Consider the following 229,363-nt stretch of genomic DNA (forward strand, 5'->3'; position numbering starts at 1 on the left):
TCAATCTTCTGGACACCCTCCGCCGAGGATTGCTGGCGGGTACAGACCCCTCCAATCCAGGCTATTGGGGCGCGATCGGCAATGCCGACCAGCGCACCTGCGAAGCGGCAGACGTCGCCCGCACCCTATGGCTCCTGCGCGACCGGCTATGGCCGACGCTAAATGACAATGAGCGCAACCAGATCGCTGGCTGGCTGAACCAGACCAACGGCAAGACCGTTGCCGACAATAACTGGCATCTGTTTCCGGTCATCGTGTCTTTGGTGCTGAAAGATCTAGGCCAACCCTATGACGCCGAAGGAAGCCTGTGGCATTGGCACCAGTTCTTGCGCTTTCACCGGGGGGGTGGTTGGTATGTCGATGGCGAACGCGGCCATATCGACTATTACGCTGCCTGGGGCATCTTCTACGATTTGGACTGGATCGACCGTATTGATCCCGCCTTTGCCGCTGATGCCGCCCGCTTCTTCGCCCCCTTCATCGCGGACTGGAGTTATGTCATCGGACCAAACGGCATTCCGATCATGGGGCGCAGCCAATGTTACCGGCTGGCCGCGCCGGTACCGCTGATTGCCGCCGCCCGCCATGCGCTGATACCCGCCGGTCAATCCCGCCGCGCCCTCGACGCGACATGGCGGTATTTCGTAGCCAACGGCGCGCTGGAGCGGGGCAGCGTAACCCAAGGCTATTGCCACGAAGATCTGCGCCTGCTGGACAATTATTCCGGCTCGTCCAGTTGCCTGTGGTCGCTGCGATCGCTGATCGTCGCGTTCCTCTACCCGCCGGATTCACCGTTCTGGACCGAACCGGCTCAGCCACTGCCGATCGAGCAAAGCGACTACACCCACACCATCCCCCCGGCGGGCTGGGTGTTACATGGCGAACATGCCAACGGACGCATCGTCCTAGAGCAGATCGGCCGACCGGACATTGCTCACCCGCTGATTGACCAGAGCCTGCATCAACGCCTCTCGGAATGGATCTGGGATTATCCCCGTCGCCCCGACAACGACGCCTTTAAATATGAAAACCTGTTTTATTCCTCGACCGTCCCCTTGTGCACCCCGCCCTCTTGAACCGGAGCGCCCCCCCCTGTCAGAGTCGCCGGGTTTTCGCATCCCTCAGGCTGTGACACTCTGGGGGAAATATTTTGAGTCAGTCGGTTGGAGAGGGGCATGTTCTATCAGGCCAGAACCAACCTCGCACGCAGGCGACATAATTCTGCCTGCGAGACGATCTTGAAGACCAAGCCTCTCGTCATCCAGGAGGCTCCGCTCCGAATCGTCAGCATGGTGTCTCATGCCGATGTGCTGATGTACCTCGTCGCCGTCAAATCGTTTTATTCCGTCCTAAAGGAGGGGCGCATCGTCGTACTCGACGATGGCAGCCTGACCGACCAGGACCGCGCGGTGCTGTCGGACCATCTGAACCCGGATTTCCGCCTGGTCGCCGATGTCGATACAGGAAGCCTCCCGCGCGGAGGCTGCTGGGAGCGTCTGCTGACCGTGCTCGATCTGGCCCGCGAGTCGTATGTCATTCAGCTCGATTCCGATACGCTGACAATCGCGCCCCTGCCCGAGATCAGCGCCTGCTGGACCGCCAATCGATCGTTCACCTTGGGAACCCGCCTCGGCCAAGCCGTGGTCGGCACCGCCGAAGCCAAAGCCACCGCCCAGCGGCTGGGGGGCGATCATATCCAGGTTCTGGCGGAACAGACCTTCGCCGACCGGCCCGAAACCGCCTCGCTGCGCTATATCCGGGGCTCGGCAGGCTTTGCCGGTTTCGCCCAGGGCGATAGTCCGCACCAGCGGCTGGAAACCGTTTCGACCGCGATGAGCGCGGCCTTGGGCGCACGCTGGAGCGATTGGGGATCAGAACAGGTGGCTTCCAACATAATGGTCGCCAACAGTGCCGATCCGGCGGTCCTGCCACTTTCCCGCTACGCCTGCTATGACGCCGACATGCCCTATACCGACAAGGCTTTCCTTCATTTCATCGGCAGCCACCGCTTCCACAACGGCGTCTACACCCGGCTTACCCGGCAGATTATCGCCCAACTCGCCAGGAGATAACCATGCCGCGTCCTGTTCTGCTGGCCATCGTGACTCTGGCGTGCGCACTTGCACCGCCGCCCGCCAAAGCAGCGCGGAACTGTCCAGACGACGCCATCGCCTGCGTCGAAGTCAGCAATAGCGGGCGCGCATCGGCAATGCTGCCGGTCACATTCGGCCACCCCTTCGCCAAGGGGGCATTGCCCAAGGGCGCGGTTCTGATGGCGACCGAGCGGAACGGCACTCCATTGCCGCTCCAGATGGACCAGATCGCGACCCACCGCGACGGTTCGCTGCGCCATGCGGTGATCAGCGCCATTCTGCCGGTTGTGGCACCTCGCGAGACGGTGGTCGTGGCGCTGAAACGCGGCACGGCCGCGCCTCCGCCTGCCATTACGCCGATACCGGCGTCCGCGTCATCGGGACACGACATCGTTGTCAGTGCCACAACATACGTGCCTCAGATCAGCGTGGTGAGCTTTGGTAACCGCCAGGGCCAGACGCCCGGCACGCCCTTCGTCGAGGGAGAGAAAATTACCCTAATTCTCGGCACCGATCCCGCCGATACCTATACGGTAACCGTCGATAAAAAGACCGCTGGCGGCGGCTATGAAAGCCTGACCCGATTAAGCAAGGCGGTTGCCGATGCAATCAATACAGGCGGACGGTTCCACGCCTTCAAATGGGGCCGCGGTGACGGCTATGAGAAGGTATGGATTACCCCCAGGGATTGGCCAAGCGGCTCCTTTCCCATCCGCTACCAATATTCCGGCCAAGCCAGCATCTCCGTCGCACATGAAACCACTGTCAAGCCGAAGCGGGTTTATACCGCGTCGTCGCGCGAGGCGCTGCAAGCCCAGAAGGAAGCGCCGCCCTTGTGGCTGTCTGGCCCAGTGGCCCGCGAGGCCGTGCTGGTGGCTCCGCTGCGCGATGAAACCGGATCGCCTCACCCGCTGTTGTCTGCCCGCTTTTATTTGCGCACCTATGCCACAGGCGCGCTCCGCTGCGACGTCGTGATCGAGAATACCTGGACCTATGGCATCACCCCAGGCACCGTCTTTTACGATATTTCCATCGCGCGGGACGGTACCGAGATCTATCAACACGAAGGTATTGGTCATTATCCCAACGCCCGCTGGCATCGGGTGGTGTGGTCGGACGGAGATCCCGGCGTCACCGTGCGCCACGACCTCAGGGCACTGAGCGCCAGCAAGGCGATCCTCAACTACGATTCCACTCTGACGGCCAATCCCGGCGCACTGGAGAAAGAGTCAGAACGCCTGCGCAAAGCCGATACGACACCGCTTGGAAACGCCTTCATCATCCATTACATGCCGATGGTCGGTGCCCGCGACGATATCGGCCCCCTGCCCCGCTGGACCGCGCTCTGGCTGATCAGCCAGCGGCAAAGCCAGAAAGAGGTGATGCTGGCCAATGCCGATGCCGGCGGCAGCCCCCCCATCCATTTCCGCGATGCCAAAACGGACCTGCCGGTCAGTTTGGAAGATCACCCCGATATCTCTCTGTTCTACAATCGCGGTCACAATGCCGATATCCGTCCAGAGCCCAGCTATGCCCTGACACCGTGGACGCCCGAGACCAACCACATGCCCTCGCTCAGTTATGTGCCCTACATGGTCACGGGCGATCTGTTTTATCTGGAGGAGGTTCAGTTCTGGGCCAATTGGGCGCTGGGTCAGGCTGATCCCGACTGGCACCGGGAAAAGAGCCGTGGCCTGATGCATGCCAACGAACAGCGCGGTCAGGCATGGACGCTAAGGATGCTCGGCCAGGCCGCCTACATCACCCCCGATGCCCACCCGATGAAGCATTACTTCACCGCCCGCCTGAAGGGGAATCTGGACTGGTATCTGAACAACGTGGTGCATGACCCGGCGGCATCGCCGCTAGGGTTCTACATGGATCGCTTCCACGCCGATCAGATCGCGCCCTGGCAACTCGATTTTATGATCACCACGCTGGGCGGATTGGCCGAACAGGAGGTTCCCGGAGCCGACGAATTCCTCCGTGCGCTGGCGCGTTTCACCGTGGGGCGGTGGACCAGCGAAGCCCAAGGGTATTGCCACGCCCACGGCCCGGCATATTGGCTAAAGACACGCCATCCAGACGGAGCGCTGGTACGAACCTGGCGCGAATTATTCACTCTCAATTGGCCCCAGGTCACGTCCTGCCCACCGCCCACCGCGTTCATTTGGGGCTATCCCAATCTGGCGAGTGGTGCCGTCGCCATGGGAAGAGCAGCTTTGGCCCAAGCCGCCACGTTATCGGTGCCGGGTGCCGCCGAAGCGTTCGAACGGTTGAAAGCGGAAACGCCGAAACTCTCCGATGCCATGTCCAGTGATCCAACCTGGGCGATTGTCCCCCGCCAACCTGCGTTCTGACAAAAGTCGGGGCTGTTCTGATCACGCGTCCCCGATCCTGACCCGTTTATCTCCGCGATAAGAGACGGTCAGCGCGGGCGGCGCACATGGCGGATCAGTGTCACGATCTCGTTTCCCAGCGGATGGCGCAGCAACCAAACTCCCGCCAGCCACGGCACAATGCAGACACCGGCGACAGCGGCCAAACCGAGGATCGACATCGGTGCCTCCCATCCCAATCCCATGCCGACGCAAAGCGGAATGAGGGCGGTGGCAACGGTCACTCCCAGGCTGGGAACGAGCATACGGCAGACCTCGCCCCACCGGCACCCGACCAGAGGAAGAGTCTGGCTCAGAGACAGGGCGGCATGCAGAACCGACACGGCCAGAGCAGCCATCGCTACCTCGACCATACCAAACGATGTCGCAACGACAAGCAGCCCCACCTGAACCGGAACCACCATCGCCTGAACAAAAAGGCTTTGGCGCACCCGACCCGTCGCATTGAACACCGAAATATTAATCTGACTGAGTACCCCGAAGCCCGCCGCCAGACACAGCCAACGCGAGACCGGAACCGATGGCAGCCATTGAGCGCCAAACACCGTATCGATAATCGGATGGGCCAGCAGGGCCAGCAGGACCAACATCGGCCAGGCAATTCCGGTGAGCAGGGATAAAGCGTTCAGGTAAGGCTGGCGCAGCGATTCTCCCTGCCGGTGCAATTGCGCCAGAGCACTGACCGCCACCGGCCACACCGCCTGAATCACAGTCTGGCTGAACAGAGTAATCAGCGAATTGCCACGGCTGTAGAACCCGACGGCGCCAAAACCCAGGGTGCGGCCCAGGGCAATTTCCGGCAAACGCTGGGAAATCTCATTCAGAATCTGCGCCCCACTGGCGAACAGCCCGAACGACGTAACTCGCCGCCATTCCGTCAGAGAGGGACGAACCAGGATATCGCCTTTCAGATGCAATATCGCCATCAAGAGCGTCACGAGAATCGCGGACGTGCTGGCCCAGGCCAGACTGAGCGCCCCATACCCATTTGACGCGGCCAGGATGGAAACCCCGCAATTGACCAACGCGGCGATTAACCCCAAGCGCAGGCTGACGCCGAAATCCATCCGCCGCCGGATCAACGCGATCGCCACCGAACTGAGCGGAACCGCGAGGAAATTCAGGCTGAGGAACATAATCACGCCGCGCAATTCGGGAGCACCGAACAGAGAGGCGATCACTCCGGCTCCCCCCAGAAACAAAGCGGCGAAGCCAAAGCCGATCAAAAGGCTGATACCGATCGCGGTGGCCAACCGTGGCCGGGTCATCTCCTTTTCCTGAATGATGTAATTCGCGATTCCGAAATCACGAAAGGTCTGGGCGATATTGACGAGGCCCGATGCCACCGAGAACAGACCGGTTTCGACCGGAGACAGCAGGCGCGCCAACACCACCACGGTAACAACGTTGATCAGGAGACCGCCGTACTTCTCAATGACAGAAAACACCAGAGAGCGGCGAATGCTCACATCCGGTGTCCGGCGAGCGATGACAGATCGGGATCGGAGCGAGACTCCGCCACCCGCTCCTCCAGAAAAGCGGCAAGCTGAGTGTATTGGGTATCGCGATCCATCCCTGCGCAGACCTGCACCGGCAATTGGGGAATGCGGCCCTCGCGCTGCTTGATGTCGATCCAGTCCTCAAGGGCGCGCGTCAAAACTGCCGGATCGTTGGAGAACACTCCCGCCCGGCGTTCGCGGATCACCGCTGCGGGCATATTATCTTCCAGCCCGAGACCGATAATCGGTCGCCGTACCGCCAGATATTCGAACAATTTGGCTGGCACATGGCCGAAATCCGCTGGAGCGTTCCACTGCAATAGCAACAACAGATCGGCCCGGCGCTGCAACCAGATGGAGTCCGCATAGGGAACCGGCGCCACTACCTTGACCAGATCAGCAACGCCAGCCCGAATCGCCAGCGGCATCACATGAGATGGCTCGGTGCCGACAAACATCACAGAAACCAGATTACGCCGTGGCCCCAGCGCGTTAATCGCCGTGAATAACGGGGTGGGATCGCGGCGACCGGCATAGATCACCCCGGTGTAAAGGATCGTCAGGCGGTCATGAGACAACGGCTCGGGCGACGGATCGGCAACGGCGAAATCGCGAGGGTCGAATCCGTTGAAAGCGGCAACCACCGGCTTGCCGAACTTGCGTTGAAAGAAGGCCGCCCACGGCAGCGATACCGTCACCACCCCGGCGGCAGTGGCAACGAGGCGACGTTCTAAAACGGTCAGCAGGCGCAGACGCCACTCTGGCCAATCGGCACTGAAATAGGGGTCATCGACCCAACGGTCGCGATATTCCGCCACCCAGGGAACACCGTGCCGCCGCGCCAGACGCTGCGCGACAAGGAAAGCGGTAAAGGGGGGGCCGCTGGCGAAAATCATATCGGGGCTCCAGTCGCGGCAGATCGTCCGCGCCCCGGCCAGAGCAAACGGGGTCCACCCCCCCCAACTGTCGGGGAAGCTCACCGCATGCTTGTAAAACCACCCCAAGCTGTGCAGCACCCGATCAAGGCCCCGTCGCGGGCCAGCCTCCCGCTGGAGCTGTGCCGGATCAGTATCGGCCCTCTTCTGTCCGCCGTCTCCACCCGACAGCAGGGCTCTCAGACGACGACGCAGGCGGGCCATGGTTTTGGGCAAACCATTGACATCGACCCAGCCGGTGCGCACCACGGTATCATCGGGAACTTCGCGGGCGAGAGTGGACGGAATATCGGTCGGAGTTCCGCAGAGAACGCGGACATCGTGGCCTTGAGCGCGCAAAAAACGCGCAAACTTGCCGACGCGAACCGCACCAATGGCATTGGTGGGGGGGAAGTACCAGGAAACGATCAGAATCTTCACGCGCCAACCTTTAACCTGGAACACTCTGCTTCAATGCGGATCATCGAAACTGAGTGCAGAGCCAAACGTATGGGTACGATGCCGGTTCATGTGTCATCTTCGCCGATCCGCCTAAGCCCCATGGGATAAACGTCAAGACACCCTAGACATAAAAACCAAAAGTTGTTAGTGTTCTCGGTGAATTAATCTTATACACGAGAACGATGGCATCAGCCTGATATCGTACCTTTTGAAAGTCGTCTGTGACGGTATGGGCCTCCAAACCTGATCGGGATCGCCCTATTGTGGCAGTTGAATCAACCCCATCTGTAGGGCGCGAGCGATGGCATGAGACCGATTCGACGCCCTCAATTTTGACATTGCATTGGTCAGGTGGAACCGCACCGTCCGCCCCGAAATGCACAACTTAAAGGCGATCACATCGGTGGTCAGGCCGAGCGCGCTCCACCCCAGGCATTCGCGTTCCCGCGCCGACAGGATGTGAGTCGGAGCGGCCGGACCAGACGGAGCACGACCGCGTTCAGCCGCCTCGCGCACAAGACTGCCCAAGTATTCAGCCAATCCACCGACCGCCATCCAATCGGAATCCATCGTGAAAAAATCGCTCGCCCCATGCTTCAAGGCGAAAACCGCACGACGGGCGTCATTGGCTGGCGACAGAACGACGAACGGCACGGACCCGATCCGACTGGCGCACGCGGCGATAAGCAAGCGCTCCTCGAAAGGATCAAGCGGAGTCACCACCACCGCACCGACAACACCGTCCTGATTCGCCTTTGGCGTGTCCACATCCTCCCAAGAAACCACGGCCAAGCCCAAATACGCTAAATGCTGGTTAAGCGTGTCGATTGCCGCGGAACCGGCCCCCCCCATGACCAAAATGCGCGGCACTGCACCCTCCGCGCTGCGGAACATCAAGGGAGATCCCGCTTGGAACCGATCGTTTACCTTGGAAGCTGACGCGTACATTTTTGTCCCCCAGCACCACGCACGCCTCCTGAATAACACGATATGGTTCTTATTTAGCATCGACAAACATAGACGTAATAAAACGAAAAAATGCTCCCCCTCTGCCAAGAGAGGGAGCATTTTCGCATGAGAACCAATGTCACCCGACGAACGGCTGGGCTCGGGCGCTAGATCGCCTGACGCCGACGGGCCGCCGCCGCACCGAGACCAAGAAGACCAATCCCGAGGATCGCCAAAGCGGTCGGGGCGGGAACCTGATGGTAGGTGGCGGACGAAAGCACGAAATCGGATTCATTGGGGCCACCGCTATAGACGGCGGTGATGTTCGCCGTCAGCGTATTGAGGTATTGGCCGGCGGCATTAACGAAAGGATTGGTGACCTCAAAGCAGCCGGTATTGCCATAGGTTGTCGCACCGGCATTGCACGAAGTGACGGTCTTCGAGAACAACAAGGCTTTCGTTACGCTATCATACAGCCCCCAGAGAGCCGTATCCTCGCCGGTCAAGGCCAACAGGCCATAGTAGCCGTCGATATCGATGCGAGCCGTTTCGTTGTGGTCCAGATATTCGGCAATACCAGTCGGACTTGTTGGTGTCGGGTAGTTTGTACCGTTCCACACGGTATCGGAACCATTGAAAAGCAAAGCCAGCTTGATCGAACTGAACTGGACTTGCTTCTGGGTGAACTTAACCGACAATTCTTCGGTGTTCTCGTGCGTGATCACGCCATAATGGTCTTTGACACGCCAGTAATCGATTTCGGAACCACGATCATTGGCTGGCCCCAACACCGCAGAACCATCAACACCGACGCCAGAAACCCCGGCCTGATTGGTGAAGCTGAACTTCCCGACCGTCCGGGCCGGAACAGCCCCCTCGGCGTAAAGATTGGCGTAAGCGGTGATATTGGCATCACCGATGACGGCCTTACCCGTGTTGCCATGGGCGATGGTGTACGCCTTGATGTCCGAAGAATTGAGGACGCTGGCACTGGCGGGATTGGAAAGCACCATGCCTGCGGCCAGAACAGCATAGACTATTTTTTGAACAGTCATGAGAGCCTCCATGCCTTTGAAATTGCAGTTACCCCACTCACAAGCAAACCCCATACCAACAGATACAACCAACTGATACAAAAGGGGTTTGCAGAAAAAGACCCACTTCTCGAATGCGAAAATCGTAAGAAAATCCAGAGACCTCGCCGATACAACCGATAGAAACGCCTTACACCGTCGCCTGACGATGGAAAGTGGCTTCCCCTTTCGCCGCATTGACCAGAAAAGCCTCGAACATCAGCAACAGCCAGAGTGCCGCACTGTGATCCGATTGCCCCGACAGGTGCTGATCGACCAGCAAACGCACATTGGACATGTTGAACAGGCCGGTGGCGGCCAGCGACCCGTCATCTCCGGTCATCGTGTCCAACCGTCCGCGCCAAGGCCCACGCAACCAACGCAGCAACGGCATGGAAAAACCGCGCTTGGGACGATAGAGCAGGTCACGATCGACATAGGGCTCCACCGCCCGCTTCAGCACCAGCTTACCTTCGCGGCCCTTGAGCTTGAGCGACGGAGCAAGGCGCATGCTCCACTCCGCCAATTCATGATCGAGCAATGGCGAACGCACCTCCAACGAGGTCGCCATACTGGCGCGATCGACCTTGACCAGAATTCCACCCGGCAACCATGTCTTGATGTCGGCATATTGGATTTTGGCCAGATCATCGTCGGTATCGGCCGCCGCCATCGCGGAACGCACAACATGGCTGGCGCAATACCCCTGGAGATCGCGGCGGAATGCGTCACTGAACAGGCGCCGACGCATTGTGTTGTTCAGCACCGATACCCCTTGGAAGTAGGCATCGGCGGACTCCATCCCTAATTCCTGGAAGGTGGTTTTGGCGCGCAGAAACCGGGGTGCCCAATCGGCCTTGGGATAGACCCTGCCCAGCATGCCAAACAGCGAATGCCGCAGCCCCGTCGGCACCGTGCGCCGGACCTGTTCCGTCATATGGTGCAGGGCATAGCGACGATAGCCCCCAAACAATTCATCCCCACCATCGCCGGATAGAGCCACCGTGACCCGTTCACGGGCGAGTTGGCAGACCCGATAGGTGGGCATGGCGGAACTGTCGCCGAACGGCTCGTCATAGCGGGCGGCCAGGTTCGACAGCGGATCGGACTCGTCGGGAGTGACCGCGCGGGCGTGATGGTCGGTGGAATAACGTTCGGCCATCCGCTGGGCATAGGCCGACTCGTCGTAGGCGCGATCCCCAAAGGAAATGGAAAAGGTCTTCACCGCCGAACTCGACATCCCCGCCATCAAAGCGACCACGGCGCTGGAATCCACCCCGCCCGACAGAAAGGCACCCAGCGGTACGTCGGAAACGAGCCGCAACCGCGTTGCCGCGTTCAGGCGCTCCACCAGCTCGGCCTTGGCTTCATTGAGATCTGTCACCGGCTCGCCGTCGAAGCGCAAATCCCAATAGGACCGCAACTCCATCGCCGCGCCACGCCGCCACAGCAACCAGTGAGCGGGCGGCAATTTGCGCACGGCACGATAGATCGAGCGCGGATCGGGAACATAGCCATAGGCGAAGAATTCATCGACGGCCCACGGATCGAGCGCGGTGGAAACGCCGGGATGAACCATCACCGACTTCAGTTCCGAGCCAAACACCAAGGTGCCGTCGGGCAAAAGAGCATAATAGAGGGGCTTTTTGCCAAGGCGGTCGCGGGCGATGAACAAAGTCTGGCGGGTCTCATCCCACAAAGCAAAGGCGAACATGCCGCGAAAGTGCTCGACTGAACGCTCGCCCCACTCTTCCCAGGCATGGACAATCACTTCCGTGTCGCTGTGGGTGTGGAAGACATGACCGGCCGCTTCCAATTCAGGGATTATGTCGCGGTAATTATAAATCTCACCATTGAACACCACGACAACCGAGCCATCTTCGTTGTAGAGCGGCTGCCGCCCTCCGCCGACATCGATAATGGCCAAGCGCCGGTGCCCAAGCCCAAGCCCCGGCCCGAAATGCTCTCCGGCACCATCCGGCCCCCGATGCGCCACTCTGTCATTCATGCGCCGCAGCAGGGCGCGATCGATCTGTCGTTCCCCGCTGCTATCGAAAATGCCGACCAAGCCGCACATATCCGCACCCCTGTTCTTTAAGGCCGAGCCTCGGAGGCTTCCTGAATCATCGCGGCCGCGCCCGAGCGTGCACCAAGCAGAATAGCCAGGGTCTGAGCGGCCTCCGCCTCCTGGCCTTCACTGAATTCGGTAGCCGCCACCAGCATCGCCGCTCGCCGCGGGTGGCCCAGGACTTCCGCGCGCAGATCGGCCAGCGCAGTGGAGAGGCCCGGCTCCCGCCACGCCCCATCGACATGAAACAGCGACCACACCAACAGGGACCGCCCGCCCGAAAACAGGACATCGGCCTGAACCGGCACCATCACCCCCTCCAGACGCACCGAGGCGTGAGTCCGGGCGACGCGCCCCCAGCGCTCCGGGTCCATCGCCCGGCGTTCCATGCCGATGATCTTGCCGTGTCGCACAGGCTGACGCAGCACAACGGCAGCAAGATCGACATGACGCCCCGCGATCTCGCAGCCGGCAGCCGCATATGTGTCGATACCAGAGAAGCCCGCACCCCATTCCGCCGACGCCGCGACGGGGGCAAACTCGCCACAGGTTAGACCCGGCGCTGGCCCCGACACCGGAACGGGGACATCGGGCCAGCCTGCGCGGGCAATCGCGGCGGGCAACACCAAAGCCACGGCAAGCCCGGCCACGACCGGCCCAGCCACCGTCCACTTGACGGGCTGCTCCTCCGTGACCCCATCCTGGCGGCGCGGCAGGATCTCTTCGCGAAACATAAAGCCGACCGTCATCACGGCCAGCAGCAGAAACGAGAAAAAGCCCCAGCCATACAGGAGGTGATCGTCAACGATATCAACCTTCCAGGTGATAACAGGGGCGATCAGGATGATCAGGAAGACCCGCAAGGCATTGCCGACCACGGCCACGACGATCATCGCGGCAACGAAGGCCAGTTTCCTGGTCCAGCGACGATAGGCCAGTTCGGCAAAAGCAAGAGCGGTCGCAAGCCCGGCCAGCAGGAAATTGAGACCGGCGCATCCAGGCGCGACCGTATAAAGGCCACTCGGCACCTCGATCGTCAGTCCCTCGTGGAAAGTGGAAACGCCGCTCCACTCCAACATCAGCGAGGCCGCCTGGACGGTTATCGTCTGCAATGGTCCGATCAAAAAATCACCGGTGGGCACCATCAACCACAGATAGAGCAGCGGCAGCAGCACCCGACGACAAAGACGTGGCCCCAAGAGTCCGAGCAAAACGCCCTGCATCATGCCGACGAGGGCGATATGTACGCCTTCGGCCACCCCCGAGAGGTAGGCAAAAAACCACACGCCGCCAAACAGCCCCACGACCACGGCCCCCCAGGCCGAGGGACGAAGAGCATAGCCGCGCAAATCGTCGCGGTTGGTCCACACCAGGAAAAGGGCGATCGGAATAATCAGAAAACAATGCGTATAGGCCGCGCTGCCCTCCCACAACCGAACCGCACCACGATAGCCATCCCAATAGAGGAGAACCGAAAAAACCATCAAAGACGAAAAAATACAAATTGAATCGAAACGTGAATAAAAAGCTTCGCAAACAGACGCAGTAACATTTCGACTTAATTCGTTTATTTTTAATATCATTGAAAAGAAATTCCCTTGGATCTAAAAGACAATAGCTCATCAATGCGGGGGATTCCACCATGGATCCATTGATATTCCTATGTCAGAGAATTCCCCTCCCCCCACAAAAGGGCGACAAGATTCGCTCGTTCGCCGTACTGCGGCACCTTGCCCGCACACGGAATCTTCATGTCGGATGCTTCATTGACGACCCTGCCGACTGGGATCATGTCGAAGCGCTTCGCCATTACTGCACAGATGTCTGCTGCATTCCGCTCGACAAAACGATCGGCAAGCTGCGCTCACTCACCGGCCTCGTGCGGGGAAAATCGCTGAGCGAACCCTATTTCCACGACCTCCGGTTGGCCCAGTGGGTCGATAGCGTGCTGAAGACCCACCATCCTCGCGCCGCCTTCGTCTACTCGTCGGTGATGGCGCAATACATCCCACGCCAGGGACCGATGCGGCCCGAACGGGTGGTAATGGATTTCGTCGATGTCGATTCGGATAAATGGCGCCAATATGCCGAGGCTCAGGCTTGGCCAATGAACCAGATCTATCGACGCGAAAGCAAAAAGCTGTTCGCCTTCGACCGCGACGTCTGCGCCTGGACCGATGCCAGCGTGTTCGTTTCGCCCGCCGAGGCAACGCTGTTTCGCACGATGGTCCCGGAGCATGCCGACAAGATCCACGCCATCTCCAATGGAATCGATCTGGGACACTTCACCCCGTCCACCGATTTCCCCTCGCCGTTCGAGGCGGCAACCCACCCCATCGTCTTTACCGGATCGATGGATTACTGGCCCAACATCGACGCCGTGCGCTGGTTCGCCAACGAGATTTTCCCCACGGTAGCAACGACGGTTCCCTCGGCCCGCTTCGTCATCGTTGGTGCCAATCCCACCCGCGAGGTTCTCGACCTCGCCAAGCAACCGGGCATCACCGTCACCGGCCGTGTCGCCGATGTCCGCCCCTACCTGTCTCATGCAGCGGTGGCGGTCGCCCCCATGCGGGTTGCCCGCGGCATCCAGAACAAAGTGCTGGAGGCAATGGCGATGGGCCGGGTGGTCGTCACCACATCGCAAGGCTGGGAAGGCATCAATGCCAAACCGGGGCAGGATCTGCTGGTAGAGGATAGCGCCGCCGACTTGGCCCGAGCCACTCTCCGTGCGCTCACCGATCCAGAGATGGCGGCGATGGGCGCGGCAGCGCGAGCGTGCATGGTCGGGGCGTATGGTTGGGATGACAAACTTGCCGCCTACGAACGGCTACTGACGGCGTGACAAGCGTCTCTCATGCATGTTGCGATCGCATCGCCGGACCACCAGTGACATGGGCTATTATCACTCAACCAATATGGCGAATGACATGAGGGCCGAGTAAATTCGCCAGCGGTAACGGCAAGCGTTTCCACACCGCGATAAAGGCCCTGTATTTGGGATTGAGTGGATTGATCTCGGGCAGTGCTCCGCCATTCTTCAGGCGAAATTCATGCGTAACCGGCTTGGGCTCAAACCCCCAATTCTTCTTGAAGTTAAACGGGCCGGTGCCAAATTTTGAACGTCCGAAGTCAAAGAGGGTGTAGCCGCGCGCGACTGAACGACGCATCAGCTTCCAATACATATAGTCATTTGCGCCTAAATCGCGCGCCTCCGGCTGACAGCCGGTGTAATACGGCTGTACGCGGTCGCGGAAGTAGAAACTCAGCACACTGGACAGCGGCCGCCCTTGGTGTGTCACGGTCAGGCAATCGCAATCCGAACCGAACGTCTTCATCACTTCGACAAAGAACCGCCGCCCAAAAACCGGCGTCCCCATGTTGCGCATGCTGAAAGCGTAGAGTGGAAAGAAACTCGTGGGATCGCCCTCCAGTCGGTCGTCCAGGTTCTTCCCTTCAATCGACTTACGAACCACAGCCCGCTGCTTGCGCGGAATCTGCTTCAGGCACTCCTCTTCGCTGGCGGGAATAGGGCGGTCGAAGGTGGCGTAGATATCCGAGCACGAAACCCAGCCCTCTGCGTGGCAGGTCGGCGGCTGGCGATATTCCAAACTGCTGGCCCCCAAACGGTCCATCAGACAAAGCGCGGCATCATCAAGGGCGTGACGGGCCTCGTCATCGATTGCGGCAACGCCGCCGCCGATCGTGAAGGCGGTGGAGATCAGGCGGGTACCGAACAGGGGACTCTTGACCAAAATCAGGGGCAACACCCCAACGATCCGTCCATCGCGCTCGGCATAGAGATAATGTCCCGCCTGCCCATAGACACGCTCCACGACCTGTTTCCACCCCAGCCGGTGGAAAAAAGTTGCCTCGGGACACTCCGAAACGACGAACCGATCCCAGGCGGCGGCATTGCGGTCATCGACCGCGACAACGGTCACTCCCATGAAGACGCTCCCTCTCGCGCCGCGCCCGGCACAAAAACACGGTCAACGCGATCCCAAGCCAAATCGTGCACCAACCGGCGCAAACGGCCTTGGGTCTTGTCGAGATTGAGGTAATGGCGGAACCGAGACTTAAACGACACCCCCCGCGCGCGCGGCTGGTCGGGATCGACCTCCCAAGGATGGATGTAGAATATCCCCGCCCGCCGATCGACCCGGTTGACCCGGTTGAACCCGGCGCGGATCAGGGTATATGGGAGCAGTCGGAAAAACCCGCCGCCGCCGCAAGGCAGATTCCGCGTCCCGATCCGCGCCGTGGTAATCGGGTATTCCTCCAACGACCCGTCGGCCTGCGGATAGAAGGCGAAGCGGGGGGACGTGGGCATTCCGTAATATTTGTAGCGGATGGGACTGATGCTGGATGAATAGGAATATCCCTCATCGGCCAAAATATCGAACGCCCACATATTCTGATGATTAATCGAAAAGGTCGGAGCGCGGTATCCCGCCACGGCAACACCGCCAATATCCTCGATTAACCGTTTCGACCGCCGTACATCGTGGCGGAATTCCTCGGGGGTCTGCTCGTCGGCGCGGCGATGATCATAGCCATGGCTGGCCAATTCATGCCCAGCGGCAACGATGCGATGGACCAGTGCCTTGTGACGTTCAGCCACCCAGCCAAGAAGGAAAAAGGTGGCGTGCACCTGAGCTTCGGCAAACAGATCAAGGATCAGATCGGTATTACGTTCGACCCGGTATTGTTGGCGGTCCCAGGTGCTGCGCTCGAACGCCGCGGCCAGGGCCTGAGCCTGAAAATAATCCTCCACATCGACCGTCATGGCGTTGACGATGCGTCCGTCACGACGCAACGGTTCAAATTGCTTTTCGCGAAAGGAAGGACTGTTCGTCATCATCCATGTCTCCCGGTGGATTTCACCAGATCTCGCTGATCAGCGTGGCCTCAGGGCCAGTCGGTATCGGGTCCGCTCTGGTTGGCATGAAGTTGACTGTCAACCAGCGACAACATCACCCGTAGCGCGCGGCCATGGCGCAAAGTGGCGCGTTCCAACCGCTCCAACCGGGTGACAAAAGCGGACTCGGCCTCTGTCAGGGAAGAGGTCATGCCCCCTCCTCCCGGTTTATCGCCGTGCTCCAACACCTGATTGATCTCTCGGCGCAGATCGTCAACAACGGCGGCGACGACATCGCGGTCGATCCGGTGCAGTTCATCAAGAAAGCAGAACAGCATCAGGCGCGTGCAAAAAGCGTTGATCTTGCGCGGAACACCCCCGGTATAAGCGAAGATGTCGTCCATCGCCTCGGGCGCGAATTCGGGATCGTTGGCCCACCCCACCACCGACAGACGGTGGCGGATATAGGCACCGGTTTCCGCCGCATCCATCGGCCCAAGATGGTAGGAGGCGATAATCCGCTGACGAAACTGCTCCAGATCAGGATTGGCAAGCATGCGGCGGAATTGAGGTTGCGCCAGCAACAGGCTCTGCAACGGGACTCTGGAACCGACCTGGAAGTTCGACAGCATGCGCAATTCCTCAAGCGCCTGCACGGTGATGTTCTGCGCCTCATCCACCAGAAGCAATGTGCGCAGGTTCCTGCTGTGATTCTCGTTCAGGAATCTCTCGATACGATTCAGCAGGCTGGCCTTGGAACTTCCGTCGAACTCCAGGCGGAAAGCCCCCGCTACCGCTCTCAGCATGTCGTCGCCCTGCAAATGGGTGCTGACAATCTTCGCGGCAACGAAGGTCGTGGTATCGAGTGTATTGAGAAGATGGTCGAGAATGGTGGTCTTGCCCGCGCCGACATCGCCGGTGATCACGATGAAGCCTTCGGATTGATCAAGGCCGAACAGAAGGTGCGACATTGCCTTCTTATGCACTGAACTTTCGAAAAGGAATCGAATGTCCGGCGTAATCAGAAAAGGAAATCCGCTCAGGCCGTAATATTCAAGATACATTCTAGAACTTCTTCCTCAGGCCGATAACCACCACATTTTCAGTAACACCTGAACTGGAATTAGGCTGGACATCCATGTAATGGTATCCAACCGAACTGGCTAAGGTCGGATTCATCTGGTAGGTCAGATCAAGACTCGCGTTGAGGCGCTGACTTTTGCCGGACTCGACGGGCGCACTGATAATATCCGACTGGCTGAGTGTCGCCGTACTGGAGACAATCGGGGTTAGTTGGTGAGTCCAGGCCACGGTGGACGTCATCGCCGTCGTGCTGCCCTGTCCCATATTGGCCACAGGAAGAACGGTTGTTCCGGCGGCACCGAACGTACTAGGCGCGGTGATGCCGTCGCGCGTATTCAATGACGTCAGCAGGGTCAGCGTATCGCGCTCACGCCGATGGATCAGCACCATTTCGGTCTTGCGCTGCTTGTAAACCGCATTCGTACTGGCAAACGGGCTAGAGGCCGGGTTCGCGGCAAGGCCCGAGAACGGATCAACAAAGCGGCCCAGTTCATCGCGCTGCACATTCGAGAGCGCCCCAGCGGTCTGAAGCGCATCGGTTGAGACCCCGCTCGTATGCGATAATTTAAGCTGAGTGAACGGGCCGATCGCGTAGGCAACGCTCGCCTTGCTGCTCAAACTGCCATACCGCCGACCAAATTCGAGCCGCAGGTCGTTTTTGGCGGATGGCGCCCAATGAATGCCGCCCGCATAGAACAGACCTGAATATTTGTCGCTGTCGAGGTCGCTTCCGCTCAGGCTGTCCACACCGACTTGGCTCAGAAATCCAAATTCATGGGATATCTTGATTTCGTTGTCGAGTGTCTGGGTGGTTTGGGAGAAGGTCTTGCTTCCGTGTTCGCTACGCATCGCCTCGCTTGTTACACCCCACTGCATGCGGGTGAATTCTTCGCCACTTCTCAAGCTGGCCTTTCCGCTATCGACCACCGAATTGGCCATACCGCCGTTCCCCGTGGCACCATACAGAGCGGAGTTAGAGAGGGATGGGGTGTTATGGGAAGAGGTGGTGCTGGATGCCTCAGTTATCGTCTCGTTATGGGCATAGCTCACCACCCCCGCCGCCCAGGGGCCGAAGCGGTGCTTCACCTGCGGATTGATGCTGTAGGTCGTGACCTGATTGGTGTTGGAGCTGGCCGATGTGCGGTCCACCGCCGTGCCTGGACCGGCGGGATTGGCCTGCTGCTCGGAAATATTACCGCGCAGATCAAGGAACAAGAGGTCTTCCACGATCTGCGCATTCGCCACACCGTTGCCGCGATGGCGGACTCCGCTGAGTTCGTCATAGGTCGCGTAACGGTCATAAGAGAGGGTGTAATCGAGGCCAACGGTCAGGTCTCGCCCCTTGCCGGAAATCGCCAGACCAGGAGTCGCGGTGGTGATGAAATCGGATTTAGTCTGACGGGGTGCAGAGAAGGCGTTGTCGGTCCACTTCTCTTCCAGCGCAATCTTCGGTGTAAAGCTCCAATCATCGGCATGGACCGCCGACGCCTGAACCAAGGAGGCGAATAGAAAAAACGGCCATAGAGAGGTATATTTTTTAAGCTTGATACGCATACGAATCATACCCCTCTTTATAGAGGTCTAAATCGCATTTATTCAAAATGCAGTTCAGGTTGGAACAACCCTGAAGAAGATCTATTGTTTTTTTCAAGCTTCTATTGGTTGTTCGCCCTTTCTCGACCACGACCACCACCTGACCGACATAAGCCGCCAACACCGAGGCCTCGGTACTAACCAGAACCGGCGGAGTATCGATGATGATGATGCGATCGGGATAACGTCGGGCAAGGTCGGCCATCATCCTGGCCATCGGCTTGCTGGCCAGGATTTCCACTCGATGGGGATGCGGCCGGCCGGGGGGAATAAAGGACAGATTGGGCACGTTGGTGCGCAGCATCACATCGGGCATTTTCAAGCTGGAATCGATCAGCAGATCGGCCAGCCCCATTTCCTCGCCAACACCGATATGACCCGCCAGCGAATGATGATAGGCGTCTCCATCCACCAGTAGAACATGCAGCCCCGGCTCCGAAACCAGGCTCATCGCCAGATTCAGCGCCGTGAAGGTCTTCCCTTCCCCCGGAATCGAACTGGTCACCATGACGATATTACTGTTGCCGGAGACCGCCCCATCAGGAAAGGCATCCTTAATGATCTGGCGCTTGATCAGACGGTATTCTTCGGTCAGTCGGCTCGGGGGGGAGTTGGGCGTGATAAAGCCGGCCGTCAGCAGACGATTAAAGTTTATCTCGACCGGAGGACGAACCGGCCGGAATGCATCGTCCGGCTTGGCAATGGCCTCGGCGGGTGGAGCGGAATCGACGGCAGGACGAGGAGGCACGACAGCAAGCGACGGTGCCGATGGCAGCGGAGCAGCAGAATGCTTCGCCGAAGCTAACCGGCTGGCAACGCGCTCGACAAGGGTTCCGCGATCACCCAGAGACATAGCTGACGAGCCTCTCGACAAGGCCATAAAGATTAGTGCGCATGACAAACTTAGCGAACGTCTGGATATAGGGCGTCAAAACCATAACGATCCCATATAAAACAAACAAACTCGACAACGCCCAGATAAATTTTGAAACCTCACGGCGATGATCAATTTCTAACGATATACTTTGAACCATCGTCACACCACCAAGAACCCTAATATTAAATAAATCAAAAATACTTTCTTTAGATTTCACCGTATCTTCAAAATTACTAAGTAAGAACGCCACAGAAAAGCCAGCAGCGATTCCAACGACAAGCACCAGTGACACCAGAAGCGGACGATTCGGAAACGAGGGAATCGCGGGCACCTGTGGCGCTTCAATAATACGAAACTGAACCTTATCGCCGCTGCTTTCCACCGCCTCGCTGATACGGGCAGACTCGCGCCGACTCAGCAATTCTTCATATTTTTGCCGAAGAACTCCATACTCACGGTTGAGATCGGCAAGATCGGCTTCGATACGAGGCCCCTCTTCGGCAAGCGAAGCCAAACGATCCCGAGTCTGGGTGGCCAGACGCAGTTGACCTGCGGCAGTGGCCAGATTGGATTCGGCCTGGATCAGACGCAGCTTGACCTGCTCGTACAGGGCGTTTGGTATGCGGGTCTGAGAGGTTGATTTGGCCGCAACCGGATCGGCGGTTTCCTTCGCGGCCTGAGCCCGCAACTGATCGAGCGCACGCGAAGTGGCAATCACATCGGGATGGCGTTCGGTATAATTCAACCTCATTTTGACCAGTTCGTTTTCCAATTGCTGAATACGCCCCTCCGTACTGTTGGGCGCAGCACTGGAAATCACGACCTGAGGCGAGGCACCGCCATCCAGATACTGGGGAATGGCGGAAAGATTGGCGCGCAACATGTCTCGCGCGATCACCGCCTCATCATAATGACTCTGAGCATTCACCAACTCTTGGCGCGACTGATCGACCTTTGCTGAAAAATTTGACCCAATAGCCGAGATAGTTTCTACATTTTTTGTTTTATACTCAGATAATTTCTGCTCAGAAACTTTTAGCTTTTGCTCATATTCAGAAATGTGTTTTTCAATAAAACCGCGGGCACTTTCCATATTCGATCGGTTCTGACCGAGATTTGTCTCAACAAAGATATTGAGGATAGCCTCGACGACCTTCTTGGCCATCTCGGGATTGCTATCGCTATAGGTCAGGGAAAATAGGTTCTTACCCTCGGATTTTACCTCGACCTTACGCTGTAACCGGGCGTACAGCGCGTCGGCATCCGCATCGGTATGAACATTGAGATCGAGATCGGTCGCGCGCGCCACCTGAGCGACGTTACTGCGACTGAGCAGGGTCCGCTGCATGACTTCCAACTGCCGCTGCACATCGGGTTGAACAGCGATATTGCGTAACAGCGGGGTCAGCAGGTTATCGGTTTCGACATAGACGCGAGTAAGGGCCTTGTACTGGTCGGGTATCACCGCCACCACCAGCCAGCCCAACACCGCAACAACCCACGCCACCATCAGAACCAGCCAGCGGCGCTGCCAATAGGTATGGAGATGGTCATGAACGTTCTGTGGAATATACGAAGTCAGCGAGACCACGTCCGACCTCCTGTGCACCCCAAAACGTCCCGCTCTTGCCGATGGGCTAAGGCAGGCCTATCCTCTAGAACCAACTCTGAGGAATCATAACGACGTCGCCCGGCGCAACTTCGACATTGGCGGTCATGTCGCCATTATTGATGAGAGCATTAAGGCGGACCCGGAATGTAACGGGATTTCCCTGCACCATCCGAACGATGGTCGCCCGGTCACCATCGGCAAACGCGGTCAGACCGCCAACCGCAATCGCGACATCAAGCACGGTCATACCCTTGCGATAGGACACGGCCTGGGGCTTTGCTGCCTGACCGACCACCCGAACCTGCTGATCGAAGGTACCGACAGAGGATTGCATGATCACCGTGACCTTGGGATCTTGCACGTATTCGGCCAGTCTCGTCTCGATTTCCCGCGCCACCTGGCTTGGCTCCCGGCCAGCAACCGGAAGGTCGTCGATCAGCGGCAGCGAGACCTTGCCATCGGGACGCACCGACACCGTGATCGACAGATCTGGATTGCGCCAGACAAACACCTGAACGCTGTCGCCGGAACCGATCAGATACCCCGCACCGGCTTCTGGGGGATCAACACGCGACGGCGCTTCGGGGAGTGATGCGCAGGCCGCAACTCCCCCCAAGCCAATCAAGGCGACGACCTTCAACATGAATACGGTGTTTCTCATGTCCGAAAGACCTTTCCGTCCTTCAAACCCATCGTTGAGACCAGGACATGGCTTATAGCGAGACCATGGTAGCAGGGATAGCTGACCAATCTGACAGGGGGGCGGCGTTCGCTCCCCCAGACGCCTTTTGTAGCGGACTGTCAGCCGGGTGATTTTACCGTTACGGAGCGGTCATTTACGGTCTGCTTCCGCACGGCATGACGCTCGGTGCGCTCGACGTTTTGCTGCACGGAGATTCCGACAGCAATGAAAATGTAAAGAATTGGCTGAAACGCGATCCCAACGAAAGAGCCACCGCATAAATATATCAGGGTCGATACCGATAGCGCCCGAGAGAGATCGGATGACCATTGCAACGATTCATGGCCATCCATCTCCCGCGATAAACGGTGCAAATTCCTAAAGTGATAAATAATTAACGACAGGAATATCGCCGCCCCAACATAGCCGTGCTCACCTAATACTTCGAAATATATACTATGAAAGGCGCGGGCCGTTTGCACCATAACCTCGTCGCTGCCCTCGATCGGTACCGTGAAGCTGTTGATGCGGTACATACCGAAACCACCGCCCAACGGATGACTGGCAACGTAATCCAGCGTCCATTTCCACACGCCCAACCGCACGGCAGCCGACGATTCCTTGGCCGGGGCCGAAATCGTCCCCATCCGCGAGACCCATTGGTCGCTCATGATCACCATGGCAACGGAACCGATGCCCGCCACCAGCAGCAGGAACAACACCTTGCGCTTGGAGTGCCACCACAGGGTCAATGCCAGCACCCCCATGCAGACAAGCCCGGTGCGCGCGAATGTGCCAAGCGAAGTTAACAACGCGAAAGCCACCATGCCGTTGAAGGCCAGGGGCCGCCAGCGGGAGTTGGGCGCGATCAGTGAGTGCGTCTTAAGAAACAGGATCAAGGGGATCAGCGCCACCGCCACCATGGACAGGGTGCTGCTTTCAGCGAGGCCGACATTGCCGCTGCCCAGCCCCAGATTCATGCCGTATCCGCCACCGCTGATGACTGTTTTGATTCCGAACGCAATCATCGACCCGGCGGCCGAAAACAGCACTACCAGCAGCAAGGATTCGATCTGGATACGCGAGCGGAACAGAAAAGGGATAAACGCCCCAAAGCAGACTGTCTTGAAGGCCCAGTCCCATTTCTCCCAGGCCGGGCCGGGAACCACGGCCCAGGTGGTGGTCAGGGTGACCCACCCGGCCCACAGCAGCAGCAACTTGAGTCCCCAGGTCAAACGCGGCGGCGACACCCGATCCAGCAGCAGATAGCCGCCGATAGTGGCCACACTCATGATCATCGAAACCGGCAGATCGGTAATGATGCTGTAGCCGATATGATGAGGCTGAAACAGGTCGGTCCAGACATAGCCCAGGCCCAGCACGAATGGTGCCCGCACCCCGACCAGCAGGAACGTGGCATAGACAGCAAGCATCAGCAGGCTACGCATCGCAGGGCCTCTTCAGGAGATGCGCGACCGGGGCGGATTACCCTTCGGCTTGCCCCGGATTTGACGCCGTGAGTCCTCGCCGAACCACGGAGTCACGGCGTCGAGCTTCGCCGCGCGGACGACAACATAAACCACGCAAAAACAGCTCGCCAAAATGGCAAAGATATCGATCATGACGCCCCTATGCCTCGATTTTACCCGTTGGTCGGTACCGAGCCGCCATTACGGCGGCCAAGGGCGCGGATGCGCCCGCCCGGCGACCGACTCATTGCGGCAACGGCAGGGTCCGGCGAGCCCACCTCCGAACCAGCTTTCGGCCCGGTTTCTCGACCAGATGGTACAAAGCGATGGAAGCCAGCAGCGTAATGACAGCATAGATCCCAAAAGCCACGAGACTAGGCTGACCCGGCTTGATCAAAAGAAAATTAACCCAATCTTTTACAAGGTAATGACAAAGATAAGTAGAATAAGATATGGTTCCAATATAAACAAGAAACGGCCGCGCCAGAATCACTGACAGCGGCGCGCCCGGCACGGTCAAAGCCAGGACCACCATGGCAAAGGCCGCAGGCAGGGTAAGATAATCCGGCACCGCCGTCACTGCGGTGAGCACGAACAACACCGTCGCACCAGCCAGCGCCGCCCAATGTACCATCGGGCCAATGCCGCCGCTCAGGTTGTAGAAACGGCATAACGCCATTCCGACCAGAAACTCGAATACACAGCGTTCAAGTCCGAACCGGGCGATGCCATCACCGATCGACGGCACTCCGACACCATAAAAAAAGGCAGCCAGCGCGGCCAGCAGTCCGACCACGACCGCCACGGCATCCAACGGATACCGGATGTAGCGCACCAGCACGAACGCCGCCGCCGGAAACGCGCAATAAGCGAAAGCCTCGACGCTGATCGACCAAGACGGGATGTTCCAGGCTGGACCGGGCAAAAAGCCCCAATTGTGCATCAGCACTAAACTGAACAGGTAATAGGAAGAATCGTAGCGTTCTCCAATCACCTTCTCACTGGAGAACAGAATTATGGCGAGGGGATTGGCCAGAAACGCCACACTGATGACCAAATAGAGCGGATAAATCCGGGCCAGCCGGGCCGAGGCGAATTCTCGCAGCGAAACCGCCGAGATCCGCCGGAACAGGCTCGCATAATTCAGATGGATAACAAATCCGCTTAGAATAAAGAACAGATCGACCGCTAAATAGCCGCCGCCCCACAACGCCATCAGCCAAGGCCCGCTCAACGGCCACAAATGTTCGCGGAAATGATAGAAGACCACCCACCAGGCGGCCAGACCGCGAAGGCTCGTCAAGGCGAGAAGCTGAGGCGGGCGTTGCCCATCTTGCCGGTCCGTCCTGTTAAGCGGCACGGATCGCGGCGGATCAGACATCCTCGTCATCCGCCTCCCCTCCCCGCCTCGGACACGGAGTCCCGCGTCTCCCCTGATCGAGCCAGTGCGTAAATTTCCTCGGGTGTGGCCGGTCGGCCAGCGATCTCTCCCAGAAAGAAATCGAGATACGCCTCGATCCAACCAAGGAACAGATCACGGTCGCGCTCGGTGCGAACATATGGCGAGCCGCCGGGCAGCAACGAAGAGGAATGATAGGTCAAATGAAATAACCGCTGCCCACGCGATAGAAGCGCAAGGGTAAGGGCCTTGGCCTCCTCAAGACTGAACCCCTCGGGTGATAGCCGCACCCGATTAATCAGGCCGAACCGGGCCAGAAGACCCGGCACATGCAGATACCGAGCCAAAGCACCGCAGACCAGCGTTGAAAACGGTGATGGGTCCGCCCCGGCCCAGCGGCCGATCAGAGCGCAGGTCAGCGGCAATTCCATCAAGGTCCGGTCCCGGTCCAGCCAATACGGAGCGACGCCGAAACGGCGATAATCCGGCCCTCCCCCGGCGGCGAAACTGGTGAAGGGCACCACGCTACACTCCATCCGGTAGCCCAGATCGATCAGGCTGGTCACACTGTGCGCCCCAGTGCCATAGCGGCCCGCACGATAGAGAATCGGACGACAGCCCAGATTGGTTTCGATTTCGTCGGTCAGCCGGGCAATCTTTTGAAACTCGACTGCGGCGGGCAAATTGCCAGCGAAGGAATTGCGGGCACAGATGTCCTCGGTGAGAGGCGGAGTCACCCAGGGGTGAAGCTGGGCCCCGATGCCGCACCGACCAGATTCCAGATAGTCGCGCAAGGGCTGATACCCCTGGGGCTGAGAGGCAACAGCAAAATCAACCAGATAGGTGGGGCGGCAACCAAAGCGCTCGAACAGGCGTTGCGCTCGATATTGCTCGGCAATATTGCGTACCGAAACGCAATCCGATGAAAAATGCCGCCAGTCGAATTCCTCTTCAGCATCAACCAGGACGACCAGAAGGGGTTCTCCCTGAGGCAGGCGAACCCAAGCCCCAGGCTCGGCCGGGGGAACGCTGGCGCTGGCCGCAAAGCTGGGCCGACCACCAGACCGAGGCGAAACCGCGATCAAAAGACCCGGCGCTTCGGCTGGGTCGGCGCAAGGCGAACAGCCCCCTGGCGTCTTCGGTCCCGGCGCTCCGCGCCCCCATCAGGTTTCATCATCAAGCCCGCTCGATAGACGCCAACGAACGAAAATCTACGTTTATAAACGAAATAACGCTGAACTTTGCCGTTTGAAACGAAATAATGACTACGCAGACTAACCAGAAAGAACACACCCTGTCATTTTATTCAGCTATCGCAATCAGTTTAGACACACTATCATCTGCCCAACAAAGCGGGTCATTTATTGAAATTATTAGCGCTCACTTCACAAAGGTGACGCAATATATTTTTTTCGATGATTTATAACCATATGTTTCAATCGGCGACTAGAGCACCACAGCCAAACGAGGGCCAAAGCCATGCTTCGTGTCTTCAGGCACTACGTCAACATTCCAGCATTCTTCCTGGCTGCGGGTGAGGCGACGATCCTATTCACACTGACCTACAGCACATCTCACTTACTAAGCGCCAACGGCTTCGATATCCCGACCGATCACGCATTTGCCTCGGCAAGCGTACTGACAGCGGTGGTTCTGCTGGCGATGTCGGCGGTCGGACTCTATAACCGCGCGCATTTCGTTCACCGTCGCGATGTGTTATCGCGAACCCTGGTGGTGTTCCCTCTAATCCTGATCTTCATCAGTCAGGCTTTGCTGGGATATGGCTGGCTGACCAGTAGTCAAACTCAATCTGGCTATTATGTCCTGGCCGGGACAGGTCTGCTTTTATTCCTCCCAGTGCTACTGGGAGTCCGCGAATTGTTTCTCCTTCTGGTGGACCATTTCGATGGATTAAAGCGCCGCGTGTTGGTGGTGGGGTCCGGGCCGCGCGCGGCCAAGATCGACCGATTGAGCCGGGACATGCTGGATCGCGCCTATACCATCGTGGGGTTCGTCCGCCTCGATCACCCCCAGCAACAGCCCCCGTCGGTTCCTCTGCCACAGGGCAACCGGCGCACCTCCCATCGACGCGACGATTACCAAGTGGCTGCGGCTGATCTGGCCGATTTTTGCGCTGCCAACGCGATAGACGAACTGGTAGTTGCCTCGACCGAGCGTCGCGGCCTCCCGGTGCAGGATCTGCTGGCCTGCAAGCTGCGTGGCATCCAGGTTGTTGAATACACAACCTTCTGGGAACGAGAAAGCGGCCAAGTAGATCTCCACGATATCGCCCCAAGTTGGTTGATATTCTGCGACGGCTTCAAGATGAACACCCTGCGGGCAATGGTAAAACGCTCGTTCGACATCGTGATCAGCTCCATATTGCTGGTGCTGACCCTGCCGCTGACCATCCCCTCCGCCCTGCTGATTATCCTAGAGAGTCGCGGCCCGATTTTTTATCGGCAAGAGCGCGTCGGACTGAATGGAAAGCCGTTCTGGATTCTCAAATTCCGCAGCATGCAGACAGACGCCGAGAAAGATGGCCCCCGCTGGGCAGCGAAAAATGACAGCCGGGTGACGCGGGTCGGTGCCTTTCTCCGCAAGGTCCGCATCGATGAGATCCCTCAGGTGCTGAACGTGCTGAAGGGCGAAATGAGCTTCGTTGGTCCACGGCCCGAACGCCCCGTTTTCGTCGAAAAATTGATCAATGAAATTCCGTACTACAACAACAGACACGTCACGAAACCAGGAATTACCGGTTGGGCTCAAATAAATTATCCTTATGGAGCGACAATAGAAGACGCTAAGATGAAACTTTCATACGATCTATACTACATAAAAAATAATAGCCTGTTTCTCGATGTCCTAATAACGATACAAACGCTGAACGTGTTGCTCTGGAACAAAGGGGCACGTTGACGATGGAAACATCGACTGGGGAGCATAGATCAGCGTGAATGCCTTGGTGGCCATAACCAGCTATGCGTCCTGCCTGGTCGCCTTTTTTGGGCTAACCGCGCTTGTGGTGACCAGCCGCGTCGGTCGCCACAAGCGCGGTTTGTTGTTGGCAGCAGGACTGGCCACTCTTCTCTGGTCTGGGGTCATGGTGCTGTTCCTGCTGAACAGCTTCCCAAACAGACCATTGATATCATTTGAAATCGCACGAAACCTCTCGTGGCTTCTGCTGCTATGGTCCCTGCTGGAAGACAAGAACGGCAGATTGTTTTCACTCCGACGGCCAGTCCTGATCGTCGCCACCCTTCTCCCACTGACGGGGATTGGGCTGGCCATTCTGCTGACCCCACTTAGTCCCGCCGTCATTACGGCAACTCAGTTGGCACTGATCTTGACGCCGGTTCTTGGCCTTCTTTCGGTCGAGAATCTTCTGCGCAACGCCACCCTGTCGCAACGCTGGGAAGTGAAATTCCTCTGCCTCGGCCTCGGCATGGTTTTCGCCTACGACTTCATTCTCTATTCCGATGCCTTGCTGCTACAAAGGATGGACAAAGAATTCTTTATTGCCCGCGGCTTCGTGACCGCCTTGGCAGTGCCACCCCTTGCCATTTCCTTCATTCGGATATTGCGTCGGTCGCACAATCGGGATCTCGACATCCACGTTTCGCGTCATACCGTTTTTCATTCCCTGGCGCTGCTGGCCTGCGGGCTTTATCTGGTTTCGATGGGCACGGTTGCCGCCGGTCTGCGCCTGATGAATGAAGAATGGGGCAGCGTGCTACAGATTACCTTCATGATCGGTGGCTTGCTGTTGCTGGGCACCCTGCTAGGGTCGGGCCAAGCCAGATCGCGGGCGAGGCTGTTCATCAACAAGAACTTCTATTCCCACAAATACGATTACCGCGAGGAATGGCTGCGCTTCATCCGCATCCTGTCCTCGCACCAGAAGCTGTCGATGGGCGAACGCATCATCCGCTCGATCGCCGATATCCTCGATAGCCCGGCCGGGGCCTTGTGGGTAATGCGTGAGCAGGATGATTGTTTTGTCCCCGACACCGCCTGGAACTATCACGGAGAGCGCCCCTGTGAGCGGCGCGACGCTTCCTTGCCGACGTTCTTCGCCTCCAACGGGAACATCGTCGATCTCGACGACGTGCGGGCAGGCGGTAACCTCCCCCCCGGCCTGATCGTGCCGGACTGGATTCTCGCCAACGCCCAGGCATGGGTGATCTTGCCCCTTATTCATCGCGACGTGGTTCTGGGTATGCTGATACTCGACCGCGCGCGCGCGCCGCGCCGCCTCGATACCGAAGACCGCGACCTGATCAAGGCCGTCGCCAGCCATGCCGCCAGCGCTCTGGCCGAGGAATTAGCGTCGGAGGCGTTAAGCAATGCCCAGCGGCTGGAGGAGTTCAACCACCGCTTCGCTTTTGTCGTTCACGACATCAAAAATGTTGTCAGCCAGATTTCGCTGGTCGTCGTCAATGCCGAACGCTTCGGCGATCGCCCCGATTTCCAGCGCGACATGATGGAAACCGTGCGGAACGCGGTCCAGCGCTTGCAGACCCTGCTCGCCCAGCTCACGCAGCAGAACCTCGAAGAGCAGTCGCCGCGCGAGGATATCGACATCGCCCCGCTGCTGCGTCAGGTCGTCTCTCGCTGGCGCGGCAGCAAACCCGACCTCGCTGCCGAGATTCCCCCCGGCCCTCTGTACGCCCAGGGACAAGCCGACGCCGTGACATCGGTGCTCGACCACCTTCTCGACAACGCCATCATCGCGGCGGGAAACAACGGCACAGTCTCGCTCGAAGTTCAGGACGGCGAGACACATCTGATCATCAAGGTCGAGGATAACGGACCGGGCATGGATAGCGACTTCGTACGAAACGAACTTTTTCGCCCCCTTCATTCCACCAAGACCTTTGGATACGGCCTGGGAGCCTACCAGACCCGCCATCTGATCCGCAGGATGGGGGGAACCCTTGAGGTTGAAAGCCTGCCTGGACATGGAACCAGAATGCGGGTGTGGCTCCGGCGCGGGACGATGGCGGCATCCGCCGGTCATCCTCCTGAAGCTTCGGACCAGAAGGAAGCCCGCGCATGACGGAGGATCGGCGCAAAGTTCTGATCGTCGAGGATAATTCCAGTCTCCGCAGTCAACTGAAATGGAGCCTTGCCGATTACGAGGTGTTCGCGGTCGGCGAACGCAAGGAGGCTCTCGCGTTGATGGGACGGGAACGTCCGCCGGTTGTCGTGCTCGATCTCGGCTTGCCGCCCGATCCCAACGGTGCCAGCGAGGGATTGGAAACGCTGAACGCCATGCTGGCCTTGCAGCCTTTGACCAAGGTCATTGTCGCCAGCGGCAATGAGGAGCGGGCCAATGCCCTCAAGGCCATCAGCCTGGGAGCCTACGATTTCCACCCCAAGCCCGTTCATCCCCCAATGCTACTGCACACGGTCGAGCGCGCCTTTTATCTTTTCGATCTGGAAGACGAGAACCTTCGTCTGTCCAACCAACAGAAATCATCGCCACTGGCCGGAATCATCGCCACAACCCCGGTAATGATGCAGGTATGCCGGACGGTGGAGCGCGTGGCGACCGCCAACGTGGCGGTTCTGATAACCGGCGAGAGCGGCACCGGCAAAGAGGTGTTTGCCCGAACCACCCATGATCTCAGTCCGCGCGCGGGCAAGCCCTTTGTCGCCATCAACTGCGCCGCCATCCCGGATAATCTTTTGGAATCCGAATTGTTCGGCCATGAGAAGGGAGCCTTCACCGGCGCGGTCAAACAGACCCTGGGCAAGATCGAACAGGCGCATACCGGTACCCTGTTCCTCGACGAAATCGGCGACATGCCCTTGGCCCTTCAGGCCAAGCTGCTGCGCTTCTTGCAAAACCGCACCATCGAACGGGTTGGCGGCCGGAAGGAAATCGATGTGGACGTGCGCGTTATCTCGGCCACCAACCGGGTTCTGGCGACCATGATCGAAAACGGCACCTTCCGCGACGACCTGTTCTATCGGCTGAATGAAGTCGGCATCCACATCCCCCCCTTGCGCGAACGCCCAGGAGATGCCGCAGTGCTGGCGCGCTCTCTTCTTCTGAAATTTTCCAAGGCTTTCAAAACAGCCCCCAAGGGCTTTTCCGCCGAGGCGCTGGCGGCGATCGCCACGTATCCCTGGCCCGGCAACGTGCGTGAACTGGAAAACCGGGTCAAGCGTGCGACGCTGATGGCCAACGGGAAACAGATAACCCCCGAGGATCTCGACATCCAGATCGATGCCTCCCCCCTCGCCATGCCCTCGTTGCGCCAGATCCGCGAACAGGCCGAAACCAACGCGGTGATCCAGGCCCTGGCCATAGCCGACAACAACGTGTCGGAAGCGGCCCTGTTATTAGGGGTATCGCGCCCAACCATTTACGAACTGATGAAGAACGCCAACATCAAGAGAAAGGACCGTTCATGAACGCCCCTTATCTCAGCCGCATCCTGGCGACGATCCTGACTGTTGGTGTTGTCGGCACCGGCCTGCCGGCCTTCGCGACCACAGATTCCGCTCCAACCAGCCAGAACCAGGACGAGACTCAGGCGGCGCGGCGCGCCGAAACTCTGCGGTCCACCCTGATCCTGCTGAAAAATAAGGTCAAGGCCACCCCTCGCGACGGCACGATCCGCTTCGATCTTGGCATGGTGCACCTTCAGATGGGCGATTACGTCTCGGCCGAAAAGGAATTCCGCCTGGCCCGAGAGTACAATGTCGCGTCCGCCAAGGTTCTGCCCGTCCTCGGAATGAGCTATCTGGCACAAGGCAAGGCGCAGATGGTCATCTCCGACCTTCAGCCCTGCCCCGACGACATCGATTGCAAGGCACGCATCCTCAGCCAGCGTTCCCGTGCGCAATTGAGCCTCGGCAATCTGGCCGAAGCCGATGTCGAGTCCCGCGCCGCCCTGGCGACAAACGCCAGCATTCCTGATGGCAAGATCGCCCGCGCCCTGGTTCTGATCGCCCAAAATCAAAGAACTGAGGCCGAAGCGCTGATCGATTCGGTGTTGCGCCTCCTTCCCGACCAGCCCGAAGCCTTGGCGGCCAAGGGCGATCTGCGCGCCATGGATGGCGACGGTGACGCCGCGCAGTTGAACTATCGCCGCGCCATCCAGAACAACCCTCGCGACATCGTTTCCCGCCAGAAGCTGGCAATGCTGCTGCTCACCCTGGGCAAAGATGCCGAAGCGCGCGACGAAGTGGAGCGAAGCCTCAAGCTGGCACCAAAGGCCGTGATGGGGCTTTTCATCAAGGCTACGCTGCAAACCCGCGCCAATCAATTCGGCGCGGCGATGGATACCGTCCGCCCAGTCGAAACCGAGATTGCGCAGTTGCCGCGCGGCCGCTACCTGCTGGGCACCATCCACGCTCTCAATAACAACCTGCGTCAGGCCCAGGACCACGCCGAGAAATTCCATGCGGCTTTTCCCGCCAATCTGCCCGGCACGAAATTGGTGGCCGGGCTGTTCTTCCGCCAAGGCGCTTATGACAAGGTGATCGATCTGCTGGCACCGTTGCGCGGACAGATCGAGGAAGATCCCGCCGCATTGGAAATGCTGGGTTCGTCCTATCTTGCCGTCGGCCAAATCACCGAGGCCACCGAGATGCTGGCCAAGGCAACCCGGCTGCAACCCGACAATACCGGCGCGCAGACCAAGCTTGCGCTGTCGCATTTGCAGGAAGCGGCGACCCGCGATGTCGGCATTCACGAGCTGGAAGAGGTGGTGGACCGGAACCCCGAAAACCGACAGGCCGATCTGGCCCTGATTCTCTCCCATATTGGCAACGGCGATTACGATCGTGCCGTCACCGCCGCCGAGTCCATGGCCCAGCGCCAGCCCAATACGCCCCTGCCGCTTTCTCTTAAAGGCATGGCCCTGGCAGCCAAAGGAAACACCGCCGCCGCCCGCGTCGCGTTTAAGGCTGCTCTGGAGAAGGATGCGAATTTCCTGCCCGCGGCCATCAACCTTGCCGATCTGGATTTGAACGAAGGCAATCTGGCCCAGGCCCGCGAACCCCTCGACGCCATTCTGCGCCAGTCTCCTACCAATCTCCGAGCCTTGACGGCCCGTGCCCAGATCGAGATTCGTGGCAATGAGGTCAGTGCGGCCCTCCCCTTCCTCGAACGGGCGGCCGCAATTCGCCCGGAAGATAGCGCGACTAAGCTCCAATTACTGCGGGCGCTGATCGCCGCCGGCGAGACCGGACGTGCCGTCCTGGTCGCCACCGAGATGGCGCGTCTGGCCCCGCGCGATCCCTCGACCCTTGACGCGGCGGGAAGCGCCCTGCTGGCGGCGGGCAAGCGCGAGGACGGACTGGCCCTATTCCGCCAGATCGTCACTCAGGCTCCCTCCGATCCCCGGACGCATTTCCGCCTGGGACAGGTGCTGGCACGGATGGGGATGAATCGGGACGCCAAGGAGGCATTGGATAGAGCGATTGCCCTCGATCCCAAGTCTATCCCCGCCTGGACCGAACGCATCCGGGTCGAGCAACAAACCTCGGGCTACAACGCGGCTCTGGCCCTGGCCCGGACCGCCAGCGGAAAGATCACCGACAATCCCTTTGCTCCGCTGCTGGTGGCGGATCTGCAAGCCGCCACCGACCATTTGCCCGAAGCGGAAGCGCTCTATCAGAAGCTATGGGATCAGACGAACTCGCCCGATATCATTCTTCGGCTTTACCGCACCATCGCGGATCGGAACGATCCCGTCCGCGCGCGTCGCCTGCTGACCGACTGGTTGGACAAAAATCCTGATGACCATTACGTGCGAGTGATGCTGGCCGATGATCTGCTGACCTCGAATGCCGTGCGCGAGGCGGCAGAGCAATACTCGATCCTGATCGACAAGACGCCCCGCAACGCGATGATTATGAATAATCTGGCCTGGGCCTACAGCCGGATGAAAGATCCCCGCGCGCTCCAGATGGCCAAGCGGGCTTTCGATATTTCTTCGAACGTACCGCAGATCCTCGATACCTATGCTTTCCTGCTCTACCAAAGCGGTGAGTCCAAGACTGGTTCCGCCTTGATCCGACAGGCCTATAATATCGACCGGAACGATCCATCGATCGAATATCACATGGCCATCGTGTTGGCAGATAGCGGAGACACCGCCGCCGCCCGCAAGATCCTAGCCCCGCTGGTTACAAAGAAGGTCGTGTTTCCAGATGCCGAGGACGCCCGGAAGCTCTATCAGCGCATTGGCGAGAGCTAGAGATGGGGGCCGTCTCCGGTATCGCCGTCGCGCCCTCCGACCGCCATCGGACGGGTCGCCGCCCATTGCGCCTGCTCACCTTCACCACGTTGTTTCCCAATCCCGGCCAGCCGGTCAACGGCATTTTCGTTGAAAACCGGCTGCGCCATCTGGTCGAAAGCGGCGAGGTCGAGGCGCGGGTGGTGGCGCCGGTTCCATGGTTCCCCTCGTCTCACCCCCGGTGGGGCGAGTGGAGCAAATTCGCGCTCGCTCCTCCGACTGAAACCCGGCACGGCCTGCGCATCTGGCACCCGCGCTATCCGGTCATCGCCAAAGTGGGCATGAGCGTAGCCCCCCTCCTGCTCTATACCTGGACGCGCGCGGTGGTGGGCCGCCTGCTGGCCCAAGAGGATATCGATGCCATCGACGCTCACTATTTCTATCCCGACGGAGTTGCCGCCGCCTTGCTGGCTCGGGAATTCAAGAAGCCGCTGGTAATCACCGGACGGGGAAGCGATCTCAATCAGATCCCACAATACGTCCTGCCGGGTCGCCAGATCGCCTGGGCCGCCCGCCGGGCCAATGGCATCATTACCGTCTGCGAAGCGCTGACCGACCCCTTACGGAACCTGGGCGTCGCCGACGACAAGATCCGCGTACTGCGCAACGGCGTCGATCTCGTCGGCTTCCATCCGATCGATCGGGTGACGGCCCGCGCAGCCCTTGGACTGTCCGGCCCTACGTTGCTATCGGTTGGCCTGCTGATCGAACGCAAAGGCCATCACCTGATTATCGAAGCGATGGCGCATCTGCCCGACTTCACCCTGCTGATCGCCGGAGGTGGTCCCGACCGCGCCCAGTTGGAGGCACTGGCCCAGCGGATGGGAGTGGCCGAAAGAGTGCGGTTTTTGGGTGTCGTGCCGCATCAATCCCTGGCCACGATCTATTCCGCCGCCGACGCTCTGGTGCTCGCCTCCAGCCGCGAGGGCTGGGCCAACGTATTGCTGGAGAGCATGGCCTGTGCCACTCCGGTCGTCGCCACCAACGTGTGGGGAACCGCCGAGGCCGTCACTGCGCCGGAAGCCGGTGTACTGATAAGCGAACGCTCGGCTCAAGGAATCGTCGAGGGCGTACGCCGACTGTTCGCGGCATTGCCAGAGCGCGCCGCCACCCGTCGCCATGCCGAACGCTTTAGCTGGGACAAAACCACGCAGGGGCAAATCGAGTTGTTCCGCACGATCACCGGACAGCCGTTCTGAATCCCGACGACGATCATTCTTTTCAGTCGATCAAGGGCCACATGGCCCGCGGGGCGCTCTGGATGGTCGCCATGCGCTGGGGCCTGCGGCTGATTGGTCTGGTCAATATCCTGATCTTGGCGCGTCTGCTCCAGCCCGCTGATTTCGGCGTCTCGGTCATGGCTTGGCTGGTGGTCGAGTTTCTCATCGTCCTGTCAGACGCCAACGTCGATATCGCCCTGCTCCGCTCCCCCAAAGCCAGCCGGGCACATTACGACACCGCCTGGACCATCACGGTCGTCGCCGGTGTGCTGACCACGCTGGCGCTGGTTGCGATTGCTCCCATCGCCGCCCTCTATTACAACGATGAGCGCGTCACCGAGGTGATCTGGATCGTCTCGCTGCGCGCCTTGATCATGGGATTCGAGAATATCGGCGTGGTCCGATTCCGGGCCGAACTCGATTTCGCCCGCGAGTTCCGCTACTGGATGTGGCGCAGGCTTCTGATGTTCGGCGTCGGTCTGGCGCTGGCCGTCGCTCTTGGCGATTATCGCGCCCTGGCACTCGCCGCTCCAGCCTCCGCCATCATCACGGTCGGCGTCAGCTTCGTCATGTCGTCCTACCGGCCGCGTTTCACGCTGGTCCACTGGCGTGAATTATGGTCGTTCTCGCAATGGCAGATCCTGAATTGCTCCGCACGCTTCGTGACCCAGCGGGCCGATGAAGTCCTCATCGGCGGGATCGGATCTGCCGCCGATATCGGCACCTATTATGTCGCCTCCGACATCGCCACCATGCCGACTCGCGACGTGATCCAACCGATTGGCCGCGCCCTGACTCCGACCTATGCCCGGATCGGACACAGCGCAACCGAACTTCGCGCCGCCTTCGTCCACGTACTGGGGCTCACCGCCATTCTATGTCTTGCCACCGGAACAGGCATGGCCCTGATCGCCGAGAACGCGGTTCTGGTCCTGCTGGGATCACAATGGCGCGATGCCGCCTCGTTTTTCCGCCTCCTCGCCCTTTGCGGCATGATGGAAGGTTTTCTCCTGGCACTGGAGCCTCTGCTGTTACAGAACAAGCAGGAACGATTGCTCGGCCTCGTCACCCTGCTTCATGCGTTGGTGCTGGTGCCAGCCCTGGTCCTGGCCGGGAACGTCTGGGGGATCGAAGCGATCGCCGTGGTCCGCCTGATCGTGATCACCGCCACGGTATCGACCTTGTTCGCCGTCACTATCCATCAGGGTAAACTGAGCGGGGGCGACGTGCTGTCCTGCCTGTGGCGCCCCACCACCGCCGCCGCCGCTATGGCGGGTGCCATTATCCTGTGGCACGAACAAGCGGGCGCGGCTCTCCCCGTACTCTTGATGCTCGCCGACATGGCGATTGGTGCCGCAACATTCTTCGTCGTGCTTCTGGGCCTGTGGATGGCGGTTGGCCGTCCGAACGGGCCAGAGCAGACGTTGCTCGCCACCGTCGCGCGCCTTCGCCGCTAATACCAACCGGCCACTGAAGCAATCGGTTGTATACGAACATAATAAGAACCATAGTGACCTGATCATCGTCACAGGTGTGCCCGCATTCTTTCTGAAGTATGGACCGGAATTTCCATGTCGATCCTGCGTGTTCTCGCTGCCACCGCTGCGCTGTGGTTGCCAATCCATACCGCCTGGGCTGACGACAATCCGCCGCCGCGAACAGATTGCCCTTCGCTGAACGGCACATGGAAGGTTCGGTATGGTTTCGACAAGATGGGAGCGCCTGTTGACGTAACGCCCCTGCGTCCCTGGCCGAAACTGCTGGTCACCGCTCGTTTTGACGGAAACACGGCAGTGTTGACGTGGTTCAACGGCAAGAGCGAGAGGTTCCGGCTGACCAAGGATTATGGGAGACCAGAACGTTCGTTCGAAGGCATCAGTCCCGGTGGATACATCATTAGTGCTGGGGTAATTCCAGACCCTCCGCAACAATACCCGCAAGACAAGTGCTATCTTGGCGTCCTTGAGTTTTATTCAAAGAATCATCTTGCAAGTCACGATGAAAACGGCGATTGGCTGCTAGAAAAAATTAAATAGCCTGACGGCATTTGGGTATTTCGCCCACAGCCCGCTCCCATTGGAGCGGGCTTTTTGTTTTCAACGGAGACCAAAATGACGGAACGACGCGCGCGCAATCCTTTGCCCGCGGTCAAGCTGTCCCGACCATGGGCGTTGGTGTCGCCGCACCGAAGGCGTCGGGCGCATCGGCGCCCTTGGCCGCCATTACGATCATAGAATATCCAAAGCCGCGCCGTAGCGCTGGCACAGATATTCCACCGTGCACAGACGATTGAACGCTTCGGCATCATGCACCCTATCGACACGGAAAAGCTGACGCATGAACGGGAAAGAGGTGTCGATTACCATCGACAGATAGTCCGGCCCAAGGAAATAGGGCATCGGCCCCATTCGCCTCCATTGATGACGATAGCTCAACCGCCGCATCCAAGGGGGACGGCAGGAATTCAAGGTCATCTTGACCCGATAGCGCCACGGCACCGGGCCGGTAAAATCAAAGCCGTAATTGCTGGTGTGGCTGGCCAGGGACGGCGATAAGCGTTGGATCATGCGGCCTTCCAGCCGACCGAAATTCTTCAGATCGAGCGGAATATCCCAAGTGCCGTCGAACACCGATGGCTCCAGATAGGGATAAAGCGCGGTACCGAAGCGTTGGTTGATGGCGGTATCGCGCGCCGTCCAATAGCGGCCACGAAACAGGGGATAGATCATTTCGACAGAGGGGCGCGGCACCCGGCCCGAATTGGGCAACCCCACCGCCTGAGCGATCTCGGCGATCACGTTGTCTTCGTAGCGTCGGGGCGAGAACGCCTCGGTGCAGGCGGCCGGATCATAACGCGAATAGAACGTCCACACGACATCGCGCAGGCTGTAAGCGGTATCCCTCATGTAGTAGAAATTTCGGAAAATTTCGCCCACGCTGCCATTCATCAGAGCTTGGCCGTTAGCGCTGCGGGCGCGGCGATCGTCAAGATCGGCGCCACCATCGAACAGGCCATCGGTCTTCCACCCGTCGAATGCAATGACGTTCCGCGCCATGAGCGCCGCATAATCCGAAGGACTGACCCGAGGATGCTCCGCCTTATCGATGTGTCGGAGCGCCAATCCCTCCCCGGCAGAGACTGCCTTTGCCACCCGCACATCGCTGGATTCCTCGGCTCCATAGACAAACAGCGACGGCTCCATCCCGGCATCATGCAGCAGAGCCAGCAGCAACCGGGAATCATAGCCGCCCGAGAGAGCTGAACTAACCTGTCGGGGCCAATGGCGAGCATAGAGGCGAAACAATCCGCGCAGGCGCGCATTGTACACGTCGGCAATATCGTCGAGTTCGACCCGCTCCATCGGCTGCGGAGTATAGGCGGAGGCACGATTCCGTACCTGAACACGCCCCCCTTCCAGCGTGGTCACGGCGTTGTTGGGCAGGCTGACAATCGCGTCAAACAGAGTCTTGGTGCCAAAGGGCACGCCATTCCACACATATTCATAGCAACCCTGGCGATTGGGAGCGCCGGGACGGCCCATCTCGCACAGAGCGACGAAGGCATTGGACAGAACCGTCAGAGTCCCGTCGTGGTAAATTTTGTTGACGTTGAGGCGGTCGTTGATGACATGCACTCGCCCCCGCTTACGCAGAACAGCGCACCAGTGGCCCTGGGTGTTTTTCCACGGGTCCAGATCATCGGGATCGAATTCAGCCCAAAGAGCAGCCAGCGCCTCGGCCCCGATCAGACCGTTCTTGATCAGAGTTCCGGTGCAGCAGGCGAAATCCCCATCGCCGCACGACACAAAGGTTCCGCCCTCGCCGTTCAGCTTCCTGAACACGGACAAACGGAAATCGACGGTCTCGATCAGAGCCGCCAGCGCCAATCCCCCGGCAACCAAAGCGGCGTCTGCTCGCCGTGCGGCATCGGCCCGGCCTGGTCCGACGGCAAGAATGAAAACCCCCATCACCTCTCCCCTGATCGCAGGTGCCGCGCCTGTATCGCCTCCCTCAGTGACCGGACGCGATCACCGTATCCCCTGGGTGCCAAGCGGCGACGAGAAAACCTCATCGCGATTTGACCGGCCTTCTTGCTCGTGAAGACGGGCAACGATTCGTCGGGCATTGCCGTCCCAGGTAAAATCCCGCATTTCGATGGTATGCGCCGCTGCCGCCCCCAGGCGCGCCCGCAACACAGAATCGCCGCACAAAAGCATGATGGCACGGCAGAATTGGGCGGGATCGTCGGGATCGAACAGCAAAGCGTTTTCGCCATCGCGCAACACCTCACGAATATTGGGCTGATCCGGGGCAACGATAGCCCGCCCCAGTCCCATATACTCGAACAGCTTCAGCGGCGAGGCATACGCCACGACCTTAGGCTGGAGAGCGATATCGAAGGCCGCCACATAGGAAGCCACATGATCGCGCCCGACCACTCCCAGGGTCGTGAGCTGGTCGCGCATGCCGCGCGCTTCGGCATACTCTTCCAGGGCGGCGCGCCCCGGTCCGTCACCGATGACGAGAAAATGCAATTCTGCCCGGTTTTCCATCGCCGCCATGGCATCGATGACATGGGGCAGACCATGCCAGTCGCGGATGAAGCCGGTAAAACCCAACACGACCTTACCCTCCAGGCCATGACGGCGGCGCACGGCCGTACTATCAACCTGGGGGGAGAAGCGCTGAGGATCGATCCCGTTCGGAACAACCAGAATACGCGCCTCGGTCACGCCCGTCCGGCGCACGAACTCGGCCAGAACGTCGGTCACCGGCAGCGTTAGATCTGCACCGCGCCAGACGGTGCGCTCGCTCCATTCCGCCAGCCGCCGCAACGCCAGCCCACCGAATTCCGCCCGTTCGGAAGCAAGAGGAGAATTAATCTCAACAACATAGGGAAGACCAGTGCGCGCCTTCAGCCAATACCCCGCCAGGAAATACAGGTTATAGCGCTCGTACAGAATGTCAGGCTGAAAGCTGTCATAAGCCTGCCGCAATCGCCGGTAGGCGAACAGGGAATAGCCCATTTCCAGCGCTTCATATACCGCCTTGGGCAACATCTGTTTAATCCAGGCAGCCCAACCGCCGTCTTTCCCGAACGAGGCGGAATCCTCTCCTTGGGGAGCCACCACCCGCACGACATGACCCTGGCGTCGCAGAGCGGCGATCATTTCCTCGATATGAACATCCTGACCGTCGCGGGAAACCGTTCGGTGATGGTAGAGAATCCTCATGCCCGCTCCTTATCCCAAGCTGCGGTGATCGAGACCGCCCCTCGCGCCGTCAATGTTCGGACGAGCCACCTCCTCCATGGCCCTTCGCCCAGTTCCTCAGGCGACCGAGCAGTGCCCGCCCGGCGGTCTCGGCTCGATACGCGATATCGTCATGACGGCAGGTAAGCCAGACCAGTTCGTCGCCGCCATCGGCCAAGCTGGTTTTGTAGCGGCTGTCGCCCGCCAGAAACCGATAGAGCCTCATCCCCCGGTGACGGTAATGGTTCATCGCAAGCGCATGACAAACCAGACCGGGTTTAAGGCGGGCATCGGCCTCGTAGAGAAAACCGCTCTGATAGGCATAGACCACCCCACCGCAGATAAAATTGTAGAGATACCCAACAATTCCACTGCCAGCCTGCACCTCCAGCAGGTCAGCCCCTCCATCGGGAAAGGCGGTGGCCAGGAGCCGATCATGCAGACGGCGGAATGAGGGCTCGGCAAAAGCCCCCCCTTGCCCCCGACTGCGCCAGTAAGATGTGTGCAACTGTTCCAACCCGTCGAACATCTTCCGGGCCTCATCGATCGTGGTCGCGGGGCGGAGGGTAAGCCCGCCCCGGCTCTGGTAGAGCCGCATCGAACGACGGATCTGAGAACGGGTATTCCGCGACACCCCTTCTAGGGCATCACGGGCGGAATCGAGCCGGGCATATGGTGCCGGTTGTCGCCGATGCACGCGGTGCTTCAGGCCGAGACGTCGGCATCTGGTCTCCCACTCGACCGCAACGCCTCCCAACGTCATCGCACGCCACGACAGCGGATCACCCTGTCGCAGCCCAGCCAGAGCCCGCAGACAAGCCTCCTCGACAGAGGACGAAACCGTGCGGTCAGCCAGCACGCCATTGTATTCGATCGCAACCGAGCGAAGCCGTGGGTCGCCTGCCTCGTGCAGCCATAAAGCGGGGCGGCGAAGTGGGCCGAACCAGCGATCGGGGCTTCGATGAATCAGCGCGAGGCCGACAATCTCATCGCCCCGCCGCACCAGCACCTGCCCCGTCGGCATACCCATGGCCTCGATCCAGGCCCCAATCCAATGCCATCGCAGAAAAAACGACGCATCCGACCGGATTTCCAACTCACGCCACATCTGGCCGAGTCGTTCGAGTGGAGGACAGTCTCCAATGGAAACGGTCAGGACGCCCGCCCCTTCGTCGACTAAGTCCACTCCGAAACCAGCCCCATTGAGAAGCAACCTCTGTAACGTTTCAATACATAGCATTGACTCTATCACGGATAGTTTATTTAAATAAGTGATTATGTCCAGTCAAGAATCAAAATTTAGTCATATTTATTGGTGTTTTTGGCAATTTTCATATTTGTAACTATNTTGGACGATTTTTAACAATGAAAAAATCATCTTCTGAAGTTACAATTCTCCACATATTTCCTACGTTCGATGTCGGTGGATCCCAAGTTCGATTCGCCCAATTGGCTAATCACTTCGGCTCCCGTTACCACCATCTGATCATGGCCATGGACGGGCGCCACGGCTGCGCCCCCCGTCTGTCGCCCGATCTTCACGTCACGCTGCTGGAGCCCGACTGGCGCCGTGGCGATATGCTGTCCGAGATCGTGTCCTGCCACAGAAAGCTGGACGAAATTCGCCCTGATATCCTCGCAACCTATAATTGGGGCGCGATGGACTGGGCCATCGCCAACCAGTTGGCGCGTCGGCCCCACCTTCACATTGAGGACGGGTTCGGACCCGATGAAGCGACGAATCAGATTCCACGGCGGATCTGGACGCGACGATTGATCCTGCGTCGCAGCAAAGTGGTGCTGCCGTCGCAAACGCTGCTCGGCATCGCCACCACGCGGTGGCGGTTGCCCCCTCACCGGCTGCGGTACATCCCCAACGGCATCGATACCGCGAGATTCGCCAGCGCGCCCGACCCCGCCTTTTCCGCCCTCCTGCCTGTCGGCGATGGGCCGGTAATCGGCAGCGTTGCCACGCTCCGCCCAGAAAAGCGTCTGGATCGACTGCTGCGCGCCTTCCGCCTAACCGTCGATCTCACCCCCGCCCGTCTGGTCATCGTCGGCGACGGCAGCGAACGGACATCGCTGGAACACCTCGCCGCGGAACTAGGGATCGCCGACAAGGTTCTGTTCGCTGGCCACTGGCCCGACCCGGCACGGGTGACCGGAGCCTTCGATATCATCGCCGTATCGTCCGATACCGAGCAAATGCCCTATAGCGTGCTGGAAGGGATGGCGGCCGGAAAGCCGGTGGCAGCAACCGATGTCGGCGATATCGCCACGATGGTTGCGCGTGAGAATCGGTCATTTCTGAGCGCTAGAACCGATACCGCATTCGCCACCGTGCTGACTTGGTTGAGTTCGAACGCGCCTTTGCGGGCCTATATCGGTGCCGCCAATCGCCAACGTGCCCTCCAGCATTACGACCAGGCTGGAATGTTCGTCGCTTACGCCGACATCTTCGACAGCATGACGCCCCACGGTCGCGCCGCCATTTCCCTCCCGACCACCCGCGAGGCACCGTTATGACCAACAACGGTTGCGCTTCGGATCGGATTGATACGGAGTGGAAGGGAAGCGGCAAGAGCCTGAATATCCTCCTGACCGGAGGCACGGGCTACATCGGATCTCACGTCGCCGTCGTCTTGGCGGCGGCCCGTCACCGTACTGTGCTATTCGACAATCTGGCCAACAGCCAACGCGACGTTGTGGACAAGCTTGAGACGATCATCGGCCAGAAACAGACCTTCGTCGAAGGCGACGTCCGCGATACCGCGCTGGTGACGGCGATCCTGCGGGCGCACGCCATCGATGCGGTCATTCACTTCGCCGGAGCCAAGGCGGTCGGCGAATCGGTCGCCAAACCAATCGAGTACTATGCCAACAACGTCAAGGGTGGCATCAGTCTGCTTGAGGCCATGAATACGGCGCAGGTCAAAAACCTCGTCTTCAGCAGCAGCGCCACCGTCTATGGCGATCCCCATTATTTGCCGCTAGACGAGGAACACCCAGTCTCCGCCACCAATCCATATGGCCGAACCAAACTGCACATGGAAGAAATCCTGGCCGACGTCGTTCGCGCCGATCCGTCATGGCACATTGCCAATTTACGCTATTTCAACCCGGTGGGCGGCCATGACAGCGGTCTGATCGGCGAGACTCCGAACGGTATTCCCAACAACCTGATGCCGTACATCGCCCAAGTCGCCAGTGGGCAATTGCCGTTCCTGCGGGTGTTCGGTAATGACTACCCGACACCGGACGGCACCGGCGTGCGGGACTATATCCACGTCATGGATCTGGCCGAAGGTCACTTGGCTGCTATCGACTTCCTGATGACCCGCTCGACGGAACTCAACACATTCAACCTCGGCACGGGACGCGGATATAGTGTGCTGGAGATGGTCCACGCCTTCGAAAAAGCCTGCGGGAGTCCGATCCCCTACCACATCATGCCGCGCCGTCCCGGCGACATCGCGACCTGCTACGCCAAGGTGGACAAGGCCGCTGACCTGCTGGGATGGAATTGCCGACGCAACCTTGACGACATGTGCGCCAGTATTTGGCGGTTTCAACACCGCACCGCAGACGAAAGAAGTTTCGCTTTGGCATCCGCACCAGAAGGCTGCGATATATCGTCGAGGCGATGAGGCGGCCGACGATGCGCCTCGTCAAGGTCGTGTACCGGAATCCCCCTCGTCTTCAGGCGATTGCCCTGTTTCCATTCGTTGAAGATTGCAGTAACGTTATCACCCAAAGAAACACTAGTCTCGCGGCCCCCGTTTGCCTTTAGTAAATTGGGTTTATCGCCGAATAAGTTAGGGTGATCTATATGGAAAAGCAGCAACGCGACCGCAATAGCGTGCAAGACGCAGTGTCGCCGGAAGCGCAGCCGATGCGCTGGGTTGCGCCGCTCCAATCGATTACGATGTTTTCGATTGCCGAATTCACACAGAGTGACTCGAGTCCGGGCGACGATGGCCTCGGGGTTTTCACGCAATCGTAAGGCTAGGACGCAGACATTGCCCCTCGTCTCATGAGTGACTTTCGCGGCTATATTGCTTTTGAGACGGAAGAGCTAACCAAGGAGGATCGGGCGCGCGCAGGCGCGGCTTTTTTTGGCGCAGGCCTGGGAAATCCTCGCGTTTGGCACGATGATATTGCCGCGCTGGCGCATGCCCAACGGATCGTAACCACCGAAGATCGTGCCGAACGCCAACCGATCAAAGATCCGGCGGGGCGTGTTATTCTTTTCGATGGGTATCTCTTTGAGCCCTCCCCGATTATTGGGGATCTGGGCCTCCCACCCCACACCCCGGACTCTCAGATCGCTGCGGCGTGGCTCGACCGCTATGGATTTGAGACACTTCACAAATTAAGGGGCGATTATAGTTTTGCGCTCTGGGACCCGCGGGAGCAGCGTCTACACCTCATAGCCGCACCAATGGCCATGCGGATCGTTTATTGGCACGCACGCCCTAAGGGTTTTTGGTTTGCAACGACGCTGAGCGCGCTCCACCAATTTCCCAGCGTCCCCAAAACGCTCGATCCGCTCCAACTCGCCCTCCAGTTCACGGCGAGTGTCGCAGATCCGGCTGACACGCTGTACAAGAACATCCGCCTCGTGCCGCCGGGAACCTATCTAACCGCCGATGCCCGAGGCGTGCGGGAACGGGCCTTCTGGCGCCTCGATACCCGCCGCCGCGTGACCTTGCGAACGCCACAAGCCTATGCCGAAGCGGCGCGCGATCTTCTGGACCAAGCGGTTCAGCGGAATTTGCGCAGCGCCCAAACACCGGGAGTTCTGTTGTCGGGTGGCCTCGATAGTTCGGCGGTTGCGGCATCGGCGGCGCGCCTGCTCGCCCCCGCTCCCCTTTATACGTACACGGCCGAGCCACCACCTGGGCAGGGGGTCGCCGCGCGGGACGGGTGGTATGACCGGGAACGGCCCTATGTTGACGCGCTCGCTGCCCGCTATCCCAATCTATACCCGCATTTTTGTCATTCCACGGAACCCGCGTCGATTGAGATCGATCCCACCCCCTTTTTCGTTGCCGGGGGCCGCCCCCAATCTAACGCCAATCACTTAGGTTGGTTTGACCCGGCTTATCGCGCCGCTCAAAGAAATGGGCACGCTATGTTGCTGACGGGCGATTGCGGCAACTTTACCCTCAGCTTCAGCGGTCTACGGGGCTTAGGCGATTTTGCCAGAGGGGGCCGTCTGGACAAGCTTATTCAGCTGCTTCCAGGTGCCGCCCGGTTTCGACAACGGACGCTCTGGGGCACACTTAAAGCCCACGTTTTACTCCCCGCTTTGCCGCCAAAACTGCGCGCGGCCCTGTGGCGCTGGCGGCATCCCGATGAAGAGCCTTCGACGAAATATGCCGCGATCCGCTCGGAGTTCGCCGTAAGGGTCGGTCTGGGCGCGGCTCTCCAGGCACAGGGCGACGATGGGCTTTCTTTCTATACCACCGATAGCCGAAAGCTCATCGCGCATCATATGGAAGCGCAGCGCATGCGCACACTCGAAACCATTCGCACCGTACGGGCCTATTACGGCTTTGAAGTACGCGACCCTTTCGCCGATCCCGATCTTGCGGAATTTTGTCTTGCCATCCCACGCGAGCAATATCTTCTCGGGGGTGTGCAGCGCAGCCTTGCACGCCGGGCGCTCGCCGACCGATTGCCAGCCGCCCTACTCGCCGAGCGGGGCTATGGTCGGCAAAACCCGGAATGGTTCACCCGAATGACCGCCCAACGCGAGAGTTTCGCCGCCGAGATCGAACGCTTAACCAACGTGCCCTTGGCCGCCGAAATGCTCGATCTGCCCCGCCTGAAACAGTTGATCGACACCTGGCCCCAGGATGCCTCCGCCGCCGAAGCCCGGCGTTTTGAATTTGCGCAGATGCTGCCGCGCGCCATTCAAACCGGCCGATTCATTCGCTGGAGCGAGCGCGGCAATCAGTAATCGGCGTCGAGATAACCTAAGCGCGCCATCACCCGTCCGTGGTCGGCCTCGATCCGGGCACGCTGCGCAGGCGTAAGACGGTCGCGCCATCCTTCAACGCGCCCTTCGCCGAAAAATCTGTGCGGTCCCACCGCTTCGACAAAGCCTTTCGCGGCTTCCTGGCCCCGTAACGTCTCCAGCGCCGTCGCCGCGACGGCAGCTTTTACCGCCGCGTGGTCAACCTGAAATCCCAAGACAGGCAGAAGCCCCGATAAGGCTGCGGCGGAATCGGCGCGCATCGCCTCATAGGATACGATATGAACGGGGAAAGGCGCCGGGGCCAAGTAGCTTTCGACATTCTGGCTCCAACTGCCCCAGGATTGTAACAAACCCGGCTGTAACCGATAGCGCGACCGGTCCATAATCTTATCTTGTGTTCCCATTATTGTAATCGCCGCATCGATACTGCGGTCGGTATGGCGGGCGAGCGAGAGGGCCACATCGCGCGGGTCGCGCACCAGATAGACCACCCCCAGAGTAAAATCGAACGGCCTGCACATCGTATGAGTTTTCAGATAGGCGGGTTCGGTGCGGGCCTGCGCCCATTTCTGTAACACCGATGGCCACCAAGCCAAAATTTCGGCATCGGTCAAATCCGATGCCGCAAGGCCAATCGACTCGTCGAACTGCGTGCGACCGTTGATGCTCCAGCCATCCGGTGCCGTACCGTTAATATCGACCGCCGCCCCACCCGCCGCATAAGAACGCAGCAGCAGCCGCAACCACGTATTGCCGGATTTCGGGTAGGAAGCCAGCCAGTAAATCCCGCTCATCCGCGCGGCATCTCCCCCAGCGCGCGGACCATATCGACCAGCGCGGGAAGATCGGCAAGATCCTCGCTGCGGGCAACTTCCACTACAGGCACCGCATCGGCCAAACGCGCCATAGCTTTGAATATCAACGCTTGGCACCCAAGAGCCAAACCTAAACGCCAGCGGTGAACCAGATCATATCGCCGCAGCGCCTCCACCCCAATGAGACGGCGCAAGGGGGGCCGCTCTGGCGCGCGCTCAGTCCGTAGAAAGACGATTTGCGCGGGAGGCAGAGCATCAGGTTGGAACCGCGCCTCCACCAGAGGAACGTTATATTTCTCCAATTCCTCCCGGATGCGCTCCAAACCGTCGATCGGAACCTGGAGATGGAGCGCCGAATCGCGCCAAAGCTTGACACGCGGAAAGGCGGGAAGAACCATAAGGGGGTGCCCCTCCCGCACCTCAAGCGCACAGAGATCGTCGCTGAGCAGCCGGTAACCCCGCGCGGAAAAAGCTGCGGCCAAGGTGGATTTTCCTGCCCCCGACACTCCCGAGAGCAGAAGAACCCGTCCGTCAATATCGACCGCGCTCGCGTGCATCGGCAGGAGCCCGCGCTGAAAACAGAGGATCGCCAGCACTGTTCCCAGCAGAAACACCCGAATATCGGCCGCGTCTTCCGGCAAAATCGGCTGCACGATTACACGCCTGCCCGCCTCCACCCAATAGCTTGCAACCGCTGGCATGGCCACCCGCACCCCGGTTGGGCAAATCTGCACAGCGGGGCTAAAGCTCGGCAGGTGCGGGTCCATCGGCGGCACGGCACCAATCTCGACGACGAGATCCGGCGCGCGCGCGTCACCCCGCCAAGGTAGAAGCTCCGAGAGCGGCAGCGCGCTCTGCACACGCCAGCCGAAAAGATGGTAATCGCTCATAGAGTTCGGTCAGCTTTCTACCTGGACGGGATAAATATTAGCACCCAAACAGTTTATACGATATTTTTCGCCCATCTACTCATATATAATTGGTTCGAATGAGTGGAAAAGGATGCGAGAATCATGGTCGCGCTGGAGACAATTGTTGTTCGGAACGACGGTATTCTCGACGCCAATGTCGGCGACGAAACCGTACTGATGAGTATTGAGAATGGCCAATACTACGCGCTGACAGCCACTAGCCGCGCGATTTGGGAGCGGCTGAAAGAGCCCGTGCGCGTGCGTGATCTTTGCACGGATCTCGCCGACACCTACCAAACGCCGCTGGAAACGGTCAAAACCGATACGCTGGAGTTCCTCAGCTACCTTGAGACACAGAAGATGATCGAGAGCCGGGTGGGCTAAGAAGAATCTGACGATCTGCCAGCGCAATTGGGGCCAAGCGATGGGCGATAACGAGCATCGTCACCTAGCCATGCCCAACAACCATTAGAAGTTTTCTCGCTCAACTGCGCGCAATATGCATTCGCGCGATTACCGAAGGCGGCGCTTCGTCGTCGGCCGCCATTCCATCCGCCAAGAGGCCCCGGCATCGGCGGCTTTGCGGAACCCCAAGCGGGTGTAGAGCCGATAGGCGCGGTTCAGCTTATCCACATGCAAGCTGACGCTCCGCCCCTCCGTTGCGGCGGCCTGCTGAACCGCCGCGAGAAGGGCCGCTCCGAGGCCCTGCCCGCGCCATTCCGGTAAAAGGCTAATATCGACGACACGCAAATCGAACCGCCCATCAACGTCAGATATCCAAAGCTCAATCCGTCCGATCGGCTGATCCTGCGCGGTCACGACAATCCGCTGCCCGCCTAAGGTGTAGTGGGCAGCGAAATGGCGGCACTGAAGATCGAACTGGCTATTGAGGAAGAGCGCGGCGGTGAGGGAATCGAACCCCGCCGCCGCCACTTCCTCCGCCCGCGTCCTGCGGTAAAGATCGCGCAGGAAAGCAAAATCGTCGGACTGCCGCAGCCGGAGTCCAATTCCGCGCGCGAGCCAGTTGGCTGGTAGAGCAATCCACAGCCCTGCCAGCCCAAAATTTTCCGGCATTTAGTTCGGATTGACCGGATAGTCGCCTTCATTGCAGATGTAGTATGCCATCACCAAGTAGGGCTGAAGATTGGAATGGGAATCCGCATTCAATTGAGCATTCCCATAGGCAGGCGATACATTCACCCCCAACTGGGTCTCATTGTTCAACGGCGGAACGTCATAGGCAAAGATTGGCTTCGGAAGGCTGGTCATCCCGCGGCTGAGAAGCGATGCTCCGGCGTTGCTGGACGCTATCGTTCCTGCAACCCCCGTCATTCCCGCCGAAGACGCTCCAGAGACCTTTGTTGTAAAGGAATGAGTGTGGCTCGGGGCTTGCGGATAGGTCACCGTCACCGTCTCCTCCCCAATCGCTCTGGCAAAGACGAATTGTGTGCCCGTCGTCGGGGACACGCCCGCATCGACAGGAATACGCCCGTTCAAATTAGGAAGGTTGAAATAGGTCTGATTATCACCCCCGAATCGGCGTCCCAACAAACTGTACAATGCCTGATACCGGTTCAAAGCCATCTTCTGGCCATCGCAGAGAAACCAGCCAATCGGCGCATAACCGAAAGGAAAAATACGAATTTCGCCAATAAAACCATCTGCCATGACAGCCTCCAAAATACGGTTAATTGTTTAAGTCTGGATAGAGGCCGTTGACGGCGATCGCATAAGACAAAATCAAGCTGGTCTGGATGTTCAGATGTTTCTGATCTCCGCCGCCACTGACCGTAACCGTATCCCCCGCTGTTTTGAACAACGCGCCCGCCTGATCTTCATTGCAGTAATAAAAATTACTACCGACGTCCCCTGGGGCATTATTCGCGGCGGGGACCATCGTGGTTGCTGCGGCTTTTGTAACTGAGACGATGTGATTGTGGGGCGGAACCATCTCCGAGGTCAGTTGAACCTGCTCCGCCCCTGCCGCTTGGGCTAAGAGATAGTTCGAGCCGCCCGTCAGCTGGCCGTAATGAACTGGGCTGCGCCCGCGCAAATCGGGAATCTTAAAATCCGTCGTGCCATCGCCGCCATACAGCGTGCCAATCAGGGAAAAAAGCGCCGGATAGTCGGCAACCTTCAAAGTCCGGCCGTCGCAGGGCAGAAAATTGGCGGGCGCATATTGGTCGAAAGCAAAAAGGCGAATTTCGCCGACATAAAACTCTGCCATGGGTTCCTCCAGTCGATATGGGAGCCGAAATTAATCGCGCGACGGCCAGAGGCCCTGAGTTGCAATGCATGCTTGCAAAGCAATAACTGGTTGTCGATTTTCATGCGGCACTGCCCCGCCGGAGGATGAAATCGTCGAGCTATGCAGTTGCACCCAGTTAGAATCGGTCGAGGATGTCGGACTGGGGGCGTATAGATTAAAAGGTTGAGTCCCCGCCGGGCTTGCGGTTGCGACCCCGATATAGTTATTGGACGGTGCCTGAGCGGTCGTCGCCGTCGATTGCGAGGCGATGACCTCATGAACATGCGGCGGGATTTGCGTCGCTGTCAGCGTTACCGTTTCGGAGCCACCCGTCTTCCCACGCTGAAAAATCGTTCCTCCAGCAGCCGACTGGCCCATACCCACGGCGACACGCCCGCGCAAATCCGGGAGAGCGAAATTCACCTTACCGTCTCCGCCATAGGTATTCTGAATTAACGCAAAGAGTGCCTGATACTGCTGAATCGTCAAAATCTGACCATTGCAGGGCAGCCAACCCCTCGGGACACGCCCAAAGGAAAAGAATCTAAGCTCACCCAAAAAATTATCCGTCATTGCACCCTCCTCCGCTCGATACGCGTTCAAGGCGATTAACATCGCGCCGTGCCCTTAAAACACCATGGAGCCAAGCACGTGTCACACGGGAAGCGTTTCAATTTAAGAGAGTAATGATTAAAAATATATTGTGATTTTTGCGAGAATTTAAGCAGGTTTTGTGGATTGTCGTGGAGGTAATGGTAAAGGCGCAGAGAGTGGGGGGGACCGCCATCAAGGTCGCGCACATTCACTTAAAGGTTGAGGCTGAATGACGACCAGGTCTTGGCCCAGAGATCGACGAACATGACCTGAGTTGCCAGGCAAAGCGGCTTGTCAACGAGAGGGACGGTTTGCGCCTGATCGGCACAAGACTTTCGAGATGATCCGGCACGACCGCGAGCAGGCCGATCAGAAGCGGCTGACAAGGAAAGAGCCGCAGGACGCGGGCTAATTCCAGCCTCGCGCTAAGGGGGCAGTGTCTGCCCCACAGACGGAAAATGTCTACCCCAGGCTAGGAGCTTTCCTAGCCTGCAAGCGAACAAAACGAAATAAAAGGGGGAATGGGGCGAGTGATCGGAATCGAACCGACGACATCCAGGACCACAACCTGGCGCTCTAACCAACTGAGCTACACCCGCCACCGGGGAGGCGGAATGTGTAGCGAACCCCCCGCCCCGCGTCAAGCACGATCTTCACTGCCCCCGTTATCCGAGCGCGGTATCGAGTCCCATCATCACCGCAAAGCCGACCATAAGCCCCAATGTTGCCGGAGTCTGGTGACCGTTGCGGTGGGTTTCCGGGATGACTTCGTGCGAAACGACAAAGATCATCGCCCCCGCCGCCAGCCCCAAACCGATCGGATAGGCCAGGGCAAATCCGCTCGACAACCCCACCCCCAACAACGACCCCAACGGCTCCATCAGCCCCGAGGCCGCCGCGAGGAGTGCAGCCCGTTTGACACCAAGCCCGGCGGCACGCAGAGCGATCGCGACCGCCAATCCCTCAGGGACGTCTTGCAACGCGATCGCGGTGGTCAGGGGCAACCCCACCGACAGATCGCCCTGAGCGAAGCTGACGCCGATCGCCATACCCTCGGGCAGGTTGTGCAGCGTGATCGCCAGGACGAACAGCCACACCCGCGACACACGGGCCGAGCCGGGGCCGCACGGCCCGGTATGGGCATGTTCGTGCGGGAAGAAACGGTCAAGCCCCAACATCAGGGCCACCCCCAGCGCCAACCCGACAATCACCACCAACGCCGCCAATGGCCCGCTGCCGGTGATCTCGCGCCCCGCCGCCAGACCGGGGAGAAGCAGGGAAAACGAACTGGCTGCCAGCATCATCCCGGCGGCGAAGCCGAGCAGGCTGTCTTCGGTCCGGCTGGAGAGGTTGCGCAGCGAGACCCCCGCCGCCGCTCCAAGCGCGGTAGCGAAAAACCCGGCCAGACCACCCAACCAAGCCAGGCCAACCATTTCCGCCTTATCCGGCCGCAATGCCCCTACCCCACCCGCCGCGAGCAAAACCAGCAGCACCACCAGCGCGGCCCCCAGCCCCAAAGCAGGTCCGGGACGACGGCGCGCTTCGGCCCAGGCGGTAACAGCCCAGCTATCCGGGCGGGAAACCGGGTCGATGACGGGATCGTGCGTCATAGGCAAGCCTCCTTTTTAGAATTATTCAATTTTGACTGATTTTGAGCTGTCTCGCTAGACCCGTTCACACAGATCGGAGGATCTATTGCGAATAGCTCTTATTCGCAATATACTCGCCCTATTGGCACCAGAGCGAAAGAGTCGAGGATGCGCTTGCTGCTCAACCAGATCTACGAATACCGCAAGGGGGTTCGCTCCTTGTTCATGCTGACGGCAAGCGGCGGCGAAATTTTCCAGATTCGAACGCGGCTCGAACGCGAAGGAATTGACCACTTCCTCCACTTCGTCAGCGACACCAAGGCCAACATTTTCTTTGGTCGGGGGCCATGGGTCGAGACGGCAAGGCGGATTGTCACCTGCCCACTGAACCGCCTGTCACCCGAAGAAGATTTCATCCTGGGCACTCTGCTCGGCTATGACGGCGAGGGGCAATGTCGGCGTTATCTGACCCGGCGGCACCGCCACGACAGCCTATCCCCGGCTACTGAACGGCGGGCGGATTGGCAGGGAGCAACCGCCGGGGTATAGTTCACCCCATCATGAGCAGCGCCCCGGATTCCGCCAGCCCCACCGGCTCCTCCGCCGAGCCAAAACCACCAAGCCAGTTCGCCCTGCTGATGCGGGTGGCGCGGACGATGCCGCTACAGTTGGTCTTGGCGAAAAGTCTGTCCTTCGCCTGGAAGGCAGCAACCCGGCCGATCCGTGAATTGGTGACGGGCCGGCGCACCGCCTATCTCGACCCACGCGAGGCCGGGCCACTTGCTTCCCGCATGACCGTTGTCGATTTCAGTCCGGTCGCCGCCAATGCCGAAACGCTGCGAGGGCTGACGGCGTTATGGCTGGACCATCGCTTTGATTTGCTCGGCTCGGGCTGGGTTCGGGTCGCCCATGGCGAGACCTATCCTGGTTTCAACGGAAACCAGTATGGCCCAGGCCCGGTTCTGCCTCCCGAATGGGCCGAAGCGATTGCCGCTCAACATCGTCCCGGCAATCGCGCCCGCGCCCGCTCTCTCCTTGACCAGATCGCCGATCCCGACTGGACCCCGATCGACTGGATGGTCGATTTCCGTTCGGGTTATCGCTGGTCAACGACGGATTGGGGCCGTGCCGTCGGCGGCGGTCACCAGCCGGGAATCGACATCAAGCTGCCGTGGGAATTGGCCCGCTTCCAGCACGCCCCCGTCCTGGCCCAGGCCCATGCCCTGGCCGTCCAGGGACTTCCCGGCTTTCCCGCGCCAGAGCGAATTGTCGCCGAATTCCGCCATCAGGTCCTCGATTTCCTCGGGGCCAACCCTCCGGGATGGGGGCCTAACTGGTCCTGCCCGATGGATGTGGCTATCCGCGCCGCCAACCTGCTGGTCGGATGGGATCTGTTCCGCGCCCAGGGGGTCCGCTTTGACGCAAGTTTTGAAGCCGAACTGGCCGCTGCGGCCCTAGCCCATGGCCGCTTCGTCTTCCGTTTCCTCGAATGGCACGAAACCTATCGCGCCAATCATTACCTGGCCGATTTGTGCGGCTTGGCCTTCATTGCCGCCTATCTGCCCGAAGCGGCCGAAAGCAAAAGCTGGCTCGGCTTCGCCGCCGACGAACTAGAGGCCGAGATTCTGCGCCAGTTCGCCAATGACGGCGGTTGCTTCGAAGCCTCAACCGCCTATCATCGTCTGTCGGCGGAGATGGCCCTTTATACTGCCGCCTTGCTGGCCGGGCTGGACCGGCCGCTGTCGGTTGAAGCACAGGGACGGCTGGCCGCCGCTCTACGTTTCGCCACGGCCGCCACCCTGCCATCCGGCACGTTGATCCAGATCGGCGACACAGATTCTGGTCGTTTTTTCAAAGCCGCGCCGCTTTGCGATCCCGGCGCGGCTGGGCCGGTCGAACGAATCCTCGACCCTGCCGAGTTGTTTGCCGCCGCACGAGGCCTGTTCGAGCAGATTCCGCCCGCCACGATTCCGCCAAAAGCGGGGTTCGCCACGGCTTTGACCGCCGCTCTCGCCAACGGAATCCGCTTCACCGAGGCGGCACCGCCTTTGCCCGCACCGCCCACCGGCCCAATCTTTTCCACTCCGGCGGGACTCGTCGTAAGGATACAGCCCCCCGACCCCACCGCACTGGACGGGATGGAGCCGTTGGCCTTTCCCGATTTCGGCCTTTATCTCTGGCGCGGCCCCCGCGCTCTGGTCGCGGTGCGGTGCGGCCCAATCGGGCAGAATGGCCGTGGCGGCCACGCCCATAATGACCAGTTGGCGGTCGAGATCGAGATCGACGGAGTGCCGTGGGCCCGCGATCCCGGCAGCTATGTCTTCGGGTCCGATCTGGTAGCGCGCGACCGCTATCGCTCGGCGCTGGCCCATTTTGTCCCCCGACGCGGCACGGAAGAACCGGCCGGTCTGCTTGCTCCGTTCCGGTTAGAGGACCGCGCCCAGGCCGAAGCGATGCGCTTCGGCCTCGACTTCATCGGCTCGCATCGGGGATTTGAAGAGATGGTGACCCGCCGCGTCGCGATCGAGGGCGGCGAAATTATCGTCGAGGACAGACCGGCTGAGGCGGTAACGCACATCATCCGTTCGCCCGAGGATCTGGCGACCCTGTGGGGGCTGTCGCTGCCGTTCTCGCCCGGCTACGGCCAGCGGCTCTGACCACGCGGGCCAGGGCCGGGATTAGGAAATAATGTCGAAGGTCTCGTTAGCCTCGGTCAGTTGCAGCATCCTCAGCACGGTATCGCGCGGATGAAGCAACGAAAGAGTAGACCCGACCGCAGACAATTCTTCGTGAGCGATATAGAGCAGACCCAATCCAACCGAATCGATATGGGTTAGACTGGAGAGATCAAAAACAACTTTGCTCCCACGAATTTTCGAGATTCTCTCAACGATTGCCTGAAAGTCTTCATTGGCGGCGAAATTCAACTGACCGGTCAGCGTGACATGGGTGATGCCACCCTGTTCGGAAAAACGGTAGTCCATTACGAATGCTCCCTCTCGCTCGCTCGAACTATAACTTTGGCCTCCACCGAACGCCAGTGGCTTCAACCGACGTGGACGGCATGAAAATTCGGTGACAGCCACGGCAGCACAAGCGGTTGCCCGCCGCGCCGTGTTAAGTTGACGCCCCCTTTTCTGCTATTTCGGACTGTATGACATCCGCCCCCACACACACCGCCGGTTCCAACGGAATCGGTCACCTGTCCGCCCAGGTTCTTCTCCTCGGCGAGCGGCTGGACACTCGCCGCCTTGAAGAAGGTCAGGTGCTTGGCACCGCCCCCCTGATTATCCGTGCCGGCAAAGACGGTTTCGCCGTTCTATTCCGCTACGGCGTCGCCGTGTTGTTCGGCCTCGATCCGATGGAAGAAGCGGTTTTCCTCACCTCGCTGGCCAAGCTGGTCGCCGAGCCGATGCCGAGCCAAGGCCGCGCCTCGACCGATTTGGCAATCGTCCCCGGCGGCGAGGACCGGGTCGATCAAACCGGAATTATCTCTCTTATCGATACCTGCCCGGAACGCCTGCAACTGGTCGCCGAGATGATGGCGCGCGATCTGGTCCTCGATCATTACGAGACCCGGATCGCCCGTGTGTTTGACAGCATCGAACCACTGGCCGCCTCGCTGGGCAAACGCAGCCTGCGCCACCTGCGCACCCGCGACCTGCTGGCCCAGATCGGCGAGGTCCTGCTGGCCGAACATCGGATGGTCGGCCGCGTCGAGTTACTCGACAGCCCCGAAGTCCTCTGGGTCAAGCCGGAATTGGAACGGCTATTCGTCCGGCTGGAACGCGAATACGACCTGTCGGCCCGTAACCGGGCGCTGGACCGTAAGCTGGAAGTGATTTCCGACACCGCGGAAACCCTGCTCGACCTGATCCAGACCCGCAGCAGCATGAAGGTTGAGTGGTACATCGTCTTTCTCATCATGTTTGAGATTTTTCTGACGATCGTCCAGATGGTTCAAGGCTCCGGACCCTGGCATTAAAGGGAAGATTTGAGACTTTCCAATTCATAACAAAGAGAATAACATCTTCGAAAGTTATAGACCTTGTTGTATGGGGACGCCTACCCCCGAGGGGAGTCGAAGATGTTTTGGTTCAAAGACACGAAAAGTTTCGAGCACGAGTCAATTATAAAGGCTCTGGATAGATCGAACGCTCGGGTCGAGTTTGACATGAACGGAAATGTTCTCGCCGCAAACCAGAACTTTCTTAAGTTAATGGGGTATACTCTTCCAGAGATTTTATCTAAGAACCATAGCAACTTCGTTGACGAAGCCTATCGCGGCAGCAAAGAATATTCCGACTTCCGGGCCGGATTGCGGCGGGGCGAATATCAATCCGGCCAGTTCAAACGCATCACTAAAGACGGTCACGAAGTCTGGTTCGAAGCCGAATACAACCCGATCCTGAAACCGGATGGCACCCCTTACAAGGTCATCAAATTCGCCACCGACGTGACCGCAGAAAAAGAGCGTTACCTCGATCTTCATGGCAAATACGAAGCCATTTTGAAGTCCCAGGCGGTGATCGAGTTCACGATGGACGGAATCGTCATAACCGCCAACGATAATTTCCTGAAAGGGATGGGCTATGAGCTGTCTGAGATTGTCGGCAAGCATCACAGCCTGTTCGTCGATCCAGATTATCGCGACAGCCAGGACTACAAAAACTTCTGGATTCGTCTGCGTCAGGGCGAGTTTCTAGCGGCCCAGTTTCGCCGGATCGGCAAAGGTGGACGTGAGGTCTGGATCGAAGGGTCCTACAACCCGATCCTCAATGCCGATGGCAAACCGATAAAAGTGGTGAAGTTCGCCACCGACGTCACCAAACAAATCGCTCTTCTCAATCAGCTTAAGACGCTGATCGACGTCAATTTCACGGAAATCGACTCGGCCGTCACCCAATCGACGATCGAGACAGGGACAGCCAGTTCCGCCGCAATCCAAACCTCTGGCAATGTGCAATTGATGGCGGCCAGCGCCGAGGAAATGGCGGCCTCGATTTCCGAGATTTCTCAAAGCATGACGAAATCGCAAATGGCAACCGATGGCGCGTTCGATCAGGTGGTCGCCGCCGGACAATCGGCCAAGCATTTGTCCGAAGCGGCAACCGCGATGGGCGGAATCGTCGGATTGATCCAGACGATTGCCGGACAGATCAACCTGCTGGCTCTCAACGCCACCATCGAATCGGCCCGCGCGGGCGAGGCTGGCAAGGGGTTTGCCGTCGTCGCCAACGAAGTCAAGAATTTGGCGAATCAGGCCGCCCGTGCAACCGAACAGATCAGTCAGGAGATTGAGGGCGTTCAGTCCATCTCGAACGATGTCGTGTCGGCTCTCGACATCATCCGCCAGTCGATTGGAACCGTCCGCGATCACGTCACCTCAACCGCCGCCGCCGTCGAAGAACAAAGCGCGGTGACTCGCGACATGTCGGGGAACATGCAACGGGCGTCGGACTCGGTTGAAACCATTTCCCGGACCGTCGCGACGATCAGTTCCAGCATTCACCAGATTGAGGAATCCGTCGGCAAGACCAAGGATGCCGCCAAGATTCTGGCACGCTAGAGCGTCAAGCCCCTCTTCACCAGAGAAGAGGGGGCTTTAATCTCTGTGCGGTCGGAATTCAGGATGGGAGCGTCTTGGCCGCAACCGGATCGGGTCGGCGGCGGGCAAAGCGCTGGTCGAGACGAACCGCACCGATGGCGACGGCAAACAGCGCCAGCCACACCACCCGGTTCTGATAGCGCTCGTGCGGGTTTGAAATCGCGCCGCAAACGATGGCGTTGCCAAGAAGCGCCAGGGTAACGATCACGGCCAACCCGGTGGTCGAGCGATCACGACGCCGCCACGCAACCACCAGCACCGCCAACAGAGCCAGTTCGGCAGCATAATTAACCGGAACCTGGAAATCGTTCTGGGCGGTAAAATCAAGCGCGGGTCTCCGCTGCTGACGGGCGAAGCGGAATTCGCGGAACTCGGCGGGAAAGTGGCGTAGCTGAGTCTTGACGAAGTGCCAGGTCATCGGCACCAGATCCTCGCCACTGTCGATCGATTGCAATTGCTCGACCGTGTTGTCGAAGGCGGCGCCAAACACCTTAAGCGGAAAACGGCGGATCGCATCCTTGACGATGAATCCGGCTTCGTCATGCATCGCCCGCCAGCCGCCCATCTCGTCGAATGGACTGTCTCCCCACAAGAATTCGTCGGCGGTACGGGGCAGCTCGTCCTTGTGCTCGCACATCTTCAGCGGAGCACCCTGGGGGCAAACTTCGTCGAGATAAGCCTGCGCAACGCCATTTTGGACAAACAGGGCAAGTTGCAGCACCTGCCCGGACTCACTGAAATAGAAACGCCCGGTAACCAGTTGATGAGTCACCGGAACCGCCAGGATGCCACAGACAATCGACAAACTGGCGATGGTCAGACGGGGACGCGGCATCCGCCGGATCAGCCGCGACAGCGCCGACATCGCCCACAACACCATCAGCAATCCGGCCGCCACCGCGACATGCGACATGTGAACGCAGATTGCCAGCGCCGTCACCACCCCCAGCGCCGAGCGCCGCCACCGCGGCAATCCCTCGCCAAAAGCCAGAGTGGCAATCCCCAGGATCGAGACCCCGGCAAAAACATCGGCCAGCAATTGCGATGCGACCCAGGGCAGCCCGGTCAGCAGAGCCAGAAGCAGTCCGATGGCAAGAAACACGATATGCCGCCATCGCCCGACAAAGCCCATCACGGCTTCATGCAGCACCCAGGTGGTCAGCACCGCCTGCACCAACGGCATGATCCACAGCGTATCGAATAGCCGGGTCAGGGTGCACAGCATGCTGTAGGTCATCGTCCGCCAGACGATCGGCTGAAAGCTGAACGCCATGTCGATGTAATCTTCGCTGTCGAAATAGATCAGCGGATATCCATTCCACAGCGCGGGAGCAATCAGCAGAAGCACGACCAGCATGAAAGACAGGCAATGCCAAGCAAAAGACCAGCCGGTGAGCGGGGCTCGCGGCATCGGGGGTCAGTTCCCCCTTTTCCAGGTCGTACCCGACGCACCGTCTTCCAGCAGAATGCCAGCCTCGGCCAGTGCCTTGCGGATACGGTCGGCCTCGGCGAAATCACGCCCCTTGCGGGCAGCGGCGCGGGCCTCGATCATCGCCTCGACCTCGGCGTCGTCGGGACCGTCCCCCTTGGCCGTCGCGGTCTTGAACCACGTCTCGGGATCGTGGGACAGCAGACCGAGCAGACGACCCGACGCAAGCAGCCGCGCCTTTTTCTTCGCCTTGTCGGCGGGATCGACCGCCTTGTTGAGGCTTCCGGCCAGATCGTGCAGATGGCTGATCGCAAGCGGGGTATTGAGATCGTCTTCCAGCGCGGCCCGCACCTCGATCGGCGCGTCGGCTGTGTCATCGGCGGGAATATCGGCAACAGCGCGCAACGCGGTATAAAGCCGGTCGAGGGTGGCCCGCGACTGCCGCAACAGATCGGCGGTCCAGTCGAGCGGCTGATGGTAATGAGTGGTCAACATCGCCAACCGGATCGCCTCGCCCGGAGCAAGGTCGAGCAGATCGCGGACGGTGATGAAGTTCCCCAACGACTTCGACATCTTCTCGCCATTGACCATTAGCCAGCCGTTATGAAGCCAGTACCGGGCAAAAGGCTGACCGTTGGCGCAGACGCTCTGCGCGATCTCGTTTTCGTGGTGAGGGAAAACCAGATCCTGTCCGCCGCCATGGATATCGAAACTGGCACCCAGATGTTCAAGGCTCATCGCCGAGCATTCGATGTGCCAGCCAGGACGGCCCCGCCCCCACGGACTATCCCAGCCGGGCAGATCATCGGACGAGGGCTTCCAAAGAACGAAGTCGCCCGGATCTTTCTTGTAAGGAGCGACTTCAACCCTGGCTCCGGCAATCATCTCGTCTTGAGACCGCCGCGACAGACCACCATAGGACGGCATCGACGCAACGCTGAACAGCACATGTCCCTCGGCCACATAGGCGTGGCCACGCTCGACCAGCCGGGCGATCATCGCCACCATCTGCGGGATGTGAGCGGTGGCGCGCGGCTCGACATCGGGCGACAGGCAATTCAGCGCCTCAATATCCTCATGGAACAAGGCGGTGGTACGCGCCGTGATGGTCGAGATCGGCTCACCCGAATCCTTGGCGCGTTGGTTGATCTTATCATCGACGTCGGTGATGTTGCGGACATAGCGCACGGACGGATAGGTCTGCTTCAACAGCCGATAGAGCACGTCGAAAACGATGACGGGACGGGCATTACCGATATGAGCGCGGTCATAGACGGTTGGACCGCAGACATACATCCCGACATGATCGGGAGCCAGCGGCTCGAACGGTTCCTTGCGGCGGGACAGGGTATTGTAAAGAACCAGCGGCACCGATCGGTCTCCGGCATTCAATAATCAAAGGGAAGATCAGGCCACACGGCCTTCAAGCCGAGCCAACGCGCGGGCTCGACCGATCAGAGGTAACAGAGTCTTCAGTTCCGGTCCATTCTCGCGCCCGGTCAGAGCCAGACGCAACGGATGGAACAGAGCCTTACCCTTGCGGCCGGTGGCCTGTTTCACCGCCTCGGTCCACACCGACCAGCTCGACAGATCCCACGGTTCGGGCGGCAATAACGCGGCGGCGGCGCGGGTGAATTCGACCTCTTCCGTCGCCGGAGCCAGCTCGGCACGGCAAATCGCCCACCACTCGGCCGCATCGGCCATCCGGGTCAGATTGCCGCGCACCACCAGCCAGAACGCTTCGTCGGCTTCGGACAGGCCCAACTCGGTCAGGGACTCACGCGCCTCGGCAAAGCTCATCTCGTGCACCAGCCGGGAATCAAGCCGCTCCAGCAAGGCGAGATCGAATTTCGGGCTGCCGCGTCCGAACTTGTCCCAGCCGAATTCGGCGGCCAGTCCGGCCAGATCGTGCTGCACCGCAACCGCGTCGGACGTGCCAAGCCGGGCCAGCAGTGCGTTCAACGCCATCGGCTCGATCCCCCGCGCCCGCAGGTCGGCCAGCGAGCCGGACCCCAGCCGCTTCGACAACCCCGCACCACCGGCATCGGTCAGCAGCGGCAGATGGGCAAAGCCCGGCACCGGCCCGCCCAACGCCTCGAAAATCTGAATTTGGGCAACGGTGTTGGTGACGTGATCCTCGCCACGCACGACATGGGTGATACCGAAGTCGATATCGTCCACGACGCTGGGCAAAGTGTAGAGGAAGCTGCCGTCAGCCCGGATCAGCACCGGATCGGACAAGTGCTCGCCATGGCCGTGGCAAGCACCGCGGACCAGATCGTCCCAACGCACCTCGGCATGATCGAGCTTGAAACGCCAATGCGGACGACGGCCTTCGGCCTCGCGCGCCGCGATCTCGGCTTCGGTCAGCCGCAGGCTGGCGCGGTCATAGACCGGCGGACGCCCGCGCGACAGCGCCAGCTTGCGCCGGATTTCCAGCTCTTCCGAGGTCTCCCAGCAGGGATAGAGCCGACCCGACTGTTTCAGCCGTTCCGCCGCCGCCTGATAACGATCCAGCCGTGCGGACTGACGCTCCAGCCGGTCCCAGGACAGGCCCAGCCAACGCAGATCGGCCTCGATTGCCTCGGCATATTCGACCCGCGACCGATCCGGGTCGGTATCGTCAAGCCGCAGGACAAAGCTGCCGCCGCTCTTGCGGGCGAATAGCCAGTTGATCAGCGCCACACGGGCATTGCCGACATGCAGCAGCCCGGTCGGGCTGGGCGCGAAGCGAACGATAACGCTCATCGTGGCGTGAAGGCGTTGGTGATGGGGTAACGCCGCTCCTTGCCGAACGCACGGGCGGTGATCTTGACTCCGGGCGGAGCCTGACGCCGTTTGTATTCGGCACGGTCAAGCATCCGCCAGACCCGCCGCACTGTTTCCTCGTCATAGCCCTTGGCGCAGGTTTCGGCCACGCTCATTTCTCCTTCGATCAGACATTCCAGAATGCCGTCCAGCACCTCATAGGGTGGCAGGCTGTCCTGATCTGTCTGGTTTGGCCGCAATTCGGCGGTCGGCGGCTTGGTCAGCACCCGTTCGGGCATCACCGCGCCCTTTGGCCCCAACACTCCCGGAGGACAATGGCGATTGCGCCAGTCCGACAGGGCGAACACCGTGGTTTTATAGACATCCTTCAGCACGGCATAGCCGCCGCACATATCGCCATACAAAGTGGCATAGCCGCAGGACATTTCGCTTTTGTTGCCGGTCGATAGAACCATCGGCCCAAACTTGTTGGACAGGGCCATCAGGGTCAGCCCCCGCGCACGCGACTGCACGTTCTCTTCGGTGGTGTCGGGAACGGCATCGCCGAACAACGGGGCCAGCATCGCCGAGAATGCCTCCATCGCCGGACGGATATCAACGGTATCGAGGCGGGTTCCCAGTAAGGCCGCAACCTCCGCCGCATCCTCCAGACTGTCGATCGAGGTATAGGGCGACGGCATCATGACACAACGCACCCGCTCCGCCCCCAGCGCATCGACCGCAACGGCCGCCGCCAAGGCGCTGTCGATCCCACCGGACAGACCCAGCACAACGCCGGGAAAGCGGTTCTTCGCCACATAATCGCGCAGGCCGACGACCATCGCCTGATAGATTCCCTCCAACCGCCCGACCGGCGCGGCAAGTGGCCCGACGCAGATCCAGCGCCCCGACTCACGCCGCCACTCGGTCAAGGCGATCTCGACCTGCCACGGAGCCAGCGACGCGGCCAGAGCGCCATCGGACGCGACGACAAAACTGCCGCCATCGAACACCAGTTCGTCTTGACCGCCGACCTGATTGACGTAGATCAGCGGCAGACCCGTAGCGGCGCACCGCGCCGTCGCGTGCTCCAGCCGCCGCCCCTGCTTGTCGTCTTCATAGGGCGACCCGTTCGGCACCACCAAGATTTCGGCACCGTCGCGAGCCAGAGCCTCGGCCACGTCGGCATACCACATGTCTTCGCAGACCAGCACCCCCAGCCGAACCCCCCGAAAATCCATCGGGCGAGGCAATGGACCGGGCACGAACAGCCGCGCCTCGTCGAACACGCCGTAATTGGGCAGGTGCCGCTTAAACTGGATTTCGGCGATGCGTCCGCCATCGAGCAACAAGGCGGCATTATGCACCTGCCCGGCCTCGCGCCAGGGCGAGCCGACGAGAATTGCCGGTCCAGTGACGGTTTCCCCGGCCAAATCGCGCACCGCCGCCTCGCAAGCGTCGAGAAACGCGCCCTTTTGCACCAAATCCTCAGGGGGATAGCCGCAAACGCACAATTCGCCGAACACCACCAGATCCGCCGCTTGAGCGGCGGCGCGGGTCCGGGCATCACGGATCATCCGAATATTGCCGGCAAGATCGCCGACCACGGGATTGACCTGGGCAAGCGCAATACGAAGAGACTCGGTCATGTCAAAACAGGCCGGATAGCTGGATCAGGCTCGCAGACTATGGACGGCAGCCAAGCCTGTCAACGAAGGGGCTTCCCCGCTGCGGATTGGCTGCCCCGCGAAAAGCCCGCCCCTACCCCCGCGCCCCGCCCAGCAATCCGCGCGCGATCACCTGCGCCTGGATTTCCGCCGCCCCTTCGAAGATGTTAAGGATGCGGGCGTCGCACAGAAGGCGGCTGACCGGATATTCCTCGGCATAGCCATTGCCTCCATGGACCTGAAGGGCATTATCGGCATTGGCCCAGGCGACGCGGGCAGCCAGCAACTTGGCCATCCCCGCCTCGATATCGCAACGATGCCCCTGGTCCTTTTCCCGTGCCGAGAAGTAGGTCATCTGGCGGGCGATCATCGTTTCGACCGCCATCCAGGCGATCTTGCCGCCGACACGGGGGAAATCATAGATCGGCTTACCGAACTGAACCCGCTCGGTCGCATAGCGCAAGGCGGTCTCCATCGCCGCCTGAGCAACGCCGACAGCCCGCGCGGCAGTCTGAATCCGAGCGGACTCGAAGGTTTCCATCAATTGCTTGAAGCCCTGCCCCTCGACACCGCCCAGCAGGTTGGCCGCCGGAACGGTGAAGCCGTCGAAGCCCAGTTCGTATTCCTTCATGCCGCGATACCCCAGCACCTTGATCTCACCGCCGCTCATGCCGGGAGCCGGGAACGGTTCGGTTTCGGTGCCACGCGGCTTGGGAGCCAGCAACATCGACAGGCCACGATAATCGGTGCTGGCGGGGTCGGTACGAACCAACAAGGTCATCAGGTCCGAACGGGCAGCATGGGTGATCCAGGTCTTGGCCCCGGTAACGGTATAGGTGTCGCCCTCCTTCACTGCCCGCGTCCGCAACGCGCCCAGATCGGACCCGGTATTCGGTTCGGTGAAAACGGCGGTGGGCAGAATTTCACCCGAGGCGATGCGGGGCAACCACTCCGCTTTTTGCTCCGGGGTACCGCCGAGACGGATCAATTCACCCGCGATCTCGGATCGGGTGCCCAGTGAACCGACGCCGATATAGCCGCGCGATAATTCCTCGGTAACCACGCACATCGCCGTCTTGCCCAGCCCCAGCCCGCCATATTCCTCGGGCAGGGTCAGACCGAACACTCCCATCTCGGCAACCTGCGTTACCACTTCGATCGGGATCAGCTGGTCTTTCAGGTGCCAGTCATGCGCGAACGGCGCGACCACCTCATCGGCAAAGCGGCGGAACTGGTCCTGGATCAGAGTCAGGGTCTCGTCGCCCAGCCCGCCTTCGCCATAGGTGTGCCCGTCGCGGAGCAAAGCAGCAATCCGGCCGCGCACGGCGGCATTGCAACCACAGCTGCGCAGAACCTGCACAGCCGGTTCGGCTAGACGGTGAAGATCGGCGGACTCAAGCCCCAGATCGGAGGGGCGAACGATCTCGCCCTGACTCATCGGGATACCGCCGTGAATCTGAGCCAGATATTCGCCGAATGCCGCCTGGAGCATCAACGCTTCCAGTTCGCCCAGCTTTCCGGCAGCCTCCAGCCGCTTGCCCCAGCCCAGCATCTGCTCCAGCGCGGTGACGGTGGTCGCCAACCAAGCGTAGCCGTGAGCCGCGGTCTGATACGTTTCCAACAAAGCCGCCACGACCCGACCGTCGCGCACGACCAGAGCCGACACAGAGTCCTTGGCGGCGGCGCGCAGCCTGTCTGCGGCGGCCAGCGCCGTCTCGCAGGTGGCGATCAGATCGGGAAGCAGGGTGGTCATCGCTATATATCCTTACGACAAGGCCGACCACGCCCCGGCAGAACGGGGCGTGGAAAACCTATTTCATGAGAGAAACTTGGCTTACAGCGTCTTTCAGCCGTCGATGCAGTCCTCAATCGTCAGACGGCCGGACTGATGAGCTTGCACCAACACCGCCATGTTGCCGGGCTTGTGCTCGTTTCTCAGCATCCGCATGTGGGCAAGCGGGATGTCGTCCCAGGAATAAACCTCGGACATGCAGGGGTCGATCCGCCGCTCGATCACCAGCTGATTGGCCTGAGCCGCCTGGAGCAGGTTGGCGAAATGGCTACCCTGAATTCGCTTTTGCCGCATCCACACGAAGCGGGCGTCAAACGTGAGGTTAAAGCCGGTGGTCCCGGCGCAGAACACCACCATGCCGCCGCGCTTGACGACGTTGCACGAAACCGGGAACGTCGATTCGCCTGGATGCTCGAACACGAAATCGACGTCGTTGCCCTTGCCCGTGATATCCCAGATCGCCTTGCCGAACTCGCGGACCTTTTTCATATAGTCCGAGAACGCCTTGGGATCGCCATCGACATCGGGCAACTGGCCCCAGCAATCGAAATCCTTGCGATTGATAACGCCCTTGGCCCCCAGACTAAGCACGAAGTCGCGCTTGTCGTCTTCGGAAACGACGCCGATGGCGTTGGCTCCCGATACCGCGATCAATTGCACTGCCATCGACCCCAGACCGCCAGCGGCACCCCAGACGAGAACGTTGTGACCGGGACGCAGCACATGGGGACGATGGCCAAACAGCATCCGATAGGCGGTCGCCAGGGTCAGGGTGTAGCAGGCGCTGGCCTCCCAGGTCAGATGGCGCGGACGCGCCATCAATTGCTGGGCCTGAACGCGGGCGAACTGGGCGAACGAACCGTCAGGGGTTTCGTAGCCCCAGATGCGCTGGCTGGGCGAGTTCATCGGGTCGCCGCCATTGCATTCCTCGTCGTCGCCATCGGTCTGGTTGCAGTGAACCACCACCTCGTCGCCGACTTTCCAACGCTTGACCTTCGAGCCGACCGCCCACACCACGCCCGAAGCGTCCGAACCGGCGATATGATAGTCGGCCTTGTGGTAATCAAACGGCGAAATCGGCTTACCTAAACAGGCCCAAACCCCGTTGTAATTGACCCCGGCCGCCATCACCATGACCAGCACGTCATGGGAATCGATCACCGGCGTCTCGACCACCTCGACCTGCATCGCGGTGTCGGGTTTGCCGTGACGTTCACGCCGGATCGCCCAGGCGTACATTTGGCGAGGGACATGTCCAAGCGGCGGGATCTCTCCAAGCTCGTAAAGATCTTTAACCACTTGCCCCGGACGAATCTCGGACGAGAGTGCCGATTCGGTCATGCGCGATCTCCTTCAAGTGCCTAGCCTGTCGGCGATGCGCCCGTTCCTTGCGCCCGCCCGATGAATTTATCGTTTTGCCGCTTTCTTCGCAATGCACAAAATGATAGTTTGTTTCGTGAATACATTTCGATAGGAAACAATTAGTAACCTTTCGGACGATTCCCCCACACTGAAACAATCGAGCACGCCGATGACCGATCCCAGAGCCCCCTCCTCCTCACGGGATAAGCCGTGGCTGTTCCGCACCTATTCTGGACACAGCTCGGCCGCCGAATCGAACCGGCTGTACCGCACCAATCTGGCCAAAGGCCAAACCGGGCTGTCGATCGCCTTCGACCTGCCGACCCAGACCGGATATGACAGCGACCATCCCCTGGCGAAGGGAGAGGTGGGGAAGGTCGGCGTTCCCGTGTGTCATATTGGGGACATGATGACCTTGTTCGAGGGGATACCCCTCGAAAAGATGAACACATCAATGACGATTAACGCCCCAGCGGCGTGGCTACTTTCGCTATACATCGCGACTGCCGAGCGGCAAGGCGCGGCGCGGACCAGCCTCAACGGCACAACTCAGAACGACGTCATCAAGGAATATCTGTCGCGCGGCACCCACATCTTCGCGCCCCGTCCGTCATTGCGACTGACCGCCGATATCATCGCGTTCACTTATCGCGAGGTTCCCAAGTGGAACCCGATCAACGTCTGCTCGTACCATCTTCAGGAAGCCGGGGCGACACCGGACCAGGAACTGGCCTATGCGCTCGCCACCGCGATCGCGGTGCTCGACACGGTGCGGCCCCGCGTGCCGGAAGCGGACTTCCCCCAGGTGGTGGGGCGCATCAGCTTCTTCGTCAATGCGGGTATCCGCTTCGTCACCGAACTGTGCAAAATGCGGGCTTTCACCCGGCTATGGGACGAGATCTGCTGCGACCGCTACGGCATCGAGGATGAAAAGCTCCGCCGCTTCCGGTACGGCGTTCAGGTCAACAGCCTGGGCCTGACCGAGCAACAGCCCGAGAACAACGTCTATCGCATCTTGCTCGAAATGCTGTCGGTGGTTCTGTCAAAAGATTCGCGGGCCCGCGCTGTACAGCTTCCGGCCTGGAACGAGGCGCTGGGCTTGCCCCGGCCGTGGGATCAGCAATGGTCACTCAGGCTGCAACAGATCATGGCCTATGAAACCGATCTGCTGGATTATGGCGACATTTTCGACGGCGCCACGGCAATCGAAGCCAAGGTCGCCGAACTGGCCCAGGGAGCGCGTGAGGAGGTGGCGCGGATCGACGCGATGGGAGGCGCCGTCGCCGCAATCGAAAGCAGCTATATGAAGCGGCGGCTGGTCGAGTCCAACGCGCGGCGTATTGCCGCGATCGAATCCGGCGAACAGGTGGTGGTCGGGGTCAATCGCTGGACCGAGACCGAACCCAGCCCGCTGACGACCGGCGACGGCTCGATCCTGTCGGTCGATCCCCGCGCCGAGGGAGAGCAGATTGAACGATTGCGGGCCTTCCGCGCCGAACGTGACGAAAGCGCAGTGGCTGCGGCCCTGACCGCCTTACGCACCGCCGCCGCCGAGGATCGCAACGTCATGGATCCGTCGATCGCCTGCGCCCACGCTGGCGTCACCACCGGTGAATGGAGCCAGACCCTGCGCGACGTCTGGGGCGAATACCGCGCTCCCACCGGCGTCTCGACCTCCGGCTCTGGCATTGATGGGAAAGCACTGGCGGCGCTCCGCAACCGGGTTGAGGCGGTATCGGCCCGATTAGGGCGGCGCGTCAAAATTCTGGTCGGCAAGCCAGGGCTGGACGGCCATTCCAACGGTGCCGAGCAGATCGCGGTGCGGGCTCGCGACGTCGGGATGGAAGTGGTGTACGAGGGCATTCGCCTGACGCCAGCCCAGATCGTCAATGCCGCCCTGGAAGAAAGCGTTCACGTCGTCGGGCTGTCGATTCTTTCCGGCAGCCACCTGCCCCTGATCGCCGACATCCTGGACCGCATGCGCAGCGCCGGGCTGGGTGATATTCCTGTCGTTGCCGGCGGCATCATCCCGCCCGAGGACGAACGGACCCTACTCGCCGCTGGCTGTGCTCGCATCTACACGCCAAAGGATTACGACATCACCCGGATCATGGGTGACATCCTCGATCTGCTGGAAGGATAAGGGAAGCCCGAACTCTAATACCGGCCAACCCTGGATTTGATCCGTTGGCCGGTATTCTGCCGCCATTGCGGCGGCGGCCAAGGACCGAGATGAGCGAGGGAACGGACAAGACGCCGCTTCGACCTCAGCCAAATAGTTTGTCTATCGCGTCCTGTCCCAGGATGACATCGACATCGGTCTGCTGCATCGCCTGACCGGGTAATTGTGGCCCGTGAAGCAGCTTGCGATCGGGATCTTCTTCTTTTTTGATCTCGACCACCACTTTGGCCAGTTCCTCGCGGCCCCAGGTAACGATGATCGAATTAACCCGATCTTCGACGAATTTCAGAGAATTAACCACCTTCGAGACGCGCTGGCCGGTGATGTCCTGGAACGAGCAAGCCTCGAACACCTGATTGACCCGATCGCCGACCGCATCGAAAATTTCTTCAAGCCGGGGAGATTGGGCGCTGGCGGCCAGGACACGGGCCTCCGTCATCAAGCCATCGATATGCTCGACGCTTTCCATGATGGTGTTGGTCGCTGTTTCGGTCGCCGCAACGATCGCGTCGAGCTGTTCCGACATACTATTGAAGTGATCGGATGGACTCTGCGGATTTAGAGCTGCCAGTTCCGCACGAATCTTTTGCAGATGCCCAAACAGTCCAACCAGTTCCCGTTTCAGCCGGGCCGCATCAGCCGCGCCCTTGGCGATGGCCATTTAAATTTCCACACCCGTTAGCCTTGACGCGATAATAGACTGTTTATCCCCATCACGCCAACGCCACGTGTACCGAAGGCATTTCAAATCAGCAACAATCCAACCAGCCAGTAGGCTCCGCCGGGCAATGTCGCGAGCAGAAGGGAAGCGGATAATCGCTGCATAATGAAGACCTTCCATCGGCAAGGGGGGAGGGGTGATGTCGTTCCGCGACGGAGGATAGGGCATCGGACGCACGGGCCGATGTGATCGATCCATGAAGAGTGTACGCGCCGCCTCCTTATAAATCTACCTATATAGTAGTTTTATTAATTTAACGCAGCAGGAGCGCGACAGACAGGACCGCCCTACCCTTTCCGCCAATCCCGGCGCTCCCGCCCCGAAATCAACCCCCAGCACGATTGACTCCGCACCGTCGGCGGCTTATACACGTCCGCTCGTTTTCATGTCCTGTTCGTATCGGAGTAGCCCTCGTGAAGCGTACCTATCAGCCGAGCAAGCTCGTTCGCGCCCGCCGTCATGGCTTTCGCGCGCGCATGGCCACAGTCGGCGGCCGCCGCGTCATCAACAATCGCCGCCGCCAGGGCCGCAAGAAGCTGTCTGCTTAGGGGCGATGTCGGCGCAGCTCGATCGGCTTAAAAAACGGGCCGATTTTCTGCGTGTCGCCGGCCTCAGGCGCAAATGGGCGGCTCCCGGTCTGATTCTTCAGGCCGCGCCCTGTCCGACCAAGGATCCGCAAGCCGACTCGCTTCGAGTCGGCTTCACCGTTTCCAAGAAGGTAGGAAATTCCGTCTGCCGCAATCGCGCGCGGCGGCGTCTGCGCGCAGCGGTCGCCGAGGTTTTTCCGGTTCGGGCCGCGCCTGGACTGGATTATGTCGTGATCGGACGGCGCGAGACCCTGGACCGGCCTTATTCTCTTCTCTTGCAGGATTTGGCCACGGCGTTAAAACGTCTCGGTGCCTTGCGCGTCGAGCCCGCCGCGACACCCCCTGCGGCCCAAGGAGAGAGATGAACCCCGTCGGTCTGGTCCTGCGCGGACTGATCCGCACTTACAAATATCTGATCTCGCCCCTGCTACCGCCGAGCTGCCGGTTTCTTCCGACCTGCTCGGCCTACGCACTGGAAGCGGTAGAGACCCACGGCCCTCTGTCTGGATCGTGGTTGGCCGCCCGGCGGATCTGCCGCTGCCACCCCTGGTCCGAGGGCGGGTTCGACCCCGTACCCCCGCCGCCCCGTCAGTCGGAAAGGATGTCATGAACGACCAGCGCAATCTTTTCGCCGCCATCGCCGTTTCAGTCCTGATCCTGATCGGCTGGCAATATTTCATGCCGGCCAAGCCCCCGGAGCCGCTTTCCGCGACACCGCAGGCCACCGCGACCGCCCCATCGGCTGCGTTGACTCAGGCTCAGCCCCCGGCCGCACCGGCTGCGATGGCTCCGGCCAACGTCAACCCGATCGAAGCCCGCGCCACAGCCCTGAACAACAGCCGTCGCGTTTCGATCCAGACCCCATCTCTGCATGGATCGATCGCCCTGTTGGGCGGCCGGATCGACGATCTGACTCTGGCGAAATACCGCGAGACACCCGATCCCGACAGCGCAGAAATCATCCTGCTGTCCCCCGCTGGCTCGCCGTCTCCCTATTGGGCCGAATTCGGCTGGGTTCCGACCGATCCGACCGTTCGGGTTCCCGGTCCCGACACGCTGTGGTCGCCTCAGTCGGGTAGCGCGCTGACGCCTGAACAGCCCGTGGTGCTCAGCTGGGACAATGGCGACGGCCTGCGCTTCATCCGCACCTTCACCGTCGATGAGAACTACATGTTCTCGGTGTCGCAGCGGGTCGAGAATTACGGCACCCGCCCGGTCGCGCTGCACCCGTTCTCGCTGCTAGCACGGACCGGCACCCCGCATACCGAGGGTATGTACATCCTGCATGAAGGCCCGCTGGGCGTCTTCAACCGGACCTTGAGCGAAACCAAATACGACGACCTGAAGAAGGACGGCGTTTCGCGTCACGAGTCCGAAGGCGGCTGGGCTGGCATTACCGATAAATACTGGCTGACTGCGCTAGTTCCTCCGGCGAAGGAGCAGACCACCGCTCGGTTCGTCCATCAGCGGATCGACAATACCGACCGCTATCAGGTCGATTACATGGGTGGTGCCCGGACCGTCGCCCCCGGCGACAGCCTGGATGCCGATTTCCACCTCTTCGCGGGTGCCAAGCAAGTCGGTATGCTCGACAGCTATGGCGAGAAGTACAATATCGACCGTTTCGACCTCGCCATCGATTTCGGCTGGTTCTACTTCCTGACCAAGCCGTTCTTCTACATGCTCCAGATCCTGCATTCCGCCCTGGGGAATATGGGGCTGGCGATCCTGGCGTTGACCGTGATCCTGAAGCTGGCAATGTTCCCGCTGGCGAACAAGTCCTACGTGTCGATGAGCAAGATGAAGAAGCTTCAGCCGGCAGTGCAGGCCCTTCAGGCCCGCTTCGGCGAAGACAAGATGCGCCTTCAGCAGGAAATGATGATTCTCTACAAAAAAGAGAAGGTCAATCCGCTGTCCGGGTGCTTGCCGGTCCTGGTTCAGATTCCGGTCTTCTTCGCGCTCTACAAGGTCCTGTTTGTCACCATTGAAATGCGCCACGCGCCGTTCTATGGCTGGATTCACGATCTGTCGGCACAGGACCCGACCAACATCTTCACGCTGTTCGGCCTGCTCCCGTGGACCACGCCCAGCTTCCTCCATCTCGGCCTGTGGCCGCTGATCATGGGCGTGACGATGTACTTCCAGCAGAAGCTGAACCCGCAGCCGCCGGATCCGGTTCAGGCCAAGGTTCTGTCCTTCCTGCCGATCCTGTTCACCTTCCTGCTGGCTAACTTCTCTTCCGGCTTGGTGATCTATTGGGCCTGGAACAACGCCCTCTCGATCGCCCAGCAATGGATGATCATGCGTCGCCTGGGAGTAAAGCCCTGACGTCCGAACACGATCCCTCGACCGGAGCGGCCGATGCCGACCCGGTCGAGACCGGGCGATTGCTATTCGCCCGTGAATGCCGCTTCATGATGGGGGGGGTGTCTCTTGACACCCTTCCTCCCGCCGACCTTCCCGAACTGGCCTTTGCCGGGCGGTCCAACGTCGGAAAATCCAGCCTCCTGAACGCACTGACTGGCCGCAACAGTCTGGCGCGCACTTCGAACACCCCCGGCCGGACCCAGGAACTGAATTTCTTTGACCTGGGGGGACGCCTGATTCTGGTCGATATGCCGGGCTATGGCTTCGCCAGCGCCCCGAAGGCCCAGGTCGAACGCTGGACCCGGCTGATCGAAGGCTTCCTGCGCGGCCGCACCGTGCTGCGTCGGGTCATCGTTCTGGTCGATTCCCGTCATGGGCTGAAGGACAGTGACCGGACCATGATGAAGATGCTCGATCAGGCGGCCGTGGTCTATCAGGTGGTTCTGACCAAGGCCGATAAGATCAGCGACGCTGCCCTGGCGGCGGTCACCGAAACGGTAAGGGCGGAAATCGTCACCCGAACCGCCGCCCACCCCACTCTGATCGCCACCTCTTCAGAAACCGGACTTGGCATCGCGGAGTTGCGGGCCGAGTTGGCCACCCTCGCCCGTGGAGTGAAGATCTAGATGATCAGCGAAAATACCCCCGATATCCTGCACGACCGCAAGGCCTGGCTGGAGCGCGCCAAGACCCTGTCCGAGGCGTTGCCCTTCATGCGCCATTTCTCGGACGAGACCCTGGTCATCAAGTTCGGCGGCCATGCGATGGAGTCGGACGATCTGGCCCGGTTGTTCGCTCAGGACGTCGTTTTGCTGCGGCAAGTCGGGGTCAATCCGGTCGTCGTGCATGGGGGTGGACCGCAGATCGACCAGATGTTGAAGCGGTTGAACATCGTCACGCCGCGGATTGACGGACTGCGTTACACCGACGAGGCCACCATCGAGGTGGTCGAGATGGTTCTGGCTGGTAAGATCAACAAACAGATCGTGTCGGCGATCAACGAGGCGGGCGGCTTCGCCGTTGGCCTGTCGGGCAAGGACGGCCAGCTGATCCGCGCCCGGCGACTGCGCCACGTCCGCCACGACCCCGAGACCAATCGCGACGTGATGGTTGATCTGGGCTTCGTCGGTGAACCGGCCGAGATCACCCCGCACATCCTCGATTTCTTCCGTGAATCCGACATCATCCCGGTGGTCGCGCCGGTCGGCATGGGACCAGCGGGCGAGACCTATAACATCAATGCCGACACCGCCGCCGGCGCCATCGCCGCCGCGACCGGATCGCGCCGCCTGCTGATGCTGACCGATGTTCCCGGCGTTCTGGACAAATCAGGCAATCTGATCCCCGAAATGACCGCCGCCCAGGTCAAAGCCTTCATTGCCGATGGCACCATCTCGGGCGGGATGATCCCCAAGGTTGAAACCTGCCTCGATGCTGTCGCCAAAGGCGTTGACGCGGCCGTGATTCTCGACGGACGGATTCCCCACGCGGTTCTGCTCGAACTGTTCACGCCCCATGGCGTCGGAACCCTGATCAAGGCGGGCTGACCGCCGGATTTTTCGGAGGGCAGGCCATCCCCGGACCTGTCCTCCCCTCTTTCCGCTCCATTCCCATTTCATCGTCGGGTTGGTTTTTCAGAAACCGACAGCGACCTGCATTCGCATGGCATTCTTTCGTCATACAGTAATAGTATCAATCACTGATGAGGCAATCCCCTCAACCCTAGTAATTACAAAACAGAATTTACTTAGGAAAAACTATCCGAACGGTTGTCTTTGGATGGTTATCCACTTTAAGATAGTGTAAGCCACGCGGCATTTTTAGTTTTTCCCTTATTCCTTGCGGCCTTCCCTCTTGCGTTTCGCATACACTGAGGCAAGTATCGGCGCCGCAATTTTGTTGAGGGAAACATGCCAAGGAAAAAGGCAAATCGAGGCCGAACCCCGTCCGGCGCACCCAATCCGATCGACGTCCATGTTGGCGCACGGATGCGGTTACGACGGACTCTTCTGGGGCTAAGCCAGGAAAAGCTTGGTGAACTGATCGGCCTGACGTTTCAGCAGATCCAGAAATATGAACGTGGCGCCAACCGCGTTAGTTGTTCTCGATTGTTCGACCTGTCGCGAGCACTGGAAATTCCGATCTCGTATTTCTTTGAAGACATGACGGAAGAGGTTCAGAACCTTAGCCCGGTGCAGATGGGCCGTGAACCGCACCGAGACGACCTTCCTGCTCCGGAAACCGACCCCCGGCTCCGGCGCGAAACCCTGGAACTGGTCCGCAATTACTACAGCATCAGCGACCCCGACGTGCGGCGGCGAATCTACGATCTTGCCAAGGCGCTGAGTGAACGGGGCGACGAGTAAAACATCCGCCGTCGGGACCGGATGCCCTGTGCCAGGGCGCCTTCTCCCGGATCGTCCTGGACTGCGTGGGCATCACGGCCCTCCCCCCCGCAGCCCGCGATGATCCCGCGACCGACCTTCGAACCAGATCGCTTTCATTTTTCAGATGCAATAATCGTCGGCGGCCGGCGGCCGGGGCAAACGCGGAGCAAACCGCCCGCCCAACAGCGGTGCCAGCCTGCCGAGATCTCCCAGAACATCAAGTACGACGGTCTCGGCCCCACCGCCGAGAACCACCCCCTGCCCGCCTTCTTCGAGGAATAGTTCCAACCCCAGCCGGCCAATCTGATCGATCGCCGACTGCGCCCCCAAGGCTGGGTAGGTAATCATGTAGGGGATCGCCAGGGTCTCCAGCAGGATTGCCGCGTCGATCGCATAACCGGGTCCACGCGGATCGTCAGGCGGCGGATCGATGAAGACGAAATCCGGACGGCGCGGCATCGCCACCCGCGCGCGCAAGAAGCGAAACCAGTCATGGCTCCAGAAGCGGACCCAGCCGCCTTCGCGGTTAGCCTGGGCGCGCGAGATTTGGGCGGTATCGATGTCGTTGACATCGATTTCCACCGCAACCCCGGTCTGCTCCAGCACCCGCGCCGCCAGAACCCACGAACCGGGATGCCCTTCGCGACCGGCGGGTGATACCGCTACAGCGTCGTGAAACGCCGTTCCGGTAAAACTATCGCGGAGTTCGAGGACCGTTCCCAGCCCGCGGGGGCGGGGAATGCAGCCGCATCCGGCATGAGTGTCGGCAAAGGAAAACGACACCTCCGCCGCCGCCGGATCGAGACCGCGCGCGGCGACAGCCGACCGCGCCAGGGCCGCCGCGAGAATGAACTGTGTCCAAAGAATGCCGTGATCACCCAGATCTTCCATGCCGTATCCGTTCGCGCTTGTTGCACTTGCGAGTAAAGCACGGAACAGGCGCAGCGCCAGAGAAATGTGCTGGTGAGTGGATCAGCCCTTGGCGCGGGGGTGGGCGTCACGATAAACCTCGGTCAGCCGAGCCGAGTTGACCGCAGTGTAGCGCTGACTGGTCGAGAGCGAACTGTGGCCCAGCAAATCCTGGATCGCGCGCAGATCGCCGCCACCGGCCAACAGATGGGTGGCGAAACTGTGCCGTAGCCCGTGCGGGGTAGCGGTATCGGGCAACCCCAGCAGCGGCCGCAGACGGCGCATCTGGCGCTGAACCACGCCGGGATTCAACTGAATCGGAACGGCGGGCATGATGCGGCGTCTCTGGTTGCTGGGTCCGAATAGTATGACAGTGCCCCCGCAGCGGTGACAGCGGAAAGAAAGCCGGGTAATAATCCCGCCCCAAGAATGTCCGTCCCGCCGTCCGAGGTTTACCAATGAAATCCTTGTGGTCCGCTGCCGAAGCCGAACGTCTGGTCATCCAATTGACCGCCGAGGGAATCGACGCAGAATTGGCTCTGTCCGTTTATGCCACCCGATTGCTGGGCGGCGATCCGACGCTGGTGTTGCATGGCGGCGGCAACAGTTCGGTCAAGGCCACCCTGCCCGACTTGCTGGACCAGCCGGTTTCTGTATTGCACATCAAGGGATCGGGCCGCGATATGGCGACAATCGATCCCGATGGCTTGCCCGCGGTGCGCCTCGATCCGCTACAGGCTCTGCGGCGGCTGGATCGGCTGTCCGATGCCAGCATGGTCAATGTGCTGGAACTGAACCGGCTGCACGCCGACGCGCCCGCCCCCTCGGTCGAAACTCTGATGCATGCCTTTCTGCCGCATCGGCACGTCCTACACACCCACGCCACCGCCGTGCTGGCGCTGTCGAACCAGCCGGACGGCACGGCCGCCTGCCGCGAGGCGTTCGGCTCCCGCGTCGGCATCGTTCCCTACATGATGTCGGGCTTCGCTCTGGCCCGCGCCGTTGCTGAGACCTATGAAGCCGATCCGACGGTCGAGGGGCTGGTGCTGCTGAAGCACGGTCTGGTCACGTTCGGCGACGACGCCGCCACCGCTTACCGGCGGATGATCGACCTGGTTACTCTGGCCGAGGGCCATCTCGCCCAGGGCCGCCGCACGGTCGTCCCTGTCGCCGGTCTTGCCACTGCTCCGGTCGCGGCGGCGGCATTGGCTCCCCGTCTGCGCGGCTTGCTGGCCCGTGATAAGGGCGACGGCCTGTTCGAGCGCTGGCTGCTTGATCTGCGCGATGACGATTCGGCCCGCGCCCTGTCCGACGATGCCGCCCTAATCAAGGCGGTCGGGCGCGGCGTGGCGACCCCCGATCACGTCATCCGCACCAAACCCTGGCCACTGGTCCTGCCGCCCGCCCCCACCGCCGAAGGTCTGGATGGATGGGTCGAGGCCGCCCGCGACATCATCGCCGCCTACGAGGCGCGCTACCACGATTACTTCGTCGCCAATGATCGGGCCAAGGGCGGCGGGCGCATTGAGCTCGACCCGGTCGCCCGTGTCGCGATCGTTCCCGGCCTCGGGCTGTTCGGGATCGGTGCCGCCGCCGCCGCCGCCGCCGTCGCCGCCGACATGGCGCTGGCAACCGCCGCCTGCGCCGCTGCCGCCGAAAGCATCGGCACCTATACCCCGGCCGCCGAGGCCGACCTGTTCGACCTTGAATATTGGTCGCTGGAACAGGCCAAGTTGGGCAAGCGCAAGCACCCGGAACGTCCGCTGGCCCGGCAGGTGATGGTCGTTACCGGCGGCGGCTCGGGAATTGGGGCCGCCACCGCCCGCGCCTTTGCCCGCCAGGGGGCTGAAGTCGCGATCCTCGATCTGTCGGCCAACGCGGCCCGCACCGTCGCCGCCTCGATCGGGCCGCGCGTGCTGGGACTGGGCTGCGACGTCACCAACCCCGAAGCCGTCGCCGCCGCTTTTGACGCGGTTGCCCGTCATTTTGGCGGCGTCGATATCGTCGTCAGCAATGCGGGGGCGGCGTGGCAGGGCACCATCGGCAGCGTTGACGACGCAACATTGCGCCGCTCGTTCGAACTGAACTTCTTCGCCCATCAGGCCGTCGCCCAGAACGCGGTGCGGCTGTTCAAGGCCCAGGGCAGCGGCGGCAGCCTGCTGTTCAACGCATCGAAGCAATCGGTCAATCCGGGCAAGAATTTCGGCCCCTATGGCCTGCCCAAGGCCGCGACGCTATTCCTGATGAAGCAATACGCGCTTGATCACGGCCGTGACGGCATCCGCTCGGCGGCGGTCAATGCCGACCGCATCCGCTCGGGCCTGCTGACCGGCGATATGATCGCCAGCCGCTCGGCGGCACGCGGCCTGTCGGAAAAGGACTACATGGCGGGCAATTTGCTTGGGCGCGAGGTCGGAGCCGAGGACGTCGCCGATGCATTCGTCTGGCTGGCCCGCTCGAACAAGGTCACTGCCTGCACCATCACCGTCGATGGCGGCAATATCGAAGCCAGCCTGCGCTAGATCTAGGGCGCGATCACCCGCTCGGGCGGCAACAGGACACTGACGCGAGTGCCCTGTCCGGGGGAACTGTCGAGGCTGACCTGTCCGCTCAGGGCCTCGACGAAGCGCTTGACGATCGCCAGACCCAGCCCGGCCCCGTCGTGGGGCCGGGCGTGCTGGGCGTCGGACTGAAAAAAAGGCTGCCACACCTTGCCGTGATATTCGGCCGGGATGCCGATGCCAGTATCCTCGACATGAAACCCCATCCCCTCCGGCCCAACCGTGACCCGGATCGTTACCGATCCTCCGGCCGGAGTGAACTTGATCGCGTTGGCGACCAAATTCAGCAACACATGCCGTAATCGACGCGAGTCCGCCCGCAACCGGGGGACAGACGAAGGCAAAGCGACCGTCAGCCGGATCGAACCGCCGATGGCGTAAGGGTCGAACAGGCGCCGAATCGAATCGACCATTTCGTCTGGAGAAACCACGTCCTCAGCCAGTTCGATATGCCCCAACTCGACCCGCGACACGTCAAGAATGTCCTCGACCAGCGCGCCCAAATGCTGCCCTGCCGCAAGAATTAGCCTCAGGTAATCGCGCATCCGCTCAGGCTCCAACGGGCCAAGAGCATCCGACAGCAGCGCTTCGGAAAAGCCGATCACCGCATTGAGGGGCGTGCGTAATTCGTGGCTGACGGAGGCAAGAAAATTCGACTTGGCGCGGTTGGCTGATTCGGCCTCCAGCTTGGCGGCGATCAACTCGTCCTCGGCTCGCTTGCGCTGAGTAATATCGCGCCCTTCGGGGACCAGATAGATCACCGCGCCGTCATCTCCGGTCACCGGCTTCAACGAAAAATCGACATAAGCCAACTGCCCGTCGCGACCGCGATGACTGGTCTCGAACCGAACGAACTCGCCCTGTCGGGCGCGTTGGATCGCCTCGATCAACTGCGCACGCTCTTCGGACGAATGTGCCCACCACGGCGTATCGGCAAAGGGACGGCCGCGCAGCACATCGAGATCGTCGCAATTGATAAACGACATTGCGGTTCGATTCGCGTCGAGGAGATACCCCTCGGGCGAGAGCAGTCCAATAAATTCGTAGGCGTTTTCGATGATCGCCCGCATCTCGCGGTGCGCTCGTTCGGCGGCGCGCTGGCGGGCCTCGGGCCAGGGATCGAGATCGATCAGGGTGCCACCCCCCGGCAAGGGCACCAAGGCCAGCGAGACCTCGACCAAGCTGCCGTCGGGGCTACTCAGGACCACCCTTCCGTCACGCCAGGGGTCGATCCAGTCGGGAGAGGTGCCCACCAGCGACGCGAGATCGCGGCGGACCAAAGTGCAAAAAACGGAATTGGCATCGGAGAGCCGACCGTCTGGCCCCAATAGGGCCAGCGGCCGGCTCGACATCGTAAACGCGGCGCGGTGCAGATCGACGGGGGATTGGGCTCCCGCCGCCGTCATGAAGGCGGCCCGACGGGATGGCCCCACAGATCGTAATCCTCGGCGGCATCGATCTCGACCGCGACGATATCGCCGGGGCTTAGCTCTGTTTCGCCGTTAAGGAACACGGCACCATCGACTTCGGGGCTATCGGCAGCGCTCCGACCGATAGCGCCCTCTTCATCGACTTCATCGATGATCGCGACGATGACGCTGCCGACCTTAGCGGCGGCGCGTTCGTCGGCGATCCGCCGGGCAGCTTCGGTAAAGCGCTGGTGCCGCTCTTCCTTGATGTCCTCATCAACATGGTCGGGCAGAGCGTTGGCAGCGGCACCCTTGACGTTCTCGTATTTGAAACAGCCGACCCGATCGAGCTTCGCCTCCTCCATCCAATCGAGCAGGAACTCGAAATCCTCCTCGGTCTCGCCGGGAGAGCCGACGATGAAGGTCGAACGGATCGCCAGATCAGGACAATCACGCCGCCACCCGGCAATCCGGTCCAGCAGCTTTTCATGGTCCGCGGGACGACGCATCGACCGCAGCACACGGGGGCTGGCGTGCTGAAACGGGATGTCGAGATAGGGCAGAATCGTCCCTTCGGCCATCAGCGGGATCAGTTCATCGACATGGGGATAGGGATAAACGTAATGCATCCGTACCCAGATCCCCAACTCACCCAGCGCCTTGGCCAGATCGGTCATGTGAGTACGCCGCGATTGCCCGCGCCAGTCTTGTGCCTGATGGCGCAAATCGACGCCGTAGGCTCCGGTATCCTGCGAGATCACCAGGAGTTCGCGCACCCCGGATTCGGCCAGACGTTCGGCCTCGCCCAGCACGTCGGCGATGGGACGGCTCTCCAACCGCCCGCGAATGTCGGGAATGATGCAGAAGGAGCAGGCGTTGTTGCAGCCCTCGGAAATCTTCAGATAGGCGTAATGCGATGGCGTCAGATGCAAACCCGCCGCAGGAACCAGCGATTCCCAGGGGTCGTGCGGCGGCGCGACCGCGCCGTGCACCGCTTCGACTACTGACTGGTATTGGTGCGGGCCGCTGATCGCCAGAACCGAGGGATGGGCGGCCCGGATCGCCTCCTGATCGCCCCCCAGACAACCCGTGACGATCACGCGTCCGTTTTCAGCGATCGCCTCGCCGATTGCCTCAAGCGATTCGGCCCGTGCGCTATCGAGAAAGCCGCAGGTGTTGACGATCACCACGTCGGCTCCGTCATAAGTAGCGGAGATCTCGTACCCTTCGGCCCGCAGGCGGGTCAGGATACGTTCGGAATCGACGAGTGCCTTAGCGCAGCCAAGGCTAACGATTCCGACCTTGGGATTCGGTCTGTTCATGACGGTTCCGACTGCCGGGGGTGGAAAAGACGTCACTTAACGGATATCGGCCTCCATTCGCAAGTCTCAAGCCGCCACAGACATAGGTCATAACCGAAAGGAATAGAAGAATCAGCCCTGTCAGCGCCAGCCCGTAATGAATACGAAAAGTTGTTAAATGACGATGACACGCCCACCTAAGCAGAAGAAAGTGATGGAGCGCCCACAGATCTTCGTTTTTCTGTAATCACATTACGACACAACGAGCCCGGGCGCAACCCGGATACAAAAAGTACAGAACAAGCATTACACCTCAACAAGCACGCTCAAATCCAATAACTTAAAAATAGTCACAGAACGAATCTGGCCTTCTAAAAATCGAACTGAACAATTATTTTATGGATGAACCTTGCGATACCGATATGAAGATGCGACATTAGATTAATCAAGGCCGCTTTTGTGGCATGGGAGGGGCACTTATGCCGCAACCCGCCTTTTTCAGAAAGACCTACGACGAAACCCTCACCCTGATGGTTGAGGCACGCAACTACCTCCGCCACACCGAGCGACGTGAGCGGGAACGCGCCGCACCAGTCGTCGGCCTGCGGATGAGTTGCGAAGCGATGCGCGTCACCTCGCGCCTGACCCAGGTCATGGCGTGGCTGATGGTGCAACGGGCAGTACACACCGGTGAACTAACCCCGGAACAAGCTTTGCTCTCGGATCGTCGCCTGTCTGGGTTCGATGTCTGCCTTGACGACAGCTTCGTCGATGACGATTCCCTGCCGAACGGCCTGCGCAGCCTGATGGACCGCAGCCACCGCCTGTTTCTGCGCGTGGCGCGGTTAGAAGAGATGCTGGTCGAACGGGTTCTGCATTAAAGCGTCTCTGCTCAATGCTCGCCCACAGCACGCCGCCTCAATGGCGGATGGAGCGCCTTGCTTCAGCGCCAGACCACGTCCCACAGCGGTATTTTATCGCGGAATCCCTTGAGGGCGAAGCTACCCGCGCTATCGAAGGCTCCCCCTTTCCCCGAAGCGAGATCCTTGACCACCGTCGTGCACAGGGTGCGGTCGGACTGAGTGGCGGCACAGACCCGAGCCGCCAGTTGAACCGTCACCCCGAACAGATCGTCTTCTTCCTGGATCGGCTCGCCCGCATTCAGGCCGATTCGCAGATGCAACGGCAAATCGGGCCGTCCAGCGTTGTGGGCGGCAACCTCACGATGAATCTGGATCGAAGCCTCAACCGCATTGGCGGCAGACGCGAACGACGCCATAATGCCGTCGCCGGTATGCTTGACCTCCTTGCCGGAGAATTGGGCCAGACTGGCCCGGACGATGGCGTTGTGACAGCGGACAATTTCCTGGGCGGCGACATCGCCGCGCGCCTGGGTCATGTCGGTCGAACCAACCATGTCGGTGAACATCACCGTCATGATCGACGCCTTTTTCTCGGTGGCGGGACGGTTCCAATCTCTCAAAATCGAAATCAGTACCGAATGGACACCATTGCCACTCCCCAATTCAAGGGTCTCGATCCCGGCCCGACCGGCCTGGATCAGCCGCATATAGCGCGGCTCCATCATGTACTCACCCATCCTCTCCTCGAAGCGGGCGGCCATGTCGGGCGATGAATCGAGCCGGTCGAACGATTGCGCCAACAGGCGGCGGCGCGTTGCATCGTCAAGGCGGGACGACTCGGCCAACGCTCCAACCGCTCCCGCCATATAGAGGTTCAGGGCGAAGCGCTGGTACTGATCGAACGCCATCCCGCTTGCCTTGGCGGCGCGGATCGCCCCGTCGAGGAAACGCTCGCACAGATCGGTCGCCGCAGCAACGGCGGGAGACACGGATGGATTGGCATCGGGCGCCGGGGTAAGCGCGGGTATGGGAGCGGCCGTTTGAGCCGGAGTTTCCGGCAAAGCCGGGGCCGGTTCGGACGGCTCGACGCCAGGAGCGAAATCGAGATCAAGCGGAAGGGGCGGAACCTCCGACGAGTTTTCGTCCCAACGCTCGGGAACGGCCGGTTCGCCTTCGGCGGCGACGCGGGCGACCAGTTTGTTCAGCGATTTCTTCAGCCTGGGATCAGGACGGGACGACAGAGGGGCAACCGACCGCTTCGGCAGCAGGGCATGCGTAGGCAGGAAGCGCAACCCCAGCGGCACCGAGATCAGCAGAACCACAAGCACAAACAGCCCAGCCTGCAAATGATTGTAATCGTCTGGCGTGACACGGAAGCCATATTGATAAAGAGCAACGACCGAGGATTGCATCAGCCGCAACGATAAAAGCCCCAGCCCGACCGCGAACGTCAATATCAGAGCCAGGCGAGACATCACCGCAACGGTGCCGCCGACCGTGTTATTTTTGGATTTGGATCGACGTCGGGAGACGGTACGGCCCATGCCTTTGGGCAGTCGCGATTGTGCGGCGTCTTCCGAGCGTTTGGGAGGCAGCGGCGCATTCCCGCTGGCATAGACTTCGGCTTCGTCGAAGCTGTTGGTGTCGGTATTGTAGGTCTCGCGCAGAACCCTAACGCGCAAGCCCATACTGGCTTCCAACTCACGGGCCTCTTGCATCGCCTCGTCCCGATCAAGCCGGGGGAACCGGGCGTGCAACATCCACCCCCTGCTTTCGAGGACGTAGACCTCAAAGTGGACGATGATCATATTGCCCCAGACATCGTCAGGCTCTAGGGCCGCGTGTCGGCCGCTTACTGAACTGCTCTACCCTTATCGGCGGATGAAGTCCACAGCAAACGAATCCGGCCAGCACAAGGCTGGCCGGATGCCCGGTCGCGGATGCGACCCGAACTTACGAGCTCGACTTAATGCCGAAACCCTCGAACCGCTTCTTGAACTTGGCGAGCTGGCCGCCGGTGTCCATCAGACGATGAACGCCCGTCCAAGCCGGATGCGACTTGGGGTCGATATCAAGCCGGAGAATATCGCCGGCCTTGCCCATCGTCGAGCGGGTCTTGAATTCAGTGCCGTCCGTCATAACCACGTTGATCTCGTGGTAATCGGGATGAATATTGTCCTTCATGGCCAGGTGCTCCGCAAATCGAAGGCGCCTCTATAACCAAAATGGCGGGGCGGCGCAAGCCATCCTTGACCCATAGGGGCCGATGAGGAGTAGCATTATTCCCCCCACGCTGCCTGGAGAGCCTGTATGAGCCTGGAAGAAAGCCACTTTATCGCCCTCGCCGACCCGCTGCTCGAACGCCTTGCCGAAGCGATCGAGGATGGCCGCGACGATGCCGATGCCGAGCTTGAGGGCGGGGTGCTGACCGTTACCCTCGATAGCGGCGGAACCTATGTCATCAACAAACAGACGCCGAACCGCGAGATTTGGCTGGCATCGCCGAAAAGCGGCGCCCACCACTTTGTCTGGCGTGACGAGCGCTGGATTTCGACCCGAGACCCAGCGCTCGCTTTATTACCGCTGCTGTCGGCGGAATTGGGCGTCCCCTTGCCCTAAACCGCCCGAACCAGCACGATCCGCTTCTTGCCGGCGGCAAGCTTCAACACGCCGCCGGTCAGATCGGACAAAGTGACAGGGCGGGTTTCGTCCTCAATCGCGGCATCGTTGAGGCGAGCGCCGCCGCCTTTGATCAGCCGCTTCGCCTCGCCATTCGACGCGACCAGCCCTGTCTTCACCAGCAACGCAAAGGCAGGCAGCCCGGCGGCGAACTCGGCCGCAGGCAGATCGATCGTCGGCAAGGAGTCCGCCGCCGCGCCCTCCTCGAACGTCATACGCGCCGTCTCGGCAGCCAGAGCGGCCGCCTCAGCCCCGTGAGCCAACTTGGTAACCTCACCGGCCAGGATCTTCTTCGCCTCGTTGATTTCGGCCCCTTGAAGGGCTTCCAGTCGGGCGATCTCGTCGAGCGGCAGTTCGGTGTAGAGACGCAGGAAGCGGCCAACGTCGGCATCCTCGGTATTGCGCCAGTACTGCCAGAATTCCCACGGACTCAGCATGTCGCCATTCAGCCACACCGCGCCATTGGCGGTCTTGCCCATCTTGGCACCCGAACTGGTGGTCAAGAGCGGGCTGGTCAGACCGAACAGCTCGGCCTGATGGACCCGGCGGCCCAACTCGACGCCATTGACGATATTGCCCCACTGGTCCGACCCGCCCATCTGGAGACAACACCCCAGCCGCGTCCACAATTCGGCATAATCGTAGGCCTGAAGGATCATGTAGTTGAATTCGAAGAAGCTCATTGCCTGTTCGCGTTCAAGGCGCATCCGCACCGAATCGAACGTCAACATCCGATTGATGGTGAAGTGGCGGCCGAAATCGCGCAAGAAGCCGATATAATTCAGGGTGTCCAGCCAATCGGCGTTATTAACCATAACCGCATCGGTGGCTCCATCGCCGAAGGTCAGGTAGCGGTCGAACACCGTGCGGATTCCGGCGATATTGTCGGCGATATCATCGTCCGACAGCATCTTGCGAACATCATCGCGTCCGGTGGGGTCGCCGATGCGGGTCGTACCGCCGCCCATCAGCACGACCGGCTTATTGCCGGTCTTCTGCCACCAGCGCAGCAGCATGATCTGCATCAGCGAACCGACATGCAAACTCCGGGCGGTGGCATCGAACCCGATATACCCCGACGCACGCCCCTGTTGCAGCCGCTGATCCAGGCCGTCAAGGTCGGTACATTGATGGAGGTAACCGCGCTCGACGACGGTGCGAAGGAAATCTGATGTAGGAGTGCTCATGGCCGCTGATCCGCTTGCTGCCGAAAGCTCGCTCGTTTATCACACTCGGGCTGCGACGACAATGCGAGGAGATCACAATGCTGGCGCTCGGATTGATGAGCGGAACGTCCCTTGACGGGATTGATGCCGCCCTAATTGAAACTGATGGCGAGACCGTCACCCGCTTCGGCCCCGCCCTGACTGTCGCTTATCCCGACCCTCTCCGCGCCGCTTTGCGCGCCGCAGCGGTCGAAGGCGGCTCCGCCGACGCGGCCGAACAGGCGATGACCCGGCTGCATGCCGAGGCTGTGACACAGCTACTCGCCCAGGCCGAACTCCCGGCCGAGGCCGTCGGTGTGATCGGCTTTCACGGCCACACTCTGTCGCACCGCCCCGACCAGGGCCATACCCGCCAGATCGGAGACGGAGCCTGGCTGGCAACCGCCACCGGCATTCGTGTCGTCAACGATTTTCGCTCGGCTGACGTCGCCGCCGGAGGCCAGGGAGCGCCATTGGTGCCGGTATTTCACCGCGCTCTGGCCGCTGGTCTCGATACGCCGCTGGCCGTGCTCAATCTCGGCGGCGTTGGCAACGTCACCTGGATCGGCGCGGATGGAGCGATGTCCGCCTTCGACACCGGCCCCGGCAATGCCCTGATCGACGATTGGGCCGAGACCCACACCGGAACGCCGATTGACCGCGACGGAGCCTTGGCCACCGCTGGACGGGTCGATCTCGATCGCGTCGGCGTGTTCCTGTCCGATCCCTGGTTTGATGAGCCGCCGCCGAAATCGCTCGACCGCGACGATTTCGCCCGGCTGGCGGCCAAGCTGACCCGTGGATTGTCACCGGCGGACGGTGCCGCGACCCTGACCGCGTTTACCGCAGCAGCAGCCGCAGCAGCCGCGATTCACCTGCCGGTCCCGCCGCGCCAGTGGCTGATCACCGGCGGCGGCCGGCATAATCCGGTCCTGATGATGGCGTTGCGACAGGTCCTGGACGCCGAAGTCCGCCCGGTCGAGGCTGTCGGTTGGAACGGCGATGCGTTGGAAGCCCAGGCGTTCGGCTTTCTGGCGGTGCGGGTGCTGGCTGGATTGCCCACCACCTTCCCCTCCACCACCGGCACACCGGAACCCCTTAGCGGCGGCCGGATCTTCACCCCCTGACGGAGTGCCCCGCGATGAAACGTCTTGTTCTTTCCGCCGTTTGCCTGATCGCCCTGGCCGCCACGCCGGCCAGCGCCGACCGGGAAACCGCCCTGGCCGCCGTCCGCGCCCTGCCCGGAATGCTGGAAGCCCAGATCGATGATCGCGGCAACCTGTGGGCCGTGGTGAAGAACGATAGAGCGTCCTGGAACCAGTACGCCGCGCTGTTATGCGTCGTGGTGCGACCGCATCAGGCACGGGTGTTCTCTGCCCGCGTGGTTGACGTCACCTCGGTCGGACGGGGCCGCAAGACCTCGGAATGGACTGTGCTCGCTCAGGCGAATTGTGGGGCACTTTAATACAGCGATCGAACGCCCCCTCTCCCACGCTGCACTCTGCGGGAGAGGGGGCGTTCGGTCCGAGCCTCAGCTCATCGCGACGGCAAGTTCCGGCACAGGAGCCGGAACGGCTTTACGCTCGGGCACGACGTCGGCCAGATAAGATTCAACCATCCCGCCCAGTTGATCGAGCTGGGAGCCGAAGAAGTGGTTGGCCCCCTCGATCGTGCGATAGCCAACCCGGATATTGCGCTGGGTCGCCAGTTTGGTCGCCAGCTTGGCAACGCTGGCTTCGGGAACCAGATCGTCAGCAGTACCGTGGATGATCAGCCCCGACGACGGACAGGGCGCCAGGAACGTGAAATCGAACACGTTGGCGGGCGGTGCCACCGACACGAAGCCGTCGAGTTCAGGACGACGCATCAGCAACTGCATCGCGATCCACGCCCCGAACGAAAAGCCGCCAACCCAACAGGCCGACGCGTTAGGGTTGAAGGACTGCATCCAATCCAATGCCGACGCCGCATCGGACAATTCGCCCTGGCCGTTGTCGAATTTGCCCTGGCTGCGCCCGACTCCGCGGAAATTAAACCGCAGAGTTGAAAATCCCCGCCGCACAAAAGCGTGATACAGGGCGTAGACCACCTTGTTGTTCATCGTTCCGCCGTGCTGCGGATGGGGATGAAGCAACAGCGCCAGAGGGGCGCTCGGCGACTTCCCGTGATGATAGCGCCCCTCCAGACGTCCGTCCGGTCCGTTGAAAATTACTTCAGGCATGGTTCACCGCAATCATCTCCCAGCCCCGCCGATGCCCGATATCCGAGCATCCGAATCGGGGAAAAATAGACAAAAACCGCCAACTGGCCGGCCAAACTTGACCTGCCTTGTCGGACATAATATAGTCCGCTGCGATGAGCTGGCGCGCCGGATGGTCTGTCCCCCCGACGGCCTGACCGGCCGTCGGGGCGTAGATTAACATATTGAGAGCTATGATTTTCAAGAGGCTTCGAGAAGACATCGAATCGATCCGCACAAGAGATCCCGCCGCGCATTCCCGGCTGGAGGTTCTGCTGTGCTATCCCGGCCTTCACGCGGTGGCTTTCCACCGCATCTCTCATTGGTGTTGGAGCAGGGGCGCACGGGTGCTGGCTCGGTTCATCTCCCACCTGGGGAGGTTGTTTACCGGGATCGAGATTCACCCCGGCGCTGTCGTCGGTCCTCGACTGTTCATCGACCACGGCACCGGGGTGGTGATCGGAGAGACCGCGGTGATCGGAGCCGACGTGACTCTCTATCATGGCGTGACCCTGGGCGGCACATCGCTGCACAGCGGCAAGCGCCATCCGACACTGGAAAACGGCGTGATCGTCGGGTCGGGCGCGCAGGTTCTGGGGCCGATCACGGTCGGCACGGGAGCCAGGATCGGAGCCAATGCGGTGGTTCTGACCGACGTACCGCCTGGCGTGACGATGGTCGGCATCCCAGCGCGGATGGTGATGCGACGGACCAAGGAAAGCGAGTTCTGCGCCTATGGATTGCCGGGTGAGTCGCTGCCCGACCCGGTGATCCGCGCCATCGACAGCCTGCGCGGTCAGGTCGCCGGTCTGATCGAGCGGGTGAAGGAACTGGAAACCGAACTGCATGGACATCCGACGCTCGGCTGCGCTCGGCTGCCCCATCTGGTCGGCGGCGAGCAGACCGAGCCTCAAACCGGGCCGGATCACACGCGGCCGGTCGGCAAAAGCCCGGACCAACCGGCACTGGAGCGGGAGACTGGATCATGAAACTCAGCACCAAGGGACGCTATGCCGTCATGGCGATGGTTGATCTCGCCAGCCATTCACGCGGAAATCCGGTGGCGTTGGCGGATATCGCCGAACGCCAGGAAATCTCGCTGTCTTATCTCGAACAATTGTTCGGCAAGCTACGCAAGGGCGGACTGGTCAAAAGCGTGCGCGGCCCCGGCGGCGGCTATCTGCTGGCCCGGATCGCGCAACAGACCCGCATCTCGGATATTATCCTGGCCGTTGACGAGCCGATCCAGACCACCCGTTGTTCGCCCGGCACGCCCGCCGGCTGTCATAACAACAAGGGCCGCTGCCTGACTCACGATCTGTGGGAGGAATTGGGCAACCAGATTTATCTCTATCTGAGCTCAGTTTCGCTTCATGACATTTGCGAGCGCCGCATCCTCGGCAGTTCGGGAATGTTCCATGGCGGCGACCGCCCCGGCACCGTCGCGGCGGCTCAATAACGCCTCGGACGACGAGATCGGAAGGATGCGCGCGCCGATGAACGGCTCCGCTTATCTTGACTATAATTCCGGCGCGCCGCTGCGGCCCTTGGTCGCGGAGGCGATGGCGGCGTGCTGGACCGAGGCGGGCAACCCGTCCTCGATCCACGGGCCGGGCCGGGCGGCACGCAGACGGCTGGAGACCGCGCGCGCCCAGGTCGCCGCCCTGGTCGGAGCCGACCCGCACGGACTCGTCTTCACCTCGGGCGGGACCGAAGCGAACGCCCAGATTCTGGCCGGGAGCGGGGCCGAACGGCTGATCGTCTCCTCCATCGAACACCCCGCTATCGCCGAACCGGCCGACCGAGCCGGGGCCGCAACCATTCCAGTCGGCCGCGACGGAATAATCGATCTGGCCGCGCTGGAGCGCCTGCTCTCCGAGGACGACCGCCCGGCGCTGGTATCGGTGATGCTGGCCAACAACGAAACCGGGGTAATCCAGCCAGTGGCCGAAGCCGCACGACTGGCCCACGCCCATGGTGCCTTGCTGCATTGCGACGCCGCCCAGGCCGCCGGTCGGATCGAGATCTCGCTGGCCGCGCTGAATGCCGATTTCCTCACCCTCTCTGCCCATAAAATGGGCGGCCCGCCGGGAATCGGGGCACTGGTGCTCGCAGATCCGTCATTTCCCGTGGCACCTTTCTTGCTTGGTGGAGGACAGGAAAGCCGCCGCCGGGCTGGAACCGAAAATCTGCCCGGTATTGTCGGGTTTGGAACCTGCGCCACCTTGGTAGGGGATGATTTGAACAATCCCGCCACCACATCTCAGATCTGCACGATGCGCGACCGATTGGAACGCGCGGCGCTGACCCGCCTGCCCCAGGCGATGACGATCGGCGCCGAAGCGCCCCGGCTGGGAAACACCGCATGCCTCGCCCTGCCCGGCCTGCCCGGCCGCACTCAGGTCATGGCGCTGGATCTGGCTGGCGTCGCGGTCAGCGCCGGACCGGCCTGCGCCTCGGGACGTCAAGAAACTAGCCGGGTGCTGACGGCGATGGGTCTGGGACCGGATATTGCCGGATCAGCGATCAGAATCAGCCTGGGCTGGGCCAGCCGCGAGGGGGACATCGACCGCTTTCTTGCCGCCTGGACCGATCTGGCCCGGCGCAAGGGGTTCACGGTATCGCAGGCCGAAGCCGCCTGACGCACGATTTGAAAGAAGGATGAAACCGATGACAGCCCTCGGCCTCAAGACCAACCCGACCAGCGCCCCCCACACGGCTCGGCGGGCGGATGTGCCGGTTTATCTCGATTATCAATCCACCACGCCGTGCGATCCCCGCGTGGTCGAAGCGATGTTGCCGTGGTTCACCGAAAAATTCGGCAACCCGCATTCGCGCAACCATCAATATGGCTGGGAAGCCGAGGAAGCGGTCGAACTGGCCCGCGCCCAGGTCGCCGCGATCATCGGTGCCGACGCGAAGGAGATCATCTTCACCTCGGGCGCGACTGAATCGAACAATCTGGCGATCCGAGGCGTTGCCATGTTCCTCAAGGATCGCCGCAACCACATCGTCACCGTCTCGACCGAGCACAAATGCGTGCTCGACACCTGCCGCCATCTGGAACAGGAAGGCTTTTCGGTCACCTATCTGCCGGTCGCTCACAACGGACTGATCGATCTGGCCGAACTTGAAGCGGCGATCACCGACAAAACCGCGATCGTGTCGGTGATGGGAGTCAACAACGAGATCGGAGTGATCCAACCCCTGGCCGAAATCGGCGCGCTATGCCGGGCCAAGGGCGCGTATTTCCATTCCGATTGCGCTCAGGCGGTGGGTAAAATCCCGCTTGACGTCAATGCGATGAACATCGACCTGATGAGCATCTCTGGACACAAGATTTATGGGCCGAAGGGAATCGGCGCGCTGTACATCCGCCGCCGCCCGCGTGTGCGTCTGGTGCCGATGATCCATGGCGGTGGCCAGGAGCGCGGCATGCGCTCGGGCACCCTGGCGACGCCGCTATGCGTCGGCCTGGGACTGGCCTGCGCCCTTTCACAGGCCGAAATGGCGACGGAATCAAAACGGCTGCTGGGTCTGCGCACCCGCCTGCTGGGCGGATTGCAACAGCGCCTGCCCGAGATTTACGTCAACGGCGACATGGATCACCGCGTCCCCGGCAACCTCAACATCTCGTTCGCCTTCGTCGAGGGCGAGGGGTTGATGATGGGAGTCAAAGGTCTCGCGGTCTCGTCCGGTTCGGCCTGCACCTCGGCTTCGCTGGAGCCGTCTTATGTCCTGCGGGCGCTGGGGCTGAACGCCGAGATGGCTCACACCTCGCTGCGCTTCGGGTTCGGCCGGTTCTCGACCGACGAAGATATTTCCTACGCCATCGACCACATCGTGACGGCGGTCGAGCACCTGCGCTCGCTCAGCCCGTTGTGGGAAATGCACCAGGAAGGCATCGATGTCAGTTCGGTCCAGTGGGCCGAGCATTAATCGTCTCGCATCCCTTGCGGACGTGATATAGTTTGGAATCGTTCCGGAGTAATCCTCCGGCGGCACAAGGAGGACTCCTCATGGCGTACAGCGATAAAGTCATCGACCATTACGAACATCCGCGCAATGTCGGATCGCTCGATAAGGAAGACGGAAACGTCGGCACCGGCCTGGTCGGAGCCCCGGCCTGCGGCGACGTGATGAAGCTTCAGATCAAGGTCAGCGCCGACGGCATCATCGAGGACGCCAAGTTCAAGACGTTCGGCTGCGGCTCGGCGATCGCCTCAAGCTCGCTGGTGACCGAGTGGGTCAAGGGCAAGACCCTGGACGAGGCCGGTCAGATCAAGAATACCGACATCGCCCAGGAACTGGCCTTGCCCCCGGTCAAGATTCATTGTTCCGTGCTGGCCGAGGATGCGATCAAGGCCGCCATCGCCGATTACAAGCGCAAGGCAGGCAAGGACGACAGCGCGGCGGCCGAATAGGCCGCTCCGCTTTCACCCCCAGGCCAAGGACCACCGCTTTTCCATCGTTCGAGGATACCAACATGCCCGCTGCTCCACTGACCATCACCGACGCCGCCGCGACTCGGGTCCAAGCCCTGCTCGACAAACGCGGCAAGCCATCGGCTGGCATCCGCATCGGGGTGCGTTCGAAGGGCTGTTCCGGTATGTCCTACACCCTGGAATTCGCCGACGAACGGACCCCTTACGACGAGATCGTCGAACATAACGGCGTCACCGTCCTGATCGATCCCAAGGCAACGATGTTTATCCTTGGCACCGAGATGGATTTCGTAGAGGACAAGATGCAGTCCGGCTTCGTCTTCCGCAACCCGAACGAGAAGGGCCGCTGTGGCTGTGGGGAATCCTTCCACGTCTGAGGGGCAAGAGCCGACGATGAACCATCCCGCCACCGCGATCTCGTCCTGCTGGTCCTGCAAGGGGCCGGTCGCGTCCCGTGCCCTGTTTTGTTCGGTTTGCGGCGCGGTGCAGGGGCCGGGCGTGGTCGATCACTACACCCGGCTGGGGCTGCCCCGCTCGTTCGACATCGATCAGGAGGCGCTGGACCGTCAGTATTTCGGGTTACAACGCCGGGTTCATCCCGACCGCTTCGCCTCGAAATCGTCGCGCGAGAAGGCGCTGTCGCAGGCGCAGGCCACCGCGCTCAACGACGCCCATGACACGCTGAAAGACCCGCTGAGACGCGCCGCCTATCTGCTCGGTCTGCTGGGAAGCCCGGTCGATCTGACCGCCTGCGGCACCATCAACGACCGCGCCCTGCTGATGGAGCAGATGGAAATGCGCGAGGCTCTGGCCGAGGCCGAAACCCGTGAACGGGTTTCGCAATTGGCGATGGAGGCCGAATCGGCGATGATCGCGTGTCAGTGCGGTATTTCCGCCGCCTTCAATGCCAACGATCTCGAACAGGCCGGCCATCTGGCCATCCGGCTGAAATATCTGTCCCGTCTGGCCGAAGAGGCACGGGCCAAGAAAACCCGCATCACAAGGACGCCCTGAATGCTGTTGCAGTTGCACGAACCCGGCGAGAGCCCCGCTCCGCACGAGCAGGATCGCGGCCTTGCCGTCGGCATTGATCTCGGCACCACCAATTCCGTGGTGGCGCTGGCGCAAAGCGGCGCCGTCGAAGTTCTCCGCGATGGTGACGGTCAGGCGCTGATCCCGTCGGTGGTTCAGTACGACGAAGACGGCACGGTGACAGTTGGGCGCGAGGCGCGCCGGATGATCCTGGAAAAGCCGGAACAGGTGGTGAGTTCGATCAAACGGCTGATGGGACGTGGAATCGATGATTTAAAGTCGCTGGCGGGCACCCTGCCCTTCCGGCTCGACAGCGCCGCCGAGGGAGGCATGGTCCGGCTGCGGGTCGCCGGGCGGACCTTGACCCCGATCGAGGTCTCGGCCGATATCCTGCGCGCCTTGCGCACCCGCGCGGAAGAGGCTCAGGGTAAGACCGTCGATCGCGCCGTGATCACCGTTCCCGCCTATTTCGACGACGCGGCCCGCACCGCCACCAAGGACGCCGCCCGACTGGCCGGGCTTGAGGTGTTGCGTCTGGTCAACGAACCGACCGCCGCGGCGTTGGCCTATGGGCTCGATCACGGGGCCGAGGGACTGTATGCCGTCTACGATCTGGGCGGCGGCACCTTCGACCTGTCGATTCTGCGGATGGAAAAAGGCGTGTTCCAGGTTCGCGCCACCGGCGGCGACGCCGCGCTGGGCGGGGACGACATCGATCACGCCGTGGCCGAGCACTTCCTGGCCGAGCGCGCCCTGTCGCGGGGCGAGGTCACCCTGACCGAGGGCGAGGTAATGCAAGCCCTGGCCGCCGCCCGTGTCGCCAAGGAATGCCTGTCAACCCAGCGCGAAGGCGACTGGATGATCGAGGTCGGCGGCATCGCCACCCGCCACACCCTCAGCCGCGAGACGCTGGACGCGCTGGCCGCGCCATGGCTCGACCGCACCGTGGCGATTTGCCGCCAGGTGATCGAGGATGCCGGAATCGAGGTCGCCGATATCCAGGGTGTCGTGCTGGTCGGCGGATCGACCCGAATGCCGCTGGTCCGTCAGTCGGTCAAGGCACTGTTCGGCCGCGATCCGCTGGCCGACATCAATCCCGATGAAGTCGTCGCCGTCGGCGCGGCGTTGCAGGCCGAGGCGCTGACCGCCGGGTCCGATACTCTGTTGCTTGACGTCACGCCTTTATCTCTGGGCATCGAGACGATGGGCGGCATCGTCGAAAAAGTGATCCCGCGCAACACCCCGATCCCGGTGGCAATGGCGCAGGACTTCACGACCTATCAGGATGGCCAGACGGCGATGACGATCCACGTCGTCCAGGGCGAGCGCGAGATGGTCGATCAGAACCGCTCGCTTGCCCGCTTCGTCCTGCGCGGTATTCCGCCGATGGCCGCTGGCGCGGCGCGCATCCGTGTCACCTTCACCGTCGATGCCGATGGGTTGTTGACCGTTTCCGCCAGCGAGGGAACCACCGGCATCGAACAGCAGGTCGCGGTCAAACCATCCTACGGGCTGACCGAGGATGAAATGGCGACGATGCTGCGCGATTCGCTTGAGCACGCCCGCGAGGACATGGACAACCGGCTTCTCGCCGAGACCGTGGTCGAAGCCAAACGCTCGGTGCTGGCGGTCCAGGCAGCATTGGGGGTTGATTCCGACCTCTTGTCGGCGGACGAGCGAAAGGGTATCGATGCGGCTATCGCCGAAGTCGAGCGCACCATCGCCCTGTCCGACCGCGATGCAGTCACCGCCGCGATGGAAGCGCTGGAGACCGCCACCAAGATCTTCGCCGAACGGCGGATGGATCGCGGTATCCGTCAGGCTCTGGCCGGGGTGGCGATCGATTCGCTCGACGACGCTATCGGCAGCTAACTTTTTCGAATAAAGGCACGCGCCCCATGCCCAAACTGACGTTCATCAATCCCGATGGCTCCCGCACCGAGGTCGACGCCGCCGAAGGTCTGTCGGTGATGGAAGCCGCCCACCGCAATCATGTCGATCTGGAAGGAGCCTGCGAAGGCTCTCTGGCCTGTTCGACCTGCCATGTCGTCGTTGCCAAGGAATGGTACGACAAAATCCCGCCCGCCAGCGAGGATGAAGAGGACATGCTCGACCTTGCCTTCGGCCTGACCGCCACCTCGCGTCTGGGGTGCCAGATCATCGTGACCAAAGAGATGGACGGGTTGACCGTCACGCTTCCCGCCGCGACCCGCAACATGATGGTCGGCAAGAAGTAATCCTTTCGGGCTGTCTGCGGGGCGTCTTGCCCCGCGCCTCCCGACCAAGAGTGGCGGGGAGCGCGCCCACAGAGATTTTGGTATTGATGCCTTCCCCCGACCTCAACAGCCTCGACATCGCGAAACCACCCCACGCCACCCGAGTGGTGGTGGCGATGTCGGGTGGCGTGGATTCCTCGGCCACGGCGGCACTGCTGCTGGAACAGGGCTATGACGTCGTTGGCGTGACGTTGCGGCTGCATGACCCCGGCCCCGCCGCGATCGGCTGTTGCGGAGGGCGCGACCTTCACGATGCCCGCGCTGTCGCCGACCGCCTGGGCATCCCCCATTATGTGCACGATCTGGAAGCCGAGTTTAGACGGGACGTGATCGTTCCCTTCGCCGCGTCCTACGCGGCGGGGCGAACCCCGGTGCCGTGTATCGAGTGCAACCGCACCGTCAAGTTCCGCGATCTGCTGGCCCTGGCCCGCGACCTTGGCGGCGACGCCCTGGTCACCGGCCATTATGTCCGCCGCCGCCAGGGACCGGATGGGCCGGAAGTCTTGCGCGGTCGCGACCCTGCCCGCGACCAGAGCTATTTCCTGTTTGCCACCACCCGTGCGCAACTGGAGTTCCTGCGCTTTCCGCTGGGCGACATGGAGAGCAAGGCCGAGACCCGCGCCATCGCCGCGCGCCACGGACTGACCGTTGCCGCCAAGCCCGACAGTCAGGATATCTGCTTCGTCCCCGACGGCGATCACACCCGGATTGTCGCCGCGCTTCATCCCGAGGCGGTTCGCCCCGGAGAGATCGTTGATCGCGACGGCATCGTGCTGGGCCGCCATCCCGGCATCATCCATTATACCGTCGGCCAGCGCCGAGGACTGGGACTGGGCGGTGGGCCGCCCCTCTATGTCCTGGCGGTCGAGGCCGAGAGCGCCCGAATCGTCGTCGGTCCCCGTGCCGCGCTGAATCAAAGCCGGGTGATGCTGTCCGGCTTCAACTGGCTGGGCGGAGCCGAGATAGAACTAGAGGTTGGGGTCAGGGTGCGCTCAACCCGGCCTCCCGCCGCCGCGCGTTTGCGTCGCCTGGACGGAGATCGCGCCGAAGTAACGCTGCTTCAGCCGGAACAGGGGGTCGCCCCCGGACAAGCATGCGTTATTTATCAAGGTTCTAGAATGTTGGGCGGCGGCTGGATCGACGCTGCGACAGAGAACCTATAGCGCGATTATCATTTTTATTAATATACATGACATTTTAGATTCAAAGTCTCCGTATTATTACGGATTTCCACAGGTTGGGCAGTTTCGGGTTGCCCCCCTCAGGGATTCGGCCTATCTCAGCGGCAGGTGGTTTCAACCCGCCCTGGGTATCCCACCCCAACTATCCATCCAATCCAGCCAGCACATTGATCAACTATGTGAAGTGTGGATGAAGACGAGGCCCGAGTATATTATGAACCGTGCCAATGATATCGATCGTCACGTCGGAGCAAGAATTCGCGAGCGCCGCATCATGCTCGGGCTTTCTCAGCAGCAGATGGCCGACCTTATCGGTGTGACCTATCAACAGGCCCACAAATACGAGCGCGGCATCAACCGCATCTCTTCCGGTCGCCTGTATGAAATCGCCCAGGCTCTTTCCGTCCCGGTCAATTATTTCTTCGAAGGAATTGACACCAATCGGGCATCCGACCTGAACGCCCGCCAGAGAATGTGTCTGGAACTGGCTCGCAACTTCGCGACTATCTCCAACGAACGTCATCAGGAAGCGTTGTCACAGCTCGCCCGCGCGCTCGCTGCCGAGAACTGAGCCAGCCCACACCGCCATCTCCCGAACTTCCGCCGCCGGATCGAGCGCCAATCGCTCGACCAGCGGCAGCAATTCGGTTCGCCCGCCATTGGCGATCGCAATCAGTACTGTGGCGACAAAGCGATCTCGTCCGACCCGTTTGACCGGAGTTCCGGCGAACAGAGTACGGAATTCGGCTTCGTCCAACGCGGCGAGATCGCCCAACCGGGGCAACATCGTCTCGATCCGGGGCAGGAAATCAGGATCGGACGGCGCGGAGAACCGGGTCCACGGACAGGCTGCCTGGCAGGCATCACAGCCGTAAATCCGGTTGCCCAGCAGCGGACGCAATGCCTCTGGCATCGGGCTTTTCGCCTCGATCGTATGATAAGAGAGGCATCGGCGCGGATCGATCCGTCCGTCGCCATCCAGCGCCCCGGTCGGGCAAGCCTGAACGCAAGCCCGACAGGTGCCGCAATGGTTGGTCTCGGGCTGATCGGGCGGCAGGTCCAGATCGGTCAGCAATTCGGACAGAAACATCCAGCCGCCGTTCCGCCGTGACACCAGCAGGGTGTGCCGCCCCTGCCAGCCCAGCCCGGCTTGCTGCGCCAACGGCTTTTCCATCACCGGAGCGGTATCGACGCAGGAACGCACCTCGGCACCATGGCGCTCGACCAACCAGCGTCCCAACGCTTTCAGCCGCTTTTTGATCACGTCATGGTAATCGCGGCTGCGGGCATAAGCGCAGATTGTCCCGCGATCGGGAAGACGAGTCGCCGCCTGCGGATCGTCGGGGGGGGCATGGCTGGTTGCCAGGACGATCGCCGTCCGCGCCTCCGGCCACAACGCCCGTGAACTGGCGCGGAGGGCGGCCGTATCGGCCAACCAAATCATCTCGCCATGGCGTCGCTCGGCCAGAAAGCCGGACAGATCCTCGGACCAGTACGCCAGACCGTCCGTCGGAGCAAAGCCGACATCGCAAAAGCCGAGACTCAGCGCCCGAGCGCGGATCTCGGCCTTGATCATTGCAAGGCTAGCCTCTGCCGCGATAGGTCGGCACGCCGGGATCGGGTAGCCACAACCCCACCGGAGCCGGGCCGGTCTGCCAAAACACGTCGATCGGAATGCCGCCGCGCGGATACCAATAACCGGCGATCCGTAACCAAGTCGGAGCGGTGGCCGCAACCAACCGCTTGGCAATCCCCAGGGTGCAATCTTCATGGAACGCGCCGTGATTGCGGAAACTGCCGAGAAACAGCTTCAGCGACTTGCTTTCGACCAGCGCCACGTCGGGCGCGTAATCGATCACCAGATGGGCAAAGTCGGGCTGGCCGGTGATTGGACACAGCGAGGTGAATTCCGGTGCGGTGAAGCGCACCAGATACAGGCTGCCGGGGTGGGGATTAGGCACGACCTCCAGCACCGCTTCGGCGGGATCGGACGGCAGTGCCGTCGCCTGACCAAGCTGGGTGAGTCCGGGAGGCGCTCCACTCATGACCGTGCTCCATTCATCCGACGAATTGTATTGGTCGTGCTTTGTCCATCGACGAGATCGGCCAGGACAACCTTACCGCCCCATCCCTGCACCAGATCGGCCCCGACCACGGTCGCGACGGTGTAATCGGCTCCCTTGACCAGAACGTCGGGACGCAGCGTCTCGATCAGCGTCAGCGGCGTGTCCTCGCCAAAGATAACCACCAAATCGACCGAGGCCAGCGATGATAACACGGTGGCCCGCGCCGCCTCGGACTGCACGGGACGAGTCGGCCCCTTCAGACGCTGGACCGAGGCATCGCTGTTCAATCCCACCACCAATCGGTCGCAGGCCGCCCGTGCCTGAGCCAGGATCGAGACATGACCGGGGTGGAGCAGATCGAAACAGCCGTTGGTGAAGCCGACCTTCAACCCCTTGCGCCGCCACAGATCGGCGATTTCGGCGGCCGCTGTCGGCGCGACGATCTTCGACCCGCCCGCCGTCAGGTCGCCGTGATGCAGGGTCGCAACCAGTTCCTCGGCATAGGCAACGGCAGTGCCGACCTTGGCAACGACAATCCCGGCGGCAACATTGGCGAGCATCGCGCCTTCGAGCAGAGTGGCCCCCGAAGCCAACGCGGCGGCCAGAGTGGCCACCACGGTGTCACCCGCCCCGGACACGTCGAACACCTCGCGCGCTTCGGCGGCAAGGTGATGAACCGCCCCGTCGCCCTGGACCAGGGTCATTCCATCCTGGCTACGGGTCACCAGCACCGAACCGATGCCGCAAGTGGCAATCAGATGACGGGCGGCAGCCACCACGTCGTCGTCACTATCGACCGGCATCGCGGTCGCTTCGTGCAATTCCTTACGATTGGGGGTGACGATGGTGGCCCCGGCATAAATCGAGTAATCGGTTCCCTTGGGATCGACCACCACAATCTTGCCTGCGGCCAGAGCGATCAGACCGGCGACCATTTCGGGAGCCAGCACGCCCTTGCCGTAATCGGACAGCACCATCACCCCGGCCTTGGCCAACAAATCCCCGGCACAGGCCAGCACCTGATCGCGGATCTGGTCGCCCAGCGCCGCGCGGGTTTCGCGATCCGCCCGCAAAAGCTGCTGATTGGACGCGAAGAAACGGGTTTTTAGCGTGGTCTGACGCCCCGGCTCGACCAGGAGAGAGGGAACGATCGTGGCGTGCTCGCCGACCAGCCGGACGATCTCGCGACCCGGCACATCGTCGCCGACAACGGAAATAAAGGCGGGGTGCGCGCCGAGAGCGACCAGATTGCGGACGACATTACCGGCACCACCCAGCATCGCGCTCTCACGCTCGATCGCCAGCACCTGAATCGGTGCCTCGGGGCTGATTCGATCGACCGAGCCATAGATGAAACGGTCCAGCATCACATCCCCGACGCATAGAACGGATGTGGCGCGCAACCGCTCAACGCGGTCAGCCAAAGCGGAAAGTTCGGTCATGCTACCCCTTCGGACGGATGGATCACACCGCCCTATCCCAACCATCCTTCCGGTGCAAGACAAAAGCCCCGAGGCATCGCCAATTCCTCATTGGGGCTTTGACTTCTCTTGATTGCGGACAGGCGGACGGGCGATAAACAGAGCCATGGATACCTTCGTCATCGTCGTCTTCGTCCTCACCTATCTCGGCATGGCTTTCGGCAGCGTGCCCGGACTGAAAATTGATCGAACCGGCATTGCCTTGGTCGCAGTGGTGGCCCTGCTGCTGTCGGGCAAGGTCGGCGTGCGCGCCATGGGCAGCTCGATCGACGTGCCCACCTTGCTGCTGCTGTTCGCCCTGATGATCGTGTCGGCCCAGTTCCAACTGGCCGGGGTCTATGATTCGGTGGCGACGCGGGTGGCCAGCGGCTCCGGCTCACCTCGAAGGCTGTTGGCGTTGGTGATCATCGCGGCGGGCGGCCTGTCGGCGGTGCTGGCCAATGACGTCGTATGCTTTGCGATGACTCCGATTGTTGCCGAAGGAATCCGTCGTCGGGGACTTGATCCCCGCCCCTATCTTCTGGGACTGGTCGGTGCCGCCAATGCCGGCAGCGCCGCTACCCTGATCGGCAATCCGCAAAACATCCTGATCGGACAGGTGGGCGGACTGGATTTCTGGGACTTCCTCACCGCCTGCGCCGTGCCCGCATTGGCCTCGCTGGTGGTCGTTCACCTCGCCATAGCCTGGATCTGGCGGGCAGAACTCGACCGCACTCCGACGCCGCCGTCGCAACTTCCGGCGGGGCTGCAACTGCATCGCTGGCAGGCGATCAAGGGCGTCTGCGCCCTGTTCGTGCTGGCTTTGCTGTTCGCCGCCCCCCTGCCGCGCGAAGTCGGCGCGATGGTGATCGCTGGACTGCTGCTGGCCAGTCGGCGGATGTCCTCGCGCGAGATGATCGGATCGGTCGATTGGCACCTTCTGCTGCTGTTCGCCTGCCTGTTCGTCGTCACCGGCGCATTCGCCGACACCGATCTGGCGCGGCAATGGGTCGAGAATCTGTCCGAGCGCGGCCTGTTCCCCGAGACGTTGGGGACGATGGTGCCGCTATCGCTGCTGGCGTCGAACTCGATCGGCAACGTTCCGGCGGTGATGTTGATCTTGGCAGTCTGGCATACCCCCGATCCGGGAGCGCTGACCGGACTGGCGCTACTCTCCACTCTGGCGGGTAATTTCCTGCTGGTCGGCAGCATGGCCAATATCATCGTCGCCGAACGCGCCGCATCGGTGGGAGCACGGCTGTCGTTTGGCGATTTTGCTCGCGCCGGCATCCCGCTGACCCTGGTGACAATGGCGATCGCCGTGGCTTGGCTGTGGCTAGGCGGGTGGATGAGCTGGTAGAAAGGCGCACTCAGCCAACAAACCAGAGATGGAATCGCTTCCGCACGACAATTCAATCGAAGCGTTGTGGCGGCCGGAGAATCGGACAGGCATACTGAAGTTTGCCTCCCTTCGTCAGGGCAGCCTCGAACCCCGGAACACCATGCGGATCGTTATCCTCGTTCTTTCCTTCCTGTTCGTTATCGCTCCGGCCCAGGCCGCCGACTGCAACGCTCCTGCGGCCGCGGGGGTCGATTGGCAACGCTGTTACATGGACGGTCGCGGCTTTATCGACAGCACGTTGTCGGGATCACGGCTGCGCGAGACAAGCTTCCAGAGGTCGGATCTGTCCGGCGCCGATCTCCGTCGGGTTGATGGCTATCGCGCCCGCTTTGTTTCGACCCGGATGCGGGGAACAAAGCTGGATGACGGCCAGTTCAGCGATGCTGACTTTACCAAGGCCGATCTGGCCGGTGCATCGCTGGCGCGGGCCGATCTCCGGCGAGCCCGATTTTTCCACGCGTCCCTGCGCGGGGCCGACCTGACCGGGGCCAAAACCCAGGGCGCGGAAATGTTGGGTGCCGACCTGTCGGGAGCGCTATGGACCGACGGAGTGCGCCGTTGCGCCGAAGGGTCGATCGGGCAATGCAACTAACCGAAACCACAGACACCTTGAGGAGCATGGTTCGTCTTGGCTGACACACGGAGTACCGACCCGATTGATATTGCCCTGCATTGCGCACGAGCAGCTCTCGGCATGATGGAACGGCATCGGGTGCCGCCGCATCCCGAAAACTTTTCTATCTGGTACGCCTATGTCAGCGGTCGTAATCCCGAACTAACCGAGGCGATCAACGAGATCCTGCGGACGGACAGCCGCTTCTCCCCCGACGTCAATGATAGCCTGTACGAACGCTTTGCCGCCTTCGCGCCCGATAAGGCGGAATTGCGCGAAGTCGGCCAAAGAGTCGAGGAAGCGGTCGGGCGGATGCTCGATTACCTGAGCCACGCCGCCCAAGGCACCAACAGCTATGGTGCCGCACTTGAAACCTTCTCGGGATGTCTTAGCACCGAAGACCCCACGCCGGACCAAATCAGCGAGGCGATCTCCGCGATCCTGCTTGAAACCCGGACGATGACCGATCTCAACCACCAGCTTGAACGACGACTGGCTGCGTCAGGGCGCGAGATCCGCCAGCTTCGCGATGCCCTCGACAGCCTTCAGCGTGAGGCGTCAACCGACGCCCTGACCCAGCTTGCCAACCGCAAAACATTCGACACCGTTCTCGCCCAAGCGGTGCGTGAGGCTGAATATACCGGCCGCCCGCTGTGCCTGCTCATGGTTGACGTCGATCACTTCAAGACCTTCAACGACACCTATGGGCATCCGCTAGGCGACCAGATCCTGAAGCTGATCGGGCGTATCCTGGTCGAGACCGTTCAGCCCAAGGACACCGCCGCCCGCTATGGTGGCGAGGAATTCTCGGTCATTCTGCCCGGAACCAACCTGGATTCCGCGATTACCGTCGCCGACGACCTCCGCCTGCGAGTCGCTGGCCGCCGGGTCACTAACCGCCGTACCGGCGAAACCCTAGGACAGGTAACCTTGTCGGTAGGCGTTGCCCAGTTCATTGTCGGTGAATCGATCACCTCGCTGATCCACCGCGCCGACGAGGCGCTGTATCTGGCCAAACGCGAGGGGCGCAACCAAGTCCTGAGCCAGCGCGACCTGCCGCTGGACCGGATTTAGCGAGCCAGCGCCGCCGCCAGCCGGTCGGGAACGTCATCACTGATCGGCCCGGTAACCGCAAGCATCAGAACCGGCCACAATTCCGGCCAGCCGGGATAGAGCCGGGCGGCAGGAACAGCCTCGATCCCGGACAATCGGGGCAGGCATTGCGCCACCGTCTCGGCATCGCTCTCGTCGCCGAGGTAAAGCACGACCGAAGCGAACCTCTCGCCCGACACCACCGAAAGCCCCCTCACCCGCCGCAGCCGCGCCGCGATCCGGTCGGCCGCCGCGTCGGCCGCGCGAGCCTGGATCGCCAGTCCGTCCGGCCCCAACCGGGCCAGCGCGGTCAACACCATTTCTGCCGTCGCGCCGGGGGCGGGCGATGCCAGACCGTCGTCAGCCCATCCAGACAAAGCGGCCCGTCCATAGATCAGGCCAAGCGGAAGGCGTCCCTCCAGCCAGGGGATACAGCCATCAACCACCACCAAATCGGCGTCAGGCGGTCCATAAAGAGCAAGCATTGCGGGATCGGCCACCACGGCCACCGGCACCGTTCCATCCTCGCGACACAGACTGGCGGCCAGACCGAACGAATGCAGGCCGCCGAACGGGTCGGGAGTCTGCACCACCAGGGCGGCCAGATCCCAGCTGGTCCGCCCGGCAAGATCCTCGATCCCCAGCGGATCGGGGGCCAGACACTCGACGACGATCCCATCTGGACCCAGCGCGGCTTCGACGGTTGCGGCGATGACGGGATGCAGGCTGCCGGACAGGATAACTCGCCGACGCCCGGTCACGGCGCAGGCCCGCCGCACCGCGACGACGCAAGCCTCGGCAACGCTATTCTGGGCCGGAGCGACCGCCGCCCCCCCGATCAGCGCCGACAGCGGATCGGCAGCCGGGGCTGGACTCACCGCTTGATCCTGCGGTTCATCTCCAGTTCTTCCGGCGTGGTCTGGAAGCCAAGATAAATTTCGTACTGATCGATCAGGTCACGATTCTTCAGCGGGATATGCATCCGCACCCCGTCATCGGTGACGCGAACGGATTCGACACCTTCGGGGAAAACGACCGGGGTCGCGATCACCGCTTTGGCCTCATCGGCGGGATAGAATTTAGGGATTGCGACGAAATAGCTGAGGGTGGCGTCGCGGCTGGAGGCGGCAGGGCCGCGCCTGACATCGAGACTGACGGACAAATCGACATTCGCGCCCTTCGAATCATAGCCGCATTCGCCCTTGAAGCCGACAATCTCGGCCTCGACTTGAACATCGGTCAGATCGCGCCCGGCGCCGGGGCGGAACTTAGTGACATGCGATGCGTCCGACAGAATATAAACAGGCGGACAGGGCGGAGGTTCGTTCTTTGCCAACGAGGAACAGCCGGCCACGGCTACCGCCATCGCCAGGACAGAAACCACCGGGCCAAGGGCTCGGCCACGGGGGGCGGCAAAATCGCGCATGCCATTCTTCCTTCGACGGACCATGATCTGGTAAACCTTTGAACCGACTTTAGTGAAGGCGGCAGCCAGGCACAAGCTGGCATCAAGTCCGCGAAAGGATGCTCCAGTGACCACAAATTCCTCTGCTGCGAAAAAACCGCCCCTGACCCTGCTGCTGGCAAGCCCACGCGGCTTTTGCGCCGGGGTTGACCGCGCCATCCACATCGTCGAACGGGCACTGGAAAAATTCGGCGCCCCGGTCTATGTGCGCCATGAAATCGTCCATAACCGTTTCGTCGTCGAGGAACTCGCCCGCAAGGGAGCGGTGTTCGTCGAGGAACTGAACGAGGTTCCCGATGGCGCGGCGGTGGTGTTCTCGGCCCACGGCGTGCCGAAGACAGTTCCGCTTGAGGCAAAGCGTCGCGCTCTGACCTCGCTCGATGCCACCTGTCCTCTGGTGACCAAGGTTCACCGCGAGGCCGAGCAGCACCATGATCTGGGCCGCCAGATCATCATGATCGGCCATGCCGGGCACCCCGAGGTCATCGGCACCATCGGCCAAGTGCCCGATGGCACCGTCCTGCTGGTCGGCACGCCTGAGGAGGCGGCCAGCGTAACGCCGCGCGATCCCGATAAACTGGCTTATATCACCCAGACAACCCTGTCGGTCGATGACGCCGCCGAAGTTATCAAAGTGCTGCAATCGCGCTTTCCCAAGATCGTTTCGCCAAAGCGCGAAGACATTTGTTACGCCACGACCAACCGGCAGGCCGCGGTGCGAACCATCGCCCCGCGCTGCGATGCCTTGATGGTGATCGGGTCGCCCAATTCATCGAATTCCAGCCGTCTGGTCGAGGTCGCCACGCGGGCCGGATGCAGCCGTTCGGTCCTGGTACAACGCGCCGCCGAGGTCGATTGGACTGAACTTCAGGGCATCGAGCGGCTGGGCATCACCGCAGGGGCTTCGGCTCCCGAGATCCTGGTCGAGGAGGTCGTCTCCGCTGTGTTGGAACGCTTTGACGTCACGATTGAGGAAGTCCGGGTCACCACCGAGATGGTGACGTTCAAACTGCCGCAATCCCTGACGGAATAAACCTAAGATGGCGGTCTATACCGAAGTCCCCGACGATGCGCTTGACGCCTTCGTCGGTCAGTACGATATCGGGGATGTGGTGTCGTGCAAGGGCATTGCCGAGGGTGTCGAGAACAGCAACTATCTGCTGCAAACCGAGCGCGGAGCCTACATTCTAACCCTCTATGAAAAGAGGGTCGATCCCGGCGATCTCCCGTTCTTTCTCGGGCTGATGAACCATCTGGCGGCACGCGGACTGGCCTGTCCGACGCCGATTGCCGGACGCGACGGCGAGACTCTGCGATCGCTGTGCGATCGTCCCGCCGCCATCGTCAGCTTCCTGTCCGGGGTGTGGCACGGCCGCCCCCGGCCAGACCATTGCGCCGCTCTGGGCGAAGCGATGGCCGAGATGCATCTGAAGGGGGCGGATTTCTCGATCCGACGCCCCAACAGCCTCTCGGTGAAAGGGTGGCGGCCCCTGTTCGACTCCATCCGCGACCGCGCCAACGAGATCACCCCCGACCTCACCCCCGTGGTCGAGGCGGAGTTGGACTATCTCGACACCCATTGGCCGGTCGATCTGCCGGTCGGACTGATCCATGCCGACCTGTTTCCCGACAACGTGTTCTTTCTGGGCGGGCGAAGCGAAAGCACCCCGGAACGAGTGTCGGGACTAATCGACTTCTATTTCGCCTGCACCGACCTGTTGGCCTACGACATCGCGATCTGTCTCAACGCCTGGTGCTTCGAGGCAGATGGCGCGTTCAACGCCACCAAGGCCCGCTATTTGCTTGGCGGCTATCGTCGGCTTCGCCCTCTGTCAGACTCCGAACTGGCGGCGTTGCCGGTGCTGGCACGCGGAGCGGCGATGCGCTTCTTGCTGACCCGCAGCTACGATTGGCTGAACACCCCAGCCGGGGCCTTGGTCAAGCGCAAGGACCCGATGGAATACCTCCACAAGCTGCGCTTTCACCAGAACATCGCCGGTCCCGGCGGATACGGAATAGAATGAGCGATACCGAACGGGTCCAGATTTTCACCGATGGCGCATGCAGCGGCAATCCCGGCCCTGGCGGCTGGGGCGCGATTTTGCGTTTTCGCGGAACTGAGAAGGAACTGAAGGGTGGCGAGCCGCAAACCACCAACAACCGCATGGAAATGATGGCGGTTCTGGTGGCCTTCAACACCCTGACCCGCCCCTGTGCCGTCGATCTTTATACCGACAGCGAGTATGTCAAAAAAGGAATGACCGAGTGGCTGCGTGGCTGGAAAGCACGCGGCTGGAAAACCGCCGACAAGAAGCCGGTCAAGAACGATGATCTGTGGAAAGCGCTGGACACGGCGGCGGCGCGGCACGACATCGCCTGGCATTGGGTACGCGGCCATGCCGGTCATCCCGAGAATGAACGTGCCGATGCTCTGGCCCGCGAGGGCGTCGTAATGGCGCGGGAGGCCGGGATGACGGTTTCGGGCTGACGCCCTGTTGCGCCGAACGAGCCCGGCCCCTATGTTCCGCCTATGAATCCGACCGACACCAAACCCAATCTGATCGGCCTGTCGCGCGTGGACTTGATCGCCGCGATGGACGCTATCGGCGAGAAGCCATTCCGCGCCAAACAGCTTTGGCATTGGATGTATCATCGCGGAGAAACCGACTTCGCCGCGATGAGCTCAATTTCCAAAACAATGCAGGCTCGTCTGGCCGAACATTTCGTCGTCCGCCGCCCAACGGTCGAGCGCGAACTGATTTCATCCGACACGACCCGCAAATGGCTGCTGCGGTTCAATGACGGCAACGAGGCCGAAACCGTCTATATCCCCGATGGTGACGAGGATCGAGGCGCCGCCTGCGTCTCGACTCAGGTTGGCTGCACCCTCACCTGCCGCTTCTGCCATACCGGCACCCAAACGCTGGTACGCAACCTGTCTGCCGCCGAGATCGTCGGTCAGGTGATGGTGGCCCGCGACTCGCTGGGCGAGTGGCCGACCCCCGACGACAGCGGACGCCGCCTGTCGAACGTGGTGGTGATGGGAATGGGCGAGCCGCTCTATAATTTCGACAATGTGGCCACCGCGATGGAAATCGTGATGGATGGCGAAGGCATCGGCATCTCGCGCCGCCGCATCACCCTGTCCACCTCGGGCGTGGTGCCAATGATGAAGCTGTGCGGCGAACGGCTGGGAGTTAATCTGGCGGTCAGCCTCCACGCCGTCACCGACGAGTTGCGCGACCGGATCATGCCGATCAATAAGAAGTACCCGCTGAAAGAGCTGATCCAAGCCTGCCGCGATTATCCCGGCGCGTCGAACGCGCGGCGGATCACCTTTGAATACATCATGCTAAAGGGGGTCAACGATTCGGCGGCCGACGCCCGCGCCCTGTTGAAGTTGATCAAGGGGCTGCCCGCCAAGTTCAACCTGATCCCATTCAATCCCTGGCCCGGCTCGGAGTTCGACACCCCCGAACCACGTTCGGTCAAAGCGTTCTCGGATATCTTGCAGGATGCGGGCTATTCCGCTCCGATCCGAATGCCGCGTGGGCGCGACATCCTGGCCGCCTGTGGGCAGTTGCGATCGGACAGCTTGCGGGAAAAGGCCAGCCTGGCCAAGGCACGAGCCGCAGCCGGGATCGTCGATGACGATCACGCCCAAGGATAAAGCCGAACAAATCAGGTCAGCCTGGCGGAGTTCCGCTCCGCCAGGAATCTATTCGTCGCGGTGGGTACGTTCCTGACGCTCGTGCCGTTCCTGCGCCTCGATCGACAGCGTGGCGATCGGGCGGGCTTCCAGACGGCGGATGCTGATTGGCTCGCCGGTATCCTCGCAATAGCCATAGCTGCCATCCTCGACTCGCTGAAGAGCGGCGTCGATCTTGGCGATCAGCTTGCGCTCACGGTCGCGTGTACGCAGTTCCAAGGCGCGGTCGGTTTCAGCAGAAGCACGATCGGCGATATCCGGTTCCTGCAAGCCACCTTCTTGAAGGTGTTGCAGGGTTTCGTCCGACTCGCGCAACAGCTCTGATCGCCACCGCAAAAGTTTCAGGCGGAAGTACTCCTTCATGATATCGCTCATGAAGAGTTCATCCTCGGACGGATGATAATCCGGCGGCAGCGTGACGGTCATTCGAACCCTCGAAGTCGCGGGCAGTCCCAAATCGATGCGCAATATATGGGCCGAAGCTCACCCCCGCAAGCGCCGTCTTTCACCCAAGAAGTTTGAAGCAAGGGAAGGTCTCGCCGGAGCAGTAGCGGCGAAGGCGAGAAAACAGCCAAGATCATCACCCTCGCCGTGAAAGCTTGGCCAGTTCAACCTCGACTCTCAGCTCAACCTCGTCGAGAAGCGCGCTCAAGCGGGTGTCGGAGGAAGATTCACGACGGACACGGATTGTCTGGGCCAGAATCGTCATTTTCTCCAGCGGGATTTCGCCCATCAACAGGCCGTGGCGCAACGCCTCCAGCCCGTCGAGCAAATCTTCGCCGCGCCGGATCAGACGGTGGCGGATCTCGCGTTCCAGCCTGTCGTCGGTCTGCTGAACCAACAACAGGGCATCGACGCCGCCAATCCCGACCGGCGCCTCGACGCCGTGAGCGTCCTCTGCCTGATCCATAGAATCGACCAGAGCCCGACGAAACTCCCCGGTCTTGCTGTTCTTATCGGTCCGGCGGGGGCCGCTCGCGGCACCCTTGGACCCAACTCCGGAAATCTTCATGTCTCCCCGGTGTGGCTGCGGATGGTGGGGCCCGGCATAGGGCCGACATCGATCCTACCACAATTTACCCCGCACATATTTCGCCAGACTCACCCGCCCCGGTCAACCGGGCAGGAATTGCCGAGCAAAGGGACGGAACTGCCGGTCATGACCCCGCCACGACCGGCGGGATAGAGCGGATGTGCGCATCGGCGGCTGGCATGACTTTCGCATACATCCATATCAAGAGACTAAGCACCGCCTGTCGGGGACGAAACTACCATGACCCGCATCCTTGCCGTCCAAGCCACTTATGCCGCTCCCCTGCGCGCCCTGCTGCTGAGCACCTTGCTGTTTGCGGCGGCGCTGGGACTGGCTCCGGCCAACGCCTTCGGCGCGTCGCGCATTAAGGACATCGCCGATTTCGAGGGCGTGCGCGACAACATGCTGATCGGCTATGGCTTGGTGGTGGGGCTGAACGGCACCGGCGATAAGTTGACCAACGCTCCTTTCACCAAGGAAAGCCTGGCCGGCATGCTGGAGCGACTGGGGGTCAACATCCGCGACAAAACCGGTGCGATCACCACGCTCGATCCTAAAAACGTCGCCGCCGTGATGGTCACCGCCGTTCTGCCGCCGTTCTCGCGCCAAGGCACCCATATCGACGCCTCGATCTCGGCAATGGGCGATGCCAGGGATTTGCGCGGCGGAACATTGCTGGTCACCCCGCTGATCGGCGCGGATGGCGAAGTCTATGCTGTCGGCCAGGGACAGGTCGCCACCGGCGGCTTCACCGCCTCGGGCGCGTCGGGCAGTTCGGTGACCAAGGGCGTTCCCACCGCCGGACGCATCGCTAACGGGGCGATCGTCGAACGCGAGTTGCCGTTCGAGATGGCTCATATGGAAACGGTCAAGGTTTCCCTGCGCAATCCCGATTTCACCACCTCGCGCCGAATCGCCCAGGCGGTCAATTCCTATCTGGGGGGCGACATGGCCCGCCCGATCGATCCCGGCACGGTCCAAATCATGGTTCCGCCCGGCTATCGCGGCAATGTCGTCGGCCTGCTGACCGATATCGAACAATTGCGGGTCGAGCCTGACCAAATGGCCCGCGTCGTCATTGACGAGACCTCGGGCACCATTGTGATGGGTGAGAACGTCCGCATCAGCACCGTGGCGATTGCCCAGGGCCAGTTGACGATCCGAATTACCGAGACGCCACAGGTGTCGCAGCCCTCGCCCTTCTCCGAAGGCGGCACCACCACGACCGTTCCGCGCACCGATATCGAGGTCGATGACGGCGGCGGAAAAAAGCTGGCCGTCGTCCCCCACAAGGTGACATTGCAAGAACTGGTCGAGGGACTGAACAGCCTGGGCATCGGCCCGCGCGACTTGATCTCGATCCTTCAGGCGATCAAGGCCGCCGGGGCGTTGCAAGCCGATCTTGAGGTGCTGTGATGAGCGCAATAACCACCACACCGTCGTTTGATCCCGCTCTGGCGGCTCCCCGCGCCCCCACGGCGCAGACCACCAGCATCGAGAAAGCCGCCAAGACCGCCAAGGCATTCGAGTCGCAGTTCGTGTCGCAGATGTACCAGCACATGTTCGAAGGCGTCGAGGCAGACGGTCTGTTCGGCGGCGGCACGGGAGAGAAAATGTTCCGCTCCCTGCTGATCGACGAATACGCAAAAATGACGACCAACCGCCCCGGCGGCAGCGGCTTTGGCATCGCACCGGCGATCCAGAAGATGCTGCTGAAGCAGCAGGAGGTTTAGAGAGATGTCCCACTCCCTCGCCGAAGACGATTTCATCCCCGACGACTCGGCCGATGATTCGGCCGACGACGGCGCCATCCCCGCTTACGACGACCTGATGTTCGCCTGCACCAATCTGTGCGAGTTATTGGACGTCGAGAACGATGCCCTGCTGAACCACGATGCCGAGACGATCGCCGCCCTGGGCGACCGCAAAGTAGCTCTGACCCGCCTGTACGCCTCCTATACACGGGGACTGGCCGAGTTGCCCGATTCGGGCCGCGCCTTCAATCCTGAGCAGAAAGAGGAATTGTTGGCGATCGGCCAGCAATTGGAAGAGTTGATCGAACGCAACGCCATGCTGCTGCGTGCCGCGATCGAAGCCACCAAGACAGTGGTCGATATCATCGCCCACTCGGTGCGATCGAGCCAGGAGCCTGGGATCGTCTATTGCCGCGCGGGAACCATGTGCGCGAACGACGATAAATCGACCAGTTACAGCCTCAACAATATCCTCTGAAGGAACCGGGCCATGGCCATCACCCTTGGACTGGACACCGCGCTGTCGGGACTGCTGACCAACCAGCAGGCACTGAACACGATTTCCCAGAACATCGTCAACGTCAACACACCGGGCTATACCCGCAAGGTGTTGATGCCGGAATCGCGCGTCGTCAACGGCACCGGGGCCGGGGTGCAGATTACCGCGCTCCAGCGCAACGTTGACGAGGGGCTGCTATCCTATATTCGCTCCGATAACGCCACCCTCAGCAACCTTCAGACACTCTCCGGCACCTATCAGCAGGTCCAGAACCTGTTCGGCAAGGTCGGCGACAAGACTTCGATCAGCCACAACGTCCAGGCGGTTCTGAGCAGTCTGGTCGCGCTGGCGGCGACTCCAGACAAATCAGACGTTCAGTCGGCAGCCGTCCAGGCCGCCAAGACCATGACCGACCAGATGTCGATGGTCACCGACCAGCTCCAGTCGCTGCGGGCGACGGCGGATCAGAAGCTGTCCAGCGACTGCGATCAGATCAATTCCCTGTTGAGCAACATTCACGACCTCAACGTCAAGATCACCAGATCGCTGGCGCTGAAGATCGACGCCACCGACCTGCAAGACCAGCGCGACCAGTCGCTGACCAGCCTGTCAAAGCTGATCGACATCAACTACTACAACCTTCAGGATGGAGGCGTGACTGTCGGGACCAGAAACGGCGACGTTCTGATCAACAGCAACCAAGCCTTTTCCCTGAGCCATTCTGGTTTGTCTAGTGCCGCGCCTTGGATGACACGCGCGGGCGGCCAGTTCGGTGCCATTACCCTGAATAATGGCACTGTCCCGGCCAAGGATCTCACCAGTGTGATCGCCGATGGCAGCGTGAAGGCCAACATCGACCTGCGCGACACCATCCTTCCCAACCTGCAAAGTCAAATCGACCAGTTGGCGACCCAGGTGAAGGACACGATGAACCTCGTCAACAATCGGGGGGCCCAGCTCCCGGTTCCCGCCAGCACGATCACCGGCACCCGCACCTTCGCCGATCAGACCAACCTCAACCAATCGATCAGCCTGTCGGGCACCGAGGACACCGCTCTGGTGCTCTATGATGCCCAGGGTAACCAAAAGGCCACCACCACCCTGCGCAGCCTGATGGATGGCTCGTCCTTTACCCCGGCCAAGGAACTGCTCAACCAGCCGTGGACGCTGAGTTCGATCGCCGACCGGATGCAGACCTGGATGCGCGGCCAGACGAGCTATGCCAACGCTTCCACCGCCAAGGTCGGGTTCGATGCAACCGGCCATTTCTCGATCACCACCGGCAACACCGATATCGGGTTGGCCTTTCACGATCAGATCGACAGCAGCGCCGGAGCCAAGGCGACCGACATCAGCGTCAGCTTCCACTCCGTCACGCCGCCAGCCCTCAGCAGCAACACAGTGTCGATTCCCAAGGCGACCGCGCTGGGAACTAGCGGTGACACGTTCACCCTGACGATGGGTGGCCCCCCCTCCCATGTCTACACCGTCCCCCCCCCACCGGCCACGGCCACCGGCACCGATCTGCTGAACTGGGTCCGCTCGATCCCCGGCCTGGAAGGGTCGGAATTCGTTAATGTCGGCGGCGTGAACAAGATTCAGTTCGCCAACACCACCGGCCTGACCATCACCGCCACGGGCTCGACTGCCACGATGGCCTCGCTGGCCCCCGGAGCACCGGCGACGACGGCGACCCCGGATGAAGTGGTCCAGGGCTTCTCGAACTTCCTCGGCCTCAACGACCTGTTCGTCTCGAACCAGCCGCGCGCGCTGCTCGATTCGCAGATCATGCCGCCCGGAACCACGCTGGGGACGACGCGCGATCTGACTCTGTACGACCGCCTCGGCGGAGCCGGACCGACGATGAGCTTCAGTGCGGGAACCTCGCTCGACACCATCGCCCAGAAAATCAACAGCAACAGCACCATTCTGCAATCCGGCCTAGTGGCGCAAAGCTCGATCACCCTGAGCAAGGGCAACACCTCGATCAACATCCTGGATGCCAACGGCGGCACCGTCTCTACCTTTAGCCTGCCTGCCGGCACCACCAGCCTGCAAACGATTGCGGATTCGCTGACCGCCTCGAACACCACCCTTACCGCCCAGGTGGAAAAGGATGGCAATGGATATCGGCTGAGGATCTGGGATAACAGCGGCAATCCGCTGGCGGTCAGCTACGATGGTCCCGACACCACCGATCTGCGCAACAAACTCAGCCTGTCGAGCAGTCAGATCTTCGTCGCCAGCGTCGTCGATGAAGGGGCGGGGCAGCGCCTGCGCATCCGCCAAAGCAGCAACATGGACGTTTACGCACAATCCAGTTCGGATGCGGCCAACACCAGCATCCTGACCGATTTGGGACTCGACACCGCCGCCAGCGGCTCGGCCGCCACCATCACGGTGCGCAAGGATATCCTGTCCGCGCCGTCCAAGATGTCGCGTGCGGCGACTCAGTGGAATGCCGACACCAAGGCCTATTACATGAGCACCGGCGATGCAAATATCGCCAGCCAGATGGTCACGGTCTTCAACCAGACGCAGAACATCAACGGCGCGGGAAAGCTGGCCACCTCCAAATATTCCCTGACCGACTACGCGACCCAAGTCGTGTCTATGACGTCCCAAGACATCAGCAGCACATCCTCGGACCTCAGTTACCACGCGACACTGAATAGCAATATCAGCGTGCAAATTCAGGCGAAAAGCGGGGTCAACCTTGATGAAGAGGTTGCCAACATGATCAACTTCCAACAGGCCTATTCCGCCTCGGCCAAGGTGATCAGCACCTTGAACGACATGCTACAGGTTCTGATGGGCATCATCCGATAGGAGCGAACCATGGATCGCATTTCGACCTACGGGGCCTCCCAGCTCTACATCTCCCGGATCATGCAGACCCAGGTGCGGATGCAGAAGGAGCAGTTGCAATCGACCACCGGCTATGTCTGCGAGGATTATTCGGGCATTGCGCAAGATTCCCGCAGCGCGATCAACCTGGAGAATTCGACCGCGCTGAACGATGCCTTCATGTCCGCGAACGCCTCCATCCAGGTGCGCCAGAACACCGCCAACACCGCGTTAACCGGCGCTCAGACATCGATCAACACGCTGAAAAACCGGCTGATCGCCTTCGCATCGGGGCAGATGAAGGATCAAACGGCGATCCGCGACGTCCAAGATGTCGCCATGCGCACCCTGATCGAGTTGCAATCGTCGCTCAACACGTCAGTTGATGGCGAGTACCTGTTTTCCGGCGGACGCAAGGATACGATGCCGGTCAACTTCCCCGTCACAAAACTCGCTGATTTCCAGAAGATGTTCGACGGGCTTTCGGCAACCTTCCCGACCTTGCGCGGGGCCAATCTGCTCAACATCAACCTGACCAACCAAAACACCGGCGCCGTCAACTTCGATGCCACCAGCGGGTTGATCATCCCCACCAACGCCGGAGCCTACGCCAAGGTTCCGTCAGGTTCCTATGTCAACATCAGCGGCTCGACCCAGACCGTCAGCAGCGGCACGATCAGCAATGACGGCCCGATCACCATCACGGGACACGCCCCCAGCAATTCCGGCCGGACCCCGCTGGTCGAAACCTCGAATGCCGGTTCGGGCACCTTTTTGACCACTTCTAACGGCACAGTGATCACGAACTCTACCACCGGAGCCTTGTCCTTCTCTTACAGCAAGGACGGGCAGATGGTGGTCACCCCCACTACCAGCAACTCGCTGACCACAATGGTTCCCGGCACCCGGTTCACCATCAACGGCTCGGACGCGAAGATTGGGGCCACGTCGGCCACCGACAACACCAAGCTGATCGGCACCAATTTCTACACCTACGGTAGCAACGCCACATCGGCCACCGGCATCCAGATCAATAACGGCGACGATCTGAGCCTGACGATGAACGGCACCACCTTCACCTTTAACGCCAGTTCCAGCAACACGATGGCCGATGTCGTTACTTGGGTGAACGCCCAAGTCGATACGAGTGTTGCGCCTCCAGCCATTCCACCTCATATCGCCCAGGCGACGGTCGATAATCAGGGGCGGCTGACGATCACTAATCTTGCCACCAGCGCGGCGATTACCGTCAAGGGCGCTCTGTCGGGGGTATTCGGGATCAGCGGCACCGCCACAGCATCTGGCGGCACGGTCGGGGGAATCACCCCGATCCTGACCAGTGTGGCCCCCCATCTCCTGACAAGTCTGACCGATGGCTCCGGCGCGGCGGCATTCACAGCGGGTTCTCCCCTAGCGGTGCCTCCCGTTGCCGCGGACACCCTGACGGTCAACGGCAACACCCTGACCATCGGGGCGACCACCACCCTGACCGATCTGGTTCAATACATCCAGCAATACGCCCCTGGCGCTTCGGTCGCGTTCGCCAACGGCGTGCTGACCATCGCCAACGGAACAACAGCGCCCGCCATCGCCTTGAGCGGGTCGGTCCAGACCAAGCTCGGCCTGCCCGCCTCGATCGGCACCTCCACATCCGCCAGCAGCAGCCCGACAGCCCTCCCTGCGGTCGCGGGCAATTACGACGGCTCTTTCGTGGTGACCGGCTTCGACATCCTGACCGGCAAGATGACGATTGCCAACGACACCACGCAAACCCAGCCGGAAACCCTGGATGCCAACGCGATCAAGCTGTGGTCGGGCAACCCCCCGGTTACGTCGGGGCCATCGGTGAGCACCGGCTTCCCACCGGCCACTGGCTCGGCAACCTTCACTCTGAATGGCGACACGGTCACGATGACGTTGCCGACCGGAGGAAGCAGTCTGAGCGGCACGTTCGCCGTAGGCCAGCCGATTACCATCGGCGGAACCGACAGCCATAACGGCACCTACGAAGTTACCGGCGTCACCGCCAACACGGTCAGCTATAAAATCAATACCGATATGCTGCGGGCAGCCCCGTTCCTGCCCCAAAGCGGCCGGACCGATTTGACGATGACCTTCCCCACCCAGGTCAAGCCGCTCGACGGCAAGAACACCTCGCCCAGCGTACCGGGTACGATCGCGTCGGGTAACGCCACCCTGGACCGCACGGTGTTCGGCGGACTGAGCTTTACCTCGTCGGGCACCATCGTCTCGTCGGTCAAGGACGCTCTGCGTGATGCGCAGGGCATGCCTTATCCGCCAGCGGGCACCCTGATCACGCTGAAGGGCAGTTCGGACGTTAATGCCGGTGTCTACGAAATCACCGGCAATGATGGCACGAACCTCAGCGTCCGCTGCAAAACACTGACGACCGAGACCGGGCTGACGCAAACGTCAATGACGGCGCAATCCTGGTACAAAGGCGACACCCTGACGCTGAACACCAGCATCAATCAGACCACGACCATCGACACCTCGCTAACGGCGTCGGATCCGGCGTTCGAGAAGGTCATCCGCGCCTGCGGCATTATCGCCCAGGGTGTCTATGGCACGGCGGGAGGACTGGACCAGCATCCCGAACGGGTCGACGCCGCCATCGCCTTGTTAAAGGACGCGTTGAGCCATTCATCGACTACGCCCATGCCCTACGGCAAGGAAGAGGCTAGCGACCTCGACGGACTACAGAAAAAGGTCGGACTCAACCTTGCCGCAATCAAAAACAGCAACACGGCACTGACCCAGATGAAGTCGTTCTTCGTCAACCGGATCTCGGACATCGAGCAAATCAGCTCGACCGAGGCCGTGTCCGCGTTGCTGGCCGACAGCCAGGCGCTTCAGACCTCGTATCAAGCCTTAGCCAAGATGCAGCAGATGTCGCTGATCAATTTCCTGAAATAGGAGCGGCGTTCGCCTTATTGTTCGCGTCGATTTTACGCTGAAGCGCCTCCATCAGCGGCTCGATCTTGCCGCCGGAGGCGCGCAGCACCGATCCGAAATCCTCGCGCATCGCCCGGATCAGGCTGACACCATCGGCGGTGAGATCGACAATCCCCGGACGACCATCCGGAGTGAATGCGACTTCCCAACCAACCGGAGACGGAAGCGCACCGGGAACCGAGCGGGTTACTTCGGCAGGAACCCGGACGCGATTGCCCAAATCCTCGCCCTCGCCGACGCGGAACGTGATGCCGGATTCGGCCTCGGTCAGCATGCCGACATAGCTGGACACCAGGAACTGAAGCAGGCGCTCGGAAAACGCCGCCTGTTCCTCGGGCGCAAGCTTGCCCCAGAACCGGCCAAGAACCGCCGCCGACAGCAGGGACGGCTCGGTATGATGGCGCAACAACGCCTCAAGCAACCGCGATCTCTCGTCCAGAGGATAGGTGCGTCCCGACGCGAACGTACCCACCCCCTCTTCCAGAGCTGACTGCACCAAAGTTTGCGCAGCGACGACATCGGCGGCCTTAGCACTTCCCGCACCAACGGCCATTATGACCAGAGCAAGTAGCGTTCTTACGATCTTCATCTTTAATCCCCGGACAGAATTATCCCCGTCAACGGCGGGTCTTGTTGCACAGGAGATACCCCACAAGACGGCAGGGCGGCAAGCCGTCGTCACGTCTCTGACACACTTGGGGGAGGCAATGCCGAACCTCAACTTTGCTTGAAATACGATGATCAATCCCAATCCATTCGCGTTTAGCGCGTCTCATACTGATGAACCTCTTGTGGCAAGAGATATACGCCTATAGATTGATCATCAAAATCATAACGACAAAAGTTTAAGCAGGGAGGGCGCGGACATGAAGGATCAGGACGTCCCGATCAACCTTACCGCAGACACCGGTTCAATTCGGAACAGCCACCTCGTCCTCACCCACTCCGTTGCAGAGCAACACCTGCTCGGGGAGCGGTTGCGCTGTCTTGCCCAGGGAATGGTCGATCTTCTCGACAGCACTCTGTCCTCCCGAGCGGATGACGTGCGCCGCTGGGCCGCCGAGCCGGTTCTCCTTGACTGCCTGAGCCACCCGGCCACCCCTGCCGCAGCCAGACGGCTGGAGCGGATTGTCGCCGACCGAACCGTCTATCTTGACCTGTGGATCGTCAATGCCGACGGCATCATCGTCGCGACCGGCTGCTCTGGCCGCCAGCCTGGCATAGTCGGCTCCGATGTCTCGACCCATTCCTGGTTCCGCGAGGCGATAGCCTGCCGGGCCGGTGCCTATACGGTCAGCGATATCGCCGACACCACCCGGTTCGGCGATATCACGACTCTGCCCTTTGCCGCCCCGATTTATGCCCCCGGCACCACGACGGAACCGCGAGGTGTGATCGCCCTCTTCTTCGACTGGCAGACCCAATCCGAGACCTTGTTGCACCGAGTCCGCCAGCGCTGCGGCGGAACCACGGCCCGGTGTCTTTTGCTGGACCGCACACACCGGGTGATCGCCGCTTCCGACCGACACGACCCGGCCGAGACGGTTCCCCTGCCCCATTCCCCCGCCGCCACCGGATGGTATCTGGATTCCGACGGCATCATGATCGGCTATGCCCGGAGCACAAGTCACCCAGGCTTTCCCGGACTGAACTGGTGCGGTGTGATCGCCCAACGTCCCCACGGCGACAACCGCATCCATTAAAAACCGTGCGGACTTATCCTTTGGGTTGGACCCAAAGCATATTATGCTGCGTGCTCAATCAATATTGCGGGGCCACGCCGAATGAATCGCCTTGCCACACTTCTTGTCACCAATGCCGACCGGGTTGCCCTGGCCCCGGTACTGACCAGACTGGAAGCGGCGGGATATGCCCTCGCTGACGGCGGAGACAGGCCGGTCGAACAGGCGCGAAGGGTCCGCCCCGACCTGATTCTGGTCGGTGAAGCCGATGGTGACCCGGTAACCCTGGGCGCCGCCTTCCGGGCCAACCCCGATTGCGCCGATATTCCAGTGGTAGTCCTGACCCACGCCGCGGAAACCGGACTGGCATTACGGGCACTGGCGGCGGAACTGGACGAGGTTCTGGACCCGGACGCCGACGATCCCGAGCTGTTCGCCCGTCTCAAGCCACTGATCCGACTGGCGACGATGCATGCCGAACTACGCTTGCGGGCTGCTGCTGCTGCCACGCAGGGATTGACCGCCGCCAGCCGTTTCGTCGCACCAGCCGAGCCGGAGCGCCCCACCGTGCTGGCGATCGGAGCCGATCCCGCCAGCACCGTTGCCCTGCTGTCCGAAGATGCCGAGATCACCACCATTGCCGATCTTTACGAAGCGGAACGGTTGCTGGAACAACGCAACTTCGATGCGGCTATTCTGACGGCATCGGGCGAGGCCGAGTTGGCCTTCGCCTCGCAGGTCCGCCATAATCCGCGCCTGTTCAATCTTCCCATCCTGATGATCGCGGACGATGCCACCGTGGCGTCACGCGCCTATCGCCGGGGAGCCAGCCGGGTGCTGGATCGGCCGCTCGACCCTGGTCATTTGCGTGCGGCGGTGCTGACCCTGGTCCGTCGCCAGAAAGTGCGCTGGGGTATCCGCGCTATCCTGGGCCAAAGCCTGGGCGAGGCGACCGCCGACCCACTGACCGGAGCCTATAGCCGGGCATTCCTCGAATCCTATCTGGGGGCACGGCTGGATATCGCCCGGACCCAAGCTCGTCCGCTGGCAGTGGTGTTCTTCGCCATCCCCAATATAGAAGGTGTGCGCCGCCATTTCGGCGACGAGGCCGCCTCTCACCTGACCCGCCAGCTCGGCCAGTGGATCACTGGGCTGGTGCGAGCCGAAGACACCACCGCGCTCTTCGCCGCCAATCGCTTTTGCGTGGTGCTGCCCGACACCCCCCTGGTCGAAGCCGAAGTGGTGATGCACCGCATCGCCGGCGTGCTGTCGAACACTGATTTCGCTATCCCGGACGTCTACCAGCCGGTGCGGATTTGGGTCCAGGTCGGCTGTACCGACACCCGCCCCGACGACGATTGCGCCAGCCTGTTTGCCCGCGCCGGGGCCGCACTGGACGAGGAACTCCAGGTGCCATGAGGATCGAGTACGTCTTCGATACCGTTTGCCCCTGGTGCTATGTCGGCAAACGCCGATTGGAACGCGCCCTGGCCAAACGAGTCGATAGCCGGGTGACGATCCAGTGGCGGCCATTCCTGCTTAATCCCGACCTGCCGCCCGACGGGATTGACCGTCGATCCTATCTCGACCGCAAATTCGGCGGACCGGCGCGAGCGCAACGAGTCCACACCGCCGTCATCGCGGCCGGAGAGGTCGAGGGCATTGCCTTTGCCTTCGACCGGATCGAGCGAACCCCCAACACCATCGATTCGCACCGCCTGATCCGCTACGCCGGATCGATCGGACGCGAAGCTGAAGCCGTCGAGGAAGTTTATATCGCCTATTTCAGTCAGGGACTCGATATCGGCGACATCGGGGTCTTGGCCGAAATCGGCACCCGGATCGGGCTGCACCGCAAGGCGGTGTTCGAATACCTTGCCTCGGAAGCGGATACCGCAACGGTTCTGGCCGATAACGCCCGCGCCCATCGGCTGGGGGTCAATGGGGTGCCCTGCCTGATCCTTGAGGGGCAGTATGCCCTGGCCGGAGCTCAGGAACCCGAAATCCTACTGCGACTGATCGATATCGCCCGCGAAGCCGAGGCCGAAGCCGCCTTTAGCTAGCAGGACGACTGACTCCAAGCGGCGATGAGCTTCACTCAATGCCGCTTGGTATTACTCCGCCTCATGAAGATAGGCGCGGTAACCAAGGTCTATTTCAATGATATGCTCAACCATAGCCTGAATTAAGTGGCGCAAGGACAATCCCAAGAACGACACATCACGCGACAACTCTACCGCACCACGGATATGGCGAGCCATGTGACGGAGAACACGATGCTCGATCTTATGAGCCGGGGTATGAGGATAGCTGGTCGCGGAGAAAAGACGTTCTTCGTCGATGAAATGCCGCTCAAGCAGAGCCAGAAGGTGATCGATTGCAGCCAGAACGGCACCGCCATCCCCCTGATCGACGAAACCCGCGACCATTATGATCTGATCGAAAATTTCCTCGTGTTCACGGTCGAGCTTGGCATCGCCTACTGAAATCGATCTATTCCATTTTGGATAAATATGCGCCGAAACAGATGAATCCGCCAAACCCTTCCCTTCCATCTTAATTATATTTAATTAATCACAGTATAAACGTCTCATGAATGGTCGGAATAGCCGCCTTATCCTTGTCCCAAGAGTATCACACTAGCACCCCCCGACTGCACGATTGTTTTTACCTGTCGCCCCATCCCTGGCTGAAACCGACTTCGCTGATACCAGCGGCACTTGAACCGGGGAACCGCGAAAGCTACAGTGGCAAATGCGTAAAACTCAGGAATCTACACAATCATGATGGATATTCGTGACGGGCTGGCCGGAGCCATCGGCGAGACTCCGCTGATCCGGTTGCGGCGCGCCTCCGAGGCGACGGGCTGCGACATCCTGGCCAAGGCTGAATTTCTCAACCCCGGCGGTTCGATCAAGGACCGTGCTGCCCTGGGAATCATCCGTGACGCCGAAATGCGCGGCTGGCTGAAGCCCGGCGGCACCATCGTCGAGGGGACCGCCGGAAACACCGGGATCGGTCTGGCCCTGATCGGACGGGCGTTGGGCTATCGCACCCTGATCGTGATGCCCGAGACCCAGAGTCAGGAAAAACGCGACATGCTGCGGCTGGCCGGGGCCGAGTTGAAACTGGTTCCGGCGCTGCCATTCCTCAATCCGGGGAATTACGTCCGGGTGTCGGAGCGGCTGGCCGGAGAATTAGCCGCAACCGAGCCGAACGGCGCCCTGTGGGCCAACCAGTTCGATAATGTTGCCAACCGTGAGGCGCACCGCACCACCACCGGGCAGGAAATATGGCGCCAGACCGGCGGACGAATCGACGCCTTCACCTGCGCCGTCGGCACCGGCGGCACCCTGGCCGGAGTCGCGCTGGCCCTGAAAGCGCACCGACCAGACGTGAAGATTGTGCTGGCCGACCCGATGGGATCGGCGCTGTACGAATTTTATGCCAGCGGCCATCTCCGCAGCGAGGGCAACTCGATCATCGAAGGGATCGGCCAGGGCCGGATCACCCGCAATCTCGACAATGCCCCGATCGACGATCAGATTCGCATCGGTGATGACGAGGCGCTGGACGTGCTGTTCGATCTGGCCGAGCATGAGGGATTGCTGGTCGGCGGCTCGTCTGGACTCAACGTCGCCGCAGCGATCCAGACCGCCCGCAAGCTTGGACCGGGGCACACGGTAGTGACAGTGCTGTGCGATCATGGTACCCGTTACCAGAGCAAGCTGTTCAATCCGGCCTTCCTGCGAGAACGCGGACTGCGTGTCCCCGAGTGGCTGGAACGAACCCCGATCGAGTGACAAAGGGAGACCGTGACGATGAGCATCGCCAACCCGGACGCCCTGGTCAGCACCAACTGGCTGGCCGACCACCTTTCCGCTCCCGACGTTCGGGTTGTCGATGCAAGCTGGTTCCTCCCCAAGCAGAACCGCAACGCGCGGGAGGAATACGAGGCCGAGCATATTCCCGGCGCGGTCTTCTTCGACATCGACGAAATCGCCGATACCGATTCGGGACTGCCGCACATGCTGCCTCCGCCCGAGAAGTTTTCGAGCAAAGTGCGCAAGCTCGGGCTTGGCAACGGCAACCGGATCGTCGTCTACGATTCCAATAACTACGCTGCCTCGGCCCGCGTGTGGTGGATGTTCCGCACGTTCGGCCATACCGATATCTCGGTGCTGGACGGCGGCTTGCCGAAATGGCTGCGCGAGGGCCGCCCGGTCGAGGATCTGCCGCCGGTTCCCCGCACCCGCCACTTCGTCGCCCGCTTCAACCGGCTCTTGCTGCGCGACTACGACCATGTTCTGGCCAATGTCGAAAGCCATCACGAACAATTGATCGACGCCCGCCCGGCTCCCCGCTTTCGCGGCGAGATTCCCGAGCCGCGCCCCTGTCCGCTCCAGGGGCATATCCCCGGCGCGGTCAACATCCCCTCCGCCGAACTGATCGACGAGACCACCCACACCCTGTTGCCGCCCGACGCCCTGCGCGCACGCTTCGACGCCGCTGGCATCGATCTCAAACGGCCGACCGTCGTCGGCTGCGGCTCGGGCGTTACCGCCTGTATCGTCGCCCTGGGCCTGCATCTGATCGGAGCGAATGAAGTCGCCGTCTATGACGGCTCGTGGGCGGAATGGGGCAACCGCGAGGGATCTCCGGTCGCACAGGGGTAACGGGCGGATCGCCCGCCCCCTTTCGCCGTCGCCGATGGACAGAACTGAACCCCTGATCCATGATTAGGCAATATCCTGGCACCGCATCCGGGGGGATGGCGGGCCAGGATAAAGGGGGGCCTATGGCAACAATCGTTTATGGAATCTGGGACGGCTCAGTCATCGACCATCGCAATGGCAATGGCGAGGCCAGTTCCCTTTTCCCCAGCCTTGCCGGGTTCGGAGAATTCAATCCGGGTAATCCTATCCGCGCCTTCTTCGGCGATCGTGGTTTTCTGATCTTTGACCGTACGGTCAGCCTGATCGACGCGCTACGACGCCAGCTTGCCAAAGCCGAGGAGCAATCTTGCGGCAAATGCACCCCCTGCCGGATGGGCACGGCGCTGATCGGCGTGTCTCTGACGGCGATGGCGCGGGGCGAGGCGGCGCCGCTTGACCTCGACTCGATCGTGATGTTGGGACGGCAGATGGCCGAAACCTCGCTCTGCGGACTGGGGCGGACCACACCAATTGCCCTGCTGGCGGCGCTGACCCATTTCCGCGACGAGATCGAGAGAGAAATCGCCTCCGGTGTACCCTGTCCGACCCAATACGGCATGGATTACATGACGGCTCCCTGTATCGAGGCCTGTCCGTCGAAAATCAACGTGCCGCGCTACATCGATTATATCCGTGACGGCAAGCCCGAGCATTCGCTGGGCGTGATCTTGCAGAAATATCCGATGGCCGCAACCTGCGGCCGAGTCTGCGTCCGCTTCTGTGAAATGGCCTGTCGCCGCAATCTGGTTGATGAGGCGGTGGGAATCAAAATTCTGAAGCGCTATGTCGCCGACCATCAGAAGGGACCGAATGCGCTGCGTTTCTCACGCGACCTGATCGCCTCGTTCCACCCTACCGAGATGCGGGTGGCGGTGGTCGGCGGCGGCCCGGCGGGAATTTCCTGCGCTTACCACCTGCTGCTGCACGGCTATCACGTCGATATCCTGGAAGCGATGGCCGAGCCGGGCGGCATGGCCGCGATCGGCATCCCCAGCTATCGTCTGCCCAAGGACGTATTGCGCTCGGAAACCGACATCATTCTCGCCCTGGGCGGACGGTTTCTCTTCAATCAGGCGATGGGACGCGATTTCACCATCGACAGCCTGTTCGAGCGCGGCTACTGCTCAGTATTCCTGTCGCTGGGCTGTCAACAAGGAACGCCGATGGGCGTTGCCGACGAGGATTCCTCGGCGCTGGGCTATGAGACCGGGATCGGTTTCCTGCTCAAGGTCCACGACCACATCGCCGGCACCCGCCTGACCCGCCTCTGCGGCGACGTGGTGGTGGTCGGCGGCGGCAACGTCGCCATGGATTGCGTCCGCTCTGCATTACGCATGGGGGCCGAGCGGGTCCACCTGCTCTATCGTCGCACCCGCGAGGATATGCCCGCCGACCACGAGGAGATCGAGGCCGCCGAAGCCGAGGGCGTCATCGTTCATTTCCTGACCAATCCGGCACGGATCATTCACGAAAATGGCCGTGTCGTCGGCCTTGACGTCGTGTCGATGCGCCAGACCGAAACCGACGCCCGTGGACGGCGTAACGTCGAATCGGTCCCCGGCTCGGAACGGCGGATGGAGTGCTCCGTGTTAATCTCGGCGATCGGACAGCAGGTGCGCAAGGGCGTTCTCAGTCCCTCCGACGGCATCGCAATGACCCCGTGGGGCTGTATCGAGGCGGCTCCGGTCGATCTTGCCACCTCGCGACCCGGCGTGTTCGCTGGCGGCGATTGCGTGTCCGGCCCCTCGACCCTGATCCACGCGATGGCCGCTGGACTCAAGGCGGCGCGCAGCATCGACGATTATCTTCAGTTGGGTCAAACCCGCTTCTTCCCGCGCTCGCGGATGCGGCAGATCCTCAACGAGCACAAGCTGTTGGCCGCCGATTGCGTCGAACTTCCGGTGCGTCTGGAATACCGGGTTCACCATCCCGAACTCGACCCAGAAGTCCGCCGGACCATGTTCGAGGAGGTCGAGACCACCATCTCGGACGAAGACGCCTATCGCGAAGCCAAACGCTGCATGCGCTGTTACCGCATCTATTCGGTAATCACCGAACAGCCCATCCCGGAAGGAGCGGCCTGACATGACCGACCAAACCGTCACCGCCACTCTTGACGGCCGCACCGTCACTGCCGAGGCGCAGGAAACCATCTTGGCCTGTGCCCGCCGCCACGGAGTTCCGATCCCGACCCTGTGCGAATTGAACGACATCGACCACGCCCCCGCCACCTGCCGGGTCTGCATGGTCGAGATCGAGTCCCCCGGTCGCGATTCGGCTCAATTGGTCGCCAGTTGCAACACCCCGGTACAAGAGGGAATGACGATCCGCACCCGCACCCGTCGGGTGCGCGAGGCACAGCGGCTTCAGGTTGAGCTGCTTTTAGCCGACCACAATCAGGATTGCGCCACCTGCGTCCGCCACGGCAATTGCGAGCTACAAGACATCGCTCAATATGTCGGGCTGCACACCAACCGCTTCTTCGACCGGACCCGGACGCTGGGACGCGGGATCGATACCTCGTCACCGGCAATGATCCGCGACATGACGAAATGCATCCGCTGCCAGCGTTGCGTCACCATCTGCCGCAACGGGCAGACCGTCGATGCGCTGGTGGTCACCGGCACCGGGATCGATTCGGCAGTCGGGCTGCATCACGGCCTCAGCCAGAAAGACTCAACCTGCGTCACCTGTGGCCAGTGCGTGATGGTCTGTCCGACCGGAGCGCTGGGCGAGCGCGACGAGACCGATACGGTACTCGACTTTCTGTTCGATTCCGAGATCGTCACGGTCTTTCAGTTCGCGCCAGCGGTGCGGGTCGGCTTCGGCGAGGAATTCGGCCTGCCGCCCGGAACCAATGTCGAAGGCCGGATCATCGGAGCGTTGCGCCGCCTGGGGGCAGACATCGTTCTCGACACCAACTTTGCCGCCGACGTGGTGGTGATGGAGGAAAGCGCCGAATTGCTCGGCCGTCTGGCCGGAAAACGACGACCGACCTTCACCTCGTGCTGTCCCGCCTGGATCAATTTCGCCGAGCGGCACTATCCCGATCTGCTGCCGATGCTATCCTCGACCAAATCGCCGCAGCAATGTCTGGGCAAGATCGCCAAGACCTATCTGCCCGAACGGATGGGAATCGATCCCGCCCGGATCCGGGTGATCTCGATCATGCCCTGCACCGCCAAGAAAGACGAACGTGTCCGCCCCCAACTGGCGGAAAACGGTGTGTCCGAGATCGACGTGGTTCTGACCACCCGCGAGTTCGCGCGTCTGCTGAAGCGCCAGGGCATCGACCTGCGCAGTCAGGAACCATCGGTGTTCGACAATCCGTATATGAGCGCCTATTCCGGGGCGGGGGCGATCTTCGGCACCACCGGCGGCGTGATGGAAGCGGCGGTGCGAACAATGTACCAGATCGCCAACGGACGCGAATTGCCCCAGATCGAACTCAGTCAACTGCGCGGTTTTGATGGTGCCCGCACCGCCACCATCGAAGTCGGCGGCACCATCGGCACGGTCAAGGTGGCGATGTGTCACGGCCTACGCCCGACCCGCGACCTATGCGAAGCGGTCCGGGCCGGTACCGCCGATTTCGACTTCATCGAAATCATGGCCTGCCCCGGCGGCTGTGTCGATGGCGGCGGCAATCTGCGGTCGAAGAAGGCGTATCTGCCTTATGCCTTGAAGCGGCGAGAGAGCCTGTTCGCGATCGACCGCTCCACCGCTGTACGCCAATCGCACAACAACCCGCAGGTCCAGGCGCTATACCGCGATTTCCTGGAACGGCCATACTCGGAAAAGGCTCACCACCTGCTGCACACCTACTACACTGATCGGTCTGTCGAAATGTCGCTGACCGTCAAGCAGGTCTGGGAAGACATCACCATGAGCACGATGGTGTATTAGTTCGCTCGCTGCCTAAATTTTACAAGCCGCCTCGCCAGATTGGCGAGGCGCGCAAACGTCACTTTCGGTGAGATTTCCTTCGATCGCTTGAGGATGGCCTAATTGCTGATCGGGGGAGTTGATAGCGCCTTCCGTAGAAGGTCGTTCAACTGCCGATCTTGCTCGACAAGCTTTGGTTTGGGCTGCTTCCCTGTCATGCGATGACAGGCATTCCCACGATGTAGGGCGGTAGGCCATCAAGATAGTACTGCATCATGCGCTTGCTATTGGCCTCAACGATAGGGTTGGTTTTATTGGCCTCATACCATTTGAATGCGGCCTTGCAGAGGTTTTCGCAAAACTCAACGACACCATAGACGTAGGCATCACCGAACTGACAGTTCGTGAACGACGCGCCACCAGGCGGGGCGAAGATCACCCTAGCGACGCTGTGCTGTAAGTCGCCAAACCTACCTTGGTGCAGAACCCCGCAGCGAATGGAATATAGATCTTCCGCCGTTACGAAGTCGAATCCCGCACCAGAGAGATTTTCTGTGCACCAATTTTTATATTCTTTTCCACCTGCTCTCCCATTCTCTGCAGCCAATGAAGCACAGATAGTTGGGAGAGCCGAGGCCATGCCGATCGCAATCAAATGCAACCCGTTCTTTGCCGCCGCATTGATTTGTTCAAGCAGCGGATAGAGAGGTAATGTGGTCTGTTCCTGCAAAGCCATTCTCCCGCTCAAGCCATGCCAAGAGGTCGAACACATCAATCTCTTATAGCGCCAGCCTGTTCATCTAATATTTGCACCAACCACTCTGTAGTTCAATTATTTAATTTCCGACAATTTCGACACAACCCGAAAGGACGCGGGTCTTTATGGCCCCAGGGGCGACACTCGTCGCTCGTGGACATCTAGGGCGTACACTACGGGAACCTTTCGGGAAATAGAAAGCGCCCGGTGTGACGCATCGCGTCACACCGGGCCTGCTACAGCGCATCTCGTCGAAGTTATTGCGTTCCTGTCAAATTACCCGGCGCAACCAAACCGGACGCACGGCCACCACAAGGGGGTGGCCGTCAGCGATAGCGACGGTGTGATCGATAAACCCTTTAGCGCGCAACCGCCCAACAATCGACGCGGTTCCGCCCCAGATGTCGGCCTGGTTCAATTCAATGGCGACCGCGCGAGGCGTGTCCAAGTGGTCGATAATCGCTTCGATGTCGGCATCAATGGCATCAACGCCGGTGAACCAAACCACATCGGCGCTTTCTTCGTCCCCCCGACAGGCGGATGGAGACCGGAACGCCCCTGCACATTTGCAGCCGAAACGCGCCAGACCAAGCAAATGCTCAAGCGCCCCTCGACCTATCACAACCACACGGTCACCAGAGCTAACCGATGTCGCGGCGATCAGAGCCTCGGTACGACAGAACGATGAAATACCAGTCGATAAGGGAGGTTGTTCCTGCAGGCTGCCTAACATTGGAAAGTTACCCTATTCAATCGACGATGGAGCGATTTTATCCACACCGTCGATTGGCTCGCCATGCGGTTCTGCGCTCTTCTCGCATATGTTTTCTCTGCCCGCGCAATAAAGGAAAAATAAAAACAGGGTTTATTTGACGCCGCACGTCCATACCGATCATAACCAGAGAGCGGCTGTAATCGGAAGATATTCAATTAATAGGATATCACTCTTCCGAGTCGCGACGGCCGCGCCGTGCCGCCCACGCACCGAAGATCATCAGTCCCAAGGACAGGAACGGAGCAATCTGCCATTCGACCAAGTGTCTGAACGGTAACGACACTCGATCGTCCATCAACCATAAAATATCGGCACCCAGCAGCCCAACCGCCGCAACCACCGAAATAGCGGTGATCGCGCCCGATGCCATCCTGGGATTCACAGAATCATCCGCCATGTCTTCTTCCTCCGCCAGCGATACGGTGACGAAGAGCGGACGCCATAGAAAATGGTCGCCACCAATATCGACCGGGCATCCTCTGTCGCATCGGCGATAAAAATCGATGTGGAAATTCGTTGTTCGTTCATATCGACGAACACCGCACAAACAATATGGAAATCCATATGGATAATTTACGGCCACGATCCGCAGTATAAAAACAGACGTAACCGTGATCAGAGGATATTTATGACCGTCATCGCCATGGGTTCGCTGCGGATAAGCATCCTGCTGGCATCCGTCTTTACCCTCGTCATTCCCGTCTGCGCCGCTGCGGCCCCCCGCCTGCCATTCCAGCCGGCGGCACACAATATCGCCAAGCCCGAGAGTGCGCTCCCGACTCGTCCCGCCCCGCCCGCGGGAATTCGGTCACTCTGACGGGAGATATGTCCTCATCGCACCGAATCGGCGCGGCAAGAGCGTTCCGTACAGATACGCTCGATTGAGGCAAAGATGCTTTACTTCTCGAAAGTAAAGACACTCTTGATATGGACAATATGCCTCTCAGGCATTTTGTTCAGCCTGCCGAATCTGATTGGAACCGAATTCACTCCAAGCTGGCTTCCTGCGCCACTGACTGTGATTGAGGACAGCACGGCCAATCCCGATCTCGGCACGGACAGGATTGACGCCAGCTTAATCGGCTGCGTCACCGGCTTCATTCTGGTCGTCGCTTTTATGGGGGCGACCTATGGCGTGTTCGGCATTTTCGCCAACATCGCCCTGGCGTTCAATCTGGCCCTGACCCTTGCCGCACTGTCACTGCTTGGCGCCACTGTAACTCTTCCCGGCATCGCAGGACTCTTGCTGGCGCTTGGATTGTCGATTGACGCAAACATCCTTATCAATGAACGCATTCGAGAGGAGACCCGGAACGGCGCACCGCCCGTAACCGCGATGGAAACGGGGTTCCGGCGCACAGATTCAACACGCTTCGACCGCAACATGGTCATCCTGATCACGATGCTGATTCTGTTCGCGGTCGGCACCGAAACCGTAAAAGGCTTTGCGCTCACCGTCAGCCTGGGAATCGTCACCTCGATCTTCACGTCCACACTTTTGACACGCTGGCTGATGGCAGCCTGGTTCTGGTCGCACCGGCCGAAACTTCTTCCCGGATCGCACCTTCGTCATCCGACCGCGCACCACCCCCTTCCGTTCATGAAAGGGCGCAGCATCTACTTAGCCATTTCGGCCGCTCTGAGCCTTGCATCGGCTGGGCTGTTCTTCGCACAGGGTCAGATTGGGCAATTCCAAACCGGAATGCTGACTCTGGGATTAGCCGCCATCGCGATGCCGATCTACATCTGGTTCCGCTTTGGATGGCAATTCGGGATCGGGGCTGTCGTCGCCATGTTGCTGGATGGAACCAAGACGCTGGGCTTCTTTGCCCTGACCGGAATGCCGGTCAATATGACGGCGATGGCCGGATTAGTGACGATCATGGGCTATTCGATCACCAACAAGATCATCGTCTATGACCGGATCCGCGAGAATCTGGGGCGATACCCCAAGCAACCCCGGCACGAACTGCTCGATCTCAGTCTTCATCAGACTCTGATCCAGACTGTCCGCACCTCTCTCGCACTCGTCCTGGTCATCCTCCCGCTCACCTTGTTCGGCGGCGAGGCGCTGCGTCAATTGGCGGTCACGCTCCTGTTCGGCGTCATCCTTGCGACATCCTCATCGATCTTCATTGCCGCTCCGGTCCTCCTGTTCCTGGGAGACCTGGACCTGACACGCTCCCCCACCAACAAAACAGACTTTCGCGCCGCAGCGACGGCAAAGCCGGAGGTAGTGCCTGAAAGCTGTAGCTCAGAGAGACTTTCGCCCGAGATGGCGGCATGGCATCGTAAGGCGGGACGCCAGAAAGCCAGGAGAACGCCATGCCGACCGATCCCGAAACGATCTTATTGACCGAACAGACCGATGGCATCGCGACGCTGACGCTGAACCGTCCGGCGGCACGCAATGCGCTGTCGATGGCGCTGATGGCCGAACTGGAGGCCGAACTGGCGCGGCTGGCCGCCGATGCCACGACCAAGGTCGTGGTGCTGGCGGCGAACGGCCCGGCGTTCTGCTCCGGCCATGACCTGAAGGAAATGCGCGGCCTTTCGGGACGCGATGCGGTCGCTTCGGTGTTCGACCAATGCGTCCGGGTCATGAAAGCAATCGTCCGTCAGCCCCAGCCGGTGATCGCCAAGGTTCACGCGATGGCCACCGCCGCCGGGTGCCAGTTGGTGGCATCGTGCGATCTGGCCTTCGCCGCCGCGAGCGCCCGGTTCGCGACACCGGGAGTCAATATCGGCCTGTTCTGTTCGACTCCGATGGTGGCGCTCAGTCGAGTCGTCGGACGCAAGGCGGCGATGGAGATGCTGTTGACCGGCCACCCCATCGACGCCGCCACCGCCGAGCGATGGGGGCTGATCAATCGCGCCGTTCCGGTCGAGGCACTGGATAAAATAACCGCCGAGACGGCGGCCCTGATCGCGGCGAAATCGTCCCGTACCGTCAAGACCGGCAAGGAAGCCTTTTACCGTCAGGCTGAAATGGACTTGGACGAAGCCTATGCCTATGCCGCCCGTGTGATGACCGACAATATGCTGGCCGCCGACGCAACCGAGGGAATCGACGCCTTCCTGGCCAAGCGCCCGCCGGTATGGCGAGAATAATCCATTCGTCCCGCGCCCTCGTTCAATCGACGGGCGCATTCCCCATCGGAGCCGGGGCGCTGACCGAGCGACGATATTCGCCGGGATTGGCCCCGGTCCATTTCTTGAAGGCACGGTGAAAGGCGCTGGTTTCGGCGAACCCCAGCTCGGCGGCGATATCCATCACACTGAGCCTGGTATCGGATAGAAGATTAATCGCCATGTCGCGGCGCAGATGGTCCTTGATGGCCTGATAAGACTGCCCCTCCGCCTCCATCCGCCGACGCAGCGTCGAGACAGACAGCCGCATGTCCAAGGCGATATCGTCAAAGCCGGGCCATTCGCCCGGTGGCTGCGCGCGCAGACGACGCTGGATCTGCGCCGCCAGCGATGAACTGTCCTTGTACTGAATCAGCAGGTTCTCGGGCGCAACGGCCAAAAACGTCTTCAATGATTGCGCCGTCCGCACCACTGGCAAAGCGAGATATTGAGGGTCGAACGCAACCGCCGTCTCCGGCTGCTCGAACCGCAAATCGGCGCTGAACATCAGCCGATATTCCTCGGCCTGGGGCGGTCGGGCATAGCGGAACGCCGCCCATTGCAAGGGAATGCGCCGGTTGACCAGCCAGCAGGCCAGCCGATGCACAAACATCAGCAATGTTTCTTGGGCGAAAATCCGGGCCGACGCGGCGGGATCGCGTTCGATCAGCGTCAGCACCGCCTTGCCGTCAAGACTGGACAGAGTGCCACGCAAATCGTCCAGCCCAAGATCGAAGAAGCGCAAGGCCCGCGCCAATGCCTTATCCAGGGTGCGGCAATGAATTACGCAATGGCACATCATCGCGAAGCTGCCCACCTTCACCCGCCGCGAATCGTGGCCGAAGAACTCGTCGTCCAGAACTTGGGCGATCAGGCGCAGCAGCATGGTGTAGGTATCGGACGACACCCGCGCATGGGGATGGGACAACAGAGCCGGCGACAGCCCGACCTGCTCCAGCATTTCGTCGGCATCGAATCCCCGGCGGCGAACACCGTCGAGTACGGCATCGACGAACAAAATCGAAATGGTGCCTTTTTCCATACCCCCCTTGCCGCGCGCAGGTCTTTCCGACAACGCAGACTAACCTAAGACGTAAAAACTGTCAGGGTGTCTGAACGCTCGTGACATCGCCCGCGACCGCACGCTCCGATACCCTTCGCGCCGGACTTGCGACGGGAGAGCACAGCGCGATGCGGATCAGGGACTCAGTCTTTATCGTCACCGGGGGCGGCTCGGGCTTGGGTGCGGCGGCGGCGAGAATGATCGTCGAGAATGGCGGCCGCGTTGTTCTGGCCGACATCAACGCGGCGGCAGGAACCGCCGTCGCGGCAGAATTGGGCGCGGCCGCCCGCTTCGTGACAACCGACGTCGCCGACGAAGCCAGCGCCACCGGGGCGGTCGAGACCGCTCGGGCCACCTTTGGCGGGCTTCACGGCTTGATTAATTGCGCGGGCATCTGTCCGGGCGAGAAGGTGGTGGGCCGCGACGGGCCACATGCCTTGTCCACGTTTTCCCGCGCTATCGCTGTCAATCTGATCGGCACCTTCAACATGGTGAGGCTGGCCGCCGCCGCGATGAGCACGGGAGAGCCCAATGAACAGGGCGAGCGCGGCGTGATCATCAACACGGCTTCGATCGCCGCCTACGACGGACAGATCGGACAAGCCGCCTATGCCGCCTCGAAGGGGGGCGTGATCGGGATGACCTTGCCCATCGCCCGCGAACTGGCCCGCCACGGCATCCGCGTCATGACCATCGCTCCCGGCATTTTCGCCACCCCAATGGTTCAGGCGATGCCGCAAGAAGTTCAGGACGCGCTGGGGCGGTTGGTTCCCTTCCCGCCCCGCCTGGGCGATCCGGTCGAATTCGCCGATCTATGCCGCGCCATCGTCGGCAACGTGATGCTGAACGGCGAGGTCATCCGCCTCGACGGCGCAATCCGCATGGCCGCCAAATAATCAAAACAAAAAAATCAGGGAGAACAACGTCATGACCACCACCGACCCCGTCGTCATCGTCGGCACCGCCCGCACTGCGCAGGGTGGCTTTCAAGGCGTCTTCAAAGATATTCCCGCTGCCGCGCTGGGGTCCGCCGCGATCGGGGCCGCCGTGGCACGGGCCGGCTTGCGCCCAGACCAGATCGAAGACGTCATCATGGGCTGCGTCCTGCCCGCCGGTCAGGGGCAGGCCCCGGCCCGCCAGGCCGCGCTCGGTGCCGCTTTGCCGCTGTCGGCGGGATGCACCACGATCAACAAGATGTGCGGATCGGGAATGAAGGCGGCAATGCTGGCCCACGATTCGATCTTGGCCGGAACCGCCGCGGTGATGGTGGCGGGCGGCATGGAAAGCATGACCAACGCCCCCTATCTGCTCGACCGGGCCAGAACCGGCTATCGCATCGGCCATGGCCGCGTGCTCGACCACATGTTTCTCGACGGCTTAGAGGATGCCTACGAAAAAGGCCGCCTGATGGGCACCTACGCCGAAGAATGCGCCGATGCCTATGGCTTCACCCGCGAAGCTCAGGATGCCTGGGCCACCACCTCGCTGGCCCGTGCCTGCAAAGCCATCGCCGATGGCAGCTTCCAAGACGAGATCGTTCCGGTAACGGTGCGGGACGGCAAGGCGAACCGGATCGTTAATACCGATGAACAGCCGGGAAAAGCCAATCCCGACAAAATTCCGACGCTGAAACCGGCCTTCCGCGAGGGCGGCACCGTCACCGCAGCCAATTCCAGCTCGATTTCGGACGGAGCCGCCGCGCTGACCCTGATGCGTCTGTCTCATGCCGAGAAACTGGGGCTGCGTCCCATCGCCGCGATTCGCGGCCATGCCACCCATGCCCAACAGCCCAGTCTGTTCACCACCGCACCAATCGGTGCGATTTCCAAGCTGCTGGAACGGGTGGGCTGGACCCACGATCAGGTCGATCTGTACGAGATCAACGAAGCGTTCGCCGTGGTGACGATGGCGGCAATCAAGGATCTTGGCTTGCCCGAGGAGAAGGTCAACGTCCATGGCGGCGCGTGCGCCCTGGGCCATCCCATCGGCGCTTCGGGGGCGCGGATCGTGGTGACCCTGTTGGCGGCGTTGCAAAAATACCAACTGAAGCGGGGGATCGCCTCGCTGTGCATCGGCGGCGGCGAAGCCACCGCCTTGGCCGTGGACTTGTTCTGAGATGATCCCCACCGAAGAGCAAAACCTGATCCGCGACACGGCCCGCGCCTTCGCACGGGCACGTCTCGCCCCCCATGCCGAGGAATGGGACCGCGATGCCCACTTCCCCCGCGACGCCCTGACCGAAATGGGAGAATTGGGGTTTCTCGGCATGCTGCTGCCCGAAGAGGTAGGCGGCAGCGCTACCGGCCATGTCGCCTATGCGATGGCGCTGGAGGAAATCGCCGCTGGATGCGGTGCCTTATCAACGGTGATGAGCGTCCACAACTCGGTCGCCTGCATGCCGGTGTTCAAGTTCGGCTCCGAAACGCAAAAGCGGCACTTCCTGCCCAGGATGGCCAGCGGCGAATGGCTGGGGGCTTTCGCCCTGACCGAACCGCAAGCGGGATCGGATGCCTCGGCGTTGAAGGTCCGCGCGGTGCGCGACGGCGATCATTACGTGCTGAACGGTAGCAAGCAATTCGTCACATCGGGTCAATCGGCCGACGTCCTGATCGCCTTTGCCGTTACCGACCCTGCCGCCGGGAAAAAAGGGATTACCGGCTTCATCATTCCCACCGATCTTCCGGGCTATTGCGTTGCCCGAATCGAGAAAAAAATGGGACAGCACGCCTCGGATACCTGTCAGGTGGTGTTCGAGGATTTGCGGCTGCCCGCCGACCTGCGCCTGGGCGAGGAAGGCCAGGGCTACAAGATCGCCCTGTCAAACCTGGAAGGTGGACGTATCGGTATCGCCGCGCAATGCGTCGGCATGGCTCAGGCCGCGTTGGAAGCCGCCCGCGATTACGCCCGCGACCGCGTTACCTTCGGCACGCCGCTGATCGAGCATCAGGCAATCGCCTTCAAGCTGGCCGATATGGCGACCCAGATCGCCGCCGCCCGGCTGATGGTGCACCACGCCGCCGACTTGCGCGATTCCGGCCGGCCCTGCCTGACCGAGGCGTCGATGGCGAAGCTGTTCGCCTCGGAAATGGCCGAGAAAGTGGCATCCGCCGCGATTCAGGTTCTTGGCGGCTACGGCTATCTTCGGGACTTCCCGGTCGAGCGGATTTACCGCGATGTCCGTGTTTGCCAGATCTACGAAGGGGCCAGCGAAATCCAGCGGATGCTGATTGCCCGCTCGCTCTAGATCGCCGTTCGTACCGCACTGCAAGGTGGCAAATACGCTCAACCATAATGGGCGGTTACGACATCGCAACCCAACCATTGAACCCGCTAGGCTTCACCAAACAAAACAATAAAAGGGAACGACCATGCCCGACGGTAACGAACATCAGGTCAGCGTCACCCCCGCCAACAAGATCCGCTTCGTTACCGCCACCAGTCTGTTCGACGGGCATGACGCGGCCATCAACATCATGCGGCGGCTGCTGCAACAAAGCGGCGTCGAGGTCGTCCATCTCGGCCATAACCGTTCGGTCGAGGATATCGTCACCGCCGCAATCCACGAAGACGTTCAGGGGATCGCGATCAGTTCGTATCAAGGCGGCCATATCGAATTCTTCAAATACATGATCGACCTTCTGCGGGAACGCGGGGCCGGTCACATCAAGGTGTTCGGCGGCGGCGGCGGCGTGATCGTGGCGCAAGAAATCCGCGAGTTGGAAGCCTATGGCGTCGAGCGGATCTACTCGCCGGAAGATGGCCAGCGGCTGGGACTGGAAGGCATGATCGCCGATGTGGTGAGGCGGGCCGATTTCGACGTCTCCACCGATCTGCCCGCCGACCTGAACGGGATCGACGCCCCCGGCCACCGGCTGTTGGCCCGCCTGATCTCGGGATTGGAAAATGACCGAGCCGAACCGATTCTGCGGGCCGCCATCGCCCAGGCGGCACAGGCCCGGTCGGTTCCCGTGGTGGGAATCACCGGCACCGGCGGCGCGGGCAAATCCTCGCTGACCGATGAACTGATCCGCCGTTTCCGCATTGATGCCCCCGATTTCAAAATCGCGGTGATCGCGATCGACCCATCGCGGCGACGGACCGGCGGCGCGTTGCTGGGCGACCGCATCCGGATGAACGCGGTCAACGGCCCGATCTACATGCGCTCGCTCGCCACCCGGTCATCCGGCAGCGAAGTGCCGCCCCATGCCCCGGCCATCGTCGATCTGTGCAAGGCCGCCGGTTTCGATCTGGTGATCGTCGAAACCCCCGGCATCGGTCAGGCGGATTCAGCCGTCGCCGGACTGGGCGATCTGTCGCTCTATGTGATGACACCGGAATTCGGTGCCGCCAGCCAGTTGGAAAAGATCGACATGCTCGATCACGCCGATCTGGTCGCAATCAATAAGTTCGACCGCAAGGGAGGCGAGGACGCCTTGCGCGATGTCCGCAAGCAAGTTCAGCGCAACCGAACCGCTTTTTCCGTGGCGACGGAAACGATGCCGGTGTTCGGCACCGTCGCGTCTCGCTTCAACGACGATGGCGTCACCGCGCTATATCACGGCCTGCGCGACATGCTGACCCAACACGGCTTTGCCCTGCGGCCCAGCACCCTGCCCCGCCCGGCGACGAACGCCTCGACCGCGGCAACCGCGATCGTACCGCCCAGCCGCGTCCGCTATCTGGCCGAGATCGCCGAGGCCGTGCGCGCCTATCACGCCGAGTCGGAGCGACAGAGCCTGACCGCCCGCGAGATTCAGCAACTTTCCGCCACCCGGACGATGCTGGAAACCACCTGCGGAATCTCCGTCGCCCAGATTGATGAGTTGATCGAGCAACGCCGGAGCCAACTGACCACCCCTGTCCGCGCCCTCCTGGAAGCTTGGCCGCAGGTAAAAGAAAGCTATGCCGGAGACGAGCACGTCGTGACGGTTCGGGGCAAGAACGTCCGCTCCACCCTCGTTTCTACCTCGCTGTCCGGTACGAAAATCCGCAAGGTGGCACTGCCGCCCTATCGGGATCACGGCGAATTGCTGCGCTGGCTGCTGAAGGAGAACCTGCCCGGCGCCTTTCCGTTTACCGCTGGCGTCTTCGCCTTCAAGCGCGAGAACGAGGACCCGACCCGGATGTTCGCGGGTGAAGGCGACGCCTTTCGCACCAATGCCCGTTTCAAGCTGCTGTCGAAAGACAGCCCGGCCACCCGCCTGTCCACCGCCTTCGACTCGGTGACGCTGTATGGCTGCGACCCGGATGAACGCCCCGATATCTATGGCAAGATCGGCAATTCCGGCGTCTCGATCGCGACGCTGGACGACATGAAGATCCTGTATTCCGGCTTTGACCTGTGTTCGCCTTCAACCTCGGTATCAATGACGATCAACGGCCCGGCCCCGGTCATCCTGGCCCTGTTCTTCAACACCGCGATCGACCAGCAGATGGAACGGTTCGAGGCCGAAAACGGTCGCGCACCCGATGAAGACGAAATCGCCCGGATTCGCGACCGGACGCTGGAATCGGTGCGCGGCACCGTCCAAGCCGACATTCTGAAGGAAGATCAGGGACAGAACACCTGTATCTTCTCGACCGATTTCGCGCTGAAGCTGATGGGCGACATCCAGGAATATTTCGTCCGCAAGAGCGTGCGGAATTTCTATTCCGTGTCGATCTCGGGCTATCACATCGCCGAAGCCGGCGCGAACCCGATCTCGCAACTGGCCTTCACGCTCGCCAACGGCTTCACCTATGTCGAAACCTATCTGGCGCGCGGCATGGCGATCGACGATTTCGCCCCCAACCTCTCCTTCTTCTTCTCGAACGGGATGGACCCGGAATATTCAGTGATCGGTCGGGTGGCACGACGGATCTGGGCCGTGGCGATGCGCGACCGCTATGGTGCCAACGAGCGGTCACAAAAGCTGAAATACCACATCCAGACCTCGGGGCGGTCGCTACACGCCCAGGAAGTCGATTTCAACGATATCCGGACCACTTTGCAGGCGCTGATCGCGATCTACGACAATTGTAATTCGCTGCACACCAACGCCCATGACGAAGCCTACACCACCCCGACACCGGATTCGGTCCGGCGGGCGATGGCGATCCAGATGATCATCAACCGCGAATGGGGGATGGCGCGGAACGAGAACCCGAACCAGGGATCGTTCTTCCTGGAAGAACTGACCGATCTGGTCGAGGAAGCGGTTCTGCTCGAATTCGAACGGATCGCCGAACGCGGCGGCGTTCTGGGGGCGATGGAAACCGGCTATCAGCGCGGCCGGATTCAAGACGAATCGCTCTATTACGAGCACAAGAAGCATGACGGCAGCTACCCGATCATCGGGGTCAACACCTTCCTCAACCCCAATCCCGGTGAAGAGCGCGAGATCGTCCTGCAACGCTCCAGCGATACGGAAAAGCAAAGCCAGTTGGTCCGCCTGCGCGACTTCCAAAACCGCCATGCCGAGACCGCGCCGATCTGGCTATCGCGTCTGCAACAGGCGGCGATCCGAAACGAAAATATCTTCGCCGTCCTGATCGATGCGGTGCGCCATTGCTCGCTGGGGCAGATCACCGGCGCGCTGTACGACGTCGGCGGCCAGTACCGACGGAACATGTAAGAAGAGAGCAAAAGCTCCGTCTGATATCGAATCAGTCCAGGGAGGTTCCATGTCCGAAGACCTTAACGCATTCCTGAAGGCCCGAGATTTTCTGGTCGCCCATCGCAGCGATTACGAAACCGCCTATCGCGATTTCAAGTGGCCCGTCCTGACCGACTTTAATTGGGCGCTTGATTATTTCGACGACATGGCCAAGGGCAATCACGCCACGGCGCTGTGGCTGATTGACGATGACGGCGAGACCCGACTGTCCTTCGCCCAGATGTCGGAACGCTCCAACCGCGTTGCCAACTTCCTGCGCGCTCAGGGGGTCCGGCGCGGCGAGGCGGTTCTGCTGATGTTGAACAACGTCGCTCCCTTGTGGGAAACGATGCTGGCTTGCATGAAACTGGGCGCGGTGATTATCCCGGCCACCACCTTACTGGTGGCAGATGATCTGAAGGACAGGTTCGAACGCGGCGGCGTCCGCCACGTCGTCGCCGGTTCGGCCGATACAGCGAAGTTCGAAGCGCTCGACGCCGTTTTCACCCGCATCGTGGTGGGCGAGGACCGCGACGGCTGGACCAATTACCGCGATGCCGATTCCGCCAGCGCCGATTTCGTCGCCGACGCAGCCACCCACGTCAACGATACCCTGCTGCTGTACTTCACGTCCGGCACCACGGCAAAGCCGAAGCTGGTGACCCATTCCTACCAATCCTATCCGGTCGGCCACCTATCAACGATGTACTGGATCGGGCTGCGACCGGGCGATGTCCACCTGAATATCAGTTCGGCCGGTTGGGCCAAGCATGCCTGGTCGAACGTCTTCGCGCCGTGGAACGCGGGAGCGACGGTGTTCGTCTATAATTACGGCCGGTTCAGCGCCAAGGCGATGCTGGAGGCGATCAGCCGCTGCGGCGTCACCTCGATGTGCGCGCCACCGACGGTTTGGCGAATGCTGATCCAGGAGAATCTCGCCGCCTATCCGGTCAAGCTGCGCGAACTTGTCGGAGCCGGGGAGCCGCTGAACCCCGAGGTGATCGAGCGCGTCAAGAAAGCGTGGAACATCACCATCCGCGATGGCTACGGCCAAACTGAAACCACTTGTCAGATCGGCAATCCGCCGGGACAGCCGGTTAAAGAAGGCTCGATGGGCCGCCCGTTGCCGGGCTATCGGGTCGCCCTGCTCGATCTCGAAGACAATCCGGCGCAAGAAGGCGAAATATCGCTGGCGCTGGAACCGCGTCCGCTCGGCCTGATGCTCGGCTACAAGGACGATCCGGAAAAGACCGCCAACCTGATGCGTGCCGGTCATTACCATTGCGGCGACGTCGCCTGCATCGATTCCGATGGCTACATCACCTATGTCGGCCGCACCGACGACGTGTTCAAAGCGTCGGACTACCGCATCAGCCCGTTCGAGTTGGAAAGCGTCCTGATCGAGCATGAAGCCGTGGCCGAAGCCGCCGTAGTCCCCAGCCCCGATCCGCTTCGTCTGGCGGTGCCCAAGGCGTTCATCGTGTTGCGCACCGGATACCAGCCCAGCCACGAACTGGCGCTGTCGATCTTCCGGCACATCAGCACTTCGCTGGCACCCTATAAACGCATCCGCCGTATCGAAATTTCCGACTTGCCGAAAACCATCTCGGGCAAGATTCGTCGCGTCGAACTGAAGCGGATCGAGGAACAACGCCGCCTTCAGGGCATTCGGGTCGAAGGTGAGTATTTCGAGGAAGATTTCGCCGACGCAATGGCCTGACGCCACGTCGCTCGGATCAAGCCCGCCACTCTGATCGGTGGCGGGCTTTTCTGCACTTTCGGATCATTACAGAAATATCATCCACCCGCCATCCTGCCGTAACCCCGGCTGAGGCATGATGATCACGACTCGACAGACACTACCACCGATCGAAAGGCGAGCTTGAACTCCCCGCCCCGAGATCGGACTGAAAACAGTCAAAAGCCCCGCACGCCACACCCTCGTGCGGGGCTTTTCCTTGGCCATTCGCCAACACGCAAGCCCAAGCGGCGATGAGTTTCACTCAATCCAGCTTGGCATTGGCCTGAGCGCTATTCAGTATCGCGCTGGATTTGCACGACAAACGCCTCGACCTGCCGGGTCAGGCCTTCGGCCTGATCGGCCATTTGAGCGGATTCCTCGGTACGCCGACGCGCCACGGTACCAAGATCGCGGGCAAGCTCCGTCACCTGGGCGACATCGACCCCGACCATATCGACAGTTCCAGCCGCGCGATGCGCACTTTGTGTGATCTCGGCGATAGCTTGGCTTTGGGACTGTGACGACCCAGAAAGCGTCCCGATGGCATGTTCGATATTGCCGATAATGGCGCCGATTTCGTGGATGGCGGACACCGCTCCTCCGGTGGCGTTCTGGATTTCCGCGACGTGGGAGCCGATCTCCTCGGTGGCCCTGGCGGTTTGATTGGCAAGGTGTTTGACTTCGTTCGCGACCACGGAAAAGCCTTTGCCCGCTTCACCGGCGCGCGCGGCCTCGATCGTCGCGTTCAGCGCCAGAAGATTCGTCTGACTGGCAATATCCTGGATCAAAGTCACGACATCGCCGATACGGCTGGCCGCCGAAGCCAGCGTATTGACGGTCGCCCCGGTCTTGACGACCTCATGGACCGCGTTGCCAGCCATCTTGCAGGATTCGGTAATGATACGGTTGACCTCGGTGATGCTGGCCGAAAGCTCCTCGGCGGCGGCGGCGACCGTGCTGACACTGCCCGTCACCTCCTGAGCACTTCCCGCCGCAGCGGACAGGTGGTTGGACATCTCCGTCAGGCGGCGATCGACCTCCACGGCCGAATTGCGGGAATTGGCGGCGGTTTGCGACAATTTCGATGCCACCTGCCCGATAGCCGACTGAAACTGTTCGGACAGACTCATCATCTCGTGTTTGCGCTTCGCTTGAGTCTCTATCCTGGTGCGGTCTCGCTCCACCGCCGCCGCATCGACTTCAGTCTGGGCCTCACGCACCCGATCCAGAGCCTCTGCGGAATGCTCGAACGCCTGGGTCAAACGCCACGCAACCCAACTCAATACAGAGACCTGTCCAACCACGATCACCGCATGAAGAAGGACGCGGCCAAACGCCCCCCCACCGGGGAAGACTGCGGCTGGGTAAAGGAAATTCAGCAATAGATGGTGCAGGGCGACCATAACCGCCGCCAGGATCAACGACTTCCAGTCGCAGAACGCTGTTAGCATCGCCAAAGCACAGAAGAAGTACATATGCATGTCGATTTGCCAGGGGTGGCCTTCAAACCCGAAGACCAGCAAGGCAACCATCCCCATCAGGGCAACGCTGATGGTATAGCGGGCGGCTTCCGAACCGGGAGCCGCCCGCCACGTCGCCGTCGCGGCGCCAGCCAGAACCAAAGCCCCGATCGACATCATCGCCCAATCGCCTGCCATCACAATCCCAACCGCAGCGACCAGCGGAACATGAACCCAGAGATAAGCGATCAAAGCCCGCTCTACGACCATACGGATCTGTACGATTTCGTTCATGGCAAACGCCACCCTAGTTAGAGCAGTTCGTTGACTTTGGGGCTCTCAGCACCAGCAGGGCCCCGACTCCGTAGAGGTGATCGACAAATTCCGGCGTACCGGAGCGGACGAGCACAACCGATGGCCAGCCGCCGAAGGCCAAGACCTCCTCGGCTCCGGCATTCACGGCCGCTTCAAACGCGGAAGATCCGGCGGCGGACAGGGGAAAGATCACGGCCAGAGGCTCACCCGGACGCGGCCACACGGTCAGGCCAACGGTCCAGAGAAGGCTAAAGCCCATCAAGGCCGCTGCGGGAATGAACCCGGAAAGACCTCCCCACCGTTCCCCCATGAAATCCTCCTCGGATTGGCGTTTGGATCGTTATCGGGAGATTGCGCCTTCGCGCGAACTCTCGGAAAACAGGCCCCGCCAAAACGGGCGATAGATACTTAAGGCCAAAGCCTTAAAATATATTGGTCATAGCCATAGGAAATAAAAGCCCTCTTCGCCAAGAAGGAGCTGATCCGGGGGAATATCGATTCCATTGAGGGAGGGGGAGAGGCCGACCGAACCGTCGCATCAGGCGACAGGACGAAGCTCTACTTTTAAACCATTACAAAAATATCATCCGCCCGCCATCCTGCGGTAACCCCGACACGGGCATGATCTTCTTGACCAGACAGGTAGTACCAACCGATTGACCGGCGAGCTTGAACTCCCCGCCCAGAGATCGGACCGATCTAAAGTCACAAGCCCCGCACGCAACACCCTCGTGCGGGGCTTTTAGATTCAGATCTCAGACCAACCGGCCAGCGAGTCAAATCGAGGGGTAGCCGATATCAACCTGTCTTGAACTCAATTGCGGCCATAGCGATCGACAACAGCCGCGACCTGATCAAGCGAGGCAAGAAAAGCGTCAACGCAGGCCGGATCGAAATGAGTGCCGCGATTGCTGCGAAGGAAGTCCAGCGCCTTGTCCAACGGCCATGCTTGTTTATAAGGCCGAACGCTGGTCAGGGCGTCAAACACGTCGGCAACGGCGGTAATCCGGCCAGCCAAGGGAATATCCAGCCCCGACAACCGATTGGGATAGCCGGTTCCATCCCATTTCTCATGATGACTGACGGCAATTTTCGCGGCCATCTGAAGCAGGGGGGATTGGTTATTGCACAGGATTTGCCAGCCGATAACGGCATGGGTGGTCATGATATCGCGCTCTTCCGGTGTCAGGGGGCCGGGCTTGAGCAGCACCTGATCTGGAATCCCAATTTTTCCGATATCGTGCATTGGCGCAGCTGTAAAAACGAGCTCGACCTCCTCGGGCGGCAGCTCCAAGCGCGTGGCGATGATCTGGCAATAGCTGGACATGCGCAGCAAATGCGCCCCGGTTTCGTTGTCCCGGAACTCCGCTGCGCGGGACAACACCAGAATCGCCTCGCGTTCACGCTCGATGATCGCACTGGTCGCCTTTCTGACCTCTTCGGCCAGCAGGACAGCCTGTATCTTGGTTTGCTTGTGATGACGGCTCAACGTAAGCAAATTACGAACACGGGTCAGGAACTCGATTTTATCAACCGGCTTGCGCAAAAAATCAGTAGCCCCCAACTGAAGGGCATTGTAGCGAACTTCCGTCGTGTCCGATGTCGTGACCATGATCACGGGAATATCGGCACGACTTGGATCCGATAGGAACGCTTCGATGAACTGGAGGCCGTTGATTTTTGGCATCACGTAATCAACGATGACAAGATCCACATCGTTACTAAGACACCATGCCAATCCGACCTGAGGGTCCTTGAATGGAACGGCGGCATCCGATGCAATCATACTTGAGACAAGCTGAACGAGATGGTTAAGAACGCTCTCGCTGTCGTCAATTATTGCAATCTTCACAGATCTTTCGACCATCATTAACGCCCTGCCGCCAGTCCGGAGCACCAAGATCGAATCAATCGAGGACTAGGCGCTTTTGTGAACCCACCAATCGTAGAAGCATACGTTTACATGGATAAACAATCGCAGACGATAATGGTCCTTACCAGTGCCATTCTGCAACTCGTGTATCATCGTGCATCCGACACGACATAGCGCCCCGTCTCATTTCATCTTAATTCTAATATAAGCCTAAGCCTGATCAGAAGGCTTCTTCCCAAGACCGCGATAAACGCATCGCGCAATTGATAAGCCCGACCATCGAATAGGTCTGAGGGAAATTTCCCCACAACTCGCCGCTGCGCGGGTCGATGTCCTCGGACAGCAGACCGAGCGGATTGCGGTGGGCCAGAACGGTCTCGAACAGATCGCGGGCCTCCTGGCGCCGTCCCAACGCCGCCAGGGCGTCGATGTACCAGAACACGCAGATCACGAAGGCGGTTTTGGGCCGCCCGAAATCGTCCTCGGCAACATAGCGGTAGAGAAAATCGCCGCTGCGCAACGTCCGCGACACGGCATCGACCGTCGCGGCGAAGCGGGGATCGTCAGCAGACAGGAAATCGACTTCGTGCAACAGCAACAGGGTTGCGTCCATTTCCGCCCCGTCGAACGTCGAAACAAAGCTGCCCAACTCCGCATTCCACGCCCGTTCGCGAATAATGCCGTGGAGGCGGTCAGCGGCACCGCGCCAATGGGCGGCCCGCTCCCCCAGACCGATCTGGCGGGCGATCTTGGCCAGACGATCGCATGCGGCCCAGCACATCACCGCCGAGAACGTATGCACGGCCGCCGAACCGCGCAGTTCCCATGGACCGGCATCGGGCTGATCGAAAGCGGCAACGGCACGAACCCCCAATCGTTCCAGTTGCTCGAATAGAATCGTATCGCCAGGGCGGGTCATGCGGCGGTCGAAAAAGGCATGAGTCGAGGCCAGGACGACACTGCCATAAACGTCGTTTTGCACCTGAAGATGGGCCTGGTTCCCGACCCGTACCGGGCCAATCCCCCGATATCCGGGCAAATGAGACAGAATGCTTTCGTCGATCAAAGCCTCGCGGGTAATGCCATAGACCGGACGAAGCGCCCCGTCATTGGCATCCTCAACGATATCACCGATGAAGCGGAGGTAATCCTCCATCATCCGCGTGCCCCCGAGGCGGTTCAGGGCATGAATCACGAAATAGGCGTCGCGCAGCCAGCAGAAGCGATAATCCCAGGTACGTTCGGTATCGGGCGCTTCGGGAATCGAGGTGGTCAACGCAGCAACAATCGCCCCGGTCTCCTCGAAATGGCACAGCTTCAAAGTGATCGAGGCGCCGATCACCGCATCTTGCCACTCGAATGGAATCGACAGCGACCGCACCCAATTGCACCAATGGTCGCGCGTGCGTTCGAAGAGATCGCGGGCGGTCAACTCGATCCCCGCTTCCAGGCTTTCGTCACCGCCAAGCAACAGATCAATCGGGCGGTCGAGCAGAAATGGCCGTTCCTCCAAAACATAGGAGATCGGGGCATTCGTGGTCAGGCGCAGAGTCTGAGAGGCCGAAACAAAGCGGATATGGTTGCTGCCGCGCGTGATCTCGGGATCAATCCGCCCGTTCTCGAAGCGGGGCCGCAACCGTACCCGCAATCGCGGACGTCCCTGAAGCGGCCTGATGCGCCGCACGATCAGCGGCGGACGGTAAATCCGCTCGAACAGGGCGAATCGGGGGGCGAAATCAAGAATCTCCACCGCGCCACCATGTCCATCCTTCAATACCGTGCGCAGGATCGCGGTGTTGGGCAGATAGGCCTGTTCGCTTTGGCACTGATCGACGAGATCAAGGGAAAAGCCCCCCTCCCCGCTTTCTCCGGGAACCGCTCCGTTCAGCAGCGCCTGAAACACCGCGTCGCCGTCGAGGCGAGGGAAGCAGCCCCAAACCAAAGAGGCCTTTGCATCGATCATTGCGGCGATGGTGCAATTTCCAATAATCCCGAGATCAAGGGAACTCATGGCGCGTCTCCGATCAGGCTGTCGAGGCGGGCAAGCCAGTGCCGAACCTCTTCCGGGGAATTGAGGCGATAGCGCGCGGCGGTCGCGCGTGAACCAACGTGAGCCGACAGCCCACCCAAACGATTGATGGTTTTAAAGCCGTCCTCGTCGGTCAGATCATCGCCGATGAAAACCGGGATTCGTCCGGCATAGGGTGGAACGCTCAGAAACCGTTCGATCGCTTTGCCCTTGTCGGTCCCGGCGGGCACCAACTCATAGACGTTCTTGCCCCGGACCAGCTTGAGGGCAATGGGCGACAGGGCCGCCGCCGTCATGGCCAGCGAATGAACCTCGGCTTCGATCTTCGGATTGGCGGCGAAATGCAACGCCAGGGAACAGGGTTTGCGTTCGAGCAGCAAACCCGTCAGATGCCGGGCTTCCTCCCTGATCCACTCGGTCAGTTCGTCGGGCCAGGGCGCACCGACGATATCCACCTTGCCGGATCGTCGCCATTCCACCCCGTGAGTACCGGCGACATCACGGCCACCGGGAAACAACCGATCGACATTCTCCAGACTGCGCCCACTAATCAAGGCCACCGCCCCGGACAAGCGGCGAGACAACGATTCAAGCCGTTGAGGAAGATCGGCGGGAACAACAACATCGTCCGGAGCCGGGGCCAGATCGAGCAAAGTCCCGTCAATATCGAGAAACAGCGCCCACGCCGCCCAATCGAGAAGACGCGGGCGAGCGTCGATTACGTCGAAATCCATCGTCTCTCCCCGGCTTTCGTGCCTCCGGTTCTCCCCTGCGATACCACTGCGATCCTCCGTTCGATATGGCGGCGTTTGCGCATCCGGGCCGCGTCCATCAGCATTCGTGCCGCCCAAAAATAGATGTTGTTCTCACCGACCATCTCCCGCATCAGCCGCATCCGGTCCCGCCGCTGATCGGTCGGCATCGACAACGCCTGATGAATCGCTTCTCCCATTGCGCCAATATCGTAGGGATTGACGATCAGCGCCTCCTGCAACTCCCGCGACGCGCCAGCGAACGTCGAGAGCACCAGGACTCCGTCCTCGTCGTCGCGGGCGGCAACAAACTCCTTGGCGACCAGATTCATCCCGTCGTGCAGACTGGACACCAGGCACAGATCCGCAGCACGGAACAAAGTGAACACCTCGTCGGGTTCGTGATGGTGACAGACCAATAAAATAGGAACCCAATCATCGGTTCCAAAGCGCGCGTTGATCGCCTGAGCGACGGTTTCAGCCTCGGTCTGGGTGTCTTTATAAGCGGCCAATCGGCTGCGGGTCGGCGCGGCGACTTGAAGCAGAGTGACCCGGCCGATCCACCCCGGATGAGTCTCGAACAGACTCTCCAGCGCCCGGAAGCGGTCGGCGATGCCTTTGGTGTAATCGAACCGTTCGACTCCAACGGCCAGATGAATCGTCGGCGTCAGCCCATAGGCACGCCGGACAAGATTGCGGCACTCCTCGACCGATGGCTGTCCATCCAAGGCATGGGGCGGCCATTCGATCGAGATCGGATAGGGATGGACCAAGGTGGCGGAGTGGCTGGCACGGACGGTACTGTGTTCGCGGTCGATCTGGCATTCGAGAAAACGATCGACTGATTCCAGAAAATTCAGGCAGTGGAACTGTGTGTGAAAGCCCAGGATCGAGCTGCCCAGTAACCCGGCCAAAATCTCCTCGCGCCAGGGGCAGATGCTGAATACTTCCGGGTTCGGCCAGGGAATGTGCCAGAAGGTGATGATGGTTGCTTCGGGCAGACGCTCGCGCACCATCCGTGGCACCAAGGCAAAGTGGTAATCCTGGATCAGAACAAGAGGATTGGCGGTTTTCGCCTCGGCGATCACCGCATCGGCGAATTTGCGATTAACCGCAACATAATAGCTCCAGTCCGAGGCGCGGAACGTCGGGCGGACGAACACGATATGGCACAACGGCCACATCCCCTCGTTGGCGAAGCCATAATAATAGCCGTCCTGCTCCTCGTCACTGAGCCAGACCCGACGCAAGGTATAGGCGGGCGCCTCGGGCGGAACCGCCAGATGGTCGTTGCGATCCACCATCACCGGATCGGCCGAGCCGCTGCCATGGGCGATCCAGGTTCCACCGCAGGCACGCATGATCGGCTCCAGCGCCGTCACCACACCGCTGGCCGGGCGTTGCAGAACGATCTGATCCCCGTCACGATTATGGATATAGGGTTCGCGGTTCGACACCACCAGAACCTCGGCTCCGGGCAACTCATCCCGCAGCAAACCGCGCAGACTGTCCGGACTCCACTCGATTCGGATCGCCTCGGTCAACGAACGTGGCGTGTCGATATCACGCAGCATCTTGCGCATTTCGCGAATCAGCGGCCCGACTTCCGGCGGCAGAACCTTGCCATCCTGCTCGGGTGCCGACATGCCTTGACGCACCGCACGAACCCAACCGCGCAAGGTCAGCCGGGCGACCAGGACAGTGACGATCGCCACCCCCAACCCCAGAATGGCAAGGCAGATGGCCAAATAGGTTTCGGCGCTGGAACTACGCCGTTCGATAAAACGCAGGTCGTGCAGAATCACCAGGCGGCCCAGTTCGACACCATCGGCATTGGTGAGCGAGAATATCGCCGACAGGATCGACCCGGATTCGAGATGCTCGACCGCAATGGCCTGCCCCGTGGCGGGAACCGACGGACAACCATATTGTTTCGGCCAGGACGCGGAATGGTGCGTCAGTTGTCCATCCGGCGAGCACAGCCCGAGCGCAAGAACCCGTTCGTCCTGAGTAATCCTCTTAAATAATTGGGCAATCTTGCGGTCTGCCTTGGCCTCGACCAGCCCGGTAACGCTGTCCTGGATCGAATGGAACACCAGTTGCGCCCGCATTTCGACATCGGCGCGGAACCATCGTTGGATCAAATCGCCGACGAACGGCGCGGCCCCCCAGGCCAACCCGCCCAGAAGAACCAGCAGCGGCAGAACGAAGCGGAAGGCCATTCGCATGGCTTGTATATCCTTGTCTCCCGGCAATCGCGCCGACCGAACCAAAACCGGCTGGATGCCGATGCCATTGAGCATTTCGGTGCGGAGACAACCTCCTTTCGCCGCGCCTAAGTTCAGAGATATCGATTGATCATATCTAATATCCCGATTATGGCGTCTTCGTGGCAAGCGGATGCGAAGAACACCCCCGGTGGACGATCACAGATCGGATGAATAGATATCCGCTGGAAGCCACTATCCCGAAACAGACTGGGCTTGGTTCCCCGTCATCCTATGTTCGTCTTCTTGCAGTACGATGACATGGCGGAGGATCGCCGCCACCAGCGTATCTGGAGAAATAGGCTTGATCACCCGATCGACCATTCCGGCGGTAAGACAACGAACACGTTCCTCGTCCATGGCATGGGCGGTCAGGCCGATCACCGGCAGTCTTGGCGCGAACCGTGAAATCTCCTGAGCGAGGCCGTAGCCGTCAAGTTCAGGCATCTGCACGTCGGTCAGCACCAGATCGAAGGAATCGGCACCATGCTGGAGCAGGTGGTCGAGGGCGAGTCGACCGTTTTCGAAGCAGGTAAGACTCGCCCCCTCAATCTGGAGCATATCATCGAGAACGAGACGGTTTACCTCGTTGTCCTCCGCTCCCAGCACCCGCAGACCGGACAAACGGAATACTGTTTCAACCGCTCCGCCGGGCCGTAAGGTCTCCTCGGCCAACAACTGTCGCAGATGGCGCGGACGGAACGGCCGCTCGATCACTGCGGCCCCTAGCGGGATCGCTACCACGGACCCGATCTCTCCGGGCTGGACAAGCACCGCCACCCGCTTGCCCCGGTCAATTCGCGCCCTCACCGCGCCGACCAAAGCGGGATCGCCGAGGATCGCCCGGTCGATCAGCACCAAGGCCGCAGTCTCGTCAGACGACAGGCTTCCTGCCGCGATCAGGCGGCAGCGCGGCAGGGTGCGCAAGGCTTGGTCCGCCTCAGAAGCAGAAAGACCGAGCAGAGCAACCTCGGCCAGCGGCCAGGGCGGAGCCGCCTCGGCTCCAACCAACGGCAGAATGACGGTGAAGATACTGCCTTGATCCAACGCACTGTCGAGAGTGATCGTACCGCCCATCAAGCCGACGAGATTACGTGAGATCGACAGGCCGAGTCCGGTGCCGCCGAAGCGACGGGTGGTCGATCCGTCGGCCTGTTCGAACGGTTGGAACAGACGTTCAGCCGCCTCGGGAGCGATGCCGATTCCGGTGTCGCTGACGCTCAGAACCAGCCGGTTCGGCACGCAGGCCACGCCGAGCGTCACTGTTCCCCCGGCACGGGTGAACTTGATGGCGTTACTGAGCAGATTGATCAGAACCTGACACAGCCGGTTAGGGTCGCCGAGGCAGCGAAGGGGAATGTCTGCCCCCTCGCGAACCTCAACCCGCAGCCCCTTGTCCCATGCACGCAACGCCAGCATATCGATGGCGCGATCAACGACCTCGCCAACATTCATCGGAATAGTCTCGACCTTCATCTTGCCGGATTCGATCTTGGAGAAGTCGAGAATATCGTCGATCACCTGTTGCAGACCGTGGCCTGCATCAAGGATACGGGAGAATTTCTCCCGCCCGCCCGGTTCACCGCAATCGCGCCCGCCGATCTGGGCAATGCCGAGGATCGCGCTCAGAGGAGTACGAATTTCGTGGCTCATATTGGCGAGGAATTCGCGGCGCAGGCTGGCCAGACGCTCGGCCTCGGCCAGTGCCGCCTCGCGCGCCGCATCGGCCGCCTTGCGCACGGAGATGTCATTAAAGCTGACCACCGCGCCGACGATGCGGCCGTCACGGACCATCGGATGCGTCGAGAAGCTGACGGGAATCGGCTGCCCATTGGCATCCCAAAAATATTCGTCGTCAACGCGATGCACGATCCCGGTGCGCAAGGTCTCAATCAGCGGGCAGGCATCCCTGGGGAAAGGACGCCCATCGGGATAGCTGTGATGCAGCATTTCAAGGCTGGTCCGTCCGATCAGTTGCTCGGGCCGCCAGCCGAGGATGGCGCCAACGCCTGGATTGACGAAGGTGATGCGCCCCTCGATATCGACGCCGTAAATCCCGTCGGCGGTGGATTCAAGAATCAGGCGCAAACGCGCCTCGGCACTTTCCAGGTCGGCGGTGCGTTCGGCGACCAACTGCTCCAGGCCCTTGCGATACCGTTCCAGTTCGTCTTCGATCGCCTTGCGTGCCGTGATGTCCTGACAGAAGGCGACGAAGCGGTTCGAGGCGATCCGCACTGCCGATAGCGACACCCACACCACCGCCCCCGACGCGGCGACAAGACGGTATTCGCCGCAGATCCGCCCGACCGGACCGAACAGAACGGCGAAATCGTCTTGCACGCGCTCGCGATCCTCGACCGAAACGACTTCGGCAACATGGCGAGCGCAGATCTCGGCACGGCTCCATCCCAGCATTGCCTCGGCGGCGGGGTTAACATCGACGAAGCGCCCATCGGAATCCGCGACGAGAATCTCAAGAGGGGCTTCCTCGACATAGGTGCGGAAGTGTTCCTCACTCTTACGCAGCGCGATCTCCGTTCGATAGCGCTGGGTGATATCGCGGCCGATGCCCAGTACCCCGATCACTTGCCCGTCAGGACCGTACATCGGGGTTCGGATCGTCTCCAGCAGAGCATCCCGCCCGATATCGCCCGTGGCGGTCCATGCTTCATTGACAGTCGGACCGCCAGCCTCGATCGCCATGCGATCCTGGGCACGAAAGGAATCGGCCAAATCGGCGGCGGCGAGGTCATAGTCGGAATGTCCGACGATCGCCACCTCGGAACGGCCAGTGAAGCGTTGGAAGGCGTGGTTACAACTGAGATAGATGCCGTTGACGTCCTTGAGCCAGACCAAATCGGGAATGGTGTGGATCAGGGTACGCAACAACCCTCGTTCGCTCTCCAGTTCGGCCCTGACCCGCTTCTGCTCGCTAATATCGAGATAGCTCGCGACGAACCCGGTCAGGCGGCCGGTGAGATCGTGGATTCCTGCCACGGTGACGAATACCGGGATCTCGATCCCGTTCCGAGTGATGCAAAGGCTTTCGCCCGACCATTCGCCATCGACGAGAACCGCGTCGATGATCTTGCGATGCCGGATTTGGCGTCGCTCGTCGGCTTGGTCGAAATACCGGATCGACAGGCCAATCACGTCGTTCAGCGCGTATCCGGTCATCTTCAGGAAGGCGGGATTGGCGTAGACGATGCCATCCTCGGTATCTGTCATCACCACCGCCTGCGCCGCCTGACGCAACGCTTCGGCCATGTGGTGACGCTGTTCCTCGGCGCTCTTGCGCCGCGATATGTCCTCGACAACGGAAACGAAATAGTCTGGTCCGCCCTCGGGTTTCGCCACCAGTGCCACAGTCAGGTTGATCCAGACCGTATGGCCCTGTTTGTGAATATACCGCTTCTCAATAGAATAGGATTGAATTTCTCCTGCCAAAATCCGGTGAAGAGCCTCAAGATCGGCATTGAGATCGGTGGGGTAGGTGATGTCCTGGAAATTACTCCGCATCAGCTCTTTAGCGTCGTAGCCAACAATCTCACACAGCTTTCGATTTACGCGCAGCCAGCGCCCATCCGGCGCCACCAAGGCGATCCCCATCGCCGCCTGCTCGAAGGTCGCCTCGAACCGTTTTTCTCCCGCCTCCAATTGTTCGGCACTGCGGCGGTTTTCCTGCGCTCGTAACGACACCAGATGGAGGTAGAGGGTGTTGTTCTCCATCAGCAGAACGACCAGGGCGAGACTTTCCCCCAACAGCCCAAACACGCGGCCGACATACCACCCCAGATCGAATCGGGCGTGATTGAGCACGGCAGACAACGCACTGTCGAAAATCCAGATGCAGAGCAGCACCATCAGCCACAGATCGAGATGGGTATGCGGACGGATGCGCCAAAGCAGCCCCAGGGCCAGGATGCTCATCATCCACACGACCACGGCCACGACGAACTTCGCCGGAGCATCACGATTACCCGCCATAATACTGGGCAGAAGATCGTGCCCGGCTGTTGTCAGCAGAACCAGAGCGGCCACCAGGGCCATCACGGCAGCGATCATTATCGCCAAAGCCGTTAACAGCGGCCCCCGGCAGGGACGATCACGCCACAGAGCATATCCGACGACGAACATGGCAAAACCGCCATGCCATAGAAAGTAGACCCAGGCAGTGCTTTGCTGTCCGCCCTCCAGCAGCCCGGTGGGGGAAAACAAGCCGGGGAAGCTCAGCGCGTGGACACAAGCCATCGCCGCACTGAAGAGGAACCCTCCGGCGAGAAACAGCAGCCCCCAGCTCTGCACCATCCGGTACTGAAATAGAAGAAGGGAGACGATGATCAGGCTGAGAGTGACGAAAGCCGATTCATAGATCGGCAAAAATGCCCACATCTCGGCGAGTTGAATCTGGGCAAACGGCGCTGCCAGCAAAAACGCCCCGAAAGCCAGGGCCGCAGTGCCAAGAGCGATGCGTCGTTGCCCTGCGGTCGGAGCAACTGTGGAAACAAGGGGGAGCGACGAAAGCACGACGGACCCGGTGATACGAGCCCTTCCCCTCTCGTGATCGTCGGCAGCCCCCTCCATCTTCCACCTCATGACATTGGAAGAAAATGTTCAGCCGTTGCTGTCGTCTGTGTTGAAGAAGTCGCAACCGGAGTGGGAGTTTGCCTATCGTGGCCGCGGCTCCAGACGGCATCCGGTCAAGCCTTGTGCTTTCCCGATGGCCGCCCCACACCTCATTCGACTTATGATATAGAATAGACCCTTCGAAAACCACAACCATTTAGATTATAGGGATAATCTGAAGAGTCGCGATGAATGCGGCAACGGCCATAACGAGGACAAGATGGCAATGCCAGCCGCGCCAGAAGCGGATGATAAGGAAGCAGCGGCCCGGACAACAGCATCGACAGGCCACAAAAGGTGAAGGCCACCGCGTATTACGCGATGGCCTTCATTGGCGCGCCCGGAAAGACTCGAACTTCCAACCCTCAGATTCGTAGTCTGATGCTCTATCCAATTGAGCTACGGGCGCTTTTCGATCCGAAGCGATGTGCCCCGGCGAGGAGGCGGAACTTACACAAAGCTCCGACGCCCTGCAAGCACAAAATTCATCTTTTTTCGTCACCCTCCCCACCCCCCAAACGCTATGGATACGGCGCGGCTTGAAGTACCACCAATCGAAATGCGGGCTTGTGGCAACGTGGCTGATTGCGTAAAATCCGCCCCAAAGTTTCCGGGGGGACGCGCGCCTATCACCGTCCTTAAGCCATGGCCGTGCCCCTGGCGGTCTTTGTCCGAACCGGCGAACCTAAAGGATCTGCTAATCCAATGGCCCTGAATAAGACCCACGCCGCAGCATTCTGCGCGGCTCTCCTCGCAGGCGGATGCACATTCGCCGAGGATGCGCTGTTTCCAGGAACGGCGAACTCGGGCCAGTCGGCGATCAATGCCGAACAAATGTCCAATGACGGCCCGCCGGCCCTTGGATCGTCCAGCTTCGACCCGGTCGGCGTTACCCCCGGATCGTCCAGCGGCACCTATGTCGGAGCCAAAGCGGCGACACTACGCAACGATTTGCAGGGGCTCCAGGCGACCCTGGGGCGGCAGAACCAGACCCTTCAGCAGATTCGCGCCGAGACCGTGCAGGACTCCCAGCGCTATCACGGCACCGTTGCCGCCATCAATGCTCGCCTTCAGGTCGGCACCACGCCGGGCAACCCGATCCTGAACCAGCAATGGAATGCGGCACAGAACGAGTTGGATCGGATCACTGACGACGTTCTGAAGATGAACCGTTTGACCAACGAGGTCACCGCATCCTCGACGATGGCGGGCTATCTGCTTGAATCCGTCCGTGCCGCCCGCTCGCTGTCGGGCGCGATCGATGAAGATCATCGCCAGCTCCGCATCCTTGAGGACGAGACCAACCGTACCGTCGTGATGGTCGAGCGCCTGCTGGGCGAGCTGACCGACGATGCGGTTCGTCAGCAACAATATGTCGCCTCGGAAAAGCAGAACCTCAACACCCTGGCGCTCGGCATCAAGAACGGCGCCCTGTTCGTCGGCAGCCTCAGCAACCAGCCCAACTCCAGCTTCACCGCACCGGCTCCCCGCATCGCGGCTGCGCCTAGCGAACAGCCGCTGGTCACGATCAGATTCGACAAACCCAACGTCAATTACGAACCGGCCCTGTATGCCGCGGTCAAAAGCGCACTGGACCGTCGCCCGAACGCCACCTTCGATGTCGTTGCCGTCGCTCCGGTCGGAGCGAATCCTGGCCAACAGACCGTTGCCGCCGGAAACGCCCGCCGCAACGCCGAATCGGTACTGCGTTCGCTCACCAACATGAACATGCCGGCCAGCCGGGTCCGGGTTAGCTCAAGCACCAGCCCCTCGGCCAGTGCCAGCGGCGAGGTCCAGGTCTTCGTCCGCTAGACTCGAGACGCGACAACACAAAGCCCCGATCCGTTTGCACGGACCGGGGCTTTTTCTTTGGTCGAATACGCAAATCAGGTCACAGAATGCGGAGCACGAAGACTCCGCACGCCGTCCTTACATCGCCCGACGAGGCTCGGCAGCGGCGGCAGCGGTCTGGACCGACTTTTGCAGCTTCTCGAAGGCCCGAACCTCGATCTGACGAACTCGCTCGCGTGAAATGCCATACTGGCGGGACAGATCGTCGAGAGTGGCAGGCTCCTCGCTAAGACGGCGGTGAGTCAGGATCGCCCGCTCGCGCTCGTTGAGGCTGTCCAGCGCGGAAGTAAGGAAGCCGCGACGGCGCCCCAATTCCTCACGCTCACCCAGCTCGGTTTCTTGATCCTCGCGGTCGTCAACCAGCCAGTCCTGCCACTCCCCCTCCCCTTCGGCCCGCAACGGGGCATTAAGAGAATGGTCGGGGCTGGACAAGCGCCGGTTCATATTGACGACTTCGTCCTCGCTAACATCAAGCTTGGCAGCGATTTTCCCAACGATCTCGGCGGGAAGGTCACCCTCCTCGATCGCCTGCATCTGCCCCTTGAGCTTGCGAAGGTTGAAGAACAGCTTTTTCTGCGCGGCGGTGGTCCCCATTTTCACCAGGGACCAGGAATGAAGGATGTATTCCTGGATCGCAGCACGGATCCACCACATCGCATAAGTGGCAAGACGAAAGCCGCGATCCGGGTCAAAGCGGCGCACCGCCTGCATCATCCCGATATTGCCCTCGGAGATCATCTCGCCGAGCGGCAGACCATAGCCGCGGTAGCCCATCGCGATCTTGGCGACCAAGCGCAGATGACTGGTGATCATCCGTTCGGCGGCGGCAAGATCGTCATTGTCGCGATACCGCTTGGCCAGAAGGTACTCCTCCTCGGCCGGCAGCATCGGATATTTGCGGATGTCCTGAAGATAGCGCGTCAGGTTGCCCTCGGGGGCGAGCGACAGGGTCGAAGCGATTGCCGACATGCTCACGTCTCCTCTTCCGGTGTGGAGGGTTTTCCCTCGTTCACGGGGCAATGCACCGACAAGCGCTACTGCCCTACTCTCACCGCTCACTGTGAGACGATAATGCCATAGCCAATGGGTCAAGTATAGTGTTTTCTATATCCGCTCTAAAATTTTGATCAAAGCATTGATATCCGTAGGTATGGCACTTTCAAAGGAGAGCGCATATCCTTTAGTAGGATGCTGGAACCCTAGCAAAAAGGCATGCAAAGCTTGGCGAGGGAATGCGGTCAATGCCGCGCGAGCATCATCGGGGACGGACGCCAAACGTCCTAGCCGGACTCTACCATAAGTCTTATCCCCAACCAACGAATGACCTATGCTAGTCATATGAACTCTGATCTGGTGCGTTCTCCCTGTTGCCAGACGACACTCAACCGAACTGACGCATCCGCCGAGGTAGGTCTGCAACACATGATAGCGCGTCAGCGCCCTCTTCCCGCCCCCCGAGACAATAGCCATCGTCTTTCGGTCGCGCGGATTGCGTCCGATATTCCCCTCGATCTCCCCCTTCGATGGGGACGGCACCCCCCAGACCAGAGCACGGTAGGCCCGTTCCAGACTATGGGCGGCAAACTGTTCCGACAGTCCGCGATGGGCCGCGTCGGTCTTTGCCGCCACCAATAGCCCGCTGGTGTCCTTATCCAAACGGTGAACAATTCCCGGTCGGCGGACGCCGCCGATCCCGGCCAGGGACTCGCCACAATGAGCCAGCAGCGCATTGACCAGAGTGAAATCAAGGTTGCCTGGCGCAGGATGAACCACCAGCCCCGGCGGCTTGTCGATGACGATCAGATCCTCATCCTCGTGAACCACAGTCAGGGCAATATCCTGCGCCTCTGGGATCGCGGGCGCGTCGGGGGGAACACTGACCCGGCAGGACTGGCCGGGTTTGACCCGGTGGGAGGGGTCGAGTATCGTCGGCCCATCAAGGCTGACTCGTCCGTCTTCGATCAGCCCTTTGATACGGCTTCGCGATAGATCGAGCAGCCGCATCGCCAGCCATTTGTCCAGACGTTGGCCAGCCTCGTCGGGCGAAACCGGCTCGGGGGTGTACAGTCGTGAATTCGTCTCGTTCATTTCGCTATCATCGCCGATCCCGGCGGCGGCCGCGACCGGGTAAATCAGGGAATCAAACATGAAAGCGCTGAAAGCGTTGGTGATCTTCTTGGGTGTATTGATCGTCGCTGGCGTGGGGCTGGTGATCTATGGCGTTTCATCGAAGGTGGGCCCCAAATCGACACCCCCGGTCACGACCGGCGCGACAACCGCACTTTCATCGACAAATTTCGGCTCCGTCGATGTTGCCCTACCCAAGGGCGCGACGATCGAACAGGTTTTTGCCGCCGGAAACCATATCATCGTCCGCATCGGCACCGACAAAGGGATCGCCGACCGACTGATCGTACTTGATCCGGCCCGAGGCCAAGTGACAGGTAGCTTTGTCTTTGTCGCGACACCAGAGACCAGCGCCACGCAGTGATCATTCTCGACGCCACCGATCTGGCCGGAATCGCCGCCGCCGCCGAAGCTGCTTTCCCCGCTGAGGGCTGCGGCCTTCTGATCGGCAGCGGACAGGAAATCGTGCGAGTCAGCAGAGTCATTGCCGCCAATAATCTGGAACGTGAACGACGGAACGACCGGTTCGAACTCGACCCAAGCGTCCGTTTCGCCGCAGAACGGAGCCTACGCGGCGGAGCGGAGCGAGTCGTCGGACATTGGCACTCTCACCCCAATGGCAGATCCCACCCCTCGGCCGAGGACATCGCCCGTGCATTCGAGCCGGACTTGATCTGGCTGATCATAGGCGTCATGTGCAACGACGATAAACTCCCGCACGCTCACGCCCCCCTCGCCTACCGCCTCAACGCCGAGGCGGGGACGATACGCCCGGAACAACTCCACATCCGGTCTTCCCTCTAAAATAACGCTTGCGTTCCCCCGGCGATTCCGCCATAAAACCGCACCGCGCCTCCTAACGTCCCCATCGTCTAGAGGCCTAGGACACCGCCCTCTCACGGCGGCAACCGGGGTTCGAATCCCCGTGGGGACGCCAGCGATTTCAATGACTTAAGGCCGCTCGAAAGAGCGGCCTTAGTCGTTTTACGGCAATGGTACGGCATGAGACCAACCCCGAGCCGGATTATCATCCACCCCCAACCGAACAGCCCTCTGAGCTTGGTTCCGCTCGATCCCAAGGTCGCGGACGGCCGCATTGATGCCTCCAGGTTGTTGACCTGCCTTTCTGGTCTGATGCGGCGCAAGTTGCGCCGCATCATTTTCAGACGAACCGAACCGCCTCGGCTTTCGCCTGAGCTATGCTGGAATCTGGGTGACGAGCCCGATCAGGCGGCGGTTTGAGAAACGGCCTCGGGGTTCTGGACACCGTCAATGAATTTGATGCCACTGATGAGCTTGGGCAACTGATTTTCGCCCTTGAGACGACGCCAGGTTTTGGCGGCGGCCATGACCAGCTTGAAGACCATCAGCTTGGCGGTCGTCGCCGACAAAGCCCCCTTGGTCCGGACGGTGCGGTGCCGGACGGTGGCAAAGACGCTTTCAATGGGATTGGTCGTGCGCAGATGCACCCAATGCTCGGCAGGGAAATCGTAGAAGGCCAGCAGGGGCATCCGGTCCTTTTCGAGGCATTCGACCGCCTTGGGATATTTGGCGCCGTATTTGGCGGCGAAGACATCGATGGCTTTCTCCGCCGCCGCCCGGTCGGGCGACATCCAGATCTCGGCGAGGTCCTTCTTCATGCCGGGCTGGACGGATTTGGCCGCCTTGTTCAGGATGTTGCGGGTCTTGTGCAGCCAGCAGCGCTGTGGCGGGTCGAGGGGAACACCTCGTCCATCGCTTTCCAGAAGCCGAGGGCGCCATCACCGATGGCCAGTTCCGGAGCGATGGCCAAACCGCGAGCCTTCAGATCGACCAGCAATTCCCGCCAGCTTTGGGTGCTCTCGCGAACGCCGACCTGGAACCCCATCAGCTCCTTGCGACCTTCCGGGGTGGCGCCGATTAGCACCAGCATGCATTCGGCGCTGTCTTCCATCCGGGCCTGAAGATAGACCCCATCGGCCCAGACATACACATAGCGGCGCGCTGACAGGTCACGCTTCTGCCAGCGTTCGTATTCGCCCGACCACTCCGCCGTCAGCCGGGAAATCACTGCGGGCGACAAGCCGGGGGCCTCCTTGCCGAGCAGAGCCGACAAGACCTCCTGGAAGTCGCCGGTCGAAATTCCGCGCAGATACAAGGCCGGCAACAGTGCATCCAGGCTCTTGGTCCGCCGCGCCCAAAGCGGCAGGATCGCCGAGGTGAAGCGGATCTGGTCCGCGCCGCTGGTGGCGCCCCGGTCGCGGAGCTTCACCCGCGACACCGCCACCGGTCCGATCCCGGTCTGGAGGCTCCGTTCCGGGCCATGACCGTGGCGCACCACCCGGTCACGCCCATCGGCCAGCTTGCAAGCTTTCATCTCGGCCAGGGTGATGTCGGGAGTCTGCTCTACCAGCCCCAGGATCTCTTCGGCCAACGCCTCCATCCGGTGCGAATGACGGTCGCCGCCACGCGGCCTCGACACGGCGTGTCCTTCCGATCGCCAGCGGCTCACCCATTTGATCGCCGTCGAGGCGGCAACCCCGAATCGCTTCGCGGCGGCCCGGCACGATTGCCCGCTTTCGACCGCCCAGATCACACGCTCTCGGAGATCGCGGGAAAGGGATGTCGCCATCAGGGCTGGCCTCCTTCACCAGCCCAAATCTTGAATCACATTTTGCGAGTAATTTAGGAATCCTTTAATGATTCCATATGAATGGATGATGCTCTAGTGCTTGCCGTTGGACCCTATGTTCGCCCCCTGAAACGGGTGGCGAACATAGGGTCTAGTAGGGCAAAAGTAAGGCAGGTGGATAAAGGTGCCCTACTGCGCCATCGACCAGCACACCAAATAATCGACGGAAAGAGGCCCGACAATCAGGCCTGCTAAGAGCACCCCGATGGAAACCCACTGGTGCCGCCAGCACCATGCGACGACCGTTGCCGCGAGGTTGCAAAGTCCGCTTGCCAACGCGGAGAAGAAATAGATGCGTGCAGATTTATAGTTGCATGCCCCGGCAAACGGCCCCTCCGTCGCGCCAATGGGAAATTGGGGATCCATATATGGATCTGCCGCGGTAATGAGGAGCAGCGCGGCATTTATCCCCCCCAAGAAAAAAAGAGGCCAAAACAACCAGCGGCGGATACGGTCCATGGCATTCTACTCCCGGAGGCCACCGCCCCCCGGGTCGCCTTGTTTTCCAGATTAAGTCAACGATTGTAGCGAACGCGGACCGTCACATCCTTACCCAAGTTTCGGAAATAGCCTGCGAACTCACCCATTTTTCCGGTCAAATCAACACATCCGGCCGAACCTGGCTGCCAACCACCATGAACCGAGAAGTTATCTCGACCTTTGGTGTCTGTCCCTTTGCTCGGTTCGAGCCAAACCCGTTCAGTGCCCCAAACGGGAACACTGCCCGGCCAAGCACCATGTTTTCCAGGCTTGATTACCCCAAGCACTGCGTCTCTCGGGCCGATTTTCTGGTAGTTATCCTGCCTCAAAACCCACTCACCTTCGGGAAGGGGCCCGTTATCCTTATCTCCCTGATGCTCCGCTCCCTGATATCCCGGACGGCCTAAAACCGCCGGCCAGTTCTTGATCACCTTGCCGTTTTCAACGGCCTTGAATTCCTTTCCGTCGAATTCAATGGTCACCAACGGATGAAGGTCGGGGGCCGGCTTCATCGGCCCACCCTCTCCCGACTCAGGTTTCCCGAGAACAGGCGGGGAGGTTTCTGGCGGTACCGGAGCTGGCTTGCTCTCTGGGGGCTGCGTGGCAGGCGGTGTCGGCGGAACCGGTTGCGGCGCGGGAATGACGATATCGGTTTCTCCAGGCTTGGCGGGTGGAATGGGGCCAGGGGTGACGGTTGGGGGAATGGGAGCAGACAGGACGCTGGCATCTCCAGATCCTTCCGGCTTCTTTTCCGGCTCCGCCCCGTCAGCCCCGCCTTGTCCATCTGGGTGGCAAACCTCGCCGCCAGCGCAGGATTCTTCTCACCCATGATCTCGTGCACGGCGGCAAGATAGGGCATGGACTGGGCTCGGTTGCGGCCGATCTCGCCCCGGAAATGGGTGACGGCATCGGTGTAGTCGCCCTTGCCCAACAGCGCGTCGGCCATGTTGCCCGCCGCCCAGCGGTCGGCGCCTTGGGCAGAACCGAACGGGGCTTTGGGGGCGGCGGCGATCCGCTCCTCCTCGGTCGGTTCACGGAAGCCTTCGCCCAAGGGGGCAAGGCGATAGGGTAGCATCTCGCCGGTGGCCTTGTGCAGTTCGCGGCGCAGGGTCTCGGCCTTGGCGCCGTCGATCTTTTGGAAACGCGCCAGCAGGTCGGCCACGTCGCCGCGCCCCTGGTCACCGTAATTGTCGATGGCCCGCTTCAGCATGCGCACGGTCTGGCTGGGATCGGAATCACGCAGCAGCATCTCGGCATAGCCCTGGTTGGCGTCGATGCCTTCCTGGTTGATGGTGTGGCCCTGCAACAGACGATCCCAGTCATGGGGAGACGGCAAGGTGCCGGTAATCCCGCCCTGCTCCGGCCAGTCGCCCTTGGGACCGCCCCAGAAATTCTGGGGTTGCGCGCCCGGATTGCCCGCGTGTTGTCCTTGCACCTCGCCGCCGCCCAGCAGGCTGCCGATCTTGCCGATGGTGGGGCCACCCGGCTTGAGGCCGCCGTCCACCTCCAGGCCTTTATCCTTCTGGAAACTGCGGATGGCCTGATCCAGGTTGGCATTGTGCGAGCCGCTGGGGCCGTCGCCGGTCAGCGGCTTGTAATAGCCGGCATCGCTCAGGAAGGTTTCCACCTTGGCGACGTCGGGGCGGAAATTGTCGGCGCCGCTGCACCCCACCGTGCCATGCAGGGGAACGGGCTGGGGCCAAACAGATCCTCGACCAGAGCGCCATCCTTCCACGCCTTCCGGAAGGCGGGCATGGCGGGATCGTCCTCGGCCGAGGCGCCGGCCCCCAGCGACGAGGCGGGCCGTTTCGGCCGCGTGGTGAAGAAGGATTGGATGTCCTCGAACATCGGTGGTGCTCCCTTCGCTACAGGCACGAAAAAGCCCGGTGCCGTTGCCGGCGCCGAGCGAAATTCGGGCATAGAAAGCCCGGATGGCGGGAACCGTCCGAGCGTGGCTGTGGTGGTGATGGCACTCAGGGGAGCAAGGTGGTGATCGCCCCGTTAATCACGTTTTGTTCTTGCGTAGACGTTGTGCCACAGCCCCGGCAGCCCGGTGGAAACGGGGAAGGTCCGGTAATAGGAATGGGTGCCGATCGACGGAGCGGCCGTCATGAGGCGCAAAGCCGACATCAAATTTCCATTTCAGCTCGTCAGCGTCGGGATTTGTCCAGCGGTTATTTCTAAAATATTCTAAATAATTTCAGATACATATCACCCCTCCGATAGCAACCGACGCCCTGCCTTCCTGACGAAGGCGGGGCGTTTCGCCTTTGGAGGAAACCATGATGACAGGGGAGTTTCTGTCCTCGCCCGAAATGGGCGAACTGGCCAAAACCATGGTCAAGGTGCAGCGGGCCTTGGCGCCGGTGTGCAAGGACGCTGAAAATCCGTTCGTAAAATAGCACTATGCCACGCTCAACGCGGTGATTGATGCCTGCCGGGATGCCCTGATCGCTCAGGCGGTTTGGGTGGTTCAGGTGCCGGTGGCGGTCGAGGTCGGGCATTTGGGGCTGATGACCAAGCTGGTTCATGGCGAGTCCGGGCAGTGGCAATCGTCCCTGATGGTGATGCCGCTGCCGAAAAACGATCCGCAAGGGTATGGCTCGGCTCTGACCTACGCGCGCCGCTATGGCCTCGCCACCCTGGTCGGGCTGGCGAGCGAAACCGATGACGATGGCGAAGCGTCCATGCCGACACGTAATCGCGCCAAGGCTGCCGATAAATCCACACCGCCTGCGGCGTCCCAACCGAACGCTCCGGCGGGGCTGCCGAAGATCGACGGCATCGACTACCAGACCGTCGCCGCTTCCAACGGCAAAACCTGCGTCATTGCCAGCGGCAATGCCCGCGAGAAGCGGCCTTTGCTGGAGCAGGCGGGATTTCGCTGGGACGGCAATCGCAAATTGTGGTGGCGCTACGCGGCCTGACGGAGGAAGCCATGTCCGACACTTCACGGGCGGCAGCCTTGCTCGCCCAGGTGGCGCGCGGTTTGGTGCGCCATGGCCGCGAAGAAACCGTCCGCACCCTCGGGGATTGCCGCACCGATATCGGGCTGTCCGACGTGGGGCGGGCGATCACTTGCCTGCGCGCGGCAGTGCTGAACAAGATCGGCGGCAAGCCCACCGAGACCCTGCAACGACAACTGGTTTTGCAACGAGGGCACTGGTTGGAGGCCGGATTGATTCCGGCCTTCCGGGCCAATGGGGCCACGCTGATGTCTCAGTTGGAAATCAGCATAACCCCTGGCGACGTGCCGATCCGTGCTCTCCTGGATCTTACCTTGGTGGCCGATGGTGTCGTCCGGGTGCAGGAACTGAAAAGCACGGCCCGCCTGCCGGATGTTCTCAGCCCTGGTTACGAGGTCCAGCTTTATGGGCAGATCGGCTTGCTCTATGCCTATTGGAACCAGCCGGTATTCGGTGCCGAGGGCTTGAGCCAGCGCACCTTCCCCCAACTCGTCCAGGCTCTGTTTGGAATTGTCCTGCCGGATACGCCCGAGAGGGTGGATCTGGAAGGCTGGGTTTTGTGCGTATCGATGAACGACGCCAAGGCATTCGGTCCCTATGGACCGGATGCCAATATGACGGATTTGGTGCTGAAAACCGCAGAAACCCTGTGGCACGCAATGCGGCAGGAAGATTCGAACCTTCCCATTTGCCCAGGCTTTCACCCCCTGTGCGATTGGTGCGACCAAACCAAGTTGCGGGTGGAACTGACCAATCGCCTTGGTCCCGATGACGCCGACGCGCTGCTGGAGCGAATCACCACCAACGGCAACGACTATGACCGTTTGACGGTCTCTCCCCTCAAATAAGATAGGAAAGACCATGATCGACGTGAACAACGTGGAATCGTTCCTTGATTCCCTGGCGAAGCAGGGCATCCTTATCCCTGCGGAATACCGGACCAAAATATCGGCCCGGCTCAACGACATCATCCAATACGAGCCGATGGTCGGGGTCTTCGGCAAGACCGGCGCGGGCAAGTCCAGCCTGTGCAATGCCCTGTTCGGCCGGGACATATGCCCGATCAGCGACATTGCCGCCTGCACCCGCACGGCCCAACAGGTCAGGCTCAACCTTGCGGGCAAGGGCCTGACCCTGCTCGACGTTCCCGGCGTGGGGGAAAGCGGTGATCGTGACGCCGAATATGACGCGCTCTATCGGCAATGGCTTCCCAAGCTCGATCTGGTGCTGTGGATCGTCAAGGCCGATGATCGCGCCCTGGCCGTGGACGAGGATTTCTTCAAGCGTCTGGTCAGGCCGTATCTGGATGTCGGCAAGCCCTTCTTCGTTGTCCTCAACCAAGTGGACAAGATCGAGCCGTTCCGGGAATGGGACGAAAAGGCGCGTCAGCCGGGCTCCCGCCAAACGGCCAACATCAAGGAAAAATGCCGCGTGGTGGCGGGGGTCTTCGGCCTGCCTCTCGGTCAGGTTCTGGCCGTTTCCGCCGCAGAGAAATATGGCTTGGTGGAACTGGTGGACGGCATCATTCACGTCCTGCCTGCCGAGAAGCGGATCAGCGTGCTGCGCGAGGTGCAGAGGGAATACCGCTCAGAAAAAGCAAAGAGGGATGCCGAGAAGGGGATTCTCGACGTGATCGTTGAGGTCGCCGGAAAGGCGCTTGCCAAAGCGGTAGATTGGGTTGCCGGTAAGATCGGCAGCGTCTTGAGAGGCTGGTGGTGACGCCCGTGACGCTGATCGTCAAAGTCCGCCACGAAGCGCCGGTCGAGGAATTGATCCGCAGGATCATCGGCGCTGGAGCCGCAACGATGGTGCCTCGCATTCCCACGATGTGCAGGTGGTGTTCCTCGGCAAAAGCGGCTACGGCAAGTCCTCGATCGTCAATGCCATGGCCGGTCGGAGACTGATGGAAACCAGCGACGTTGCCGCCTGCACGCGGGTTGTGCAAAGCGCGGAATACGAATTGCGGATAGGAAATTATCTCTCTGAGAAAATCGGACGTTGTGGTTTACCTTGTCCGTGCCGACAACCGGGATTTCAGCATCGACCAGGGGGTGTTCACGAGGCTTTTTCGACAAAACGGCCAGCGGGAAAATGTGATCATCGTCATCAATGGGTGCGACAAGATCGACCCCATCCACCGGCAGGCCGGGCGAGACCCGAGCCCGCTTCAGCAGGAAAACATCGGCCGAAAAATCAGCGATCTCAGGAGCGTGTTTCCGGGGATCGCACACTTCGTCCCGTGCCGCGCCGAAACCGGATGGAATCTGGAAATGCTGGCACAGACCATCATGCGCGTCCTGGCCCGCAGCAACGGCATCACGCTGTCGGCTTCTCCCCTCAGCAAAGAAACTGCCAGGGGTTGAACAAGCGAACGTTTGTCCTTTCGAAATCCGCCACATTGCGCGTTGCCACCGTCATGCCGTGAACCAGGGCGGTGGCAGCGATCATGGCATCCCGCTCGCTTCGGGGATCGGGAACGTGGAGGGAGGCGCACCGCTGGGCCACGGCCAAATCCACCGGCAGAATGCGGTCGGCGAAGGAACGCACCACCTGCGTCTCCATCCAAGCCCTCAATAAAGCCGCCTGAGAGGCGTCCCGCCTTTCAACCTGGAGGATGCCGATCTCCAGCTCCATGATGGTAATGGCCGACAAGAACAGCGTCCCGGCGTCCAGTGTGGACGCCCAGGCAACGACCCCTTTGTCGGCCCGTCCCGATTTCACCCTGCGCAACTCGGAAACAACGTTGGTGTCGAGCAGGAACATCAGGTCAGGTCCGCCGGTCGCACGACAATCTCGGCCTTGCCGGGCTCGAACGCGATGTCGGGTTCCGCGTCCATGGACAGAAGGTCGATAATGCTGACGCCCTTCCCGGTAATGCGCTGATATTCCTCAATGGTCAGCAACACATGGGCCGCCCGCCCTCGATCCGTGATGAAAACAGGACCAGCCTGCGCGGCCTTCTTGGCACGGCCAACATCCTGGTTGAAGTCCCGGCTTGAGACGGTGGTGATGGGCATGGCGGCTTCTCCCTAAGGAAACGTAGACACGTTACTACATTTGGCGGCGGCAACGCCAGTCCGCAATCCCATCGTGGAGATCGGCTACCTGTAAAAGGGTGCGGGAAAACGCCGCTTTCGCGGCCGGGCTACCGCCCGGACCCGTTCGGAGGCCAGCCTCCGAATCTCCAGTTTCCTTTTTTTCAATTGGTTGAGAAATAAAAGGGTCCGGGAAGCTGTGCTTCCCGGTTGGGGGAACGGGGGCAAACGCCCCCGAATGGGAGTTTTTCAGATCGTCGCCAGCATGTCCGTGGCGATTCCCATCGCCAAACCCGCTTCCGCCAGTCGGCGGTCGAGGGTGCAGAGAGTGGCTCCCCGCTCTCCGGCGATGGCAAGGTGCAAGGCGTCTCCTGCCCTCAGCCCTTGGCTATGGTCGTCGGCAAACCGCGCGGCAATGCGGAAATGGCTGCTCTGGACGGGCAGAGTCTGAAAGGACTCGGCCACCAAGCGATTGAACAGCGTCAAGGCGGCGGCACGGTGTTGAACCGTGAGCGCTCCGGTCCTGACCTTGATGGACAGGGCCGAGGAAAACTCCGTCACCACCCAATCGCTGATCGCCAAGTCGTCGGGATTTTGTTCGGAAAGCCAAAACTGAACCCGCTCGGTGGCGGCTTCGTTGGTCACGGCGGCCACCAGCAGCGAGGTATCCAGATACAGCATCAATAGCGGCTTTCGTCACGCATCTGACGCAGAAGCTCTCCGGCTCCGATTGTTTGCATCGGCATGGTGTCGGTCACGGCCCGCAACGCCGCCAATGCCACCGGACGGCGCTGGGCTTGAACCTTGGTCAAGTGGGCGACCGGCTTGCCCCTACGGGTGATGCAGATTTCTTCCCCGGCCTCGGCCTGGGCCACCAGTTCGCTGAGATGAGCCTTGGCATCGGCCAAGTTCACTGAGGTCATTCCAGCCTCCTATCTGACCAAGTAGTTGGTCACTTATACCGCCACCGTCCCCGGTGGCGCAACGGTCCCATGGGGCCGAGCCTTGAAATGCAGCCCCCTCAACTCAAAGGACGTCATCATGACCGATCCCATCGCGGAGATCGGCAGCCTTTCGGCTGTCGATTTCGATGCCGGAGCCTTGTTCAGCGGCCAGCCCTCGGGCCGTCAAATCAAGGGCTACGCGGCACCCTGTCGGCACACTCCCGCCATCGATCCCGACTACCTGTTCCCCGCAACCATGCGGGATCTGGTGGTGTGGTTCATGGGCGGGAGCGATCCCCTCTACCTCTTCGGTCCTACCGGCAGCGGCAAGACCAGCTTGTCCGCCAAGTGGCGGCGCGGCTGAATTACCCGGTGTTCGATGTCACCGGCCACGGACGGCTGGAGTTCTCGGACCTGGCCGGGCACCTGACCGTAGACAACGGTTCCATGCGCTTCCAGCACGGGCCGCTGGCCTTGGCGATGAAGCATGGCGGGTTTTGTTCCTGCTCAACGAGATCGACCTGCTGGACCCGGCCACGGCTGCCGGGCTCAACGGGGTGTTGGATGGTGCGCCGCTCTGCATCCCGGAAAACGGCGGCGAGGTGATCCCGCCCCATCCGATGTTCCGCTTCGTCGCCACCGCCAACACCAATGGCGGCTCCGATGGGACTGGGCTTTACCAGGGCACACTTCGCCAGAACCTCGCCTTCATGGATCGGTTCTGGCTGTGCGAGGTGGCCTACCCAGACCCCACGGCGGAAATCCAGATTCTTGAACGTCGGGCTCCGGCGCTGCCTGCCGATCTGCGCTCCACCATGGTCGAGTTCGCCAACGAGGTTCGCCGCTTGTTCATTGGCGACAGCGACGGCCAGCACCAAAGCATCGAAGTCACCTTTTCCACCCGCACCCTGATCCGGTGGGCCGATTTGACCCAGCGGTTCCAACCCTTGGCTCGTGCGGGCATCCAGCCCGTCACCTACGCCCTCGACCGGGCGCTGGGATTTCGCGCCTCCCCGCCGACCCGCGCCCTGCTCCACGAACTGGGGCAGCGGCTGTTTCCCTCCGCTTCCTAAAGGACCACTGCCATGACCAACACCATTCCCACCGACATCACCGTCTTGAAGCAACTCATCGCCCTGCGGCTGGATGTCAATATCTGGTCTGCCAGGAAGAAGCTGACCCCCGCCGATTTCGGCACCCTGGATTTGCCCCCGGAAAAGTTGGCCTCGCTGGGGAGCAAGAAGGTCTGCAATCCCGAGGATTTGCGGGTGTTCGCCACCCTCAAGGCCCGCGCCATTGCGCTGTTGGACCGTCACGGGGTGCGGTTCCTCGGTGGCTGGGCGCTTCCCGAAAACGCGGTCAAGCCGGTGAGCGAGGGACTGAACGTCATCGCGACCGACTTCGCCGCCGCCAAGGACTCCTTCCTCGCCCGCTACGATCAGGCCATCCAGGAATGGGTTAGCAACAATCCCGGTGGGAATCGCTGATTGCCCGCTCGCTGGTGGGGATCGACACCGTGCGGGCACGGCTGGGCTTCGCCTGGCAGATGTTCAAGGTCGTGCCGCCCAAGGGCCAAGCCGGGCAGACTCTGACCGAAGCGGTCAACACCCTTGGCGGTTCGCTGTTCGGGGAAGCCGCCAAAGTGGACACTTCTGGAAACTGGCGTCGTGGCTGCGACAGTAGAGCCGAGATGATACTCACAAGGGCCCCCTTGTTGAGCAGAGGCTGCGGAAGCCCAATGACATAATAAAATCCGCTCACACAAATTGTTAATAGTCATCGGCGCATTGCAACGCAGTTGCATTTGAAACAACTAATTTATATCACCCCCTCAAGAAGAGAGAAGACCGTCCAATGCGGTCTATTCTCTCTCCCGCTCGACGCGAGCGCCATATAGATTTGCTTTGTTTTATCCCCGCAATCGGCGCAGGCGGTCCAGATCGACCGAGCCGAGATCGGGATAGACCACCAGCGCACCGGTGAAATCGTCGCCTCCGGTATAGACGCTTTCGGTCACCACCACGTCCAGCCCAGCACCGCGAGCGGCCTGAACTCCGTGTGAAGAATCCTCGATCACCAGACACTTCTGCGCCGGAAGGCCCAACCGTTCCAGCACCATGACATAGACGGACGGATCGGGCTTTTTCTTCGGCGTGTCCTCGCCACAGACGATAACGTCGAACCAGTCGCACCGTCCCCCCAACAGCGCGACGATGTTGGCGCGGCTGGTGGTGGTCCCCAGAGCCAGCTTCAATCCCTCGGCCCGCGCCTGCTCGATCAACGGCTCGATCCCCGGCCGGAACGAAAGAGCCCCTTCGGTGACCAGACGAGTATAATGAGCAGTCTTGGCAGCATGCAGCGCGGCGACTTGGGCGTCGGATGTATTGGGAGCGAAGGCACGTAGACGCTCGCGCCCCCCCGCGACCTTCAACAGATCGCGATAGACCGGGCGATCCCAGTGCCAGTCGAGGCCGTTCTCGGCAAAAGCGTGATTAAAGGACTCGCGGTGAACTTCCTCGGTTTCGGCCAGGGTACCGTCAACGTCGAAAATCAGGGCAGCCAAAGTCATGGCGAGGGGCTCCAGTCCGGTGGGGCCAGTTCGAAACCGGCGAAGGAAAAAGCGGGCGAAACGGTGCAGCCAACCAAACTCCATTCGCCCAGCGGCTCGGCGGCCTGCCAGACCCCCGGTGCGACCACGCCCTGCGGAACGTGGCCGAGGCTAAGATCAGACCCCAAGATCACCGACCGTTCGTCCCGCCCGTCATCGGACAGACGCAGGTTCAACGGTGCCCCGGCATGGAAATGCCAGATCTCGGTCGCATCGATCCGATGCCAATGCGAACGCTCGCCTGCCCGCAGCAGGTACAGGATCGCGGTTCCGGCACCACGATCCTCCGGCACCTCGGGACAATGCCGCCACGTTTCGGCATAGTGGCCACCTTCGGGATGAGGACGCAGCCCCAGCCGGGCAATAATCTCGTCCGCTGTACTCATGCGACGGGTTCCGTCGCCGCGACCGACGGACGCCGCGACAAGGCGACATACCACGCTGCCAGGGCAGGATAACGGCTGCGCCACGACGTTTCAGGAAAACGAAAATCAAGATAGCCCAGGGCGGCGACGACCGCGATCTGGCCAATCTGGAACGTATCCCCCCAGGCGGAAACTTCGTCTTCCAACTGAGCCAGCCCACGGTCAGCGGCGGCTTCCTGCCGTGCGATCCAATCGGGCCAACGCTTCTCTTCGGGACGCATCGTCGTTTCGACCCGCTTCGCCAACAGCGCATCGAGGATACCGTCCGCCAACGCCTCCAGCCGCTTTTGCGTCCAACGGGCGCCGCCGGTGGCGGGCACCAGCTTCTGCCCATCATGGAGCGAATCGAGATATTCGCAGATCACCGGCGAGTCGTAGATCGCCTCGCCGCCATCGGCGATCAGGGCGGGCACCTTGCCGAGCGGATTATCGCGCACGACATCGGTGGCGGGGTCCCAGACATTGGTCGGAACCGCTTCGATCCGATCGACCAACCCGGCCTCGTGAGCGACGATCCAGACTTTGCGGGCGTAGGGAGAGGTGGCAGAGGTGCGCAGCTTCATCTTTGCCTCGTGCGGCCGAAGGGGAAACACAGGTTTGGCTGCCCAGGTCCGGGTGTCAAGAGCCGAACACGACAATTGCGCCCTAGGCACGGTGCCCGGCATGGGTCACAATCGGTACAGATTGAAGGCCCCCCTGGTGACGACGTTCTAAGGAGACCCCACCATGACCACCGCGACACCCCCCCGCGCCATTTTTCTGCGCGAGGTGGTCGGCACCTTTGCCGACCAGGCCCATTTCGAGTCGGCGGTGAACGCCCTGGTCCAGAGTGGCTTTGAACGCCATCGATTATCGGTATTGGCTTCGCACGAATCGCTGGACGTTGCGAACGGCGAAGAACGGTCCTGGCGCGACGGTCTGGTCGCCCTGGTCGGCGAGCTGAAATACGAAGGCCCGCTGGTCGCCGCCGGTCTGATCGCGATCGCCGCCGGTCCGGTCGGAGCCGCGATCGCCGGATTGATTGCCGCGGGAGTTGGTGGGGCCGCGATCAAGGAAGTCCTGGACGAGGTTTCCGCCCTGCCCGATTCCGCCGACTTCGCGCGCGCCCTCGCCGCCGGAAGCGTCATCTTGTGGGTCGGCGTAGATTCCTCCCAGGAAGAAGAAACCGCAACCGACCTGCTGCGCGCGGCGGGCGGAGCCAATGTCCACCTGTTCGAACGATCTGGCACCTTTCCGGCCTGACCTCCGACAAGTCCCCCCCAGACGGAGACGACGACGATAATGAGTACAACCTTTAACACGTCCAGTGCCAGCGAAGAGAAGTCCAAGGGATCCTCTGCCCTTGAACGAGACACATTGCTGATGCATGCCTCGGGACGCCCCGGCAAAATCGAAATCGTCCCGACCAAGCCGATGTCTACTCAGCGAGATCTGTCGCTGGCCTATTCACCCGGCGTCGCCTTTCCCTGTCTACATATCGCCCGCGACCCGTCACTGGCCTACGATTACACCGCGAAAGGCAATCTGGTCGCGGTGATCTCGAACGGCACCGCCGTTCTGGGACTTGGCGATCTGGGCGCACTGGCCAGCAAGCCGGTGATGGAAGGCAAGGCGGTTCTGTTCAAACGCTTTGCCGATGTCGATTCGATCGATCTCGAAGTCGATACCCACGATGTCGATGAGTTCATCAATTGCGTTCGCTATCTCGCCCCCAGCTTCGGCGGGATCAACCTTGAAGATATCAAGGCGCCGGAATGCTTCATCATCGAGCAGCGCCTGCGCGAGTTGATGCCGATTCCGGTATTCCACGACGATCAGCACGGCACCGCGATCATCTCGTCGGCTGGCCTGATCAACGCCCTGGACCTGACCGGCCGCGCCATGGCCGACACCAAAGTCGTCGTCAACGGCGCGGGCGCGGCGGGCATTGCCTGCCTTGAATTGATCAAAAGCCTGGGCATCCGTCATGAAAATGTGATCCTGTGTGACACCAAGGGCGTGATCTATCAGGGCCGTGCCGAGGGCATGAATCAGTGGAAATCGGCCCACGCGATCGACACGCCTGCCCGCACCCTGGCCGAGGCGCTGGAAGGCGCCGACGTGTTCTTCGGCCTGTCGGCCAAGGGCGCGGTGACCCAGGAAATGATCAAGACGATGGCGCCCCGCCCGATCATCTTCGCGATGGCCAATCCCGATCCCGAAATCACCCCGGAAGAGGTCAAGGCGGTGTGCCCCGACGCAATCGTCGCCACCGGCCGCTCGGATTATCCCAACCAGATCAACAACGTGTTGGGCTTCCCCTACATCTTCCGCGGTGCGCTCGACGTCCGCGCCTCGACCATCAACGAGGCGATGAAAGTCGCCGCCGCCAAGGCGATTGCCGCCCTGGCCCGCGAAGACGTGCCCGACGAAGTTGACGCCGCCTATTCCGGCCGCCGCCTCCGCTATGGTGCCGAATATATTATCCCGGTACCGTTCGATCCTCGCCTGATCTCCGCCATCCCGCCTGCCGTCGCCAAAGCGGCAATGGACAGCGGCGTGGCGCGTCGCCCGATCATCGATATGGTCGGTTACAGTCGTGACCTGTCGGCGCGGCTCGACCCGGTTGCCGCCGGACTTCAGGCGATCACCGAGACGGTTCGCGCCAATCCCAAGCGGGTGGTGTTCGCCGAGGGCGAAGAGGAAAAGCAGATCCGCGCCGCCGTTGCCTTCAGCAACGCCGGCTTTGGCCACCCAATCCTGATTGGACGCGAGGACCGCATCCGCGAAACGATGCGCGCGACGGGTCTTCCGGCGGCGGAATCACTCGAAATCGTCAATGCCCGCCTGTCGCCGAAGACAAAGGACTATACCGACCGTCTCTATCGCCGCCTTCAGCGCAAAGGGGCGCTGTACCGCGATGCCCAGCGACTGGTCAATCAAGAGCGCAACATCTTCGGCGCGCTGATGGTTGAATCCGGCGATGCCGACGCGATGGTCACCGGCCTGACCCGCAATTACTGGCAGGCGTTCGACGAGATCAAGCGGGTGATCGATCCGGCACCGGGCGAGCTGATGTTCGGCATGACCGTGTTCGTCGCCAAGGGGCGGGTGGTGTTCGTCGCCGACACCACGGTGTTGGAGCGCCCGACCCCAGTCCAGTTGGCCGACATCGCGGTGCAGACCGCGCACAAGGCTCGGCAGATGGGCCATGAACCGCGCGTTGCGATGATCAGCTATTCGACCTTCGGCAACCCCAGCAACAACCGCGCCGAGCGGGTCCGCGAAGCGGTCGATATCCTCGACGCCCGCAAGGTCGATTTCGTCTATGACGGCGAGATGAGCCCCGACGTCGCCCTCGATCCCGAACTGCTCAGCCACTACCCGTTCTCGCGGCTGAAGGAACCGGCTAACGTCCTGGTGATGCCCGGCCTGTACTCCGCCACCATCAGTTCGAAGCTGCTGCAAAAGTTGGGAGCGGTGCCAGTGATCGGTCCGATCCTGGTCGGCCTGTCGCATCCGATCCAGGTCACGTCGATGGACGCCAGCGCCAACGATATCGTCACCATGGCAGTGCTTGCCTGCCACGACGCCCTCAAGCGCGAGACGGTGAAATAGGACGGCGATGATCAAACGCAATCCCGCGACCGCTGGCCGGTTGCTATCGGTCGCGGTATTGCTGTCCAGCCCGACCGGAATCGTTCTTCTGGTTCTCGCCGTCCAGGGCGCGGTTCACGCATTGTGGGCCGTCCTGGTCTGGTTGGGGGTCACCGCGATTCTGGCGGTGCTGGTTCGGGCGCATCTGACCCGGCTGGCGGCCCTGGCCGAGTGGGTCCGCTCGATGGCATTGGGAGCCGAGCCGGGACCGCCGCCGGGGCGTGACGACATCACCCTGGCGGGAACCGCCATCGCCGTTGGCGGGCTGCGCCGGGTCTGGCAGCAAAAGACCGCCGAGTTGACCAGCACGGCACGCTGGAACGAAAGCCTGCTCGACAATCTGCCCGATCCGTTGCTGCTGCTTGATCCCAGCCGCCGGGTGGTCCGCGCCAACAAGGCGGCACGGCTGCTGTTCGGGCGGGAATTGGGCGGACGCGACATCACGTCGTTCCTGCGTCACCCTTCTGTACTGGAAGCGATCGAGGCGGTCCTAAGCGGCGCGTCCGGTCGGGAATGCGAGTTCACCCAGCCAGTGCCGCTCGAACGGGTGTTCCTGGCCCGAGTGGTCCGCCCCGTCGGCCTGCCCCCCGATGGGGCCGCCGCGATGCTGACCCTGCACGATATGACCGATTTAAAGCGAGTCGAGCGGATGCGGGCCGATTTCGTCGCCAATGCCAGCCACGAACTGCGTACTCCGCTGGCCGCCGTCGCCGGGTTCATCGAGACCCTGCGCGGTCCCGCCCGCGACGACGAAGAAGCACGCGACCGCTTTCTTGCCATCATGGCCGAACAGGCCCAGCGGATGAGCCGTCTGATCGCCGATCTGCTCTCGCTGTCGCGGATCGAGTTGAACGAACACACCCCGCCCAGCGAGAAGGTCGATCTCGGACGATTACTGATCACCGCCGCCGAAGTGCTGCGCCCGCTGGCCCAGGGCCGGGGAATGGAGATCGTCCTGGAGATCGCCCCCGACCTCGACATCATCGTCGGCCAGCCGGACGAGATGGCCCAATTGTTCCAAAACCTGCTCGACAACGCCCTGAAATACGGCCGCGAGAACAGCGCGGTCCGGGTCCAGGCCTGCGCCGCCGCGACAACCGATTTGCCGGTAAATGCCGGTCCGGCGCTGAAAGCAGGCCCGATCGTCAAGGTCTCGGTTCGCGATCAGGGCGAGGGCATTGCCCGCGAGCATCTGCCCCGCCTGACCGAGCGCTTTTATCGCGCCGACACCGCCCGCTCGCGTCGAATGGGCGGCACCGGCCTCGGACTAGCGATCGTCAAACACATCGTCAACCGCCATCGCGGTCTGCTGACGATCGACAGCGTTGTCGGCCAGGGATCGACCTTCACCGTCTGGCTTCCCGCCGCCGAACGGTGAGTGCCGTTCGCGTCTATGCCTCGGCGATGACCGGATTGCGCAGGATACCGATTCCCTCGATCTCGATCTCGCAGACATCGCCCGGACGCAGGAACAGCGGCGGTGTCCGCGCGATGCCAACCCCGGACGGCGTACCGGAAACGATGATATCGCCCGGCTCCAGAGTCATAACCTCGCTTAGAAAGACGATCAGAGCTTCAATGTCGAAGATCATATCGTCGGTGGTCGAGTCCTGAACCGTCTCGCCATTGAGACGCGCTTGTATCCGCAAGCCCGACCCGCCCGGCGGTAATTCGTCGGCGGTAACGAACACCGGCCCAAAGGCTCCGGTGGCGTCGAAATTCTTCCCCATCGTCCATTGCGTCGATTTGCCCTGATAATCGCGAACCGAGCCGTCGTTGAAGGCCGAATAGCCGACGACGTGATGCAACGCATCGGCTTTGGCGATGTGACGACCGCCGGTGCCGATCACCGCGACGAGTTCCGCCTCATAATCCAACTGTTCCGACGCGCGGGGGCGAACCAATGCCGCTCCGGCTCCGATCAGGGTCGAAGGAAAACGGACGAAGATCGTCGGATAGGTCGGCGCCTCCCGCCCGGTCTCGCGGGCATGGGCGGCGTAATTGAGGCCGACGCACAGAATCTTTCCCGGCTGCGACACTGGCGGAGCCAGGGTGACAGTGGCAAGATCGACCATTGGGGCCGCCAGCAGCGCCGCACCGACCTTGGCAAGATCGGCCCCCGCCTTGATCAGAGTCTCAAGGCTGCCGGGATAGCCGGTCTCGTCCTCGGTCAGGCCGTGGAACACGTCGTCCCCGGCGGCAGCGACGGCCAGTCCCGCCTGCCCGTCCTTGCGATAAACCGCGAAGCGCATCGTTTTGTCTCCAAGACATGGACCAAGATCAGGATAATGCCCGTTTTCCCCACAGCTTAAGGGAAAGAAATCCGGTGCAGCCCCGGCCAGTGACGTTTCGGCCAGTCCCGTGCCGGACGGGGATCGCCAACCAGCCGTTCGACCGTTGCCCAGAATGCCGGGCCATGATTCATCTTGACCAAATGAGCGACTTCGTGGGCAACGACAGAGGTCAGCACCAGCGCCGCTTCGGCCCGGAGAAAATCGAATACCCGGCGATATCGATCACCAGAGGCGGGTCGGCAGGCGCGTTCACTAGACCGCAACGCCGCCCGGCGTTACCTCCAGATTCAGGGCAGCGGCCATCAACGCACGGGTATAGGCGGTTGTCGGAGACGAGAACAGCCGTTCGGCCGGACCGGATTCGACAACGCGACCATCCTTCATCACCACCAGATGATCGGCCAGGGCACGGACCACCCGCAGATCGTGACTGATGAACAGATAGGCGATGTTATGGCGGGCCTGAAGATCGCGCAGCAGGGTAACGATCTGAGCCTGAACCGAGACGTCAAGCGCACTGGTCGGCTCGTCGAGCACGATGAAGGCGGGCTTGAGCACCAGAGCACGAGCGATGGCGATACGCTGGCGCTGACCGCCGGAAAATTCGTGCGGATAGCGATCGGCGGCGGTGGGATCGAGTCCTACCTCCTCCAACACCTGGGAGATCAAACGGCGGCGCTCGCGTCGATCGGCGGCCAGACGGTGCACCTCCAGCCCCTCGCCGACGATCTCCTCGACCGACAGACGGGGGGACAGCGAGCCGTAAGGGTCCTGGAACACCATCTGCATTCCCCGCCGCTTCGGGCGCAAATCGGCCGCGCTCATCCGGTCAATCGGCTCGCCGTTGAGGCGGATCGTCCCCTCCGATTTCAACAACCGCAACAGGGCAAGCCCCAGGGTCGTCTTACCCGACCCGGATTCGCCGACCACGCCGACAGTCTGGCCGCGCCGGACCTGGAGCGACACGCCGTCTACCGCCTTCAGATAGCCGATGGTCCGGCCGAACAGCCCCCCTTTACGCGGGAACCACACTTTAACGTCGTCGGCCGCCATCACTTCCGGTGCGTCGGCGGCGGGAGTCAGCGGATGGCCACCCGGCTCTGCCGCCAGCAGCTTGCGGGTATAGGCATGAGCCGGAGCGGTAAAGACCTGTTCAACCGGGCCGGTCTCGACGATCTCCCCCCCGGTCATCACGCAAACCCGGTCGGCGATCTTGCGAACGATGCCCAGATCGTGGGTGATGAACAACATCGCCATGCCGAAACGGGCCTGAAGCTCCTTCAACAGCGTCAATATCTGCGCCTGAATGGTGACATCAAGCGCGGTGGTCGGCTCGTCGGCGATCAACAGATCGGGCTGGTTGGCCAGCGCCATTGCGATCATCACCCGCTGGCGCTGGCCACCCGACAATTCATGCGGCAGCGCTCCCAGACGGCTTTGCGCATCGGGAATGCCGACCAGGGTCAGCATTTCCAGCACTCGGCGGCGCAGTTCCTCGCCGCGCAGCCCCTGATGCAGTTCCAAGACTTCGGCCACCTGCTTCTCGATCGAATGCAGTGGATTCAGCGAGGTCATCGGCTCCTGGAACACCATCGACACCCGCGCCCCCCGCACGCTCCGCAGCACCGGCTCGGATGCGCCAACCAGCTCAACGCCGTCCAGGCGGATGCTGCCGCGGGGATGGTGAGCGCGGGGATAGGGCAATAATTGCAGGATTGATAAGGCGGTAACCGACTTGCCCGACCCGGACTCGCCGACCAGAGCCAGGGTTTCGCCCTTCGCCAGAGTAAACGAGACGCCGCGCACCGCTTCGACCGCCTTGGGGCCGTCGCCAAAGGTCACCGACAGATCGTCAATGACGAGAATCGGGGGAGAAACACTCATCAGCGGGTCTTCCTCGGGTCAAAAGCATCGCGCACCGCCTCGCCCACGAACACCAGCAACGACAGCAACGCAGCCACCACCACGAATCCGGTCAAGCCAAGCCACGGTGCCTGAAGGTTCTCCTTGCCCTGGCGCAGCAGGTCACCGAGCGAGGCCGACCCTGGCGGCAATCCCAGCCCAAGGAAATCGAGCGCGGTCAACGACACAATCGACGAACTGAGGATAAAGGGCAGGAAGGTCAGGGTTGCCACCATCGCATTGGGTAGGACATGGCGGACCATGATCCGCCGATCCGACACCCCCAATGCGCGGGCGGCACGGACATAATCGAAATTGCGGGCACGCAGGAACTCAGCGCGGACAACCCCGACCAGGCTGGTCCAGGAAAACAGCACCAGCACCAGCAACAGGGTCCAGAAGCCCGGCGTGATGATCGAGGCGACGATGATCAACACCAGAAGCTCGGGCAGCCCCCCCCAGATTTCCAAAAAGCGCTGGAACAAAAGATCGGTCCAGCCACCGAAATAGCCCTGCACCGCCCCAGCGGCGACACCGATCGCGGCGCTGATCGCGGTCAGGGCCAGCCCGAACAGAATCGACAGTCGCAGGCCATAGATCAACCGGGCCAGCACATCACGGCCCTGATCGTCGGTGCCCAACCAATTGCCCTGTCCGGGCGGGGCCGGATGGGTTCCTCCCCGGTCGAAATTGATCGAGCCGTTGTTGAAGCGAATCGGCGGCCACAGCGCCCAGCCGTGAGACGCGATGTTGGCCGCGATCATCGGGTCGCGATAATCGGTAAAGGTCGAAAAATCGCCGCCGAATGTCGTCTCGGGATAGTCGCGCGCCACCGGCACATAGACCGCACCGTCATAGACCACCAGGATCGGACGGTCATTGGCGACCAGTTCGGCGGCCAGGGTCACGGCGAAGACGGCAAGAAAAATCCACAACGACCAGAAGCCGCGCCGGTTCCGACAAAAAGCGTCGAGGCGACGGCGATCAAGCGGCGACACTCTCATCGCCCTCAGCCCTCCCTTGTTTCAAAATCGATGCGGGGATCGACCCAATGCAGGGTGAGGTCGCCCGCGAGATTCAGCAGCAACCCCAGCAGACTGAAAGCGTACAGGGTGCCGAACATCACCGGATAATCACGGTTGCTGACCGCCTCGAACCCCAGCAGGCCAATCCCGTCGAGCGAGAAGATGATCTCGATCAGCAAAGAGCCGGTAAACAGGATGCCGACCAGGGCGCGGGGAAAGCCCGCGACGATCAGCAGCATCGCATTACGGAAAACATGGCCGTAGAGCACGCCGTTCTCGGTCAGCCCCTTGGCTCGTGCCGTGACGACATAGTGTTTGCCGATCTCTTCGAGAAAAGCGTTCTTGGTTAACATCGTCAGGCTGGCGAAACCGCCGACGACCAGCGCCGTCACCGGCAGCGCGAGATGGTGGAGGTAATCGAGCAGACGAGCGACGAATCCCGCCTCCTCCATCCCCGGACTGGTCAGACCGCGCAGCGGGAACCACGACAGATAACTGCCGCCCGCGAACAGCACGATCAGCAGGATCGCGAACAGGAATCCGGGCACGGCATAGCCAACGATTATCGCCGACGAAGTGGCGACATCAAAGCGCGAGCCGTCGCGAGTGGCTTTGGCGATCCCCAAAGGAATCGACACCATATAGATGATCAGCGTGCTCCACAGACCGAGCGACACCGATACCGGCATCTTCTCGATGACCAACTGGGTCACCGGCACATCGCGATAGAAGCTGTTGCCGAAATCGAAACGGACGAAGTTGCCGATCATCATCCAAAAGCGCTCGACCGGCGGTTTGTCGAAGCCGAACTGGCGCTCGATTTCCTTGATGAAGGCGGGATCAAGCCCCTGAGCGCCGCGATACGCGCTTGACCCGCCCTCCTGCCCGGCCCAGTTCTGCGACCGCATGCCACCGCTTTCCGCCCCCCCAGCGCCCGAGACTCGGGCCGCGGCATCGATCGCCGTTCCCTGGATCTTCGACAGCATCAGTTCGACCGGGCCGCCGGGAGCGAATTGCGCCACCGTGAAATTGACCAGAATGATGCCGAACAGAGTCAGCGGAATCAGCAGCAGACGCCGCAGGGTATAGGCGATCATTTCTTCTCTGCGTCCTTCGACCACCACGCCAGCGGACGCACCCCCGCCGCCGGAATAATGGCGGGACGGCCAAATTTATCCCACCACGCCACCCGATCGCTCGCCATATGCCATTGCGGAATCACGTAATGGTTCCACAACAGCACCCGGTCGAGTGCCCGGCAATATGCCACCAGGGTCTCGCGATCGGGGGCGGCAATGATCGCGGCAACCAGGGCATCGACGGCCGGGTTCTGGATTCCGGCCAGATTCTGCCCGCCGACTTCGGCGGCGGCCGTGCTCCCCCAAAAGCTCACCTGCTCGTTGCCGGGCGATTGCGACTGGCCCCAGACCTGAACAACCATGTCGTAATCGTACTGATCGACCCGGTTTTTATACTGGGCGGTATCGACGACGCGGACGTTGGCCTCGATCCCGAGGCGTTCCAGATTGCGGGCGAACGGCAGCGCGATCCGTTCCCAAATCGGCTGATTCAACAGGATTTCAAAGACGAACGGACGGCCATCCTTGACCAGCTTGCCGTTCTCAACCGTCCACCCCGCCTCTTCAAGCAGACGCATCGCCGCCCGCAGATTGGCGCGGATATTGCCGTCGCCCTCGGTCTCAGGCGGCTTGTACGTCGTGGTGAAAACCTGCGGCGGTACTTTGTCGCGCAGCGGCTCCAACACCTCCAGTTCCTTCGGCCCCGGCAAGCCGGTCGAAGCCATTTCGGAATTGGCGAAGAAGCTGGCGGTACGCTTGTACTGGCCATAGAACAGGGTCTTATTGGTCCATTCGAAATCGAACGCCAGCGCCAGCGCCTCGCGCACACGGGGGTCCTGGAACAGCGGACGGCGCAGGTTGTAGACATAGCCCTGCATCCCGGCGGGGCGCTGGTTGGGGAAGACTTCCTTGAAGCCGCGCCCATCCTTCAACCCCGACCAATCCTGATAGCCGGTGGCCCACTTTTTGGCCTCCATCTCCATCCGCCAATCATACTCACCGGCTTTGAACGCCTCCAACGCCACCGTCGTATCGCGATAGCTGTCATAGCGAATGCGGTCGAAATTGTACTGCCCCCGGCGCACCGGCAAATCAGTCCCCCAGTAATCCTTAACCCGGACCCAGGTGACGCTGCGGCCGGTCTCGAACGGCCCGGCCTTGTAGGGACCACTGCCCAGCGGCGGCTGCAAGGTGGTGGCGGCGAAATCGCGGCCCTTCCAGTAATGCTTCGGCAGCACCGGCAACTGCCCTAGAATCAGCGGCAATTCGCGATTGTCACCCGGCTTGAAGGAAAAGCGCACCTTCCGCTCGCCCACTTTCTCGACTTTATCGACGGCGGCGTAATAGAAGCGGAAGCGCGGATGCCCCTTGCTTTTCAGAATATCGAACGAAAATACAACGTCGTCGGCCGTGATCGGTTTACCGTCGTGCCAGCGCGCCTTGGACCGCAAGGTGAAGGCGACCCACGAGCGGTCGGCCGGCATCTCGATCGATTCAGCCAACAATCCGTATTCAGAGAACGGCTCGTCGGCAGATTCAATCATAAGCGTTTCAAACGGCAGTTCGGACCCGCCCGCAGCCTCGCCCTTGACGATAAAGGGGTTGAATGAATCCCATCCTCCGGTTTCAGACAACCGGATCTCCCCGCCCTTGGGAGCGTTGGGATTAACATAGTCGAAATGGCTGAATCCGGCCGGATATTTCGGGGCGCCGCGCATCGCCAGGCCATGCACAGGGGCAGGCGTCTCGGCTGCGCACAGGGTCGCGGACATGAACAGGCCAAGACTGAGGGCAAGGCAAAGGACGACAACATGGCGCATGCGATCACCGGATCGATTAGGACGGGGGCGGTCGAGTGTGGCCGGATTAATCGTCGAGGGCAAGCAGAGGTGATAGAGCAGCGTTGACGCAACGCCATTCGGCTGCGACCATATATATCGGGAGGAAGGGACGTACAGACCAATGACTATTGAAGCCGAAAGGACTCCCCCACCCGCATCCGAACCAAACGTCTTCGCAACCCTGCGCGGAGGCGGCCGGATTTGGGCGATCGGTGCCATCCGCGGCGAAGTCGCTCGCCTGCACGCACTTCACATCCGTCTGGCCGCCGAATGCAAGCCCGGAGATCAACTCGTCTATCTTGGCGATTATCTCGGCCACGGCACGCTGGTTCGCGAAACCGTCGATGAAATCCTGCTATTCCGTCGCGCCTACATCGCCCGCCCCGGCGTCGGGCTGGATGATGTCGTCTATCTGCGCGGCACCCAAGAAGAGATGTGGCAGAAGCTGCTGCAATTACAGTTTGCCCCCAATCCGGGCGACGTGCTGCGCTGGATGCTCGATCACGGTATTGGCCCGACCATCGCCGCCTATGGCGGGACTCTGGACGAGGCTTTTGTGTGCGTTCGCGACGGCACCCTGTCGCTGACCCGTTGGACCGGGCTGTTGCGCCAGACGATGCGGACCTATGATGGCCACACCGCGCTGATCAGCGTGCTCAAGCATGCCGCCTTCACCGACGATTCCACCCTTCTGTTCACCCATGCCGGACTCGATCCATCACGGCCACCGTCGGCCCAGGGGGATTCGTTCTGGTGGGGGTCCTCCGCCTTTTCAACCATGTCCGAGCCGTATTATGGCTTCAAGCTGGTGGTACGCGGCGCCGATCATCGTAGCGGCGGCGTGATGCTCGGCACCCACATCGCCACGCTCGATTCCGGTTCGGGCTACGGTGGGCCGCTGACAGCCGCCTGTTTCGGCTCAGACGGCAATATCCTTCAATTGATCGAGGCCTGACGTCCGATGCGTTATCTCTCTCTTCCGCTCTGCACCGCCGCACTTCTGCTGGCAGCCCCCGTATCCGCCCCGGCCCAGAGCTGGTCCGACCTCGGCAAGGATCTGTTGAAGCAGCAATTGGAACGGCAACGTCCCGCCGAAACCACGACTTCGACCGCCGCCCCCACCCCCATCACCACCACCGCTTCGACCGAGGAAATCGGGTCCGGTCTCAAGGCGGCACTGAAGCAAGCCGCCACCCAGGTTACCGGCCGGTTGGGCAAAACCGATGGCTTCAACGCCGACCCGCTGGTTCATATCCCCCTTCCCGGTAAGCTGGCTCCCCTGCGCTCGGGGTTGGCCCTGGCCGGTCAGTCTGGATTGCTCGACGATTTAGAGGTGCGGCTGAACCGCGCAGCCGAAGCGGCGACGCCCGAAGCCCGCGAGATCTTCCTCACCTCGCTTGACAAGATGAGCCTGGACGACGCCCGCACCATCCTGAGCGGCCCCAAGGATTCCGCGACCCAATATTTCAAACGGACGATGACGCCTGACCTGACCGCCGCGATGCGTCCGGTAATCCAGTCCGAACTGTCCAAGACCGGAGCGATGACGTCATACCAGGCTCTCAGCGCTGCCGCCGGAGCGCTGCCTCTGGTCGGACAGGCATTGTCGGGCGGGCCGGAGCTGTTGACCGATCACGTGCTTGAGCGGGCGCTGGGCGCGATCTTTACCGGCATCGGCAAAGAAGAAGCGGCGATCCGTACCGATCCGGCCAAACGCTCGACCGACCTGCTGAAAAAAGTCTTCGGCGGCTGAGGGGACAAGCGCCTCATATATCTTTGTTTTTCCCATTTTGGCCAACATGGGTAGTTGACGAGGGGGCTGCTTCGGATTATTCATTCCGGTTCAGCAAGGATTTCCGGCTGCCCCCTCTCCAACGATTGCGCCATGCGAGACACTGTAGAGCCCCCCGCCCCCGTCAAACATTCCTACACCGTACCCTGCCCCAGCGTCTTTCGTGACCGGGTTGAGGCTCTGGCGGCGCGGCGGCGTGTCAATGTCGCCGACATCGCCCGCTCGATCCTGCTGGTTCTGCCGGTCGAAGCCATCGCAACCTTTCCCGATCCCGGCGAACCGCCGATGCACGACCGCGAAACGGTGGTGCTGAAATCCGGCCCGGCCGAAGGTCGCCCGTGGCGGCGCAAGCCGCGCCTGCAAATCCGCATGGCCCCTGGTTTTGATATCGAAACGATTCGCCGCGCCCTCGGTCTCGCGCTGGCGCTGGACGATGGCGGCTTGGCATTACGGATCGACGACCCGGCCGCTGCTCCACCGCCACCACCGCCCGTCGCCGAACCAGCCGGTGAGACCTTCCCCAAAGTCGAGCGGCGGCGCGGCGTCAACGAGCAGAGCAAGGCTCTGGCCGCCGCCACCGAGGAAATCGAGCGGCTGAAGGCAATCATCAACGTTCTATCGTTCGAGGTTCTGCCCAGTGGGGTGCAGACCCGCGAGCAGGCTCTGCACATCCTGGGCTTCCCCCCCCGGTCTCAATCCCGACCGTCGGATGGTGAAGGCAAAGTTTCGGATGCTGGCGACCATCCATCATCCCGATAGCAGCCACGGCAACCATCTGCGGATGAGTCAGCTTAACGCCGCGATCGATCTGCTGCGCAACGGCTAGAACGGTCGCCTACTGGCAGGCTTTATAGGACTGCACCACCTCGTTCTTGATAATCTTGGTCTGGGCGGAGAACCCGCCATAGCCCCGCTTTGAGATCGTCGTCAGCAACTCGCCGATATTCTCGCAAAACCCGTCGGTCAGCGGAATATTCCGGGCATACGTAACGATGCTGCCGTCGGCGTGGTTCTGCTTGGCCTGCCAATCTTTGGGAAACTCGCGCTGCCACGCCTTTTTGCGGCGAGCCACGGCGGCGCGGAACTTGGCACCGTTCGCCTCTTCGAACGTATCCCAGGTCTTGACCGAATCCGGCAGGAAACGACCCTGGCAGCGCCGAGCCGCCTCTCGCAGATAGATACCGTGACGTACCTCCCGCTCGGATGTCAGTTCGGGGCCGGTGAAACATTGCTTTGGCTTGGGTGCCGCCAGAAGCGATGAAGACAGCACGGGCAGCATCAGCAGGACAAAGACGAGAACTCGGATCATGGCTGCTCCGATCCGGGGGACGAGAGAGCCACTATGCCACAGCGCAGCCTGCCCCGACACTCTCTGGGGTAGGCCGATCCGGCGTGATAGGATGCCTGATCCGGCTTCTCCAGGGAGACTTCGATGAGTTCGTTCCCCGCCTTGATGCTAAACGAGGAAGATGGCTCGGTTCATGCCTCGGTCCGTGCCCTGACCGATGACGATCTTCCCGCCGGCGAGATCACACTCCGTGTTGCCTATTCGACCCTGAACTATAAGGACGGAATGATCCTGAACGGCTTAGGGCGGCTGGTGAAATCCTATCCCCATATTCCCGGCGTTGACTTCGCGGGCACGGTGGAATCATCGGACTCCCCCGCCTTTCGCCCCGGCGACAAGGTGATCTGTGGCGGCTGGCGGGTTGGCGAGCTGTATTGGGGTGGCTATGCCGGAAAGGCACGGGTAAAAGCCGATTGGTTGGTGCCCCTGCCCGCCAAGCTGACTCCGCGACGGGCGATGGCAATCGGTACTGCCGGACTGACCGCGATGCTGGCGGTGATGGCGCTGGAGGATGCCGGTCTGACACCCGCGACCGATGGCGAAGTGCTGGTCACCGGAGCGGCCGGAGGATTAGGGAGCATCGCGGTTCTGCTCCTCTCGCGGATGGGCTACAACGTCACCGCCTCGACCGGCCGGGCCAGCCAGCGTGACTATCTGCTCTCGCTTGGCGCGACGACGATCATCGACCGCGCCGAGATCGCCACACTCCCGACCAAGCCGCTACTATCCGAGCGCTGGGCAGGGATCATCGATGGCGTTGGCGGCTCCACCCTGTCGCACGTCCTATCCTCGCTGCGGGCACGGGCGGCGGTCGCGGCTTGCGGCAATGTCGGCGGGGTTCGTTTCGAAGGCAACGTGCTGCCGTTCCTGCTGCGCGGTATCTCCCTGCTCGGCATCGATGCCGTCATGTGTCCGACACCGCGCCGAATCACGGCATGGGCACGGCTGGCCGAGGTGTTGCCACTCGACCGGCTCGATATATTGACATCCGAAGCCCATCTGGCCGACTTGCCCAGCCTCGGCGCCGGCATCCTGAAGGGGCAGGTCCGTGGGCGCGTCGTGATCGATCCCCATGCGGTCTGATCGCCTGTCGCGCCGGGCGGTTCTGGGCGGCCTGCTTGCCGGAACCATCCTCCCCGCTTCGTCCTCCTGGGCGGCGGGGAGCACCGCGGGTCTATTTCTCCACCCCAGTCCGATTCCGTTGCCACCACTTAATATGCAGGACGGTGACGGCAAATCGGTTGGGCTGGACTCCTTGCGCGGAAAGGCAGTGTTGCTGAATCTGTGGGCGAGTTGGTGCACCCCCTGTGTCGCTGAACTCCCCGCCCTCGACCGGATGAAGCCATTGCTGGCCCGCACCGGGCTGGCAGTGGTGGCACTGGCGATCGATCGCGGCGGGGTGGCGACCTGCCGCGCCACCTTCGCTCGTCTCGGCATTCAATCGTTGGAGATTCGGACCGGCGACCCTCGCATCCTGACTGAAGCGCTGGGAGCCCGCGTGCTGCCGATCACGCTTCTGATCGACCGAAAGGGGGATGAAGTCGGGCGCGTCATCGGTGCCGCCGATTGGGAGGGGGCCAGCGCGGTCCGTCTGCTCGCGGCACTGGCCGAAGGCCGCCCGCTCTCTCCCGACATGGCCCCCACTATCGGCGGAGGAAAGCGGTAAGTTTCACCGCATCGCACTCAGATCGAGTTCCGTCCCCTCACGCACGACGAACGCGCCGTCCCAGGTGGCAGCGGCAGCGGCGGCGATGTCGTCCAGAGTACGGTCATCGTGATTGGGGTCGTGGTGGGACAGAGCCAGCCGTTTGACTCCGGCGGCACGGGCCAGCCGGATCCCCTCCTGCCAGGTCGAATGACCCCAGCCCCTGCGGGCCGGAAAGATCTCGTCGGTATAGGTGCTGTCATAAACAGCCAGATCGGCCCCGGCCATCAGGTCGAGCACCACCGGATCGAGGCGGCCAGGACGATGCTCGGTATCGGTGATAATAGCGACGACCCACCCCGCCCCCTCGATCCGATAACCGCAGGCACCGCCGGGATGGTTCAGCGGCGCGGTGTGCACAGCCACTCCCGGCAGCGGCGTCAGCACCGTGCCGATTGAGAACCCGTTGATCGAATCGATACCGGACATCAGCGACAACGGCACAGGAAAACCGGGCGGCTGCATTTGCCGGTCAAGCGCCAGGGCTGGACCAGCACCGTCATCGAGGCGCGGCCCGTGGATACGCAGGCAAAAGGACGGATCGAAACCGGGGGCGAAGAACGGAACTCCACAAATATGGTCCCAATGATAATGGGTCAAAAACAGATGGGCCTCGGTCAGTCCGTCGCGGCGCATTGCGACACCCAGCCGCCGCAGGCCGGTCCCTCCATCGAAGATCAGGACCCGTCCGCCGAGAGTGAGTCCGACGCAGGTGGTATTGCCGCCATACAGACTGTTTTCCGGTGACGGGCTGGCAATACAGCCCCGCACCCCCCAGAACGTTACCCGCACGTCCATTGCGCTTTTCTCCGCCCTGGCCAGATCCCAGAGCCTAGCGCGGTTCGGTCCGGCCCCGAATGGATTGGATCACATCCATGACCACCAAAATGTAACCATTCCACGCAAATCTAACGGGAAAAACTCGTAAAAAGACAAAAGCCCCGCCATCTCCTTTAAGAGACGGCGGGGCCTTTGTTTCGAAAGATCGCTGGATTAGACCTGCGGCAGCTCACTCGATCCCATCAGATAGGCATCGACAGCACGCGCTGCCTGCCGTCCCTCGCGGATCGCCCAGACCACCAGACTCTGGCCGCGCCGCATATCACCAGCGGCAAAGACCTTGGGGTTGGAGGTCTGATAGGCCACGGTATCGGCCTTGACGTTGCCGCGCTGATCCTTGTCGAGAGCCAATCCGTCGATCAGGCCCTCGTGCACCGGATGGACAAAGCCCATCGCCAGCAGAACCAAATCGGCCTCGATATGGAACTCGGTACCGGGTACCGGCTGGAACTTCGCATCGACTTCGGTGCAATCCAGCCCGGTCAGGCGACCATCGGTTCCGGTAAAGCGAACGGTTGAAACCGACCAGCGGCGCTCGCATCCTTCGTCGTGCGAGGACGAGGTACGCAGCTTGTTCGGCCATTTCGGCCAAGTGACCGCCTTGTTCTCCTTCTCGGGCGGACGGGGCATGATCTCGATCTGGGTGACCGAGGCCGCACCCTGGCGGTTCGAGGTGCCGACGCAATCGGCACCAGTATCACCGCCGCCGATCACCACCACTTTCTTGCCGGTGGCAAGGATGTCAGGCGCGCCGACCGGCTCGCCGCCGTTACGGCGGTTTTGCTGGGTCAGGAACTCCATCGCGAAGTGAACCCCACCCAATGCACGGCCCGGCACCGGCAGATCGCGCGGGCTTTCCGAGCCACCAGTCAGAACGACGGCATCGAAGCCGTCGAGCAGATCCTGCGGCGACACGTCACGGCCGACCTGGGTGTTGGTGCGGATCTCGACACCCTCGGCCTGCATCTGGCAGACACGACGGTCGATCACCGCCTTGTCGAGCTTGAAGTCGGGAATGCCATAGCGAAGCAAGCCGCCGACCTTGGCGTTCTTCTCGAACAGCACGACGTCATGACCGGCACGGGCTAATTGCTGCGCCGCCGCCAGCCCCGAGGGACCGGCACCGACCACGGCAACTTTCTTGCCCGAGCGGCGCATCGCCACCTCGGGAACGATCCAGCCCTCGGCAAAGCCGCGCTCGACGATCGCATGCTCGATGGTCTTGATCGCCACCGGGGTATCGGTGAGGTTCAAGGTGCACGACGCCTCGCAGGGCGCGGGGCAGATCCGCCCGGTGAATTCCGGGAAGTTGTTGGTGGAGTGGAGAACCTCCAACGCTTCCTTCCAGCGGTTCCGGTAAACCAGATCGTTCCAGTCCGGAATGATATTGTTGACCGGGCAGCCCTGATGACAGAACGGCACACCGCAATCCATGCAGCGAGCCCCCTGCCGGGCCAGTTCGTCCTGATCCAGCGGCACGGTGAATTCGTGATAGTGACGGACGCGCTCGGCCACCGGCTGATAGCTGGGGGTCTTGCGGTCGAATTCCTTAAATCCCGTCGGCTTTCCCATCTTAGCGTCCCCCCGCCACGGCCAGCTTCTTTTCCTGGACCTTTTGCATTTCGAGCAGGGCGTTGCGGTAATCGACCGGCATCACCTTGACGAATTTGGGCATGAATTTCTCCCAATTCTGCAGAATGTCCTGGGCGCGGGCGCTGCCGGTAGCCTTCACATGGTTCTGCAACAAAGCCTGAATACGGGCGGCATCGTCACGGGTCATGTCGCGCATCAGCTCGACCAACCCGTGGCCTTCCAGATCGCCACACTGGCCCTCGATCCGGCAGTTGACATCTTCCTCGGCGGTGACCGGCTCCAGCTCGACCATCGCAAGGTTGCACCGCTTGGCGAAATCACCGGCCTCGTCCAGCACATAGGCGACACCGCCCGACATGCCGGCAGCGAAGTTGCGGCCGGTGGCTCCGATCACGAGGACGCACCCGCCGGTCATGTATTCGCAACCATGATCGCCGACGCCTTCGACCACCGCAATCGCACCGGAATTACGAACGGCAAAGCGTTCACCGGCGACGCCACGGAGATAAGCCTCACCCTCGATCGCACCGTACAGGACAGTGTTGCCGACGATGATGTTTTCCTCGGCGACGATGGTCGAGACCTTGGGCGGATAGATCGCGATCTTACCGCCGGACAGGCCCTTACCAACATAGTCGTTGGCCTCGCCTTCCAGATCCAGCGACACGCCCTTGGCAAGGAACGCACCAAAGCTCTGACCCGCGGTGCCGGTCAGCCGGATATCGAGCGAGGACGACGCGGGCAGACCGGCATGGCCGAACCGCTTGGCGACCGCACCCGACAACATCGCGCCGACGCTACGATTATAATTGTGCACCGCCGTCTTGATCGTGACCGGACGCTGCCCCGCCAGAGCCGGTTCGGCCTCGGCGATCAGCTTGCGATCGAGCACATCGACAATATCGTGCTCCTGGGTCTCGGTATGCCGGGTCGCGATGCCGGGACCGGCGGGAACCTGATGGAACAGCTTGGCGAAATCGAGACCCTTGGCCTTCCAGTGATCGACAGCAGCACGAGTGTCGAGCAGATCGGACCGGCCGGTCAACTCCTCCAGCTTACGAACACCCAGGCTGGCCATCAACTCGCGCACTTCCTCAGCGACGAAGAAGAAATAGTTGATGACGTGCTCGGGCTGGCCAACGAAGCGCTTGCGCAGTTCGGGGTCCTGAGTGGCAACGCCAACCGGACACGTGTTGAGATGGCACTTGCGCATCATGATGCAGCCAGCGGCGATCAGCGGCGCGGTAGCAAAGCCGAATTCGTCGGCCCCCAGCAGAGCGGCGATAACGACGTCGCGGCCGGTCCGCAAACCACCGTCGCACTGGACCGAGACGCGGCCACGAAGACGGTTGAGCACCAGGGTCTGATGGGTTTCGGCCAGACCGATTTCCCACGGGCTGCCCGCATGCTTGATCGAGGTCAGCGGCGACGCGCCGGTGCCGCCGTCAAAGCCGGAAATGGTGATGTGATCGGCCTTGGCTTTAGCAACGCCAGCGGCAACGGTGCCGACGCCGATCTCCGAAACCAGCTTGACGGAAATCCGCGCGCCGGGATTGACGTTCTTCAGGTCGAAGATCAACTGGGCCAGATCTTCGATCGAATAGATGTCATGGTGCGGCGGCGGACTGATCAGGCCGACGCCGGGAGTCGAGTGACGCACCTTGGCGATGATCTTGTTGACCTTATGGCCGGGCAACTGCCCGCCCTCGCCGGGCTTCGCGCCCTGGGCCATCTTGATCTGGATATCGTCGGCATTGGTCAGGTAATCGGCGGAAACGCCGAACCGGCCCGAAGCCACCTGCTTGATCGCCGACCGCATCGAATCGCCATTGGCGAGCGGCAGGAAGCGTTCCGGCTCCTCGCCGCCTTCGCCGGTGTTCGACTTGCCGCCGATGCGGTTCATCGCGACGGCGAGCGTGGTGTGCGCCTCGTAGGAAATCGAACCGAACGACATCGCGCCGGTCGCGAAACGCTTAACGATTTCCTTGGCGGGCTGAACCTCGTCCAGCGGCACCGGAGCACCCGCGGGCTTCATCTCGAACAGGCCGCGCAGCGACAACAGCCGACGGCTTTGATCGTTCACGATGGTGCTGAACTGGCGGAAGCTGTCGGCCGAGTTGGCCCGCACCGCATGCTGCATCGCTCCGATGGTCTCGCTGGTCCAGACATGCTCTTCACCGCGCATCCGAACCGCGTATTCGCCACCGACATCGAGGGCGTTGCGGTAGATCGGCGCGTCAGAATAAGCCTCGCGGTGACGGCGCACCGTTTCCTCGGCGACCTCGGCCAGACCGATACCGCCGATCCGGCTGGCGGTTCCGGCGAAATACTTGGCGACGAACGCATCGGACAAGCCGATCGCGTCGAAGATCTGACCGCCGCAATAGGACTGATAGGTCGAGATGCCCATCTTGGCCATCACCTTGAGGATGGCCTTGTCCAACGCCTTGATATAGCGCTTCTGCACCTCATAGGCGCTGACCGGCTCGGACAGAGTCGGGCGCATCGCCTCCAGCGTCTCAAACGCCAGATAGGGGTTGATCGCCTCGGCACCGTACCCGGCCAACACGCACATGTGATGGATTTCGCGGGCTTCGCCGGTTTCCAGCACCAGACCGGCGCGGGTGCGCAGACCCTCGCGGATCAGGAAGTGGTGCACCGCCGAGACCGACAGCAAGGACGGCATCGCCACCCGGTCGGGACCGATCGCGCGATCGGACAGCACCAGGATGTTGTAGCCTTCCTCGACCAGAGCCTTGGCCTTGGCGCACAGGGCGTCAAGTGCGGGCTCCAGCCCGGCGGCACCGGTTTCAGCCGCCCAGGTGGTATCGAGCGTCACGCTGCGGAAGCCCGAACCGGGCAACGCCTCGATCCGGCGGATCTTGTCCATGTCCTCGTTGCTGAGGATCGGCTGGCGCACCTCAAGCCGCTTGCCCTGCGCCCCGGCATCGCCGAGACCAAGCAGGTTCGGCCGGGGGCCGATCAGCGACACCAGGCTCATCACCGATTCTTCGCGAATCGAATCGATCGGCGGATTGGTGACCTGGGCGAAACATTGCTTGAAGTAGTTGAACAGCAGCTTGGACTTCGACGACAGCACCGCGATCGGCGTGTCAGTCCCCATCGAGCCGACCGCTTCCTGGCCGGTGGTGGCCATCGGCTGCAACAGGAACTTGGTATCTTCCTGGGTGTAGCCGAACGCCTGCTGACGGTCGAGCAGGGTCTCGGGCGAAGCGGGGATCGGCTCGACCGGGATGTCGAGGTCTTCCAGCACGATCTGCGAGCGCTCCAGCCACTCGGCATAGGGCTTCTCGGAAGCAAGCTGGGCCTTGATCTCGGAATCGTCGATGATCCGGCCCTGCTCCAGATCGATCAGCAGCATCTTACCGGGCTGGAGACGCCACTTGCGGCGGATGGATTCCTCGGGGATCGGCAGAACGCCCATCTCCGACGCCATCAGCAGCTTGTCGTCCTTGGTCTCGATGTAGCGGGCCGGACGCAAGCCGTTGCGATCCAACGTCGCGCCAATCTGGCGGCCGTCGGTGAAGCACACCGCCGCCGGGCCGTCCCACGGCTCCATCAGCGCGGCGTTATATTCGTAGAAAGCGCGACGCTTCTCGTCCATCAGCGGGTTGCCCGACCACGCTTCGGGAACCAGCATCATCATGGCGTGGGCCAGCGGATAGCCGCCCATCACCAGCAGTTCCAGCGCGTTGTCGAAGCAGGCGGAATCCGACTGCCCTTCGGGGATCAGCGGCCACAGCTTGGCCAGATCGTCGCCCAGGATGGTTGACGACATCGTCTGCCGCCGCGCGTTCATCCAGTTAAGGTTGCCGCGCAGGGTGTTGATTTCGCCGTTGTGGCTGATCATCCGGAACGGATGCGCCAGACGCCAGCTGGGGAAAGTGTTGGTCGAGAAGCGCTGATGGACCATCGCCAGCGCGCTGACCATCCGCTCGTCGCTCAGATCCTTGTAGAACGAGCCAACCTGATCGGCCAGCAGCATCCCCTTATAGATCAGGGTACGGGTTGACAGCGACGGGATGTAGAAGTCGCGCTCGGAGCCGGCGGGGGCGTTGTTGAACACCAGCTTGCGGATCACGAACAGCTTGCGTTCCAGCGCGTTCTGATCGGCGATTGCAGGCCCCATGCCGATGAACACCATGCGGACCACCGGAACAGTCGGCAGCACGGATTCACCAAGCAGGGACGAATCGGTCGGCACGTCGCGCCAGCCAAGCAGAACCTGCCCTTCTTCCTTGATCTTGCTCTCGAAATGAGCCTCGCAGGCATGACGCAGCGCTTCGTCCTGGGGCAGGAAGACGCAGCCGGCACCATACGCGCCCTCGGGCGGGAGGTTTATTCCGAGCGTTGCCGCCTCGGCGCGCAAAAAGGCGTCAGGCAGTTGTATCAGGATGCCGGCGCCGTCGCCGGCCTTGGGGTCGGCGCCAACCGCGCCGCGATGAGTGAGATTCACGAGAATCTCAAGCCCGTCGCGGATAATCTCGTGCGACTTGCGGTTTTTGATGTCGGCAATGAAGCCGACGCCGCAGGCGTCGTGTTCGTGGCGCGGGTCGTACAGCCCCTGGGCCTCAGGCAATCCGCTCATCTTTACTTCACTTCCTTATTCCCCACCGCACGAACCAAGGGGTGCGTCGGCGTTATCCACCACAGCGTCGATCGCGCGGGCACGACCGATCCCTGCCCGAACGCATCGTCGCGAGCGGGCAAAGTGGACTACATAAGCCATTCCGTCGAGTTCGCCAAGTGTCGGCTTCAGAGGGAATCGAGTTCCCGGTCCCAAGGCGGCATCTGAGCAAAAAAGCGGCCGGGCTTGACGCCCGGCCGTCAGTCTGGGGGGACCTCGAACGGAAAAGCTTCAGATCACTTGACGCAACTCGGTCATAAAGGTTCTGACCGCACCACCCAGTTGCTCGGATTGTCGCGATAATTGCCCGGCGGCAGTCAGCACGTTGGCTGCGGCGTGGCCGGTTTCCTCGGCACCTTGCGACAAACGGTGGACATTGGCGCTGACCTCGGAGGTACCGAGAGCGGCTCGCTCGACGTTCAGCGCGATCTCGCGGGTCGAAGCACCTTGCTGCTCGACCGCGGCAGCAATGATCGAAGCGTATTCACCGACCTTGCCGATGGTGGTGGCAATCGACTGGATCGCCTCGGCGGAATTGACCGTTGCCAACTGCACCGCCGAAATCTGCGCGCCGATATCGCTGGTGGCGCGCGAGGTTTGGGTGGCCAAAACCTTGACCTCGCCCGCGACGACGGCAAACCCCTTCCCCGCTTCGCCCGCCCGCGCCGCTTCGATCGTCGCGTTCAAGGCCAAAAGGTTGGTTTGGGCCGCGATGTCGGTGATAAGATTGATCACCTCGCCAATCCGGGTCGAAGCTTCAGACAATCCCATCACCAAATCGTTGGTCCGCCCGGCCTGAGCCACAGCCTCGGTCGAAATCGCCGAGGATTGGGTTACCTGACTGCTGATCTCGCGCACAGCGGTCGCCAGTTCATCGGCAGCGGCGGCAACGGTCTGGACGTTACAAGAAGCCTCTTCGGCCGCGGCGGCGACAGTGGCGGCGGTAGAACTCGTACTGGCGGCGGTTCGCTGCATCCCCTCGGCGGTGGCGTGCAATTCGGCGGCAGCGGCCGAGGTCAGCCGCACCACCTCGCCCACCGTTTCCTCGAACTTACGGGTGACGGTGCTGAAATTACGAACCTTCTGCTCGATTGCGGCGGTCGCGGCATTAATCATCCGCGCTCCGACCAGAAAGCTGCCGAGCATGCCGCGCTCGACGATACGGCGGTAGTAACTCCCCCGGCTTACCGCTCCCATCGACGAGGTTGCCTCGCGGACGAAGGAATCGGTTCGGTCGATCAACTCATTGATCGAATCAGATAACTCACCGACAACCCCCTTCTCATTGATGCCGACGAGACGAGCCTCGAAATCACCGCCCGCGACCGCTTTGACCGTCGCCGCAGCCCGGATCAGCACAAGACGGACATTCCGAAGCATATACAATGTCGTCACCGACAGAATAAAGGCCATGGCCGAAATCGACAGGGACAAGAGAGAAAGCTCACCCAAAAAGGCGTCCTCCGCCACAATCGCGAACGCCATCAACATCGTCCCGATTGCTGCGATACGCGCTTTATAGAGAGAAGATAAACTGGTCATAGCCGACCCCCTTTTCCTGAAGCATCTTCCGGAGATAGACGTCGGCTGCCGTAATTCCGCTCTCTGGATCGGGAGCCTGACGCTCCAGATCGTTCAGCTTTTGATAGAGCGGCAGAATGACCTCGTTCAGCGCCGCCCGATCGGGAACCCGGCGATTGGAATGAAATCCAACAATCTGCTGATCGGTATTGAAGCTAGGGGTAACATGAGCAAGAACCCAGTAATGATTGCCAAGACTCGTTCTATTAAGAACATAGGCAAACATCTCCCTGCCACGCTTCAACCGTGACCACAATTTACTGAACATGAGTCGCGGCATATCTGGATGTCTTATCATGTTATGGGGCTTCCCCATAACATCTCTTTCCCTATATTCGCTTACATCAAGAAATGTTTTGTTTGCATAAGTGATAACACCAAGCGGATTAGTCTTGGTAACAATCACTTGATCCTCATCGAAGAACTTTTCTATTCCCGTAAGACGGATCGTATTGGGCATGGGAAGATTCCTTCCTCCGCGGCTCAGTTCGGAGCACCCGCTCGCTCAGGTCGAAACCCAGCAATGCAAGACCAAAGTCACAGGTCTATAGTGCACCCTACCCAAGACGACAGGCTATAGGGTGAATACCCTATATAGGGTCTTTTTCTTCATTTTATTCATTAACATTCATTTACAAACGACAAATTGCCGCAAAGTTGACTTGCATATATTTCAAAAAATCAACAGAGAACAAATAAAAGCCTAATCAAATGAAATAAATGTGCGAGTGCGAAGGCGACTCAGCCAACCACGCGGCAAGAATCGCCCCATTCGCAGAAAACAAAGTCATTGGTGGAATAAATCTGCACGATGGCAGACCTTTTATGGGATATATCGCACCTAAAGCGGATAAGGCATACAGAATCGCCCCCATAGAGCGATAAAGTTACAAATATTATACCACCACTACTCCAGGGCCAACTCCCACCCCTGGCAGAAAAAGGGGTCGAACCAGGCCGGACGATTCAAAGCATCCGACAGAAGAGAGCGGTATTCCTCGCGGGGGATCTCAACAGCACCGAACCGGCTTAGATGCGCGGTAACGAACTGAGTATCAAGCAGGGTAAACCCGCCCGATTTAAGCCGCGCCACCAGATGCACCAGCGCCACTTTCGAAGCATCAGTCTGGCGCGAGAACATACTTTCGCCAAAGAACGCCGCCCCCAGGGCCAACCCGTAAAGGCCACCGACCAAATGCCCGTCCCGCCACGCCTCGACGGAATGGGCCAAGCCACGTTCGTGCAGTTCGACGAACAGGCGGATAATCGACTCGTTGATCCAGGTCTCCGGGCGATCGGGGGCTGGCTCGCCACAAGCGCGCATGACCGCCTCGAACGCGCTGTTGCAGCGGATCTCGAACCCGCCTTGACGGAGCGTGCGCCGCAAACGGTGCGGGACATGAAACTGGTCGAGCGGCAAGATTCCGCGCTGTTCGGGATCAACCCAATACAGCCGGGGATCGTGCCCGCTGCGCGCCATCGGAAATATCCCCGCAGCATAGGCATGAAGCAACAGATCGGCGGTCAAGGCCCGCATCACCACCACCTCCCCAAGACCCTAGCAATAATCAAGCGGTCGGGTCGCGGCGTCGAGCCATGCGGCAGCGGAACCGTCAAGCAGCGGCCCGATCTCGGCCCGCACACGGGCGTGATAGGCCTCGATCCACGCGGCCTCGGCGGGGTCGAGCAGGCCCGGCTCGATCAGGGCGCGATCGATCGGCACCAGGGTCAAGGTCTCGAACCCCAGCAACGGGCGCTCGATCTCGGGAGGAAGAGGCAGCGTCACAACCTGAAGCAGGTTCTCGATCCGAATACCGTAAGCCCCGGTCTTGTAATAGCCCGGCTCATTCGAAAGGATCATCCCCGGTTGCAAGGCGATGCTGTTGCCTGCCTTGGAAATCCGCTGCGGCCCCTCATGCACCGACAGATAGCTGCCGACGCCGTGACCGGTGCCGTGATCATAGTCCAGCCCCTCGGACCACAACGCCTGTCGCGCCAGCACGTCAAGCTGGCTGCCGGTGGTGCCGACCGGAAAACGGGCGCGGGCGACCGCGATATGGCCCTTCAGCACCAGAGTGAAGCGCCGCCGCTCTTCGGCTCCGGCCGGACCGATAGCGATGGTGCGGGTGATGTCGGTGGTTCCGTCGAGATATTGCCCGCCGGAATCGACCAGATACAAATCTCCCGTCGCCAGCCGCCGGTTCGTTCGCGGAGTCGAATGGTAATGAACGATGGCTCCGTTCGGCCCTGTGCCGGAAATGGTGGCGAAGGACGGCCCGCGATACAGCGCCCCCTCGGCGCGGAATCGGTCGAGTCGGTCGGCGGCAGATAATTCATCGACACGGCCCGATGGCGCTTCCCCGTCCAACCAGGACAGAAAACGGACCATGGCCACCGCATCGCGGCGATGTGCCGCCCGCGTACCCGCGCTTTCCGCCGCGTTCTTGCAGGCCTTGGGCATCTGGCAGGGATCGGCACCACGATTCAACTGCGCCCCGGCGCGGTTCAGCCGCTCAACCACATGAAAGGAGGCGGCGGCCGCATCGATCCGCACCCGCCGCGCCCCGGCCCCCAGACGGTCCAGCGCCGCGTCCAGTTCCTCGGGCGGCGCGGTTCGCACCGTTGGCCCCAAGTGATCGACCACCCCCGGATTGGTGAGCTTGGCCGGATCGATGAACAGATCGACCGAGGAATCGGCATGAACGATCGCGAAGGACAGCGGCACCGGAGTATGGGCGACATCGCCGCCCCGGATATTGAGCAGCCAGGCGATCGAGTCGGGCGCGGTCAGAACAAGGGCGTCGTCACCGTCATTGCGCAAAGCCGCGGCGATCTCGGCCCGCTTGTCGTCGGAGCCGCGCCCAGCCAGGGAGAGCGGCTGGATTTCAATCGGAACCCGAGGCGGGGCAGGACGATCCACCACCCAAACTGTATCCAACGGATTGTCGGTGCAGGCGACCAACTCCGCCCCGGCACGGGCACAGGCGCGCCGCAACGGTTCAACCTGATCGGCGGTGTGCAGACGAGGATCGAACCCCAGCCGGTCGCCGGGAACCAGCACGCGGGCCAGCCAACGCGCAGGCGGGAATTCCAGCAAGTGAAGCGGCTCGAACAGAGACAGATCGATCTCAGCCCGAACCTGAAGGGTATAGCGGCCGTCGCTGAACACCGCCGCTTTGTCCCGCAGCACCACGGCTAGACCGGCCGAGCCGGTGAACCCGGTCAGCCAAGCCAGACGTTGTGCCGAGGGCGGGACATACTCACCCAGATATTCGTCGGCACGCGGCACGACAAAGCCGGTCAAGTCGCGCCGCGCCAATTCGGCGCGCAACGCCGCCAGCTGCTCGCCGCCAGTGGAGGACTTCGACATATTCGTGGCGGTGAACGTCACACCAAAATATCGATATAGGTGCCGCGCGCGGCGTTGTTGTCTAAGCTTTCGAGTGGCGTGTCGGGCGACAGCATCCGCCGCCCGCGCGGACCGCCGGGACTTGCCCCCCCATTTCCACCCAGCGAGGAGGTCGTTCCCCGAGACGATGGCCGGGGACGACGGGACGCGACCTCCCGCACTCCGGCGACAGAACCGCTCAGACCTGACAAAATGCTGTTCGGAGCTTTCTCGACCATCGTCGCCCAAGTTTGAATTGAGTCTTAAAGATTCAGGCTAGCATAAATCATCGGCCGGACAAAGCTGGCAGACGGGTGCGGCGCGGCGTCAGTCCCGACCGGGCAACATCCGCCGCAGAGTGGCATCTTTCTGAACGAAGTGATGACGCAACGCGGCACCGACATGAGCCAGCAGCACCAGCGCCAGCACCCAGCCCAGGGACTGGTGACCGAACTCGAACAATTCATGCAGTGCCGCATCCTTGCCGACCAGGAGGGGCAGTTCGAAACCGAGCGCGGTGACGGGATGACCGCCGCTTTGCGACATCAGGATTCCGCCCAAGGGAAGCGCCAGCATCAGAACGTAAAGGGCGGCATGAGCCAGCGACGACATCAGCCGCTCGAACGCGGGCGTGCTGGGCAGCGAGCGGGGCGGACGATGGGTAAAACGCCAGGCCAACCGACTCACCACCAGCGCCAGGATCACAACCCCCATCACCTTATGCAGCCCGATCAACTCGCTCCGCGGCGGCCCGTCGATCATCCCTTCGATGACATGGCCGGCCCCCCACAGGGCAACAATGACCAGGGCCATCCCCCAATGAAACGCCATCGTGACCGTATCGAAGCGATCAACCGATTGTCTGGACATTATCCTTAACTCTCCGGTGACAACAAATCCGAGGCACACGGTATCAGCCCCCTTGCCCGGCGGCAATCGCACGGCGCATTCGCCATCGGGTAAGGCGGCGACCGTTGTTCGCGTTGACTTTGGCGTCCCAACGCCTAACCTCTGAAGCGAGCAATTTAAACGGATGGGGGGCGAGGCGATGCGAAGCGTTCGGACAAGCGTTCTTCTGTCCGCGGTCGCGATGCTGACCCTGACCGCCTGTTCCGACCAGCTTCGCAATCAGCCGCCACCGCGCGCGTCCTGGCCCCCGCCGCCAGCCCCAGCGGTCGCCGCCCCGCCGCCGCCGCCCACAGCGCCGTCCTTCACCCTCGACATCCCGGACAGCATCGCAGGCGATTCCGAGGCCGAACGGTTCCAGGCTCTGCGTGGATTGGTCGATGCGGGAATCGTCACGCCGTCAGAAGCCGCGCCGCGCCGCGCCGCTAATCTGGGGGCTTTGCTGCCTTTCGACCAACCGCCGCCCGCCGCTGGCCTCAACCAGCCGCTGCCGCTGTCCGAGATGGGAACCCGACTGGCACAACTCGGCGGTCCGTCCGCCGCTCCGGACAATGCGGCGGAACGTGATTTGCTGCTCGACCAGCTGCTGCCGCTTGCGCCCCAGCAGCGCGCCGCCCCCGCCCGCCGCGATGCCGAGGCGGCGCAATTGGGCCGCGCCAGAGTCGAAACCCTGGCGACTCTCGGTCTGGTCAGCCCGGACGAAAAAGAACGCGAGATCAAGGCAATCGATCTCATGGGCCTACCCATGGCGATAACACCCCCGCCGACACCACAGTTGTCCCCGCCGCCCACCACGCCCCAACAGAAAAAGACACCCCGGCATAAGCCGTCGGCGGTCGATCCCGGCCAGAAGATGGGGGGCATCCCCGGCGGTGCCATTCCCGCTAGCGGCAAAGGGCCGGTCGGAGTACACCTTTTGTCGATGGCGTCGCCCTCTACCACCGACAAGGCGATAGAGGCGATGAAGAAAGAGAATCCGGAACTGGCGTCCCTGTCCTTCAAGGCGGTGAAGACCGTCATTCCCGATCTCGGAACCACGTACCGGCTGCTGGCTGGGCCGCTTGCGCCCGCCGAGGCCGAAACTTTATGCCGTACCCTCAGGACCAGAGGACAGTCCTGCGCGGTGAGCGGATTCGAGGATCGTTAAATGCTGTTCCCGGCAGGGGCCGGGAATATCTGGGAGAGGAACCATGACGGACTACAAGGCTCAGGTGCGTGACGATTACGAAGCGGTCAATGGAACCGTAGACCGACTCTATGCCGATATATTCCACATCAAGACCGCCGATGGCCGCTCGGTCAGCTATCGCGCCAGCAAGAATATCGACCGATTGCGCCTGGGTCAGTCGGTCTGTGTGATTTCACACAAGGGGGCCGAAAACGCCGCCCTGATCCTGAACCGGACCACCCGCAAGACTCTGCGGATCGAGTGCTCGATGACCGGAACCGCGATGTCGAAATACGTCGCCGGTCTGATCCTGTATGCGCTGGGCGCGGTGGCGTTCTTCTCCGGCCTGCTTGACCCCGATCTGGCGACCAAGCTGGGGCTCGGCCTGTTCGCAATCGGCCTGGGCGTGATTGTGTTCACCCCGATCCGCGACGACAACGCCTACGCCGACGCCTTCAACGCGTTCGTTGACGAGCAGTGGAAATCCGCCCCCACTGGTGCGGGTGCTGGTTTCCTGACCGGCTCGGCGTTCCGCTAAACCGACGGTTCGCCCCTTTCCCTCCCTTGGGGGGAGAGGGGCGAATGCGGGTGCTCATCGCCCGCCCTAAGGCGCGCTGTTCGCCCAGGCGCGCAGCATTTCCGCGACACTCCACGCCTGAGCCGGACAGCCTCGCGGCCGGTGCGGTGAGTCGCCGTCAAACACTTCGGCGATAGTGCCGACACAAAATTCATCCAGATGCCCGACCAGACCGGACAACACCCGACGCGCTCCGGCACGGTCGCCGGGATGCACCTTCAGCCAGGCATCGACGAAGGGACCGATCAGCCACGCCCACACCGTGCCGCGATGATAGGCGAAGTCACGGGTATGCAGGTCTCCGGCATAGGATGAACGGTAATCGGGTGCGGCGGGATCAAGCGAGCGCAAGCCAAATGGAGTCAGCAGACGCCGCTCGACCACCGACAGCACCGACGCCCAGCGTTCGGACTCCAGCACGGGGTGCGGCAACGATAGTGCCAGGATCTGGTTGCAGCGGCACGCCGGATCATCACCATCCTCGCCATCGATCAGATCGAACAGAAAACCGGTTTCCGGGTTCCAGAAGCGGCGATTGAAGGATTCGCGAACCCGTGCGGCCTCCTCGCGGATCTGCGCCGCCCCGGTTTCGTCGCCCTCGGCGGCGAGCCAGCCGCTCATTACGAACAAGGCATTGTACCACAGGGCGTTGATCTCGACCGCCTTGCCCCGGCGTGGCGTTGCCGAGTCCATCCAGGTCAGCATGTAGCCTTCGGCCCCTTGACGCAGCAGCCCGTCGGCGGGATCAACTCCGATGCCAAAGCGGGTTCCGGCGCGGTGGGCGGCCATGATCCGGCGCAGCACCGGCAGGATCAGAGCCAAGGTCTCGCTATCGCCGGTCGCGGCCAGATAACGGTCGAGGGCGTGAAAGAACCACAAACTGGCATCGGCGGCGTGATAAACGCCCTCGGTCCCGCCATCGGGGATGTTATTGGGAATCAATCCGTCGCGTTCGTAGGCGGCAAAGGTACGCAGGATGCGCCGGGCTTCGTCTGGGCGTCCCGTGACCAGGGTCAAGCCTTCGAGCGCGATCATGGTGTCGCGCCCCCAATCATTGAACCACGGATACCCGGCGATAACGCTGCGAACATCGTCACCCTGGGCCAGGGCGCGGGCGGCAAGGTCAAAGCGGCCTCGCGGCTCGAACAGAAAAGCATCGGCGGCCAGCACCAACCGCTGCCCCACCGCATCGCGAACAGCAGGCACGGCATGAGCGATCAGCCGGTCGCGGCGACCGTTCTCGGCGGCCAGAGCGTCCAACGCGGTCTGAGCCAGGGCGGCGGGCCACGGCTCGGCCGAGGCGATCAGTTCCGCGCCACCGTCCCCCAGCCGCAGCATGAACCGCCCCGGATTCCACACTGGGCCGCGCGCGGTGTAATCGCGCTCGGCCTCGATCGGATAGAACGCCGCCTCGGTTCTTTCCTCACCCAAGACCAGCGACATCGCGGCGGCACGAACCGCCAGACGGAGCGGCGGGAACGCGCCTTGAGTCACCTCGATCCGCCCGCCCTGGTGCCAGGACAACACCGGAGGGTACAGCGGCTGATCGGCGGGGCCGTCATTCCCGCGAAAATGCATCCAGGGCCGAATCTCCAGGCCGATATCCGGCCCACCCGACAAGAGGCGATAGGACAGCAACGTCGTGTTCTGCCGCCACGGCATCACGATCCGGCGTTCCAGTTCGATTCCGTCACGAACAAAACGCCAGACCGGCATTCCCCGTTCCAGCCGCACCTCGACCAGGGCGTCGAACAGAGCGAAGGCGGAAGCGCCAGCGGCGGGGATCACGGTTTCCTCGATCCGATCGAGCAGAATCGTGCGACCGGAAACCGGCAACGCCGCCACCAACAGCCCATCGTGGCGCCGTGCGGCACTACCATCGAGACGCCCAGAAGCATAGCCGGCAAGACCGTTGGCGATCATCCATTCGCGGTCGTCCAGCCCATCGGCTCCCTCAACGGACAGGCAAAAGTCAAGGCGATCCATCGGCGACCTCCCTTGTGGGGTGATGCCGTCAGCCTGACTCCGCCAACACGCGCTGTCCAGAGTGCCCGCGAGCTCACGCGGGCGAAGCCAAGCCCGCCGCCTGAGAAGCGGCACGAATCGGTCCCGATCACCGGAACAAGGCATGAATGGTTCTTATGCTTTCGAAGCAAGACCACCATCCCGATAGCTACTCGTCACATAGCAGTGTTAATTGGTATGGTGGATGTGAAAGATGGCCAACCTCGGGACGACGCCAAAGGACGGAAAGCAAAACCTCATGGCTCGCATCGCGATTGTTGAAGACGAAGTTCATCTTCTAGGTGATCTTACTGAGTACCTCACCACCTGCGGACATGACGTCGAAGGCTGTGCCGATGGCATGGAACTCGACGCAGTCCTGGCGCGGGGACAGATCGACATCCTGATCCTCGACATCAACCTGCCAGGCGAAGGCGGGTTTTCGATCGCCGCACGGCTGCGGGCAAAATCCAACGTCGGTATTATCATGCTCACCGCACGGGGACTGAATGTCGATCGGGTCGTCGGGCTGGAGATCGGCGCCGACGTCTATCTGGTCAAGCCGGTTGAATTGCGCGAGTTGGAGGCCCAGGTGCGTAGCCTCGCCCGCCGCCTGAAGCTGACGCCCCAGACAAAACCGATCCGCCCCACCGCCCCCGCCGTTTCGCGCGCGTCCATCACGACCGACTGGACCTTCGACCAACTGACCTGGACCCTGGCATCGCCCGAAGGACGTGCGGTTAAGCTGACGGGCAATGAGCGCGTGTTCGTTACCCTGTTGGTATCGCGCCCAGGCGAGCCGGTATCGCGTGACGAGATTTTCCGTGCGCTGGGCAAGCGTGGCTGGGACCCCGCCGACCGCTCGATCGATTCAATGGTTCGCCGCCTGCGCGCCAAGGGGGCCGAAGCGATTGGTCAACCCCTGCCGATCGAGTCCGTTCATGGCATTGGCTACGCTTTTGCCGCCGCAATCGGCAACGCCTGAGCCGATGGAAGAACGCATCCGCCGCCTGCGCCAGATGTCCCGTGCCAACGACGACACGGTGGCTGAGATCGACCCGATCAGCATCATCCTGCGCACCGGCAAGCCCGGCGATATCCCCGACCTTGATATCGTCGTCGGCAATGATCGCGGCGATTACAAACGCAAGGCAGAGCCGACTGCACGGAAGCAAACCACCTCTTTGACCGGGACATTGCGGGCGTGGCACGACATCGCCACGATCGCCCGGCTGAATGCCGACCTGTCCGCCCTCAATGCCGAGTTAGAGCAGCGGGTAGTCGAGCGCACCCGGCAATTACAAGACATGGTTCGAGCACTGGGCCGCTCGAAGCAACAGGCCGAGACCGCTCTGGCGCGCGAACGCGAAGCCAGACGGCAATTGCGTCAGCTCCTGTCGATGGTCTCGCACGAATTCCGTACACCGCTGGCGATCATCGATTCCGCCGCCCAGATGCTGGAGATTCGGACGGGCGCGACCGACCCCGGCAGCCTGCCCCGGCTGGGGATCATTCGCGGTGGCGTCCAGCGCTTGTTGGGCCTGATCGACACCTGCTTGGCCGACGAACAGCTCGATAGCGGCATCATGATGATGCACGAGCAATCCTTCGACCCGGCCGCGCTGATCGAAGTCACCCTGGCCCAGCACCGCATCGCCGCCCCCGATCATTGCTTTCAGATAGAGGCGGAAACAAATCTGGCGGTCTGGGGCGACCCTGGCCTGATCGCCTTGGCGCTCAACAACCTGATCGGTAATGCCGTTAAATACGCGCCTGAGGGATCGGAGATCACCGTCTCGACCCGCCGCGACGGAAAGAGCGGCGACATCGTTATCGCCATTGCCGATCGCGGCATCGGCATCCCCGAAGAGGATCTGCCCGGCATCTTCGAACGCTTTCACCGTGCGTCAAACACCCAGGGCGTTTCCGGGTCGGGGATCGGGCTGCACATGGTCCGCCAGATCGTCGAAATGCATGGCGGCACCATCAGCGTCGAGAGCCGTCAGGGCCAGGGGTCACGCTTTACCGTCAGACTGCACCCACCGCCAAGCGATCAGCCAACTATTTTCTGAACAGAGCCTCGGCCCCAGCCCGGACCTGTTCCTTGGCGGAAATCGCCTGACGGGCGCGGATGATTTCCGCTTCCAACCGGGTGATATAGACAGTCAATTCCTCAACCGAAAGCGGGTCGAGCGGACGCGGCGCGGTCGGAGTGGGGGCGCGGGGGTCAAGCTCGTCGAGATCCATCTCTCGCTCATCCTCTCTTGCCTTGCTGACAGGACCATACCAGATTGGTCCGCGCCACAATAGCAAAGGGACTGATGATGACCCCCGAGACCATGGCCTGTATCGAGATCGCCCGGCCCGGAGCGCCCGAGGTGCTGACCCTCGCCACCCGGCCGACGCCGATTCCCGGCGCGGGCGAAGTGGTGATCAAGGTCGTCGCCGCTGGAATCAACCGTCCCGACGTCCTCCAGCGCCAGGGAGTCTATCCGCCGCCGCCCGGTGCCTCGGATCTGCCCGGCCTCGAAGTTGCGGGAACAATCGCCGCGTTGGGTTCCGGCGTTGTCGAACCAGCCCTGGGCAGCGCCGTCTGCGCCCTGGTCCCCGGCGGCGGCTATGCCGAATATTGCGTCGTCGATGCCCGGTTGTGCCTGCCGCTACCCCAAGGGTTCGACTTCATCCGCGCCGCCGCCCTGCCCGAGACCCTCTTCACCGTCTGGCACAACGTATTCGAGCGCGGACGGCTTGCCGCCGGGGAGAGTCTGCTGGTCCATGGCGGCGCGGGTGGAATCGGTACCACCGCGATCCAACTGGCCAAGGCAATGGGGGCCACCGTCTTCGCCACGGCGGGCGGTGCGGAAAAAGCCAGCGCCTGCGCCAGTCTGGGAGCCGACCGCGCCATCGATTATCAAAGCGAGGATTTCGTCGAGGTGATCAAGGCCGCGACTGGTGGACGCGGCGTCGATGTCATCCTCGATATGGTCGGCGGCGAGTACGTCGCTCGCAATATCAAGGCACTGGCTCCCGATGGGCGGCTGGTGTCGATCGCCTTCCTGCGCGGATCAACCGTTGAGGTCAATCTGATGCCGGTGATGCTGAAGCGCCTCACCCTGACCGGATCGACACTGCGCCCGCAATCGAACGACCGTAAAGCGGCAATGGCCGAGGCTCTGCACCGGACGGTCTGGCCTCTGCTCGACCAGGGTCGGATCGCGCCGCTGATCAACGCGACCTTCCCGCTGGCCGACGCCGCCGAGGCTCATCGCCTGATGGAGGCCAACACACATATAGGAAAGATCGTGCTGACGGTTTGACCCAGGCTAAGAACACCCATATAAGAGGATGTGATTTCCACGGATCGTCGCCGGTCGGTGATGCGGGTTGTATCCGCTCGGCCGGAATTTGAACGATCCACGCGGGAACGATCCATTTTGCCCAACGGGGCGAAGGGATGCCTTCCCGCCGAAGCCGGCTGTGATCAGCCGGTCGAACGGGACCAGTCGACATTCAGGAGGATTCATGGCCCTGCCGCTGATGCCCAAGGCGACCGCCGTATGGCTCGTCGAGAACACCGCTCTCACCTTCGAGCAGATTGCCGACTTCTGCGGCCTTCATCCGCTTGAGGTTCAGGCCATCGCCGATGGCGAGGTTGCTGCCGGCATCGTCGGTCTCGATCCCGTCGCCAACGGCCAAGTTACCCGCATCGAAATCGAACGGTGCGAAGCTAATCCTGACGGCCGCCTCAAGCTGACCGTCACCGATATTCCGCAGCCGCGTTCGAAACCCAAGGGTGCCCGCTATACCCCGGTGTCGAAACGCCAGGATCGCCCCGACGCGATCGCCTGGATTCTCAAGCATCACCCGGAACTGTCCGACGCGACGATCTCGAAGCTGATCGGCACGACCAAGCAGACCATCCTGGCGGTGCGCGATAAGACCCACTGGAACGCCGGCAACATTAAGCCGCGCAATCCGGTAACGCTCGGCATGTGCAGCGAAAGCGATCTGGAAAAGGCGGTTGCCCTGTCCGGCCGCATCCGCCCGGCCACCGTGGCGGCCGAAGCCACCATCGGCCGCGCCAACAGCTACGACGAAGGCTGATTTTCTATCCAGCCCCCCCTCTTCTTCCGCACGGAAGAGGGGGGCTGCCCTACGCCTCTGGGTCCGGGAAGTAGACCTCCACCCGGTTTCTTCCCGCCGACTTACCCCGATACGGCATGTCGGCGGACGCTTGTCACCGCCGACGGGCGGTTGCCCCCTCAATGAAATGCCACGCCAACAACGCCGACAGGCCCAGGATCAGCTCGCGGCCCCGCTTCAGCAGCGACAGAGCCAGCGCGACCTCGGTCGGCAGACCCAGCATTGTCCCAAGCAGCATGTAGCCGCCTTCCTGGATACCGATCGCGCCGGGCACGACAAACGCGATGCTGCGAATGGCGAAGATAATGCTCTCCATCGCCAACACCTGAGCGAAATCAAGCGGGTATCCCAGCAGATAGAGTGCCACCCAGGCTTCGGCGGCTCCGGCGATCCAGGCCGCCAGATGCCATGCCACCGACCGCACCATCCGCGACCGACGCCGATAAATGTCGTTGATCGAGGCCACGATCCCCTGTTCGACATCGGGGGCATCCCAGCTTTTCGGCATCAACCGCGACGGCAACGATTCGAGGAAATGCATGAACCACGAGCGTTGCACGATCACGAAAGCGATCAACACCGGCACCGACACCACCAGGGCAATCACGCCCCAACGAGTCACCTCGGACTCTGGGTACAGCCAAGCCCACATGCCGACGCCGACCAGACTGAACAGAAACTGGGCGATTGCCTCGGCGGTGATGTCCGCCACCACTGTGGCCCCCGCCACCGCTGGTCGGATCCCGAAGCGGGTCAGGTGGCGAATTCCGGCCATTTCTCCGGACAGGGGCAGAAAGCCGGCCAGTTCGCCAACGCCATCGCGAATCCACCGGCCCATCACGAAGACCCAGGCCGGACGGAGCGGCTCCTGCGGCTGCAACGTCGCCCAGCTCAACCCGCACAACATCATCGGCAGCAGGTGATAGGCGGTTATGATCGCCACCCCGCTCCAACCGGCGCGGTCAAGCGCCCCACCGACATCGCCGAACCCGTCACGAAGCCACCATGCGATGCCAAGAACAACGGCAATGAGGCATAGCCGCAGAATCCCTGCGTTCATGCCTGTTCCGCCGCCATGGAGAAGTTGACCAATTCGATGCCACGATCCTTGACCCGCGTCACGTTGGCCGGTTCGACCAGGGCGCGGTATTCCTCGGCGACATGGTAATGCGACGGCATCGGTCGCACTTCCCAATGGCGGGTGGCGGGATGGCTGTAGATCTCCGACAGCCCTTCGGGCAGATGATCAAGGAACGACGCCACCCGAGCGTAATCCATCATGCCGCTGTCATTAACTCCGAACGAGCGGTCGTTGACGGTCAGACCGGCGGCGCGCGCCTTGGCTCGCATCCGGGCGCAACGACGCCAATGGAACACGCCGTTCCATAGCCGCAGTCCCAGCCGGTCGCCCCGCGCCGCAAACGATCGCAACGGCGGCTCCCACGGCACCCGGATTCCGGCAGCGCCGTATTCAACCGCCAGATCAAGCACTAGATCGAACACGGTCGGATGCTGGTGATAATGGTGATGAAAATCGACGTGGGCCAGCGGCAGGCCGGTGGCTGCGTACAGTTCGAACTGCGCCCGCATCTCGGCCCGGACCTGATCTTGCACGGCGCGGTCGAGATAAATCCGCGCCCCCAACCGAACCAGTTCGCGGCCAAACCGCCCATCGGGACCAACCAGAGCCGGAACCTGCGACGGCGGCAGCGCCGGAATGCCATCAACCAAAGTAACGTGCAGCCCGACGCCAAGTTCAGGCAGGCGCCGCGCCCGCGCCACCGCATCGTCAACGGCGGCCTCGGTCATCATCAGGCTGGCCGAGGTCAGGATACCGTTGACGTGTGCGTCTTCGACCGCTTCGTTGACCGGAACCGACCGGCCGAAATCATCGGCGGTCACGATCAGCCTCTTAGTCATGGTTGGGCCTTCCCAGAAGGTGAAACAAAGCAGGCAGCACCACGAAGGTTGCCGCCACCGATAAACCAAGCGAAACGAACAGCAACAACCCCATCGACGCGGTGCCGAGATGGGGCGACACCGCCAGACTGCCGAAGGCCGACCCAGTCGTCAGCGCGCTGAACAGAACCGCGCGGGTCGTCGGGTGCTGGAGCGGAGAGGTCACACCGCTCCGCCAATTGACAACGAAGTAGATGTTAAAAGCGACTCCGATCCCCAGCAACAGGGGCAAGGCGATGATGTTGGCAAAATTGATCGCCAGACCGCCAGCCCAGGCGGCGATCACCGTCGCCAGCGCCCCCAGCAGCAGCGGTGCCAGCACCAGGGCGGTATCGAGCACCCGGCGCAACATCAACCCCAGCATCAGCCCGATGGCGAGCAACGCCCCGACAGCGGCAAAGGCAAAGGCCCGCACCACCACCCGTCCCGATTGCTCCATCGAAATCGGCGCACCGGCAGCATCGGGAGTGACGGAAGCGACGGCATCAACGAAGCGGGTACGCGCCCCAGCATCTTCCATGTCCTCGCGTGGCAGCACCTTGACGCGGGCACGACCGTCGGGCGTGATCCAGTCACGCAACAGATCGGGCGGCAAGGTCTCCACCGTCACCGGACCAGTGACATCGAGAGTTTGGCGCAGGGACGAGATCAAGCCGGACAGGCCCGAGGCCAACAAGCTGTCAAGTTGAGCGACCCGCTCCGGCCCGGCGGCGGCGATAGCGCGGAGATGACCAGCCAACAAACGCGACGGCTCGTGACCCGGCAGTTCGGCTTCCAACCGTCCCGCCAACTTGGCCAGAGCGGCCGCGGTCTCTTCGGGCGACGGCGGGGGCAGCGGCGCGGCAACATTCAACGTCGGCCCCAACACCTGGGCCAGATCGGCGACGATCGGCAGAGTCTCGTCGATATCGTCGGGAATGAAGCTTTCAATCGTCATCGTCCGCCGCGCGCCGGGCAGAACCTCCAGCCGCTTGGCCAATTCGCGGGCCTCGGCCCGCGACGGGGCCAACACCTCGACCGCATAGACTCCGGCTTCGGGATCGCGCGCCATTTCGTGAAAGGTCGAAACCGCCTCGGCCTTGGGATCCTGGAGATGAAGCGGATCGAAATCAAGCGGCAGGAACGGCAGCAATGACGCCCCGCTCAGGGCGATCAGTCCCGCGCCCAACGCCACCGACCGAGCGTGACGCGCCAGCCAACGGTCAGGACCGGCAAGGGGCAACCCCACCGGCTCCGGCTCGGGCGGCGGCTTCAAAAGTGCGAGCAATGCGGGCAGAACAGTGAAATCGACGATCAAGGCGATTACCATTCCACCGCCCGCGATCAGGCCCAGTTGCGACACGCCGGTGTAGGCGGTCGGCAGGAACGACAGGAATCCAACGGCGGTCGCCAGCGCCGCCAGCGACAGCGGCCCAGCCATCGCTCCAGCCGATGCCAGCGCCGCCGGAGCTGACTCGCCCAGCCGATGACGCTCGTTGCGATATGAGGTCACGAACTGAATCGCGAAATCGACGGCAATACCGACGAACATCACCGCGAAAGCGACCGAGATCGGGTTAAGGCTGCCGACGGTCAGCGCGGCAAAAGCGGCGGTGGCAACCAGCCCGATCGCCAGACTGATGATGATTGCAACGACAACCCGAAGCGAACGCACCGCCAGGAACAGCAGCCCGATCACCGCCAAAAGCGACAACGGCGCGGTAATCTCGACGCCTTCGGTCACGGTGGCGAAGTTGGCGTCGGACAACGCGACCGAACCAGTCAGTCGCACCTGGTAGCCATGCTCCGGCACCAACCCCAGCGTGGCGGCAGCGGTGCGGATGGCCCGATCGGCCTCTGCCCCCGCCTCCAGCGCGCCATGATCGACCTGCGCCTGAGCCAACAAAAAGCGACGCGATGTATCGCGCATCGGTCCCGCGGCGAGCATCGCCTGCCAGTCGGCGGGCTCGGTCGAGCGCCCCTCGGCCAGAGCGGCGGCAACATGGTCGATACGGGCGACCAGCGGTTCGATATCGGCTGCCCCGGCTTGGCCGTGAGCGATGCCATCGACAATCATCCCCACCGCCGACAGCAGACCGCGCAGCGACGGATCGTGCGCCACCGTGCCCAGCAACGGCTGGGCCGCAACCAACCGGTCGGACAGCGTGGTCAGGTCGGCCGGCGACAGGAAGAGCAGACCGTGACGACGGAAATACAATTCCTCGCTCGGGCGTTCGACCGAACGGATCGGTCCCCCGATAGCGGCCAGAGCGGCGCGCAAACGCTCGACCCCATCTTCCGCCAGTTCGGGCGTCGGCGCGTCAAGCACCACGACCAGCCGGTCAAGAGTGTGGGGAAAAGCCGAATCGATCGCCTGCTCGGCTTGACGGAACGGCAGGTCTGAGGAAATCAGCTTGGATTCATCGGTGTCGAGCGACAGGTGGGTGGCGGCATAAAGCCCCATTGCCACGGTCGCGACCAGGGCGATCCCCACCACCGCGAGAGCATGCCGCCAGCACCAATCGACGATGAAGACCGCGAAACGCCGGGCCATATGAGTTCCTGTTCAGATCGGTGGATGAAAGAAAGCGGGACTGTGCCTCGGATACCCCGTCCAGGGCAAGGGGCGAGGTGACCAAGATGCATTGCCCTGAAAGCCGACTCTTGACGGAACTCCCCGCCTTGGCGTAAAGCGGCATGGTCCAGCATCCCGGAATACGGTGCAAATCCGTAGCGGTCCCGCCGCTGTAATCGGGGACACGGACCACTGGGGCGGAAAACGCCCAGCCACTGGCGGCCAACCGCCGGGAAGGCGTGGTTGCGTGGTCGATCCGAGAGCCAGAAGACCTGTTGGACCTCATCCGAGTCTCGGGGCGGAATCCGATGGAAAAGGGTTTCGGCAAAGGCATTGTCGTGCCCGCGCCGTCGCCCCGGCAACCGTGGAGTCCGAACGACCATGAGCAGAACCGAAACCAAAACCACCCGTCCGGCGGTGATCGCCAGCCGCAAGAGCTGCGACGCCGAAGGTACCGGCCTGTCGCATTACGTGCTGATGGACAAGCAGGTGAAGCGTTGAGCTTGCTCGCTGACGCGAAAGGTGAGGCGGCCCCCATCGGGGGTCGTCTTCCCGACGGGCTGGAATGGTTCGACATCGGCCATTCCGACTACACCGCTCTGATCGACGCCGATACCGCCTTCTGGTCTCTGGTGCGCACGGACGAGGCATCGCGCGTGCTGGCCGATGGCGAGTTGGTCCGGCAGTGGCAGGACAAGCGCGAGTCGTTCGCCGAAGAAATGGAACTGCTGCGTTTCAATCTGAAGCCGTCGGCGGTCTACTTCAATCCGACCGAGCGCTGCAACCTCGATTGCGCCTATTGCTACATTCCGCGCGACATGCGCAAAAGCGGCGAGCATATGAGCCGCGAAACGCTGCTCGACGCGATGGAACGGCTGCACGCCTATTTCTCGTCGATCATGCCGCCCGACCGCAAGCCGCAGATCATCTTCCATGGCGCCGAGCCGATGCTGAACCGCGATGCGATGTTCGAAGCAATCGCGCAGTACGGCGACCGCTTCCGCTTCGGAGTGCAGACCAACGCCACTCTGCTCGACGAATCCGCGATCGCATTCCTGACCAGCCATGGCTGCGGCATCGGCCTGTCGCTCGACGCCCCGATTGAAGCGGTGGCCGACAGGTCGCGCAAGCGCTGGAACGGCGACAGCGTGTTCGCCTCGACCCTGACCGCGATCGACCGGCTGAAGGGCTATGCCGGCTTCAACGTCATCTGCACGATGAACCGCGAGAACATCGACCAGTTAGTCCCGATGGTCGAGTTCCTGCACGAACGCGAAGTCCCGGCCTGTATGCTGAACTTCGTCCGCTGTACTCAGCCGGGCGGACGGGATTCGTGGGTCGAGGACGCGGTGGTCAGCAAAGCCTATCTCGCCGCACTCGACCGCACCCATGCCCTGTTCCGCGAAACCGGGCGCAAGTTGGTGGTGGCGAATTTCGCCAATATCCTGATCTCGATCCTGGCCCCCACGGCACGGCGATTGATGTGCGACATTTCGCCCTGTGGCGGCGGTCGCAGCTTTTTCGCCCTGGCCCCCGATGGCACGCTGTTCCCGTGCAGCGAGTTCATCGGCCTGCCCGACTTCGCTGGCGGCAACTTGTTCACCGACCGGATCGAAGACGTGCTGGAAACCCCGCCCTTCAAGCTGGTCACCGGCCGCAAGGTCGAGGACATCGCCAAATGCGCGGTCTGCGCGGTGCGCCATTTCTGCGGCTCGCCCTGCCCGGCCGAGGCGTTCGAAGCCAATGGCGGCATGGATAAGATCGGCGCTTATTGCGATGCCTATCTCGATCAGGCCAAGTACGCGTTCCGCCTGATCGCCGATGGAATCGAGGCCGACTATCTGTGGGACGGTTGGGATGACGGCACCGAGACCACGTTCGGCTTCGGCGGCTGTTAGTGATATCCCCCGCGCGGCCCGAGCAATCGGACGCGCGGGGCTTCCCTTGGCGACGTCATCCGGGCTAACATTGCCGCCCCTTAATTCCCGTCCCGCCAATCCGGCCGGACCAGTTCCCAGGCATCATGCCCAGCGACGCCGTCTACGCCGCCCTTGATCTCGGCACGAATAACTGCCGCATGCTGGTCGCCCGTCCCACCGGGCACGGCTTCAGGGTGATCGACGCCTTCTCGCGCGTGACCCGCCTGGGCGAAGGATTGAGCCGAACCGGCCGCCTGTCGGAAGCGGCGATGATCCGCACCCTTGATGCCCTGGAAACCTGCGCCGATAAGATGCGGCGCAACCGCGCCGGCCGCGCCCGGCTCGTCGCCACCGAAGCCTGCCGCCGCGCCGTTAACGGTGCCGAATTCACGGCTCGCATCGCCGAACGCACCGGCCTTGCCCCCGACATCATTTCAGCGCAGGAAGAGGCGGGGCTGGCTTTGGCGGGGTGCTCCTCGCTGCTTGACCCTCATGTTCCGTGGGCGCTGGTGTTCGATATTGGCGGCGGTTCGACCGAACTGGTGTGGGTGCGGACTGAATCCGATGGGCAATTGGTCCAGGGTGTCCGTTCGGTCCCGACCGGGGTGGTGACCCTGGCCGAGCAGAGCGGGGCCGAGATGTCCACCGCCGCCGGTTACGAAGCGGTCGTGGCTCAGTTGACCGAAGCCTTCGCCCCTTTCGAGCACGAACATGGCATCGCCGCGCGAATGACCGGCAAGCAGGCGCAAATGCTGGGCACCTCGGGCACGGTAACGACGCTGGGTGCATTGCATCTGGGACTAACGCGCTATGATCGCGCCCAGATCGATGGATTGAACCTGAATTTTGCCGATATCGCCGCCGTATCCCAGATGCTGGCGGGGATGAGTTCGGATGACCGCGCCGCCCACCCTTGCATCGGACCGGAACGGGCCGATCTGGTGGTTGCGGGATGTGCCATCCTTGACGCCCTTTGTCGGCTGTGGCCGTTGGGGCGGTTAAGGGTAGCCGATCGCGGCGTTCGTGAAGGCGTATTGCTCGGCATGATGCGCGAAGATGCGCATAGCCGCCAAAGAAAGAGGACGTGATGGCCGGCGAAAAGACCAAAGGCAAAAGCAAAAGCGGCGGCAAGGGTACCGGTGCCGGACCCGGCGGCGGATCGCGCCAGATGACCGTCACGGTCAAGACCGCGAAACGGCGCAAGCTGTCTTCGACGCTCTGGCTACAGCGCCAGCTCAACGACCCCTATGTCTATGAGGCAAAGCGGCTCGGATACCGCTCGCGTGCCGCCTTCAAGATTATCCAGCTCGACGACCGCTTTCACCTGCTCCGCCCCGGCGTGCGGGTGGTCGATCTGGGCGCGGCCCCCGGCGGGTGGACTCAGGTCGCGGTGCAGCGTGTCAAGGCCGGTCAGCCCAAGGGGGGAACCGTCGTCGGCATGGACATCCTGGAATGGGACCCGATCGCGGGGGCAACCGTGCTTCAGGGCGATTTTCTTGCTGACGACGCTCCCGACCGGCTGAAAGAAGCGCTGGGCGGTCCCGCCGATGTGGTTCTGTCAGACATGGCGGCCCCGACCACCGGCCACCCTTCGACCGACCACCTGCGCATCATCGCCCTGGTCGAAGTCGCCTTGCATTTCGCGATGGAAGTTCTGACTCCGGGCGGCGCTTTTGTCGCCAAGGTCTTCCAAGGCGGCACCGAGAAGACACTGCTCGATCAGTTGAAAAAGAACTTCACCACCGTCCGCCACGCCAAACCTCCGGCCAGCCGTTCGGATTCGGCCGAGACCTATGTTGTCGCCACCGGCTTTCGTGGACAAACCGAGGAACAGCCCCAAAATACATAGGGATTTCTCCGCTTCTCGTACTTTTAGTGGGGTTGTTATTCGACGCATCAATACGTATCATGCCACTTATGCCCATTTTCAACCTGCCCTCGCCTTGCCAGCAGAAGTTCACGGCAACCACAAATTGCCTTAAGTGCGGCATTGTCGTCGATGCACTGGTCATCCTCGGCGACATCGCCTACTGCCCCAGCGACAGCACCTGCGACCATAGCAAAGAATGTGCTTTGGAAGCCGCGCAATGCGCCGAGGGGCTACCACAAGGCAACCGGCTGAAATCAAGATTGCTCAGTCGGAGGACCGCGCCCGGCGAGGACGAAATCATAAAAGCTTAGAGCGTGACCCGCCTTTTGCTTGTCTTTATGAGTTTCTGCGCCAATAGGCGACATCGCCCAAGGTGACAATCCCGATCACCACGCCCTCGCCGTTGACCACCGGAAGATGGCGTATCCGTTTCGAACTCATCAGTTCCAGAACGGCCTCAAGCGCATCGTTTTCGCGGGCAACAAAAACTTCCGCCGTCATCAGACCACGCACGCGGGTCGTCCCCAGCGTTGACGCCGAGCGAGCCAGAGCACGGACGATATCCCGCTCGGACAGAATACCGACCAGTATTCCCGCCTCGATCACCGGCACCGCGCCGATACGGTGACGGGCCAGCAACTGGGCGGCTTCGACCACCAGAGCGTCGGGCGCGATCGAAACGAGCTCTCCGGCTCCCTTTGGCTTCGCGGCAAGAATGGCACGGACGGTCATAGCGGCTACTACTCCATGGCAATTCGGCATCCCAGCTTGCTTCATCCACGACGTCAAGCGCGGAGCCGCAGCCCCTGTCCTTCGTATTGTCCTTTGAGTACTAAGCCCGTAGACTAAATCGCCTTACGACCGCAGACATCGCGGCGAAGCGAGGGGGAGTTGATGATGACCGATAAGGTGCTGGACGTGCGCGGACTTTCCTGCCCGCTGCCGGTGCTGCGCGCCAAGAAGACCCTGGACACCCTCCCCCCCGGCACAATTCTTACCGTTATCGCGACCGATCCCGGCACCCGCCGCGACTTCGAATCCCTCTGCCGTCAGACCGGGCACACTTTGCTGAAGGCCAGCGAAGACGGTGAATTATTCACCTTCATCCTGCAACGCGCCGGGTAAAAGCCCCCTACCGCATCACCCGAAGCAACGCCCGCAAGCGCCCGCAGGTCTCGGGATCGGCGTCTCCGCTCAGGGACCAGGGGCGGAAGTGGCGCTGGAACGCGATCAGGGCCGCAGTCGGATCGGTAACGTCGTAGCCGAAATGGGCCAGACCGGCGAGGATCACCGGCAATGGCGGCGGATCGACCGGCTCGCCACAAGGCCACAGGCCGATTCCATGCGGTTCGGCCAGACTCTGCCACGGGAACAGTTCGCCAGGATCTTCCTTGCGGGTCGGGGCGATGTCGGCATGGGCAACAACATTGCGGGGCGGGATCGGGTGGCGGGCCAGGATTCCCCGCGCTAAATCGATCAACGCGTCGATCTGGGGCTGCGGAAACGGGCGATAGCCGAATTCGTGGCCGGGATTGACCAGTTCGATTCCAATCGAGCGGGAATTGATGTCGGTCTCGCCGCGCCAAGACCCAGCCCCGGCATGCCAGGCGCGACGCGATTCCTCGACCAGGGCAAAGACGCGCCCATCTTCCTCGATCACATAATGAGCGCTGACCTTGGCGGCGGGATCGCACAGCCGGTCAAGCGCAGTAGGGCCGTTGGGCATGCCGGTATAATGAAGCACCAGCATATCGACAAGCGGGCTGCGGCGCGGTTCGTGATTGGGCGAGGGGCGAAGAATCACGACTCGACCTTCTCCTTTGCTTTTCCCGACAACATTTGCACCGCCGCGACTCCGGCGACCGTCAGCACGCCGCCGACGAGTTTTTGCCAAGTCAAAGCTTCGCCCAGCAACAAAACACCGCCGGTGATGCCGACCGCAGGGCCGAGCAGAGTAAACGGCACGATCCGGTTCAGGGAATGGCGACGAACCAGCCGATACCACAGGGTGTAGGCGATCAGCGACGCCCCGATGACGGTATAGGCCAATCCGGCCCAGCCGGAGGGGCCGGTGGCGACAATCGCGTCAATCTGACCGTGCTCGAACAGGGCCGAACAGGCGAACAGCATCGGGATCGCGAACAGAGCGACCCAGCCGTTGATCGTTAACGGGTCGATCGTGCCGATCCGCTTGATCATCACGTTGGAAAACGCCCAGCACAAGGTACTGGCGGCCATCGCCAACAGTGGCCAGATCCCCGTGGCATGGGGTTCGCCCGCCAGCAGAGCAACACCGGCAAAGGCCAACCCAACCCCCAGACCGCGCCCCCACCCCAGCGCTTCGCGATAGACGATCCAGGCGAGCAACGCACTGAACGGAATCGTCATCTGAAGAGCAACGACGGCGGCGGCGGCGTCCATTCCACTTACGGCCAGGAACATCAGGCCGAAATGCCCGACCCCCAGCACCAGGGCCAAACCAAGCAGGCCGGGCAACTGGTCGCGCCGAGGCCGGAAGAACGGAGCCAACAGCAAAGCGACGATGATGAAGCGAATGCCCATCAGCAGAAAGGGCGGCAGGGTCTCGACCGCCGCCTTGACGGCAACCATGTTGCCGCCCCACAGCAGCGAGACCGCCAGAGCGCCAGCCCAATCCGCCGGAGACATGCGCGGCGCGGTCACTTCGCCGTGGCCTGCTCGCGTTTAGCTTCCAACTCCAGCCAACGATCCTCGGCGGTGGCCAACTCGGCACGAGCGACCTCGGCACGGGCGACGGCGGCATTGAACCGGGTGGCGTCGCGGGCGTAGAGGCCAGGATCGGAGACTTCGGACTCCAACCGGGCGATCTCGATTTCCAGATCGGCGATCTGTCCGGGCAGACGGTCCAACTCACGGGTCTCGTTATAGGACATCCGGGTCCGCGCCGGAGCGGGCTTCGCGACCGCCGGAGCAGAGGCCGGCTTCGCCGCCGCCTTTGCGGCCGTTTCGGGCCGGGCCGGACGCTGGCGAAGATAATCGGTGAAGCCGCCATCATATTCGGTGACATCGCCCTGCCCCTCGACGGCAATGACGCTGGTCACCAGCCGGTCGAGGAAATCGCGGTCATGGCTGACCAACAGCAGGGTGCCGTCATACTCGGCCAGAACCTCTTCGAGCAGATCGAGAGTATCGATGTCGAGATCGTTGGTCGGTTCATCGAGAATCAGCAGGTTCGAAGGCTTGGCCAACAGCTTGGCCAATAGCAGCCGGTTGCGCTCACCGCCCGACAGCGCCCGAACCGGCGTGCGGGCCTGAGCTTCGGTGAACAGGAAGTCCTTCATATAGCCGACGACGTGGCGAGGCTGGCCGCGCACCCACACTTCGTCGCCACGCCCATCGGTCAGGGTGTCCCAGACGCTGCGCTCGGGATCGAGGATGGTACGGTGCTGGTCGAAGGCGGCAATCTCCAGATTGGTGCCCAGCCGCACCGTGCCCTGATCCGGCGGCAACGCCCCGATCAGCATCTTCAGCAAGGTACTCTTGCCCGCGCCGTTGGGGCCGATCAGACCGACCCGGTCGCCACGCAGAATGCGGGTCGAGAAATTCTCGCAGATCACCCGCTCGCCGAAGCGTTTGCAAAGACCTTCGGCCTCGATCACCAGCCGCCCCGAAACCTCGCCGGATTCGGCGGCCAATTGAGCCTGACGCCCGGCGGCGAGAAAAGCCGATTTGCGCTCGCCCCGCTCGGCCCGCAAGGCATGAACCGCCCGCAAGCGGCCCATATTGCGCTTGCGTCGGGCGGTAACGCCCCGCGCCATCCAATGCAATTCCTGACGCAGGCGGTTATCCATCCGCGCCAGCGAGGCTTCCTCGGCGGCCAGAACCTCTTCCTGCCAATCGGTGAAGCGGGCGAACCCGACCTCGGCGCGGCGGACAACGCCACGCTCCAGCCACAGAGTCTGTTTCGACACGGTTTCAAGAAAGCGGCGGTCGTGGCTGATGACCACCATCGCGCCACCATAAGCCGCCAGCCATTGTTCCAGCCAAAGGATGGTCGGCAGATCGAGATGGTTGGTCGGCTCGTCGAGCAGCAACACATCCGGCTCGGCGACCAGGGCACGGGCCAGGGCGGCGCGACGGGCCTCGCCTCCAGACAAGGTGGCGGATTCGCGGTCGCCTCCGATCTTGAGCGCGTCCAGCACGGTCTCGACCCGGAACATCTGGTCGTGCTCATCGGCGGCCAGTCCTTCGGCGACATAGGCCGCGACCGTCGCTGCGCCGATCACCGGATCTTGCGGCAGAACCGCGATCCGGGTTCCCGGCTGAACAAAGCGTTCGCCCGAATCCGGCAGGATCTCTCCGGCCAAGACCTTAAGCAGGGTGGACTTGCCCGAGCCGTTGCGACCGACCAGACAGGTCTTGTCGCCACGGCCAATCCAGGCGGTGACTCCTTCGAACAGCGGTTTGCCGCCGAAGGTCAGGCGCACGTCGCGCAAACTGAGAAGAGGGGGTGGTGCCATGAACGATGGCTAACACCCCGGATGGCGCGAAGTCAAACCCGGCCGGAGGGGGGTCTCCACCCTCTTTGTAAAAAAGTGAGAAATACCCTTTGCCAGCCGACGATGATGACGCTATAAGGAGCGCCTCGCAGGCGACGGAGTGTAGCTCAGCCTGGTAGAGCACTGTCTTCGGGAGGCAGGGGCCGGAGGTTCGAATCCTCTCACTCCGACCAACAAAGGCCAGTCAATCCAATGGGTTGACTGGCCTTTACCTTTTGGGGCCAAAAAGCTGGAACCGTGACGCAGCGGGGCCGACCGTCCCGTTTTCACACATCAGTTATCATCCCAAGACTCTGGAGCCGCCGCGCCATCGCGTTTAGGCTGTCGGTGCCGTCCTGTGCGGTGCAATGGAGCGGGAGCTGATGAAGCAGACGATCTGGACTCAGAGCTACGATATCAATTCGATCGTCCTCAACCACCGCAAGCGGCTTGGTCTGGTCGGCCTGCTGAAGATCCTCCAGGACACCGCCTGGACCCACGCCAACCATCTCGGCCACGGCTTCGACGACATGCTTCGTCGCAACACGATCTGGGTACTGACACGACAACGGCTGGCGATGACCGACTGGCCGGGCTGGGGCGACAAAATCGACATCCGCACCTGGGTCCGCCCGATCACCGGCCCCCTGGCGCAACGCGATTACGAGATTTTTTGCGGCGACCGCAAGCTAGGCGACGGCACCGCCAGCTGGCTGACCCTGGACCAGACAACCCGGCGGCCGATGAAATTGTCCGTGACCGAAAGCGAGTCAATCTGTCGCTCCGACGGAACGCTGGCGATAACCCCGGAAAAGATCGCGATGCGGCCCGAAACCTCGCCAACGGGAACAATCCCGGTTCGAATTGGCGATCTCGACATCAACGGCCACGTCAACAATGTCTGCTATGCGCAGTGGATTCTCGACAGCCTGCCGCTCGAAGACCATTCCTCCTATCGCCTGACCGAGTACGAGATCAACTTCCTGGGCGAAAGCCGTCTTGGCGACACGATAGAATTGGAGCGGGAAGACCTGCCCCCCTCCCCCACCGCTCCGGTTCGGCTCCACTTCCAGGGAAAGCGCACCGCGGAAGGCGCCGCAGTCTTCTCCGCCCGAATCGGGGCCGCACCGGACTGACGTTCGCAATCAGTCCGTGACCAAGACTGAACGAAATGATACAGTGTCGGTTGAAATACCTCCGCCAGAAAGGCACACGCCATGGATATCTCCGCCATCGGCACCAAAAACACCGCCACGTATCTCCCTCGCGCCCAGGCCGACCTTGATGGCCCTTATGGCGCTGCCAAGCAGCAGGAGACCACGGCCCAGGTTCTGGCTCAAAGCCCGCCCTTGCAACTTCAGCAGGCACAGCAGGCTCAGGCGCAACAGACTCCTCCCCTGGCCACCACGCCGCCCGGCAAGGGCAGTGTCGGTCAGGTTCTTGACGTCTCAGCCTAATCCGGCCCTCGCACTTTTTGTCAAACGGCCCCCTCTCCCTCAGGGAGAGGGTTGGGCTGAAGATTGCCCCAGTGCGCCGACATGATAGACCCGGCCGCTCGCCAGTGGCGTGAGGGACTTGTCAGTCCCTCCCCCCAAGGGTAAATCTGACGGAGCCTCCCTCCGATCGCAGGATGCCCGTCATGAGCAGCAAGCCCCCGCGCAAGTTCTTCGAGCCGCTGGCCATCGGCGCTCCGGCGCCTTATCGCGACCTGCCGGTTCGGCTGGAGCGGATGATCCATTTCTTCCCGCCCCACATCGAGAAAATGCGCGCCAAGGCCGCCGAAATCGGCCGTCAGGTCGATGTCTTGCTGGGAAATCTTGAGGATGCGATCCCCGCCGAGGCAAAGGAAGCGGCGCGGGCTGGCTTCATTGAGGTGGCACGCGACTGGGACATCGCCACGACCGGGCTGTGGACGCGGGTTAATTGTCTGAATTCCCCCTGGTTCCTCGATGACGTCACCGAAATCGTCGCGGCGGCGGGAAACAAAGTCGATGTCGTGATGCTTCCCAAGGTCGAAGGACCATGGGACATTCATTATCTTGACCAGTTGCTGGCCCAGTTGGAGGCGAAGCACGCGATCCGCCGCCCGATCCTGATCCATGCTATTCTGGAAACCGCGCTGGGAGTCGATAACGTCGCCGCGATCGCCCAAGCCAGCCCGCGAATGCATGGGATGAGCCTGGGACCGGCCGATCTGGCCGCATCGCGCGGGATGAAGACCACCCGCGTCGGCGGCGGCCACCCCTTCTATGGCGTGTTGGAAGATGCCGCTCCCGACCGCCCTCACCGCACCTTGTTCCAGCAAGACCCCTGGCACTACACCGTCGCCAAGATGGTCGATGCCTGTCAATCGGCGGGGATCAAGGCATTCTATGGCCCGTTCGGAGACTTTTCCGACGATGCCGCCTGCGAGGCGCAGTTCCGCAACGCCTTCCTGCTCGGTTGCGTCGGCGGCTGGAGCCTGCACCCCAAGCAGATCGAGATCGCCAAGGCCGTGTTCAGCCCCGACCCGGCCGAAGTCCGCTTCGCCCTTAAAATTCTGGCGGCGATGCCGGATGGAACCGGCGCGGTAATGATCGACGGTAAGATGCAAGACGACGCCACCTGGAAACAGGCCAAGGTCATCGCCGACCTCGCCCGCGCCGTCGCCGCCCGCGATCCGGCGATGGCCGAAGCCTACGGACTGTAACCGCCCGATGAGCATCGTCGCATCCCAGGATCTACTGGCCCAGCTTGGCCGAGATCAACGCCTGCTCGGCCTTGATCTCGGCACCAAGACGATCGGGTTGGCGCTGTCCGACATCAGCCGAACCGTCGCCACTCCGTTCGATACCCTGCGCCGAACCAAATTCACCGCCGACGCCGATGCGCTGTTCGCCGTGATCGACCGCCACGATGTTGGCGGGTTGGTGCTTGGCCTGCCGGTCGAAATGGACGGTGCCGAGGGAGCACGGTGCCAGTCCACCCGCGCTTTCGCCTCCAACCTGCTGAAGCGGCGCGACCTGCCGATTGCTTTCTGGGACGAACGACTATCGACCGCCGCCGTCACCCGCACTCTGCTCGAAGCGGATTCGTCACGGCGACGACGGGCCGAAGTCGTCGATAAAATGGCTGCGGCCTATATTCTTCAGGGGCTACTCGACCGATTGGCGGTTGGCTTGGCTTTTCCCGCCTAAAAAAGCCCCCCGGATATCGTAGACCGCGCAGGTCACGCGAAGACAACCGAGGGGCGCGTGATTTTTTATTGAACAACACACCAAATTAAAGTCAGCGGATGAACTCCAGGGCCTTTTTCATTCCAGCCTCGATATTATCAGCAATCGCATTCGGTGTATTAACAATACGCGCACCAGGCAATTCCAAAAGATCCGTCTTCAGACGACGCACCCTGATTTGACGAAACTTACGGTCACTGCCCTTTATAGATTCATTAACTCGCCCACAACTTATCCAACCATTGACCCTTTCGATCAAGGCCACCTGCTGTTCGATCGTTGAATTCTGCCAGAGTTCTTCTTTTCGGTCTTCCCGCTCGGCATGGCTTCGCGGAACAACGTCCCGATTTTTTGGAAAGATTTCGACGATCCAGATTTCCTCAACGCCAAAATCAATCATGACGTCAACCGGCGGATTTTGCCCCCAGGCACCATCAAGGAACGTCCCCTGATAATGGGACGAATCGATGGTGGTCATGCCATTGATTTCGTCGAGGGAGCCAGAGGCCATCAAGGTATCCAACAAAAATTCGGCCGCGGCCTTATACGCAGCTTCGGGGCTGTGCAATCGGGCTAAATTCTGAAGCGCGGCAAGATCCAGACAGCTCTTCACTTCCCTCTTAGGGACGGGAGCTTTTACAATCGTGGACGATGATAGAACCGCCACGGCCTCGTCGATATAGTCCTGGTCGATAAAGGTCGCGATATCACCGGTAGTCACATTCGCAGCCCCTATCGCCAGCCTTGGCCCCATCGCACCATGCGAAAGCTTGGCCAGGGATCTGATGACTCTCTCAGGCTCGATCGCAGTCTCGATCCAACGACGGAACTGGGCTTGAACCCAAGGGATTCGGATCGTATCGGCAGCCATGTCATAGAGCGGATTAAGCCGGGCGAGATTGTCGAAGCTTTTCCAGAAATCGCCCCAGTCCTGGTTTGGAATGCTCGCTATGGCATTGTGATACCAAAAGGTTTTAAGCTTTTCTGGGGCTGCCTTCATTCCCTCTGGTCCTGCCATCGCACAATCCCAGCAAATGGCCGCCACCAAAGCGCCAGCCGAGGTTCCAGAGAAGGCGCGGACATCATATTTATTACAAATTTTAGCTTTGACAAAAGCGGTGACCACGCCCGTTGCAACAGCACCAGCCGTGAATGAGCCTCCTTGAAAGGCGATTCCGATCGGTATGCGTTTCGTCTCTTTTGTCATGATCCCTCCCCCCAAGGCATGGCAGGCATAACCTGCCTACAATGTATTAAGCGGACAACGAACAACCATAGAGACGTTTTATTTAGTAAAATAAACGTCTCTGGTTTCAAGGCGTGCCCGCCTCCCCACGCACTCTGCTACGATTGTCAAACGCCTGAGGTCGTTGAAAACCGGACATCCGAGGATGGATACGTCTTTCCTTGAGCCAAGCCCCCCGAGGGGGGATGATCTGGCATCATGAGCACCAGGACCGATCCGGGGCGGGTTGTCGCCGTTCTCGGCCCCACCAACACCGGAAAAACCCATTTCGCGCTTGAGCGGATGCTCGGCCACACAACCGGCATGATCGGCTTCCCGCTGCGACTGCTTGCCCGCGAGATTTATGACCGCATTGTCCGACTGCGCGGTGCCGGTTCCGTCGCGTTGATCACCGGCGAAGAGCGGATCGTGCCGGCGCATCCACGCTGGTTCGTCTGCACCGTCGAGGCAATGCCGCTCGACCGCCGTGTCGCGTTCCTCGCCATCGACGAAATCCAGCTCTGCGCCGATCCCGAACGTGGTCACGTTTTCACCGACCGTCTGCTGCACGCGCGCGGCGAGGCCGAGACCGCATTCCTTGGTGCCGACACCATCAGGCCGTTACTGCGTCGGTTGGTGCCCGAAATCGAATTCGTGGCACGGCCACGGCTGTCCAACCTGATCCATACCGGCCCGCGCAAGCTCGACCGACTGCCTCCGCGTTCGGTCGTGGTGGCGTTCTCTGCGTCGGAAGTCTACGCCCTGGCCGAAAGCGTCCGCCGGGCGCGCGGGGGAGTCGCCGTGGTTCTGGGGGCGTTAAGCCCGCGTACCCGCAATGCCCAGGTTGGGCTTTACCAGACCGGCGAGGTCGATTACATCGTCGCCACTGACGCCATCGGCATGGGACTTAATCTGGACGTCGATCATGTCGCGTTCGCCAGCCTGTCCAAGTTCGACGGTCGCGCCCCGCGTCCGCTGGCCCCAGCCGAGATAGCCCAGATCGCAGGCCGTGCCGGTCGCCACATGAACGACGGCAGCTTTGGAACCACCGCCGAT

At 61.4% G+C, this 229,363-nt stretch carries 204 protein-coding genes, 4 tRNA genes, 6 pseudogenes and 1 riboswitch (2 of these 215 only partly in view); of the genes and pseudogenes, 108 read left to right on the forward strand and 106 right to left on the reverse strand.

What is annotated here, in order from left to right; genetic code table 11:
* From PHAMO_RS04580 to PHAMO_RS04590, 3 genes are all read left to right on the forward strand, one after another.
* A protein-coding gene (locus tag PHAMO_RS04580) for a DUF2264 domain-containing protein (RefSeq protein WP_235720794.1) crosses the window boundary here: on the forward strand, window positions 1-1,076 show its 3' portion. The gene continues 379 nt to the left of window position 1, outside the view; 1,076 of the gene's 1,455 nt are visible here — the last part of the coding sequence; the start codon falls outside the window, past its left edge; it ends in the stop codon at window positions 1,074-1,076.
* 162 nt (window positions 1,077-1,238) lie between these two features.
* A complete protein-coding gene (locus tag PHAMO_RS04585) occupies window positions 1,239-2,072 on the forward strand; it encodes a glycosyltransferase family A protein (protein ID WP_155801547.1) in 834 nt (277 codons plus the stop codon).
* Window positions 2,073-2,074: 2 nt separating this feature from the next.
* The gene (locus PHAMO_RS04590; RefSeq protein WP_002726896.1) at window positions 2,075-4,453 is read left to right on the forward strand and encodes an RIFT barrel domain-containing protein; all 2,379 of its coding nucleotides are present in this window, start codon (window positions 2,075-2,077) and stop codon (window positions 4,451-4,453) included.
* Window positions 4,454-4,521: 68 nt separating this feature from the next.
* On the opposite strand, the gene PHAMO_RS04595 is transcribed toward PHAMO_RS04590, so the two are convergent.
* The 6 genes from PHAMO_RS04595 to xrtA form a co-directional block, all read right to left on the reverse strand.
* Window positions 4,522-5,961: a lipopolysaccharide biosynthesis protein gene (locus tag PHAMO_RS04595; RefSeq protein WP_002726898.1), complete on the reverse strand. Its 1,440-nt coding sequence runs from the start codon at window positions 5,959-5,961 to the stop codon at window positions 4,522-4,524.
* Window positions 5,958-7,346, reverse strand: a complete 1,389-nt coding sequence (locus PHAMO_RS04600; protein ID WP_002726899.1) for a glycosyltransferase — start codon at window positions 7,344-7,346, stop codon at window positions 5,958-5,960. Before PHAMO_RS04600 ends, PHAMO_RS04595 begins: the two co-directional genes overlap by 4 nt.
* A gap of 279 nt (window positions 7,347-7,625) precedes the next feature.
* Complete coding sequence (locus PHAMO_RS18325) at window positions 7,626-8,261, reverse strand: helix-turn-helix transcriptional regulator (RefSeq protein ID WP_162136944.1); 636 nt, start codon at window positions 8,259-8,261, stop codon at window positions 7,626-7,628.
* A gap of 221 nt (window positions 8,262-8,482) precedes the next feature.
* A complete protein-coding gene (locus PHAMO_RS04610; RefSeq protein WP_002726901.1) occupies window positions 8,483-9,370 on the reverse strand; it encodes a PEP-CTERM sorting domain-containing protein in 888 nt (295 codons plus the stop codon).
* A 169-nt stretch (window positions 9,371-9,539) separates the two neighbouring features.
* A complete protein-coding gene (locus tag PHAMO_RS04615; protein ID WP_002726902.1) occupies window positions 9,540-11,465 on the reverse strand; it encodes an XrtA/PEP-CTERM system amidotransferase in 1,926 nt (641 codons plus the stop codon).
* Window positions 11,466-11,482: 17 nt separating this feature from the next.
* A complete protein-coding gene (gene xrtA / locus PHAMO_RS04620; RefSeq protein ID WP_002726903.1) occupies window positions 11,483-12,940 on the reverse strand; it encodes an exosortase A in 1,458 nt (485 codons plus the stop codon).
* Between the two features lie 158 nt (window positions 12,941-13,098).
* Here xrtA and PHAMO_RS04625 point away from each other — a divergent pair, with 158 nt between their 5' ends.
* A complete protein-coding gene (locus tag PHAMO_RS04625; RefSeq protein WP_002726904.1) occupies window positions 13,099-14,301 on the forward strand; it encodes a TIGR03087 family PEP-CTERM/XrtA system glycosyltransferase in 1,203 nt (400 codons plus the stop codon).
* A gap of 64 nt (window positions 14,302-14,365) precedes the next feature.
* Here PHAMO_RS04625 and PHAMO_RS04630 read toward each other — a convergent pair whose 3' ends face one another.
* The 11 genes from PHAMO_RS04630 to PHAMO_RS04675 form a co-directional block, all read right to left on the reverse strand.
* Complete coding sequence (locus PHAMO_RS04630) at window positions 14,366-15,406, reverse strand: FemAB family XrtA/PEP-CTERM system-associated protein (RefSeq protein WP_002726906.1); 1,041 nt, start codon at window positions 15,404-15,406, stop codon at window positions 14,366-14,368.
* The gene (locus PHAMO_RS04635; RefSeq protein ID WP_002726908.1) at window positions 15,397-16,320 is read right to left on the reverse strand and encodes an XrtA system polysaccharide deacetylase; all 924 of its coding nucleotides are present in this window, start codon (window positions 16,318-16,320) and stop codon (window positions 15,397-15,399) included. The genes PHAMO_RS04630 and PHAMO_RS04635 overlap by 10 nt, the downstream gene beginning before the upstream one ends.
* A 47-nt stretch (window positions 16,321-16,367) precedes the next feature.
* Window positions 16,368-17,381, reverse strand: coding sequence for an XrtA/PEP-CTERM system-associated ATPase (locus PHAMO_RS04640; protein WP_002726911.1), 1,014 nt, complete (start codon window positions 17,379-17,381; stop codon window positions 16,368-16,370).
* A gap of 1 nt (window position 17,382) precedes the next feature.
* The gene (locus PHAMO_RS04645; RefSeq protein WP_002726913.1) at window positions 17,383-18,954 is read right to left on the reverse strand and encodes a TIGR03016 family PEP-CTERM system-associated outer membrane protein; all 1,572 of its coding nucleotides are present in this window, start codon (window positions 18,952-18,954) and stop codon (window positions 17,383-17,385) included.
* Window positions 18,938-19,846 (reverse strand): XrtA-associated tyrosine autokinase, encoded by a 909-nt coding sequence (locus tag PHAMO_RS04650; RefSeq protein WP_002726914.1) that lies wholly within the window; start codon window positions 19,844-19,846, stop codon window positions 18,938-18,940. The genes PHAMO_RS04645 and PHAMO_RS04650 overlap by 17 nt, the downstream gene beginning before the upstream one ends.
* Window positions 19,833-21,461, reverse strand: a complete 1,629-nt coding sequence (locus PHAMO_RS04655; RefSeq protein ID WP_002726917.1) for an XrtA system polysaccharide chain length determinant — start codon at window positions 21,459-21,461, stop codon at window positions 19,833-19,835. Before PHAMO_RS04655 ends, PHAMO_RS04650 begins: the two co-directional genes overlap by 14 nt.
* Before the next feature lie 64 nt (window positions 21,462-21,525).
* On the reverse strand, window positions 21,526-22,143 hold the full coding sequence (locus PHAMO_RS04660) for an XrtA/PEP-CTERM system exopolysaccharide export protein (protein WP_002726919.1): 618 nt from the start codon (window positions 22,141-22,143) through the stop codon (window positions 21,526-21,528).
* A gap of 140 nt (window positions 22,144-22,283) precedes the next feature.
* On the reverse strand, window positions 22,284-23,612 hold the full coding sequence (locus PHAMO_RS04665) for a putative O-glycosylation ligase, exosortase A system-associated (protein WP_002726921.1): 1,329 nt from the start codon (window positions 23,610-23,612) through the stop codon (window positions 22,284-22,286).
* A 12-nt stretch (window positions 23,613-23,624) separates the two neighbouring features.
* Window positions 23,625-23,786, reverse strand: coding sequence for a hypothetical protein (locus PHAMO_RS19280; protein WP_155801551.1), 162 nt, complete (start codon window positions 23,784-23,786; stop codon window positions 23,625-23,627).
* A 91-nt stretch (window positions 23,787-23,877) separates the two neighbouring features.
* Window positions 23,878-25,023, reverse strand: coding sequence for an acyltransferase family protein (locus tag PHAMO_RS04670; RefSeq protein ID WP_002726923.1), 1,146 nt, complete (start codon window positions 25,021-25,023; stop codon window positions 23,878-23,880).
* Window positions 25,020-26,117, reverse strand: a complete 1,098-nt coding sequence (locus tag PHAMO_RS04675; protein WP_002726925.1) for a polysaccharide deacetylase family protein — start codon at window positions 26,115-26,117, stop codon at window positions 25,020-25,022. The genes PHAMO_RS04670 and PHAMO_RS04675 overlap by 4 nt, the downstream gene beginning before the upstream one ends.
* A gap of 394 nt (window positions 26,118-26,511) precedes the next feature.
* Between PHAMO_RS04675 and PHAMO_RS04680 the strand changes: the two genes are divergently transcribed.
* From PHAMO_RS04680 to PHAMO_RS04710, 7 genes are all read left to right on the forward strand, one after another.
* Window positions 26,512-27,951 (forward strand): TIGR03013 family XrtA/PEP-CTERM system glycosyltransferase, encoded by a 1,440-nt coding sequence (locus tag PHAMO_RS04680; protein ID WP_002726928.1) that lies wholly within the window; start codon window positions 26,512-26,514, stop codon window positions 27,949-27,951.
* Between the two features lie 34 nt (window positions 27,952-27,985).
* The gene (gene prsK / locus PHAMO_RS04685; RefSeq protein WP_002726929.1) at window positions 27,986-30,091 is read left to right on the forward strand and encodes an XrtA/PEP-CTERM system histidine kinase PrsK; all 2,106 of its coding nucleotides are present in this window, start codon (window positions 27,986-27,988) and stop codon (window positions 30,089-30,091) included.
* Window positions 30,088-31,455: a PEP-CTERM-box response regulator transcription factor gene (gene prsR / locus PHAMO_RS04690; protein ID WP_002726930.1), complete on the forward strand. Its 1,368-nt coding sequence runs from the start codon at window positions 30,088-30,090 to the stop codon at window positions 31,453-31,455. Before prsK ends, prsR begins: the two co-directional genes overlap by 4 nt.
* Window positions 31,452-34,250 (forward strand): XrtA/PEP-CTERM system TPR-repeat protein PrsT, encoded by a 2,799-nt coding sequence (gene prsT, locus PHAMO_RS04695; RefSeq protein WP_002726931.1) that lies wholly within the window; start codon window positions 31,452-31,454, stop codon window positions 34,248-34,250. Before prsR ends, prsT begins: the two co-directional genes overlap by 4 nt.
* Window positions 34,251-34,252: 2 nt before the next feature.
* Window positions 34,253-35,488 carry a glycosyltransferase family 4 protein gene (locus PHAMO_RS04700; RefSeq protein ID WP_002726932.1) on the forward strand — a complete coding sequence of 412 codons (1,236 nt, stop codon included), beginning with the start codon at window positions 34,253-34,255 and terminating at the stop codon, window positions 35,486-35,488.
* A 41-nt stretch (window positions 35,489-35,529) separates the two neighbouring features.
* On the forward strand, window positions 35,530-36,966 hold the full coding sequence (locus tag PHAMO_RS04705) for an oligosaccharide flippase family protein (RefSeq protein WP_002726933.1): 1,437 nt from the start codon (window positions 35,530-35,532) through the stop codon (window positions 36,964-36,966).
* A 114-nt stretch (window positions 36,967-37,080) separates the two neighbouring features.
* Entirely contained in the window at window positions 37,081-37,545 is a 465-nt protein-coding gene (locus PHAMO_RS04710) for a hypothetical protein (RefSeq protein ID WP_002726934.1), read from the forward strand.
* Between the two features lie 192 nt (window positions 37,546-37,737).
* On the opposite strand, the gene PHAMO_RS04715 is transcribed toward PHAMO_RS04710, so the two are convergent.
* The 3 genes from PHAMO_RS04715 to PHAMO_RS04725 are packed head-to-tail and all read right to left on the reverse strand — an operon-like array spanning window position 37,738 to window position 41,947.
* Window positions 37,738-39,477, reverse strand: a complete 1,740-nt coding sequence (locus PHAMO_RS04715; RefSeq protein WP_002726936.1) for an asparagine synthetase B family protein — start codon at window positions 39,475-39,477, stop codon at window positions 37,738-37,740.
* 60 nt (window positions 39,478-39,537) lie between these two features.
* Entirely contained in the window at window positions 39,538-40,743 is a 1,206-nt protein-coding gene (locus PHAMO_RS04720) for a glycosyltransferase family 4 protein (RefSeq protein ID WP_002726938.1), read from the reverse strand.
* A 49-nt stretch (window positions 40,744-40,792) separates the two neighbouring features.
* A complete protein-coding gene (locus tag PHAMO_RS04725) occupies window positions 40,793-41,947 on the reverse strand; it encodes a GNAT family N-acetyltransferase (protein ID WP_235720795.1) in 1,155 nt (384 codons plus the stop codon).
* Window positions 41,948-42,126: 179 nt separating this feature from the next.
* On the opposite strand from PHAMO_RS04725, the gene PHAMO_RS04730 reads away from it, so the two are divergent.
* The 3 genes from PHAMO_RS04730 to PHAMO_RS04740 all read left to right on the forward strand — a co-directional run bounded on the left by PHAMO_RS04730 (window position 42,127) and on the right by PHAMO_RS04740 (window position 46,726).
* The gene (locus PHAMO_RS04730; protein WP_002726942.1) at window positions 42,127-43,287 is read left to right on the forward strand and encodes a glycosyltransferase; all 1,161 of its coding nucleotides are present in this window, start codon (window positions 42,127-42,129) and stop codon (window positions 43,285-43,287) included.
* The gene (gene galE, locus PHAMO_RS04735) at window positions 43,284-44,408 is read left to right on the forward strand and encodes a UDP-glucose 4-epimerase GalE (protein ID WP_002726944.1); all 1,125 of its coding nucleotides are present in this window, start codon (window positions 43,284-43,286) and stop codon (window positions 44,406-44,408) included. The genes PHAMO_RS04730 and galE overlap by 4 nt, the downstream gene beginning before the upstream one ends.
* A gap of 386 nt (window positions 44,409-44,794) precedes the next feature.
* Complete coding sequence (locus PHAMO_RS04740; protein WP_002726947.1) at window positions 44,795-46,726, forward strand: asparagine synthase-related protein; 1,932 nt, start codon at window positions 44,795-44,797, stop codon at window positions 46,724-46,726.
* Here the strand turns inward: PHAMO_RS04740 and PHAMO_RS04745 are convergent.
* Window positions 46,720-47,538: a sulfotransferase domain-containing protein gene (locus PHAMO_RS04745; RefSeq protein WP_002726949.1), complete on the reverse strand. Its 819-nt coding sequence runs from the start codon at window positions 47,536-47,538 to the stop codon at window positions 46,720-46,722. The genes PHAMO_RS04740 and PHAMO_RS04745 overlap by 7 nt on opposite strands.
* Window positions 47,535-48,449, reverse strand: a complete 915-nt coding sequence (locus PHAMO_RS04750; RefSeq protein WP_002726951.1) for a hypothetical protein — start codon at window positions 48,447-48,449, stop codon at window positions 47,535-47,537. Before PHAMO_RS04750 ends, PHAMO_RS04745 begins: the two co-directional genes overlap by 4 nt.
* Window positions 48,450-48,572: 123 nt before the next feature.
* Here PHAMO_RS04750 and PHAMO_RS04755 point away from each other — a divergent pair, with 123 nt between their 5' ends.
* Window positions 48,573-48,854, forward strand: a complete 282-nt coding sequence (locus PHAMO_RS04755; protein ID WP_002726953.1) for a PqqD family peptide modification chaperone — start codon at window positions 48,573-48,575, stop codon at window positions 48,852-48,854.
* A 129-nt stretch (window positions 48,855-48,983) separates the two neighbouring features.
* On the opposite strand, the gene PHAMO_RS04760 is transcribed toward PHAMO_RS04755, so the two are convergent.
* From PHAMO_RS04760 to PHAMO_RS04780, 6 genes are all read right to left on the reverse strand, one after another.
* Window positions 48,984-49,544: a GNAT family N-acetyltransferase gene (locus tag PHAMO_RS04760; RefSeq protein WP_002726955.1), complete on the reverse strand. Its 561-nt coding sequence runs from the start codon at window positions 49,542-49,544 to the stop codon at window positions 48,984-48,986.
* The gene (locus PHAMO_RS04765) at window positions 49,545-50,138 is read right to left on the reverse strand and encodes a phage tail protein (RefSeq protein WP_002726956.1); all 594 of its coding nucleotides are present in this window, start codon (window positions 50,136-50,138) and stop codon (window positions 49,545-49,547) included.
* A gap of 19 nt (window positions 50,139-50,157) precedes the next feature.
* On the reverse strand, window positions 50,158-50,697 hold the full coding sequence (locus PHAMO_RS04770; protein WP_002726959.1) for a phage tail protein: 540 nt from the start codon (window positions 50,695-50,697) through the stop codon (window positions 50,158-50,160).
* A gap of 30 nt (window positions 50,698-50,727) precedes the next feature.
* On the reverse strand, window positions 50,728-51,291 hold the full coding sequence (locus PHAMO_RS18880) for a phage tail protein (protein ID WP_002726960.1): 564 nt from the start codon (window positions 51,289-51,291) through the stop codon (window positions 50,728-50,730).
* A gap of 543 nt (window positions 51,292-51,834) precedes the next feature.
* Window positions 51,835-51,911, reverse strand: a tRNA-His gene (locus PHAMO_RS04775).
* 66 nt (window positions 51,912-51,977) lie between these two features.
* A complete protein-coding gene (locus PHAMO_RS04780) occupies window positions 51,978-52,922 on the reverse strand; it encodes a ZIP family metal transporter (protein ID WP_002726965.1) in 945 nt (314 codons plus the stop codon).
* Window positions 52,923-53,069: 147 nt separating this feature from the next.
* Here PHAMO_RS04780 and PHAMO_RS04785 point away from each other — a divergent pair, with 147 nt between their 5' ends.
* Both PHAMO_RS04785 and PHAMO_RS04790 read left to right on the forward strand, forming a co-directional pair.
* Window positions 53,070-53,450, forward strand: a complete 381-nt coding sequence (locus PHAMO_RS04785; protein ID WP_002726966.1) for a DUF2023 family protein — start codon at window positions 53,070-53,072, stop codon at window positions 53,448-53,450.
* 11 nt (window positions 53,451-53,461) lie between these two features.
* Window positions 53,462-55,558 carry a heparinase II/III domain-containing protein gene (locus PHAMO_RS04790; protein WP_002726967.1) on the forward strand — a complete coding sequence of 699 codons (2,097 nt, stop codon included), beginning with the start codon at window positions 53,462-53,464 and terminating at the stop codon, window positions 55,556-55,558.
* Between the two features lie 21 nt (window positions 55,559-55,579).
* Here the strand turns inward: PHAMO_RS04790 and PHAMO_RS04795 are convergent, their stop codons facing one another.
* On the reverse strand, window positions 55,580-55,885 hold the full coding sequence (locus PHAMO_RS04795; protein WP_002726968.1) for an STAS domain-containing protein: 306 nt from the start codon (window positions 55,883-55,885) through the stop codon (window positions 55,580-55,582).
* Between the two features lie 170 nt (window positions 55,886-56,055).
* Here PHAMO_RS04795 and PHAMO_RS04800 point away from each other — a divergent pair, with 170 nt between their 5' ends.
* Both PHAMO_RS04800 and PHAMO_RS04805 read left to right on the forward strand, forming a co-directional pair.
* Complete coding sequence (locus PHAMO_RS04800) at window positions 56,056-56,886, forward strand: RMD1 family protein (protein WP_002726970.1); 831 nt, start codon at window positions 56,056-56,058, stop codon at window positions 56,884-56,886.
* 102 nt (window positions 56,887-56,988) lie between these two features.
* The gene (locus PHAMO_RS04805) at window positions 56,989-58,470 is read left to right on the forward strand and encodes a methyl-accepting chemotaxis protein (RefSeq protein ID WP_040566193.1); all 1,482 of its coding nucleotides are present in this window, start codon (window positions 56,989-56,991) and stop codon (window positions 58,468-58,470) included.
* A gap of 58 nt (window positions 58,471-58,528) precedes the next feature.
* Here the strand turns inward: PHAMO_RS04805 and PHAMO_RS04810 are convergent, their stop codons facing one another.
* The 6 genes from PHAMO_RS04810 to ccrA all read right to left on the reverse strand — a co-directional run bounded on the left by PHAMO_RS04810 (window position 58,529) and on the right by ccrA (window position 67,486).
* On the reverse strand, window positions 58,529-59,920 hold the full coding sequence (locus tag PHAMO_RS04810) for a hypothetical protein (RefSeq protein ID WP_002726973.1): 1,392 nt from the start codon (window positions 59,918-59,920) through the stop codon (window positions 58,529-58,531).
* A 6-nt stretch (window positions 59,921-59,926) separates the two neighbouring features.
* The gene (gene cysS, locus PHAMO_RS04815) at window positions 59,927-61,309 is read right to left on the reverse strand and encodes a cysteine--tRNA ligase (RefSeq protein WP_002726974.1); all 1,383 of its coding nucleotides are present in this window, start codon (window positions 61,307-61,309) and stop codon (window positions 59,927-59,929) included.
* 36 nt (window positions 61,310-61,345) lie between these two features.
* Entirely contained in the window at window positions 61,346-62,686 is a 1,341-nt protein-coding gene (gene gltX, locus PHAMO_RS04820; RefSeq protein WP_002726975.1) for a glutamate--tRNA ligase, read from the reverse strand.
* On the reverse strand, window positions 62,683-64,335 hold the full coding sequence (locus PHAMO_RS04825; protein ID WP_002726976.1) for an NAD+ synthase: 1,653 nt from the start codon (window positions 64,333-64,335) through the stop codon (window positions 62,683-62,685). Before PHAMO_RS04825 ends, gltX begins: the two co-directional genes overlap by 4 nt.
* 112 nt (window positions 64,336-64,447) lie before the next feature.
* The gene (locus tag PHAMO_RS04830) at window positions 64,448-66,106 is read right to left on the reverse strand and encodes an acyl-CoA dehydrogenase family protein (protein WP_002726977.1); all 1,659 of its coding nucleotides are present in this window, start codon (window positions 66,104-66,106) and stop codon (window positions 64,448-64,450) included.
* A 93-nt stretch (window positions 66,107-66,199) separates the two neighbouring features.
* Window positions 66,200-67,486 carry a crotonyl-CoA carboxylase/reductase gene (gene ccrA, locus PHAMO_RS04835; protein WP_002726978.1) on the reverse strand — a complete coding sequence of 429 codons (1,287 nt, stop codon included), beginning with the start codon at window positions 67,484-67,486 and terminating at the stop codon, window positions 66,200-66,202.
* A gap of 190 nt (window positions 67,487-67,676) precedes the next feature.
* On the opposite strand from ccrA, the gene PHAMO_RS04840 reads away from it, so the two are divergent.
* The gene (locus PHAMO_RS04840; RefSeq protein WP_002726979.1) at window positions 67,677-69,650 is read left to right on the forward strand and encodes a protein meaA; all 1,974 of its coding nucleotides are present in this window, start codon (window positions 67,677-67,679) and stop codon (window positions 69,648-69,650) included.
* Window positions 69,651-69,774: 124 nt separating this feature from the next.
* On the opposite strand, the gene PHAMO_RS04845 is transcribed toward PHAMO_RS04840, so the two are convergent.
* The gene (locus PHAMO_RS04845) at window positions 69,775-70,350 is read right to left on the reverse strand and encodes a protein phosphatase CheZ (RefSeq protein ID WP_002726980.1); all 576 of its coding nucleotides are present in this window, start codon (window positions 70,348-70,350) and stop codon (window positions 69,775-69,777) included.
* Window positions 70,351-70,823: 473 nt separating this feature from the next.
* On the opposite strand from PHAMO_RS04845, the gene rpmH reads away from it, so the two are divergent.
* The 7 genes from rpmH to PHAMO_RS04880 all read left to right on the forward strand — a co-directional run bounded on the left by rpmH (window position 70,824) and on the right by PHAMO_RS04880 (window position 75,730).
* The gene (gene rpmH, locus PHAMO_RS04850) at window positions 70,824-70,958 is read left to right on the forward strand and encodes a 50S ribosomal protein L34 (RefSeq protein ID WP_021132026.1); all 135 of its coding nucleotides are present in this window, start codon (window positions 70,824-70,826) and stop codon (window positions 70,956-70,958) included.
* A 5-nt stretch (window positions 70,959-70,963) separates the two neighbouring features.
* On the forward strand, window positions 70,964-71,362 hold the full coding sequence (gene rnpA, locus PHAMO_RS04855) for a ribonuclease P protein component (RefSeq protein ID WP_002726981.1): 399 nt from the start codon (window positions 70,964-70,966) through the stop codon (window positions 71,360-71,362).
* On the forward strand, window positions 71,359-71,607 hold the full coding sequence (gene yidD, locus PHAMO_RS04860) for a membrane protein insertion efficiency factor YidD (RefSeq protein ID WP_002726984.1): 249 nt from the start codon (window positions 71,359-71,361) through the stop codon (window positions 71,605-71,607). Before rnpA ends, yidD begins: the two co-directional genes overlap by 4 nt.
* Window positions 71,604-73,325, forward strand: coding sequence for a membrane protein insertase YidC (yidC, locus tag PHAMO_RS04865; protein ID WP_002726985.1), 1,722 nt, complete (start codon window positions 71,604-71,606; stop codon window positions 73,323-73,325). Before yidD ends, yidC begins: the two co-directional genes overlap by 4 nt.
* Entirely contained in the window at window positions 73,289-73,990 is a 702-nt protein-coding gene (gene yihA / locus PHAMO_RS04870) for a ribosome biogenesis GTP-binding protein YihA/YsxC (protein WP_002726987.1), read from the forward strand. Before yidC ends, yihA begins: the two co-directional genes overlap by 37 nt.
* Entirely contained in the window at window positions 73,991-74,911 is a 921-nt protein-coding gene (gene argB, locus PHAMO_RS04875) for an acetylglutamate kinase (RefSeq protein WP_002726989.1), read from the forward strand.
* A 363-nt stretch (window positions 74,912-75,274) separates the two neighbouring features.
* Window positions 75,275-75,730, forward strand: coding sequence for a helix-turn-helix domain-containing protein (locus tag PHAMO_RS04880; protein ID WP_002726991.1), 456 nt, complete (start codon window positions 75,275-75,277; stop codon window positions 75,728-75,730).
* Between the two features lie 141 nt (window positions 75,731-75,871).
* Here the strand turns inward: PHAMO_RS04880 and PHAMO_RS04885 are convergent, their stop codons facing one another.
* A complete protein-coding gene (locus tag PHAMO_RS04885) occupies window positions 75,872-76,642 on the reverse strand; it encodes a hypothetical protein (RefSeq protein WP_002726993.1) in 771 nt (256 codons plus the stop codon).
* Between the two features lie 81 nt (window positions 76,643-76,723).
* A pseudogene (locus tag PHAMO_RS04890) lies at window positions 76,724-76,975 on the reverse strand (tyrosine-type recombinase/integrase); the annotation flags it as partial.
* 143 nt (window positions 76,976-77,118) lie between these two features.
* Here PHAMO_RS04890 and PHAMO_RS04895 point away from each other — a divergent pair.
* Window positions 77,119-79,182, forward strand: a complete 2,064-nt coding sequence (locus PHAMO_RS04895; RefSeq protein WP_002726997.1) for a bifunctional aldolase/short-chain dehydrogenase — start codon at window positions 77,119-77,121, stop codon at window positions 79,180-79,182.
* 2 nt (window positions 79,183-79,184) lie between these two features.
* Here the strand turns inward: PHAMO_RS04895 and PHAMO_RS04900 are convergent, their stop codons facing one another.
* Together PHAMO_RS04900 and rimO are read right to left on the reverse strand one after the other, a co-directional pair.
* Window positions 79,185-80,654: a PAS domain-containing sensor histidine kinase gene (locus PHAMO_RS04900; RefSeq protein ID WP_235720797.1), complete on the reverse strand. Its 1,470-nt coding sequence runs from the start codon at window positions 80,652-80,654 to the stop codon at window positions 79,185-79,187.
* Window positions 80,624-81,952: a 30S ribosomal protein S12 methylthiotransferase RimO gene (gene rimO, locus PHAMO_RS04905; protein ID WP_002727002.1), complete on the reverse strand. Its 1,329-nt coding sequence runs from the start codon at window positions 81,950-81,952 to the stop codon at window positions 80,624-80,626. The genes PHAMO_RS04900 and rimO overlap by 31 nt, the downstream gene beginning before the upstream one ends.
* A gap of 458 nt (window positions 81,953-82,410) precedes the next feature.
* Between rimO and PHAMO_RS04910 the strand changes: the two genes are divergently transcribed.
* A complete protein-coding gene (locus PHAMO_RS04910) occupies window positions 82,411-82,812 on the forward strand; it encodes a DUF1465 family protein (RefSeq protein ID WP_002727004.1) in 402 nt (133 codons plus the stop codon).
* Between the two features lie 62 nt (window positions 82,813-82,874).
* On the opposite strand, the gene PHAMO_RS04915 is transcribed toward PHAMO_RS04910, so the two are convergent.
* Both PHAMO_RS04915 and rpmE read right to left on the reverse strand, forming a co-directional pair.
* Entirely contained in the window at window positions 82,875-84,602 is a 1,728-nt protein-coding gene (locus tag PHAMO_RS04915; RefSeq protein WP_002727007.1) for an adenylate/guanylate cyclase domain-containing protein, read from the reverse strand.
* Window positions 84,603-84,747: 145 nt separating this feature from the next.
* Window positions 84,748-84,978, reverse strand: coding sequence for a 50S ribosomal protein L31 (rpmE, locus tag PHAMO_RS04920; protein WP_002727010.1), 231 nt, complete (start codon window positions 84,976-84,978; stop codon window positions 84,748-84,750).
* A 126-nt stretch (window positions 84,979-85,104) separates the two neighbouring features.
* Between rpmE and cyaY the strand changes: the two genes are divergently transcribed.
* On the forward strand, window positions 85,105-85,413 hold the full coding sequence (cyaY, locus tag PHAMO_RS04925; RefSeq protein ID WP_002727012.1) for an iron donor protein CyaY: 309 nt from the start codon (window positions 85,105-85,107) through the stop codon (window positions 85,411-85,413).
* On the opposite strand, the gene tyrS is transcribed toward cyaY, so the two are convergent.
* Window positions 85,410-86,660: a tyrosine--tRNA ligase gene (tyrS, locus tag PHAMO_RS04930; RefSeq protein ID WP_002727014.1), complete on the reverse strand. Its 1,251-nt coding sequence runs from the start codon at window positions 86,658-86,660 to the stop codon at window positions 85,410-85,412. The two genes, cyaY and tyrS, sit on opposite strands and share 4 nt — an antisense overlap.
* 77 nt (window positions 86,661-86,737) lie before the next feature.
* Between tyrS and PHAMO_RS04935 the strand changes: the two genes are divergently transcribed.
* Together PHAMO_RS04935 and PHAMO_RS04940 are read left to right on the forward strand one after the other, a co-directional pair.
* On the forward strand, window positions 86,738-87,805 hold the full coding sequence (locus PHAMO_RS04935; protein ID WP_002727016.1) for an anhydro-N-acetylmuramic acid kinase: 1,068 nt from the start codon (window positions 86,738-86,740) through the stop codon (window positions 87,803-87,805).
* Between the two features lie 14 nt (window positions 87,806-87,819).
* Window positions 87,820-88,143 (forward strand): hypothetical protein, encoded by a 324-nt coding sequence (locus PHAMO_RS04940; RefSeq protein ID WP_002727018.1) that lies wholly within the window; start codon window positions 87,820-87,822, stop codon window positions 88,141-88,143.
* A gap of 66 nt (window positions 88,144-88,209) precedes the next feature.
* On the opposite strand, the gene PHAMO_RS04945 is transcribed toward PHAMO_RS04940, so the two are convergent.
* On the reverse strand, window positions 88,210-88,899 hold the full coding sequence (locus tag PHAMO_RS04945; protein ID WP_002727020.1) for an alpha/beta hydrolase: 690 nt from the start codon (window positions 88,897-88,899) through the stop codon (window positions 88,210-88,212).
* Between the two features lie 212 nt (window positions 88,900-89,111).
* Between PHAMO_RS04945 and cysE the strand changes: the two genes are divergently transcribed.
* The 11 genes from cysE to PHAMO_RS05005 all read left to right on the forward strand — a co-directional run bounded on the left by cysE (window position 89,112) and on the right by PHAMO_RS05005 (window position 98,422).
* Window positions 89,112-89,906, forward strand: coding sequence for a serine O-acetyltransferase (gene cysE / locus PHAMO_RS04955; protein ID WP_002727022.1), 795 nt, complete (start codon window positions 89,112-89,114; stop codon window positions 89,904-89,906).
* A complete protein-coding gene (locus PHAMO_RS04960) occupies window positions 89,903-90,376 on the forward strand; it encodes an Rrf2 family transcriptional regulator (RefSeq protein WP_002727024.1) in 474 nt (157 codons plus the stop codon). Before cysE ends, PHAMO_RS04960 begins: the two co-directional genes overlap by 4 nt.
* Complete coding sequence (locus PHAMO_RS04965) at window positions 90,336-91,559, forward strand: cysteine desulfurase family protein (RefSeq protein WP_002727026.1); 1,224 nt, start codon at window positions 90,336-90,338, stop codon at window positions 91,557-91,559. The genes PHAMO_RS04960 and PHAMO_RS04965 overlap by 41 nt, the downstream gene beginning before the upstream one ends.
* A gap of 28 nt (window positions 91,560-91,587) precedes the next feature.
* Window positions 91,588-92,856, forward strand: a complete 1,269-nt coding sequence (locus PHAMO_RS04970; protein WP_002727028.1) for an IscS subfamily cysteine desulfurase — start codon at window positions 91,588-91,590, stop codon at window positions 92,854-92,856.
* A gap of 80 nt (window positions 92,857-92,936) precedes the next feature.
* Entirely contained in the window at window positions 92,937-93,341 is a 405-nt protein-coding gene (gene iscU / locus PHAMO_RS04975) for a Fe-S cluster assembly scaffold IscU (RefSeq protein WP_002727030.1), read from the forward strand.
* Between the two features lie 62 nt (window positions 93,342-93,403).
* Window positions 93,404-93,739 (forward strand): HesB/IscA family protein, encoded by a 336-nt coding sequence (locus tag PHAMO_RS04980; RefSeq protein ID WP_002727032.1) that lies wholly within the window; start codon window positions 93,404-93,406, stop codon window positions 93,737-93,739.
* 16 nt (window positions 93,740-93,755) lie between these two features.
* A complete protein-coding gene (gene hscB, locus PHAMO_RS04985) occupies window positions 93,756-94,376 on the forward strand; it encodes a Fe-S protein assembly co-chaperone HscB (RefSeq protein WP_002727034.1) in 621 nt (206 codons plus the stop codon).
* Window positions 94,377-96,266, forward strand: a complete 1,890-nt coding sequence (gene hscA, locus PHAMO_RS04990; protein ID WP_002727036.1) for a Fe-S protein assembly chaperone HscA — start codon at window positions 94,377-94,379, stop codon at window positions 96,264-96,266. It abuts the gene before it with no gap.
* A 26-nt stretch (window positions 96,267-96,292) separates the two neighbouring features.
* Window positions 96,293-96,631: a ferredoxin family 2Fe-2S iron-sulfur cluster binding protein gene (locus tag PHAMO_RS04995; protein WP_002727038.1), complete on the forward strand. Its 339-nt coding sequence runs from the start codon at window positions 96,293-96,295 to the stop codon at window positions 96,629-96,631.
* Between the two features lie 86 nt (window positions 96,632-96,717).
* Window positions 96,718-97,833: a tRNA 2-thiouridine(34) synthase MnmA gene (mnmA, locus tag PHAMO_RS05000; RefSeq protein ID WP_002727040.1), complete on the forward strand. Its 1,116-nt coding sequence runs from the start codon at window positions 96,718-96,720 to the stop codon at window positions 97,831-97,833.
* Window positions 97,834-98,065: 232 nt separating this feature from the next.
* Window positions 98,066-98,422 carry a helix-turn-helix domain-containing protein gene (locus PHAMO_RS05005; RefSeq protein WP_002727042.1) on the forward strand — a complete coding sequence of 119 codons (357 nt, stop codon included), beginning with the start codon at window positions 98,066-98,068 and terminating at the stop codon, window positions 98,420-98,422.
* Here the strand turns inward: PHAMO_RS05005 and queG are convergent.
* The 3 genes from queG to rfaE1 are packed head-to-tail and all read right to left on the reverse strand — an operon-like array spanning window position 98,387 to window position 101,359.
* Window positions 98,387-99,427, reverse strand: a complete 1,041-nt coding sequence (gene queG / locus PHAMO_RS05010; RefSeq protein ID WP_002727044.1) for a tRNA epoxyqueuosine(34) reductase QueG — start codon at window positions 99,425-99,427, stop codon at window positions 98,387-98,389. The two genes, PHAMO_RS05005 and queG, sit on opposite strands and share 36 nt — an antisense overlap.
* A gap of 7 nt (window positions 99,428-99,434) precedes the next feature.
* On the reverse strand, window positions 99,435-99,896 hold the full coding sequence (queF, locus tag PHAMO_RS05015; protein ID WP_002727047.1) for a preQ(1) synthase: 462 nt from the start codon (window positions 99,894-99,896) through the stop codon (window positions 99,435-99,437).
* Window positions 99,893-101,359 carry a D-glycero-beta-D-manno-heptose-7-phosphate kinase gene (rfaE1, locus tag PHAMO_RS05020; RefSeq protein WP_002727049.1) on the reverse strand — a complete coding sequence of 489 codons (1,467 nt, stop codon included), beginning with the start codon at window positions 101,357-101,359 and terminating at the stop codon, window positions 99,893-99,895. Before rfaE1 ends, queF begins: the two co-directional genes overlap by 4 nt.
* Window positions 101,360-101,504: 145 nt before the next feature.
* Here rfaE1 and PHAMO_RS05025 point away from each other — a divergent pair, with 145 nt between their 5' ends.
* The 3 genes from PHAMO_RS05025 to PHAMO_RS05035 all read left to right on the forward strand — a co-directional run bounded on the left by PHAMO_RS05025 (window position 101,505) and on the right by PHAMO_RS05035 (window position 104,466).
* Complete coding sequence (locus PHAMO_RS05025) at window positions 101,505-102,737, forward strand: anion transporter (protein WP_002727051.1); 1,233 nt, start codon at window positions 101,505-101,507, stop codon at window positions 102,735-102,737.
* A 142-nt stretch (window positions 102,738-102,879) separates the two neighbouring features.
* The gene (locus PHAMO_RS05030) at window positions 102,880-103,371 is read left to right on the forward strand and encodes a pentapeptide repeat-containing protein (protein ID WP_040566257.1); all 492 of its coding nucleotides are present in this window, start codon (window positions 102,880-102,882) and stop codon (window positions 103,369-103,371) included.
* A 36-nt stretch (window positions 103,372-103,407) separates the two neighbouring features.
* Complete coding sequence (locus tag PHAMO_RS05035; RefSeq protein ID WP_002727055.1) at window positions 103,408-104,466, forward strand: GGDEF domain-containing protein; 1,059 nt, start codon at window positions 103,408-103,410, stop codon at window positions 104,464-104,466.
* Here the strand turns inward: PHAMO_RS05035 and PHAMO_RS05040 are convergent.
* Window positions 104,463-105,362: a PLP-dependent aminotransferase family protein gene (locus PHAMO_RS05040; RefSeq protein ID WP_002727056.1), complete on the reverse strand. Its 900-nt coding sequence runs from the start codon at window positions 105,360-105,362 to the stop codon at window positions 104,463-104,465. The two genes, PHAMO_RS05035 and PHAMO_RS05040, sit on opposite strands and share 4 nt — an antisense overlap.
* On the reverse strand, window positions 105,359-105,910 hold the full coding sequence (locus PHAMO_RS05045) for a hypothetical protein (RefSeq protein WP_002727057.1): 552 nt from the start codon (window positions 105,908-105,910) through the stop codon (window positions 105,359-105,361). The genes PHAMO_RS05040 and PHAMO_RS05045 overlap by 4 nt, the downstream gene beginning before the upstream one ends.
* A gap of 106 nt (window positions 105,911-106,016) precedes the next feature.
* Between PHAMO_RS05045 and ispH the strand changes: the two genes are divergently transcribed.
* The 4 genes from ispH to rlmN are packed head-to-tail and all read left to right on the forward strand — an operon-like array spanning window position 106,017 to window position 109,619.
* Window positions 106,017-106,982 carry a 4-hydroxy-3-methylbut-2-enyl diphosphate reductase gene (gene ispH / locus PHAMO_RS05050; RefSeq protein ID WP_002727058.1) on the forward strand — a complete coding sequence of 322 codons (966 nt, stop codon included), beginning with the start codon at window positions 106,017-106,019 and terminating at the stop codon, window positions 106,980-106,982.
* 7 nt (window positions 106,983-106,989) lie between these two features.
* A complete protein-coding gene (locus PHAMO_RS05055; RefSeq protein ID WP_002727059.1) occupies window positions 106,990-107,973 on the forward strand; it encodes a homoserine kinase in 984 nt (327 codons plus the stop codon).
* On the forward strand, window positions 107,970-108,437 hold the full coding sequence (rnhA, locus tag PHAMO_RS05060) for a ribonuclease HI (RefSeq protein WP_002727060.1): 468 nt from the start codon (window positions 107,970-107,972) through the stop codon (window positions 108,435-108,437). Before PHAMO_RS05055 ends, rnhA begins: the two co-directional genes overlap by 4 nt.
* Window positions 108,438-108,479: 42 nt before the next feature.
* On the forward strand, window positions 108,480-109,619 hold the full coding sequence (rlmN, locus tag PHAMO_RS05065; RefSeq protein ID WP_002727062.1) for a 23S rRNA (adenine(2503)-C(2))-methyltransferase RlmN: 1,140 nt from the start codon (window positions 108,480-108,482) through the stop codon (window positions 109,617-109,619).
* A 48-nt stretch (window positions 109,620-109,667) separates the two neighbouring features.
* Here rlmN and dksA read toward each other — a convergent pair whose 3' ends face one another.
* Both dksA and PHAMO_RS05075 read right to left on the reverse strand, forming a co-directional pair.
* Window positions 109,668-110,084, reverse strand: coding sequence for an RNA polymerase-binding protein DksA (gene dksA, locus PHAMO_RS05070; RefSeq protein WP_002727064.1), 417 nt, complete (start codon window positions 110,082-110,084; stop codon window positions 109,668-109,670).
* A 154-nt stretch (window positions 110,085-110,238) separates the two neighbouring features.
* Entirely contained in the window at window positions 110,239-110,670 is a 432-nt protein-coding gene (locus PHAMO_RS05075) for a flagellar assembly protein FliX (RefSeq protein WP_002727068.1), read from the reverse strand.
* 261 nt (window positions 110,671-110,931) lie between these two features.
* On the opposite strand from PHAMO_RS05075, the gene PHAMO_RS05080 reads away from it, so the two are divergent.
* The 5 genes from PHAMO_RS05080 to PHAMO_RS18330 are packed head-to-tail and all read left to right on the forward strand — an operon-like array spanning window position 110,932 to window position 118,728.
* Complete coding sequence (locus PHAMO_RS05080) at window positions 110,932-112,107, forward strand: flagellar basal body P-ring protein FlgI (protein ID WP_002727070.1); 1,176 nt, start codon at window positions 110,932-110,934, stop codon at window positions 112,105-112,107.
* Entirely contained in the window at window positions 112,107-112,424 is a 318-nt protein-coding gene (locus tag PHAMO_RS05085; protein ID WP_002727072.1) for a rod-binding protein, read from the forward strand. Before PHAMO_RS05080 ends, PHAMO_RS05085 begins: the two co-directional genes overlap by 1 nt.
* A 4-nt stretch (window positions 112,425-112,428) precedes the next feature.
* Window positions 112,429-112,923 carry a flagellar protein FlgN gene (locus tag PHAMO_RS05090; RefSeq protein WP_002727074.1) on the forward strand — a complete coding sequence of 165 codons (495 nt, stop codon included), beginning with the start codon at window positions 112,429-112,431 and terminating at the stop codon, window positions 112,921-112,923.
* Window positions 112,924-112,935: 12 nt separating this feature from the next.
* On the forward strand, window positions 112,936-115,773 hold the full coding sequence (flgK, locus tag PHAMO_RS05095; RefSeq protein WP_002727077.1) for a flagellar hook-associated protein FlgK: 2,838 nt from the start codon (window positions 112,936-112,938) through the stop codon (window positions 115,771-115,773).
* 9 nt (window positions 115,774-115,782) lie between these two features.
* Window positions 115,783-118,728, forward strand: coding sequence for a flagellin (locus PHAMO_RS18330; RefSeq protein WP_002727079.1), 2,946 nt, complete (start codon window positions 115,783-115,785; stop codon window positions 118,726-118,728).
* Here the strand turns inward: PHAMO_RS18330 and PHAMO_RS05105 are convergent.
* A complete protein-coding gene (locus tag PHAMO_RS05105; protein ID WP_002727081.1) occupies window positions 118,712-119,356 on the reverse strand; it encodes an MlaC/ttg2D family ABC transporter substrate-binding protein in 645 nt (214 codons plus the stop codon). The genes PHAMO_RS18330 and PHAMO_RS05105 overlap by 17 nt on opposite strands.
* Window positions 119,357-119,633: 277 nt before the next feature.
* Here PHAMO_RS05105 and PHAMO_RS05110 point away from each other — a divergent pair, with 277 nt between their 5' ends.
* The 3 genes from PHAMO_RS05110 to PHAMO_RS05120 all read left to right on the forward strand — a co-directional run bounded on the left by PHAMO_RS05110 (window position 119,634) and on the right by PHAMO_RS05120 (window position 122,512).
* Window positions 119,634-120,470, forward strand: coding sequence for a cache domain-containing protein (locus tag PHAMO_RS05110; protein WP_002727083.1), 837 nt, complete (start codon window positions 119,634-119,636; stop codon window positions 120,468-120,470).
* Window positions 120,471-120,551: 81 nt separating this feature from the next.
* Entirely contained in the window at window positions 120,552-121,868 is a 1,317-nt protein-coding gene (locus tag PHAMO_RS05115; protein WP_002727085.1) for a diguanylate cyclase domain-containing protein, read from the forward strand.
* Window positions 121,865-122,512, forward strand: coding sequence for a DsbA family oxidoreductase (locus PHAMO_RS05120; protein WP_002727087.1), 648 nt, complete (start codon window positions 121,865-121,867; stop codon window positions 122,510-122,512). Before PHAMO_RS05115 ends, PHAMO_RS05120 begins: the two co-directional genes overlap by 4 nt.
* A gap of 51 nt (window positions 122,513-122,563) precedes the next feature.
* Here PHAMO_RS05120 and PHAMO_RS20360 read toward each other — a convergent pair whose 3' ends face one another.
* Complete coding sequence (locus PHAMO_RS20360) at window positions 122,564-123,004, reverse strand: bacteriohemerythrin (protein ID WP_002727089.1); 441 nt, start codon at window positions 123,002-123,004, stop codon at window positions 122,564-122,566.
* Between the two features lie 231 nt (window positions 123,005-123,235).
* Here PHAMO_RS20360 and PHAMO_RS05130 point away from each other — a divergent pair, with 231 nt between their 5' ends.
* The 4 genes from PHAMO_RS05130 to PHAMO_RS05145 all read left to right on the forward strand — a co-directional run bounded on the left by PHAMO_RS05130 (window position 123,236) and on the right by PHAMO_RS05145 (window position 129,070).
* The gene (locus tag PHAMO_RS05130; protein ID WP_040566261.1) at window positions 123,236-124,252 is read left to right on the forward strand and encodes a cysteine synthase A; all 1,017 of its coding nucleotides are present in this window, start codon (window positions 123,236-123,238) and stop codon (window positions 124,250-124,252) included.
* Between the two features lie 18 nt (window positions 124,253-124,270).
* Complete coding sequence (gene sseA, locus PHAMO_RS05135) at window positions 124,271-125,125, forward strand: 3-mercaptopyruvate sulfurtransferase (RefSeq protein ID WP_002727093.1); 855 nt, start codon at window positions 124,271-124,273, stop codon at window positions 125,123-125,125.
* Between the two features lie 122 nt (window positions 125,126-125,247).
* Window positions 125,248-127,248 carry an FAD-dependent oxidoreductase gene (locus tag PHAMO_RS05140; RefSeq protein ID WP_002727094.1) on the forward strand — a complete coding sequence of 667 codons (2,001 nt, stop codon included), beginning with the start codon at window positions 125,248-125,250 and terminating at the stop codon, window positions 127,246-127,248.
* A gap of 1 nt (window position 127,249) precedes the next feature.
* Window positions 127,250-129,070 carry a [FeFe] hydrogenase, group A gene (locus tag PHAMO_RS05145; protein WP_002727095.1) on the forward strand — a complete coding sequence of 607 codons (1,821 nt, stop codon included), beginning with the start codon at window positions 127,250-127,252 and terminating at the stop codon, window positions 129,068-129,070.
* A 193-nt stretch (window positions 129,071-129,263) separates the two neighbouring features.
* Here the strand turns inward: PHAMO_RS05145 and PHAMO_RS05150 are convergent, their stop codons facing one another.
* From PHAMO_RS05150 to PHAMO_RS05160, 3 genes are all read right to left on the reverse strand, one after another.
* Complete coding sequence (locus PHAMO_RS05150; RefSeq protein ID WP_002727096.1) at window positions 129,264-129,785, reverse strand: hypothetical protein; 522 nt, start codon at window positions 129,783-129,785, stop codon at window positions 129,264-129,266.
* Window positions 129,786-130,077: 292 nt separating this feature from the next.
* Complete coding sequence (locus PHAMO_RS05155; RefSeq protein WP_002727098.1) at window positions 130,078-130,539, reverse strand: hypothetical protein; 462 nt, start codon at window positions 130,537-130,539, stop codon at window positions 130,078-130,080.
* Between the two features lie 208 nt (window positions 130,540-130,747).
* The gene (locus PHAMO_RS05160) at window positions 130,748-130,978 is read right to left on the reverse strand and encodes a hypothetical protein (protein ID WP_002727100.1); all 231 of its coding nucleotides are present in this window, start codon (window positions 130,976-130,978) and stop codon (window positions 130,748-130,750) included.
* Between the two features lie 51 nt (window positions 130,979-131,029).
* Here PHAMO_RS05160 and PHAMO_RS19290 point away from each other — a divergent pair, with 51 nt between their 5' ends.
* The 3 genes from PHAMO_RS19290 to PHAMO_RS05180 all read left to right on the forward strand — a co-directional run bounded on the left by PHAMO_RS19290 (window position 131,030) and on the right by PHAMO_RS05180 (window position 133,692).
* The gene (locus PHAMO_RS19290) at window positions 131,030-131,398 is read left to right on the forward strand and encodes a hypothetical protein (protein ID WP_155801553.1); all 369 of its coding nucleotides are present in this window, start codon (window positions 131,030-131,032) and stop codon (window positions 131,396-131,398) included.
* A 135-nt stretch (window positions 131,399-131,533) separates the two neighbouring features.
* A complete protein-coding gene (gene secF / locus PHAMO_RS05175) occupies window positions 131,534-132,937 on the forward strand; it encodes a protein translocase subunit SecF (protein ID WP_051002367.1) in 1,404 nt (467 codons plus the stop codon).
* Complete coding sequence (locus PHAMO_RS05180) at window positions 132,907-133,692, forward strand: enoyl-CoA hydratase (RefSeq protein WP_002727104.1); 786 nt, start codon at window positions 132,907-132,909, stop codon at window positions 133,690-133,692. The genes secF and PHAMO_RS05180 overlap by 31 nt, the downstream gene beginning before the upstream one ends.
* A gap of 22 nt (window positions 133,693-133,714) precedes the next feature.
* Here PHAMO_RS05180 and PHAMO_RS05185 read toward each other — a convergent pair whose 3' ends face one another.
* A complete protein-coding gene (locus PHAMO_RS05185; protein WP_002727106.1) occupies window positions 133,715-134,752 on the reverse strand; it encodes an AraC family transcriptional regulator in 1,038 nt (345 codons plus the stop codon).
* 149 nt (window positions 134,753-134,901) lie between these two features.
* On the opposite strand from PHAMO_RS05185, the gene PHAMO_RS05190 reads away from it, so the two are divergent.
* From PHAMO_RS05190 to PHAMO_RS05210, 5 genes are all read left to right on the forward strand, one after another.
* Window positions 134,902-135,669 carry an SDR family NAD(P)-dependent oxidoreductase gene (locus tag PHAMO_RS05190; protein WP_002727108.1) on the forward strand — a complete coding sequence of 256 codons (768 nt, stop codon included), beginning with the start codon at window positions 134,902-134,904 and terminating at the stop codon, window positions 135,667-135,669.
* Window positions 135,670-135,700: 31 nt separating this feature from the next.
* A complete protein-coding gene (locus PHAMO_RS05195; RefSeq protein ID WP_002727111.1) occupies window positions 135,701-136,888 on the forward strand; it encodes an acetyl-CoA C-acyltransferase in 1,188 nt (395 codons plus the stop codon).
* A gap of 1 nt (window position 136,889) precedes the next feature.
* Entirely contained in the window at window positions 136,890-138,017 is a 1,128-nt protein-coding gene (locus PHAMO_RS05200; protein WP_002727113.1) for an acyl-CoA dehydrogenase family protein, read from the forward strand.
* A gap of 124 nt (window positions 138,018-138,141) precedes the next feature.
* A complete protein-coding gene (gene icmF, locus PHAMO_RS05205; RefSeq protein ID WP_002727115.1) occupies window positions 138,142-141,387 on the forward strand; it encodes a fused isobutyryl-CoA mutase/GTPase IcmF in 3,246 nt (1,081 codons plus the stop codon).
* 49 nt (window positions 141,388-141,436) lie between these two features.
* Window positions 141,437-143,128, forward strand: a complete 1,692-nt coding sequence (locus tag PHAMO_RS05210) for an AMP-binding protein (protein ID WP_002727117.1) — start codon at window positions 141,437-141,439, stop codon at window positions 143,126-143,128.
* A gap of 311 nt (window positions 143,129-143,439) precedes the next feature.
* On the opposite strand, the gene PHAMO_RS20280 is transcribed toward PHAMO_RS05210, so the two are convergent.
* The 8 genes from PHAMO_RS20280 to PHAMO_RS05250 all read right to left on the reverse strand — a co-directional run bounded on the left by PHAMO_RS20280 (window position 143,440) and on the right by PHAMO_RS05250 (window position 156,880).
* Window positions 143,440-144,903: a methyl-accepting chemotaxis protein gene (locus PHAMO_RS20280; protein ID WP_040566263.1), complete on the reverse strand. Its 1,464-nt coding sequence runs from the start codon at window positions 144,901-144,903 to the stop codon at window positions 143,440-143,442.
* A 13-nt stretch (window positions 144,904-144,916) separates the two neighbouring features.
* Window positions 144,917-145,234: a hypothetical protein gene (locus PHAMO_RS05220; protein WP_002727121.1), complete on the reverse strand. Its 318-nt coding sequence runs from the start codon at window positions 145,232-145,234 to the stop codon at window positions 144,917-144,919.
* 504 nt (window positions 145,235-145,738) lie between these two features.
* The gene (locus PHAMO_RS05225; protein ID WP_202801554.1) at window positions 145,739-146,794 is read right to left on the reverse strand and encodes an HD domain-containing phosphohydrolase; all 1,056 of its coding nucleotides are present in this window, start codon (window positions 146,792-146,794) and stop codon (window positions 145,739-145,741) included.
* A 223-nt stretch (window positions 146,795-147,017) separates the two neighbouring features.
* Window positions 147,018-148,808, reverse strand: coding sequence for a glycoside hydrolase family 15 protein (locus tag PHAMO_RS05230; protein ID WP_002727124.1), 1,791 nt, complete (start codon window positions 148,806-148,808; stop codon window positions 147,018-147,020).
* Window positions 148,805-149,560: a trehalose-phosphatase gene (gene otsB, locus PHAMO_RS05235; protein ID WP_051002368.1), complete on the reverse strand. Its 756-nt coding sequence runs from the start codon at window positions 149,558-149,560 to the stop codon at window positions 148,805-148,807. Before otsB ends, PHAMO_RS05230 begins: the two co-directional genes overlap by 4 nt.
* Window positions 149,545-151,806, reverse strand: coding sequence for an alpha,alpha-trehalose-phosphate synthase (UDP-forming) (locus tag PHAMO_RS05240; RefSeq protein WP_002727126.1), 2,262 nt, complete (start codon window positions 151,804-151,806; stop codon window positions 149,545-149,547). Before PHAMO_RS05240 ends, otsB begins: the two co-directional genes overlap by 16 nt.
* Before the next feature lie 234 nt (window positions 151,807-152,040).
* Complete coding sequence (locus PHAMO_RS18335) at window positions 152,041-156,372, reverse strand: PAS domain S-box protein (RefSeq protein WP_162136947.1); 4,332 nt, start codon at window positions 156,370-156,372, stop codon at window positions 152,041-152,043.
* Between the two features lie 431 nt (window positions 156,373-156,803).
* Window positions 156,804-156,880: transfer RNA gene (locus tag PHAMO_RS05250), tRNA-Arg, on the reverse strand.
* Between the two features lie 296 nt (window positions 156,881-157,176).
* Here PHAMO_RS05250 and PHAMO_RS05255 point away from each other — a divergent pair.
* The gene (locus PHAMO_RS05255; RefSeq protein WP_002727135.1) at window positions 157,177-158,283 is read left to right on the forward strand and encodes a hypothetical protein; all 1,107 of its coding nucleotides are present in this window, start codon (window positions 157,177-157,179) and stop codon (window positions 158,281-158,283) included.
* A 117-nt stretch (window positions 158,284-158,400) separates the two neighbouring features.
* Here PHAMO_RS05255 and rpoH read toward each other — a convergent pair whose 3' ends face one another.
* Window positions 158,401-159,291, reverse strand: coding sequence for an RNA polymerase sigma factor RpoH (gene rpoH, locus PHAMO_RS05260; protein ID WP_002727142.1), 891 nt, complete (start codon window positions 159,289-159,291; stop codon window positions 158,401-158,403).
* 135 nt (window positions 159,292-159,426) lie between these two features.
* Window positions 159,427-160,470, reverse strand: a complete 1,044-nt coding sequence (locus tag PHAMO_RS05265; RefSeq protein WP_002727161.1) for an RluA family pseudouridine synthase — start codon at window positions 160,468-160,470, stop codon at window positions 159,427-159,429.
* On the opposite strand from PHAMO_RS05265, the gene PHAMO_RS05270 reads away from it, so the two are divergent.
* The 4 genes from PHAMO_RS05270 (at window position 160,469) to PHAMO_RS05285 (ending at window position 161,691) form a co-directional block, all read left to right on the forward strand.
* Window positions 160,469-160,813, forward strand: a complete 345-nt coding sequence (locus PHAMO_RS05270) for a hypothetical protein (protein ID WP_002727162.1) — start codon at window positions 160,469-160,471, stop codon at window positions 160,811-160,813. The genes PHAMO_RS05265 and PHAMO_RS05270 overlap by 2 nt on opposite strands.
* Window positions 160,810-161,253, forward strand: a complete 444-nt coding sequence (locus PHAMO_RS05275; RefSeq protein WP_002727163.1) for a M67 family metallopeptidase — start codon at window positions 160,810-160,812, stop codon at window positions 161,251-161,253. The genes PHAMO_RS05270 and PHAMO_RS05275 overlap by 4 nt, the downstream gene beginning before the upstream one ends.
* 57 nt (window positions 161,254-161,310) lie before the next feature.
* Window positions 161,311-161,386: transfer RNA gene (locus tag PHAMO_RS05280), tRNA-Glu, on the forward strand.
* A 65-nt stretch (window positions 161,387-161,451) separates the two neighbouring features.
* Window positions 161,452-161,691 (forward strand): hypothetical protein, encoded by a 240-nt coding sequence (locus PHAMO_RS05285; RefSeq protein ID WP_040566201.1) that lies wholly within the window; start codon window positions 161,452-161,454, stop codon window positions 161,689-161,691.
* Here PHAMO_RS05285 and PHAMO_RS05290 read toward each other — a convergent pair.
* The 6 genes and pseudogenes from PHAMO_RS05290 to PHAMO_RS19690 form a co-directional block, all read right to left on the reverse strand.
* Window positions 161,676-162,871: pseudogene (locus tag PHAMO_RS05290) on the reverse strand (IS256 family transposase). The gene PHAMO_RS05285 and the pseudogene PHAMO_RS05290 sit on opposite strands and share 16 nt — an antisense overlap.
* A 42-nt stretch (window positions 162,872-162,913) precedes the next feature.
* Window positions 162,914-163,060: pseudogene (locus PHAMO_RS19965) on the reverse strand (helix-turn-helix domain-containing protein); the annotation flags it as partial.
* Window positions 163,061-163,249: 189 nt separating this feature from the next.
* Window positions 163,250-163,579, reverse strand: coding sequence for a hypothetical protein (locus PHAMO_RS05295; RefSeq protein WP_002727166.1), 330 nt, complete (start codon window positions 163,577-163,579; stop codon window positions 163,250-163,252).
* Between the two features lie 56 nt (window positions 163,580-163,635).
* A complete protein-coding gene (locus PHAMO_RS05300; RefSeq protein WP_002727167.1) occupies window positions 163,636-164,112 on the reverse strand; it encodes a L,D-transpeptidase family protein in 477 nt (158 codons plus the stop codon).
* Window positions 164,109-165,227, reverse strand: coding sequence for a peptidoglycan-binding protein (locus tag PHAMO_RS18340; protein WP_162136948.1), 1,119 nt, complete (start codon window positions 165,225-165,227; stop codon window positions 164,109-164,111). The genes PHAMO_RS05300 and PHAMO_RS18340 overlap by 4 nt, the downstream gene beginning before the upstream one ends.
* Entirely contained in the window at window positions 165,212-165,448 is a 237-nt protein-coding gene (locus PHAMO_RS19690; RefSeq protein WP_002727169.1) for a hypothetical protein, read from the reverse strand. The genes PHAMO_RS18340 and PHAMO_RS19690 overlap by 16 nt, the downstream gene beginning before the upstream one ends.
* A gap of 569 nt (window positions 165,449-166,017) precedes the next feature.
* Between PHAMO_RS19690 and PHAMO_RS05315 the strand changes: the two are divergent.
* The 5 genes and pseudogenes from PHAMO_RS05315 to PHAMO_RS19970 all read left to right on the forward strand — a co-directional run.
* Window positions 166,018-166,527 (forward strand): annotated as a pseudogene (locus PHAMO_RS05315) (ERF family protein); the annotation flags it as partial.
* Window positions 166,528-166,538: 11 nt separating this feature from the next.
* Complete coding sequence (locus PHAMO_RS05320) at window positions 166,539-167,414, forward strand: hypothetical protein (protein WP_002727175.1); 876 nt, start codon at window positions 166,539-166,541, stop codon at window positions 167,412-167,414.
* Between the two features lie 13 nt (window positions 167,415-167,427).
* Window positions 167,428-168,285 carry a GTPase family protein gene (locus tag PHAMO_RS05325; RefSeq protein WP_002727176.1) on the forward strand — a complete coding sequence of 286 codons (858 nt, stop codon included), beginning with the start codon at window positions 167,428-167,430 and terminating at the stop codon, window positions 168,283-168,285.
* Window positions 168,286-168,403: 118 nt separating this feature from the next.
* Window positions 168,404-168,514 (forward strand): annotated as a pseudogene (locus PHAMO_RS20365) (GTPase); the annotation flags it as partial.
* Window positions 168,515-168,566: 52 nt separating this feature from the next.
* A complete protein-coding gene (locus tag PHAMO_RS19970) occupies window positions 168,567-168,929 on the forward strand; it encodes a hypothetical protein (RefSeq protein WP_040566203.1) in 363 nt (120 codons plus the stop codon).
* Here the strand turns inward: PHAMO_RS19970 and PHAMO_RS05335 are convergent.
* The 4 genes from PHAMO_RS05335 to PHAMO_RS05350 all read right to left on the reverse strand — a co-directional run bounded on the left by PHAMO_RS05335 (window position 168,904) and on the right by PHAMO_RS05350 (window position 170,524).
* Window positions 168,904-169,329 carry a type II toxin-antitoxin system VapC family toxin gene (locus tag PHAMO_RS05335; protein ID WP_002727180.1) on the reverse strand — a complete coding sequence of 142 codons (426 nt, stop codon included), beginning with the start codon at window positions 169,327-169,329 and terminating at the stop codon, window positions 168,904-168,906. The genes PHAMO_RS19970 and PHAMO_RS05335 overlap by 26 nt on opposite strands.
* Window positions 169,329-169,583, reverse strand: coding sequence for a type II toxin-antitoxin system Phd/YefM family antitoxin (locus tag PHAMO_RS05340; protein ID WP_002727181.1), 255 nt, complete (start codon window positions 169,581-169,583; stop codon window positions 169,329-169,331). Before PHAMO_RS05340 ends, PHAMO_RS05335 begins: the two co-directional genes overlap by 1 nt.
* Window positions 169,584-169,850: 267 nt before the next feature.
* On the reverse strand, window positions 169,851-170,282 hold the full coding sequence (locus PHAMO_RS05345; RefSeq protein ID WP_002727182.1) for a type II toxin-antitoxin system VapC family toxin: 432 nt from the start codon (window positions 170,280-170,282) through the stop codon (window positions 169,851-169,853).
* Window positions 170,282-170,524: a type II toxin-antitoxin system Phd/YefM family antitoxin gene (locus tag PHAMO_RS05350; RefSeq protein ID WP_002727183.1), complete on the reverse strand. Its 243-nt coding sequence runs from the start codon at window positions 170,522-170,524 to the stop codon at window positions 170,282-170,284. The genes PHAMO_RS05345 and PHAMO_RS05350 overlap by 1 nt, the downstream gene beginning before the upstream one ends.
* Before the next feature lie 118 nt (window positions 170,525-170,642).
* Here PHAMO_RS05350 and PHAMO_RS19830 point away from each other — a divergent pair, with 118 nt between their 5' ends.
* The 3 genes and pseudogenes from PHAMO_RS19830 to PHAMO_RS20370 all read left to right on the forward strand — a co-directional run bounded on the left by PHAMO_RS19830 (window position 170,643) and on the right by PHAMO_RS20370 (window position 172,292).
* Window positions 170,643-170,909 carry a hypothetical protein gene (locus PHAMO_RS19830; protein WP_002727184.1) on the forward strand — a complete coding sequence of 89 codons (267 nt, stop codon included), beginning with the start codon at window positions 170,643-170,645 and terminating at the stop codon, window positions 170,907-170,909.
* A 133-nt stretch (window positions 170,910-171,042) separates the two neighbouring features.
* Window positions 171,043-171,618 (forward strand): CbbQ/NirQ/NorQ domain-containing protein, encoded by a 576-nt coding sequence (locus PHAMO_RS19835; RefSeq protein ID WP_002727186.1) that lies wholly within the window; start codon window positions 171,043-171,045, stop codon window positions 171,616-171,618.
* A gap of 12 nt (window positions 171,619-171,630) precedes the next feature.
* Window positions 171,631-172,292: pseudogene (locus PHAMO_RS20370) on the forward strand (DUF3150 domain-containing protein).
* 162 nt (window positions 172,293-172,454) lie between these two features.
* Here PHAMO_RS20370 and PHAMO_RS05365 read toward each other — a convergent pair.
* The 3 genes from PHAMO_RS05365 to PHAMO_RS05375 are packed head-to-tail and all read right to left on the reverse strand — an operon-like array spanning window position 172,455 to window position 174,141.
* On the reverse strand, window positions 172,455-173,114 hold the full coding sequence (locus PHAMO_RS05365) for an HAD-IA family hydrolase (RefSeq protein ID WP_002727194.1): 660 nt from the start codon (window positions 173,112-173,114) through the stop codon (window positions 172,455-172,457).
* A complete protein-coding gene (locus PHAMO_RS05370) occupies window positions 173,111-173,539 on the reverse strand; it encodes a cupin domain-containing protein (protein WP_002727196.1) in 429 nt (142 codons plus the stop codon). The genes PHAMO_RS05365 and PHAMO_RS05370 overlap by 4 nt, the downstream gene beginning before the upstream one ends.
* A complete protein-coding gene (locus PHAMO_RS05375) occupies window positions 173,536-174,141 on the reverse strand; it encodes a glutathione S-transferase N-terminal domain-containing protein (RefSeq protein ID WP_002727198.1) in 606 nt (201 codons plus the stop codon). Before PHAMO_RS05375 ends, PHAMO_RS05370 begins: the two co-directional genes overlap by 4 nt.
* A 163-nt stretch (window positions 174,142-174,304) precedes the next feature.
* Here PHAMO_RS05375 and PHAMO_RS05380 point away from each other — a divergent pair, with 163 nt between their 5' ends.
* The 3 genes from PHAMO_RS05380 to PHAMO_RS05390 all read left to right on the forward strand — a co-directional run bounded on the left by PHAMO_RS05380 (window position 174,305) and on the right by PHAMO_RS05390 (window position 178,592).
* Window positions 174,305-174,820 (forward strand): hypothetical protein, encoded by a 516-nt coding sequence (locus tag PHAMO_RS05380; RefSeq protein WP_002727200.1) that lies wholly within the window; start codon window positions 174,305-174,307, stop codon window positions 174,818-174,820.
* A 120-nt stretch (window positions 174,821-174,940) separates the two neighbouring features.
* Window positions 174,941-177,175 carry an NADP-dependent malic enzyme gene (locus PHAMO_RS05385; RefSeq protein ID WP_051002370.1) on the forward strand — a complete coding sequence of 745 codons (2,235 nt, stop codon included), beginning with the start codon at window positions 174,941-174,943 and terminating at the stop codon, window positions 177,173-177,175.
* Between the two features lie 7 nt (window positions 177,176-177,182).
* Complete coding sequence (locus tag PHAMO_RS05390) at window positions 177,183-178,592, forward strand: ATP-binding protein (protein WP_002727204.1); 1,410 nt, start codon at window positions 177,183-177,185, stop codon at window positions 178,590-178,592.
* A gap of 13 nt (window positions 178,593-178,605) precedes the next feature.
* On the opposite strand, the gene PHAMO_RS05395 is transcribed toward PHAMO_RS05390, so the two are convergent.
* From PHAMO_RS05395 to PHAMO_RS05420, 6 genes are read right to left on the reverse strand one after another with little or no spacing between them, the layout of a single operon-like run.
* Window positions 178,606-179,466 carry a fumarylacetoacetate hydrolase family protein gene (locus PHAMO_RS05395; RefSeq protein WP_002727206.1) on the reverse strand — a complete coding sequence of 287 codons (861 nt, stop codon included), beginning with the start codon at window positions 179,464-179,466 and terminating at the stop codon, window positions 178,606-178,608.
* A gap of 56 nt (window positions 179,467-179,522) precedes the next feature.
* Window positions 179,523-179,771 carry a YgjP-like metallopeptidase domain-containing protein gene (locus PHAMO_RS19975; RefSeq protein ID WP_002727208.1) on the reverse strand — a complete coding sequence of 83 codons (249 nt, stop codon included), beginning with the start codon at window positions 179,769-179,771 and terminating at the stop codon, window positions 179,523-179,525.
* Window positions 179,761-181,392, reverse strand: a complete 1,632-nt coding sequence (locus tag PHAMO_RS05405) for an ABC transporter ATP-binding protein (protein ID WP_002727210.1) — start codon at window positions 181,390-181,392, stop codon at window positions 179,761-179,763. The genes PHAMO_RS19975 and PHAMO_RS05405 overlap by 11 nt, the downstream gene beginning before the upstream one ends.
* On the reverse strand, window positions 181,392-182,414 hold the full coding sequence (locus tag PHAMO_RS05410; protein WP_002727212.1) for an ABC transporter permease: 1,023 nt from the start codon (window positions 182,412-182,414) through the stop codon (window positions 181,392-181,394). Before PHAMO_RS05410 ends, PHAMO_RS05405 begins: the two co-directional genes overlap by 1 nt.
* Window positions 182,415-182,419: 5 nt before the next feature.
* Complete coding sequence (locus PHAMO_RS05415) at window positions 182,420-183,532, reverse strand: microcin C ABC transporter permease YejB (RefSeq protein WP_040566206.1); 1,113 nt, start codon at window positions 183,530-183,532, stop codon at window positions 182,420-182,422.
* Window positions 183,529-185,334: an extracellular solute-binding protein gene (locus tag PHAMO_RS05420; RefSeq protein WP_002727214.1), complete on the reverse strand. Its 1,806-nt coding sequence runs from the start codon at window positions 185,332-185,334 to the stop codon at window positions 183,529-183,531. Before PHAMO_RS05420 ends, PHAMO_RS05415 begins: the two co-directional genes overlap by 4 nt.
* 142 nt (window positions 185,335-185,476) lie before the next feature.
* Between PHAMO_RS05420 and PHAMO_RS05425 the strand changes: the two genes are divergently transcribed.
* The 3 genes from PHAMO_RS05425 (at window position 185,477) to PHAMO_RS05435 (ending at window position 187,906) form a co-directional block, all read left to right on the forward strand.
* A complete protein-coding gene (locus tag PHAMO_RS05425) occupies window positions 185,477-186,310 on the forward strand; it encodes a hypothetical protein (RefSeq protein WP_002727215.1) in 834 nt (277 codons plus the stop codon).
* Window positions 186,311-186,316: 6 nt separating this feature from the next.
* A complete protein-coding gene (locus PHAMO_RS05430) occupies window positions 186,317-187,108 on the forward strand; it encodes a DUF4197 domain-containing protein (RefSeq protein WP_002727216.1) in 792 nt (263 codons plus the stop codon).
* A gap of 132 nt (window positions 187,109-187,240) precedes the next feature.
* A complete protein-coding gene (locus tag PHAMO_RS05435) occupies window positions 187,241-187,906 on the forward strand; it encodes a hypothetical protein (RefSeq protein ID WP_002727217.1) in 666 nt (221 codons plus the stop codon).
* A gap of 76 nt (window positions 187,907-187,982) precedes the next feature.
* Here PHAMO_RS05435 and PHAMO_RS05440 read toward each other — a convergent pair whose 3' ends face one another.
* Window positions 187,983-188,456 (reverse strand): hypothetical protein, encoded by a 474-nt coding sequence (locus PHAMO_RS05440; RefSeq protein WP_002727219.1) that lies wholly within the window; start codon window positions 188,454-188,456, stop codon window positions 187,983-187,985.
* A 123-nt stretch (window positions 188,457-188,579) separates the two neighbouring features.
* On the opposite strand from PHAMO_RS05440, the gene PHAMO_RS05445 reads away from it, so the two are divergent.
* Window positions 188,580-189,578, forward strand: coding sequence for an MDR family oxidoreductase (locus PHAMO_RS05445; protein WP_002727220.1), 999 nt, complete (start codon window positions 188,580-188,582; stop codon window positions 189,576-189,578).
* Window positions 189,568-190,161, forward strand: a complete 594-nt coding sequence (locus tag PHAMO_RS05450) for a TlpA disulfide reductase family protein (RefSeq protein ID WP_002727222.1) — start codon at window positions 189,568-189,570, stop codon at window positions 190,159-190,161. Before PHAMO_RS05445 ends, PHAMO_RS05450 begins: the two co-directional genes overlap by 11 nt.
* 3 nt (window positions 190,162-190,164) lie before the next feature.
* Here PHAMO_RS05450 and PHAMO_RS05455 read toward each other — a convergent pair whose 3' ends face one another.
* The 9 genes from PHAMO_RS05455 to PHAMO_RS05495 all read right to left on the reverse strand — a co-directional run bounded on the left by PHAMO_RS05455 (window position 190,165) and on the right by PHAMO_RS05495 (window position 203,120).
* Window positions 190,165-190,998, reverse strand: a complete 834-nt coding sequence (locus PHAMO_RS05455) for an MBL fold metallo-hydrolase (RefSeq protein WP_002727223.1) — start codon at window positions 190,996-190,998, stop codon at window positions 190,165-190,167.
* A gap of 195 nt (window positions 190,999-191,193) precedes the next feature.
* The gene (locus tag PHAMO_RS05460) at window positions 191,194-192,612 is read right to left on the reverse strand and encodes a glutamate synthase subunit beta (RefSeq protein ID WP_002727224.1); all 1,419 of its coding nucleotides are present in this window, start codon (window positions 192,610-192,612) and stop codon (window positions 191,194-191,196) included.
* A 1-nt stretch (window position 192,613) separates the two neighbouring features.
* A complete protein-coding gene (gene gltB / locus PHAMO_RS05465; RefSeq protein ID WP_002727225.1) occupies window positions 192,614-197,242 on the reverse strand; it encodes a glutamate synthase large subunit in 4,629 nt (1,542 codons plus the stop codon).
* Between the two features lie 270 nt (window positions 197,243-197,512).
* Window positions 197,513-198,823 carry a methyl-accepting chemotaxis protein gene (locus PHAMO_RS05470; RefSeq protein WP_040566207.1) on the reverse strand — a complete coding sequence of 437 codons (1,311 nt, stop codon included), beginning with the start codon at window positions 198,821-198,823 and terminating at the stop codon, window positions 197,513-197,515.
* Window positions 198,798-199,322, reverse strand: coding sequence for a PAS domain-containing protein (locus tag PHAMO_RS05475; protein ID WP_040566208.1), 525 nt, complete (start codon window positions 199,320-199,322; stop codon window positions 198,798-198,800). Before PHAMO_RS05475 ends, PHAMO_RS05470 begins: the two co-directional genes overlap by 26 nt.
* A gap of 447 nt (window positions 199,323-199,769) precedes the next feature.
* Window positions 199,770-200,399: a leucyl/phenylalanyl-tRNA--protein transferase gene (gene aat, locus PHAMO_RS05480; RefSeq protein ID WP_002727233.1), complete on the reverse strand. Its 630-nt coding sequence runs from the start codon at window positions 200,397-200,399 to the stop codon at window positions 199,770-199,772.
* A gap of 21 nt (window positions 200,400-200,420) precedes the next feature.
* Window positions 200,421-202,232: an aminopeptidase P family protein gene (locus PHAMO_RS05485; protein ID WP_040566273.1), complete on the reverse strand. Its 1,812-nt coding sequence runs from the start codon at window positions 202,230-202,232 to the stop codon at window positions 200,421-200,423.
* A 17-nt stretch (window positions 202,233-202,249) separates the two neighbouring features.
* On the reverse strand, window positions 202,250-202,489 hold the full coding sequence (locus tag PHAMO_RS05490) for a hypothetical protein (RefSeq protein WP_002727237.1): 240 nt from the start codon (window positions 202,487-202,489) through the stop codon (window positions 202,250-202,252).
* Between the two features lie 88 nt (window positions 202,490-202,577).
* The gene (locus tag PHAMO_RS05495; RefSeq protein WP_051002371.1) at window positions 202,578-203,120 is read right to left on the reverse strand and encodes a cytochrome b; all 543 of its coding nucleotides are present in this window, start codon (window positions 203,118-203,120) and stop codon (window positions 202,578-202,580) included.
* A gap of 178 nt (window positions 203,121-203,298) precedes the next feature.
* Between PHAMO_RS05495 and PHAMO_RS05500 the strand changes: the two genes are divergently transcribed.
* Window positions 203,299-204,303 carry an SPOR domain-containing protein gene (locus PHAMO_RS05500; protein WP_002727241.1) on the forward strand — a complete coding sequence of 335 codons (1,005 nt, stop codon included), beginning with the start codon at window positions 203,299-203,301 and terminating at the stop codon, window positions 204,301-204,303.
* Between the two features lie 43 nt (window positions 204,304-204,346).
* Entirely contained in the window at window positions 204,347-204,862 is a 516-nt protein-coding gene (locus PHAMO_RS05505; RefSeq protein ID WP_002727243.1) for a hypothetical protein, read from the forward strand.
* A 66-nt stretch (window positions 204,863-204,928) separates the two neighbouring features.
* On the opposite strand, the gene PHAMO_RS05510 is transcribed toward PHAMO_RS05505, so the two are convergent.
* A complete protein-coding gene (locus tag PHAMO_RS05510) occupies window positions 204,929-206,887 on the reverse strand; it encodes an amylo-alpha-1,6-glucosidase (protein WP_002727245.1) in 1,959 nt (652 codons plus the stop codon).
* 277 nt (window positions 206,888-207,164) lie between these two features.
* On the opposite strand from PHAMO_RS05510, the gene PHAMO_RS05515 reads away from it, so the two are divergent.
* Both PHAMO_RS05515 and PHAMO_RS05520 read left to right on the forward strand, forming a co-directional pair.
* Window positions 207,165-207,890, forward strand: a complete 726-nt coding sequence (locus PHAMO_RS05515; RefSeq protein WP_002727247.1) for a response regulator transcription factor — start codon at window positions 207,165-207,167, stop codon at window positions 207,888-207,890.
* A complete protein-coding gene (locus PHAMO_RS05520) occupies window positions 207,847-208,977 on the forward strand; it encodes a sensor histidine kinase (protein ID WP_155801557.1) in 1,131 nt (376 codons plus the stop codon). Before PHAMO_RS05515 ends, PHAMO_RS05520 begins: the two co-directional genes overlap by 44 nt.
* On the opposite strand, the gene PHAMO_RS05525 is transcribed toward PHAMO_RS05520, so the two are convergent.
* On the reverse strand, window positions 208,967-209,152 hold the full coding sequence (locus tag PHAMO_RS05525) for a DUF1192 domain-containing protein (protein WP_002727250.1): 186 nt from the start codon (window positions 209,150-209,152) through the stop codon (window positions 208,967-208,969). The two genes, PHAMO_RS05520 and PHAMO_RS05525, sit on opposite strands and share 11 nt — an antisense overlap.
* Window positions 209,153-209,229: 77 nt before the next feature.
* Between PHAMO_RS05525 and PHAMO_RS05530 the strand changes: the two genes are divergently transcribed.
* Window positions 209,230-210,222, forward strand: coding sequence for an NAD(P)H-quinone oxidoreductase (locus PHAMO_RS05530; RefSeq protein ID WP_040566279.1), 993 nt, complete (start codon window positions 209,230-209,232; stop codon window positions 210,220-210,222).
* A gap of 205 nt (window positions 210,223-210,427) precedes the next feature.
* Window positions 210,428-211,009, forward strand: coding sequence for a DUF1013 domain-containing protein (locus tag PHAMO_RS05535; protein ID WP_002727254.1), 582 nt, complete (start codon window positions 210,428-210,430; stop codon window positions 211,007-211,009).
* A 133-nt stretch (window positions 211,010-211,142) separates the two neighbouring features.
* Here the strand turns inward: PHAMO_RS05535 and PHAMO_RS05540 are convergent, their stop codons facing one another.
* Genes PHAMO_RS05540 through PHAMO_RS05550 form a run of 3 tightly spaced genes read right to left on the reverse strand, consistent with a single transcriptional unit; the run spans window position 211,143 to window position 215,540 of the window.
* Window positions 211,143-212,108 (reverse strand): lysylphosphatidylglycerol synthase domain-containing protein, encoded by a 966-nt coding sequence (locus tag PHAMO_RS05540; RefSeq protein WP_002727256.1) that lies wholly within the window; start codon window positions 212,106-212,108, stop codon window positions 211,143-211,145.
* On the reverse strand, window positions 212,105-212,968 hold the full coding sequence (gene hpnK / locus PHAMO_RS05545; RefSeq protein WP_002727259.1) for a hopanoid biosynthesis-associated protein HpnK: 864 nt from the start codon (window positions 212,966-212,968) through the stop codon (window positions 212,105-212,107). The genes PHAMO_RS05540 and hpnK overlap by 4 nt, the downstream gene beginning before the upstream one ends.
* Window positions 212,961-215,540, reverse strand: coding sequence for an MMPL family transporter (locus PHAMO_RS05550; RefSeq protein WP_002727263.1), 2,580 nt, complete (start codon window positions 215,538-215,540; stop codon window positions 212,961-212,963). Before PHAMO_RS05550 ends, hpnK begins: the two co-directional genes overlap by 8 nt.
* A gap of 158 nt (window positions 215,541-215,698) precedes the next feature.
* Window positions 215,699-215,833: riboswitch (cobalamin riboswitch) on the forward strand.
* Between the two features lie 109 nt (window positions 215,834-215,942).
* Between PHAMO_RS05550 and cbpA the strand changes: the two genes are divergently transcribed.
* From cbpA to PHAMO_RS05565, 4 genes are all read left to right on the forward strand, one after another.
* Window positions 215,943-216,062, forward strand: a complete 120-nt coding sequence (gene cbpA, locus PHAMO_RS18905; RefSeq protein ID WP_002727267.1) for a modified peptide precursor CbpA — start codon at window positions 215,943-215,945, stop codon at window positions 216,060-216,062.
* Window positions 216,059-217,459: a peptide-modifying radical SAM enzyme CbpB gene (gene cbpB, locus PHAMO_RS05555; protein ID WP_002727269.1), complete on the forward strand. Its 1,401-nt coding sequence runs from the start codon at window positions 216,059-216,061 to the stop codon at window positions 217,457-217,459. Before cbpA ends, cbpB begins: the two co-directional genes overlap by 4 nt.
* Before the next feature lie 125 nt (window positions 217,460-217,584).
* Complete coding sequence (locus tag PHAMO_RS05560; protein WP_002727271.1) at window positions 217,585-218,568, forward strand: Ppx/GppA phosphatase family protein; 984 nt, start codon at window positions 217,585-217,587, stop codon at window positions 218,566-218,568.
* A complete protein-coding gene (locus PHAMO_RS05565; protein ID WP_002727272.1) occupies window positions 218,568-219,329 on the forward strand; it encodes an RlmE family RNA methyltransferase in 762 nt (253 codons plus the stop codon). Before PHAMO_RS05560 ends, PHAMO_RS05565 begins: the two co-directional genes overlap by 1 nt.
* Before the next feature lie 357 nt (window positions 219,330-219,686).
* On the opposite strand, the gene PHAMO_RS05575 is transcribed toward PHAMO_RS05565, so the two are convergent.
* Window positions 219,687-220,082: a CBS domain-containing protein gene (locus tag PHAMO_RS05575; protein WP_002727276.1), complete on the reverse strand. Its 396-nt coding sequence runs from the start codon at window positions 220,080-220,082 to the stop codon at window positions 219,687-219,689.
* Window positions 220,083-220,244: 162 nt separating this feature from the next.
* Here PHAMO_RS05575 and PHAMO_RS05580 point away from each other — a divergent pair, with 162 nt between their 5' ends.
* The gene (locus PHAMO_RS05580; RefSeq protein ID WP_002727278.1) at window positions 220,245-220,475 is read left to right on the forward strand and encodes a sulfurtransferase TusA family protein; all 231 of its coding nucleotides are present in this window, start codon (window positions 220,245-220,247) and stop codon (window positions 220,473-220,475) included.
* A gap of 7 nt (window positions 220,476-220,482) precedes the next feature.
* On the opposite strand, the gene PHAMO_RS05585 is transcribed toward PHAMO_RS05580, so the two are convergent.
* Genes PHAMO_RS05585 through PHAMO_RS05595 form a run of 3 tightly spaced genes read right to left on the reverse strand, consistent with a single transcriptional unit; the run spans window position 220,483 to window position 223,849 of the window.
* Entirely contained in the window at window positions 220,483-221,154 is a 672-nt protein-coding gene (locus PHAMO_RS05585) for an N-acetylmuramoyl-L-alanine amidase (RefSeq protein WP_002727280.1), read from the reverse strand.
* Complete coding sequence (locus PHAMO_RS05590) at window positions 221,151-222,032, reverse strand: DMT family transporter (RefSeq protein ID WP_002727282.1); 882 nt, start codon at window positions 222,030-222,032, stop codon at window positions 221,151-221,153. The genes PHAMO_RS05585 and PHAMO_RS05590 overlap by 4 nt, the downstream gene beginning before the upstream one ends.
* Entirely contained in the window at window positions 222,029-223,849 is a 1,821-nt protein-coding gene (locus PHAMO_RS05595) for an ABC-F family ATP-binding cassette domain-containing protein (RefSeq protein WP_002727284.1), read from the reverse strand. Before PHAMO_RS05595 ends, PHAMO_RS05590 begins: the two co-directional genes overlap by 4 nt.
* Before the next feature lie 135 nt (window positions 223,850-223,984).
* On the opposite strand from PHAMO_RS05595, the gene PHAMO_RS05600 reads away from it, so the two are divergent.
* From PHAMO_RS05600 to ruvX, 5 genes are all read left to right on the forward strand, one after another.
* Window positions 223,985-224,061, forward strand: a tRNA-Pro gene (locus PHAMO_RS05600).
* 189 nt (window positions 224,062-224,250) lie between these two features.
* Window positions 224,251-225,003: an acyl-[acyl-carrier-protein] thioesterase gene (locus tag PHAMO_RS05605; protein WP_002727289.1), complete on the forward strand. Its 753-nt coding sequence runs from the start codon at window positions 224,251-224,253 to the stop codon at window positions 225,001-225,003.
* An 81-nt stretch (window positions 225,004-225,084) separates the two neighbouring features.
* A complete protein-coding gene (locus PHAMO_RS05610) occupies window positions 225,085-225,324 on the forward strand; it encodes a hypothetical protein (protein WP_002727292.1) in 240 nt (79 codons plus the stop codon).
* Between the two features lie 182 nt (window positions 225,325-225,506).
* A complete protein-coding gene (locus PHAMO_RS05615; RefSeq protein ID WP_002727294.1) occupies window positions 225,507-226,556 on the forward strand; it encodes an HpcH/HpaI aldolase/citrate lyase family protein in 1,050 nt (349 codons plus the stop codon).
* A 7-nt stretch (window positions 226,557-226,563) separates the two neighbouring features.
* On the forward strand, window positions 226,564-227,043 hold the full coding sequence (gene ruvX, locus PHAMO_RS05620; RefSeq protein ID WP_002727296.1) for a Holliday junction resolvase RuvX: 480 nt from the start codon (window positions 226,564-226,566) through the stop codon (window positions 227,041-227,043).
* A 91-nt stretch (window positions 227,044-227,134) separates the two neighbouring features.
* On the opposite strand, the gene PHAMO_RS05625 is transcribed toward ruvX, so the two are convergent.
* Window positions 227,135-228,289: a patatin-like phospholipase family protein gene (locus tag PHAMO_RS05625; protein ID WP_002727298.1), complete on the reverse strand. Its 1,155-nt coding sequence runs from the start codon at window positions 228,287-228,289 to the stop codon at window positions 227,135-227,137.
* Window positions 228,290-228,526: 237 nt separating this feature from the next.
* Between PHAMO_RS05625 and PHAMO_RS05630 the strand changes: the two genes are divergently transcribed.
* Window positions 228,527-229,363: the beginning of a helicase-related protein gene (locus PHAMO_RS05630; RefSeq protein ID WP_002727300.1), read on the forward strand. 1,638 nt of this gene lie beyond the right edge of the window; 837 of the gene's 2,475 nt are visible here — the first part of the coding sequence; its start codon is at window positions 228,527-228,529; the stop codon falls past the right edge of the window.

Source organism: Magnetospirillum molischianum DSM 120 (genome assembly GCF_000294655.1).
GTDB classification, from domain to species: Bacteria; Pseudomonadota; Alphaproteobacteria; order Rhodospirillales; family Magnetospirillaceae; genus Phaeospirillum; species Phaeospirillum molischianum.

Excerpts from the sequence above, each read along its gene's own strand:
- rfaE1 (WP_002727049.1), bottom strand. The coding sequence starts at position 101,359 with ATGACCGAACTTTCCGCTTTGGCTGACCGCGTTGAGCGGTTGCGCGCC.
- PHAMO_RS04940 (WP_002727018.1), top strand. The coding sequence starts at position 87,820 with ATGAAACGTCTTGTTCTTTCCGCCGTTTGCCTGATCGCCCTGGCCGCC.
- PHAMO_RS18330 (WP_002727079.1), top strand. The coding sequence starts at position 115,783 with ATGGATCGCATTTCGACCTACGGGGCCTCCCAGCTCTACATCTCCCGG.
- PHAMO_RS04800 (WP_002726970.1), top strand. The coding sequence starts at position 56,056 with ATGACATCCGCCCCCACACACACCGCCGGTTCCAACGGAATCGGTCAC.
- PHAMO_RS05415 (WP_040566206.1), bottom strand. The coding sequence starts at position 183,532 with ATGATCGCCTATACCCTGCGGCGTCTGCTGCTGATTCCGCTGACTCTG.
- PHAMO_RS05580 (WP_002727278.1), top strand. The coding sequence starts at position 220,245 with ATGATGACCGATAAGGTGCTGGACGTGCGCGGACTTTCCTGCCCGCTG.
- PHAMO_RS04915 (WP_002727007.1), bottom strand. The coding sequence starts at position 84,602 with ATGATCATCGTCCACTTTGAGGTCTACGTCCTCGAAAGCAGGGGGTGG.
- PHAMO_RS05115 (WP_002727085.1), top strand. The coding sequence starts at position 120,552 with ATGAATCGCCTTGCCACACTTCTTGTCACCAATGCCGACCGGGTTGCC.
- PHAMO_RS05495 (WP_051002371.1), bottom strand. The coding sequence starts at position 203,120 with ATGTCCAGACAATCGGTTGATCGCTTCGATACGGTCACGATGGCGTTT.
- PHAMO_RS04910 (WP_002727004.1), top strand. The coding sequence starts at position 82,411 with ATGCCGCAACCCGCCTTTTTCAGAAAGACCTACGACGAAACCCTCACC.
- PHAMO_RS04830 (WP_002726977.1), bottom strand. The coding sequence starts at position 66,106 with ATGACCACCCTGCTTCCCGATCTGATCGCCACCTGCGAGACGGCGCTG.
- PHAMO_RS04750 (WP_002726951.1), bottom strand. The coding sequence starts at position 48,449 with ATGAGCGATTACCATCTTTTCGGCTGGCGTGTGCAGAGCGCGCTGCCG.
- PHAMO_RS05490 (WP_002727237.1), bottom strand. The coding sequence starts at position 202,489 with ATGGTCGAGAAAGCTCCGAACAGCATTTTGTCAGGTCTGAGCGGTTCT.
- PHAMO_RS04670 (WP_002726923.1), bottom strand. The coding sequence starts at position 25,023 with ATGACGAGGATGTCTGATCCGCCGCGATCCGTGCCGCTTAACAGGACG.
- PHAMO_RS04980 (WP_002727032.1), top strand. The coding sequence starts at position 93,404 with ATGCCCGCTGCTCCACTGACCATCACCGACGCCGCCGCGACTCGGGTC.
- PHAMO_RS05445 (WP_002727220.1), top strand. The coding sequence starts at position 188,580 with ATGAGTTCGTTCCCCGCCTTGATGCTAAACGAGGAAGATGGCTCGGTT.
- PHAMO_RS04590 (WP_002726896.1), top strand. The coding sequence starts at position 2,075 with ATGCCGCGTCCTGTTCTGCTGGCCATCGTGACTCTGGCGTGCGCACTT.
- xrtA (WP_002726903.1), bottom strand. The coding sequence starts at position 12,940 with ATGGTTTTTTCGGTTCTCCTCTATTGGGATGGCTATCGTGGTGCGGTT.
- PHAMO_RS04635 (WP_002726908.1), bottom strand. The coding sequence starts at position 16,320 with ATGATGACGAACAGTCCTTCCTTTCGCGAAAAGCAATTTGAACCGTTG.
- hscA (WP_002727036.1), top strand. The coding sequence starts at position 94,377 with ATGCTGTTGCAGTTGCACGAACCCGGCGAGAGCCCCGCTCCGCACGAG.
- PHAMO_RS04610 (WP_002726901.1), bottom strand. The coding sequence starts at position 9,370 with ATGACTGTTCAAAAAATAGTCTATGCTGTTCTGGCCGCAGGCATGGTG.
- PHAMO_RS04785 (WP_002726966.1), top strand. The coding sequence starts at position 53,070 with ATGCGCTTGCTGCTCAACCAGATCTACGAATACCGCAAGGGGGTTCGC.
- otsB (WP_051002368.1), bottom strand. The coding sequence starts at position 149,560 with ATGGATTTCGACGTAATCGACGCTCGCCCGCGTCTTCTCGATTGGGCG.
- PHAMO_RS04715 (WP_002726936.1), bottom strand. The coding sequence starts at position 39,477 with ATGGGGGTTTTCATTCTTGCCGTCGGACCAGGCCGGGCCGATGCCGCA.
- yidD (WP_002726984.1), top strand. The coding sequence starts at position 71,359 with ATGAACCCCGTCGGTCTGGTCCTGCGCGGACTGATCCGCACTTACAAA.
- PHAMO_RS04965 (WP_002727026.1), top strand. The coding sequence starts at position 90,336 with ATGGCGGCGACCGCCCCGGCACCGTCGCGGCGGCTCAATAACGCCTCG.
- PHAMO_RS05530 (WP_040566279.1), top strand. The coding sequence starts at position 209,230 with ATGACCCCCGAGACCATGGCCTGTATCGAGATCGCCCGGCCCGGAGCG.
- PHAMO_RS05475 (WP_040566208.1), bottom strand. The coding sequence starts at position 199,322 with ATGCCCAATACGATCCGTCTTACGGGAATAGAAAAGTTCTTCGATGAG.
- ccrA (WP_002726978.1), bottom strand. The coding sequence starts at position 67,486 with ATGACCGAATCGGCACTCTCGTCCGAGATTCGTCCGGGGCAAGTGGTT.
- PHAMO_RS05055 (WP_002727059.1), top strand. The coding sequence starts at position 106,990 with ATGGCGGTCTATACCGAAGTCCCCGACGATGCGCTTGACGCCTTCGTC.
- PHAMO_RS04895 (WP_002726997.1), top strand. The coding sequence starts at position 77,119 with ATGAAATCCTTGTGGTCCGCTGCCGAAGCCGAACGTCTGGTCATCCAA.
- rpmE (WP_002727010.1), bottom strand. The coding sequence starts at position 84,978 with ATGAAGGACAATATTCATCCCGATTACCACGAGATCAACGTGGTTATG.
- PHAMO_RS04700 (WP_002726932.1), top strand. The coding sequence starts at position 34,253 with ATGGGGGCCGTCTCCGGTATCGCCGTCGCGCCCTCCGACCGCCATCGG.
- PHAMO_RS05550 (WP_002727263.1), bottom strand. The coding sequence starts at position 215,540 with ATGGCCCGGCGTTTCGCGGTCTTCATCGTCGATTGGTGCTGGCGGCAT.
- PHAMO_RS19290 (WP_155801553.1), top strand. The coding sequence starts at position 131,030 with ATGGTCGCCACCAATATCGACCGGGCATCCTCTGTCGCATCGGCGATA.
- PHAMO_RS05380 (WP_002727200.1), top strand. The coding sequence starts at position 174,305 with ATGACCACCGCGACACCCCCCCGCGCCATTTTTCTGCGCGAGGTGGTC.
- PHAMO_RS04645 (WP_002726913.1), bottom strand. The coding sequence starts at position 18,954 with ATGCGTATCAAGCTTAAAAAATATACCTCTCTATGGCCGTTTTTTCTA.
- PHAMO_RS19830 (WP_002727184.1), top strand. The coding sequence starts at position 170,643 with ATGACCGATCCCATCGCGGAGATCGGCAGCCTTTCGGCTGTCGATTTC.
- PHAMO_RS05155 (WP_002727098.1), bottom strand. The coding sequence starts at position 130,539 with ATGTTAGGCAGCCTGCAGGAACAACCTCCCTTATCGACTGGTATTTCA.
- cbpA (WP_002727267.1), top strand. The coding sequence starts at position 215,943 with ATGAGCAGAACCGAAACCAAAACCACCCGTCCGGCGGTGATCGCCAGC.
- flgK (WP_002727077.1), top strand. The coding sequence starts at position 112,936 with ATGGCCATCACCCTTGGACTGGACACCGCGCTGTCGGGACTGCTGACC.
- PHAMO_RS20360 (WP_002727089.1), bottom strand. The coding sequence starts at position 123,004 with ATGGAAGGGAAGGGTTTGGCGGATTCATCTGTTTCGGCGCATATTTAT.
- PHAMO_RS05485 (WP_040566273.1), bottom strand. The coding sequence starts at position 202,232 with ATGTCGAAGTCCTCCACTGGCGGCGAGCAGCTGGCGGCGTTGCGCGCC.
- PHAMO_RS05470 (WP_040566207.1), bottom strand. The coding sequence starts at position 198,823 with ATGACCAGTTTATCTTCTCTCTATAAAGCGCGTATCGCAGCAATCGGG.
- PHAMO_RS05130 (WP_040566261.1), top strand. The coding sequence starts at position 123,236 with ATGGATATTCGTGACGGGCTGGCCGGAGCCATCGGCGAGACTCCGCTG.
- PHAMO_RS05610 (WP_002727292.1), top strand. The coding sequence starts at position 225,085 with ATGGATATCTCCGCCATCGGCACCAAAAACACCGCCACGTATCTCCCT.
- PHAMO_RS04760 (WP_002726955.1), bottom strand. The coding sequence starts at position 49,544 with ATGCCGGAAAATTTTGGGCTGGCAGGGCTGTGGATTGCTCTACCAGCC.
- PHAMO_RS04825 (WP_002726976.1), bottom strand. The coding sequence starts at position 64,335 with ATGACCGAGTCTCTTCGTATTGCGCTTGCCCAGGTCAATCCCGTGGTC.
- PHAMO_RS05085 (WP_002727072.1), top strand. The coding sequence starts at position 112,107 with ATGAGCGCAATAACCACCACACCGTCGTTTGATCCCGCTCTGGCGGCT.
- PHAMO_RS05190 (WP_002727108.1), top strand. The coding sequence starts at position 134,902 with ATGCGGATCAGGGACTCAGTCTTTATCGTCACCGGGGGCGGCTCGGGC.
- PHAMO_RS20280 (WP_040566263.1), bottom strand. The coding sequence starts at position 144,903 with ATGAACGAAATCGTACAGATCCGTATGGTCGTAGAGCGGGCTTTGATC.
- PHAMO_RS04730 (WP_002726942.1), top strand. The coding sequence starts at position 42,127 with ATGAAAAAATCATCTTCTGAAGTTACAATTCTCCACATATTTCCTACG.
- yidC (WP_002726985.1), top strand. The coding sequence starts at position 71,604 with ATGAACGACCAGCGCAATCTTTTCGCCGCCATCGCCGTTTCAGTCCTG.
- PHAMO_RS05435 (WP_002727217.1), top strand. The coding sequence starts at position 187,241 with ATGCGAGACACTGTAGAGCCCCCCGCCCCCGTCAAACATTCCTACACC.
- PHAMO_RS04970 (WP_002727028.1), top strand. The coding sequence starts at position 91,588 with ATGACAGCCCTCGGCCTCAAGACCAACCCGACCAGCGCCCCCCACACG.
- PHAMO_RS05300 (WP_002727167.1), bottom strand. The coding sequence starts at position 164,112 with ATGAAGCCGGCCCCCGACCTTCATCCGTTGGTGACCATTGAATTCGAC.
- PHAMO_RS05505 (WP_002727243.1), top strand. The coding sequence starts at position 204,347 with ATGACGGACTACAAGGCTCAGGTGCGTGACGATTACGAAGCGGTCAAT.
- PHAMO_RS05270 (WP_002727162.1), top strand. The coding sequence starts at position 160,469 with ATGAAAGCGCTGAAAGCGTTGGTGATCTTCTTGGGTGTATTGATCGTC.
- sseA (WP_002727093.1), top strand. The coding sequence starts at position 124,271 with ATGAGCATCGCCAACCCGGACGCCCTGGTCAGCACCAACTGGCTGGCC.
- PHAMO_RS05325 (WP_002727176.1), top strand. The coding sequence starts at position 167,428 with ATGATCGACGTGAACAACGTGGAATCGTTCCTTGATTCCCTGGCGAAG.
- PHAMO_RS05090 (WP_002727074.1), top strand. The coding sequence starts at position 112,429 with ATGTCCCACTCCCTCGCCGAAGACGATTTCATCCCCGACGACTCGGCC.
- PHAMO_RS04710 (WP_002726934.1), top strand. The coding sequence starts at position 37,081 with ATGTCGATCCTGCGTGTTCTCGCTGCCACCGCTGCGCTGTGGTTGCCA.
- rnpA (WP_002726981.1), top strand. The coding sequence starts at position 70,964 with ATGTCGGCGCAGCTCGATCGGCTTAAAAAACGGGCCGATTTTCTGCGT.
- PHAMO_RS05595 (WP_002727284.1), bottom strand. The coding sequence starts at position 223,849 with ATGGCACCACCCCCTCTTCTCAGTTTGCGCGACGTGCGCCTGACCTTC.
- iscU (WP_002727030.1), top strand. The coding sequence starts at position 92,937 with ATGGCGTACAGCGATAAAGTCATCGACCATTACGAACATCCGCGCAAT.
- PHAMO_RS04885 (WP_002726993.1), bottom strand. The coding sequence starts at position 76,642 with ATGGAAGATCTGGGTGATCACGGCATTCTTTGGACACAGTTCATTCTC.
- prsT (WP_002726931.1), top strand. The coding sequence starts at position 31,452 with ATGAACGCCCCTTATCTCAGCCGCATCCTGGCGACGATCCTGACTGTT.
- PHAMO_RS05540 (WP_002727256.1), bottom strand. The coding sequence starts at position 212,108 with ATGAACGCAGGGATTCTGCGGCTATGCCTCATTGCCGTTGTTCTTGGC.
- PHAMO_RS04770 (WP_002726959.1), bottom strand. The coding sequence starts at position 50,697 with ATGGCAGAGTTTTATGTCGGCGAAATTCGCCTTTTTGCTTTCGACCAA.
- rpoH (WP_002727142.1), bottom strand. The coding sequence starts at position 159,291 with ATGTCGGCAATCGCTTCGACCCTGTCGCTCGCCCCCGAGGGCAACCTG.
- tyrS (WP_002727014.1), bottom strand. The coding sequence starts at position 86,660 with ATGAGCACTCCTACATCAGATTTCCTTCGCACCGTCGTCGAGCGCGGT.
- PHAMO_RS05230 (WP_002727124.1), bottom strand. The coding sequence starts at position 148,808 with ATGAGTTCCCTTGATCTCGGGATTATTGGAAATTGCACCATCGCCGCA.
- cysE (WP_002727022.1), top strand. The coding sequence starts at position 89,112 with ATGATTTTCAAGAGGCTTCGAGAAGACATCGAATCGATCCGCACAAGA.
- hscB (WP_002727034.1), top strand. The coding sequence starts at position 93,756 with ATGAACCATCCCGCCACCGCGATCTCGTCCTGCTGGTCCTGCAAGGGG.
- queF (WP_002727047.1), bottom strand. The coding sequence starts at position 99,896 with ATGAGTGGAGCGCCTCCCGGACTCACCCAGCTTGGTCAGGCGACGGCA.
- PHAMO_RS18880 (WP_002726960.1), bottom strand. The coding sequence starts at position 51,291 with ATGACGGATAATTTTTTGGGTGAGCTTAGATTCTTTTCCTTTGGGCGT.
- PHAMO_RS05045 (WP_002727057.1), bottom strand. The coding sequence starts at position 105,910 with ATGCGCGATTTTGCCGCCCCCCGTGGCCGAGCCCTTGGCCCGGTGGTT.
- PHAMO_RS04935 (WP_002727016.1), top strand. The coding sequence starts at position 86,738 with ATGCTGGCGCTCGGATTGATGAGCGGAACGTCCCTTGACGGGATTGAT.
- PHAMO_RS05145 (WP_002727095.1), top strand. The coding sequence starts at position 127,250 with ATGACCGACCAAACCGTCACCGCCACTCTTGACGGCCGCACCGTCACT.
- PHAMO_RS05440 (WP_002727219.1), bottom strand. The coding sequence starts at position 188,456 with ATGATCCGAGTTCTCGTCTTTGTCCTGCTGATGCTGCCCGTGCTGTCT.
- PHAMO_RS04720 (WP_002726938.1), bottom strand. The coding sequence starts at position 40,743 with ATGAGGATTCTCTACCATCACCGAACGGTTTCCCGCGACGGTCAGGAT.
- PHAMO_RS05025 (WP_002727051.1), top strand. The coding sequence starts at position 101,505 with ATGGATACCTTCGTCATCGTCGTCTTCGTCCTCACCTATCTCGGCATG.
- PHAMO_RS04780 (WP_002726965.1), bottom strand. The coding sequence starts at position 52,922 with ATGACGCACGATCCCGTCATCGACCCGGTTTCCCGCCCGGATAGCTGG.
- PHAMO_RS05395 (WP_002727206.1), bottom strand. The coding sequence starts at position 179,466 with ATGCGCTTCGCGGTTTATCGCAAGGACGGGCAGGCGGGACTGGCCGTC.
- PHAMO_RS04945 (WP_002727020.1), bottom strand. The coding sequence starts at position 88,899 with ATGCCTGAAGTAATTTTCAACGGACCGGACGGACGTCTGGAGGGGCGC.
- PHAMO_RS05500 (WP_002727241.1), top strand. The coding sequence starts at position 203,299 with ATGCGAAGCGTTCGGACAAGCGTTCTTCTGTCCGCGGTCGCGATGCTG.
- PHAMO_RS05525 (WP_002727250.1), bottom strand. The coding sequence starts at position 209,152 with ATGGATCTCGACGAGCTTGACCCCCGCGCCCCCACTCCGACCGCGCCG.
- PHAMO_RS05080 (WP_002727070.1), top strand. The coding sequence starts at position 110,932 with ATGACCCGCATCCTTGCCGTCCAAGCCACTTATGCCGCTCCCCTGCGC.
- PHAMO_RS04665 (WP_002726921.1), bottom strand. The coding sequence starts at position 23,612 with ATGCGTAGCCTGCTGATGCTTGCTGTCTATGCCACGTTCCTGCTGGTC.
- PHAMO_RS04840 (WP_002726979.1), top strand. The coding sequence starts at position 67,677 with ATGACCGATCCCAGAGCCCCCTCCTCCTCACGGGATAAGCCGTGGCTG.
- PHAMO_RS05200 (WP_002727113.1), top strand. The coding sequence starts at position 136,890 with ATGATCCCCACCGAAGAGCAAAACCTGATCCGCGACACGGCCCGCGCC.
- cyaY (WP_002727012.1), top strand. The coding sequence starts at position 85,105 with ATGAGCCTGGAAGAAAGCCACTTTATCGCCCTCGCCGACCCGCTGCTC.
- mnmA (WP_002727040.1), top strand. The coding sequence starts at position 96,718 with ATGCCTTCCCCCGACCTCAACAGCCTCGACATCGCGAAACCACCCCAC.
- PHAMO_RS05030 (WP_040566257.1), top strand. The coding sequence starts at position 102,880 with ATGCGGATCGTTATCCTCGTTCTTTCCTTCCTGTTCGTTATCGCTCCG.
- PHAMO_RS05375 (WP_002727198.1), bottom strand. The coding sequence starts at position 174,141 with ATGAAGCTGCGCACCTCTGCCACCTCTCCCTACGCCCGCAAAGTCTGG.
- PHAMO_RS04625 (WP_002726904.1), top strand. The coding sequence starts at position 13,099 with ATGGATCCATTGATATTCCTATGTCAGAGAATTCCCCTCCCCCCACAA.
- hpnK (WP_002727259.1), bottom strand. The coding sequence starts at position 212,968 with ATGACTAAGAGGCTGATCGTGACCGCCGATGATTTCGGCCGGTCGGTT.
- PHAMO_RS05425 (WP_002727215.1), top strand. The coding sequence starts at position 185,477 with ATGACTATTGAAGCCGAAAGGACTCCCCCACCCGCATCCGAACCAAAC.
- gltB (WP_002727225.1), bottom strand. The coding sequence starts at position 197,242 with ATGAGCGGATTGCCTGAGGCCCAGGGGCTGTACGACCCGCGCCACGAA.
- PHAMO_RS05410 (WP_002727212.1), bottom strand. The coding sequence starts at position 182,414 with ATGAGAGTGTCGCCGCTTGATCGCCGTCGCCTCGACGCTTTTTGTCGG.
- PHAMO_RS05515 (WP_002727247.1), top strand. The coding sequence starts at position 207,165 with ATGGCTCGCATCGCGATTGTTGAAGACGAAGTTCATCTTCTAGGTGAT.
- PHAMO_RS05520 (WP_155801557.1), top strand. The coding sequence starts at position 207,847 with ATGGCATTGGCTACGCTTTTGCCGCCGCAATCGGCAACGCCTGAGCCG.
- PHAMO_RS05340 (WP_002727181.1), bottom strand. The coding sequence starts at position 169,583 with ATGCCCATCACCACCGTCTCAAGCCGGGACTTCAACCAGGATGTTGGC.
- gltX (WP_002726975.1), bottom strand. The coding sequence starts at position 62,686 with ATGAGCGTTATCGTTCGCTTCGCGCCCAGCCCGACCGGGCTGCTGCAT.
- PHAMO_RS04660 (WP_002726919.1), bottom strand. The coding sequence starts at position 22,143 with ATGAGAAACACCGTATTCATGTTGAAGGTCGTCGCCTTGATTGGCTTG.
- PHAMO_RS05420 (WP_002727214.1), bottom strand. The coding sequence starts at position 185,334 with ATGCGCCATGTTGTCGTCCTTTGCCTTGCCCTCAGTCTTGGCCTGTTC.
- PHAMO_RS04765 (WP_002726956.1), bottom strand. The coding sequence starts at position 50,138 with ATGGCAGATGGTTTTATTGGCGAAATTCGTATTTTTCCTTTCGGTTAT.
- PHAMO_RS05390 (WP_002727204.1), top strand. The coding sequence starts at position 177,183 with ATGATCAAACGCAATCCCGCGACCGCTGGCCGGTTGCTATCGGTCGCG.
- PHAMO_RS05405 (WP_002727210.1), bottom strand. The coding sequence starts at position 181,392 with ATGAGTGTTTCTCCCCCGATTCTCGTCATTGACGATCTGTCGGTGACC.
- PHAMO_RS04960 (WP_002727024.1), top strand. The coding sequence starts at position 89,903 with ATGAAACTCAGCACCAAGGGACGCTATGCCGTCATGGCGATGGTTGAT.
- PHAMO_RS05365 (WP_002727194.1), bottom strand. The coding sequence starts at position 173,114 with ATGACTTTGGCTGCCCTGATTTTCGACGTTGACGGTACCCTGGCCGAA.
- PHAMO_RS05565 (WP_002727272.1), top strand. The coding sequence starts at position 218,568 with ATGGCCGGCGAAAAGACCAAAGGCAAAAGCAAAAGCGGCGGCAAGGGT.
- PHAMO_RS04995 (WP_002727038.1), top strand. The coding sequence starts at position 96,293 with ATGCCCAAACTGACGTTCATCAATCCCGATGGCTCCCGCACCGAGGTC.
- PHAMO_RS05430 (WP_002727216.1), top strand. The coding sequence starts at position 186,317 with ATGCGTTATCTCTCTCTTCCGCTCTGCACCGCCGCACTTCTGCTGGCA.
- PHAMO_RS05455 (WP_002727223.1), bottom strand. The coding sequence starts at position 190,998 with ATGGACGTGCGGGTAACGTTCTGGGGGGTGCGGGGCTGTATTGCCAGC.
- PHAMO_RS05350 (WP_002727183.1), bottom strand. The coding sequence starts at position 170,524 with ATGACCTCAGTGAACTTGGCCGATGCCAAGGCTCATCTCAGCGAACTG.
- PHAMO_RS05625 (WP_002727298.1), bottom strand. The coding sequence starts at position 228,289 with ATGACAAAAGAGACGAAACGCATACCGATCGGAATCGCCTTTCAAGGA.
- PHAMO_RS05295 (WP_002727166.1), bottom strand. The coding sequence starts at position 163,579 with ATGGACCGTATCCGCCGCTGGTTGTTTTGGCCTCTTTTTTTCTTGGGG.
- icmF (WP_002727115.1), top strand. The coding sequence starts at position 138,142 with ATGCCCGACGGTAACGAACATCAGGTCAGCGTCACCCCCGCCAACAAG.
- aat (WP_002727233.1), bottom strand. The coding sequence starts at position 200,399 with ATGCGGGCCTTGACCGCCGATCTGTTGCTTCATGCCTATGCTGCGGGG.
- PHAMO_RS05510 (WP_002727245.1), bottom strand. The coding sequence starts at position 206,887 with ATGGATCGCCTTGACTTTTGCCTGTCCGTTGAGGGAGCCGATGGGCTG.
- PHAMO_RS05140 (WP_002727094.1), top strand. The coding sequence starts at position 125,248 with ATGGCAACAATCGTTTATGGAATCTGGGACGGCTCAGTCATCGACCAT.
- PHAMO_RS05110 (WP_002727083.1), top strand. The coding sequence starts at position 119,634 with ATGAAGGATCAGGACGTCCCGATCAACCTTACCGCAGACACCGGTTCA.
- PHAMO_RS05285 (WP_040566201.1), top strand. The coding sequence starts at position 161,452 with ATGAGACCAACCCCGAGCCGGATTATCATCCACCCCCAACCGAACAGC.
- prsR (WP_002726930.1), top strand. The coding sequence starts at position 30,088 with ATGACGGAGGATCGGCGCAAAGTTCTGATCGTCGAGGATAATTCCAGT.
- PHAMO_RS05120 (WP_002727087.1), top strand. The coding sequence starts at position 121,865 with ATGAGGATCGAGTACGTCTTCGATACCGTTTGCCCCTGGTGCTATGTC.
- PHAMO_RS04630 (WP_002726906.1), bottom strand. The coding sequence starts at position 15,406 with ATGGGAGTGACCGTTGTCGCGGTCGATGACCGCAATGCCGCCGCCTGG.
- argB (WP_002726989.1), top strand. The coding sequence starts at position 73,991 with ATGATCAGCGAAAATACCCCCGATATCCTGCACGACCGCAAGGCCTGG.
- PHAMO_RS04845 (WP_002726980.1), bottom strand. The coding sequence starts at position 70,350 with ATGGCCATCGCCAAGGGCGCGGCTGATGCGGCCCGGCTGAAACGGGAA.
- galE (WP_002726944.1), top strand. The coding sequence starts at position 43,284 with ATGACCAACAACGGTTGCGCTTCGGATCGGATTGATACGGAGTGGAAG.
- PHAMO_RS05605 (WP_002727289.1), top strand. The coding sequence starts at position 224,251 with ATGAAGCAGACGATCTGGACTCAGAGCTACGATATCAATTCGATCGTC.
- PHAMO_RS05460 (WP_002727224.1), bottom strand. The coding sequence starts at position 192,612 with ATGGGAAAGCCGACGGGATTTAAGGAATTCGACCGCAAGACCCCCAGC.
- PHAMO_RS04795 (WP_002726968.1), bottom strand. The coding sequence starts at position 55,885 with ATGGACTACCGTTTTTCCGAACAGGGTGGCATCACCCATGTCACGCTG.
- rimO (WP_002727002.1), bottom strand. The coding sequence starts at position 81,952 with ATGAACAGACCGAATCCCAAGGTCGGAATCGTTAGCCTTGGCTGCGCT.
- PHAMO_RS04745 (WP_002726949.1), bottom strand. The coding sequence starts at position 47,538 with ATGAGCGGGATTTACTGGCTGGCTTCCTACCCGAAATCCGGCAATACG.
- PHAMO_RS18325 (WP_162136944.1), bottom strand. The coding sequence starts at position 8,261 with ATGTTCCGCAGCGCGGAGGGTGCAGTGCCGCGCATTTTGGTCATGGGG.
- PHAMO_RS04615 (WP_002726902.1), bottom strand. The coding sequence starts at position 11,465 with ATGTGCGGCTTGGTCGGCATTTTCGATAGCAGCGGGGAACGACAGATC.
- PHAMO_RS05535 (WP_002727254.1), top strand. The coding sequence starts at position 210,428 with ATGGCCCTGCCGCTGATGCCCAAGGCGACCGCCGTATGGCTCGTCGAG.
- PHAMO_RS05105 (WP_002727081.1), bottom strand. The coding sequence starts at position 119,356 with ATGAAGATCGTAAGAACGCTACTTGCTCTGGTCATAATGGCCGTTGGT.
- ruvX (WP_002727296.1), top strand. The coding sequence starts at position 226,564 with ATGAGCATCGTCGCATCCCAGGATCTACTGGCCCAGCTTGGCCGAGAT.
- PHAMO_RS05385 (WP_051002370.1), top strand. The coding sequence starts at position 174,941 with ATGCATGCCTCGGGACGCCCCGGCAAAATCGAAATCGTCCCGACCAAG.
- PHAMO_RS05220 (WP_002727121.1), bottom strand. The coding sequence starts at position 145,234 with ATGGGGGAACGGTGGGGAGGTCTTTCCGGGTTCATTCCCGCAGCGGCC.
- PHAMO_RS04740 (WP_002726947.1), top strand. The coding sequence starts at position 44,795 with ATGAGTGACTTTCGCGGCTATATTGCTTTTGAGACGGAAGAGCTAACC.
- PHAMO_RS05370 (WP_002727196.1), bottom strand. The coding sequence starts at position 173,539 with ATGAGTACAGCGGACGAGATTATTGCCCGGCTGGGGCTGCGTCCTCAT.
- PHAMO_RS05185 (WP_002727106.1), bottom strand. The coding sequence starts at position 134,752 with ATGGAAAAAGGCACCATTTCGATTTTGTTCGTCGATGCCGTACTCGAC.
- PHAMO_RS05575 (WP_002727276.1), bottom strand. The coding sequence starts at position 220,082 with ATGACCGTCCGTGCCATTCTTGCCGCGAAGCCAAAGGGAGCCGGAGAG.
- PHAMO_RS04790 (WP_002726967.1), top strand. The coding sequence starts at position 53,462 with ATGAGCAGCGCCCCGGATTCCGCCAGCCCCACCGGCTCCTCCGCCGAG.
- PHAMO_RS05560 (WP_002727271.1), top strand. The coding sequence starts at position 217,585 with ATGCCCAGCGACGCCGTCTACGCCGCCCTTGATCTCGGCACGAATAAC.
- PHAMO_RS05255 (WP_002727135.1), top strand. The coding sequence starts at position 157,177 with ATGGCCCTGAATAAGACCCACGCCGCAGCATTCTGCGCGGCTCTCCTC.
- PHAMO_RS05240 (WP_002727126.1), bottom strand. The coding sequence starts at position 151,806 with ATGCGAATGGCCTTCCGCTTCGTTCTGCCGCTGCTGGTTCTTCTGGGC.
- PHAMO_RS04805 (WP_040566193.1), top strand. The coding sequence starts at position 56,989 with ATGTTTTGGTTCAAAGACACGAAAAGTTTCGAGCACGAGTCAATTATA.
- PHAMO_RS05225 (WP_202801554.1), bottom strand. The coding sequence starts at position 146,794 with ATGATGGTCGAAAGATCTGTGAAGATTGCAATAATTGACGACAGCGAG.
- PHAMO_RS05005 (WP_002727042.1), top strand. The coding sequence starts at position 98,066 with ATGAACCGTGCCAATGATATCGATCGTCACGTCGGAGCAAGAATTCGC.
- PHAMO_RS04755 (WP_002726953.1), top strand. The coding sequence starts at position 48,573 with ATGGTCGCGCTGGAGACAATTGTTGTTCGGAACGACGGTATTCTCGAC.
- PHAMO_RS05195 (WP_002727111.1), top strand. The coding sequence starts at position 135,701 with ATGACCACCACCGACCCCGTCGTCATCGTCGGCACCGCCCGCACTGCG.
- PHAMO_RS05345 (WP_002727182.1), bottom strand. The coding sequence starts at position 170,282 with ATGCTGTATCTGGATACCTCGCTGCTGGTGGCCGCCGTGACCAACGAA.
- PHAMO_RS04650 (WP_002726914.1), bottom strand. The coding sequence starts at position 19,846 with ATGTCTCTGGGTGATCGCGGAACCCTTGTCGAGCGCGTTGCCAGCCGG.
- dksA (WP_002727064.1), bottom strand. The coding sequence starts at position 110,084 with ATGACCGTCACGCTGCCGCCGGATTATCATCCGTCCGAGGATGAACTC.
- PHAMO_RS05210 (WP_002727117.1), top strand. The coding sequence starts at position 141,437 with ATGTCCGAAGACCTTAACGCATTCCTGAAGGCCCGAGATTTTCTGGTC.
- PHAMO_RS05180 (WP_002727104.1), top strand. The coding sequence starts at position 132,907 with ATGCCGACCGATCCCGAAACGATCTTATTGACCGAACAGACCGATGGC.
- rnhA (WP_002727060.1), top strand. The coding sequence starts at position 107,970 with ATGAGCGATACCGAACGGGTCCAGATTTTCACCGATGGCGCATGCAGC.
- rlmN (WP_002727062.1), top strand. The coding sequence starts at position 108,480 with ATGAATCCGACCGACACCAAACCCAATCTGATCGGCCTGTCGCGCGTG.
- PHAMO_RS05615 (WP_002727294.1), top strand. The coding sequence starts at position 225,507 with ATGAGCAGCAAGCCCCCGCGCAAGTTCTTCGAGCCGCTGGCCATCGGC.
- PHAMO_RS19280 (WP_155801551.1), bottom strand. The coding sequence starts at position 23,786 with ATGATCGATATCTTTGCCATTTTGGCGAGCTGTTTTTGCGTGGTTTAT.
- PHAMO_RS05265 (WP_002727161.1), bottom strand. The coding sequence starts at position 160,470 with ATGTTTGATTCCCTGATTTACCCGGTCGCGGCCGCCGCCGGGATCGGC.
- PHAMO_RS04680 (WP_002726928.1), top strand. The coding sequence starts at position 26,512 with ATGCTTCGTGTCTTCAGGCACTACGTCAACATTCCAGCATTCTTCCTG.
- PHAMO_RS19690 (WP_002727169.1), bottom strand. The coding sequence starts at position 165,448 with ATGTTCGAGGACATCCAATCCTTCTTCACCACGCGGCCGAAACGGCCC.
- PHAMO_RS04880 (WP_002726991.1), top strand. The coding sequence starts at position 75,275 with ATGCCAAGGAAAAAGGCAAATCGAGGCCGAACCCCGTCCGGCGCACCC.
- queG (WP_002727044.1), bottom strand. The coding sequence starts at position 99,427 with ATGATCAAGGCCGAGATCCGCGCTCGGGCGCTGAGTCTCGGCTTTTGC.
- PHAMO_RS05075 (WP_002727068.1), bottom strand. The coding sequence starts at position 110,670 with ATGAAGATTTCCGGAGTTGGGTCCAAGGGTGCCGCGAGCGGCCCCCGC.
- PHAMO_RS05150 (WP_002727096.1), bottom strand. The coding sequence starts at position 129,785 with ATGGCTTTGCAGGAACAGACCACATTACCTCTCTATCCGCTGCTTGAA.
- PHAMO_RS05335 (WP_002727180.1), bottom strand. The coding sequence starts at position 169,329 with ATGTTCCTGCTCGACACCAACGTTGTTTCCGAGTTGCGCAGGGTGAAA.
- PHAMO_RS04705 (WP_002726933.1), top strand. The coding sequence starts at position 35,530 with ATGGCCCGCGGGGCGCTCTGGATGGTCGCCATGCGCTGGGGCCTGCGG.
- PHAMO_RS04810 (WP_002726973.1), bottom strand. The coding sequence starts at position 59,920 with ATGCCGCGAGCCCCGCTCACCGGCTGGTCTTTTGCTTGGCATTGCCTG.
- PHAMO_RS04640 (WP_002726911.1), bottom strand. The coding sequence starts at position 17,381 with ATGTATCTTGAATATTACGGCCTGAGCGGATTTCCTTTTCTGATTACG.
- PHAMO_RS05320 (WP_002727175.1), top strand. The coding sequence starts at position 166,539 with ATGTCCGACACTTCACGGGCGGCAGCCTTGCTCGCCCAGGTGGCGCGC.
- PHAMO_RS05160 (WP_002727100.1), bottom strand. The coding sequence starts at position 130,978 with ATGGCGGATGATTCTGTGAATCCCAGGATGGCATCGGGCGCGATCACC.
- PHAMO_RS05450 (WP_002727222.1), top strand. The coding sequence starts at position 189,568 with ATGCGGTCTGATCGCCTGTCGCGCCGGGCGGTTCTGGGCGGCCTGCTT.
- yihA (WP_002726987.1), top strand. The coding sequence starts at position 73,289 with ATGGATGATCATGCGTCGCCTGGGAGTAAAGCCCTGACGTCCGAACAC.